This window comes from Roseomonas sp. AR75 (assembly GCF_005222815.1).
GTDB lineage: Bacteria > Pseudomonadota > Alphaproteobacteria > Acetobacterales > Acetobacteraceae > Falsiroseomonas.
On record NZ_STGB01000004.1, the window covers coordinates 163,735 to 384,216 of the forward strand.

General features: G+C 69.9%; 227 protein-coding genes, 3 tRNA genes, 1 other RNA gene and 4 pseudogenes (2 of these 235 cut by a window edge). 152 read left to right on the top strand and 83 right to left on the bottom strand.

Annotated elements, in window-relative coordinates; genetic code table 11:
* The 3 genes from E4T13_RS14750 to E4T13_RS14760 all read right to left on the bottom strand — a co-directional run.
* Positions 1–635, bottom strand: partial view of a TRAP transporter substrate-binding protein gene (locus E4T13_RS14750; protein WP_137179070.1) — the 5' portion only. Its footprint begins 451 nt before the window's first position; 635 of the gene's 1,086 nt are visible here — the first part of the coding sequence; the start codon lies at positions 633–635; its stop codon lies off the left edge, out of view.
* Between the two features lie 106 nt (positions 636–741).
* Complete coding sequence (locus tag E4T13_RS14755; RefSeq protein ID WP_137179071.1) at positions 742–1,161, bottom strand: DUF4149 domain-containing protein; 420 nt, start codon at positions 1,159–1,161, stop codon at positions 742–744.
* A gap of 63 nt (positions 1,162–1,224) precedes the next feature.
* The gene (locus E4T13_RS14760) at positions 1,225–1,560 is read right to left on the bottom strand and encodes a hypothetical protein (RefSeq protein WP_137179072.1); all 336 of its coding nucleotides are present in this window, start codon (positions 1,558–1,560) and stop codon (positions 1,225–1,227) included.
* A gap of 186 nt (positions 1,561–1,746) precedes the next feature.
* Here E4T13_RS14760 and E4T13_RS14765 point away from each other — a divergent pair, with 186 nt between their 5' ends.
* The gene (locus tag E4T13_RS14765) at positions 1,747–2,166 is read left to right on the top strand and encodes a response regulator (protein ID WP_256370455.1); all 420 of its coding nucleotides are present in this window, start codon (positions 1,747–1,749) and stop codon (positions 2,164–2,166) included.
* Here E4T13_RS14765 and E4T13_RS30990 read toward each other — a convergent pair.
* Positions 2,163–2,510 carry a DUF6538 domain-containing protein gene (locus E4T13_RS30990; protein WP_368773292.1) on the bottom strand — a complete coding sequence of 116 codons (348 nt, stop codon included), beginning with the start codon at positions 2,508–2,510 and terminating at the stop codon, positions 2,163–2,165. The genes E4T13_RS14765 and E4T13_RS30990 overlap by 4 nt on opposite strands.
* 64 nt (positions 2,511–2,574) lie before the next feature.
* Positions 2,575–2,650, bottom strand: a tRNA-Ala gene (locus tag E4T13_RS14770).
* Positions 2,651–2,857: 207 nt separating this feature from the next.
* On the opposite strand from E4T13_RS14770, the gene E4T13_RS14775 reads away from it, so the two are divergent.
* The 7 genes from E4T13_RS14775 to E4T13_RS14805 all read left to right on the top strand — a co-directional run bounded on the left by E4T13_RS14775 (position 2,858) and on the right by E4T13_RS14805 (position 8,286).
* A complete protein-coding gene (locus tag E4T13_RS14775; RefSeq protein ID WP_137179074.1) occupies positions 2,858–3,169 on the top strand; it encodes a YggT family protein in 312 nt (103 codons plus the stop codon).
* 14 nt (positions 3,170–3,183) lie between these two features.
* The gene (locus E4T13_RS14780; RefSeq protein ID WP_240791146.1) at positions 3,184–3,465 is read left to right on the top strand and encodes a DUF167 domain-containing protein; all 282 of its coding nucleotides are present in this window, start codon (positions 3,184–3,186) and stop codon (positions 3,463–3,465) included.
* Complete coding sequence (gene folD / locus E4T13_RS14785; RefSeq protein ID WP_137179075.1) at positions 3,462–4,307, top strand: bifunctional methylenetetrahydrofolate dehydrogenase/methenyltetrahydrofolate cyclohydrolase FolD; 846 nt, start codon at positions 3,462–3,464, stop codon at positions 4,305–4,307. The genes E4T13_RS14780 and folD overlap by 4 nt, the downstream gene beginning before the upstream one ends.
* Positions 4,308–4,317: 10 nt before the next feature.
* Positions 4,318–5,193, top strand: a complete 876-nt coding sequence (locus tag E4T13_RS14790) for a DMT family transporter (protein WP_137179076.1) — start codon at positions 4,318–4,320, stop codon at positions 5,191–5,193.
* 73 nt (positions 5,194–5,266) lie between these two features.
* A complete protein-coding gene (locus tag E4T13_RS14795; RefSeq protein ID WP_137179077.1) occupies positions 5,267–5,881 on the top strand; it encodes an FMN-binding negative transcriptional regulator in 615 nt (204 codons plus the stop codon).
* Positions 5,874–6,425, top strand: coding sequence for an NUDIX hydrolase (locus tag E4T13_RS14800; protein WP_240791147.1), 552 nt, complete (start codon positions 5,874–5,876; stop codon positions 6,423–6,425). Before E4T13_RS14795 ends, E4T13_RS14800 begins: the two co-directional genes overlap by 8 nt.
* A gap of 337 nt (positions 6,426–6,762) precedes the next feature.
* Positions 6,763–8,286, top strand: coding sequence for a L,D-transpeptidase family protein (locus tag E4T13_RS14805; RefSeq protein WP_170985011.1), 1,524 nt, complete (start codon positions 6,763–6,765; stop codon positions 8,284–8,286).
* A gap of 85 nt (positions 8,287–8,371) precedes the next feature.
* Here the strand turns inward: E4T13_RS14805 and E4T13_RS14810 are convergent, their stop codons facing one another.
* Both E4T13_RS14810 and E4T13_RS14815 read right to left on the bottom strand, forming a co-directional pair.
* The gene (locus tag E4T13_RS14810; protein WP_137179080.1) at positions 8,372–9,307 is read right to left on the bottom strand and encodes a threonine/serine dehydratase; all 936 of its coding nucleotides are present in this window, start codon (positions 9,305–9,307) and stop codon (positions 8,372–8,374) included.
* 28 nt (positions 9,308–9,335) lie between these two features.
* Positions 9,336–9,809 carry a DUF1203 domain-containing protein gene (locus E4T13_RS14815; RefSeq protein WP_137179081.1) on the bottom strand — a complete coding sequence of 158 codons (474 nt, stop codon included), beginning with the start codon at positions 9,807–9,809 and terminating at the stop codon, positions 9,336–9,338.
* A 156-nt stretch (positions 9,810–9,965) separates the two neighbouring features.
* Between E4T13_RS14815 and E4T13_RS14820 the strand changes: the two genes are divergently transcribed.
* The 6 genes from E4T13_RS14820 to E4T13_RS14845 all read left to right on the top strand — a co-directional run bounded on the left by E4T13_RS14820 (position 9,966) and on the right by E4T13_RS14845 (position 15,043).
* Positions 9,966–10,421 (top strand): HPr kinase/phosphorylase, encoded by a 456-nt coding sequence (locus tag E4T13_RS14820; RefSeq protein ID WP_137179082.1) that lies wholly within the window; start codon positions 9,966–9,968, stop codon positions 10,419–10,421.
* Positions 10,418–11,353 (top strand): RNase adapter RapZ, encoded by a 936-nt coding sequence (gene rapZ, locus E4T13_RS14825; protein WP_240791148.1) that lies wholly within the window; start codon positions 10,418–10,420, stop codon positions 11,351–11,353. The genes E4T13_RS14820 and rapZ overlap by 4 nt, the downstream gene beginning before the upstream one ends.
* Before the next feature lie 79 nt (positions 11,354–11,432).
* Positions 11,433–11,885 (top strand): PTS sugar transporter subunit IIA, encoded by a 453-nt coding sequence (locus tag E4T13_RS14830; RefSeq protein WP_137179083.1) that lies wholly within the window; start codon positions 11,433–11,435, stop codon positions 11,883–11,885.
* A 95-nt stretch (positions 11,886–11,980) separates the two neighbouring features.
* The gene (locus E4T13_RS14835) at positions 11,981–12,250 is read left to right on the top strand and encodes an HPr family phosphocarrier protein (RefSeq protein ID WP_137179975.1); all 270 of its coding nucleotides are present in this window, start codon (positions 11,981–11,983) and stop codon (positions 12,248–12,250) included.
* The gene (gene ptsP, locus E4T13_RS14840; RefSeq protein WP_137179084.1) at positions 12,240–14,105 is read left to right on the top strand and encodes a phosphoenolpyruvate--protein phosphotransferase; all 1,866 of its coding nucleotides are present in this window, start codon (positions 12,240–12,242) and stop codon (positions 14,103–14,105) included. The genes E4T13_RS14835 and ptsP overlap by 11 nt, the downstream gene beginning before the upstream one ends.
* Positions 14,106–14,209: 104 nt before the next feature.
* Complete coding sequence (locus E4T13_RS14845; protein WP_137179085.1) at positions 14,210–15,043, top strand: NADPH-dependent oxidoreductase; 834 nt, start codon at positions 14,210–14,212, stop codon at positions 15,041–15,043.
* Positions 15,044–15,213: 170 nt separating this feature from the next.
* Here E4T13_RS14845 and E4T13_RS14850 read toward each other — a convergent pair whose 3' ends face one another.
* The gene (locus E4T13_RS14850) at positions 15,214–16,101 is read right to left on the bottom strand and encodes a TauD/TfdA family dioxygenase (protein WP_137179086.1); all 888 of its coding nucleotides are present in this window, start codon (positions 16,099–16,101) and stop codon (positions 15,214–15,216) included.
* A gap of 139 nt (positions 16,102–16,240) precedes the next feature.
* Here E4T13_RS14850 and E4T13_RS14855 point away from each other — a divergent pair, with 139 nt between their 5' ends.
* The 4 genes from E4T13_RS14855 to E4T13_RS14870 all read left to right on the top strand — a co-directional run bounded on the left by E4T13_RS14855 (position 16,241) and on the right by E4T13_RS14870 (position 18,569).
* The gene (locus tag E4T13_RS14855) at positions 16,241–16,519 is read left to right on the top strand and encodes a hypothetical protein (protein WP_137179087.1); all 279 of its coding nucleotides are present in this window, start codon (positions 16,241–16,243) and stop codon (positions 16,517–16,519) included.
* Between the two features lie 94 nt (positions 16,520–16,613).
* Positions 16,614–17,576, top strand: a complete 963-nt coding sequence (locus tag E4T13_RS14860; protein WP_137179088.1) for a tripartite tricarboxylate transporter substrate binding protein — start codon at positions 16,614–16,616, stop codon at positions 17,574–17,576.
* 104 nt (positions 17,577–17,680) lie between these two features.
* Positions 17,681–18,142 carry a MarR family winged helix-turn-helix transcriptional regulator gene (locus E4T13_RS14865; RefSeq protein WP_170985013.1) on the top strand — a complete coding sequence of 154 codons (462 nt, stop codon included), beginning with the start codon at positions 17,681–17,683 and terminating at the stop codon, positions 18,140–18,142.
* Between the two features lie 25 nt (positions 18,143–18,167).
* On the top strand, positions 18,168–18,569 hold the full coding sequence (locus tag E4T13_RS14870) for a DUF1398 domain-containing protein (protein WP_137179089.1): 402 nt from the start codon (positions 18,168–18,170) through the stop codon (positions 18,567–18,569).
* Between the two features lie 14 nt (positions 18,570–18,583).
* On the opposite strand, the gene E4T13_RS14875 is transcribed toward E4T13_RS14870, so the two are convergent.
* Both E4T13_RS14875 and E4T13_RS14880 read right to left on the bottom strand, forming a co-directional pair.
* A complete protein-coding gene (locus E4T13_RS14875; RefSeq protein WP_137179090.1) occupies positions 18,584–20,098 on the bottom strand; it encodes a phospholipase D family protein in 1,515 nt (504 codons plus the stop codon).
* A 98-nt stretch (positions 20,099–20,196) separates the two neighbouring features.
* Positions 20,197–21,096 carry an endonuclease/exonuclease/phosphatase family protein gene (locus E4T13_RS14880; RefSeq protein ID WP_137179091.1) on the bottom strand — a complete coding sequence of 300 codons (900 nt, stop codon included), beginning with the start codon at positions 21,094–21,096 and terminating at the stop codon, positions 20,197–20,199.
* A gap of 199 nt (positions 21,097–21,295) precedes the next feature.
* Between E4T13_RS14880 and ahcY the strand changes: the two genes are divergently transcribed.
* Positions 21,296–22,693, top strand: a complete 1,398-nt coding sequence (ahcY, locus tag E4T13_RS14885) for an adenosylhomocysteinase (RefSeq protein WP_137179092.1) — start codon at positions 21,296–21,298, stop codon at positions 22,691–22,693.
* 39 nt (positions 22,694–22,732) lie between these two features.
* Here the strand turns inward: ahcY and E4T13_RS14890 are convergent, their stop codons facing one another.
* The gene (locus tag E4T13_RS14890; RefSeq protein WP_170985014.1) at positions 22,733–23,428 is read right to left on the bottom strand and encodes a Crp/Fnr family transcriptional regulator; all 696 of its coding nucleotides are present in this window, start codon (positions 23,426–23,428) and stop codon (positions 22,733–22,735) included.
* A 109-nt stretch (positions 23,429–23,537) separates the two neighbouring features.
* On the opposite strand from E4T13_RS14890, the gene E4T13_RS14895 reads away from it, so the two are divergent.
* The 6 genes and pseudogenes from E4T13_RS14895 (at position 23,538) to E4T13_RS14915 (ending at position 31,859) form a co-directional block, all read left to right on the top strand.
* Positions 23,538–25,526 (top strand): amidohydrolase, encoded by a 1,989-nt coding sequence (locus E4T13_RS14895; RefSeq protein WP_170985015.1) that lies wholly within the window; start codon positions 23,538–23,540, stop codon positions 25,524–25,526.
* Positions 25,527–25,556: 30 nt separating this feature from the next.
* Complete coding sequence (locus E4T13_RS14900) at positions 25,557–27,356, top strand: amidohydrolase (protein WP_137179095.1); 1,800 nt, start codon at positions 25,557–25,559, stop codon at positions 27,354–27,356.
* 232 nt (positions 27,357–27,588) lie between these two features.
* Positions 27,589–29,061 carry a PAS domain-containing protein gene (locus tag E4T13_RS14905; protein WP_206030185.1) on the top strand — a complete coding sequence of 491 codons (1,473 nt, stop codon included), beginning with the start codon at positions 27,589–27,591 and terminating at the stop codon, positions 29,059–29,061.
* A gap of 156 nt (positions 29,062–29,217) precedes the next feature.
* A pseudogene (locus E4T13_RS30525) lies at positions 29,218–29,329 on the top strand (IS481 family transposase); the annotation flags it as partial.
* 287 nt (positions 29,330–29,616) lie between these two features.
* The gene (locus E4T13_RS14910; RefSeq protein WP_137179097.1) at positions 29,617–31,374 is read left to right on the top strand and encodes a peroxidase family protein; all 1,758 of its coding nucleotides are present in this window, start codon (positions 29,617–29,619) and stop codon (positions 31,372–31,374) included.
* Between the two features lie 26 nt (positions 31,375–31,400).
* A complete protein-coding gene (locus E4T13_RS14915) occupies positions 31,401–31,859 on the top strand; it encodes a hypothetical protein (RefSeq protein ID WP_137179098.1) in 459 nt (152 codons plus the stop codon).
* 7 nt (positions 31,860–31,866) lie between these two features.
* On the opposite strand, the gene E4T13_RS14920 is transcribed toward E4T13_RS14915, so the two are convergent.
* Together E4T13_RS14920 and E4T13_RS14925 are read right to left on the bottom strand one after the other, a co-directional pair.
* A complete protein-coding gene (locus E4T13_RS14920; protein ID WP_137179099.1) occupies positions 31,867–33,930 on the bottom strand; it encodes a BTAD domain-containing putative transcriptional regulator in 2,064 nt (687 codons plus the stop codon).
* Between the two features lie 20 nt (positions 33,931–33,950).
* A complete protein-coding gene (locus tag E4T13_RS14925) occupies positions 33,951–35,192 on the bottom strand; it encodes a YcaO-like family protein (RefSeq protein ID WP_137179100.1) in 1,242 nt (413 codons plus the stop codon).
* An 83-nt stretch (positions 35,193–35,275) separates the two neighbouring features.
* Between E4T13_RS14925 and E4T13_RS14930 the strand changes: the two genes are divergently transcribed.
* From E4T13_RS14930 to E4T13_RS30995, 10 genes are all read left to right on the top strand, one after another.
* Positions 35,276–35,752, top strand: a complete 477-nt coding sequence (locus tag E4T13_RS14930; RefSeq protein ID WP_137179101.1) for a hypothetical protein — start codon at positions 35,276–35,278, stop codon at positions 35,750–35,752.
* Positions 35,753–35,804: 52 nt separating this feature from the next.
* On the top strand, positions 35,805–36,782 hold the full coding sequence (locus tag E4T13_RS14935) for a hypothetical protein (protein ID WP_137179102.1): 978 nt from the start codon (positions 35,805–35,807) through the stop codon (positions 36,780–36,782).
* Positions 36,783–36,868: 86 nt separating this feature from the next.
* The gene (locus tag E4T13_RS14940; protein ID WP_170985016.1) at positions 36,869–38,374 is read left to right on the top strand and encodes a S8 family serine peptidase; all 1,506 of its coding nucleotides are present in this window, start codon (positions 36,869–36,871) and stop codon (positions 38,372–38,374) included.
* Between the two features lie 46 nt (positions 38,375–38,420).
* Positions 38,421–39,179 carry an iron-containing redox enzyme family protein gene (locus tag E4T13_RS14945; RefSeq protein WP_170985017.1) on the top strand — a complete coding sequence of 253 codons (759 nt, stop codon included), beginning with the start codon at positions 38,421–38,423 and terminating at the stop codon, positions 39,177–39,179.
* Positions 39,180–39,271: 92 nt separating this feature from the next.
* Positions 39,272–39,919 carry a hypothetical protein gene (locus tag E4T13_RS14950; protein ID WP_137179105.1) on the top strand — a complete coding sequence of 216 codons (648 nt, stop codon included), beginning with the start codon at positions 39,272–39,274 and terminating at the stop codon, positions 39,917–39,919.
* Positions 39,920–39,923: 4 nt separating this feature from the next.
* On the top strand, positions 39,924–40,475 hold the full coding sequence (locus tag E4T13_RS14955; protein WP_170985018.1) for a flavodoxin domain-containing protein: 552 nt from the start codon (positions 39,924–39,926) through the stop codon (positions 40,473–40,475).
* 160 nt (positions 40,476–40,635) lie between these two features.
* Positions 40,636–42,243 (top strand): hypothetical protein, encoded by a 1,608-nt coding sequence (locus E4T13_RS14960; protein ID WP_137179107.1) that lies wholly within the window; start codon positions 40,636–40,638, stop codon positions 42,241–42,243.
* A gap of 23 nt (positions 42,244–42,266) precedes the next feature.
* Positions 42,267–43,502 (top strand): hypothetical protein, encoded by a 1,236-nt coding sequence (locus E4T13_RS14965; protein WP_137179108.1) that lies wholly within the window; start codon positions 42,267–42,269, stop codon positions 43,500–43,502.
* Between the two features lie 137 nt (positions 43,503–43,639).
* Positions 43,640–45,955 (top strand): S8 family serine peptidase, encoded by a 2,316-nt coding sequence (locus E4T13_RS14970; RefSeq protein ID WP_170985019.1) that lies wholly within the window; start codon positions 43,640–43,642, stop codon positions 45,953–45,955.
* 30 nt (positions 45,956–45,985) lie between these two features.
* On the top strand, positions 45,986–46,336 hold the full coding sequence (locus tag E4T13_RS30995) for a transposase (protein WP_137179977.1): 351 nt from the start codon (positions 45,986–45,988) through the stop codon (positions 46,334–46,336).
* Here E4T13_RS30995 and E4T13_RS14980 read toward each other — a convergent pair.
* From E4T13_RS14980 to E4T13_RS15010, 7 genes are all read right to left on the bottom strand, one after another.
* Complete coding sequence (locus E4T13_RS14980; RefSeq protein WP_137179110.1) at positions 46,233–46,781, bottom strand: NADH-quinone oxidoreductase subunit B family protein; 549 nt, start codon at positions 46,779–46,781, stop codon at positions 46,233–46,235. The genes E4T13_RS30995 and E4T13_RS14980 overlap by 104 nt on opposite strands.
* A 13-nt stretch (positions 46,782–46,794) precedes the next feature.
* Positions 46,795–47,028 (bottom strand): hypothetical protein, encoded by a 234-nt coding sequence (locus E4T13_RS14985; RefSeq protein ID WP_137179111.1) that lies wholly within the window; start codon positions 47,026–47,028, stop codon positions 46,795–46,797.
* An 18-nt stretch (positions 47,029–47,046) separates the two neighbouring features.
* A complete protein-coding gene (locus tag E4T13_RS14990; RefSeq protein WP_137179112.1) occupies positions 47,047–48,567 on the bottom strand; it encodes an NADH-quinone oxidoreductase subunit C in 1,521 nt (506 codons plus the stop codon).
* On the bottom strand, positions 48,564–50,015 hold the full coding sequence (locus E4T13_RS14995; RefSeq protein WP_137179113.1) for a proton-conducting transporter membrane subunit: 1,452 nt from the start codon (positions 50,013–50,015) through the stop codon (positions 48,564–48,566). Before E4T13_RS14995 ends, E4T13_RS14990 begins: the two co-directional genes overlap by 4 nt.
* On the bottom strand, positions 50,015–50,677 hold the full coding sequence (locus E4T13_RS15000; protein WP_137179114.1) for a hydrogenase-4 component E: 663 nt from the start codon (positions 50,675–50,677) through the stop codon (positions 50,015–50,017). Before E4T13_RS15000 ends, E4T13_RS14995 begins: the two co-directional genes overlap by 1 nt.
* 149 nt (positions 50,678–50,826) lie before the next feature.
* Entirely contained in the window at positions 50,827–51,786 is a 960-nt protein-coding gene (locus E4T13_RS15005) for a respiratory chain complex I subunit 1 family protein (RefSeq protein WP_137179115.1), read from the bottom strand.
* Complete coding sequence (locus E4T13_RS15010; RefSeq protein WP_137179116.1) at positions 51,783–53,804, bottom strand: proton-conducting transporter membrane subunit; 2,022 nt, start codon at positions 53,802–53,804, stop codon at positions 51,783–51,785. The genes E4T13_RS15005 and E4T13_RS15010 overlap by 4 nt, the downstream gene beginning before the upstream one ends.
* A 192-nt stretch (positions 53,805–53,996) precedes the next feature.
* On the opposite strand from E4T13_RS15010, the gene E4T13_RS15015 reads away from it, so the two are divergent.
* The 4 genes from E4T13_RS15015 to E4T13_RS15030 are packed head-to-tail and all read left to right on the top strand — an operon-like array spanning position 53,997 to position 57,076.
* Positions 53,997–54,548 (top strand): TRAP transporter small permease subunit, encoded by a 552-nt coding sequence (locus E4T13_RS15015; RefSeq protein ID WP_137179117.1) that lies wholly within the window; start codon positions 53,997–53,999, stop codon positions 54,546–54,548.
* Positions 54,549–54,577: 29 nt separating this feature from the next.
* Complete coding sequence (locus E4T13_RS15020) at positions 54,578–55,975, top strand: TRAP transporter large permease subunit (RefSeq protein ID WP_137179978.1); 1,398 nt, start codon at positions 54,578–54,580, stop codon at positions 55,973–55,975.
* Complete coding sequence (locus E4T13_RS15025) at positions 55,972–56,436, top strand: SAM-dependent methyltransferase (RefSeq protein WP_137179118.1); 465 nt, start codon at positions 55,972–55,974, stop codon at positions 56,434–56,436. Before E4T13_RS15020 ends, E4T13_RS15025 begins: the two co-directional genes overlap by 4 nt.
* 1 nt (position 56,437) lies before the next feature.
* On the top strand, positions 56,438–57,076 hold the full coding sequence (locus E4T13_RS15030; RefSeq protein WP_137179119.1) for a LysE family translocator: 639 nt from the start codon (positions 56,438–56,440) through the stop codon (positions 57,074–57,076).
* A gap of 6 nt (positions 57,077–57,082) precedes the next feature.
* Here the strand turns inward: E4T13_RS15030 and E4T13_RS15035 are convergent, their stop codons facing one another.
* On the bottom strand, positions 57,083–57,913 hold the full coding sequence (locus E4T13_RS15035) for an aldo/keto reductase (RefSeq protein ID WP_137179120.1): 831 nt from the start codon (positions 57,911–57,913) through the stop codon (positions 57,083–57,085).
* On the opposite strand from E4T13_RS15035, the gene E4T13_RS15040 reads away from it, so the two are divergent.
* Positions 57,907–58,596: a hypothetical protein gene (locus E4T13_RS15040; RefSeq protein ID WP_137179121.1), complete on the top strand. Its 690-nt coding sequence runs from the start codon at positions 57,907–57,909 to the stop codon at positions 58,594–58,596. The genes E4T13_RS15035 and E4T13_RS15040 overlap by 7 nt on opposite strands.
* A 10-nt stretch (positions 58,597–58,606) precedes the next feature.
* On the opposite strand, the gene E4T13_RS15045 is transcribed toward E4T13_RS15040, so the two are convergent.
* Genes E4T13_RS15045 through E4T13_RS15070 form a run of 6 tightly spaced genes read right to left on the bottom strand, consistent with a single transcriptional unit; the run spans position 58,607 to position 66,016 of the window.
* Positions 58,607–59,824, bottom strand: a complete 1,218-nt coding sequence (locus E4T13_RS15045; protein WP_137179122.1) for a M20 family metallopeptidase — start codon at positions 59,822–59,824, stop codon at positions 58,607–58,609.
* Positions 59,814–61,418, bottom strand: a complete 1,605-nt coding sequence (nikE, locus tag E4T13_RS15050) for an ABC transporter ATP-binding protein (RefSeq protein ID WP_137179123.1) — start codon at positions 61,416–61,418, stop codon at positions 59,814–59,816. The genes E4T13_RS15045 and nikE overlap by 11 nt, the downstream gene beginning before the upstream one ends.
* Positions 61,415–62,239 (bottom strand): ABC transporter permease, encoded by an 825-nt coding sequence (locus tag E4T13_RS15055; RefSeq protein ID WP_137179124.1) that lies wholly within the window; start codon positions 62,237–62,239, stop codon positions 61,415–61,417. Before E4T13_RS15055 ends, nikE begins: the two co-directional genes overlap by 4 nt.
* On the bottom strand, positions 62,232–63,179 hold the full coding sequence (locus tag E4T13_RS15060; protein WP_137179125.1) for an ABC transporter permease: 948 nt from the start codon (positions 63,177–63,179) through the stop codon (positions 62,232–62,234). Before E4T13_RS15060 ends, E4T13_RS15055 begins: the two co-directional genes overlap by 8 nt.
* Before the next feature lie 6 nt (positions 63,180–63,185).
* Positions 63,186–64,739, bottom strand: a complete 1,554-nt coding sequence (locus E4T13_RS15065; protein WP_137179126.1) for an ABC transporter substrate-binding protein — start codon at positions 64,737–64,739, stop codon at positions 63,186–63,188.
* Positions 64,736–66,016, bottom strand: a complete 1,281-nt coding sequence (locus E4T13_RS15070) for a M20 family metallopeptidase (protein WP_206030187.1) — start codon at positions 66,014–66,016, stop codon at positions 64,736–64,738. Before E4T13_RS15070 ends, E4T13_RS15065 begins: the two co-directional genes overlap by 4 nt.
* Before the next feature lie 100 nt (positions 66,017–66,116).
* Between E4T13_RS15070 and E4T13_RS15075 the strand changes: the two genes are divergently transcribed.
* Genes E4T13_RS15075 through E4T13_RS15095 form a run of 5 tightly spaced genes read left to right on the top strand, consistent with a single transcriptional unit; the run spans position 66,117 to position 70,159 of the window.
* Positions 66,117–66,809 carry a GntR family transcriptional regulator gene (locus E4T13_RS15075; RefSeq protein ID WP_206030188.1) on the top strand — a complete coding sequence of 231 codons (693 nt, stop codon included), beginning with the start codon at positions 66,117–66,119 and terminating at the stop codon, positions 66,807–66,809.
* Between the two features lie 52 nt (positions 66,810–66,861).
* A complete protein-coding gene (rph, locus tag E4T13_RS15080; RefSeq protein ID WP_137179128.1) occupies positions 66,862–67,614 on the top strand; it encodes a ribonuclease PH in 753 nt (250 codons plus the stop codon).
* A complete protein-coding gene (locus tag E4T13_RS15085) occupies positions 67,611–68,225 on the top strand; it encodes a non-canonical purine NTP pyrophosphatase (RefSeq protein WP_137179129.1) in 615 nt (204 codons plus the stop codon). The genes rph and E4T13_RS15085 overlap by 4 nt, the downstream gene beginning before the upstream one ends.
* Before the next feature lies 1 nt (position 68,226).
* Positions 68,227–68,952 carry a hypothetical protein gene (locus E4T13_RS15090; RefSeq protein ID WP_137179130.1) on the top strand — a complete coding sequence of 242 codons (726 nt, stop codon included), beginning with the start codon at positions 68,227–68,229 and terminating at the stop codon, positions 68,950–68,952.
* A gap of 52 nt (positions 68,953–69,004) precedes the next feature.
* The gene (locus E4T13_RS15095) at positions 69,005–70,159 is read left to right on the top strand and encodes a PQQ-dependent sugar dehydrogenase (RefSeq protein ID WP_137179131.1); all 1,155 of its coding nucleotides are present in this window, start codon (positions 69,005–69,007) and stop codon (positions 70,157–70,159) included.
* Positions 70,160–70,181: 22 nt separating this feature from the next.
* On the opposite strand, the gene E4T13_RS15100 is transcribed toward E4T13_RS15095, so the two are convergent.
* On the bottom strand, positions 70,182–70,571 hold the full coding sequence (locus tag E4T13_RS15100) for an MAPEG family protein (RefSeq protein ID WP_137179132.1): 390 nt from the start codon (positions 70,569–70,571) through the stop codon (positions 70,182–70,184).
* Complete coding sequence (locus tag E4T13_RS15105) at positions 70,571–71,044, bottom strand: YbaK/EbsC family protein (protein WP_137179133.1); 474 nt, start codon at positions 71,042–71,044, stop codon at positions 70,571–70,573. The genes E4T13_RS15100 and E4T13_RS15105 overlap by 1 nt, the downstream gene beginning before the upstream one ends.
* 15 nt (positions 71,045–71,059) lie before the next feature.
* Between E4T13_RS15105 and hemW the strand changes: the two genes are divergently transcribed.
* From hemW to E4T13_RS15120, 3 genes are read left to right on the top strand one after another with little or no spacing between them, the layout of a single operon-like run.
* Positions 71,060–72,211 carry a radical SAM family heme chaperone HemW gene (hemW, locus tag E4T13_RS15110; protein WP_240791149.1) on the top strand — a complete coding sequence of 384 codons (1,152 nt, stop codon included), beginning with the start codon at positions 71,060–71,062 and terminating at the stop codon, positions 72,209–72,211.
* Positions 72,212–72,217: 6 nt separating this feature from the next.
* Positions 72,218–73,195: a polysaccharide pyruvyl transferase family protein gene (locus E4T13_RS15115; RefSeq protein WP_137179135.1), complete on the top strand. Its 978-nt coding sequence runs from the start codon at positions 72,218–72,220 to the stop codon at positions 73,193–73,195.
* The gene (locus E4T13_RS15120; RefSeq protein ID WP_137179136.1) at positions 73,192–74,169 is read left to right on the top strand and encodes a hypothetical protein; all 978 of its coding nucleotides are present in this window, start codon (positions 73,192–73,194) and stop codon (positions 74,167–74,169) included. The genes E4T13_RS15115 and E4T13_RS15120 overlap by 4 nt, the downstream gene beginning before the upstream one ends.
* On the opposite strand, the gene rsmI is transcribed toward E4T13_RS15120, so the two are convergent.
* Positions 74,133–75,026, bottom strand: a complete 894-nt coding sequence (gene rsmI / locus E4T13_RS15125) for a 16S rRNA (cytidine(1402)-2'-O)-methyltransferase (protein WP_137179137.1) — start codon at positions 75,024–75,026, stop codon at positions 74,133–74,135. The two genes, E4T13_RS15120 and rsmI, sit on opposite strands and share 37 nt — an antisense overlap.
* On the opposite strand from rsmI, the gene E4T13_RS15130 reads away from it, so the two are divergent.
* The 6 genes from E4T13_RS15130 to E4T13_RS15155 all read left to right on the top strand — a co-directional run bounded on the left by E4T13_RS15130 (position 75,017) and on the right by E4T13_RS15155 (position 81,350).
* Complete coding sequence (locus E4T13_RS15130) at positions 75,017–76,231, top strand: penicillin-binding protein activator (protein ID WP_137179138.1); 1,215 nt, start codon at positions 75,017–75,019, stop codon at positions 76,229–76,231. The genes rsmI and E4T13_RS15130 overlap by 10 nt on opposite strands.
* A 6-nt stretch (positions 76,232–76,237) precedes the next feature.
* On the top strand, positions 76,238–77,653 hold the full coding sequence (locus E4T13_RS15135; protein WP_137179139.1) for an ATP-binding protein: 1,416 nt from the start codon (positions 76,238–76,240) through the stop codon (positions 77,651–77,653).
* Between the two features lie 46 nt (positions 77,654–77,699).
* A complete protein-coding gene (locus E4T13_RS15140) occupies positions 77,700–78,545 on the top strand; it encodes an ABC transporter permease (RefSeq protein ID WP_137179140.1) in 846 nt (281 codons plus the stop codon).
* An 11-nt stretch (positions 78,546–78,556) separates the two neighbouring features.
* On the top strand, positions 78,557–79,291 hold the full coding sequence (locus E4T13_RS15145; RefSeq protein ID WP_137179141.1) for an ABC transporter ATP-binding protein: 735 nt from the start codon (positions 78,557–78,559) through the stop codon (positions 79,289–79,291).
* A 99-nt stretch (positions 79,292–79,390) separates the two neighbouring features.
* A complete protein-coding gene (locus tag E4T13_RS15150) occupies positions 79,391–80,785 on the top strand; it encodes a M17 family metallopeptidase (protein ID WP_137179142.1) in 1,395 nt (464 codons plus the stop codon).
* A gap of 172 nt (positions 80,786–80,957) precedes the next feature.
* Entirely contained in the window at positions 80,958–81,350 is a 393-nt protein-coding gene (locus E4T13_RS15155) for a MarR family transcriptional regulator (protein WP_137179143.1), read from the top strand.
* A 15-nt stretch (positions 81,351–81,365) separates the two neighbouring features.
* Here E4T13_RS15155 and E4T13_RS15160 read toward each other — a convergent pair whose 3' ends face one another.
* The 8 genes from E4T13_RS15160 to E4T13_RS15195 form a co-directional block, all read right to left on the bottom strand.
* Positions 81,366–82,298: a glyoxylate/hydroxypyruvate reductase A gene (locus E4T13_RS15160; RefSeq protein ID WP_137179144.1), complete on the bottom strand. Its 933-nt coding sequence runs from the start codon at positions 82,296–82,298 to the stop codon at positions 81,366–81,368.
* Complete coding sequence (locus E4T13_RS15165) at positions 82,298–82,768, bottom strand: hypothetical protein (protein WP_137179145.1); 471 nt, start codon at positions 82,766–82,768, stop codon at positions 82,298–82,300. The genes E4T13_RS15160 and E4T13_RS15165 overlap by 1 nt, the downstream gene beginning before the upstream one ends.
* Positions 82,765–84,375, bottom strand: a complete 1,611-nt coding sequence (locus E4T13_RS15170) for an ABC transporter ATP-binding protein (RefSeq protein WP_137179146.1) — start codon at positions 84,373–84,375, stop codon at positions 82,765–82,767. The genes E4T13_RS15165 and E4T13_RS15170 overlap by 4 nt, the downstream gene beginning before the upstream one ends.
* The gene (locus E4T13_RS15175) at positions 84,372–85,406 is read right to left on the bottom strand and encodes an ABC transporter permease (protein ID WP_137179147.1); all 1,035 of its coding nucleotides are present in this window, start codon (positions 85,404–85,406) and stop codon (positions 84,372–84,374) included. The genes E4T13_RS15170 and E4T13_RS15175 overlap by 4 nt, the downstream gene beginning before the upstream one ends.
* 235 nt (positions 85,407–85,641) lie before the next feature.
* Positions 85,642–86,757 carry a microcin C ABC transporter permease YejB gene (locus E4T13_RS15180; RefSeq protein WP_137179148.1) on the bottom strand — a complete coding sequence of 372 codons (1,116 nt, stop codon included), beginning with the start codon at positions 86,755–86,757 and terminating at the stop codon, positions 85,642–85,644.
* A gap of 60 nt (positions 86,758–86,817) precedes the next feature.
* Entirely contained in the window at positions 86,818–88,674 is a 1,857-nt protein-coding gene (locus E4T13_RS15185) for an extracellular solute-binding protein (protein ID WP_137179149.1), read from the bottom strand.
* 43 nt (positions 88,675–88,717) lie between these two features.
* Positions 88,718–89,500 (bottom strand): histidinol-phosphatase, encoded by a 783-nt coding sequence (gene hisN, locus E4T13_RS15190; protein ID WP_137179150.1) that lies wholly within the window; start codon positions 89,498–89,500, stop codon positions 88,718–88,720.
* 86 nt (positions 89,501–89,586) lie between these two features.
* On the bottom strand, positions 89,587–90,123 hold the full coding sequence (locus tag E4T13_RS15195; RefSeq protein WP_137179151.1) for a cytochrome c family protein: 537 nt from the start codon (positions 90,121–90,123) through the stop codon (positions 89,587–89,589).
* Positions 90,124–90,345: 222 nt separating this feature from the next.
* Here E4T13_RS15195 and E4T13_RS15200 point away from each other — a divergent pair, with 222 nt between their 5' ends.
* Positions 90,346–91,242, top strand: a complete 897-nt coding sequence (locus tag E4T13_RS15200) for a prephenate dehydratase (RefSeq protein ID WP_137179152.1) — start codon at positions 90,346–90,348, stop codon at positions 91,240–91,242.
* A 22-nt stretch (positions 91,243–91,264) separates the two neighbouring features.
* Here E4T13_RS15200 and E4T13_RS15205 read toward each other — a convergent pair whose 3' ends face one another.
* Together E4T13_RS15205 and nudC are read right to left on the bottom strand one after the other, a co-directional pair.
* The gene (locus E4T13_RS15205) at positions 91,265–91,588 is read right to left on the bottom strand and encodes a phosphoribosylamine--glycine ligase (protein ID WP_137179153.1); all 324 of its coding nucleotides are present in this window, start codon (positions 91,586–91,588) and stop codon (positions 91,265–91,267) included.
* Complete coding sequence (gene nudC / locus E4T13_RS15210) at positions 91,585–92,514, bottom strand: NAD(+) diphosphatase (RefSeq protein WP_137179154.1); 930 nt, start codon at positions 92,512–92,514, stop codon at positions 91,585–91,587. Before nudC ends, E4T13_RS15205 begins: the two co-directional genes overlap by 4 nt.
* A gap of 95 nt (positions 92,515–92,609) precedes the next feature.
* On the opposite strand from nudC, the gene E4T13_RS15215 reads away from it, so the two are divergent.
* The 5 genes from E4T13_RS15215 (at position 92,610) to recR (ending at position 96,270) form a co-directional block, all read left to right on the top strand.
* Positions 92,610–93,083 carry a DUF29 domain-containing protein gene (locus E4T13_RS15215; protein WP_170985020.1) on the top strand — a complete coding sequence of 158 codons (474 nt, stop codon included), beginning with the start codon at positions 92,610–92,612 and terminating at the stop codon, positions 93,081–93,083.
* 38 nt (positions 93,084–93,121) lie between these two features.
* Positions 93,122–93,220, top strand: an RNA gene (gene ffs / locus E4T13_RS15220) — signal recognition particle sRNA small type.
* Positions 93,221–93,280: 60 nt separating this feature from the next.
* The gene (locus E4T13_RS15225) at positions 93,281–95,167 is read left to right on the top strand and encodes a DNA polymerase III subunit gamma/tau (RefSeq protein WP_137179156.1); all 1,887 of its coding nucleotides are present in this window, start codon (positions 93,281–93,283) and stop codon (positions 95,165–95,167) included.
* A 6-nt stretch (positions 95,168–95,173) separates the two neighbouring features.
* On the top strand, positions 95,174–95,506 hold the full coding sequence (locus E4T13_RS15230) for a YbaB/EbfC family nucleoid-associated protein (protein ID WP_137179157.1): 333 nt from the start codon (positions 95,174–95,176) through the stop codon (positions 95,504–95,506).
* A 161-nt stretch (positions 95,507–95,667) separates the two neighbouring features.
* Positions 95,668–96,270, top strand: a complete 603-nt coding sequence (gene recR, locus E4T13_RS15235; protein ID WP_137179158.1) for a recombination mediator RecR — start codon at positions 95,668–95,670, stop codon at positions 96,268–96,270.
* Between the two features lie 3 nt (positions 96,271–96,273).
* Here the strand turns inward: recR and E4T13_RS15240 are convergent, their stop codons facing one another.
* Complete coding sequence (locus tag E4T13_RS15240) at positions 96,274–96,783, bottom strand: ferritin-like domain-containing protein (protein WP_137179159.1); 510 nt, start codon at positions 96,781–96,783, stop codon at positions 96,274–96,276.
* A gap of 104 nt (positions 96,784–96,887) precedes the next feature.
* On the opposite strand from E4T13_RS15240, the gene E4T13_RS15245 reads away from it, so the two are divergent.
* A tRNA-Arg gene (locus E4T13_RS15245) sits at positions 96,888–96,961 on the top strand.
* A gap of 47 nt (positions 96,962–97,008) precedes the next feature.
* Here E4T13_RS15245 and E4T13_RS15250 read toward each other — a convergent pair.
* The 6 genes from E4T13_RS15250 to rplU all read right to left on the bottom strand — a co-directional run bounded on the left by E4T13_RS15250 (position 97,009) and on the right by rplU (position 99,891).
* Positions 97,009–97,335: an NIPSNAP family protein gene (locus E4T13_RS15250; protein WP_137179160.1), complete on the bottom strand. Its 327-nt coding sequence runs from the start codon at positions 97,333–97,335 to the stop codon at positions 97,009–97,011.
* 87 nt (positions 97,336–97,422) lie between these two features.
* Complete coding sequence (locus E4T13_RS15255; RefSeq protein WP_137179161.1) at positions 97,423–97,878, bottom strand: MgtC/SapB family protein; 456 nt, start codon at positions 97,876–97,878, stop codon at positions 97,423–97,425.
* Between the two features lie 50 nt (positions 97,879–97,928).
* A complete protein-coding gene (locus E4T13_RS15260) occupies positions 97,929–98,117 on the bottom strand; it encodes a DUF3008 family protein (protein ID WP_137179162.1) in 189 nt (62 codons plus the stop codon).
* Between the two features lie 88 nt (positions 98,118–98,205).
* Positions 98,206–99,207 carry a GTPase ObgE gene (obgE, locus tag E4T13_RS15265; RefSeq protein ID WP_137179163.1) on the bottom strand — a complete coding sequence of 334 codons (1,002 nt, stop codon included), beginning with the start codon at positions 99,205–99,207 and terminating at the stop codon, positions 98,206–98,208.
* A gap of 67 nt (positions 99,208–99,274) precedes the next feature.
* Positions 99,275–99,544 (bottom strand): 50S ribosomal protein L27, encoded by a 270-nt coding sequence (gene rpmA / locus E4T13_RS15270; protein ID WP_137179164.1) that lies wholly within the window; start codon positions 99,542–99,544, stop codon positions 99,275–99,277.
* Positions 99,545–99,573: 29 nt separating this feature from the next.
* The gene (gene rplU / locus E4T13_RS15275) at positions 99,574–99,891 is read right to left on the bottom strand and encodes a 50S ribosomal protein L21 (RefSeq protein WP_137179165.1); all 318 of its coding nucleotides are present in this window, start codon (positions 99,889–99,891) and stop codon (positions 99,574–99,576) included.
* Positions 99,892–100,123: 232 nt separating this feature from the next.
* On the opposite strand from rplU, the gene E4T13_RS15280 reads away from it, so the two are divergent.
* Positions 100,124–100,213, top strand: a tRNA-Ser gene (locus E4T13_RS15280).
* A 390-nt stretch (positions 100,214–100,603) separates the two neighbouring features.
* On the opposite strand, the gene E4T13_RS15285 is transcribed toward E4T13_RS15280, so the two are convergent.
* The 15 genes and pseudogenes from E4T13_RS15285 to E4T13_RS15355 all read right to left on the bottom strand — a co-directional run bounded on the left by E4T13_RS15285 (position 100,604) and on the right by E4T13_RS15355 (position 120,672).
* Complete coding sequence (locus E4T13_RS15285) at positions 100,604–102,064, bottom strand: protein kinase domain-containing protein (protein ID WP_137179166.1); 1,461 nt, start codon at positions 102,062–102,064, stop codon at positions 100,604–100,606.
* Positions 102,061–102,606: a hypothetical protein gene (locus tag E4T13_RS15290; RefSeq protein ID WP_137179167.1), complete on the bottom strand. Its 546-nt coding sequence runs from the start codon at positions 102,604–102,606 to the stop codon at positions 102,061–102,063. The genes E4T13_RS15285 and E4T13_RS15290 overlap by 4 nt, the downstream gene beginning before the upstream one ends.
* 25 nt (positions 102,607–102,631) lie before the next feature.
* Positions 102,632–104,317: an ATP-binding protein gene (locus tag E4T13_RS15295; protein WP_137179168.1), complete on the bottom strand. Its 1,686-nt coding sequence runs from the start codon at positions 104,315–104,317 to the stop codon at positions 102,632–102,634.
* Positions 104,318–104,330: 13 nt separating this feature from the next.
* Positions 104,331–105,476 carry a hypothetical protein gene (locus tag E4T13_RS15300; protein WP_137179169.1) on the bottom strand — a complete coding sequence of 382 codons (1,146 nt, stop codon included), beginning with the start codon at positions 105,474–105,476 and terminating at the stop codon, positions 104,331–104,333.
* Positions 105,473–106,291: a hypothetical protein gene (locus E4T13_RS15305; protein WP_137179170.1), complete on the bottom strand. Its 819-nt coding sequence runs from the start codon at positions 106,289–106,291 to the stop codon at positions 105,473–105,475. The genes E4T13_RS15300 and E4T13_RS15305 overlap by 4 nt, the downstream gene beginning before the upstream one ends.
* On the bottom strand, positions 106,288–110,532 hold the full coding sequence (locus tag E4T13_RS15310) for a hypothetical protein (RefSeq protein WP_137179171.1): 4,245 nt from the start codon (positions 110,530–110,532) through the stop codon (positions 106,288–106,290). The genes E4T13_RS15305 and E4T13_RS15310 overlap by 4 nt, the downstream gene beginning before the upstream one ends.
* On the bottom strand, positions 110,529–111,569 hold the full coding sequence (locus E4T13_RS15315) for a hypothetical protein (protein WP_137179172.1): 1,041 nt from the start codon (positions 111,567–111,569) through the stop codon (positions 110,529–110,531). Before E4T13_RS15315 ends, E4T13_RS15310 begins: the two co-directional genes overlap by 4 nt.
* The gene (locus E4T13_RS15320; protein WP_170985021.1) at positions 111,566–112,759 is read right to left on the bottom strand and encodes a hypothetical protein; all 1,194 of its coding nucleotides are present in this window, start codon (positions 112,757–112,759) and stop codon (positions 111,566–111,568) included. Before E4T13_RS15320 ends, E4T13_RS15315 begins: the two co-directional genes overlap by 4 nt.
* Positions 112,756–114,306 carry a hypothetical protein gene (locus E4T13_RS15325; protein WP_137179174.1) on the bottom strand — a complete coding sequence of 517 codons (1,551 nt, stop codon included), beginning with the start codon at positions 114,304–114,306 and terminating at the stop codon, positions 112,756–112,758. The genes E4T13_RS15320 and E4T13_RS15325 overlap by 4 nt, the downstream gene beginning before the upstream one ends.
* Entirely contained in the window at positions 114,306–116,375 is a 2,070-nt protein-coding gene (locus E4T13_RS15330) for an N-6 DNA methylase (protein WP_206030189.1), read from the bottom strand. The genes E4T13_RS15325 and E4T13_RS15330 overlap by 1 nt, the downstream gene beginning before the upstream one ends.
* Positions 116,376–116,392: 17 nt before the next feature.
* A complete protein-coding gene (locus tag E4T13_RS15335; RefSeq protein WP_137179175.1) occupies positions 116,393–116,773 on the bottom strand; it encodes a hypothetical protein in 381 nt (126 codons plus the stop codon).
* Positions 116,770–118,056, bottom strand: coding sequence for a hypothetical protein (locus E4T13_RS15340; RefSeq protein ID WP_137179176.1), 1,287 nt, complete (start codon positions 118,054–118,056; stop codon positions 116,770–116,772). Before E4T13_RS15340 ends, E4T13_RS15335 begins: the two co-directional genes overlap by 4 nt.
* Positions 118,057–118,448: 392 nt before the next feature.
* The gene (locus E4T13_RS15345; protein WP_137179177.1) at positions 118,449–118,826 is read right to left on the bottom strand and encodes a hypothetical protein; all 378 of its coding nucleotides are present in this window, start codon (positions 118,824–118,826) and stop codon (positions 118,449–118,451) included.
* A pseudogene (locus E4T13_RS31055) lies at positions 118,823–120,175 on the bottom strand (recombinase family protein). Before E4T13_RS31055 ends, E4T13_RS15345 begins: the two are co-directional and overlap by 4 nt.
* A complete protein-coding gene (locus tag E4T13_RS15355; RefSeq protein ID WP_109872817.1) occupies positions 120,172–120,672 on the bottom strand; it encodes a DUF2924 domain-containing protein in 501 nt (166 codons plus the stop codon). Before E4T13_RS15355 ends, E4T13_RS31055 begins: the two are co-directional and overlap by 4 nt.
* A gap of 379 nt (positions 120,673–121,051) precedes the next feature.
* On the opposite strand from E4T13_RS15355, the gene E4T13_RS30215 reads away from it, so the two are divergent.
* Positions 121,052–122,311, top strand: a complete 1,260-nt coding sequence (locus E4T13_RS30215; RefSeq protein WP_206030190.1) for a uracil-DNA glycosylase — start codon at positions 121,052–121,054, stop codon at positions 122,309–122,311.
* On the opposite strand, the gene E4T13_RS15370 is transcribed toward E4T13_RS30215, so the two are convergent.
* Both E4T13_RS15370 and E4T13_RS15375 read right to left on the bottom strand, forming a co-directional pair.
* Positions 122,304–122,834 (bottom strand): thermonuclease family protein, encoded by a 531-nt coding sequence (locus tag E4T13_RS15370; RefSeq protein ID WP_170985022.1) that lies wholly within the window; start codon positions 122,832–122,834, stop codon positions 122,304–122,306. The two genes, E4T13_RS30215 and E4T13_RS15370, sit on opposite strands and share 8 nt — an antisense overlap.
* Positions 122,831–123,529: a S24 family peptidase gene (locus E4T13_RS15375; protein WP_137179179.1), complete on the bottom strand. Its 699-nt coding sequence runs from the start codon at positions 123,527–123,529 to the stop codon at positions 122,831–122,833. Before E4T13_RS15375 ends, E4T13_RS15370 begins: the two co-directional genes overlap by 4 nt.
* Positions 123,530–123,620: 91 nt before the next feature.
* Here E4T13_RS15375 and E4T13_RS15380 point away from each other — a divergent pair, with 91 nt between their 5' ends.
* From E4T13_RS15380 to E4T13_RS15460, 17 genes are all read left to right on the top strand, one after another.
* The gene (locus E4T13_RS15380) at positions 123,621–123,839 is read left to right on the top strand and encodes a hypothetical protein (RefSeq protein ID WP_137179180.1); all 219 of its coding nucleotides are present in this window, start codon (positions 123,621–123,623) and stop codon (positions 123,837–123,839) included.
* The gene (locus E4T13_RS15385) at positions 123,836–124,051 is read left to right on the top strand and encodes a helix-turn-helix domain-containing protein (RefSeq protein WP_137179181.1); all 216 of its coding nucleotides are present in this window, start codon (positions 123,836–123,838) and stop codon (positions 124,049–124,051) included. The genes E4T13_RS15380 and E4T13_RS15385 overlap by 4 nt, the downstream gene beginning before the upstream one ends.
* The gene (locus tag E4T13_RS15390; RefSeq protein ID WP_137179182.1) at positions 124,048–124,353 is read left to right on the top strand and encodes a hypothetical protein; all 306 of its coding nucleotides are present in this window, start codon (positions 124,048–124,050) and stop codon (positions 124,351–124,353) included. Before E4T13_RS15385 ends, E4T13_RS15390 begins: the two co-directional genes overlap by 4 nt.
* Positions 124,354–124,473: 120 nt before the next feature.
* Entirely contained in the window at positions 124,474–124,845 is a 372-nt protein-coding gene (locus tag E4T13_RS15395; protein WP_137179183.1) for a hypothetical protein, read from the top strand.
* Positions 124,845–125,267 carry a hypothetical protein gene (locus E4T13_RS15400; protein WP_206030191.1) on the top strand — a complete coding sequence of 141 codons (423 nt, stop codon included), beginning with the start codon at positions 124,845–124,847 and terminating at the stop codon, positions 125,265–125,267. Before E4T13_RS15395 ends, E4T13_RS15400 begins: the two co-directional genes overlap by 1 nt.
* Before the next feature lie 106 nt (positions 125,268–125,373).
* Positions 125,374–125,847 (top strand): hypothetical protein, encoded by a 474-nt coding sequence (locus tag E4T13_RS15405; protein ID WP_137179184.1) that lies wholly within the window; start codon positions 125,374–125,376, stop codon positions 125,845–125,847.
* Entirely contained in the window at positions 125,844–126,089 is a 246-nt protein-coding gene (locus E4T13_RS15410; RefSeq protein ID WP_137179185.1) for a hypothetical protein, read from the top strand. The genes E4T13_RS15405 and E4T13_RS15410 overlap by 4 nt, the downstream gene beginning before the upstream one ends.
* Positions 126,089–126,274 (top strand): hypothetical protein, encoded by a 186-nt coding sequence (locus E4T13_RS15415; RefSeq protein WP_137179186.1) that lies wholly within the window; start codon positions 126,089–126,091, stop codon positions 126,272–126,274. The genes E4T13_RS15410 and E4T13_RS15415 overlap by 1 nt, the downstream gene beginning before the upstream one ends.
* On the top strand, positions 126,274–127,053 hold the full coding sequence (locus tag E4T13_RS15420; RefSeq protein WP_137179187.1) for an ATP-binding protein: 780 nt from the start codon (positions 126,274–126,276) through the stop codon (positions 127,051–127,053). Before E4T13_RS15415 ends, E4T13_RS15420 begins: the two co-directional genes overlap by 1 nt.
* Before the next feature lies 1 nt (position 127,054).
* The gene (locus E4T13_RS15425) at positions 127,055–127,594 is read left to right on the top strand and encodes a DUF669 domain-containing protein (RefSeq protein WP_137179188.1); all 540 of its coding nucleotides are present in this window, start codon (positions 127,055–127,057) and stop codon (positions 127,592–127,594) included.
* Between the two features lie 2 nt (positions 127,595–127,596).
* Positions 127,597–128,694: a PD-(D/E)XK nuclease family protein gene (locus E4T13_RS15430; RefSeq protein WP_206030192.1), complete on the top strand. Its 1,098-nt coding sequence runs from the start codon at positions 127,597–127,599 to the stop codon at positions 128,692–128,694.
* Entirely contained in the window at positions 128,691–130,274 is a 1,584-nt protein-coding gene (locus tag E4T13_RS15435; RefSeq protein WP_137179189.1) for a DEAD/DEAH box helicase, read from the top strand. Before E4T13_RS15430 ends, E4T13_RS15435 begins: the two co-directional genes overlap by 4 nt.
* A gap of 125 nt (positions 130,275–130,399) precedes the next feature.
* Positions 130,400–130,621, top strand: a complete 222-nt coding sequence (locus tag E4T13_RS15440) for a DUF6511 domain-containing protein (RefSeq protein WP_137179190.1) — start codon at positions 130,400–130,402, stop codon at positions 130,619–130,621.
* Positions 130,622–130,635: 14 nt separating this feature from the next.
* Positions 130,636–131,265, top strand: coding sequence for a hypothetical protein (locus E4T13_RS15445; RefSeq protein WP_137179191.1), 630 nt, complete (start codon positions 130,636–130,638; stop codon positions 131,263–131,265).
* A complete protein-coding gene (locus tag E4T13_RS15450) occupies positions 131,262–133,667 on the top strand; it encodes a bifunctional DNA primase/polymerase (protein ID WP_137179192.1) in 2,406 nt (801 codons plus the stop codon). The genes E4T13_RS15445 and E4T13_RS15450 overlap by 4 nt, the downstream gene beginning before the upstream one ends.
* A 204-nt stretch (positions 133,668–133,871) precedes the next feature.
* Positions 133,872–134,102, top strand: coding sequence for a hypothetical protein (locus E4T13_RS15455; RefSeq protein ID WP_137179193.1), 231 nt, complete (start codon positions 133,872–133,874; stop codon positions 134,100–134,102).
* Positions 134,092–134,640, top strand: a complete 549-nt coding sequence (locus tag E4T13_RS15460; RefSeq protein ID WP_137179194.1) for a hypothetical protein — start codon at positions 134,092–134,094, stop codon at positions 134,638–134,640. Before E4T13_RS15455 ends, E4T13_RS15460 begins: the two co-directional genes overlap by 11 nt.
* 6 nt (positions 134,641–134,646) lie before the next feature.
* Here E4T13_RS15460 and E4T13_RS15465 read toward each other — a convergent pair whose 3' ends face one another.
* Positions 134,647–134,859, bottom strand: a complete 213-nt coding sequence (locus E4T13_RS15465; RefSeq protein WP_137179195.1) for a hypothetical protein — start codon at positions 134,857–134,859, stop codon at positions 134,647–134,649.
* Positions 134,860–134,959: 100 nt separating this feature from the next.
* Here E4T13_RS15465 and E4T13_RS15470 point away from each other — a divergent pair, with 100 nt between their 5' ends.
* The 4 genes from E4T13_RS15470 (at position 134,960) to E4T13_RS15485 (ending at position 138,728) form a co-directional block, all read left to right on the top strand.
* Positions 134,960–135,277 (top strand): hypothetical protein, encoded by a 318-nt coding sequence (locus tag E4T13_RS15470; protein ID WP_137179196.1) that lies wholly within the window; start codon positions 134,960–134,962, stop codon positions 135,275–135,277.
* A gap of 75 nt (positions 135,278–135,352) precedes the next feature.
* Positions 135,353–135,664: an HU family DNA-binding protein gene (locus E4T13_RS15475; RefSeq protein WP_137179197.1), complete on the top strand. Its 312-nt coding sequence runs from the start codon at positions 135,353–135,355 to the stop codon at positions 135,662–135,664.
* Between the two features lie 366 nt (positions 135,665–136,030).
* Positions 136,031–137,497 (top strand): site-specific DNA-methyltransferase, encoded by a 1,467-nt coding sequence (locus E4T13_RS15480; RefSeq protein ID WP_137179198.1) that lies wholly within the window; start codon positions 136,031–136,033, stop codon positions 137,495–137,497.
* Entirely contained in the window at positions 137,487–138,728 is a 1,242-nt protein-coding gene (locus E4T13_RS15485; protein WP_137179199.1) for a site-specific DNA-methyltransferase, read from the top strand. The genes E4T13_RS15480 and E4T13_RS15485 overlap by 11 nt, the downstream gene beginning before the upstream one ends.
* 27 nt (positions 138,729–138,755) lie before the next feature.
* On the opposite strand, the gene E4T13_RS15490 is transcribed toward E4T13_RS15485, so the two are convergent.
* Positions 138,756–139,121: a thiol-disulfide oxidoreductase DCC family protein gene (locus E4T13_RS15490; RefSeq protein WP_137179200.1), complete on the bottom strand. Its 366-nt coding sequence runs from the start codon at positions 139,119–139,121 to the stop codon at positions 138,756–138,758.
* A 186-nt stretch (positions 139,122–139,307) separates the two neighbouring features.
* On the opposite strand from E4T13_RS15490, the gene E4T13_RS15495 reads away from it, so the two are divergent.
* The 28 genes and pseudogenes from E4T13_RS15495 (at position 139,308) to E4T13_RS31005 (ending at position 163,970) form a co-directional block, all read left to right on the top strand.
* Entirely contained in the window at positions 139,308–139,544 is a 237-nt protein-coding gene (locus E4T13_RS15495) for a hypothetical protein (protein ID WP_240791150.1), read from the top strand.
* A 98-nt stretch (positions 139,545–139,642) separates the two neighbouring features.
* Positions 139,643–140,482, top strand: coding sequence for a DUF3489 domain-containing protein (locus tag E4T13_RS30530; protein ID WP_240791151.1), 840 nt, complete (start codon positions 139,643–139,645; stop codon positions 140,480–140,482).
* Between the two features lie 90 nt (positions 140,483–140,572).
* The gene (locus tag E4T13_RS15505; protein WP_137179202.1) at positions 140,573–141,088 is read left to right on the top strand and encodes a hypothetical protein; all 516 of its coding nucleotides are present in this window, start codon (positions 140,573–140,575) and stop codon (positions 141,086–141,088) included.
* A gap of 25 nt (positions 141,089–141,113) precedes the next feature.
* Positions 141,114–143,012, top strand: coding sequence for a phage terminase large subunit family protein (locus tag E4T13_RS15510; protein WP_137179203.1), 1,899 nt, complete (start codon positions 141,114–141,116; stop codon positions 143,010–143,012).
* Positions 143,013–143,027: 15 nt separating this feature from the next.
* The gene (locus E4T13_RS15515; protein ID WP_137179204.1) at positions 143,028–143,264 is read left to right on the top strand and encodes a phage head-tail joining protein; all 237 of its coding nucleotides are present in this window, start codon (positions 143,028–143,030) and stop codon (positions 143,262–143,264) included.
* The gene (locus E4T13_RS15520; RefSeq protein WP_137179205.1) at positions 143,264–144,736 is read left to right on the top strand and encodes a phage portal protein; all 1,473 of its coding nucleotides are present in this window, start codon (positions 143,264–143,266) and stop codon (positions 144,734–144,736) included. Before E4T13_RS15515 ends, E4T13_RS15520 begins: the two co-directional genes overlap by 1 nt.
* 2 nt (positions 144,737–144,738) lie before the next feature.
* Positions 144,739–146,820, top strand: a complete 2,082-nt coding sequence (locus E4T13_RS15525) for a prohead protease/major capsid protein fusion protein (RefSeq protein ID WP_137179206.1) — start codon at positions 144,739–144,741, stop codon at positions 146,818–146,820.
* Between the two features lie 76 nt (positions 146,821–146,896).
* Complete coding sequence (locus E4T13_RS15530) at positions 146,897–147,247, top strand: DUF2190 family protein (protein WP_137179207.1); 351 nt, start codon at positions 146,897–146,899, stop codon at positions 147,245–147,247.
* Complete coding sequence (locus E4T13_RS15535) at positions 147,244–147,549, top strand: hypothetical protein (RefSeq protein ID WP_137179208.1); 306 nt, start codon at positions 147,244–147,246, stop codon at positions 147,547–147,549. The genes E4T13_RS15530 and E4T13_RS15535 overlap by 4 nt, the downstream gene beginning before the upstream one ends.
* Before the next feature lie 10 nt (positions 147,550–147,559).
* Complete coding sequence (locus E4T13_RS15540; protein WP_137179209.1) at positions 147,560–147,880, top strand: phage holin family protein; 321 nt, start codon at positions 147,560–147,562, stop codon at positions 147,878–147,880.
* Positions 147,877–148,611 (top strand): DUF6441 family protein, encoded by a 735-nt coding sequence (locus E4T13_RS15545; protein WP_137179210.1) that lies wholly within the window; start codon positions 147,877–147,879, stop codon positions 148,609–148,611. The genes E4T13_RS15540 and E4T13_RS15545 overlap by 4 nt, the downstream gene beginning before the upstream one ends.
* A complete protein-coding gene (locus E4T13_RS30790) occupies positions 148,608–148,736 on the top strand; it encodes a hypothetical protein (RefSeq protein WP_256370457.1) in 129 nt (42 codons plus the stop codon). The genes E4T13_RS15545 and E4T13_RS30790 overlap by 4 nt, the downstream gene beginning before the upstream one ends.
* Positions 148,733–149,179, top strand: a complete 447-nt coding sequence (locus tag E4T13_RS15550; protein WP_137179211.1) for a hypothetical protein — start codon at positions 148,733–148,735, stop codon at positions 149,177–149,179. Before E4T13_RS30790 ends, E4T13_RS15550 begins: the two co-directional genes overlap by 4 nt.
* A gap of 24 nt (positions 149,180–149,203) precedes the next feature.
* A complete protein-coding gene (locus E4T13_RS15555) occupies positions 149,204–150,160 on the top strand; it encodes a phage tail tube protein (protein WP_137179212.1) in 957 nt (318 codons plus the stop codon).
* Between the two features lie 238 nt (positions 150,161–150,398).
* Positions 150,399–150,986: a hypothetical protein gene (locus E4T13_RS15560; protein ID WP_137179213.1), complete on the top strand. Its 588-nt coding sequence runs from the start codon at positions 150,399–150,401 to the stop codon at positions 150,984–150,986.
* Positions 150,987–150,988: 2 nt separating this feature from the next.
* Positions 150,989–151,453, top strand: a complete 465-nt coding sequence (locus E4T13_RS15565) for a hypothetical protein (protein WP_137179214.1) — start codon at positions 150,989–150,991, stop codon at positions 151,451–151,453.
* Complete coding sequence (locus E4T13_RS15570) at positions 151,450–153,108, top strand: DEAD/DEAH box helicase (RefSeq protein ID WP_137179215.1); 1,659 nt, start codon at positions 151,450–151,452, stop codon at positions 153,106–153,108. Before E4T13_RS15565 ends, E4T13_RS15570 begins: the two co-directional genes overlap by 4 nt.
* A 244-nt stretch (positions 153,109–153,352) precedes the next feature.
* The gene (locus tag E4T13_RS15575; RefSeq protein ID WP_137179216.1) at positions 153,353–153,730 is read left to right on the top strand and encodes a hypothetical protein; all 378 of its coding nucleotides are present in this window, start codon (positions 153,353–153,355) and stop codon (positions 153,728–153,730) included.
* 152 nt (positions 153,731–153,882) lie between these two features.
* A complete protein-coding gene (locus E4T13_RS15580) occupies positions 153,883–154,068 on the top strand; it encodes a hypothetical protein (RefSeq protein WP_137179217.1) in 186 nt (61 codons plus the stop codon).
* Positions 154,058–156,226, top strand: a complete 2,169-nt coding sequence (locus E4T13_RS15585; protein WP_137179218.1) for a tape measure protein — start codon at positions 154,058–154,060, stop codon at positions 156,224–156,226. The genes E4T13_RS15580 and E4T13_RS15585 overlap by 11 nt, the downstream gene beginning before the upstream one ends.
* Positions 156,226–156,846, top strand: coding sequence for a DUF2460 domain-containing protein (locus E4T13_RS15590; protein WP_137179219.1), 621 nt, complete (start codon positions 156,226–156,228; stop codon positions 156,844–156,846). The genes E4T13_RS15585 and E4T13_RS15590 overlap by 1 nt, the downstream gene beginning before the upstream one ends.
* A complete protein-coding gene (locus E4T13_RS15595) occupies positions 156,843–157,706 on the top strand; it encodes a DUF2163 domain-containing protein (RefSeq protein WP_137179220.1) in 864 nt (287 codons plus the stop codon). The genes E4T13_RS15590 and E4T13_RS15595 overlap by 4 nt, the downstream gene beginning before the upstream one ends.
* On the top strand, positions 157,703–158,104 hold the full coding sequence (locus E4T13_RS15600; protein ID WP_137179221.1) for an NlpC/P60 family protein: 402 nt from the start codon (positions 157,703–157,705) through the stop codon (positions 158,102–158,104). The genes E4T13_RS15595 and E4T13_RS15600 overlap by 4 nt, the downstream gene beginning before the upstream one ends.
* Before the next feature lie 3 nt (positions 158,105–158,107).
* Complete coding sequence (locus tag E4T13_RS15605; protein ID WP_137179222.1) at positions 158,108–161,680, top strand: phage tail protein; 3,573 nt, start codon at positions 158,108–158,110, stop codon at positions 161,678–161,680.
* Complete coding sequence (locus E4T13_RS15610; RefSeq protein WP_137179223.1) at positions 161,677–162,615, top strand: hypothetical protein; 939 nt, start codon at positions 161,677–161,679, stop codon at positions 162,613–162,615. The genes E4T13_RS15605 and E4T13_RS15610 overlap by 4 nt, the downstream gene beginning before the upstream one ends.
* Positions 162,615–163,100, top strand: coding sequence for a hypothetical protein (locus tag E4T13_RS15615; protein ID WP_137179224.1), 486 nt, complete (start codon positions 162,615–162,617; stop codon positions 163,098–163,100). Before E4T13_RS15610 ends, E4T13_RS15615 begins: the two co-directional genes overlap by 1 nt.
* 21 nt (positions 163,101–163,121) lie before the next feature.
* Positions 163,122–163,909 (top strand): annotated as a pseudogene (tnpC, locus tag E4T13_RS31000) (IS66 family transposase).
* The gene (locus E4T13_RS31005) at positions 163,860–163,970 is read left to right on the top strand and encodes a transposase domain-containing protein (protein WP_368773293.1); all 111 of its coding nucleotides are present in this window, start codon (positions 163,860–163,862) and stop codon (positions 163,968–163,970) included. The pseudogene tnpC and the gene E4T13_RS31005 overlap by 50 nt, the downstream one beginning before the upstream one ends.
* A gap of 462 nt (positions 163,971–164,432) precedes the next feature.
* Here the strand turns inward: E4T13_RS31005 and E4T13_RS15630 are convergent, their stop codons facing one another.
* The 3 genes from E4T13_RS15630 to E4T13_RS15640 all read right to left on the bottom strand — a co-directional run bounded on the left by E4T13_RS15630 (position 164,433) and on the right by E4T13_RS15640 (position 167,280).
* Positions 164,433–164,900, bottom strand: coding sequence for an N-acetylmuramoyl-L-alanine amidase (locus E4T13_RS15630; protein WP_137179227.1), 468 nt, complete (start codon positions 164,898–164,900; stop codon positions 164,433–164,435).
* Between the two features lie 74 nt (positions 164,901–164,974).
* The gene (locus E4T13_RS15635; protein ID WP_206030193.1) at positions 164,975–166,363 is read right to left on the bottom strand and encodes a CHAP domain-containing protein; all 1,389 of its coding nucleotides are present in this window, start codon (positions 166,361–166,363) and stop codon (positions 164,975–164,977) included.
* Between the two features lie 17 nt (positions 166,364–166,380).
* Positions 166,381–167,280, bottom strand: coding sequence for a hypothetical protein (locus E4T13_RS15640; RefSeq protein ID WP_137179228.1), 900 nt, complete (start codon positions 167,278–167,280; stop codon positions 166,381–166,383).
* Between the two features lie 220 nt (positions 167,281–167,500).
* On the opposite strand from E4T13_RS15640, the pseudogene E4T13_RS15645 reads away from it, so the two are divergent.
* The 5 genes and pseudogenes from E4T13_RS15645 to E4T13_RS15665 all read left to right on the top strand — a co-directional run bounded on the left by E4T13_RS15645 (position 167,501) and on the right by E4T13_RS15665 (position 178,605).
* Positions 167,501–168,584, top strand: a pseudogene (locus tag E4T13_RS15645) (IS5 family transposase).
* Between the two features lie 736 nt (positions 168,585–169,320).
* Entirely contained in the window at positions 169,321–170,430 is a 1,110-nt protein-coding gene (locus E4T13_RS15650) for a hypothetical protein (protein WP_137179229.1), read from the top strand.
* 1,002 nt (positions 170,431–171,432) lie between these two features.
* Positions 171,433–174,918: a helicase-related protein gene (locus E4T13_RS15655; RefSeq protein ID WP_137179230.1), complete on the top strand. Its 3,486-nt coding sequence runs from the start codon at positions 171,433–171,435 to the stop codon at positions 174,916–174,918.
* Positions 174,919–175,813: 895 nt separating this feature from the next.
* On the top strand, positions 175,814–178,063 hold the full coding sequence (locus E4T13_RS15660; protein ID WP_137179231.1) for an Eco57I restriction-modification methylase domain-containing protein: 2,250 nt from the start codon (positions 175,814–175,816) through the stop codon (positions 178,061–178,063).
* The gene (locus E4T13_RS15665) at positions 178,060–178,605 is read left to right on the top strand and encodes a hypothetical protein (protein ID WP_137179232.1); all 546 of its coding nucleotides are present in this window, start codon (positions 178,060–178,062) and stop codon (positions 178,603–178,605) included. Before E4T13_RS15660 ends, E4T13_RS15665 begins: the two co-directional genes overlap by 4 nt.
* A 64-nt stretch (positions 178,606–178,669) precedes the next feature.
* Here E4T13_RS15665 and E4T13_RS15670 read toward each other — a convergent pair whose 3' ends face one another.
* Positions 178,670–180,292, bottom strand: coding sequence for a hypothetical protein (locus E4T13_RS15670; protein WP_137179233.1), 1,623 nt, complete (start codon positions 180,290–180,292; stop codon positions 178,670–178,672).
* Positions 180,293–180,471: 179 nt separating this feature from the next.
* On the opposite strand from E4T13_RS15670, the gene E4T13_RS15675 reads away from it, so the two are divergent.
* The gene (locus E4T13_RS15675; RefSeq protein WP_137179234.1) at positions 180,472–181,422 is read left to right on the top strand and encodes a hypothetical protein; all 951 of its coding nucleotides are present in this window, start codon (positions 180,472–180,474) and stop codon (positions 181,420–181,422) included.
* The gene (locus tag E4T13_RS15680; protein WP_137179235.1) at positions 181,419–182,162 is read left to right on the top strand and encodes a PGN_0703 family putative restriction endonuclease; all 744 of its coding nucleotides are present in this window, start codon (positions 181,419–181,421) and stop codon (positions 182,160–182,162) included. The genes E4T13_RS15675 and E4T13_RS15680 overlap by 4 nt, the downstream gene beginning before the upstream one ends.
* On the opposite strand, the gene E4T13_RS15685 is transcribed toward E4T13_RS15680, so the two are convergent.
* Positions 182,079–182,465, bottom strand: coding sequence for a hypothetical protein (locus E4T13_RS15685; RefSeq protein ID WP_240791152.1), 387 nt, complete (start codon positions 182,463–182,465; stop codon positions 182,079–182,081). The genes E4T13_RS15680 and E4T13_RS15685 overlap by 84 nt on opposite strands.
* A gap of 240 nt (positions 182,466–182,705) precedes the next feature.
* Between E4T13_RS15685 and E4T13_RS15690 the strand changes: the two genes are divergently transcribed.
* Positions 182,706–183,530 (top strand): hypothetical protein, encoded by an 825-nt coding sequence (locus E4T13_RS15690; RefSeq protein WP_137179236.1) that lies wholly within the window; start codon positions 182,706–182,708, stop codon positions 183,528–183,530.
* A 145-nt stretch (positions 183,531–183,675) separates the two neighbouring features.
* Here the strand turns inward: E4T13_RS15690 and E4T13_RS15695 are convergent, their stop codons facing one another.
* From E4T13_RS15695 to E4T13_RS15730, 8 genes are all read right to left on the bottom strand, one after another.
* Positions 183,676–184,584: a DUF6685 family protein gene (locus E4T13_RS15695; RefSeq protein ID WP_137179237.1), complete on the bottom strand. Its 909-nt coding sequence runs from the start codon at positions 184,582–184,584 to the stop codon at positions 183,676–183,678.
* A gap of 93 nt (positions 184,585–184,677) precedes the next feature.
* Complete coding sequence (locus E4T13_RS15700) at positions 184,678–185,070, bottom strand: hypothetical protein (protein WP_137179238.1); 393 nt, start codon at positions 185,068–185,070, stop codon at positions 184,678–184,680.
* On the bottom strand, positions 185,067–186,419 hold the full coding sequence (locus tag E4T13_RS15705) for a recombinase family protein (RefSeq protein ID WP_137179239.1): 1,353 nt from the start codon (positions 186,417–186,419) through the stop codon (positions 185,067–185,069). The genes E4T13_RS15700 and E4T13_RS15705 overlap by 4 nt, the downstream gene beginning before the upstream one ends.
* On the bottom strand, positions 186,416–186,916 hold the full coding sequence (locus E4T13_RS15710; protein WP_137179240.1) for a DUF2924 domain-containing protein: 501 nt from the start codon (positions 186,914–186,916) through the stop codon (positions 186,416–186,418). The genes E4T13_RS15705 and E4T13_RS15710 overlap by 4 nt, the downstream gene beginning before the upstream one ends.
* Positions 186,913–187,110 (bottom strand): hypothetical protein, encoded by a 198-nt coding sequence (locus E4T13_RS15715; protein ID WP_137179241.1) that lies wholly within the window; start codon positions 187,108–187,110, stop codon positions 186,913–186,915. The genes E4T13_RS15710 and E4T13_RS15715 overlap by 4 nt, the downstream gene beginning before the upstream one ends.
* A 57-nt stretch (positions 187,111–187,167) precedes the next feature.
* Positions 187,168–187,833 (bottom strand): hypothetical protein, encoded by a 666-nt coding sequence (locus E4T13_RS15720; RefSeq protein ID WP_137179242.1) that lies wholly within the window; start codon positions 187,831–187,833, stop codon positions 187,168–187,170.
* 11 nt (positions 187,834–187,844) lie between these two features.
* On the bottom strand, positions 187,845–188,126 hold the full coding sequence (locus E4T13_RS15725; RefSeq protein ID WP_137179243.1) for a helix-turn-helix domain-containing protein: 282 nt from the start codon (positions 188,124–188,126) through the stop codon (positions 187,845–187,847).
* The gene (locus E4T13_RS15730; protein WP_137179244.1) at positions 188,126–188,854 is read right to left on the bottom strand and encodes an ImmA/IrrE family metallo-endopeptidase; all 729 of its coding nucleotides are present in this window, start codon (positions 188,852–188,854) and stop codon (positions 188,126–188,128) included. Before E4T13_RS15730 ends, E4T13_RS15725 begins: the two co-directional genes overlap by 1 nt.
* A gap of 352 nt (positions 188,855–189,206) precedes the next feature.
* On the opposite strand from E4T13_RS15730, the gene E4T13_RS15735 reads away from it, so the two are divergent.
* The 17 genes from E4T13_RS15735 (at position 189,207) to E4T13_RS15815 (ending at position 204,200) form a co-directional block, all read left to right on the top strand.
* Positions 189,207–189,710, top strand: a complete 504-nt coding sequence (locus E4T13_RS15735) for a sigma-70 family RNA polymerase sigma factor (RefSeq protein ID WP_170985023.1) — start codon at positions 189,207–189,209, stop codon at positions 189,708–189,710.
* Between the two features lie 65 nt (positions 189,711–189,775).
* On the top strand, positions 189,776–190,159 hold the full coding sequence (locus E4T13_RS15740) for a hypothetical protein (RefSeq protein WP_137179246.1): 384 nt from the start codon (positions 189,776–189,778) through the stop codon (positions 190,157–190,159).
* Positions 190,159–190,698, top strand: a complete 540-nt coding sequence (locus E4T13_RS15745) for a hypothetical protein (protein ID WP_137179247.1) — start codon at positions 190,159–190,161, stop codon at positions 190,696–190,698. The genes E4T13_RS15740 and E4T13_RS15745 overlap by 1 nt, the downstream gene beginning before the upstream one ends.
* Positions 190,698–191,552 carry an ATP-binding protein gene (locus tag E4T13_RS15750; RefSeq protein ID WP_137179248.1) on the top strand — a complete coding sequence of 285 codons (855 nt, stop codon included), beginning with the start codon at positions 190,698–190,700 and terminating at the stop codon, positions 191,550–191,552. Before E4T13_RS15745 ends, E4T13_RS15750 begins: the two co-directional genes overlap by 1 nt.
* 16 nt (positions 191,553–191,568) lie before the next feature.
* Positions 191,569–192,228: a hypothetical protein gene (locus tag E4T13_RS15755; RefSeq protein ID WP_137179249.1), complete on the top strand. Its 660-nt coding sequence runs from the start codon at positions 191,569–191,571 to the stop codon at positions 192,226–192,228.
* Positions 192,229–192,242: 14 nt separating this feature from the next.
* Positions 192,243–193,913 (top strand): DEAD/DEAH box helicase, encoded by a 1,671-nt coding sequence (locus E4T13_RS15760; protein WP_137179250.1) that lies wholly within the window; start codon positions 192,243–192,245, stop codon positions 193,911–193,913.
* 6 nt (positions 193,914–193,919) lie between these two features.
* Entirely contained in the window at positions 193,920–194,291 is a 372-nt protein-coding gene (locus E4T13_RS30220) for a DUF6511 domain-containing protein (RefSeq protein WP_206030194.1), read from the top strand.
* Complete coding sequence (locus E4T13_RS15770; protein WP_137179251.1) at positions 194,291–195,058, top strand: hypothetical protein; 768 nt, start codon at positions 194,291–194,293, stop codon at positions 195,056–195,058. Before E4T13_RS30220 ends, E4T13_RS15770 begins: the two co-directional genes overlap by 1 nt.
* The gene (locus tag E4T13_RS15775; protein WP_170985024.1) at positions 195,010–197,334 is read left to right on the top strand and encodes an AAA family ATPase; all 2,325 of its coding nucleotides are present in this window, start codon (positions 195,010–195,012) and stop codon (positions 197,332–197,334) included. Before E4T13_RS15770 ends, E4T13_RS15775 begins: the two co-directional genes overlap by 49 nt.
* Positions 197,335–197,722: 388 nt before the next feature.
* Positions 197,723–198,271: a crossover junction endodeoxyribonuclease RuvC gene (locus E4T13_RS15780; RefSeq protein ID WP_137179252.1), complete on the top strand. Its 549-nt coding sequence runs from the start codon at positions 197,723–197,725 to the stop codon at positions 198,269–198,271.
* Positions 198,268–198,495: a hypothetical protein gene (locus tag E4T13_RS15785; RefSeq protein WP_137179253.1), complete on the top strand. Its 228-nt coding sequence runs from the start codon at positions 198,268–198,270 to the stop codon at positions 198,493–198,495. Before E4T13_RS15780 ends, E4T13_RS15785 begins: the two co-directional genes overlap by 4 nt.
* Positions 198,485–199,039 carry a DUF6456 domain-containing protein gene (locus tag E4T13_RS15790; protein WP_137179254.1) on the top strand — a complete coding sequence of 185 codons (555 nt, stop codon included), beginning with the start codon at positions 198,485–198,487 and terminating at the stop codon, positions 199,037–199,039. The genes E4T13_RS15785 and E4T13_RS15790 overlap by 11 nt, the downstream gene beginning before the upstream one ends.
* Positions 199,039–200,121 carry a hypothetical protein gene (locus E4T13_RS15795; protein ID WP_137179255.1) on the top strand — a complete coding sequence of 361 codons (1,083 nt, stop codon included), beginning with the start codon at positions 199,039–199,041 and terminating at the stop codon, positions 200,119–200,121. Before E4T13_RS15790 ends, E4T13_RS15795 begins: the two co-directional genes overlap by 1 nt.
* 315 nt (positions 200,122–200,436) lie before the next feature.
* Entirely contained in the window at positions 200,437–200,754 is a 318-nt protein-coding gene (locus E4T13_RS15800) for a hypothetical protein (protein ID WP_137179256.1), read from the top strand.
* A gap of 84 nt (positions 200,755–200,838) precedes the next feature.
* Entirely contained in the window at positions 200,839–201,150 is a 312-nt protein-coding gene (locus E4T13_RS15805) for an HU family DNA-binding protein (protein ID WP_137179257.1), read from the top strand.
* Positions 201,151–201,478: 328 nt separating this feature from the next.
* The gene (locus tag E4T13_RS15810) at positions 201,479–202,945 is read left to right on the top strand and encodes a site-specific DNA-methyltransferase (RefSeq protein WP_137179258.1); all 1,467 of its coding nucleotides are present in this window, start codon (positions 201,479–201,481) and stop codon (positions 202,943–202,945) included.
* Complete coding sequence (locus E4T13_RS15815; protein ID WP_137179259.1) at positions 202,935–204,200, top strand: site-specific DNA-methyltransferase; 1,266 nt, start codon at positions 202,935–202,937, stop codon at positions 204,198–204,200. The genes E4T13_RS15810 and E4T13_RS15815 overlap by 11 nt, the downstream gene beginning before the upstream one ends.
* Here the strand turns inward: E4T13_RS15815 and E4T13_RS15820 are convergent.
* From E4T13_RS15820 to E4T13_RS15830, 3 genes are all read right to left on the bottom strand, one after another.
* The gene (locus E4T13_RS15820) at positions 204,180–205,091 is read right to left on the bottom strand and encodes a DUF4238 domain-containing protein (protein WP_137179260.1); all 912 of its coding nucleotides are present in this window, start codon (positions 205,089–205,091) and stop codon (positions 204,180–204,182) included. The two genes, E4T13_RS15815 and E4T13_RS15820, sit on opposite strands and share 21 nt — an antisense overlap.
* A gap of 168 nt (positions 205,092–205,259) precedes the next feature.
* Positions 205,260–206,108, bottom strand: a complete 849-nt coding sequence (locus E4T13_RS30540) for a DUF3489 domain-containing protein (RefSeq protein WP_240791153.1) — start codon at positions 206,106–206,108, stop codon at positions 205,260–205,262.
* 97 nt (positions 206,109–206,205) lie between these two features.
* On the bottom strand, positions 206,206–206,442 hold the full coding sequence (locus tag E4T13_RS15830) for a hypothetical protein (protein ID WP_240791154.1): 237 nt from the start codon (positions 206,440–206,442) through the stop codon (positions 206,206–206,208).
* Positions 206,443–206,564: 122 nt separating this feature from the next.
* On the opposite strand from E4T13_RS15830, the gene E4T13_RS30545 reads away from it, so the two are divergent.
* The 12 genes from E4T13_RS30545 (at position 206,565) to E4T13_RS15885 (ending at position 216,299) form a co-directional block, all read left to right on the top strand.
* A complete protein-coding gene (locus E4T13_RS30545) occupies positions 206,565–207,134 on the top strand; it encodes an elements of external origin (RefSeq protein ID WP_137179262.1) in 570 nt (189 codons plus the stop codon).
* Positions 207,134–209,095 (top strand): phage terminase large subunit family protein, encoded by a 1,962-nt coding sequence (locus tag E4T13_RS15840; RefSeq protein WP_137179263.1) that lies wholly within the window; start codon positions 207,134–207,136, stop codon positions 209,093–209,095. Before E4T13_RS30545 ends, E4T13_RS15840 begins: the two co-directional genes overlap by 1 nt.
* A 15-nt stretch (positions 209,096–209,110) precedes the next feature.
* Positions 209,111–209,347, top strand: coding sequence for a phage head-tail joining protein (locus E4T13_RS15845; protein WP_137179264.1), 237 nt, complete (start codon positions 209,111–209,113; stop codon positions 209,345–209,347).
* The gene (locus E4T13_RS15850; protein ID WP_137179265.1) at positions 209,347–210,831 is read left to right on the top strand and encodes a phage portal protein; all 1,485 of its coding nucleotides are present in this window, start codon (positions 209,347–209,349) and stop codon (positions 210,829–210,831) included. Before E4T13_RS15845 ends, E4T13_RS15850 begins: the two co-directional genes overlap by 1 nt.
* 49 nt (positions 210,832–210,880) lie before the next feature.
* Positions 210,881–212,956, top strand: coding sequence for a prohead protease/major capsid protein fusion protein (locus E4T13_RS15855; protein WP_137179266.1), 2,076 nt, complete (start codon positions 210,881–210,883; stop codon positions 212,954–212,956).
* Positions 212,957–213,034: 78 nt separating this feature from the next.
* The gene (locus E4T13_RS15860) at positions 213,035–213,385 is read left to right on the top strand and encodes a DUF2190 family protein (RefSeq protein WP_137179267.1); all 351 of its coding nucleotides are present in this window, start codon (positions 213,035–213,037) and stop codon (positions 213,383–213,385) included.
* A complete protein-coding gene (locus E4T13_RS15865) occupies positions 213,382–213,687 on the top strand; it encodes a hypothetical protein (RefSeq protein ID WP_137179268.1) in 306 nt (101 codons plus the stop codon). The genes E4T13_RS15860 and E4T13_RS15865 overlap by 4 nt, the downstream gene beginning before the upstream one ends.
* Positions 213,688–213,696: 9 nt before the next feature.
* A complete protein-coding gene (locus tag E4T13_RS15870; RefSeq protein ID WP_137179269.1) occupies positions 213,697–214,017 on the top strand; it encodes a phage holin family protein in 321 nt (106 codons plus the stop codon).
* A complete protein-coding gene (locus E4T13_RS15875; RefSeq protein ID WP_137179270.1) occupies positions 214,014–214,748 on the top strand; it encodes a DUF6441 family protein in 735 nt (244 codons plus the stop codon). The genes E4T13_RS15870 and E4T13_RS15875 overlap by 4 nt, the downstream gene beginning before the upstream one ends.
* The gene (locus E4T13_RS30805) at positions 214,745–214,873 is read left to right on the top strand and encodes a hypothetical protein (protein WP_256370458.1); all 129 of its coding nucleotides are present in this window, start codon (positions 214,745–214,747) and stop codon (positions 214,871–214,873) included. Before E4T13_RS15875 ends, E4T13_RS30805 begins: the two co-directional genes overlap by 4 nt.
* Positions 214,870–215,316: a hypothetical protein gene (locus tag E4T13_RS15880; RefSeq protein ID WP_137179271.1), complete on the top strand. Its 447-nt coding sequence runs from the start codon at positions 214,870–214,872 to the stop codon at positions 215,314–215,316. The genes E4T13_RS30805 and E4T13_RS15880 overlap by 4 nt, the downstream gene beginning before the upstream one ends.
* A gap of 26 nt (positions 215,317–215,342) precedes the next feature.
* Positions 215,343–216,299, top strand: a complete 957-nt coding sequence (locus tag E4T13_RS15885; RefSeq protein WP_137179272.1) for a phage tail tube protein — start codon at positions 215,343–215,345, stop codon at positions 216,297–216,299.
* Positions 216,300–217,567: 1,268 nt separating this feature from the next.
* On the opposite strand, the gene E4T13_RS15890 is transcribed toward E4T13_RS15885, so the two are convergent.
* The gene (locus E4T13_RS15890) at positions 217,568–218,596 is read right to left on the bottom strand and encodes a hypothetical protein (protein ID WP_170985025.1); all 1,029 of its coding nucleotides are present in this window, start codon (positions 218,594–218,596) and stop codon (positions 217,568–217,570) included.
* Between the two features lie 173 nt (positions 218,597–218,769).
* Here E4T13_RS15890 and E4T13_RS15895 point away from each other — a divergent pair, with 173 nt between their 5' ends.
* The 3 genes from E4T13_RS15895 to E4T13_RS15905 all read left to right on the top strand — a co-directional run.
* Entirely contained in the window at positions 218,770–219,147 is a 378-nt protein-coding gene (locus tag E4T13_RS15895; RefSeq protein WP_137179274.1) for a hypothetical protein, read from the top strand.
* Between the two features lie 152 nt (positions 219,148–219,299).
* Positions 219,300–219,485 carry a hypothetical protein gene (locus E4T13_RS15900; protein WP_137179275.1) on the top strand — a complete coding sequence of 62 codons (186 nt, stop codon included), beginning with the start codon at positions 219,300–219,302 and terminating at the stop codon, positions 219,483–219,485.
* Positions 219,475–220,482, top strand: the 5' end (the start) of a protein-coding gene (locus E4T13_RS15905; protein ID WP_137179276.1) for a tape measure protein. It continues 1,161 nt past the right edge of the window; the window shows 1,008 of its 2,169 coding nt (coding positions 1–1,008); the start codon lies at positions 219,475–219,477; the stop codon falls past the right edge of the window. The genes E4T13_RS15900 and E4T13_RS15905 overlap by 11 nt, the downstream gene beginning before the upstream one ends.

A 220,482-nucleotide genomic window follows, 5' to 3' on the forward strand; every position in this document is an offset into this window, starting at 1 on the left:
AACTCCACCGCGTCGATCACGCCGCGCTCCAGCGAGGGATAGATGTCCGCCGGCGGGATCAGCGTGGCCTGCACGCCGAGCCGCGTGAACATCCTGCCCGCCAGCCCGGCGATGCGGAACTTCAGGCCGCGCAGCTGCTCGAGGGAGGTGACCTCGTTGCGGAACCAGCCGCCCATCTGCGCGCCGGTGTCTCCGGCGGGGATGCCGGCGATGCCGTACTCGGCCAGCAGCTCGCTGGCGAGTTGGTTGCCGCCGCCCTGGCGGAACCAGGCGGTGAGCTGGCGGGTGTTCAGGCCGAAGGGCATCGCGGTGAGGAATGCGAAGCCCGGCTCCTTACCGATGTAGTAGTAGGCCGCGGTGTGGGCGCTCTCGATCGAGCCCTGCTGCAGCGCGTCGATGATCTGGGCCGGGCCCACCACCTCGCCTGCCGGGAAGACCTGGATGCGGAACTTGCCCTCGGTGAGCTGGCCGACGCGGGCGGCGATGCGATCCGCCGTGCCGAACAGGATGTCAAAGACGCGCGGGAAGGCGGACTGGCAGCGCCAGCGCACCTCGGGCAGCGACTGGGCGAGGGCGGGCGTCGCGAGCGCCACGGGCGCGGTCGCGGCGGCGCCCATCAGGGCACGGCGGTTCATGGCGATTTTCCTCCCCGAACGGGTGTCGCGGGCCCCTGCCCGCGGGTGCCCGAGGCTTAATGCATCTGCAGGGCACCGGAAATAGCCCTCGTTGCGCCCCCGGGTGCTACAGCACGAAGCCCGCCAGCACCGAGGCGGCGGCCCCCATCTGCAGCAGGTTGGCCCAGACCGAGAGGCGGTGGGCGCGGTCGAAGCCGCGCTGCGCCGCGGCGTCTCCGGCCCGGGCGGCGTCCGACAACGCGTTTATGCGTGGCATCAGCACCATCCGCAGCCACAGCGCGAGGCCCGCGGTGACCGCCATCACCCCCGCATCCGGCTTGGAGAGCGGGAACAGTGCCACCGCCGCCGCCGCGGCGCAGCCGAAGATCCACACGTAGTAGCCGGGGAAGACCGCGCGGACGAGGTTGCCGGCCGGCTCGGCCGGGAGCGTCCGGAACACCGCCGGCGCCACCAGCACGGCGAAGAACAGCATGCCGCCCAGCAGCAGGGCGACGGCAAACAGGGCGATCACGGCAAGGACGATCACGGGACGCTCCGATGGGCTCGCCCCAGCTTCGCGCGTCCCTGCTGGCTTGCAAACACGCGGTGGTCAACGCTGGGCGCGGACCGTCGCCGGGGCCTCCGTGGCGCCCAGGCCGCGATCCGGCGGGTTCGGCGGGTCGGGATAGCCCAGCAGCATCACCGCCACCGCCGTCTGCACCCCGCCCAGCGTCAGGCCAAGGAAGAACCACAGCAGCAGCATCGGGCCGGGATGGCCCGGGGCGCCGCGCAATATCGTGCCGACGCCGCCGGGATCGGCCCAGACCAGCGCCGCGGTCAACAGCGTCGCCAGCCCGAAGCCCACCGCCGCGTGGACCATGAAGAAGCGCACCGCCACCGGCATGCGCCGCCATGCGGTGCGGAGGCGCCGCTGCGACGATTGCATGGTCTCGTCCCCCTGGCCTTTCGCCCTGAAGGCTAGACGTCCGATCCTCACCTGGCTTTGACACGCGTCAAGCTTGATCTGGTGCGACCTTGACGCGACAGGGTGCGATCTTCCGCCTGGCTCGTGCCGGAGAACGGAACCCTGCGGCGCCAGACGCGATCTCTAGCCGTGGTTGAGCGAAAGAGGGTGCAGCGCGTTCCGATGGCCAGGACCGTACTGATCGTGGAAGACGAGATCCTCGTGGCGGCAAGCCTCGAGGCGACCGTCGAGGACCTTGGCTACGAGCCGGTCGGCATTGCACCGGACGCCGCGACGGCGCTCGAACTGGCGGCGCAGCGGCCTGACATCGCGCTGGTGGACCTCAATCTGCGGGACGGCGAGACGGGCGCGTCCGTGGGTGCGCGCCTGGCCGCGGAATACGGCGTGGCGGTGCTGTTCATCACGGCCAATCCGCGGCGGCTCGGCGGCGGCGTCCCCGGCACGCTGGGCGTGCTCGGCAAGCCCAGCGACGAGGAGACGGTGGCCGCGGCGCTGCACTACGTCGCCGGCTGCAAGGCAGGGCTGGCGCCGCCCCCTCCGCCGGCGATCCGGCCCTTCGCGCCCTAGGTGCTTGGTTCCGGCATTTGACGGTGCGGGTCTTGCGTGGAGTCGTCGGGGTCATCAGCGGACGCCGCCCGTGCGCGTTCGATCTCGGCTTCCAGCCCGTCGTTGGCCCGCCGGCACAGTGCGTCTTCGCTGAGATCAGGCTGACGTCGCGCCATCGCCCAAAGCCGAGAGAGTTTTGTCGCCAGCCGCGCCGCGATCACGCGGGCCGCACGCGGGTCGGCCGTGCCGACAGCCCGGACCATCTCGTCGCGCCCGAAGCACCGTCTCAGATCGGCGGGGATGCGGAAGCGGAGGCAAAAGCGACGATCGCGAGAGATGAGGTAGGAAGCCGACAACCGGCCCATGTGGTGCACCGTGTGTTACGGCGACCGCCATGGCTTACCCTGAGTCCTTGATTTCGAAGGTTGGTGGTGGAGCTGAGGGGAATCGAACCCCTGACCTCGTCATTGCGAACGACGCGCTCTCCCAACTGAGCTACAGCCCCGTCTAGCCCCTTGGGAAAATTACGCGGGGCAGGTGAGGGCGCGGGTTATCGTCGGGTCGCCGGGGCAAGTCAAGGCGCCCGGCCGCGCCTTGTTCCGGCGCGGTCCGGCCACTAGGTTCCGGACAACACGCTGAACCTCGCCGCACCGCCCGGATCGCCCGGCGACCGGCGCGCAACCGCCGCGAAAGGCCGCCAGGAACCCGCCCGATGCTGCTCGATGCCGTGTTCTTCCTCGTGCAGGCGGGGCTCGACCTGTACTGGTGGGCGGTGCTGCTCGCCGCCATCGTCCAGACGCTGATGGCCTTCAACGTGCTGGACGGGCGGAACCGGATCGTCTGGACCATCGCCGACTTCCTCTACCGCGTGACGGAGCCCGCCCTGCGGCCGATCCGCGAACGCCTGCCCAACCTGGGTGGCGTGGACCTCTCGCCGCTGGTCCTGCTGCTGGTGATTACGGCCGTGTCGATCGGCGTCGCCGCCATCCGTGGCTACATGCTGCGCGCCGGGATCTATTTCTGAGCGTCTTCCGCGCGTTGCCGGATGGGCTGGAGCTGCGCGTGAAGGCGCAGCCGAAATCGCGCCGCCCCGGCCTCGGCGGCTTGTCGGCGGATGGCGCCGCGCTGCGCGTGGCGGTGACGGAAGCGCCCGAGGACGGTCGCGCCAACCGCGCCATCTGCATCGCGGTCGCGGCAGCACTCCATGTCCCGCCCTCCGCCATCACCTTGACCCAGGGTGCGACCGGGCGTCTCAAGACGCTGCGCATCGCCGGCGATCCCGACCGGCTGACGGAAACGCTGAACCGGCTGCTCGCATGACCGCTCGCCTGATCGACGGCAAGGCCGTCGCCGCCGACCTCCGCCGCGCCATCGCCGCGCGCGTGGCCACGCTGGGCTATCGGCCCGGCCTGCGCGTGGTGCGCGTGGGCGAGGACCCGGCCTCCGGCGTCTATGTCCGCAACAAGGACAAGGCGGCGCAGGAGGTCGGCTTCGACAGCGCGACGCTCCACCTGCCGGAGGCGACGACCGAGGCCGAGCTGCTGGCCGTGGTCGGGCGGCTGAACGATGACCCGGCGGTGGACGGCATCCTGGTGCAGCTGCCCCTGCCCAGACACATCAGGGCGGAGGCGGTGATCTCCGCCGTCGCGCCGCAAAAAGACGTGGACGGCTTCCATCCGCTGAATGCGGGCCGGCTGGCCTCGGGCGAGCCCGGGCTGGTGCCCTGCACCCCGAAGGGCGTGATGCATCTGCTGCGGGCGGCGGGCTGCTCGCTGCCCGGCGCCCGGGCGCTGGTGGTGGGGCGCAGCACCATCGTCGGGCGGCCGATGGCGCAGCTGCTGCTGGCGGCGGACTGCACCGTGACCATCGCCCATTCGCGCACGCGCGACCTGGCGGCGGAATGCCGGCGGGCGGAGATCCTGGTCGCCGCGGTGGGCCGGCCGGAGATGGTGCGCGGCGACTGGGTGGCCGAGGGCGCCACCGTCATCGATGTCGGCATCAACCGTTTGCCGACGGGAAAGCTGGTTGGCGATGTCGAGTTCGAGGCCGCGTCCCGTCGCGCCGAAGCCATCACGCCCGTGCCGGGCGGCGTCGGCCCCATGACCATCGCCTGCCTGCTCGAGAACACCTTGGACGCCGCTGTCGCGCGTCGCGGCGCGTAAAGCGCCGGCCATGGGCCAGGGCGGGCTGCTGATCGGCGGCGCCTTCGTCGCCATCTGGGCCTCGGCCTTCACCGTGGCGGGCGTGGTGGTGCGGGAATGGCCGCCGCTGTGGTCGCTGGCGATCCGCTTCGGGCTGACCGCGCCGATCCTGCTGGCCGTCGCGCTCGCCTTTCGCGCGCGGCTGCCGGGGCGAGAGGACCTGCTGCGCGTCGCGCTGCTCGGCCTGTTCGGCATGGGCGGCTACCTGGCGCTGGCCTGGCTGGCGATGGCGCGCATCCCGACGGGGCTGGTCGCGCTGATCTGCGCGGCGACGCCGATGCTGGTGGCGGCGGGCGAGAGCATCTTCCTGCGGCGGCCGCTGCCGCGGATGGCCTGGGTGGGGCTGGCGATCGGCTGGTCGGGCGTCGCGCTGCTCGGCTTCCTGCGTGCGGTGGACGGGCTCGCGGCGGCGGAGGCCTCGGGCTTCGTCTTCGCGGTGGGCGCCGCCACGGCGCAGGCGATCGGGCTGTTGATCTACGCGCCGGCCAAGGGGCGCGTGGACATGTGGGTGGCGAGCCTCGGGCAGACCACCGTCTCAGCGGTGCTGTGCCTCGTGCTCGCGCTGCTGCTGGAAGGCGCGGCCCCGCGCAGCGTCCACTGGTTCACGCTTGGTGGGTTGTTCTGGTCCATGATCGTCGTCGGAATCGGCGGCTATGCGCTGTATTTCGTAATGCTGAAGCGCGTGCCGGCCTCCACAGCCTCCGCGCTGCAATTGCTGGCGCCGCCACTGGCCGCGGTGTTCGGCTGGGCGCTGCTGGGCGAGCGGCTCTACATCAGCGACATCGTGGGTGGGGTGCTCACGCTGTCGGGCTTGGCGCTGCTGGTGCGGGCGCGGGCGCGGGGGTGACGGATTGGTGCGGCCAGGCGGGCTGGAATTGGCTCTCGCGCCGGACCAATCGGCGGCGCAGGGAGTGACGGCCATGTACACACCGCCCGCCTTCCGCGTGGACGACCCGGACTGGATGTTCGGCTTCGTCGAAGCCCATGATTTCGGCCTGCTGGTGACCGCCGCGCCGATGATGGTCTCGCACCTGCCCTTCCATCTGCTGCGGCCGGAGGGCGAGGGGCGCGCGGTGCTGCTCTGCCATCTGGCGCGCGCCAATCCGCAATGGCGCGCCTTTGTCGGCGAGGGGGCGGAGGCGCTGGCGGTGTTCCGCGGGCCGCACGCCTATGTCTCCTCGGCCTGGTACGGCGCGCAGCCGGCGGTGCCGACCTGGAACTACGACGCCGTGCAGGCGCGCGGCCACGTCACGCTGATCGAGGATTCCGACGCGATCGGCGTGCAGATGCGCGCGCTCGCCGCCCGCTACGAGCCCGATCCCGGCTTCGACATGGATGCGCAGCCAGCACGCTACATGGAGGGCATGTTCAAGGCGCTGGTCGGCGTGCGGATCGAGGTGACGGAGTGGACGGCGAAGCGCAAGCAGAGCCAGAACCGGCCCATGGCCGACCGCATCGCCGTCGCGGCGCAACTCGAGGCGCGCGGCGAGCACGCGGCCGCCGCCGCCCTGAAGGATGCGAACGGCCTTGGCTGACGGCGACCCCGACATCGTCGCGACCGGATCGCGCATCGTCTACGAGAACCGCTGGATGCGCGTGCGGGAGGACGCGATCCGCCGGCGCGACGGCTCCACCGGCATCTACGGCGTGATCGAGAAGGACGATTTCGTCGTGGTGGTGCCGGTGCACGAGGACGGCTCGATCACCCTGGTGCAGCAGTTCCGCTACCCCGTCGGCGCCCGCTTCTGGGAGTTCTGCCAGGGCATGTGGGGCGGCCCCGATGCCGACCCCGCGCTGGCCGCCGCGCATGAGCTGGCGGAAGAGACCGGGCTGGCGGCGGAGACGCTGACGGAGGCCGGGTTCCTCTACGAAGGCTATGGCACGATGCGGCAGGGCTTCCGGGTGTTCCTGGCCACCGGGCTGACGCAGGGCGAAGCGCGACCGGAGATCGAGGAGCAGGACATGATCAGCCGCCGCGTCCCGCGCGCCGAGCTGGAGCGGATGCTGCGCGCGGGCGAGATCCAGGATTCCGTGACGGTCGCGGCCTGGGGCCTGCTGCTGATAAAGGGGCTGGTGTAGCGCGCTGGCGCGCCATCAGGCCGACCTGCCGGGCGGCATCCGCTCGGCAGGTCGGCGCGCACCGGCGTCAGCCGCGCGCCCGCGGCACCGGGGCAGGGGCGGGAGCCGGCGCGGGGGTGGGAGCGACCTGGACGGGCGCCGGGGGCGGCGGCGCAGGCTGGGCGCAGGCTGCCATCAGCAGCACGGGGGCCATGACGACCAGGACCTTGGACAACGCGCGCATTTTGTTTCTCCGATCACGGTGCCCGGCATGGACACGCAACAATTCAACGGTAGGGTTGGGTGCAAAGTCAAACCCCCCAGTTACATGACCCCCGGCGATTCAGGAGCGGAGCAGGTGCGGGCGCCGAAACGCGGCCTCGATCCGGAGTGCAACGGACCGCCCGACGGCACGGTGCCGCCGGGGCGCAGGGCCGTGGCAAGCGGTTCGCTCGCCCTCGCCGCGGCCTGGGCGCTCTCGGGCTGCGCGACGGTCGAGCCCGAACTGTCCCGCCCGCAACCGACGCGCGCTCCGGACGACCTCACGCGCCTGCGGGACGGCGCGGCCGACCCCGTCGTCGGCGGTGAGGTGCTGCGCGGCGACCTGCTGCGCCGCTTCTATGCGCAGCGTGGATTCACGCCGGTCTGGACAAGCCGGCCGGCACAGGCCGCCGCCATGGCCGACGCCGTCCTCGCCGCGGAGGAGCACGGCCTCGACCCGGAGCTGTTCCAGGCGAGCCTGCTGCAACGCCGGGAAACGCTGCCGCCGCTGCAACGGGACCTTCTGCTGTCGCACGCCGTCCTGACCTATGCCGAGGCGCTGGCCCTCGGCGCCGTGCCCGTGACACGCCGTCGGGATGGCGAGGCCCTGGCCTCCGAGCCGGTCGATGTCGCGCAGGTGCTCGATGGCGCGCTCGACCGCCGCGATCCCGCGGCCGCCATCGCGGCGCTGGCGCCGGCAACCCCGGACTATGCGGCGATGCGCCACGCCCTGGTGCAGTTGCGCGCCGGCGCGACCGCCAGCGACGGCCTGGTCGCGGACGCGCTGGCGCGGAGCGCGCGCGGCATCGCGGTGAACATGGAGCGGCAGCGCTGGCTGCCGCGGCGGCTGCCGCCCGACCGGGTCTGGGTCAATGTCACGGGCCAGCAACTGGCCTTCTACCGCGACGACCAGGCGGTCTTCACGAGCCGGGTCGTCGTGGGCGACGTCATCGAGCGCAAGCAGAGCCCGGAATTCACCACCGTCATCGAGTCCGGCCTGCTCAACCCGCCCTGGGTGGTCCCCCGCGACATCGTGGAGGCCGACATCCTGCCGCGGCTGGAACGCGATCCGGGCTTCCTCGAGCGTCACAACATCACGCTGCTGCCGAATGGCGAGGCGGAGCAGGCGCCGGGTCCCGAATCCGGGCTCGGCGCCATCATGTTCGTCATGCCGAACCGCTTCGACGTCTATCTGCACGACACGCCGGACAAATCGGCCTTCGGGCGGGAAAACCGCCGGATCAGCAATGGCTGCATCCGCGTGGAGAACCCGCTGCAACTCGCCTCCCTTCTGATGGAGAAGCCGGTCGACGCGATCCACGAGGCGATCGCGGAGGGCAGCACCACGCGCAAGCCGCTGCCGCGGCCCGTGCCGGTCTTCGTCACCTACCAGACGGCCTTCGCGACCGCCGATGGCACGCTGCAGTTCCGCCCCGACTTCTACCGGCGCGATCCCGCCATCTGGCGGCAGCTGCGCAAGAACCCCGGGCCGGAGGAGATCGCCGAACCGGAGCCGGAGGTCACCCCGGTGGCGGCCGCCCGCCCGTCGCCGGGTCCGCGTCCGACCCGCAGACCACCCCCGCGACCTTCGCCCCGGATGGTCGAACCCAGGCGCCGCTGACCAGCGCGGTCAGCGCCGCCATGCTCGCCGCGGGCGGGATCGCATGCGGCGGCGCCGCGTGACCCCCGGCCGTGGGTCCGGACGCTCAGCCCGTCACGGTTGCCGGATCGGTGTTCGAACCGCACACCACCACGGCCACCCGTGCCCCCGCGGGCGGCGTCCAGGCGCCCGAGGTCAGCGCGGCCAGCGCCGTCGCGCCGCCCGGCTCCGCCACCAGCCGCATCGCCTGCCACAGCCGTCGCTGCGCATCGCGGATGGCCTCATCCGGAACCAGCACGGCCCGCGCCACGTGGTCCTTGGCCACGGCGAACATCAGCGCGCCGACCTGGCGCGCGCCCAGGCTGTCGGCCGCGACGCCGCCGACCGGGCAGGGCACGGGGCGGCCTTCCCGCAGCGCCGTCGCCAGCGTCGGGCAGGCCTCCGGCTCCACGCTGATCACCTGCGTGCCCGTGCCGGCATACCAGGCGGCGATGCCGCCGATCAGCCCGCCGCCGCCGGTCGCCACCAGCACATGCGTCGCCTCCGGCGCATCCTGCGACAGTTCCAGCCCGACGGTGCCCTGGCCCGCCAGCACCTCCGGCTGGTCATAGGCATGGACGATCAGCGCGCCCGTTTCGGCGGCACGCGCTTCGGACGCGACGCGCGCCTCGTCATAGGCGGCGCCGATCCGGTGCAGCACGGCGCCGTAGCCCTCGATGCGGCCGGTCTTCGCTTCCGGCGTGCCGGTCGGGCAGAACACCTCCGCCTTCACCCCCAGCGCCCGCGCCGCATAAGCCACCGCCGCCCCGTGATTGCCGCCCGAGGCGGTGGCGACGCCGGCCGCCGGCAGGGTGGCGCTCACCATCCGGTTGAAGGCGCCGCGCGGCTTGAAGCTGCCGGTTGCCTGCAGGAGCTCCAGTTTCAGGATGAGCGCGATGTCCAGCCCCAGGTCGGCGCCGCCCATCCGCATCACCGGGGTCCGGCGGATATGGGGCGCCATGCGCGCGGCGGCGGCTTCGATGTCTTGGCGTGACGGCGTCATGGCGCCGGAGGCTGGCAGCGCGGCCCGGCTAGAGCAACTCCACCCCTGCCAGCCAGCAGCCCGGCCGCGCGGTGTGGATGTTCACGAAGCGCGTGCGGGCATCGGCCAGCGCCCGCATCAGCGGCCCTTCCACCTCCGCCCCGGCGCAGACCTGGCCGAGGTCGTAGAGGCACATCTGCTCCGCATCGTAGCTGCGCACGGAGACGATGCCGTTCGCCAGCACCGTCGGCGGGATCGCGTTCTCCGCCTCGAACCGGTCGCAGTCCCGCGCATGCAGGAAGATCGGGCTCGGCGTCCAGTACACGCCGGCCGGCCGCGGCAGGTCCCAGCTTCCCAGCAGCATGTCCTCTCCGGGCTCGGCCAGGCGCAGGCAGTGGCGGCAGGGGAAGCCGGGCCCGTCGGCCACGCGGTGGTGCAGCGCGCCGCCGCGGTCGTCGCGGCCGGTGGCGCGGAAGCGGCGCGCGGCCTCGGTGGGCATGGCGACGCAGCGGAAACCGGGCATGAGATGTCTCCTGTGGGGTTCACGCTTGTGGCGCGATCCGCGCAGCCGCGCCCTCCGCCGGTTGCGGCCGCATCCGGGGGCGGCCACCCCCGGTCCCTTGATTCCCGCCTCCTTTCTGCCATGTTCCGCCGGCTTGGCTTGGGGGCCTGACCGGGAATGCCTCTTCACGCCTCTTGTGCCGCCCGCGGCGGCGACGGCGTGTTGTTCCTCGGCCCTTCGGGCTCGGGGAAGTCCGAACTCGTCCTGAGATTGATGGGCCGCGGCTGGTCGCTGGTGGCCGACGACCAGGTGGAATTGGAAGCGGAACCCCCCGACCTGCTGATGGCCGCCCCGCCCGCGCCGCTGCGCGGCATGCTGGAGGTGCGCGGCCTCGGCCTCGTGCGCGACCTGCCCGTCGCCGCCCCCGCTCCGCTGCGGCTGGTGGTGGACCTGCTGCCCGCGGGGGAGGCGGCGCCCCGCCTGCCCGAGCCACGCCGCTTCGAAAGCCAGGGTCGCAGCCTGCCGCGCATCGCCCTGTGCGGGCGCGAGGCCGCCGCGCCCGACAAGGTCGCCTTCGCGCTGGAGGCCGCCTGCGGCCGCCTCGTGCTGGCCGCCGGGGCCTTCGCAGCGTGAGCGAGATCGCCCCGCCGCGCCCCGTCGTGCTGGTCACCGGCCTCTCCGGCGCGGGGAAGGCCTCCATCCTGCGCACGCTGGAGGATCTCGGCTTCGAGACGGTGGACAATCCGCCGCTGACGATCCTGGAGGAGCTGGTCTGCGACGGGGTCACCCCCATCGCCATCGGCGTGGACGCACGCTCCCGCGGCTTCGAGGCGGCGGAGGTGCTGGCCGCGCTGCAGCATCTGCGCGCCCGCAGCGACATCGCCGTCAGCCTGGTCTTCGCCACCGCGGAGGACGCCGTGCTGCTGCGCCGCTTCTCCGAGACGCGGCGGCGCCATCCGCTGACCCCTGGCGGGCCGCTCGGCTCCCGCGTCGCCGACGGCATCGCGCGGGAGGCGGCGCTGCTGGCACCGCTGGCCGAGGCCGCGGACCTGGTGATCGACACCTCGGACCTGCCGCTGCCGGATCTCCGCCGGATGATCGAACGGCGCTTCCGCCCGGCCGGGCCGGCCGGGCTCGACATCGCCATCCTGTCCTTCGGCTATCCGCATGGCCTGCCGCGGGAGGCCGACCTGGTGTTCGACATGCGCTTCCTGCGCAACCCGCATTACGACCCGGTGCTGCGCCCGCAGACCGGCAAGGACCCCGACGTCGCGGCGTTCATCGAGGCCGACGACAGTTTCGAACCCTTCTGGACTCGCATGACAGGGCTGCTTGACCTCCTCTTGCCGCGCTACCTCGCGGAGGGGAAGAAATACCTCACCATCGCGGTGGGCTGCACCGGCGGCAAGCATCGCTCCGTCCTTGTCGCGGAGCGCCTGGCGGCCCATCTGAAACCCCAGGGATGGCGGGTGGAGGTGATCCACCGCGAACTTGCGGCCCCGGCAAGGAACGCCGGCGCCGAGCATTCCCATGCGGGGCGGGAGGCCCTGGCAACCTCATCATGACTGACCCTTCCAAACCGGCCCGACACCCGCATTGCGGCCAGCCCGGGACCCCCCGGCACGCGCGAGGCATGCGACGCCGATGATCGGCCTCGTCATCGTCACCCATGGGCGGCTCGCCGAGGAATTGCGCGCGGCCATGGAGCACGTCGTCGGCCATCAGGACGGCGTCGCCACCATCTGCATCTTCCCCGAGGACAAGATGGAGACGCGGCGGGAGGATATCCGCAACGCCATCACCGCGGTGGACCAGGGCGACGGCGTGGTGGTGCTGACCGACATCCTGGGCGGCACGCCCTCCAACCTGGCGTTCCAGCTCTGCGACCATCGCCGGGTCGAGGTCATCGCCGGGGTGAACCTGCCGTTGCTGGTGAAGCTCGCGAAGATCCGCGGCACGGAGCCGCTGGCCGAGGCGGTGGCGCATGCGACCGCCGCGGGCCGCAAATACATCGCCTGCGCGGCGGAGATGCCGGAGATGCCCAAGGCCAATGCTGGCGGCTCCACGCCGGTTGCCGCACCGGGGGGACGCACATGAACGAGTGGCCGGACGAGGCGGGCGAGGCGAAGGCGGCCCCTTCCGCGTCCAGCGCCACGGAGGCCGGGCCATGCGGCTGCGATGCCTCCGGCGGCATGGCGATGCGGCGGACGGTGCGCGTGCCGAACAGCCGCGGGCTGCATGCCCGCGCCGCCGCCAAGCTGGTGGGTGTGGCGGAGCGCTTCTCCGCCTGCATCAACGTCTCGCGCCACGGCCAGACGGTCCCGGCCTGCTCCATCATGGGGCTGATGATGCTGGGCGCCGGGCAGGGCAGCGAGATCGTCATCGAAGCCGAAGGCTGGGACGCCAAGGAAGCCCTCGAGGCGGTCGCCGGCCTGGTCGAGGCCGGCTTCCATGAAGATTGACAAGCCCGACCGTCCCGACAAGGCGGAAGCGAAGCCGGCCGAAGGCGCCGCGCGCCGCCCCGGGCGCCGCAAGGAAGTCCTGATCCGCGGCATCCCCGTCTCGCCGGGCGTCGCGATCGGCAAGGTCTTCGACACGAGCGAGCCGCCGGACGAGGCGCCGCGGCGCGAGATCGCGCCGGATGCTGTGGAGACGGAGAAGCAGCGCCTGGCCGCCGCCGTCGCCACCTCCCGCAAGCAGGTGGGCAAGCTCAAGACGCGGCTCTCGGTGCTGCCCGAGGAAGCGCAGGAAGAGCTGGAGCCGCTGCTCGACGCCTATGCGCTGATGCTCGGCGATAGCCGCCTGATCCGCGGCGCGCGCAAGCGCATCGAGGGCGGCCTGCTGGCCGCCGAGACCGCGGTGGGCGACGAGGCCGAGGCGATCGCGGAGGTCATCCTCGCCACGCGCGACGACGACAAGGCCGGGCTGCGCCGCCGCGCGGGCGAGGTGCGGGAGATCGCCCGCCGCCTGACGCGGAACCTGACCGAGAACCCCTTCCGCAGCTTCAAGGACGTGCCCGAAGGCGCGATCCTGGTCGCCGAGGAGCTGACGCCGGCCGATGCCGCGCTGCTCGATCCGTCCCGCATCGCCGGCGTCGCGACGGAGGAAGGCGGCGCGGACGGCCACACCGCGATCATGCTGCGCGCGCTGGGCATCCCGGCCGTGCTTGGCGCGCCCGGGCTGACGGAAGCCGCGCGGCGCGGTGACCAGGCGGTGCTGGACGGCGCGGCGGGCAGCGTGGCGCTGCACCCCACGCCCGCGACGCAGGCGCAGGCGAAGGAACAGATCGCGGCCTATGCGCGCGAACGCCAGCGCCTGGGCAAGCTGCGCCGCCTGCCTGCCGTGACCACCGACGGCGAGCTGGTGGAGCTGCAGGCCAATATGGAGATCCCGGCGGAGCTGCCGCTGATCGCCCAGGCCGGCGCGCAGGGCATCGGCCTGCTGCGCAGCGAGTTCCTGTTCATGAACCGCGAGGACCTGCCGGACGAGGACGACCAGTTCGCCGCCTATGCGCCGATCGTCGCCGCGATGAACGGCGATCCCGTGACCATCCGCGTGCTGGACTGGGGCGGCGAGAAGGACATGCAGGCGCTGGCGGCCGGCGTGGAATCGCAGCATGCCGGGCCCAACCCGGCGCTCGGCCTGCGCGGCATCCGCATGCTGCTGAAGCGGCCCGAGCTGCTGGAGGCGCAGTTCGCCGCCATCCTGCGCGTCGCGGCACAGGCGCCGGAAGGCGCGGTGCGCGTGATGCTGCCGATGGTGACCGTGCCGGAGGAGGTGAAGCAGGCGCGCGAGATCTTCGATCGCGTCGCCAAGCGCGTGCGCCGCCGCGGTGAGAAGCTGCCGGAGAAGCTGCCCGAGCTGGGTGCGATGATCGAGACGCCCGGCGCCGCGCTGGCCGCCGATGCGATCGCGCTCGAAGCGGATTTCTTCGCCATCGGCACCAACGACCTGGCGATGTACACGCTGGCGGTGGATCGCGGCGAGGCGGATGTCGCGCATCTCTACGATCCCCTGCATCCCGCCGTGCTGCGGCTGATGCAGTTCGCCACCGAAGCCGCGCTGCGGCTGCGCATGCCGGTCTCGGTCTGCGGCGAGATGGCGGGCAACCCGCAACTTGTGCCGCTGCTGCTCGGCCTGGGCATACGCTGCCTGTCGATGAATGCCAGCGCGATCCCGCGCGTGAAGCAGGCGGTGCGCGCGCTCGACATCGGCGACTGCGCGCGCTTCGCGCGGCGCGTGATGGAACAGAGCGATCCGTCGCGCATCCGCGAGCTGGTCGACGGCTTTGCCAGCGGCGTGACCGAGCGGGGTTAACCGCTATCCCTCCCTCCCCCGCACTTGCGGGGGAGGGCCGGGGTGGAGGAAACACGCTCTCGCAACACTCGGCCGCACCGGCCATCCCGACGAGGCGCAACTTGATGGACGGCATCACCACCTCCTCCGCCGCGCAGAAACTCGCCGCGCGCTATGGCGGCGACGCGCCGGACGCGGCCACGCCGGCGAACGCCGTGCTCGACACGATCCTGTCCCACCGTTCCATCCGCGCCTTCCTGCCGGCGCCGCTGGCCGAAGGCGTGCTGGAGACGCTGATCGCCGCCGCGCAATCCGCGCCGACCTCCTCGAACCAGCAGGCCTGGAGCGTCGTCGCGGTGCAGGATCCCGCGCGCAAGGCGCGGCTCGCCGCGCTGGCGAACAACCAGCGCTTCATCGCGCAGGCGCCGCTGTTCCTCTGCTGGATCGCCGACCTGTCGCGGCTGGAGCGGCTGGGCCAGGCGCATGGCCGCCGGCTGGAGGGGCTCGACTTCCTGGAATCCTACATGGTCGCGCTGGTGGACGCCGCGCTCGCCGCGCAGAACGCCGTGGTCGCGGCGGAATCGCTCGGCCTCGGCACCGTCTATGTCGGCGCGCTGCGGCACCATCCGGAGAAGGTGGCGGAGGAACTGGCGCTGCCACCCAACGCCTTCGCCGCCTTCGGCATGAGCATCGGTCATCCGGATCAGGCCGTGCCCTCCGCCGTGAAGCCGCGCCTGCCGCAGTCGCTGGTGCTGCATCGGGAGCAGTATGCCGCGACGGAGGAGCCTGCGCGGATCGCCGGCTACGACACGCGCCTCGGCGAATTCTCCGAGCGGGCCGGGATGGGCCGGCAGGACTGGACGCAGCGCATGATCGCGCGCGTCGGCACCGCGGCGTCGCTCAGCGGGCGGCACCGGATGACGGAGGCGCTGAAGGCGCTGGGCTTCAAGCTGCGGTAGGTTTTTCGCGGGCAGGGCGGTCGCGCCCCCACCCGGCTTCGCTTCACTCAGCCACCCTCCCCCGCTGTCGCGGGAGAGGGATCGTCGGTGCGCCTTGCTCCCTCTCCCGCGACAGCGGGGGAGGGTTGGGGTGGGGGCGCGACCGACAGCGCAGGATCAGTGCGCGAGTCTCACGCCGCCTGCTGCAGCGTCGGCGCGGAATCCTCGACCGTCGTGCGATGCAGGTCGCGCATCTGCTCCGCCGGATAACGGCGCGCGCGGTGCATCGTCACGCGGTTATCCCACATCACCAGGTCATGCGGCCGCCACACATGCGCGTGCACGAACTGCCGCTGCGTCGCATGCTCGTTCAGGTCGCGCAGCAGCATCAGGGCCTCCGGCCTCGGCCAGCCCTGGATCGCGCCGGCATGCGCCGAGAGGAACAGCGAAAGCCGCCCCGTCACCGGATGCCGCCGCACCAGGCGCTGCGGCACCGGCGCCCAGCGCGCCCGCTCCTCCTCGGTGAAATCCGTGAAGCCGAGCGTGCCGCGCGAATGGATCTGCGTGTGTTCGCACACCAGGTCGCGCACCAGCGCCATTGTCTCGGCGTCCAGCGCATCCCAGGCGGCGCGCATGTCCGCGAATTCGGTGTTGCCGCCGGAGCCCGGGATCACCCGCGCGGAGAGCAGCGAATACTTCGCCGGCGTCGGCTTGAAGCTGCTGTCGCTGTGCCAGAGCATGTTGCCCAGCGCAAACAGCCGCCGCCGGTCGTCGCGCGCCAGCACGCGGCCCTCGCGATCGAGGTTGGAGATGTCGTTCACCTCCATGCCGAGGCGTCGCTGGTCGGGCCGCGCGATGTCGCCCGATGCGGTCTCCAGCGGGCCGAAATGCCGCGTGAAGGCGAGTTGCTGCGCGTCGTCGATATCCTGGCCGCGGAACACCAGCACGGCGTAGCGATCCATTCCCGCCTCGATGGCGGCCGCCTCCGCCGGCGTGATGCCGCGGCCTATGTCGATGCCCTCGACCTCGCCGACGAAGCCGGGGCGCGCGGGATCGGCGGGGCGGATGCTGGGCGTCATGCGCTTCCTCCTGCGATGTGACGCAAGGCTATCGCGATGGCGTGAGCCCGGCCAGCGTGCCGCATTTCCGCCCAGACCCGGCCCTTTCCTTGCCAGGCGCGCTGGCCAGCCTGCCTGCATGCCGAAGGAGGCGAATGACATGCGACCGATCCGACGCGCCGCAGTCCACGGGCTCTTCGCGCTGTGGCTTGCACCATTGTCGGCGCTGGCCGGCAGCCAATCCTCCAACTCCTCCTCCGATTGCGACGGCGCGCGCTGCCGCCATGTGGAATCCTACGTGATCGAGGACAGCCAGGGCCGCCGCGGCTGGGTGCGCGAACGCGCCTGGGACGCCGATGCGCTGCGGGAGCGGCGGCGCGATCCGCGCCCCGCCGTGCCGCGGCGCGACCGTGACGACGATGATGACGACGACGACTGATCGTCGCCGCGCGAGGGGGTGACAGGGACGCGGTTGCATCGCAGGGTGCCGCCGACCGGCGCGGAACACGGACGCCGGAAGGAGGACGCCCAGGATGCATCTCGCCCGCCGATCCCTGCTGCTCGCCCCGGCGCTCGCAGCCCTGCCCGCCACGGCGCGCGCGCAGGCCGCATGGAGCCCGAGCCGGCCGGTGCGCTTCTTCGTGGGCTTCGGCGCAGGCGGGCCCTCCGACACGATCGTGCGCCTGGTGTCGGAGCATCTCGCGCCGGCGATGGGCGGCACCATCGTGGTGGAGAACAAGCCCGGCGCCTCCGGCAACCTCGGCACGCAGGCGGCGGTGCAGGCCCCGGCGGATGGCCACACGCTCGGCTTCGCCGGCATCCACCTCGCCACCAATCCGGTGATGCTGCCGCAGCTGGGCTACGATCCGCGCGCGGATGTGCGGGTGGTCAGCACCTTCACCTCCGTGCCGATCGTGGTGATGGCCAGCGCGAAATCCGGCATCACCAGCATCGCGCAACTGGTGGAGCGCGCGAAGCAGCGCGCGCTTCAGGTCAGCAGCGGCGGCGTCGGCACCTCCTCCCATCTCGGGCCGACGCTGCTGTTCCGCACGCTGGGCGGGCAGTTCGAGCCGGTGCAGTACCGTTCGGGCGCGGATGCCTTCCGGGCGCTGGTGGCGGGCGAGACGGAAGCCTTCTTCGATCCGGCGTCGTCCTATCACGCGCCGGCCGCGGCGGCGGGCAGCATCCGCATCCTCGGCGTGATGCAGGACAGCCGCACGCCGGCCCTGCCCGACGTGCCCTCCTTCGCGGAGCTCGGCCTGCCGCCGAGCGCGATGATGCGGAGCTGGCAGGGCGTGTTCGTGCGCAGCGGCACGCCGGATGCGGCGATCCGCGCCTGGCATGCCGGCGTGGTGCAGGCGCTGCAGGCGCCTGCGTTGCGGCAGCGGCTGCAGGGGCTGGGGATCGAGCCGGTGGCCAGCCCCGATCCCGACGCGGCGCAGGCCTACTACCTGAGCGAGGTGGAGCGCTGGGGCCGGCTGCTGCGGCCGGCCTGAGCGGCGCCGTCGGGCGGCAAGCGGCCGCCCGGCTACGCGCCCAGCGATCTGGTTGACAAGGAAACCACTTTTGGCTAGTTTCCTTGTCAACGAACGGACTCCCCATGCCCGCGACGCCCAAGCTTCCCGCGCTGACGGACCATCTCGGCTACTGGCTGCGCCTGGTCTCCAACCATGTCTCGCAGGGCTTCGCGCGGCTGGTGGAGGCTGAGGGCGTGACCGTCGCCGAATGGGTCGTGCTGCGCGTGCTCCACGACGCCGAGGACCTGGCACCAAGCCAGCTCGCGGAGGCGATGGGCATGACCCGCGGCGCGATCAGCAAGCTGGCCGACCGCCTGCTGGCCAAGGGGCTGATCGCGCGCCGCGACAATGCCGAGGATGCGCGCAGCCACAGACTGCGCCTGACGGCGGCCGGGCGGCGGCTGGTGCCGAAGCTCGCCGCGCTGGCCGACCGGAACGACGCCGCCTTCTTCGCGCATCTCACGGCGGCGGAACGCGCCGCGGTCGAGCAGGTGCTGCGCGACATCGTAGGCCGCCGCGGCCTGACCGACATGCCGCTCGACTGAACCACCCGCATCGGAGGACATCGCCATGGACGCGCAGCACAGGCGCATCGCCGAAGACTGCCTCGCATCGGCGCATGACGGCAGCCGGGATTTTCCTGCGATCGTCGGCGCGCTGATCGCCGCGGGATTCGAGGGCTATACGGTGGACTACCGCCGCGCCACGACGACCTATTACCGGCCGGATGGCGACAGCGTGGAACTGTCGAACCCGTTCCCCGCACGCCCCGTCGCCGCCCGCTTCGATCCCGCCGCCATGGCCGCCGCAGTGCGCGAGGCGCAGTCCAACGCGCGCGGGTACACATACGAGAAATTCTGCGCGAAGGCGGTCGCGGCGGGCTGCGCGGGCTACATCGTCTCCTTCTCCGGGCGGCGCGTGCTGTATGTCGGCCGCACGGCGGAGACGCATGTGGAGATGTTTCCGCAATAGCGCCTCGCCGCGCGCTAGAGCTGCTCCTCCACCGGCAGCACGCGCGCGAGGAAGGCGACCGCGGTGCGCCGCCAGGAGGCCTCGGGCTCGGTGTGCGAGGTGCGCGGCACGCCCTGATGCGTATCCCGCCAGACGATGCGGCCCTGCTCGAGCGAGACCTTCCAGCTGATGGCGGGGTCGGTCAGCCGCTCCTGTTCGGCGGCCACCTCGCGCGCCACCACGGGGTTCTGCACGAAGACGCCCATCTCGGTGTTCAGCGAAGCGGAGCGGTGGTCCATGTTGAAGCTGCCGACGAAGGCGCGCAGCCCGTCCACCACCAGCGCCTTGGTGTGCAGGGCCGCGCCGCCGCGCGAGCCGACGAGGCTGGCGCGTTCCTGCTCCAGGTCGGGCTTCAGCTCATGAATTGTCACGCCGGCGCGCAGGAGCGGGCGGCGGTATTTCATGTAGCCGCCATGCACCGCGACCACGTCCGTCGCGGCCAGCGAATTCGTCACCACGCTCACCTTCACGCCGCGGGCCACCAGTTCCAGCAGCAGCTTCAGCCCGGCACGGCCCGGCACGAAATAGGGCGAGATCAGACGCGCCTCGCGCTTCGCCTCGCGCAGCGCATCGGCGATCTCGGCGGCGATGCCGCCCGCGGCGCGTGCCCGCTTGCGTGCGCCCAGGCCGCGCTTCGCCTTCTCCGGCGCGTCCGCCACCACGCGCACGGCATCGGGCGCCACCGCCGTCAGGCCATGGCGGATGCGGCGCGCAGGGTGCTCGGCGAGCGTGGCGACAAGCCCGGCCGCCTGCGGCATCCGCGCCGCCTCCTCCATCGCGACGCGCAGCGCGGCCAGGCCGCCGCGCGCCTCGCTCGCCGCGCTCAACAGACTGGCCGGGCGCGACAGCGGGCTGTTCCAATAGCGCTCGAACACCGCCAGGGCCTGTGCGGCCGGGGTGCCGGCCACCACCAGGTCGAGGTCGCGGAAGCTGATCGCGCCATCGATGTCGAGGCCGAAATACTCGTCGCCGATGTTGCGCCCGCCCACCACCGCCAGCGCGCGGTCCGCGATCCAGTTCTTGTTGTGCATCCGCCGGTTCAGGTGCCAGCCGCCGAAGGCGAATTCCAGCAGATATCCCCAGCGCCCGAAGCGCCGCCACTGCGTGCCGTTGAACAGCCGCACCTCGATGTTCGGATGCGTGTCGAGCGCCGCCAGCGTGCGCTCGTGGCCCAGCGCATAGACGTCGTCGAGCAGCATGCGCACCGTCACGCCGCGGTCGGCGGCGGCCAGCGCTTCCCGGCCCAGCAGCTTGCCGGTCGTGTCGCCGCGCCAGACATAGTATTGCAGGTCGAGGGTCCGCCCCGCTGCGCGCGCGGAAGCGGCGCGGATCGCGAAGGCCTCCTCCGCGCGGCACAGCACCGCGACGCCCGCCTGGCGGCGCGCCTCATGCAGGCCGAGGCGCGACAGCGCGGCGGCGACCGCGCGCTCCAGCCGCGTCGCCCCCAGGCGCGCCGCCGGCAGGCCCGGCGATGTCAACAGATCCGACATGCGTGTCCCGTCATCGCCGGATCGAACGGCTGGCGGCAGGGTCGGGTTCGCGCGCGGCTGCACATCGCGATGATCCGGCGCCCGAAGGCCCGGGCGGCTCACGCCGCGGCGCGCAGACCGGCGAAGGTCTCGGCGATGGTATCGAGATGCAGGCGGGCTGTCAGCGGCAGATGGTCGGAGGCGACGCGCGCCAGCGGGCTGTCATGCACCGCAACATGGCTCACCAGCGGTTGCGGCCAGGCGAGGATGCGGTCCAGCGGCAGTACCGGCAGCCTTGTGGGAAAGCTGGCGGGGCCGGTGGCGACGGGGCCGAACAGATCGGAAAGCGCCTGCAGTGAACAGCGGGCGCCGATGCCCCATTCGTTCAGGTCGCCGCACAGCACCGTGGGCAGCGGCTCGGATTCCTCGAGCGCCGCCAGGATCGCGGCGGATTGCCGGCGGCGGCAGCGGGGCAGCAGGCCGAAATGGGCGGCGACCACGCGCAGCGGCCCCTCCCGCAACTCCAGGTCGGCCACCACGGCACCGCGGGGCTCGGCGCCGGGCAGCGCCAGGCGGCGCAGCCTGGCCTTCGTGCCCGGCCGGACAAGGATGGCGTTGCCGTGCCAGCCATGGCCGTCCGGCAGGTGGGAGATCGGCAGCGGCACCAGCCCTGCGTGCTTCTCCAGCAGCTTGGGGTCCAGCAGCCCCACCCGGCGGCCGAAGCGCCGGTCGGCTTCCTGCAGCGCGACGACGTCGGCGCCCAGCTCGGCGATGACAGCCACCGACCGGTGCGGGTCGAAGCGGCCATCGGTGCCGACGCATTTGTGCAGGTTCCAGGAGGCGATCCGCATCTCGCCTTCCACCGGGGCACGAGGCGGGGCCGGGCTGCGCCGGCGCGCATCGCGGAACTCGGCGAGCAACTGCCGCACCGAGGCGCTGGTGGCGCGCAGGTGATCGGCAACGCGAAGCCGGTCGGGCGAGCGGAGCCCGCGCCTGGGAACAGCGGTGGAGGAGGTCATCCGGGGCGGCGCGGATCCGGTCGGGGAGGAGGGCAGGTCAGCAAAGCCTTCCGAGAATGGTGCGTGACGCGGGGAATGCCAAGCGTCCAGGCTATCCCGTGAGGCATAAAGATATCCTTATGCCTGATGGGTGTGTCTTGGCCCGGCCCCTCCCCCGTGCTAGGGCCCCCGCCGATCCCACTCATCAGGACCGTTGCACATGGCCGCCGATTACGTCGTGAAGGACCTCTCCCTGGCCGATTGGGGCCGCAAGGAGATCGCCATGGCCGAGGACGAGATGCCCGGCCTGATGGCGGTGCGCGCCGAATACGGCAAGCAGCAGCCCCTGAAGGGCGCGCGCATCGCCGGCTGCCTGCACATGACCATCCAGACGGCCGTGCTGATCGAGACGCTGAAGGCGCTCGGCGCCGATGTGCGCTGGTCCTCCTGCAACATCTTCTCCACGCAGGACCACGCCGCGGCCGCCATCGCCGCCGGCGGCACGCCGGTCTTCGCCGTGAAGGGCGAGACGCTTCCCGAATACTGGCAGTACGTGAAACGCACGCTGGAATGGGCAGATGGCGGCACGCCGAACGTGCTGCTCGACGATGGCGGCGACATGACGCTGCTGGTCCATTACGGCCTGCGCGCCGAGCAGGGCGACACCGCCTTCCTCGACAAGGCGACCAACGAGGAGGAGGAGGTCTTCTTCGCCCTCATCAAGGACTGCCTGAAGACCAAGCCGGGCTGGTTCGCGCAGCTCGCGAAGAACATCGTCGGCGTGTCGGAGGAGACGACGACGGGCGTGCATCGCCTCTACAACATGGCGAAGGAGGGCAAGCTGCTCTTCCCCGCCATCAACGTGAACGACAGCGTCACCAAGTCGAAGTTCGACAACCTCTATGGCTGCCGTGAGTCGCTGGTGGACGCGATCCGCCGCGGCACCGACGTGATGATGGCCGGCAAGATCGCGATGGTCTGCGGCTTCGGCGACGTCGGCAAGGGCAGCGCCGCCAGCCTGCGCAACGCCGGCTGCCGCGTGATGGTGTCCGAGATCGACCCGATCTGCGCGCTGCAGGCGGCGATGGAGGGCTATGAGGTCGTGACGATGGAGCAGGCCGCCCCGAAGGCCGACATCTTCGTCACCGCGACCGGCAACGTGGACGTCATCACCGCCGACCACATGCGCGCCATGAAGCACCGCGCGATCGTCTGCAACATCGGCCACTTCGACAGCGAGATCCAGGTCGCGGCGCTGCGCAACTACAAGTGGGACAACGTGAAGCCGCAGGTGGACGAGATCGAGTTCCCAACCGGCAAGCGCATCATCCTGCTGAGCGAGGGTCGCCTCGTGAACCTGGGCAACGCCACGGGCCACCCGTCCTTCGTGATGTCGGCGTCCTTCACCAACCAGACGCTGGCGCAGATCGAGCTGTGGGCGAACCCCGGCAAGTACGAGAAGAAGGTCTACGTCCTGCCGAAGCACCTGGACGAGAAGGTGGCCGCGCTGCACCTGGCGAAGGTCGGCGCCACGCTGACCACGCTGAACAAGCAGCAGGCCGACTACATCGGTGTGCCGGAGCAGGGCCCCTTCAAGGCCGACCAGTACCGCTACTGATCCCCGGGGCCGCCGGTCGTCGCGGAGCGACCGGCGGCCTCACTCGCGCGGGCCGACGAAGCCGGCCAGGGCAACTGCATCGCGCACCGCGATGCGCCCGTATCCGACCTTCACCCAGCCTCGCGCGGCGAAGGCGCCGAGCGTGCGATTGACCAGGTGGCGCGAGGCATTCGCCATCTCGCCGAGCTCTGCTTGAGTCAGCCGGAACCCCGCCTGGTCATCGGCGCGCAGCCCGTCCGGCGCGGCGGTCACGCGCAGCAGCGTCGCCGCGATCCGCCGGTCCGGCTCGCGGATCAGCAGGTCCGAGACGGTGTGGATCGCGACATCCATGCCGAAGACGCTCATGGCGCCCAACGCGCGCGCCGCCTCCGGCAGGGCGCGCGAGACGGCCTCCAGCGCGGCCAGCGGCACGTGGAAGGCGAAGCTTGGCTCGGTCGCGCGGAAGCTCAGCACCCGCGGGCGCCGCGTCATCAGCGGCCCTTGGCCGAACCAGACCGGCGGGCGCAGGATGGTGGCGAGGTCCGGGCCGGCCGCGCGGGTCGCCACATGCACGGCAAAGCCGCCGGCAACCAAGCCATAGATCCCGCCCAGCGCATCCCCGACATGGAATGTGTAGGACCCGACCTCGAAGGCTTCGAGCCGCGCGGCGGCGAGCAGCGCGGTGCGGAAAGCCGCCGGCTGATGCGCCAGCCAGCCGCCCTGCGTTGCGATCCGTTCCGCCGCCGCGCGATCCATGCTGGGTATCCCACAGATTTTTAACCCTCTCCGCAGCCCAGAATGTCGCGAGCGCGACAATGGCGGAAGGACGATCATGGAACCCTCGCGCCGCGAGGGGGGAATCTGCATGACCACACGACGGCGTTTTGCCGCGGGCGCGCTCGCCGCACCGCTGCTTGGCCGCCAGCCGGCCGCGCAGGGGCTTGGCCTGCAGGACGTCATCGGTCGCATCGCGCCGCAGCGCGAGGCGACGATCTACGTCGCCCGCGCCGTCCACACGATGGACCCGCGCCGCCCGCGCGCCGAGGCGGTGGCCGTCGTCGGCGACCGCATCGCGGCGGTCGGCACGCTCGCCGAGCTTCAGGCGCTGGCGGGCGACCAGCCCTTCCGCGTGGACCGGAGCTTCGCCGACAAGGTGATCCTGCCCGGCTTCGTGGAGCAGCATGTCCATCCGGTCCTCGCCGGGCTGATGGTCATCACCGAGGTGATCGCCATCGAGGACTGGGACACCACGTCCGGCTTTCGGGCCGCCGTGCGCGACGAGGCGGGCTATCGCCGCCGCTTCGCCGAGGCGCTCGCCGCCCACAAGGCGCGCGACCCGCAGGCGGTGTTCCTGACCTGGGGCTACCATCACTACTTCCACGGCCCGATGTCGCGCGAGTGGCTGGACCAGCAGGCAGGCGAGACGCCGGTGATCGTCTGGCACCGCAGCCAGCACGAGGTCTATCTCAACACCGCGCTGATGCGACGGATGGGCGTGGACGAGTCCTTCCTGGCCAGCTTCACGCCGAGCCAGGCGGCGCAGGCCGACGTCGCCAAGGGCCACTTCTTCGAGCAGGGCACGCTGAAGGTGCTGGAAAAGGTCGCCCCCGCCATGGCGACGCCGGAGCGCCTGCGCGAGGGGCTGGAATTCACGATCGGCTACTACCATCGCAACGGCATCACCACGGCCGCCGAGCCCGGCGGCTTCTACTCGAAGCCGCTGCAGGACGCGATCAACGCCGTCTATGCAGCCGATTCCGTGCCCTTCAACCACTACTTCATTCCCGACGGGAAATCCTTCGCGGCGATGTTCCCGACCGACGGCGCGGCGCAGATCGCCGAGGCGCAGAAGCCGCTCGCCTGGGGATCGGGGCGCGCGCGCTGGCTGCCGAAGCAGATCAAGTTCCTGACCGACGGTGCGATCTACAGCCAGCTGATGCAGATGAAGGACGGCTACACCGACGGCCACCATGGCGCCTGGATCATGGATCCCGACGTGTTCAGCGTCGCCTTCCAGGCCTTCTGGGACGCCGACTACCACATCCACATCCACAACAACGGCGATGGCGGGATGGAGGTGCTTCTCGCCAACCTCGAGCGCGCGCAACGACGCCGGCCGCGCTTCGACCACCGCACCACCATCGTGCATTTCGGCTTCGCCGCGCCCGAGCAGATCGTGAAGGCCGGCCGGCTCGGCTGCATCGTCAGCGCGAACCCGTACTACGTCACGGCGCTGGCCGGCCGCTATGCGCAGATCGGCATCGGGCCGGAGCGCGCGCGGCGCATGGTGCCGCTGAAGGAGGCCGAGAATGCAGGGATGTCCATCTCCTTCCATTCCGACATGCCGATGGCCCCGGCCAAGCCGCTGCAGCTGATCTGGGCGGCGGTGAACCGCGTGACGGCCGAAGGGCCGGTGATGGGGGAGGACCAGCGCGTCTCCCTCGATCTCGCGCTGCGCGCCATGACGATCGAGGCGGCCTTTTCCATCAGGCTGGAGGACGAGGTCGGCTCCATCACGCCCGGCAAGTTCGCCAATTTCGTCGTGCTGGACCAGGACCCCTACACCGTCGCGCCGGCGGCGCTGAAGGACATCCCGGTCTGGGGCACGGTGCTGGAGGGGCGCGTGCAGCCCGCGCCGAGCGCGGCCCGGCGGGCGGAGACGCCGCCGCGCACGCGGCTCGGCGGCGGGATCGCGCCTTCGGGCCGCTTCGCCGCATCCGATCCCACGCTTCGCCTCGAAGCCGCCTGCGGGCCGCACGGCTTCTGCAACCATGCGGGCGACTCGGCTGCGCTGGGCTGCGGCTGCGGCGGTCGCGACGTCTTCGCGGCCCTGATCGAGCGCCAGCTCGGCTGAGCCGCGCCAACACGCCACGGAGACCATCGCATGTGCATCGCCTGCTCCCCCTTCGGCGCCTCCTTCGCGCACTCCCTCTCCGCGCGGCGCGCGGTGCTCGGCGGAACGGCGCGCCTGGCGGCGGGCTTCGGCGCGGCGGGGCTCGGCAGCCTGTTCCGCTGCGCAGCCGCCCAGACGCCGGGCACGGCGCCGGGCGGCGCGGCGGAAACGATCTATCTCGGTGGCCCGATCCTGACGATGAACGACGCGGTGCCGACCGTGGAGGCCGTCGCCGTGCGCGGCGGCCGCATCCTCGCCGTCGGCAGCCGCGCCCAGGTGGAGGCGACGCGCGGGCCTGGCACGCGTGTGGTCAACCTGGAAGGCCGCACGATGCTGCCGGGCTTCGTGGACCCGCACGGCCATGTCGTGATGGTCGGCCTCCAGGCGGTCGGCGCCAACCTGCTGGCTGCCCCGGACGGCGAGGGCAACGACATCGCCGCCCTGATCCGCATCCTGCGCGACTGGGCGCAGCGCAACGAGGCCGCCGTGCGGCGCTACGGCCTGATCTTCGGCTTCGGCTACGACGACAGCCAGTTGCGCGAGGGGCGCCACCCGACGCGCGACGAGCTCGACCAGGTTTCCACCGAGGTGCCGGTGCTGATCATCCACACCTCCGCCCACCTCGCCGCGGTGAATTCGAAGGCGCTGGAGAAGGCGGGGATCACCGCGGCGACGTCCGACCCGCCAGGCGGCGTGCTTCGTCGCCGCGACGGCTCGCGCGAGCCGAACGGCGTGCTGGAGGAGAACGCGATGATCGCCGCCGCCGGCGCGCTGCTCGGCGGGCTCGACGAGGCGGCGTGGCTGTCCATGATCCGCGCAGGATCGGAGTTCTACGCGTCCTTCGGCTACACCACCTGCCAGGAGGGCCGCGCCATGGGGCCGGCCATGGCGAATTTGGCGAAGGCGGCCGAGCGGGGCCTGCTGGCGGTGGACGTCGTCGCCTATCCGGACATCCTCGCCGCCGCAGACCAGCTCGGCGGCGCGCTGCATGGGCCGGCCTACCGGAACCGGCTGCGCATCGGCGGCGCCAAGATCGGCCTCGACGGATCGCCGCAGGGCAAGACGGCGTGGCTTTCGCGCCCCTACCACGTGATCCCGCCGGGCCTGCCGCCGGACTATCGCGGCCTGCAGACCGCGCCGACGGAGGCGACGATCGAGGCCTTCTCGCGCTGCTTCGAGCACAACTGGCAGATCCTGGCGCATGCCAATGGCGACGCGGCGATCGACCTGATGATCGCCGCGGTGCGGGAGGCGACGCGGCGGCACGGGCCGGGCGACCGGCGCCCCGTGCTGATCCACGGCCAGACGCTGCGCGCGGACCAGGTGGATCCGCTGCGCGAGCTCGGCATCTTCCCCGCGCTGTTCCCGATGCACACCTTCTACTGGGGCGACTGGCACCGCGAATCCGTCCTGGGGCCGGAGCGGGCGGAGAACATCTCGCCGACGGGCTGGCTGATGAGCCGGGGGATGATGTTCACCTCGCACCACGACGCTCCGGTGGCGAAGCCCGATTCGATGCGCGTGCTGAGTGCCACCGTCACCCGGCGGTCGCGCAGCGGCGACATCATCGGCCCAGGCCACCGCGTGCCGGTCGCGACGGCGCTGAAGGCGATGACGCTCTGGGCCGCCCACCAGCATTTCGAGGAGGCGACGAAGGGCTCGATCGAGGTCGGCAAGCTCGCCGACTTCGTGGTGCTGGCGGACAACCCTCTGAGGGTGCCGCCCGAGCGACTGGCCGAACTGAAGGTGGTCGAGACGATCAAGGAGGGCGCGACCGTCTTCCATGCCTGACCCCATGCCTGACCCCGGGCCTGACCCCGTCTGCAGGGCACCGGTGCGGCGATCGCCGCCTTCGGCGCAGCCGCGTTGCGCCTGCCCGTGCCACCAACGCAATTTCCCGTGTGGAATGCACAACCCGTCGTTGACGGGGAGCAACCCCGCGCCGCGACTGCGTTAAGCTTCCCGCATGCAGCAGTCTGACGCAGGGCTGTCCCCGGCCACGGGCCAGGCGACGGCAGGGAGGGTGGCCCCGGCGCCCGCGGATGTCGGCCAGGCCTATTGGCGGAGCCCCAATCGCACCGATGCTGTCCTGCCGGCGCTGACGCCGGAGACGATCGGCCCGGAGGAGTTCCGCCTCCTCGCCGACAACATCCCGACGCTCTGCTGGATCGCCCGGGGCGACGGCTACATCACCTGGTACAACCGGCGCTGGCACGAATACTGCGGCACCACCCCCGATGCGATGGAAGGCTGGGGCTGGCAGAGCGTGCACGACCCCGAGGAACTGCCGCGCGTGCTGGATCACTGGCGCAGCTCCATCGCCACCGGCGAACCCTTCGAGCTGGTCTTCCCGCTGCGCGGCGCCGACGGCAGGTTCCGGCCCTTCCTGACCCGCATCGTGCCGCTGCGCGACGCGACCGGGCAGGTGGTGCGCTGGTTCGGCAAGAACTCCGAGATCTCCGAGCATATCCGCACGGAGGCCGCGCTGCGCGACACCGAGGCGCGCTACCGCGTGCTGACCGAGGCGATGCCGCAGATGGTCTGGTCCACCCTGCCGGATGGCTACCACGACTACTACAACGCGCAGTGGTACGCCTTCACCGGCGTGCCGGCCGGCTCGACCGACGGCGAGGCCTGGAACGGCATGTTCCACCCCGACGACCAGGAGCGCGCCTGGGAACGCTGGCGCCACTGCCTGGCGACCGGCGAGCCCTACGAGATCGAGTACCGGCTGCGCCACCACAGCGGCGAGTACCGCTGGACGCTCGGCCGCGCCCTGCCGGTGCGCGACAGCGCCGGGCGGATCATCCGCTGGATCGGCACCTGCACCGACATCCACCACGCCAAGCTGGTGGCCGAGCAGAACGAGGTGCTGAGCCGGGAGCTGAGCCACCGCATCAAGAACATCTTCGCCGTGATCAACGGCCTGATCCGCCTCTCCGCCCGGCGCGAGCCCGCCGCGCGCGACTTCGCGCGCGACCTCGGCACGCGCGTGGCGGCGCTCGGGCGGGCGCATGATTTCGCGCGGCCGCACAGCGAGGAGTCCAAGCCTGTGGTCGGCGAGACCACGCTGCAGGGCATGCTGCGCGAGCTCTTCGCGCCCTATCCGGCCTTCGCGGAGGGCCGCATCGCGATCACCGGCGACGACGTTCCCACCGACGATCACGGCGCCACGACCATCGCCCTGATCTTCCACGAGCTCGCGACGAATGCCGCGAAATACGGCGCGCTCGCGGTGGAGGACGGCAGGGTGACGATCGCCTGCGCAAGGGCCGGCAGCGATGCGGACAGCCTGCTCGTGACATGGCGAGAGAGTGGCGGCCCGCCGATCGAAGCGGAGCCGTCCCAGCTCGGCTTCGGCACCCAGCTCGCGGCGATGAGCATCGAGCAGCAGCATGGCGGCTCGATCCGCCGGCACTGGCACCGCGAGGGGCTGGAGGTGCAGATCCTGTTGCGCCCGTCCCGGCTGGTCCGGCCGGTGGCGACCGGCGCCTGACACTCCTCGTCGGCGGCACCGCCGGCCCTTCGCGCGACGGTGTTGCCAGATGTCGTTGCCATGGAGGTTGTCCCTCCGGGGCTGAGCCGCCCGCCAGCTCGGGTGGCCCGCCTCCACCGTCGGCCACGCGCACCGCCGTCTCGGCCGGCTTGCCAGGTCATCCGCGACGAGCGCAAGCGACCCGGCGCGCTGATCCACATCGACACCAGGACGCTCGGCCGCATCGATGGCATCGGCCACCGCATCAGCGGTGACCGCACCGGCCAGAGCAGCCGGCGTGCCCGCGGGGAGGAGCTGGGCGTATCTGCTTCGCAACACTCTCCTCCGGCGCGTGCGCCTTCCGCCTTGCCGTCCCAACCACCCCTTTGCTGCCACAGGACTTCATACCGGCGACCGCTTCTACGGGGGCAGGTCACTCGCGGCGCACCCAAACTGACGCAGCGTCAATCCGGCCGCTCGAGGTGGCTGGATGCCCCCACAAGGCTGCGCCTGATCCGGCATTCACGGTGAATTCACGCGGGAGTTGCTGGCATTGCTCCCGCAGGAGGGACCGGGATGGCACGTTCGCATGGCGGCAGCGGGACGGCAGCTTGTCCGGTCGCGCATGGCGGTGGTGCGCTGGCGGGCGGCGCGTCTGAGGCCAGCCAGATCGAGCTCTACGGCTACCGCAACTTCCTGACCACGCCGTCGGACGCGGAGCGCCACAAGCCGCTCAGTGAGGAGTTGCTGTGGCGACTGGCAAGAAGCATGCATCAGGACGGCAGCAAGACCCTGGCCGAGGGCAATCCCGATATCCCCTCGGGCTACACCTACCTGCTGCAACTCGTCGCGCATGATTGCGTGCATACGCCGACGCCGTTCTGGCAGATCGCCGCTGGGAAAGTCGCGGCACGGAACGGGCGAGTCGCCAGGCTCAGGCTCGACACGCTGTATGGGCTGGGCCCGGTCGGTTCGCCATTGGCCTACGCGCCGGACGACGATGAGGATACCAGCCGCAGCGCGCTGCGGCTCGGTCCGATGCGATGGGACAAGAAGGATGCAGATCCGCCGCTGCGCGACATCGCACGCTGCGCGGACCCGCTGGCCGCCTACCGGACGAAGCACAAGGACTCGCAGTCGACGGACAGGGTGAAGCTTACCGATCCACTGATTGCCGATCCGCGCAACGAGGATAACGCCATCCTGGCGCAGATGACGGTGCTTTGGCACATGGTTCACAATGCCATGCTCGGCGTATTGGTCCCGCCGGCAGCGGCGGTCCCGGACGAGCAAGCGCGCGAGACGCGCTTCGTGTGGGCACGGGCGGCGACAACATTGGTGTATCGCGGCATTCTGCGCAAAGACCTACTTCACCGGCTGCTCCATCCGAGCGTCTACAAGCGTTACGACGAGCTGACGGACGAGACGGGTCTGCTGGACCGCAACACAGCTTTTCCGCGCCCGAAGGTACCCGTGCCGCTGGAGTTCTCGCACGGGGCGATGCGCTTCGCGCATGCGATGATCCGGCCGAGCTACCGCATCACCGGAAAGGACAGTGCCGCCTTCGACGTGCGCGGCGCACTCCAGCAGACCAGCGCGCGCAAACCGGGCGAGATGCCGCTGGATGCAAGTTGGATTCTCCGCTGGAGCAACTTCTTCGACGGCCTCGCCGGACCAGACGCGAAGGCGGTGAATGCCAGCCTGCTGATCCGTCCGCGATATGCGGGGGAACTGCTCGACCGCGACATCTTTCCGGTTCGGCTTCGCACGCCGGCAGGGACTGTCTTTGACAGACCCCGCGGGCTCGGCATGCAGGACCTGTTGAGTGCAGCGAAGGCGCCGATGTGGTCGGTCAGGGCCTTGCATGCGAAGATCGCGACGGCCGCGGCTGACAAGCACTGGGCGCGGCCGTTCGACTCTGCCGTGCTGGCGGACGAAGCGACGCGTGGGGACGCGATCGCTGCCTGGCTCAGGGAGCGACCGGTCCAATCCTTCGACGACGACGATGTCGGTCTCATTGCGGCCGACCCGCCGCTGCCGTTCTACATTCTGTTCGAGGCGGAGCATTGCCACGGCGGCAAACGGCTTGGCCCGCTTGGGTCGATTCTGCTGGCCGAGACCTTCTTCGGCGCCTTCCTCGGCGACCCACTGCCCGGCGAAACCCCGAGCGCCGTCGCCACCGGATTGGACGATCCGCTGCGCCAGCTCGCTGCCAAGCTCGACGTTGCCATCGCGCCGGATGTGCAACTGCCCGCGGCCGCCACGATGGCCGATCTGATCGTCTTCGTCGCCAGCCGCCTCGGTCTGACGCACGCCACCCCGGACTTTCTCTAGCACTTCACCCAAGAAGGAGAACCACAATGGGCGATACCATCGAAGGCGCGCAGAACGTCCCGGCGAAGGACGTGTTCATGAAGGTCGGGGACCTCGCCGCGCTCGGGAACCTGATCAAGCATTGGTCCACCGGCGACATCAAATACACCGGCGGCAAGGTCATCCCACGGCCCACGGACGAGAACGACGTCGACGGGCTGCGCAAGGCGCTGGAAACGATGGTGGTCGGCGCGACGATCCCGGACAGCATCAAGAGGGTGCGGCTGATCGATTACGGCGAGGACGAAATGGTCCTGCGCATCCCGCCCCGGACACTCATCGAGAGCACGGAGGCGAAGCTCGCGCAGGAGAATCAACCATACACGATCCCGACCTTCTATCTTGCGTCGCCGATCGCGGGTTCGCAGGCGGTCGACCCGGTGGAAGCCAAGCTCACGCTCCACGCGAAGCGCATCGGCGACTACACCATCGCGCATTGCGAGTAGCGCGCCGTCAGCCCTCGTACCACTGGCCGAAGGCGATACCTTCGGCCGGTATTCCGGCGCCGGCCACGCCGCGGCGCAGGCGTTCCCAACTCGCCGCGTCGGCGAAGGGGTACTGGTGCAGCAGCCAGCGCCCCATCGCCTGCTCGCTCGCCGCACCCTCGCCGACCCATGCGGCGCGCACCAGCTCGAAGAAGCGGCTGGCGGCTGCGCGTGCCTCCTCCTGCCGGCCGAGATTCCACAAGGCCGCCGCGCGCCAGGCAGGCAAGGTGCGGATGACGTCCTCCGCGCGGTCGCATGCGGCGATCGTCGCGGCATCGTCGCCGCGCAGATACGCGACGACGACCTGGTATCCCCAGAAGGTGGCCGACGGGATCAGCGCCATCTCAAGCGCCGTCTCGGCCAGGCGCTGCGCCTCCTCGTGCTGCGCGGAGAAGGCGTGGTAGAGCGCGGCGGAAATCAGCGTCCAGCTGTCATGCGGATTGAGCTTCACCGCCCGGCGCATGTGCGGCGCTGCCGCATCGCCCTGCCCGGCCAGCGCCAGCGCCCAGCCCAGCACCAGTTGGGCGCGCGAATCCACCTGATCGAGCGCCACTGCCCGGCGCGCCAGCGCCAGGGACCGCGCCTCCGTGTCGCGATTGCGCCAGGAACCGGGATTGGCGATGTGGCCGCCATTGTAGCTCTGCGCCAGGCTGCTGTAGGCGGGCGAGAAGGTCGGGTCTTCGGCGATCGCCTCCTCGAAGAGCTGTCGCGCCCTTCCGTACCGATCGCCGCGGAAGCCGCGCATCACGGACTGGCCGAGCAGCCAGCGGTCATGCGCCGCCAGGGCCACGCCGCGCTGCAGCGGCAGGCTGGCCAGCCGCGCGGCGGAGACATGGCCCCTGAGCGAGGTGGCGATGCTGCGGACCAGCTCGCGCTGGGCGTCGAACCAGGTGGCGAGGTCGATGTCGGAACGCTCGCTCCAGATGACCACGCCGCTGCCGGCCTCGCGGATGGTCAGCACCAGGCTGATCGCCGCGCCGGACTGGTAGGCGACGGCGCTGACGGCGTAACGGCTGGACGCGCGCTCCATCCCGGGCGCAGCCGGGCCGGGCACGACCCCATCGACCACGAACCATTCGCGGAACCGGACCAGGCAGGCGATGAGGTCGTGGCGGAAGCCGCGTACCAGATGGCTGCGGTCGTCCGCGACGCCGTGCTCGAGAAAGGGCTCGACGAAGAGCGCCATGCGCGTTCCGCCCGGCTGGGCCGGCGGCTTCGGCGGCAGGGTGTGCGACTCTGCCGGTGCCGGCGCAGGTGCCGGCGCGATGCGGCCGGCCTTGATCTCCGCCACCAGCGCCTGGGTCGGCGCCGAGGGCTCCATGTCGTAGTCCTCGCCGAGCAGGTTCCATAGCGTCTCATAGGCGCGCAGCGCGCCCGCCGTGTCGCCGTCGCGCGCCGCATCCAGCATGACGCGCCGGCACGCCGCTTCGTGCGTCGGGTCGAGGTTGAGCAGCGCGCGCGCTGCGCTGCGCGCGGCCTGACCATCGTCCAGCAGCCGCTCGAGCCCGGCGAGCAGGCGTTCCTGCAGCGACTGCCGCTGGGTGCGCAGCCAGGAGCCGAAGGCCGGGTCGAGGTCGTCGAAGCCGTCCAGGAATCGTTCGGCGAGGCCGGGCGCGTCCAGCAGGCGCGGCGGCACGACGCCCGCGGCCAGGGCGGCCAGAACGGCCTCGACATCGTGTCGCAGCAGCCCGGGCGCGAGGCAGAGCGTCAGCCGCTCCGCCAGCAGCGCGCCCTCCGGCAGCACCTCGCGCAGTTCGTGCACAACCTGCCGCAGCGAAGCGCGGGCTTTCTCTTCCGAACTCTCGCTCCAGAGCAGGCCGGCGATGCGCTCGCGGGTCAACTCCTGGTTGTCTGCCAGGGCGAGGCAGGCCAGCACGGCCCGCGCCTTGCGGTTGCGAAGCCGCAATTCGTCGGACTTGCTCACGAGGCGGACGGCGCCAAGCAGCGTCAGCGTGAGCGAAGACGTGTCGGTATCGGCACGCAGCGCGGCGCCGGCCTCTTCCTCCAATGACTCGCGCAGGATGGGCGGCATCTCATCCAGCTTACGTCGTTTCAGGAAAACAAGGGAACCCGCAACCGGTAGCCTGGGCCACCGCCGGTCTCGGCGATCGCATGGGCGAGGCGTGGCGGCAGGTCGTCCGAGGGCTCCGCGGCAAGGCCCGGCACGATCACCCGCACGACCGGCACGCCGACGCGATCATGGTCGTGCGCGTGCAGCCACACGGCATGGCCCTGCCTGGCAAGCAGGCCCGCGATGCCGGCGAAGGCCTGCTCTGGCGCGGCGCCGACCCAGGCGCCGGCCGATGGCGCCAGTCCGGACGCCGGCGGCAGGCAATCGGCCGCCCGGATGCGGGCGTGGCGGCAGAGATGGATGCGGTCGCGCGCGTTGAGCGCAGCCTCCCCCTCCGCCGCGCGCTTGGCCTGGGCGAGCAGCACGGCAAGTTCGTTCTGCGCCATTTCCAACACCGCCGCGCGCGCGGCCTCCGCCGCACCTCGCCGTGCCGCGGTGCCGCAGCAGAAGCCCTCGCCCGAAGCGTCGAAGGACAGCGCGGCGATCACCGGGATGGCCTTGTCCTGCGAGATGTCGAGAAGTCGGACCCGGCGCGTTGCCCCGCCGAGCCGCAGCAGAGTCTGCTCTGCCAGCCTGGCGGCTTCGTGCCCGCTCTCGATCGGCCGTGCCACGCGGCCGCCGCGCCACCACAGCGCCACCGCGTCGCGCTCCAGCACTTCGAGCAGTGCGGAGAGCCGGGCAGCGGCCTCCGTCGGACCTGCCGCGCAGCCGATGCTGAGCGGCGCGGGCGCGGCGAGGCGGCGACGGTGCGACGGGCGCCGGTAGAGCAGGTCACGCGGCAGGCGATGGGTCTGGCCACGCGGCCATTCGTGCACCGCCGCGTCGTCGGGCGCCTCTCCGCCGTCCCCTGTCCGGCGCGCTGGAATGTCCAGCTGCGCCAGCCGTTCGGCTGCCTCCCCCATGCAGGCGGCGAAGGCGGCGCCGGGGTCAAGTCCCACGCCGGAGACGGCGAAGCGCCCCCATGCCGGGTCCTCCGCCGGGACGGCAGGCTGCAACTCGGCACCGACCGTGCAGAGACCTGGGCGTAGCGGATGCAGCAGCCCGAAGACGCGCGTGCAGGCGCAGGCGATCCGCAGCAACGCCAGACGATCGGTGCGGCGTTCCGGCGGCATCGCCGCATCCCAGCCGAGCCAGGCAAGCAGCCGCTGTCCGCCCGGGTCAGCTTCCTTCCCAGCCAGGAGGCGCGCCGCCTGTTCCAGCGCGCGGTGCGGGATCGGCTGCATGGCACGCTCCGCGATGGCCGGGTCAGGCTAGCGCAACCGGCTCGATTCACGCAGGCCTCACGCGGCGGGGGCAATGAGAGGCGATGCTGCCGCCGCCAGCCAACCCGTCGAATGGCTTCGTCCTCGCCATGCGCGGGCGGTTGGTGCTGCACGCCGGACCACGACGGCGTCGCCGGGGTGCTGTCGTGTCCCTCGTTGTGTCACGCTTCGGCCACGGCGGCAGCCTGCTCGCGATCGCCCTCACCGAACTCGGCCAGCAGCCGACCGGTGCGATATCCGCGCTCCCCCGGGTGACGCTGCTCGGCGAGTGGGCGGGGCCGAACCGAGCCGGGCGTGGCGTGGAGTTCGAACTCCTCGCAACCTTGCCGCCGCGCCTGGCCCTGGTCGGTCGATGGCGGGCCTCTGCCGGACGGGTCCGGCTTCGCGGCTCCGCGCCGGCGCTGCGCCTCGTCGGCGCGGGGCAGCTGCGCGGCGGGCGGAGTTGGCGGCTGGTCGCCCTGCAATGCTTCTGGATCGGCGAGCATCATGCCGCCACTGACGCTGGGATCACGCTGGGCTGACGCCTCGGCCTCCACCCTGCCTTCATCGCCAGGCAGGCAGGAGGAGGTCGCGATGAAGCGCGGCGCGCAGCACTCGATCAGGCGGATGGCCGTGCTGGCCACGGGCCTCGCTCTCGCCGGCTGCGGCAGCGCGGCGGTGGTCATGGAGCCGGTCCCCGCCGCTGGCACCGCCAGCTTCGCCCAGGCACTCGCCGCCGCCGAGCGCGGCGCCATCCCGCTCGCGGTGCCGATCAGCCGGCTGACGGTGAGGCAGCAGGCGCGGCAGCCGAACGCGCCTGCCGGCCCCGCGCAGTACGAGCTTGCGGCGGTGTGGATCGAGAGCACGCTGCGCTTCCGCGCCGCGCCCTATCAGGATTTCTTCTCCCGGAACGTGCTGGCGATCACGACGGAGAAGAACACCGCCGTGCCGCTGACGGTTGGCAACACCTTCACCGATCAGACGGTGCAGCGGATCACCGAGGTCGGCCAGGTGGTCGGCGCGGTGGTCGGGCTGGCTTCCGGCGTGCGGCCCGCTGGCGCGGCCGGCGCTGCCGCCGCTCCGCAGCCGGGGCGCCGAGATGACTGCTCGGGCGCGGTCCTGCCGGCGTTCTTCATCGATCTCGACCGCGCGGCGTTGCTGGACGGCGTGCCGCGCGCGGTGCCGGGGGCGAATGGCTGCTTCACCTGGTCGCTCGAGCGCAGCGGGCCGACCGGAGGGGCCGATGGCAGCGTGAGCCGGGACGACTTCCGCGCCTTCCTCGAACAGCCCGCGGCGCGCCGTGCGCGTGCCTTTCCGGTCCCAAGCTGTCTGCCGGTGCGCCTGACCGTGCGGCGCCGCGGGATGCAGAACGACGCCTTCGCAGCAACCGTGACGGCGGCCGACCCCGACCGACTGCTGCTCTACCCGGTCCCCGAGAACGGCAGGATCGCGATGCACCCGAACTGCGGCGCCGATCTCACCAACCAGGCGGTGGATCGCTGGGCCACGGCCTTCCAGGCGCTCTCGGAGATCAACACGCAGATCCAGGCCATCGGCAAGGCGGCGGATTAGAGGAACACGTCCCCTCCCTTGCCGACAGCAGGGGTGTCGTTCCGCAGCCGGTTGGCGCGCTGCGCTGAATGAGGAGAACGCTTGCCATGGCGTACACCTACAAGGTCCGCGGCCGCACCGTGCGGCTCAATCCCGATCCTGGCTTCGTCGCAGTGCGCTATCATGACAGCTTCCCGAACAGCGGACGGGCCCGTGCGGTCGCCGCCGTGGAGGGCCTGCATTCTTTCGAGACGCGGACCGAAGTACCGGATGAGCGGCTGACCCTCATTCCGCTCGCGCCGCCGGCAAGCGGCGGACCAGGACCGGTCGCCGCCATGGCTGCGCTCGACGGCCAGCCCGAGGTCGCGAAGGCGCTGCCGGTCCTGCGGTTCGGCGCTGCGCGCGCGGTACCGACCGAGCGGATCCTCCTCTCGCTGCATGACCCGGCGCGCATTGGAGAGGTGCTGACGCGCCACGGGCTGCGCGAACTCCGCCGCAGCGAAGCCCTCATCATCGCGGCCGCACCGGACGACGCCGATGTCTTCGCGCTGTGCCGCGCGCTCGACAAGGATCCGGACGTCATCTACGCGGAGCCGGACTTCGCCATCTTCGGCAATCGCCCGAACGAGCAGCCCGCAAGCGGGGCGCCGGATCCTATGCTGGACCGGCAGTACGCGCTGACGATCACCGGCGCGCTTGATGTGCAGGCCATCGTGCAGGGCGATGCCGCGATCCGGATTGCCGTGCTCGATGACGGCGTGGATGTCGGGCACCCGGATCTCGCACCGGCGGTGGCGGCGACCTACGACGCCTTGGACCAGGACAGCTTCCAGCAGCCCAATGACTGGGACTCGCACGGCACCTGCTGCGCGGGGCTGGCGGCAGCCGTGGCGGGGAACGGCCTTGGCATCCGTGGTGTTGCCGCCGGCTGCTCGCTCGTCGCTGTCCGCCTCGCTCACAGCAGGGAGAAGGCCCGGAACTTGTGGATCACCTCCTCGGCCGTCATGGCCGAAGCGCTACGATGGGCGTGGAAGGACGGGAAGGCCGATGTGCTCAGCAACAGCTGGGTGGCTCCACCGTCGGGCGCGATCATGGACCAGATCGAGGCGGCGCAGACCCAGGGCCGCAACGGGCGCGGCTGCGTCGTGCTCGCTGCTGCCGGCAACGAGGGCGGGCCCGTTGCATTTCCGGCCAGCTTCGACGGCGTGATCGCCGTGGCCGCCAGCAACCAGTTCGACAAGGTCAAGACCCACGACAGCGCCGATGGCGAGACCTGGTGGGGCAGCAACCACGGCCCGGAGATTGCGGTCGCGGCGCCCGGCGTCGCCAACATCACGACTTCGGTTCGCAGGAAGGCATCCGGCCCGGGCGTCTATGTCGACAGCTTCAACGGCACCTCCGCGGCGACGCCCATCGTCGCCGGGGCCTGCGCGCTGCTGCTCTCGCTGCGGCCCGACCTGAGTGCTGCGCAGGTTCGCGATCTGCTGTGCGCAACGGCCGACAGGATCGGGCCATTTCCGTACAAGAACGGGCGCAACAATCACGCCGGCCATGGCCGCATCAATCTGCGCCGCGCCGTCGAGGCGGCACAGGCGCTTCCGCCAGCGCAGTGAGCCGCGGTGCGCCGGCGAAACCGATAGGAAGAAGGATGTTGCAGGCATGAGCATCGCCAGCGAGGTCGACCTCGGCTTCACGCCCGAGACCCTCTCCCCTGCAGAGCTTGTCGCCGCGCTCGACCGGCAGGTTGCCGCCATCATGGAGGAGATCGAACGGTCCGAACTGTGGGCTTGTCTCGCCGATCCTGCCACGCCGGACCTGCTGGTGCGCGCCACGCTGCGCGAGATCTACCTCGAGATCGCACTGTATCAGCCGACCGCGATCGAGGGTGCGGTACGCGCCATCGCGCAGTTTCCCCGCCAGATGCCGGTGGCTTGGTGGGACGAGATGCTGCGCCATCAGGTCGAGGAATTCGACCATGGCGAGATGGCTCTGCGCGACTATCACGCCTTCGGCGGCGATGCCGAAGCCGCGCGGCGGCGTCCCCCCTCCCCGAGCGCCTTCGCCGTCGGGGCGATCTGGACGATGATCGCCGAGCGGCGCGATCCGTTCCTTTACCTCGGTGCTGTCTATCTCTTTGACGCGCTGACCCCGATCGTGACGGCACGCGCAGCCGCCGCGCTCAGCGGCCGCCGGCTTGGCGCCACCGGGCTCGAGTTCATCACGCACCACGCGACGGCCGACGTCGCGCATGCCGAGCAGATCGCCCGGCTCATCGAGGATGTCGCGGGCCACTACCCGGCGCAGAAGGCCTCGATTGCTTATGGCTTCGCGTATTTCCGACATGTCTACCCGTTGCCATGCTGGCTCGCAGCGCTGCGAAGGGCGCGCCTTGAAATGGTCGCGGCGCAAGCATCATGACGCCGGCCCGGGCCATGGGCGCACCGGAACCGAGGGAACCTTGCCCAGGCGACGCGCCGACCCACGTCGTCGTCCTTTGCGACAGCGCCGCGTTGCGCCGCGCCGTCTTCGCCTTCCGCTATCGGGTCTATGTCGAGCAGATGGGCCGGCGCCAGCGCCATGCCGACCACCTCCGCCGCCTGCTGGAGGAGCCGATGGACGCCGATGCGCGCAACTACGCCCTGCTGCGCGGCGAAGAGGTGGTCGCGACCATCCGTGCCAACGAAGCGGAAGACCCGGCGGCACGCTACTATCGCAAGCTCTACCGTCTCGACGCGCTCGGCCTCGCCTCGCTGGCAGCGGTACAGGTGACCACGAAGCTGATGCTTCGGCCGGAACTGCGCGGCAGCCTTGCGCTGGCCCGACTGCTCCTCCACTTCGGCGCTGAATCCTGCCGCCTCGGGATGCAGCTGGACGTGATGGACTGCAATGCCCCGCTGATCCCGATGTTCGAACGCTTCGGCTACCATTCGTATTGCGGATGGGTGTTCCACAAGGAATTCGGCACCGTACGCGCGATGTTGTGCCCTGCGGATACCGGCGGCTATCTGGCAGCCATCGGCAGCCCGCTTGCGAGGGCGCTCGGCAGCCGTGTCGCCGACGATGCGTTCGGCGGGTATGGCCTGCTGCGACGCATCGCGGAACGGCCTGCGACACCGGCGCTGCATGCAGCCTTCGCGCAACATGTCCGCCCCTTGTGAGGGCATGGCAGAACGGCGCGGTGCGCTGATCGTCTATGCCACCACGTCCGGCGCCACGGCCGAGGTTGCACGCCTGATCGCCGATGCATTGCGCCATCCTGACCGCGTCACCTTCGACCTGCGCAACCTGGACGTCGATGCGACTCTCCTGCCGCCAGGCCAGTTCGAACTGGTCGTGGCCGGAACGCCAACCTACGGCAAAGGCGATTGGCATTCGGCCTGGCAGCGGCATGGAGGGCGGGTTGTGCCGTTGCTGCGATCGGCGGCGCGGGTCATGCTCTTCGGCCTCGGCGACGCCCGCGGGCACGCGGCCACCTTTGCCGGCGGCCTTCGCATGCTGCACGACTTCGTCGTCGAGGCCGGCGTCCGACCGCTCGGCCCGCCCCAGCCTTCGCCTGCCGGGCGAGTGCCGGATCCGGTTCCGGTGCCGCCTCCTGCCGGGCTCGCAATCGAGTATCGACGCAATCGCCGAGCGGCACCCGAAGCGATCAGGGAGTGGCTTTCGGCGTGCCTGGGCGATGATGTGGCCCTCCGCGCCGAGAGGCCCGTCATCTGACGCCGCGAACGCGCGCGCACCGCGTCGCGCTGGGTGAAATGGGCGCGCGGCGCGACATCCCTTCACGATCAGCTCACGCAGAGTTCCCGTTGTGAAGCGCAGCTTCGGCCGTGCCGGCGATTGGCCCGGCGGAAGCCCACCTGTTGGGAAAGTGCGCCACATGACCATCATCCGTCGAGCACGCGCTCTCGCCCTCTGCCTGAGTGCCGCCATGTCGCACCAGGCTCTGGCTCAGAGTCCCTCCTGCGTCAGCGCTCCCGCTGCAATCCCCGGCTGGGGCGACGATCTGCGCAGGTCGGTCGCGGTCAGCGATCCTGCCGTCTTCGCCGGAGCCGCCGCGCAGGACTTCTCGCTCGGGCGGACACTGGGCGCCATCATCGCGTCTCGCGAGATCTCGAACACGCCGGCTGAACGGGTCGCGCTGCTGCAGGGCATGGTGCGCAGCTTCCAGCGGACCGGCTTCGTCAATCCCGACGGCAACCTCACCGTTTCGACTCCTGCCCGGCCCGGCGAGGGCGCTCTCGACCCCGTGGCCATGCTCGATCCGGCCGATCCGAACGGCTTCAGGCCCGTCGCCGTGTTCAACCGCCTGGACCTTGCGCCGGCCGATTGGCGCACATGCGGCGAGCACCGGATCGTCTACGCGAAGAACAGCGCCAGCGCGCTCGACCGGATGACCCTGATCTTCGAGGCGACGGTGCCGAACCCGGGCGGCGACCCGCAGGGCTGCCGGCCGATCGCACAGTTCTGGAACGGCCTGTCCAGCCCCGGCCTCGCGCCGGCCGAGATCGCCCGGCGGCTCGCCGCCTTCTTCTATGCGGGCGACACCGACGGCAACGGCACATCCGACCTGCCCGCGGGCGGCGCGGTGATCCAGGCGGCCAATCTCGGCCTTGAGTTCGGCCAGGTGCGCGGCAACCTGTTCGTCACCAACGGCGATTTCCAGGCGAATCCCTGGCAGCTTCGCGAATGGCGCATCGTCGCCGGTCTGGACGGCGCGCCCGTCTTCGCCGCGACGACGGTGAAGGAGAACCCGCTGCCGGCGCTCTACGCCGCTCCGGTGCCTGGTGACTCGCCCGATCTCGCGTCGCGGCGCGACGACTTCACGGGCCGATTGCTGGGGCGGGTCGCGGCGACGCTCCTCGCGCTCGAGGCCACGGCGGGCGGCGGGGGTGTCTCGCAGGACGAGTTGCTGGCGCGCCTCTCCGCCGGCTTTCCCGGCGAGTTCGACACCTTCGTCAGCATCTCCCAGGGTGATGGCGACGACCCGCTTGCGCGCAGCGCCGGCCATGCGGCGCTGCTCGACGCGCTGACGGCACGCCTTGCCGGCATGCCTGCGGCCGCGCGCTGCGGGGTAACGCCGCAGCACCTGCTCAACCGGGCCGGCGCGCTGAGCTGCGGCGGCTGCCACCAGTTCTCGGTCGGGCAGGCGGTGGCGCCGGGCGTCGCCTGGCCCGCCACGGTGCAGGGCGGCTTCGTCCATGTGGACGAGCGGGGAACACTCTCCCCGGCGCTGCTGCAGCACTTCCTGCCGGAACGCCGGCGCGGCCTGGAGGCCTTCCTGGCCAGCACGCAGCCGATGGTCGCGACGACGTCGCCGGCTGCCTCGGCATCCCCGGTGGCCGCTGCGCTTGGCCGGCTGGCCGCCACCGCCAGCCCGCTGCAGCGCCTCGAGGTGCTGCGCGACGCCGAGGCGATCGCCACGCGGGAGCGTCGCGAGCTCGCCGTCCAGCCCGGCGCCTTCACGCCGGCCCGCCGCACCCACTGAACCCGAGACAGGGAGACATCGCCATGCTGCACGTGCTTCGCCATTGCGCCGTCGCGCTCGCCGCATCGCTTCTCGCCGGCTGCGGACTGCCGCAATCCCCCGACATCCGCGCCGAGATGGGCGCGAACCTGATGCGCCTCGGCGTGCGTCCCTTCTATCCCGTCCGCGAGGCGCCGCGCGTCGGGCAGATCCTCATCGTGGATTACGGCGCCGCGCAGGCGGGCGCCGGCGCCGAGTCCTGGCAGGCCAGCCACGAATGGCTGACCGACGATATCGTGCCGCGCGCGGAAGCGGCGCGGCGCCGCTCGGCAGCGATGCAGACGCGCTTCCAGCAATCGGATGCGCAGCTTGGCACGCAGTTGCGCCCGAACGGCGAGGGCGTCGCGCATTTCCGCCAGGGGGCGGCGCTGGCCACCGCGGTGCCCGACAATGCACTCATGCTATCCGCCTTCCCGGCGCTGACGCTCGCGTCGATCGATGCGTTCTCCGTCGGCGTCGGCCTGCCACAGGCCTTCACCAACCTGCTCGCCGGGATCGGGCTGCGCAGCACGCGCTACCTGCAGGTGGAGGCTGAGGGCACGGAGACCGCGGACCTGCCGCTCGACGATCTGCTGCGCGAAGTGGCCGCCGCCTGTCGCGATCCGCGCAGCACGCTCGGCAATCCCGCGCGGGCGCGGCAGCTCATGCTCTATGGGATGAACGCCGTCTGGACAAACCGGCAGTTGCGGATCGGCCGGGCCACCACCCAGCAGGAGCGCGCGGCGCGCGAGCGCGTTGCCTTCGAGCCCGCGCTGCTGCTGCTGCGCCGCGTGCACTACCTGCGCGGCATCCGCTACGTCGTGCAGGACAGCGACACCGCGGCCGCGATCCTGCGTGGGGCGTTCAGCGCCCCGGTGGATCCCGGGCGCAGCACGCCGACCCTCGGCTCCGTGACGGTGAACAACAATCCGCCGACTGGCGCCAACAACGCTCCGGTCGGGCGCAATGCCGATCAGGATGCGCGTCTGACCGCGATGGCAGCCGAGCTGGAGAGCCTGCGGAGCCAGGTCGCGGGCGGCACGGGGGCGCAGGTCGCCGCGACGCTGATGCGCAGCACCGCCCGCGGCGTGGAACTGGTGGACATCTTCGATCGCCCGCTGGCCTTCGGCTACGAGCCGATGGGCTGGGCCGTTCCGTTCCGCCAGGTCGCACAGCCGGGTGGCGGGACGAGTGTCGAGCCCGCCGCCGGCTTCGAGCTGATCTGCGAGGGCCTCGTCTGAAGCCGCCGCGCACCCGATCACCGCATGATGCGAAGGGAGTCCCTGTGATGCCCAAAGCGAAGGATTCGTCACGCCCCCGCAAGCGCGCCGCCAGGACTGCGAGCGCTGGAGCCGTCGGCCGGACGCAGGCCGTTCCGGTGCCGGAAGTCGCGCTGCCGCGGCTCTTGCCGGCCGGCGTGCTGAGGTTGCCCGACCCGGTTCCGCCGGTCACGCTCGCCCTGCCCGGTGCGGTGCCGCCGATGACGCTCGCGCTGCCCGGCGCGGTGCCGCCCGTCATCCTGGCACTGCCCGGCGCGGTGCCGCCGATCGTGCTCGGCCTGCAGGATGCCAGCGCGATCTCGCCCTTCTCCCGGCCATCAGCGGCGACGAAGGCGGACCGCCCGAACCGGCAGGCGCTCGATCCGCGGCTGCGGGTCTGGAGCAACGGCAGCCAGGCGGTGAATGCGCGCCGCGCGCTGCTGAGCCCATGCGTCGCGACCTTGCCCGACGTGCCGGGCGCGGCGCCGTCGGGCGGAGTGGAAGCCGCCACGACGCCTGCGCCGCTGACGGGGGAGGCACCGGACCGCAGCGTCGCCAATGTGGTGATCGAGCTGCGGCGCAGCCGCCCCGACGGCACCGCGGAGACGGATGCGATCCTGCGCGAGCTCGACGCGCTTCCGCCGCTTGCCGGCCGGAGCAGGGCGAGCCAGGCCAACCGCTACCTGGTCACGACCACGCTGCGGCTTTCCGAGCTTTCGCTGGTGGCCGGCTGGCCTGCGGTGCGGCACATCTATTCGGCGACGCCGCTGCATGTCGAACCTCCGCTGGCGGTCGGCGCCGGCACCGACATGCCGCCGCGCCGCATTGCGCCTGCGCCGGTGCCCGGCGGGGAGCGCGTGCTCGTCGCGATCATCGATGTCGGGGGGTTCGACTTCGCCCACCCCGACTTCCTGGATGAGACGGGCCGTACGCGCTTCCACAGCATCTGGGACATGGGCGCCAGACCGCGGCGCGGGCAGCGTTCGCCGAAGGGGCGCGACAGCGGCGTGGAGCTGACCGCCGAGGCCATCAACGATGCGCTCGATGCCGCCCGCGCGCAGCATGGCGATGTGCGGCATGCGGTGAAGCTGCTGCCGCAATCCCAGCAGGTTCCGACCTCGCATGCCACCCATGTCGCGAGCATCGCGGCAGGCAATACCGGCCTCTGCCCGCAGTCCACGATCATCGGCGTCCTTGTCGCCCTGGCGCCGGCGGCCACCGAGGTGGAGGAGCGCCGACGGTCGTTCAGCGACAGCGTCGAACTGCTGCACGCGGTCGAGCATGTGTGCGCGGTGGCGGCGGAGCTGGACCTGCCAGTCTCGATCAACATCAGCCTCGGCACGCATGACGGCGCGCATGACGGCAGCGGCATGGTCTCGCGCTGGCTCGACACGCTGATGAGCGAGCCGGGCCGCGCGCTGTGCCTGGCGGCGGGGAACAGCGGCGACCCGGCGACGCTCCGGCAGCGCTTCCGCCTGCCTGCGACCGCCAGCGAGCCGGAGCGCGACGTCACGCTCGTCGTGGCGGGGCCGATCCACGCGGCCGGCCGCATCCCCGCCACCGGGCTGGAGGTGGAGCTGGCCTGGATGATCCAGGGGGACGGCGCAGGCGACATGTCGGACAACGAGATGGAGATCTGGTACGGCGCATCCGACCGCTTTCGCGTCGCGATCCTGCCGCCCGATGCGACCGAGTGGATCGTCGTCGGGCCGCGCGAACTCGTGGAGAACAAGCCGCTCCCCGGCGGCACGCGGCTGTCCGTCTACAATGAGATCTACTATGCGGCGAACGGCGCGAACCTGATCTCCGTCCACCTGACCCCGAGCTACGATCCGGCCGCCCTGGCGCCCGTGCGGGCCGGGCTCTGGCGCGTGCGACTGCTGGGGGAGGACGTGCGCGATGGCCGCTTCAACGCCTGGATCGAGCGCGACGACCTGCGCGGCGTCAGACTGCCCGACGGATCGTTCGCGCTCTGCCTGCCGAGCTACTTCGCCACGTCGAGCAGCACCGACTCGCACACGATCAACCCGCTCGGTTGCAGCCGGGGCGTGATCGCGGTGGCGAACCTGGATGTCGCAGCCGGGCGCGCCGCCGCTTCGAGCAGCAAGGGGCCGGCCCGCGACGGGCGCCAGAAGCCAGACATCGCGGCGCCGGGCACAGGCATCGTGGCAGCCAACGGCTTCGCGGCGGAGCCCTGGGTCGCGCTGAGCGGCACCAGCATGGCCAGTCCCTATGTGGCGGGCGTGGTCGCGCTCATGCTTGCCGCAAACCGGCGCCTGACCGCTGCCCAGATCGCCGGCATCCTGCAGCGCACCGCTCGACCGCTGCCAGGAGCGACCTTCGGCTGGCAAGCCTCGCTTGGCTTCGGCGTGATCGATCCAGAAGCCTGCCTCGCGGAGGCCCAGGAATTCGATCGGCGGATGGATGTCGGCTGATCCGCGACCGAACACACAGGTCGGGGGAGGATCGCCGCCACCCGCGCGAAGGACGAGCACACCGCTCTCGTCCTCGACGGCGCCGGCTGGCACACCGCGAACGACCTGAAGGTGCCAGACACCGTCACCCTCATTCCGCTGCCGTCCCATGCGCCCGTGTTGAACCTGGTCGAACGGGTCTGGCTCTACGGGCGCGAGCGCCACCTCAGCCACTTGTTGGAGGTCGGGATAGTTGGTGAGGGAACTGAGGCGCTGACCCGGCGGCCGTCCGGTGGCGTCAGGCGGCCGGGGTCGCGCGGGGCTTCGGCGCGTCCTGCGCTTCCAGCAGCGACAGAAGCCCTTCCAGCAGGGCGAGCGGCGTCGGCGGGCAGCCGGGGATGACCAGGTCCACGGGCAGCACGCTCGCCACGCCGGAGTCCACGCCATAGCTGCCCTTGAACACGCCGCCATCCACGGCGCAGTCGCCGGCGGCGACGATCCAGCAGGGTTCCGGCGTGCAGGCGCGGGTGCGCTCCAGCGCCTCGCGCATGTTGCGCGTGACCGGCCCCGTGACCAGCAGCACGTCGGCATGGCGGGGGCTGGCGACGATGCGCAGGCCGAAGCGCTCCATGTCGTAGAGCACGCCGGCCATCGCGTTCACTTCCAACTCGCAGCCATTGCAGCTTCCGGCGTCCACCTCCCGGATCGCGAGGCTGCGGCCGAGCCGCGCGCGCGCCGTCGCCTCCAGCCGCTCGGCCAGCGCCTGCACGACCGCGTCGGGCGGCGCCGGCGCCGCATCGGTCACCGGGCGGCCGAACAGGCGCTTGCCGAGGCGGGGCCAGAGCATTCCTGCGTGTCTCCTAGGCCAGCCGCGCGATGCGCAGCAGGTCGTTGCCCTCGGGGTCGCGCAGCACGAGCTCGGTGCCGGGCGGCACGCGCTCCGCGATCAGGCCGATCTCCGCCAGCGCCTGGCCCCGTTCGTCATAGGCCCAGTGCTCGGCGACGGGGCGGCCCTTGCCGGGCTTCACCAGCGTCACGGTGAACATGCCGGAGGCGCCGGCGGCCTCCCCGGCTTCGGTGGGATAGCGCGCCATGTCAGGCCGCCCGTGCCATCACAGGTCCACCCCGCTGTAGGAGCAGTTGAACGACTTGTTGCACAACGGGAAGTCCGCGACGATGTTTCCCTCGATCGCCGCTTCCAGCAGCGGCCATTGCAGCCAGGAGGGGTCGCGCGGGAAGACGGCGCGGATGATGCCGCCATCGTCCAGCGCCATCCAGGTGACGATCTCGCCGCGGAAACCCTCGACAACGGCGATGCCCTCGCCGCCCTTCTGCGGCAGCGGCTGGTGGACCTCGCCGGGCTCCAGCGCCGCCAGCAGCGCGCGGACGATGCGGATGCTCTCCTTCACCTCGGCGATGCGCACGCGCACACGGGCATCCACGTCGCCCTCGGTGAGGACCGGCGTGGCGAAGGTCATGGCGTCGTAGGGCGCATGCGGCAGCGCGCAGCGCGCATCGAAGCCGCGGCCGGAGGCACGCCCGACATGCCCGCCGGCAGCGAAGCGCGCGGCGAGGTCGGGCTTCAGGATGCCGGTGCCGACGACGCGGTCCTGCAGGCTGGCATGCGTTTCGTAGATCGTGGTCAGCGGCGCGATCTCGGATTCCGCCGCGGCGAGTGCGGCGAGGATCGGCGCCTCCCCGCCCGGCGCGAGGTCCACCGAAAGCCCGCCGGGGATCACCACATCCATCATCAGCCGATGCCCGAAGGCCGCGGCATTGGCGCGCAGCACGCCTTCGCGCAGCTCGCCGCAGCGCGCATGCGGATAGGCGAAGGCCGCGTCGTTGCAGATGAAGCCCCAGTCGTTGAGGTGGTTGGCGATGCGCTCCAGCTCCAGCATCGTGGCGCGCAGCAGCACGGCGCGCGGCGGCGGCTGCGTGCCGGTGGCGGTCTCGGCGGCGAGCGCGAAGGCCAGGGCATGCGCGACGGTGGTGTCGCCCGAGAGCCGCGCAGCGAAACGCGCCGCCGCGCGCGGCGACTTGCCGACCATCAGCGAGAGCGTGCCCTTGTGCGTGTAGCCGAGAAGCTGCTCCAGCCGCACCACGGTCTCGCCCTGCACGGTGAAGCGGAAATGGCCGGGCTCGATCACGCCGGCATGCACGGGGCCGACGGGAATCTGGTGCCAGCCCTCGCCCTCGATCGGCAGGAATTCCGGCTGCAGCGGCGGCACCGGATCGCGCGAGGGCTTTGCCGAGAGCGGCGCCTGCACCGGCCAGCGGCCGTGATCCAGCCAGGGCCGCAGATCCACGCCGCCTTCGGCCGAGAGCCCCCAGAGATCGCGGATCGCGCGCTCGAACCGCACCGCCCCCGGCCGCACCGGCGACAGCGCCGGGTATTTCTGGTCGCTTGCGAGGCAGGACGCGAGAAGCAGCGCCGGGCGTTCGGCGCCCTCGTCCAGGAAGACGGCGTGGATGGCGGAAGGCTCGGCCCAGAGCGACAGCAACGCGAGCGTCGGTTCCTGCGCGAGCGCATCGCGCAGCCCGGCGAAGGCGGATTGCGTCAGCAGGTAGCGCTCGAAGGGCCGGCAGCCCTGCGGCGCGCCGCGACGGATGAGGTCGGACGCAGCGCCACTCATCCCAGGATCTCCGCACCGCCGCGCAGCAGCGCGGCGAAGCCGGCTGGCAGCAGAAGCATCAGCGCGGCCGCCAGCGCCAGGTGCAGCCACAGCGGCGCCGTCGCCCAGGCAAGCCCGCCCGGCAGGTGGAAGGCGCCCGGCACGGGGTTGTCGCGTGTCGGCTCGCCCAGGCACATCTGCTGCAGCGCGCGGATCAGCGCCGCGGCGGCGGTGAGCAGGCCGAGTCCGATGGGCAGCACCAGCCAGGGATGCCGTGCCGCCGCTTCCGCGACCAGGCGGAATTCCGACAGGAACAGCGCGAAGGGCGGCATGCCCGCCAGCGCGGCGATGCCGAGCGCGAGGCCCCAGCCCAGCGCAGGATGGCTCGCCACCAGCCCGCCGATGTCCTGCAGCTTCTGGCTGCCCTTGAGCTGCGCCGCGGCGCCCACCGCGAAGAACACCGCGCTCTTCACCAGCGAATGGCCGAGCAGGTGGATGATGCCGGCGAGATTCGCGACCGCGCCGCCGATGCCGAAGGCGAGCGTGGCGAGCCCGACATGCTCGATGGAACTCCAGGCGAAGAGCCGCCGTGCATCGCGCCGTCGCCACAGCGAGAAGGCGGCCAGCAGCAGCGACAGCAGCCCGAAGCCGATCAGGAAGGGGCCGGGCGACAGCGCGGCGGGGTTCGCGCCGACGATGGATTCGGCGCGCAGGATGGCCAGCAGCGCCGCGTTCAGCAGCAGGCCGGAGAGCACGGCGCAGATCGGCAGCGGCCCCTCGGCCTCCGCATCCGGCAGCCAGGAATGCAGCGGCACGAGGCCCGCCTTGGTGCCGTAGCCGACGAGCAGGAAGACGAAGGCGAGCGAGAGCAGACCCGGATCGCAGCGCCCCGCCACCGCGCGCAGCGCCGCCCAGGACAGCCCCGGATCCCCGCTGCCCACCACCGGCTGCGCCGCGAGATACAGCAGGATCGTCCCGAACAGCGCCAGCGCGATGCCCACGCCGCAAAGCACAAAAAACTTCCAGGCGGCCTCGATGGCGGCAGGCGTGCCATGCACGCCGACCATCAGCACGGAGGCGAGCGTCGCGATCTCGATCGCCACCCACATCACGCCAAGATTGTCGGACACCAGTGCAAGGAACTGCGCGCCCATGAACACCTGGAAGGCGGTGTGGTAGGCGCGAATGCGCAGGCTGTCGAACTTCTCGGCGTCCAGCGTGGCGGCTGAGAAGATCGCGGTGGTGAACCCCACCAGCGCGGAGACCGCGACGAAGGGCAGGTTGAGCGCATCGGTGCGCGTCCAGCCCTGCTCGCCATGCGGATGGCCCAGCAGCACCAGCGCGATCACCAGCGACACGCCTGCGATGCCGATATTCACGAAGCGTCCCACGCCGAAGCGCGGCGGGATCAGCGCGAGTGCCGCGGCGCCGAGCCAGGGAAAGAACACCAGGACCCACGGCAAGGGCATCAGGCGTCGCCCCGCTGCCGGTCCAGCACATGCGTATCCAACGTGTCGAGGCGGTCGCGGATCTGGAACACAACGACCGCGGCGACGAGGGCGACCATCAGCACCAGCGCCGCGGTCGACAGCTCGACCACCAGCGGCATGCCGGCGACACCGACGGCGGCCAGGATCAGCCCGTTCTCCAGCGTAAGAAGCCCGATCACCTGGCTGATCGCGTTGCGCCGCGCGATCATCGCCAGCATCCCCAGCAGCACGACCGACAGCGCGATGGTCAGGTCCACGCGCGCCAGCGGCGTCGCGCCGCCGGCGGTGACCGGCAGCACGACCAGCACGGAAAGCCCCACCAGCCCGATCGCGGCGGCGAGCGAGGCACCGATGCCGAGCGAGGTCTCCACCGCCTTGTGCAGCCCGAGCCGCCCGACCAGCAGGCGCAGCGCCAGAGGGATGGCCACGGCCTTGGCGGAGAAGGCGATCAACGCGGTGAGGTAGAGTTCCGGCGCGGACTGCACCCAGCCCTGCCACGCCGCGGCGCATGCCAACAACGCGCCCTGCACGGCGAAACTGTTGATCACCGCGCCGATGCGCCGCTGGTACAGCATGACGAAGCTGAGCAGCAGCACACCGCCGCCGATGAGATGCGAGACGTCGTAGGCGGGTGTGCCCATTTATGACGCCCTCACACGGCGGGCGGCCGCATCCGCGGCCTTGCCTTCGCGCCGGCCACGGGCGCGCCAGGCATCACGGCTGGTTTGGGCGCGGGCCGCGTTCGCGGCCTCGGTCTGCTTCGCAAACCGCCATTCCCGATCGCGCGCGGTCACGCCAGCCTCGTCGACACGAACAGAAGAATGGCGCCCAGAAGGCCCAGCAGCAGCGCCACCCCCAGGAACTCCGGCACGCGGAAGACGCGCATCTTGGCGATGGCGCTTTCGAAGAACGCCAGCACGAAGCACAGCAGCGCCATCTTCGCGACCCAGGCCACCAGCCCCAGCATCCAGCCCAGCGGCGCGAAGCCCGCCGGCGCCGTTCCGAAAGGCAGGAACACCGCGACGATCAACGCCAGCCACAGCGTGAGTTGCAGCGCCGCCGCGGCCTCCCACAGCGCCAGGTGACGGCCAGAGGATTCCAGGATCATCGCCTCATGCACCATGGTCAGTTCCAGATGCGTCGCGGGATTGTCCACGGGGATGCGGGCATTCTCCGCCACCGCCACGGCGCACAGCGCGATCAGCGCCAGCGCCAGCGAGACGCGCAGCCCCACCGCGCCGTCCTGGAAGGTGGCGGCGATCGCCTCCAGCCCCGTGGTGCCCGCCAGGATCGCGAAGGTGAGCGCGACCAGCAGCAGCGCCGGTTCCGCCAGCGCGGCGAAGGACATCTCCCGCGCGGCGCCGAGCCCGCCGAAGGCGGTGCCGACATCCATGCCCGCCAGCGCGAGCGCGACGCGGCCGAGCGCCAGCAGCCCCGCGATCAGCAGCAGGTCGGACAGCGGCGCGAACAGCATCGCGCGCGAAAAGCTCGGCACCAGCGCCAGCGCCGCCACCACCGCGGCCACGGCGAGATAGGGCGCGGCGCGGCTGATCCAGCTCGCATTGTCCGCCATCACCGGGCGCTTGCGCAGCAACTTGAGCAGGTCGCGCCAGGGCTGCAGCGGATGCGGGCCGATGCGCCCCATCATGCGCGCCTTCAGCCAGCGCACGCCGCCCACCACCAGCGGCGCCGCCGCCAGCACCAGCGCGAGATGCAGCATCTGCGTGAAGACAGCGGCGACCGCGCTCACGCCCCGCCCTCCAACCACGCGATCAGCACCAGCAGCGCCACCAGCGCCGCGAAGGGCAGCATCAGGCATTGCCGGATGGAGAGGTCGCGCAGCCGCTCCGTCCGGATCACCACCGCGTCGCGCAGGGCGGCCAGCGGCGCCAGCAGCAGCGCGAAGGAGGGGTCGCGGAAGCCCATCTCGATGCGCGCCGGCGCGGTGGTGCCGGGTTCCGGCATCGTCACGCTCTCGGTGACCGACAGCATCGGGTTGCCCAGCATGCGCCGCAGCGGCTGGCCCATGCCGGCGGCGGAAGGCTGCGTCAGCGGATCGCCGAAGGGCAGGTGCTGCGGGGCCGCGGCGAAGCCGCAATCCCAGGCCGGGCCGCGATCCGGTTCGCTCGCCGCAGGCCGCTTGACCAGCGCCCAGACCGCCAGCAGCGCCACCGCCAGCAGCAGCGCCGCGCCCACCGGCCAATAGGCCGCCGCGCCATCGCCGACCGCAACGACGGCAAAGCCGGCGCGGCCTTCCATCGCCTCCCCGGTCAGCAGGCGCTGCGCCTCCGCGCCCAGCGCCAGCATCGGGCCGGGCAGCAGGCCGAGCAGCACGGTCAGCACCGCCGGCACCAGCAGCGACATGCGAGAAAGGAGTGGCCCGTCATGCCCGCCCGCGGCGCGCGGCGTGCGCGGACGACCCAGGAAGATCAGGCCGAACATGCGGACCATCGCCGCCGCGGCCATCGCCGCCGCCAGCGCCACCATCGCGGTCGCCACCAGCACCAGCATCTGCACCGTCAGGTCGCCGACCCGCCATGCCGCGATCAGCGCCTGCAGCAGCAGCCATTCGCCCGCGAAGCCCGAGAGCGGCGGCAGGCTCGCCGCGGCGCAGGCGCCCACCAGCACGCAGGCCGCGGTCCAGGGCATCGGGTGGATCAGCCCCCCCAGCCGGTCCAGCCTGCGGGAGGCCGCGCCATGCGCCACCTCCCCCATGCCGAGGAACAGCAGCGTCTTGAACACGGCATGGTTCAGCGCATGGAGCAGCGCCGCGCCCGCCGCCAGCGCCGCCAGCGCGCCGAGATCCGCGGCACGGAAACAGGCGGCCAGCCCCAGCCCCACCGCCACCAGCCCCACATTCTCGATGGTGGAGCAGGCGAGCAGCGTCTTGCCTTCGTCCTCCAGATTGGCGCGCAGGGCACCCAGCACGGCGGAGGCGGCGCCGAGCGCCACCAGCGGCACGCCCCACCACACCGGCTGCGCGGGACCGCCGAGATCCAGCAGCAGCCGCGCTGCCACATACAGCGCGACCTTGGTCATCGCCGCCGACATCAGCGCCGAGACATGGCTGGGCGCGGCGGGATGGGCCAGCGGCAGCCAGGCATGCAGCGGCACCAGCCCCGCCTTCGCGCCCGCGCCGGCCACCACCAGCGCCAGGATCAACGCCGCCTGCCAGCCCTGGGGCGGCGATTCGCGGATCGCCGCGAAGGAGAGGTCGCCGCCCGGCCCGGCCAGCAGGCCCAGCGCCGGCACCAGGCAGACCGCGGCCAGCGCGGCAAAGACCAGATACAGCTGCGCGGCGCGCCGGTTCCCGGCATTGCCGTGGTCATGCGCCACCAGCACCCAGCTTGCGAGCGACATCGCCTCGAAGCCCAGCAGCAGGGTGACGCCGTCGGCAGCTACAAGCGTCAACGCCATGCCCGCCAGGAACAGCGGATAGGCCACCAGCACCCGGGCGGGGGCGCGCGCCTCATGCGCCAGCCCGAACAGGGAGGCGCAGAGCGCGGCGATCCCCAGAAGCAGCAGGAACCAGGCTGAAAGCCCGTCCAGCGCCACGCCAAGCGGGCCGAAGGACGTGCCGAAGGGCAGGTCCATCGCCTCTGACGGCCCCGCCGCCAGCGCCCAAAGCCCAAGCAGCGCGAAGACCGCTCCCGCCGCCGCCGAGCCGCCATGCACCAGCGCCGAGGCCGGGGCGCGGCCCGCCAGCCACGGCGCCGCCAGTGCCAGCAGCACCAGCGCTGCCAGCGTGGAAAGGAGCACCGTCAGCACGGCGCGACAGGCGGCATCGTCACGGCCAGCGACCTTACGGGCGCGGGCGGGCGGGCAGAAGGGGGCGCCCGGTTGAAGAAGCCTTCATCTTGCGGCGCGCGGGCCCGGCGCTTCCCAACCCGTCCCCCTCACGCTAAGTGGCCGACCTTGCGGCACAGGCATGCCGGCCGCCGGGGAGAGACGTCACGGCCCATGGGCCCGCTGCTCGCATTCAGCCGCATCGTCGATTCGGTCAACGCCCGCTTCGGCCGCCTGGCGGATTGGTGCGTGCTGCTGGCCTGCGCGCTGTCCGCCGGCAACGCCATGCTGCGCTACGGATTCTCGCTGGGCTCCAACGCCTCCCTGGAAGGGCAGTGGTACCTGTTCGCCGCGGTGGTGATGCTCGGCGGCAGCTACACGCTGTTCCGCAACGAGCATGTCCGCGTCGACGTGCTGTATGGCGCGCTTTCCGAGCGGCGGCGCATCTGGGTGGATGTGATCGGCATCAGCCTGTTCCTGCTGCCGGCCATGGCGCTGCTGGCCTGGATGACATGGCCGTTCTTCCTCGAATCCTGGGTGCGCGCCGAGACCTCCTCCTCCCCCGGCGGGCTGATCCGGTGGCCGGTGAAGCTGCTGATGCCGCTCGGCTTCACCCTGATCACGCTGCAGGGCATGTCGGAGCTGATCAAGCGCGTCGCCCTGTTGCGCGGCATTCCGGTCCCCGAGGGGCGAATCCACGCCTCCTACGCGAGGCCCGAGCAGTGACCCTGCTCGGCATCCCGTCCGAGGACCTGATGCCGCCGCTGATGTTCGGCGGCCTGATCCTGTTCCTGATCTTCGGCTTCCCAGCCGCCTTCTCCCTGGCGGCGGTCGGGCTGTTCTTCGGCTTCGTCTCGATCGAGCTCGGCCTGTTCCCCGAGGCGTTCCTCAACAACCTGCCGCTCCGCGTCTTCAACATCCTCTCCAACGACCTGCTGCTGGCGATCCCGTTCTTCACGCTGATGGGCGCGATCCTGGAACGCTGCGGCCTGGCGGAAGACCTGCTGGAAGGCACCGGGCAGCTTTTCGGCAAGGTGCCCGGCGGGCTGGCCTATGCGGTGATCATCGTCGGTGCGATCCTCGGCGCCATCACCGGCACGGTCGCGGCCAGCGTGATCGCGATGGGCATGATCAGCCTGCCGATCATGATGCGCTACGGCTACGACATGCGCATCGCCACCGGCGTGATCGCGGCCAGCGGCACGATCACGCAGGTGATCCCGCCTTCCCTCGTGCTGATCGTGCTGGGCGACCAGCTGGGGCAGAGCGTGGGCGACATGTATGCCGGCGCCATCGGCCCCTCCTTCCTGCAGATCGCGCTGTTCCTGGCCTTCATCGCGCTGGTGAGCATCGTCTCCCCGCAGAAGGTCCCGCCGCTGCCGCCGGAGGCGCTGGTGCCGCGCGACTGGCGGCTGTGGTGGCGCGTGCTGAAGGGCATGGTGCCCTCCATCGTGCTGATCTTCATGGTGCTGGGCACCATCTTCATGGGGCTCGCCACGCCGACGGAAGCCGGCGCGATGGGCGTGGTCGGCGCGGTGGTGCTGGCGGCGATCAACCGCCGCCTGAGCTGGCCGCTGGTGCGCCAGGCCATGGCCAGCACCACGCGCATCACCGCGATGGTGATCTACATCCTGATCGGCGCCACGGTGTTCAGCCTGGTGTTCCAGGGCGTGGATGGCGGCATCTGGATCGAGCACCTGCTGTCCTACCTGCCCGGCGGCGCCACGGGCTTCCTGATCTTCGTCAACATCTTCATCTTCTTCCTGGCGTTCTTCCTCGACTTCTTCGAGATCGCCTTCATCGTCATCCCGCTGCTGGCGCCGGTGGCGAAGAACCTGGGCATCGACCTGGTGTGGTTCGGCGTGCTGATCTGCATCAACATGCAGACCAGCTTCATGCATCCGCCCTTCGGCTTCGCGCTGTTCTACCTGCGCGGCATCGCGCCGAAGGAGGTGCTGACCAAGGACATCTATCTCGGCGCCATCCCCTGGCTCGGCCTGCAGCTGCTGCTGGTGGCGATCGTGATCTTCTGGCCGGAGAGCGTGACCTATTGGCTGGACCGCGGCCCGAAGGTGGACCCGAGCACGGTCATCATCGACCTGCCCCCGCCGCCCGCCGTGCCGGACACACCCCAGGTGCCGATCTTCCAATGAGTCTTGCGGACGTTGCTCCCATCGGCTTCGTGCGCGGCGGGCGCGCCGATCCGGTGGACGACGCCTGGGACAGCGTCGCTGCAGAGATCGTGCTGGACCCGGCGCAACTCGGCCCGGATGCCGCGCTCGGGCTGGACAGCTTCAGCCATATCGTCGTGGTTTTCGTGTTCGACCGGCTGGACCCGGCGAAGGTGGAGCGCAACGCGCGCCATCCGCGCGGCCGCACGGACTGGCCGCGCGTGGGCATCCTGGCGCAGCGCGGCTCGCCGCGGCCGAACCGTATCGGCGTGACGACCTGCCGGCTGCTGGGCGTGGAGGGGTTGACGCTGCGCGTGCAGGGGCTGGATGCGATCAACGGCACGCCGGTGCTGGACATCAAGCCGCACATGACCGGCTTCGACCCGCGTGGCGCGGTGCGGGAGCCGGACTGGGCGCGGGAGATCATGGAGGGCTACTGGTAGGATGACGGACCTCTTCGGCTTCCTGTTGTTCCTCGGCGCCGCGCTGGTCATCGCGCTGACGCCCGGCCCCGGCATCCTCTACGTTGCCGCGCGCAGCCTGGCGGGCGGGCGGGCCGAGGGCATCGCGTCGAGCTTCGGCACCGGCGTCGGCGGCTTCGTTCACATCCTGGCCGGCGCGGTGGGCGTCTCCGCGCTGCTCCTTGCCAGCGCCGAAGCCTTTACGCTGCTCAAGCTGGCCGGCGCGGCCTATCTGGTGTGGCTCGGGCTGCGCACGCTGCGCGAGGCGCGACGGCCGCTGGACATTGGTGCGCCGGTGCCGGTTCTCGGTGCACGCCGGGCCTTCCGCGAAGGTGTGCTGGTGGAGGCGCTGAATCCCAAGACCGCGGCCTTCTTCCTGGCCTTCGTGCCGCAATTCGTTGATCCCGCCGCCGCGATGCCGGTTGCGCTCCAGTTCACACTGCTGGGCCTTGTCTCGGTGACGCTGAACACAGGCGTGGACGCGCTGGTCGCTTTCGGCGCCGGCCGCGCGCGGAGCGGGCTTGCGGCACGGCCGCTGCTTGTCAGGCGGCTGCGTGACGTGTCCGGCGGCATGATGATTGCCCTCGGTGCCGCACTGGCCTTGGCGCGCCGGCCGGCCTGAGCGGCGTCACAGCATCGCCAGCGACCGCTTGCGCTTCGGCGGTGGGAAGGCGGCGTCCAGCTCCCGAAAATCCTGCTCGGTCAGCATCAGGTCGCGCGCCTTGGCGTTGTCGCGCAGGTGCTGCGGGTCGGCCGCCTTCGGGATCGCGATGACGCCCGGCTTCGCCAGCACGAAGGCCAGCGCCACCTGCGCCGGCGTGGCGCCATGCCGCTCCGCGATCGCGGCCAGCGCAGGGTGCCGGAGCAGCGCGCCGCCCTGGCCGACGGGCGAATAGGCCATCACGGGCATCCGGTGCTGCGCGCAGAAGGGCAGCAGGTCGAATTCCACGCCGCGCGCCTCGAGGTTCCACAGCACCTGGTCGGTCGCGCAGTCCCTCAGCGCCGGGCCGAGTTCCTCCAGGTCGTCCACATCAAGGTTGCTCACGCCCCAGCGCGCGATCTTTCCGTCCGCTTTCGCGCGCTCCATCGCCTCCACGGTCTGGGCCAAAGGAACCGATCCGCGCCAATGCAGCAGATAGAGGTCGATCGTCTCAACCCGCAGTCGCCGCAGCGAGGCGTCCAGCGCGCGCGGCAGCTTCGTGCGCGAGGCGTTGTGCGGATAGACCTTGGAGACGAGAAAGGCCTGGTCGCGCCGGCCGGCGATGGCCTCCGCCACCACCTCCTCGGCGCCGCCCTCGGCATACATCTCGGCCGTGTCGATCAGGGTCAGGCCGAGATCGAGGCCCAGGCGCAGCGCATCGGCTTCCCGCCGCCGGTAGCTGCCGCGTTCGCCCATATGCCAGGTGCCCTGTCCCAGCGCCGGGACCTCCGCGCCATCGGGAAACCGCACGCTTGTCATTCAACTTGCCCTCCGACCGCCCTATCTTCCCGCGCATGACAGCGCGCGCCAACATCCTCGCCGCCTGCGCGGCCTTCGGTCTCGCGGCGAATGCCGTGGCCCAGACCAGCATCCCGGCCGCCGTGCCGCCGGAGGAGATCGGCTCCTGGCGGCTCTCCTGCCTGGCGGACCGGATGACGGACCGCGCGGATTGCCAGTTGCGGCACCGCGAGCCGGTGGAACGCGCGCAGGGGGCTTCGGGCTCCTCGCTGCTGCTGGAAGTCCAGGATCGCGGTGGCAAGCTGGTGCCGGTGGTGACCGCGCGCGACCTCAGCCTGGAAGCCGCCGGGCGCGGACTTCTGGCGCTGACCGGCACGGCGCAGCTGCGTTTCCCGCCCAATCGCTTCTTCGAGATGCCCTGCACGCTGGAAGGCCGCAGCCTGGTCTGCGCCCCGCGGCCCGAGGACCAGGCCCGGGCCGCGGAAGAATTGCTGGGTGCGCAGACCGCGCTGGTGCGCATGGTCGGCTTCGGCGCCGGCGCCACCAGTGCGGAGCCGACGGAGTTGCGGCTGGAGCGCACGCGGGACGCGCTGGCGCGCTATCGCGCCCGCGTTCCGGAAGGCAGCGCGCCGGCCGCGGCAGCGCAGAACGGCCTGTCGCTGCCGGAGATCCTGCTGCGCATGCAGCGCCTGTTCGGTAACTGAGGCAGTCCGGTTAAGCCTGCTCGCACACCTCGAGGATCGCCAGCATGTAGATGCGGATCATGTCGAGGTAGTCCGCGATGTCCACGCGCTCATCCGGCATGGTGTTGTAGCGGCCGCCGGGGCCGCAGACGATGCCGTCCATCCCCGCGGCGTGCTGCAGATGTGCGGCATCCGTGCCGTAGTAGCCGGGCGGGCGGATGGCGCCGCTGGGCTGGTCCGTGCCGCGCACGGTGCGATAGGCGCGGGCGACCGCCTGCACCACGGGGCTGTCGGGCCGCGCCTCGAAGGTCGGCATCATCGGGCGGCCGACCTGGTGCTCCGGCGTCAGCGTCGCCTTCAGCCCGGGGAAGCGCGCTTCCAGCGCCGAAAGCTCCGCGCGCATGTCCGCCAGCACCTGCGCTTCCGTCTGTCCCGGCGCGTAGCGGCAGGAGCCCTTGATCTTCACGTAGTCCGCGACCTGCGGCGGGCGCCATTCCGCCAGTTCCTTGCCCAGCGCGCCATGCACCACGCCGACATGGCAGCGGTTGATCGAGCGGTGCTCCTCGCTCGGCGCGCCGGAGAAGGTCATGGCGTTCAGGCGCGGGATCAGGTCGCAGGCCGCCATGATCGCATCCACGCCCGCTTCCCGCTTCGACAGGTGGCGGGTGATGCCGACGAGCTCGATGATGAAGGTGAAGGCGGCGGCGTGCATGGTCAGCGCCTGCAGGTCGGTCGGCTCGGAGTTGATGAAGTGGTCGGCGCGCAGCCCCTGCTTGATGAAGGCCAGCGTGCCGACGCCGCCCTGCAGCTCGCCGACGACGAAGGTGAGGATCACGTCGCCCTTCAGCTTCACGCCGTTGTCGATCAGCGTCTTCACCGCGCAGAAATAGGCCGCGTCGCCCGCCTTCATGTTCGACACGCCGATGCCGTAGATGAACTTGTCGTCGACGAGGCCGCCATAGGGGTCCACCGTCCAGCCCTCGGTCACCGGGTTGGTGTCGACATGGCCGTTGAACATCAGGCTCTTGCCGCCGCCGGTGCCGCGCCAGCGGCCGATGGCGTTGACGCGCTCGCCTTCCACGGGCGTGAGTTCCGCCTCCAGGCCGATGGACTTCATGCTCTGCGCCATGAACTCGGCCAGCTTGCGCTCGCCTTCCGTCTGCGAATGGCTGGGGTGGCGCACCATGGCGGAGACGAAGTCCAGGCAGGCCTTCTCGTCCACGCGGCGGATCAGCTCGTCAGGCGTCATCTGGCGTTTCCCCGATGTCCAGCCGCGGCACGGCGGCCAGGAGTTGAGCGGTGTAGGCGTGTTGCGGCCCGCGCGTGGCGAGGTCTTCCGCCGTGATGGTCTCGACCAGCTGGCCACGCTGCATCACGGCGATGCGATGCGCGATCTGGCGGACCAGGTTGATGTCGTGGGTGATGAACAGATAGGCGGCGCCGCTGCTGCGCTGCAGCTCCACCAGCAGCCGGATCACCGAAGCCTGCACGGAGACATCGAGCGAGGAGGTCACCTCGTCGCAGATCACCAGCTTCGGCCGCGGCGCAAAGGCGCGCGCGATGGCCACGCGCTGCTTCTGCCCGCCGGAAAGCTGGTGCGGGAAGCGGTCCGCGAAGTCCGCGGGCAGGCTGACCGATTGCAGCAGCGCGCCGACATCGCCCTCCCCGCCATAGAGGCGCGATGGGCGTGCCAGGATCTCGCGGATGCGCTGGCGGGGGTTCAGCGAGCTGTCGGGATGCTGGAAGACGATCTGCACCTGGCGGCGATAGGCGCGGTCCATCGCGCGGACGCCGCCGATCGGCCGGCCTTCGAAGGCCAGCCCGCCCTCGAAGGCCGCGAGCCCCGTCAGCGCACGCGCCAGCGTGGACTTGCCCGATCCGGATTCCCCGACGATGCCGAGGATCTCGCCCGCGCGCACGTCCAGCGTGACGGCCGACGCACCGATCACGCCGCGCGCACGCCGGCGGAACAAGGATGGGCGGCCGTAGCGCACGGTCATGTCCTGCACCGCGACCAGCGGCGGCCCCGGCTGCGGCACCGTCTCCGTCAAGCGCACATCCGGCCGCGGCACGGCGGCGAGCAGCGCGCGCGTGTACTCCGCCTGCGGTGCGCCGAACACCGCGCGCGTCGCGCCCTGTTCCACGATGCGGCCCTGGTGGATCACCGCCACACGTTGCGCAAGGCCGGAGACCACGGCCAGATCATGCGAGATGTAGAGCGAGGCGACGCCCGTCTCCGCCTGCAATTCGCGGAACAGGTCCAGGATCTGCCGCGCCGTCACCACGTCCAGCGCGGTCGTCGGCTCGTCGAACAGGATGCATTCGGGGCGGCAGGCGAAGGCGGTGGCGATCACCACCCGCTGCTTCTCGCCGCCGGATGCCTCATGCGGGTAGCGGCGCATCATCGCGGCGGGATCGCGCAGGCCGACGCGGGCGAACATCGCCTCCGCCTCCCGCACGGCATCGGCGGGCGACAGGCCGCGGTGGAACTCCAGCACCTCCGTGATCTGCCGCCCGAGCGTCAGCGTCGGGTTCAGCGAGGTGGAGGGGTCCTGGAACACCATGCCCAGCCGCTTGCCGCGGATCGCGGTGAGACCCGCCGGCTTCAGCGCGCGAAGATCGGTGCCCGAGAGCCGCAGCGTGCCGCCGCGCTCGATCGCGTTCGGCGCGAGGTAGCGCATGATCGCCCAGGCCAGGGACGTCTTGCCGGAACCGGATTCGCCGACCAGCCCCACCACCTCGCCGCGCGCGATGGAGAGCGAGACATCCTCCAGCGCGCGTACCGGCCCCTGCCGCGTGGCATAGTCCAGCGTGTAGTCCGCAACCTCCAGCACGGCCGTCATGTGCGCGGATTCAATGCGTCGCGGAGCCCGTCGCCCAGCAGGTTGAAGCCCACCGCGACCAGCGCGATGGCCGCCGCGGGCCAGAGGATCATCCAGGGCGAGAGATGCATGAAGCGCCGCGCCTCGCTGACCATCAGCCCCCATTCGGAAGCCGGCGGCTGCGCGCCGAGGCCGAGGAAGGACAGCGTGGCGAACAGCATCACCGCGAAGGCAACGCGGATGCTCATCTCCACCACGATGGGCGCGATGACGTTGGGCAGCATCTCCCGCAGCACGATGTAGCCGGCGCCCTCCCCGCGCGCGATGGCGGCGTTGACGTAGTCCTGCTGCCGCACCGCCAGCGCGACGGAGCGCGTGATGCGCGCCATGCCCGGCGTGAAGGCGATGGCGATGGCCAGCACAGCATTCTCCGCCCCGCGGCCGAGCACGGAGACGATCAGCAGCGACAGCAGCAGCGAGGGCACGGCCATCACCGCATCCACCGTGCGCATCACCGCCTCATCCACCTTGCCGCCGAGGAAGGCGGAGGCGGTGCCGATCACCGCGCCGGCCAGCGTGCCGAGCGCGGTTGCCAGCAACGCCAGCAGCACCGTCGCGCGTGCGCCGGCCAGCAGGCGGCTGAGGATGTCGCGGCCGAGCTGGTCGGTGCCGAGCAGGTAGTCAGCGCTTGGCGGGCGATAGCGGCGCAGCGGGCTCAGCGCCTCCGGGTCGTGCGGCGCCAGCGCCGGGCCGGCCAGCGCCAGCACCAGCACCAGCAGCACCAGCGCCAGGCCGATGGCGCCCTGCGGACTGCGCAGCAGGCGTCGCAGCAGCTCAGCCATACTGGATCCGCCGGTCGAGCGCGGCATAGGCCAGGTCGGCCAGGAAATTCGCGATGCAGTAGGTCGCGGCCATCACCAGCGCGCCGGCCTGGATCATCGGCAGGTCGCGGTTCTGCACCGCGACGATCAGCGTGCGGCCGATGCCGGGGATGGCGAAGATCTCCTCCACCACGATGATGCCACCCAGCACATAGCCGACATCGAGCGCGACGATGGTGATGGTGGGCAAAAGCGCGTTGCGCAGCGCATGGCGACGCAGCACCACGCGTTCCGGCAACCCCTTCAGACGCGCCGCGCGGACATAGTCGGTGTGCAGCGCATCCACCAGCTCCGACCGCACCATGCGCGAGACATGCGCGACCAGGATCAGCGAGATCGTCGCTACCGGCAGAATGAGGTGCAGCAGCGACCGCGCCGGATCCTCCGTGAGCGGCACGTAGCCGGTCGGCGGCAGCCAGCCCAGCCAATCCGCGAAGACCAGGATCGCGAGCGTTGCGGTGACGAATTCCGGCAGGGAAATGCCGACATAGGAGGCAAGGCTCACCAGCAGGTCCACCGGCCGTCCGCGCCGCACGGCGGCGAGGATGCCGAGCGGCAGGGCGAGCACCAGCATCAGCCCGATGGAGAGCGCGGCCAGCAGCAGCGAACGCGACAAGGCCTCGGCGATCTGCGGCAGCACCGGCAGGCCGGTGCGCATCGAGGTGCCGAAATCGCCGGTCACCACGCCGCCCAGCCATCGCAGATACTGAGTCCAGATCGGGTCGTTCAGCCCGAGCCGTTCGCGGATGGCGGCGAGCTGCTCGGGCGTCGCGTTCTCGCCGAGCAGCATCGTCGCGGCATCCGCCGGCAGCACCTGCGTGATGCCGAAGACCAGCACGGAGACGACCAGCAGCGTGTAGAGGATCAGCCCCGTGCGGCGCAGCAGGTAGCGGCCGGACACGCGCCCTCAGCCCCGCCGCGGCGCGCCCTCGCCCAGCCAGACATGGTCCAGCCGGAACACCGCGCCGCGCGGATGCAGCTTGTAGTTCTGCACGTAGCTGCGCGTCGCCGCCAGCAGGTCGAAGAAGACGGGAATGATGCTGGGAACGTCGCGATGCATCAATTGCTGCGCCTGCCCGTACAGCTCCCGCCGCCGCGCCGTGTCGGCCGTGCTGCGCGCAGCCTCGATCAACCGGTCGAATTCCGCATTGTTCCAGCGCGTCTCGTTCCAGGCGGCGTTGGAGGTGTAGAGCAGGGAGAAGATGCCGTCCGCGGTCGGCTGCATGTTGTAGAAGCCGATATAGAAGCTGCCCTTGCGCCAGACCTGCTCGAGATAGGTGGCGTGCGGCATGGTGCGCACCTCGATCTCGAAGCCGGCGGGCCGCGCCATCTCCTTCAGCGCGACGGCAAGCTGCGTGCGCACCGCCGGCCGGTCGGAGGCGATCAGCGTCGCGCGGATGCCGTTGGCGTGCCCGGCTTCTGCCAGCAGACGCTTCGCCGCGTTGATGTCCGGGCGGCGCATCGGCAGCTCGCGGTAGTAGGTGTAGGCGCTGTTGAGCGGCGTGTCGTTGCCCTGGGTGCCGAAGCCCTCGGCGACGAAATCCACCATCGCCGCGCGATCCACCGTCAGCGCCAGCGCCTGGCGCACGCGCACGTCGTTGAAGGGCGCGGTGTCGCAGCCGAGGTTGACGTTGCAGAACTGGCCGGAGGGCGTGCGCAGCGCGTTCACGCCGCTTGCCCGCTGCAGCCGCGCGAATTCGGTGGGCAGCGCCAGCATCATCACGTCGGTGCTGCCGGAGATCAGCGCGGAGCTCTCCGCGGTGGGATCGGGATAGACCACGATCTCCACGCGATCGAGATGGGGGCGCTGCGGGTCGTAGTAGCGCGGGTTGCGCTCCACCACGACCTGCCGCTCCGGCTCGTAGGAGACCAGGCGGAAGGGGCCGGTGCCGACGGCCTCGCGGTCCAGCCGCGCCAGGCCCGGCGCCTTGGACAGCGCGGCGGGCACGATGCGCGCATTGGTGTAGGCCAGCATCACCGGCAAGTCGGCATAGGGCGCGCGCAGCGTGAACACCACGGTGCGCGGATCGCGCGCCTCCACCTTCGCGATCGGCCCGATGTTGTTGCGCGCGGGCGATGCGGTGGCGGGATCGAGCATCGCCTCGAAGGAGGCGACGACATCGGCCGAGGTGCAGGCGGAGCCGTCGTGGAAGGCGACATCCGGGCGCAGCGTGAAGGTCCAGGTGACGAGGTCGTCGCTGGCGCTCCAGCGCTCGGCCAGGTCGGGCTCCGGCGTCATGTCGGTCGAAAGGCGCGTCAGGCCGCTGTAGAGCAGCTCCGCCACCAGGTATTCCGGGTTCACCCGCGTCAGCAGCGGGTTCAGCTTGGCCACCGCCTGGTCGACGCTCATGCGCAGCGTGCCGCCGCGGCGCGGCGTCGCGGTCTGCGCGCGCAGCGTGGCGGGCAGGCCGGAGGCGCCAAGCGCGGTCGCGCCGGCGAGGATCTGGCGACGGGTCGTCATGCGATGCCTCCTGTCAGGATCGGTTCGTCGGAGAGATAGGCGAGCAGGGCGCGCGCGAGCGACGTCACGTCCCCCACCGTGGTGAACTCGTCGGGACCGTGGGTGCGGTTGTCGGGGCGCGAGAGGCCGCCGAGCAGGATTTCCGGGATGCCCGCCCGCTGCACGAATCCCATGTCGGACGAAGAGGAAGCGCCGTAGCGCGCGAAATCTTCGGGGGCCCAGCCGAAGCCGAAGCAGAGCGCCTGCTGCCAGCGTGGCCAGAAGCGCCCGCCGGCATCGGGGTCCACCACCGGATCAAGCCGGCCGACGAGCTGCGTGGAAAGCCCCAGCGCCTGGCCCCGTGCGGCGCCTTCCGTGATGGCGTCGCCGATCTCGGCCAGCGCGGCCTCCATCGATTCCTCCGGCATCACGCGCCGGTTCACCAGGATGCGGCAGCGTCCCGGCAGCGCCGATCCCTTCGCGCCGCCCTGGATGCCCGTGATATTGAGCCGCGCGGTCAGCGGCCTTCCTTCCAGCCAGGGCGGCGGCGGCAGGGCGGAGACGCGGGCCTGCACGCGCCGCTTCAGCGCCAGCAGCGCATCCAGGATCGTGATCGCTTCCTCGATGGCGTTGATCCCGTGCGGGGAGGGATCGCCGGAATGGACGGCGCGGCCCGTCACCTCGATCGCGACGTCCAGGCTGCCGAAGCAGCCGGCCCAGATGCGCGGCACGGCGCCGCCATTCAGGCAGATCAGCTCCTCGCAGCCCAGCAGGCGCTGCTCGGCGAGATACCGCACGCCGGGATAGAGCCCGCCTTCCTCGTCGGTGCAGAACAGCAGCACGGGATCGCGCGCCAGCGTCAGCCCGGCGTCGCGCGCCGCGGTCAGCGCGGCCAGCGTCGCGGCGATGGTGCCCTTCATGTCCGCGGTGCCGCGGCCGAACAGCGTGTCGCCTTCGCGGGTCAGGGCGAAGGGCGGGCGGGTCCAACCCTCGCCGGGCGGCACGGTGTCGGTGTGGACATAGATGCCGCAGCCGGGGTGGCGGCGCTCGATCGGCTCGGCGACCAGGTTCACGCGGCGGCCATGCGCTTCCGGCGTGCGCCACAACGCCTCCGGCACCTCCACGCGGCGGAAGCCGAAGCCGAGCGGCGCAAACAATTCCTCCAGCAGGTCGGCGAAGGCGGGGTAGCCGGCACCGGGCGGGAAGCTGGTGTCGCAGGCGACCAGCCGGCCGAACGCGCCCAGCCAAAAGGCTTCGCCCTCGGCAATGCAGGCGGCGGCGCGGGGGAGGTTGGGCATGCGGCCTATTTCTGTATAGAAATGCGATGTGACCCCCACACGGCCCATGATGTCAAGGCAAACCGAGCCCAGCGCCCCCTTCCTGCCCCTGCATGAACGCGTGAAGCGCGCGGTGTCGGAGGCCGTGCTGATGGGCCGCTGGGCCCCCGGTGCCGTCCTGCCGGGAGAGGTGGAATTGGCAGCGCAATTCGGCGTGGCCGTCGGCACGGTGCGCCGCGCGCTGGCCGCGCTGGTGGCGGAGGGGATGCTGGCCCGCCGCCCGCGGCTCGGCACGGTGGTGACCGGCCGCAGCCCGGAACACTCGCTGCGCTTCTTCTTCCGCTATTTCCGGCTGCATGGCGCTGACGGCTCGCTGCAGACGTCCCGCGCCGTGCCGCTGGCGCTGGAGGAGGAAGCCGCCGGCGCCGATGTGGCGCGGCGGCTGGAGGTGCCGGTCGGCGCGCCCCTCATCCGCATCCGCCGCCTGCGGGTGGTGGGTGAGGTGCCAGTGATGCTGGACGAGTACCGCATCCCCGCCACCCGCGTCCCCGGCTTCCCGCGCGACGCCGCCACTTTGCCGGAGTTGCTTTATCTGCGCCTGCTGGAAGACTGGGGCATCCGCCTGACCGCGGTGCGCGAGGAGCTGCGCGCCGACCTCGCCACCGAGGAGGAATGCCGCCTGCTCCGCCTGCCCGGGCCGGTCGCGCTGCTGGTGATCGACGCCGTCTGCTTCGACCAGGCGGGCCAGCCCGCCCTGCTGGCCACCCAGCGCGCGCAGACCGCAGCGCATCGCTACGTCAACGAGGTGCGATAAAGGGAGAAAATGCTTCGCTGGACGCCGGCGCGGCGGAGGGCTACGGGGCGCCATGATCGAGTTCCCCGCCGGCTTCAAGCCGCCCTTCTTCCGCCCGTCCAAGCGCCAGGCCGACGAGCTGCGCCAGGTCAGCCTGACCCCCGGCGCGTCCCGCCACGCGGAGGGGTCCTGCCTGATCCGCTTCGGCGTGACGGAGGTGCTCTGCACCGCCAGCATCGAGGGCAAGGTGCCGCCCTTCCTGCGCAACACCGGTCAGGGCTGGGTCACCGCCGAATACGGCATGCTGCCCCGCGCCACCCATACCCGCAGCGACCGCGAAGCCGCGCGCGGCAAGCAATCCGGCCGCACGCAGGAGATCCAGCGCCTGATCGGCCGATCCCTGCGCGCGGTGACCGACCTGAAGGCGATGGGCGAGATGTCCGTGCTGATCGACTGCGACGTGCTGACCGCCGATGGCGGCACGCGCACCGCCTCGATCACCGGCGCCTGGGTCGCGCTGCACCTGGCCTTCGAGCATGCGATCGGGAAGAACATCCTGAAGAAGAACCCGCTGAAGGACCAGGTGGCCGCGATCTCCTGCGGGATCTGGCAGGGCACGCCGGTGCTGGACCTGGACTACGAGGAGGACAGCAAGGCGGAGACGGACGGCAACTTCGTCATGACCGGCGCGGGCGGCGTGGTGGAGGTGCAGGCCACCGCCGAGGGCGCGCCCTTCAGCGAGGCGGAACTGACCGCTTTGATGGGCCTGGCGCGCAAGGGCACGGCGGAGCTTTTCGCGAAGCAGAAGGAAGCCATCCGCAAGTGAGCCACCGCCTGCTCACTGGCCCGAAGCTGGTGCTGGCCACGCACAATGCCGGCAAGGTGCGGGAAGTCGCGGAGCTCCTGGCGCCCTGGGGCTTCGCCGTGGTCAGCGCCGGGGAACTCGGCCTGCCGGAACCGGCCGAGACGGAAGACTCCTTCCTCGGCAACGCCCGGATCAAGGCGCTGGCGGCGGCGACTGCCTCCGGCCTGCCGGCGCTGGCCGATGATTCCGGCTTTTCCGTCGCCGCGCTGGATGGTGCGCCGGGCGTGCACACCGCGGATTGGGCGGAAACACCCGCCGGCCGCGACTACGCCATGGCGATGGCGAAGGTCGAGAAGCTGGCCCGCCACGCGAAGGACCGCCGCGCCTGGTTCTCCTGTGCGCTGGTGCTCGCCTGGCCCGATGGCCACACCGAAGGTTTCCTGGGCGAGGCGCATGGCCAATGGGTCTGGCCGCCGCGCGGCAGCAACGGCTTCGGCTACGATCCGATGTTCGTCCCGGAAGGCGGCACGGAAACCTTCGGCGAGATGGCGCCGGCGGCGAAGCACGCCATCAGCCATCGCGCCGCCGCCTTCGCCCAGCTCTCGGCCGCCTGCCTGCCGGCGCGGCCCTGAGATGCGCGGCCTGCTGCTCGCCCTGCTGCTGCTGGCCTCCGGCGCGCAGGCGGAGCAGGCGGGCGCCTTGCGCAGCGATCCTGCGGTGCCGCTGCATGGTGCAGCGCAGGCCGCTGGCGCACTCGTGTGGATCCATCCCTTCGCCCGCGAACTGCCCGCCCCGGCCGCCCCGGAGTGGACCAGCGGGCTGACCGGCGCCGGCTGGGATCTCTGGCGCTTCGACCGCGCCGGCGGCCCGGACCCGCTGGCGGCAGGCGCCGAGCGTCTCGCCGCCGGCACCGCGGCACTCCGCGACCTCGGCTACCGGCGCATCGTGCTGCTCGGCGAAAGCCGCGGCGCCTTCATCGCCCTGGTCGCGCTGCGCAATGCGGGCCTGGCCGATGCCGTGGTGCTCGCCGCGCCGGCGGCGCATGGCCGCAGCGCGGAACGCCGGCCGCAGGCGCTGGCCGATTTCGCCGCCGCCCTGCAGGCCGCCTCGCCGCAGGCAGCCCGTCGCCTCGCCCTGCTGCTGTTCGCCGACGATTCCTGGGACCCCGATCCGGCGCAGCGCGCCGCCCTGTTCGCCGCAACGGCGCGGCGCCTCGGCGTGGCGGCGCTGCTGGTGGATCGCCCGGTGGCGCCGGTCGGCCATGGCGCGCTGCAGGAGCCGGATTTCGCCACCCGCCTCGCCCCCTGCCTGCTGCGCTTCCTCGATCTGGACCGGCCGCCGCCCGCCGACTGCCCTTGAAGCCTCGGCGGGCCTGCCCAACCTCCGGCCGCAACAAGCCGGGAGAACGAGAATGCGTGCATTGCGCGGAGCGCTGCTGGCCTGCCTTCTTGCGGGCGCGGCCCAGGCCCAGCCCGTCCTGAGCGAGGCGCGCCCGCCGGAGGTGTCCGGCGTGCGGCTTGCTACGGTGACCGAGGGGCTGGAGCGGCCCTGGGGCATGGCCTTCCTGCCGGACGGCTCGATCCTGGTGACGGAACGCCCAGGCCGCCTGCGAATCCTGCGCGACGGCGTGCTGGACCCCAACCCGATCGCCGGCGTGCCGGCGGTGCATGCCCAGGGCCAGGGCGGGCTGCTCGACGTGGCGCTGCATCCCGATTTCGCGCGCAACCGCACGATCTATCTCACCTACGCGCATGGCACGGCACAGGCGAACCGCACGCGCCTGGCCAGCGCCGTGCTGGACGGCGCCACGCTGCGCGACCTGCGCGTGCTGTTCGAGGTGAACCGCGAGAAGCCGGCCAACGCCCATTTCGGCAGCCGCATCCTGTTCCTGCCGGACGGGACGCTGCTGCTGACCATCGGCGATGGCGGCAACCCGCCCAACGCGCTGGATGGCCGGCTGATCCGGGAGAATGCGCAGGACCTGTCGAACCATCTGGGCAAGATCCTGCGGCTGAACGCCGATGGCAGCGCGCCGGCCGACAATCCCTGGGCCGGCCGCGCCGATGCCCGCGCGGAGCTGTGGACCGTCGGCAACCGCAACAGCCAGGGCATCGCCTGGGACCCGATCCGCAACACGGTCTGGGCGAACGAGCATGGCAGTTCCGGCGGCGACGAGCTGAACCGGATCGAGCGCGGCCGGAACTATGGCTGGCCGGTCGCCTCGCACAGCGTGGAGTATCGCGGCGGCGCGCAGATCGGCGTCGGCCGCAGCGCGCCGGGCACCACCGATCCGGTCCTGGTCTGGATGACGACGTCGGCGCCCTCGGGCCTCGCGGTCTATACCGGCGAGCGTTTCCCCGCCTGGCGTGGCGACCTCTTCTCCGGCGGGCTGCGCGGCCAGGATGTGCGCCGCATCCGGCTCGATCCGGCGGGCCGCGTGCTGGGCGAGGAGACGATCCCGGTCGGGCGGCGCGTGCGCGACGTCCGCCAGGGGCCGGACGGCTTCCTCTACCTGCTCACCGACGAGCCCTCCGGCGCGCGGATCATCCGGGTGGAGCCCGGTTAGGAACCGCCGCTGCGCATCGTCGCTACAGCGTGGCCGCCGCGAGCCCGAGCAGCGCCGCGGCGGCGACACCCATCATGGTGAAGGTCAGGCTCGTCCCGAGCACGCGCCACTTGAAGTCCTCGGGTTCCTTCGCGATGCCCTGGGCGTGCAGCACGCGGCCGGCCACCAGCGTGACGCCCAGCACATGCAGCGCCCAGTCGGGCAGGCCGTTGATCTCGCAGAGCGCGAGCAGCAGCAACGCGAAGGGGACGTACTCGGCAAAATTGCCATGCGCCCGCGCCGGCCGTTCCACCAGGCGGTGCGATGTGCCGAGCCCGACACGGTAGAGGCGCCGCGCCTTGATCACCCGCGTCGCCAGCCAGATGAAATAGAGGCCGAGCAGCCCGGCATAGAGCGCCGTGACGGGCAGCATCACGCGGTCTCCTTCACATCGGCCCGCGTTCCGCCGGACAGCCCCAGCAGGGCTTCGGGCGTGGTGGCGAAGACATGCATGGGCGACCCCGCCGCGGCCCAGACCTGCTCGAAGGCAAAAAGATCCTCGTCCACCAGCACCACAGGCGGCGTCAGGTGGCCGAGCGGTGCGACGCCGCCGATGGCGAAGCCGCTCCGGTCCCGCACCCAGGTGCCGTCCGCGCGCTTCACCGGCAGGCCCGTCGCGGCGGCGACCTTCCCCATGTCCACGCGGTTGGCACCGGAGGCGATCACCAGCACCACGCGCTCGCCGCCCCGGAAGACGATGGATTTGGCGATCTGTGCCACCTCGCAGCCCACTGCCGCGGCGGCGTCGGCGGCGCTGCGCGTGCCCTCCGGGAAGGCCTGGATGCTGTCCGCATGTCCCGCCGCGGCCAGGGCCGCCCGCACCCGTTCGACAGAACTGCCGGACATCGCCATATCCCCTTCGTGACCGAATCGCTCGCGCTCTACATCCACTGGCCGTTCTGCGCCGCCAAGTGCCCCTATTGCGACTTCAACAGCCATGTGCGGGACCGCGTGGACCACCAAGCCTTCGCCGCGGCGCTGCGCACCGAGCTTGCGTGCGAAGCCGCGCGGACGGGACGCCGCAAGCTGGCCTCGATCTTCTTCGGCGGCGGCACGCCCAGCCTGATGCGGCCCGAGACGGTCGCGGCGCTGATCGCGGACGCCACGGCGCTGTTCGACCCGCTGCCCGATCTCGAGATCACGCTGGAAGCCAACCCGACCAGCGTCGAGCGCGACAAGCTCCGCGCCTTCCACGAGGCCGGCGTGAACCGCGTCTCGCTCGGGGTGCAGGCGCTCGAGCCGGAATCCCTCGCCTTCCTCGGCCGCCGCCACGACGCGAAGGAGGCGATCGAAGCGCTGGAAACCGCGCGGACCATCTTCCCGCGCGTGTCCTTCGACCTGATCTATGCGCGGCCCGGCCAGGCGGAGGATGCGTGGCGCGCGGAGCTGCGGCGGGCGCTGGCGCTGGCCGCGGATCATCTCTCGCTCTACCAGCTCACCATCGAGCCCGGCACGCAATTCGCCACGCTGTTCGGCCGCGGCGCCTTTCGGCTGCCGGAGGGCGAGGACGCGGCGCGGCTCTACACCGCGACCGCCGAGGAAGCCGCGCGCTTCGGGCTGCGCCCGTACGAAATCTCGAACTACGCGCAGCCCGGCGCGGAAAGCCGGCACAACCTCGCCTACTGGCGCTATGGCGACTACATCGGCATCGGCGCCGGCGCCCATCAGCGCCTGACGCTTGAGGGCAAGATCCTCGCCGCGCGCCGCCACCGCGCCCCCGAGGAATGGCTTTCGCGCGTCCAGCGCGACGGCCATGCCGTGGTGGACGAAGAACAACTCGCGCCGCGCGACCGGGCGCGGGAGGCGCTGCTGATGGGGCTGCGCCTGACCGAGGGCATCGACCCCGCGCGCATCGAAGCGCGCAGCACCCTGCCCTTCGACGAGGCGGTGGATCGCCGCATGCTGGACTCGCTGGCGGAGGAAGGGCTGCTCGCCTGGCGCGACGGCCGGCTGGTCGCGACGACGGACGGCCTGCTGCGACTGGACGCCATCCTGCCGCTGCTGGTCAACTGAGCGGACATGCGCACCGCCTTCCTCGGCGCCTATGGCTACGGCAATCTCGGCGACGAGCTCTGCCTGATGGAGGCGATGCGCGCCTTCCCCTCGGACCAGGCGCATGCCTTCAGCGTCGCGCCGGACTGGACGATGCGCTGCGCGCCCGGCCTTGCCGGCTGCTTCCGCGACGGCGGGCAGATGCTCGCGCTGAAGCCAAGGCGCGTGGTGTTCGGCGGCGGCATGTTCGGCACGCCCGAGGCCTTCCGCGCCTGGCTGCCGCATCTGGCCGAGGCCGAGGCGGCGGGCGCGGAGATCCATTTCCACAATCTCGGCGTCTCCTGGCTTGCGAACGACCTGCGCTGGCTGGACGAGGCGGCGCGCGGCCTGTTCCTGCGCGCCGCCTCCTACACGGTGCGCGATGTGCTCTCGGTGGAATATGCCGCGATGGCCGGCATCGGCCGGCTGCCGCGCATCAGCTTCTTCCCGGAGGCCGACATCCCTGCGGACCCGGAGCTGGCCGATGCGCTGCTGCCGCGCGGCCAGAAATTCCTGGGCGTCTCGATCATCCCGATGCCGCTGATGCGTGCCGCGCTGGAGCATGACGCGGCACGCGTCCGCGCGCTGCTCGCGGAATTCGCCGGCCATGCCGTGCTGCCGATCGTCAGCACCGTGCATCTCGACACGCCCGACGAGGACGACGTCGCCGGCTGCCGCGCCTTCGTCCAGCAATTCCTGCCGGGCGCGCCGGTGGTGGCGCCGATCCTGCTGGACCGCGACTTCTGGCGGGCGGAGATGACGCCGGCGCGGCTCAAGGGCCTGATCGCGCGCTGCGACACGCTGCTGACTCAGCGCAAGCACAACGCCATCCACGGCATCGGCGCCGGGGTGCGGGTGATCGGGCTGCATCCGCTGATCGACAACAGCCTGCGCCGCACCTTCGTCACGCTGGCCCACCGCCTGGCGCCCGGCTCGCGCTGCGTCGGGCTGGAGGCGCCGCCGTGACGGGCACGCTCGTCCTCGCCGAGCGCCCGTTCCGCGGCCTGCGCTCCCGCGCGCTGATGGCGGAGGTCGCGGCGCATCTGCCGGCCGATCCGCCGCCCATCCTCGCCTCCCATGTCGTGGCGGACGTGCCAGGCTTCGTCACGGTGGAGACGGAGCCCGACCCGGTCGCGCTCGGCATCGGCCGCGTGGTGCTCGCCGGCGTCTTCACCCTGCGCGCGGAGCTGGAACGCGCGCTGCGCGTCGCCGCCCGTGCGCGCGAGGCCGGCGCCAGCGTGGAGACGCTGTGCCTTTCCGTCGAGCGGGAAGCCGCGCGCATCGATGCGCCGCAGGGCATCGCGCTGCTCGATGCCGCCGATCCGCTCGACCTGCGGGAGCATCACACCGCCAACACGCTGCTGGTCTGGCGCGTCGCCGCGCCGCAACGCATCCGCCCCTATCCGGAACGCGCCATCACGCCCGACCCGGCGCTGGCCGAGGCGCTGCCGCCCGTCCCTGTGCTCGGCTTGGCGATCCTGGGCGGAACGGAGACGCAACGCGCCATGGCCGAGCGCGGCGCGGCGATGGCCGCGCTGTTCGCGCGGTTCCAAGGCTGGCCCGTGCTGCCGCTGCCGGTCGAATCGCCAGGCAGCCCCATCGACGATCTGGGCGCCACCCTGGATCTCGCCGCCGCGCTGCTGCCGGACTCGCCGGTGCTGCTGCCGGAGTTGGCCGATGCGCGCTGGCGCCGCCGGCAGCTCGGCCCGGCGCGGCTGAAGGGGCTGATCGCGCGCTGCGCCGCCGTGGTCGCCACGCAGGACCTGCCGCTGGCCTATGCCGTTGCGGCGGGCGTGCCGGCCATCGGCCTCGCGCTCGGCCAGGACCGGCGGTCCGCCGCCTGCCTGTCCTCGCTGGCGAACGAATTGCCCGCGGGGTCCGATCTGGTCTTCCCGCCGCGCGATCAGGTGTCGCGCGACAGCTCCAGGGCGCGTGCATAGACCTGCTTGCGCGGCAGGCCGGTGGCGGCGGCGACCATGGCCGCGGCGTCGCGCAGGCTGGCGCCCTGCAGGGCCGCGCGAAGCTGCGCGTCCAGGTCGGCCTCCCCGGTCCGCTCCTCCGGCGCGGGGCCGACCACGATGCAGATCTCGCCGCGCGCCTCGGCGCCGGCGTAGTGGGCGGCGAGGTCGGCGAGGCTGCCGCGCCGCACCTCCTCGAAGCGCTTGGTCAACTCGCGTGCGACCGCGGCCGGGCGGTCGCCGCCCAGCCCCTCGGCCAGCGCCGCCAGGGCCTCCGCCAGCCGATGCGGCGCCTCGTAGAACACCAGCGTCGCGGAGAGCCCCGCGCGCTCAGCCGCCCGGAGCCTGCCGATGGCCGCGGCGCGCTGGCCGGCCTTCGGTGCCAGGAAGCCCACGAACAGGAACGGGTTCGGCGGCAGGCCCGACAGCGTGAGCGCCATCACGGCTGCGTTGGGGCCCGGGATCGCGGTGACCGGCAGTCCCGCCTCGATCGCCGCACGCACCAGGCGGTAGCCGGGGTCCGAGACCAGCGGCGTGCCGGCATCCGAGGCCAGCGCCAGGCGTTCCCCGGCGCGGAGCCGGTCCAGCAGACGCGGGATCATCTCCGCTTCGTTATGGTCATGCAGTGGCAGCATCGGCGCGGACATGCCATGACGGGCCAGCAACTGGCCGGTCACCCTGGTGTCCTCGCAGAGCACGGCGTCCACCCCGCCGAGCACCGCGAGCGCCCGGGGCGACAGGTCGCCGAGATTGCCGATCGGCGTCGCCACCAGCGTCAGCCCCGCCGGGGCCTCGCCGGGGGAAGACGCCCGCCGAGGAGGATCGCCGCTTGCACCCATCCGCCCCGCCGCCTCCGTTCCGCGCCACCCCCCGCCGCAGCCTGGCGGGGCTTGCCCTGTCGGCCCTTCTCGGCCTGGCGGCCTGCGCTCCGCAACCCTCCCGGCCGATGGCGGTGCCGGCGGCGCCCGCTTTCGGCGGCGCACCGGCGCAGCCGACGATGGCGCGGGCCGGCATGCTGCTGCCGCTCACCGGGCCGCAGGCGCCGCTCGGCCAGGCGTTGCTGCAGGCCGGCACCATGGCGCTGTTCGACGAGACGACCAACGGGGTGGAGTTCCTGCCGCGCGATACCGGCGGCACACCCGCCGGCGCCGCCGCCGCGGCGCGCTCCGCCATCGCGGAAGGCGCGCGCGCCCTGGTCGGGCCGCTGACCAGCGGCGAGGCCGCGGCCGTCGCCCCGGTGGCGCGCGCCGCCGGCGTGCCCCTGCTCGCCTTCACCAACGACAGCCAGCGCGCCGGGGAAGGCGTCTGGGTGCTGGGCATGACGCCGGAGCAGCAGGTGCGCCGCGTGGTCGCCGCCGCCGCGCAGGATGGCGCGCAACGCTTCGTGCTGGCCGCGCCGGCCAATGAGTTCGGCCGTGCGCTTGCCACCGCCCTGCGGGAGGCGGTGCGCGACCTCGGCCTGCCGCAGCCGGCCGTCTCGCTGCATCCATCCAATGCCGACCTGGCGATGGCGGCGAGTGCCGCGCGCACGGCCTCGCCCCAGGCCGATGCGCTGCTGCTCGGCGAGACCGGGGAGCGCGCGCGCCGCTTCGCCGCCGCCTATGTGGCAGAGCGAAGCGCCGCGCCGCCCGCCGCCGAGGCCACGGACGCGCCGCCGCAGGGCCCCCGCGTGCTGGGCACCGCGCTGTGGCTCAACGATCCTTCGCTGCGCGGCGACGCCGCGCTGGAGGGCGCCTGGTTCCCCGGCCCCGACGCCAATGCCCGCGCCCGCTTCGAGGCTCGCTACCGGGACGCCTTCGGCGAGACGCCGCCGCGCATCGCCGCCGCCGCCTATGACGCCGCGGCGCTGGCGGCGCGTGCCCTGCGCAGCGGCGTGCCGGTGGCCACGATCACCAGCCAGCAGAGCTTCGCCGGCGCCGATGGCCCGGTGCGGCTCCTGCCGGGCGGGCAGACGTTGCGGGGCCTGGCCATCTACGCGCTTTCGCCAGCCGGGGACGCGGTGCTCGTGGACCCAGCGCCGGAGCCGGCCGCGACCGGCCTGTAGCGACGCATGCCGCTGCCGACGGCGCCGGCCGGCCGCCTTGCCGCCGCCGCGGCGCTGATCGGCGGGGTCCCGGCTTCGCTGTTCCTGCTGCTGCTGGCGGCCGGCTGGGCCGATGCGGCGCCGGCGCTGCTGGCGCTCTGCGCGACCATAGCCGCCTCCCTACTGCTGGCGCGGCTCTGGCTCGGCAGTCTGCGGCGCCTGCTGGACGCGATCCGCCGGGCCGAGGCCGGGGAGGCGACGGAGCCCGGCACGCCCGGACCGAACCTGGCGCCCTCGGTCGAGGAGATCGCCGAGGCGGCGCGGCGCCTCGCGCGCAGCGTCAATGCGCGGGCCGAACTGGTGATGCAGCTTCGCCGCGCGGACGAGGCGATCATCGAGCGACTGCCAGACCCGCTGGTGGTGCTGGATGGCCGCGGCGCCGCGCTGCGCGCCAATGCCGCCGCGCGCGCCCTGTTCGGCAGCGCACCGGGCGGCACCGGCGACCTCGCCGCCCTGCTGCGTCATCCGGCGCTGGCCGAGGCGCTGGACGGCGCGCTGGCCGATGGCGCGGCGCGGGAGGTGGACATCGCCCTCCCGGTGCCGGTGCCGCGCGACCTCAAGCTGCACGCCATCCCGATGGAGCCGCCGCTCGCCGATGGCGGGCGTCTGGTGCTGGTCCTGTCCGACCGCACGCGGGAACGCGCGGTGGAGCGCACCCGCGCGGATTTCGTCGCCAATGCCAGCCATGAGCTCCGCACGCCCCTGGCAAGCCTGATCGGCTTCATCGAGACCCTCCGCGGCCCCGCCCGGGACGACCCGGAGGCGCAGCAGCGGTTCCTCGGCATCATGGCCGAGCAGTCCGAGCGCATGCGCCGGTTGATCGATGACCTGCTCGGCCTGTCCCGCGTCGAGATCACCGAGCACCAGCCGCCGACCGGGCGCGTGGACCTCGGCGCGCTGGCCGCAGCCGAGGCCGAGGCGATGGCGCCGATCCTGGCGGCGCGGCGCGTGCGGCTTGAGACGCAGCTCGCGCCCGATACCCTCGCGGCGCCGGCCGATGCGGAACAGCTCGCCCAGGTGCTGCGCAACCTGCTGGAGAACGCGGTCCGCTATGGGCGGGAAGGCGGCGAGGTCGGCCTCTCCGTATCGCAGGCCGAGCCGGGCGGACGCTGGCCGGCGCGGCCGGGCGTGCTGCTGCGCGTGACCGATGACGGGCCGGGCATCGCGAAGCACCACATTCCCCGGCTCACCGAGCGATTCTATCGCGTGGATCGGGGCCGGGCACGGAATGCCGGCGGCACCGGCCTCGGCCTGGCGATCGTCAAGCATGTGGTCAACCGCCATCGTGGCCAACTTGTCATCGAGAGCGAGGAAGGCGCCGGCGCGCGCTTCACCGTCTGGCTGCCGGCCGATCCGGCCGCCGGGTCCGCCCTTCGCGGCTGAGCCGCTCGCTGGCGGGCGGCCGGGAGCCGGGCTATGACGGCGCCCCATGCGGTCACCGAACCTCGCCCTGGCCTCGCCGCGCTACGTCCGCGACGCGACGGATCCGCGCCGCGTCGAGCGCGCGCTGAACGACTTCCGCGACGGGCTGGCGCGCTGGCGCCTGGCGGTGGCGCTGGCGCGGCTCGACATCCGCAACCGCTACCGTGGCTCGGTGATCGGGCCGTTCTGGCTGACGCTCTCCACCGCGGTCATGGTGACCGGCATCGGCATCCTCTACTCGACCCTGTTCAAGCTCTCGCTCGAGGAATACCTGCCCTTCCTCGCCGTCAGCCTGCTGGTGTGGACCACGCTCAGCCAGATCATCACGGATGCCGGGAACAGCCTGATCTACTCCGAAGGCGTGATCCGCCAGGTGCCGCTGCCCTACACGGTGCATGTGCTGCGCTTCGTGATCCGCAACGTCATCATCGCCGCGCACAGCCTGCCGCTGATCGTCGTGGTCTTCGCGATCTTCGGCGTGATGCCGGGGCCGGAGGCGCTCCTGGCCATCCCCGGCCTCCTGCTGCTGTTCATCAACGCCTTCGCCGGCGGGCTCTTCCTCGGGATGATCTGCGCACGCTTCCGCGACATCCAGCAGATCGTCGCAAGCGCGATGCAGCTTGCCTTCTTCCTGACGCCGGTGCTGTGGAAGCCGGACCTCCTGGGCGACCGGCAGGCCTGGCTGCCGCTGAACCCCTTCTTCGTGCTGATGGAGACGGTGCGCGGCCCGCTGGTGGAAGGCGGCGCGAGCGCGATGGTCTGGCTCGGCGCCATCGTCTACACGGCGGCGGCCTGCGCGGTGGCCTTCCTGTTCTTCGTCCGCTTCCGCGCGCGCATCGCCTTCTGGGTTTGAGCCGCCGACCGATGCCGCTGATCAAGGCCGAGCATATCGCCGTCGAGTTCCCGCTGTACCATGTCGGCGCGCGGTCGCTGAAGAAGCGCCTGCTCGCCCGCTCCCCCATCCGCCTGAAGGAGGATGAGAGCCATCGCATCGTCGTCGCCGCGTTGCGCGACCTGAGCTTCGTGATCGAGCCGGGCGAGCGCGTGGCGCTGGTGGGCGGGAATGGCGCGGGCAAGACTACCTTGCTGCGGACGCTCGCCGGCATCTACGAGCCGGTGGCCGGGCGGCTGGAGGTGGACGGCTCGATCGGATCGCTGATCGACCCCGCCGCGGGCATGGATTCCGAGGCGACGGGCCGCGAGAACATCATGCTGCGCGGCCTGTTCCTCGGCATGTCGGAGACCGATTGCGAGGCGCTGGCCGAGGAGGCCGGGCGCTTCAGCGGGCTCGGCGAGTTCCTGGACGTGCCGATCCGCACCTATTCCGCGGGCATGTCGGTGCGCCTCTCCTTCGCCGCGGCCACGCTGATGGAACCCGAGATCCTGCTGATGGACGAGTGGTTCATGGCCGGCGATGCCGACTTCATCGAGCGTGCGAACGAGCGGCTGGAGAAGCTGGTAACCGGCGCCGACATCCTGGTGCTCGCCACCCACAACATGAGCATCGTGCGGAAATGGTGCACGAGGGCGATTCGCCTGGCCGGCGGCCGGGTGGTTGCCGACGGGCCGGTCGAGGAGATCCTGGCCGGGGAGACCTGAGGCGCAGCCCGGGCGATTCCCTCGCATCGGCCCGCAGTCTAGGCTCGCCGCCGATTCGTCAGGGTTTCAGCGCCCAAGGCTCCAGCGCAAGGACGCGCCATGCTCGACTGCCTTAGCGACCCCGCGGCCGACGCGTTGCCGCTGCATGCCGTCTCCCCCGCCGGACTCGAGGCGCTGCTCGCCAGGCTGACGCCGGCCCAGGCCGCGTTCCTGCGCGCCAGCCGCTTCGCCGCCAAGGCGCAGGAGATCCGCCTTCTGCCGGGCGAGGCAGGCCTTGCGGGCGCGGTGCTCGGCCTCGGCGCCGACGCGACCGAGGCAGCGCGTCCCTGGGCGTTCGGCGCGGCGCCCTGCGCCCTGCCGGAAGGGAGCGTGTGGCGCATCGAGGGCGCGCCGGACATGGCGGCCTCGGTGCTGGGCTGGTGCCTCGGCGCCTATCGATTCCGGCAGCTCAAATCCGACACCGGCCGAGCCCCGGCGAAGCTGGTCCCGCCCGAGGGCACCGGCGCGGCACAGCGCCAGGCGGAGGCGATCTGGCGCGGCCGCGACCTCATCAACCTGCCAGCCAGCCATCTCGGCCCGGCCGAACTGGCGGACGCGGTGCGTGAACTCGGCGCCCGGCATCGCGCCGCCGTCGAGGTGATCGAGGGCGGGGCGCTGGCGGAGGGATTCCCCGCGGTGCAGGCGGTGGGCGGCGGATCGCCGCGCGCGCCGAAGGTCGCGATCCTGCGCTGGGAGGGCGCGGCCGAGGGGCCGCTGGTCGCGCTCTGCGGCAAGGGCGTGTGCTTCGACACCGGGGGGCTGGACCTCAAGCCCGCGGGCGCGATGCTGCGGATGAAGAAGGACATGGGCGGCGCAGCTTCCGTGATGGCCGCAGCGGAGATGCTGATGGCGGCGAAGCTGCCGATCCGCCTGCTGCTGCTCGTCGGTGCCGTGGAGAATGCCGTCTCCGGCACCGCCTTCCGGCCGCTCGACGTGATCCGCACCCGCAAGGGGCTGTCGGTGGAGATCGGCAACACCGATGCGGAAGGACGGCTTGTGCTGGCCGACCTGCTCGCCTGCGCCTGCGAATCGAAGCCCGACCTGCTGGTGGATTGCGCGACGCTGACCGGCGCCGCGCGGGTCGCGCTGGGCCCCGACCTGCCGGCCTTGTTCACCGATCACGACGACGTTGCCGAATGGATGCTGCAGGCGGGACGCAGCGCGAGCGATCCGCTGTGGCGGCTTCCATTACATAAAAATTATATTTCCTGGCTGGACAGCCCGGTCGGCGACCTCAACAACGTTTCGTCGAAGCCGATGGCGGGGGCGATCATTGCCGCGCTTTTCCTGCGACATTTCGTTGCGACGGACGTGCGATGGTCCCATATTGACCTTTACGCCTGGAACGACCAGAGCCGTCCCGGGCGCCCCGAGGGAGGCGAAGTCCAGGCGGCACGGGCCATTGCCCTGGCCGCGGAAGCCCTGTTGAGCAGGGCTGAGAACGCGGGACGGTAACAAAGACAAGATGAAACGGGAACTTTCGGGGTCAAGACGCTCTCAAAAGGGTGCTTCGTCCAAGGATCATTTGCGCAACGGCTCATCCAAGAGGCGTGCCAAGATAGACGCCGGAGTCGCGGCCAAGCCGGGAGGCGGTGGCCGGGGCACCGCCCAGAAAGGATTTAAGAGGATGGCGATGCAGACAAACCCCGATGTGCTGGTGGGCATTCTGCGGGATACGGTGGTGGCGCTGGTTCGCCGCGACGGGCCGGACCTTTCGGCCCGCCAGCTCGGTGTTTTCCTGACCGTGTATCTCACCGACGGGCCGCACACGGTGCGGGGACTTGCGGCCGAGCTGAACGTCTCGAAGCCGGCGATCACGCGGGCGCTGGACCGCCTCGGCGAACTCGATCTCGCGCGGCGCAAGGTGGACCCGATGGATCGCCGCAGCGTGCTGGTCCAGCGCACCCTGAAGGGCGCAGCGTTCCTGCGGGACATGCGCAGCATCATGGAGCAGGCCGCCCGCGAGGCGCCGCAGGACAACGAGAGTTCCGGCGAGGGCTCCGCCCGCCGCGCGGGCTGAGCTGCGCGGCCGGGTTCAGTATCCGGCCGCGAAGTCCACGAGGTTCAGCAGCGGCGCACCGGCGCGTGCGCGTCGGAGATTGTCGACCACCTGCGCCGCCGCGCTGGCCGGGATCGTGATGCTTGCCGCATGCGGCGTCATGACCACCCGCGGATGCGCCCAGTAGGCATGATCGGGCGGCAGGGGCTCCGGATCGAAGACATCGAGCGCGGCGGCCGCCACGTGGCCGCTGTCCAGTGCCGCGAGCAGGTCGGCGTCCACAACATGCCCGCCGCGGGCGCCGTTGATGAGAAACGCTCCGCGCGGCAGGCGTGCCAGCAGCCGCGAGTCCACGATGCCCCGTGTCTCCGGCGTCAGCGGCAGCAGGCAGATCAGGATGTCGCTGCGGGCAGCCATCGCGGCCAGCCCGTCCGCGCCGTGGAAGGTCTCGACGCCGTTCAGGCTGCGCGGCCGGCGCGTCCAGCCCATTAGCGGAAAGCCCAAGCCGCGCAGCAGCGCCGCAGCGTGGGCGCCCAGTTCACCCAGGCCAAGGATGCCGATGCGCCGCTCCGCGGTCACCGGCGCGGGCAGTTCCAGCCAGGTGCGGTCGCGCTGAAGTTCGCGGTATTCGAGGTCCTGCCGATGGAAGCGCAGGACGTTGAGCAGCACCCATTCGCCCATCTGCGTCGTCAGCATCCGGTCCACCAGCCGCGCCACGGGGATGCCCGGCGGCGGCCCCGGCGGGCGCAGCAGATGGTCCACGCCCGCGCCCATCGAGACGATCAGTTTCAGGTTGGAGTAGCGTCGCAGCTCCGCCATGTCGTGCGATGTCCAGACCACCGCGGCCTCGATCTCACCGGGATCGCCAGCGTCGGGGAACATGCGGATCTCGAGGCCGGGGTCGAGCGCGAGCAGCGCCGCACGCCACGCCTCCATCGCATTCGCCTTGGTGGAAAGCAGCACCGCCATCAGGCAGCCTCCCGGTCGGTATCCGGCGCGTCGTTTTCCCGCGCCACCAGGCGGACGAAGGCGCGCCAATCATCCTTGCGCGTCGCGGCGACCTTCCTGCCATCCGGCAGTTCCGCGTAGAGGCTCAGCACGCCCTTGCCCCAGAGCCCGTCGAAATGCGCCTCGGACTGCGTGGCCCAGGCCAGGGTGCGATCGAAGACGCCGTCCTTCACGCGCGGCTGCACCTTGGCCAGCCACCACCAGCAGCCCACCGCCAGCACGGCGAGCCCGGCATAGACATGCACCCAGATCGTCGCCAGGAAGGAGGAGACCAGGACGAGCGCGGCGGGCACGACATTCTCCAGCGTGCGATACACGGGGCTGCCGGGCGAATTCATCTTGCGGATATGCACGCCGACCTTCAGCCGCTCGGCGGCCAGCAGCGCCTGAAGCATCTCCAGCGGTGGGCGCGGCTCCGCGTCCTCGTTCATGTCCTGACCTGGCCCGGCTCCGCGGCCGCCAGGTCGAAGGCGGCCGCCATCAGCGCCCGCGTGTAGGGCTGCTGCGGCGCGTCGACAACCGCCTCCGCCTCGCCTTCCTCCACCACCTTCCCGTCCTTCAGCACGATGATGCGGTGCGCCATGGCGCGCACCACGCGCAAATCGTGGCTGATGAAGAGATAGGCGAGCCGGTGCCGCGCCTGCAGTTCCCGCAGCAACTCCACCACCTGCGCCTGCACGCTGACATCCAGCGCGCTGGTCGGTTCGTCCAGCACCACCAGGCGCGGCTTCAGCACCAGGGCGCGGGCGATGGCGATGCGCTGGCGCTGTCCGCCGGAGAATTCATGCGGGTAGCGATCCGCCATGTCCGGCACCAGTCCCACCTCCCGCAGCGCGGCCGCGACGCGCTCCGCGCGCTGCGGCGCCGAGAGCGTCTCATGCACCGCGAGGCCCTCGCCGACGATCTCGCCCACGGTCATGCGGGGTGAGAGTGCGCCATACGGATCCTGGAAGACGATCTGCATGCGCGCGCGCAACGGCCGCAGCGCGGCGCGGTCCAGGCCCTGGATGTCGCGGCCCTCGAAGGCGATCTCGCCGGTGCTGGATTCCAGCCGCAGCATCGCAAGCCCCAGCGTCGTCTTGCCCGAGCCGGATTCACCGACCAGGCCGACCGTCTCGCCCTCTCGGATGGAGACGGAGACGCCATCCACCGCCTTCACCACGCCCACCACGCGTCGCAGCAGGCCGCGGCGGATCGGGAAGTGCACCTTCACCTGGTCGCCCTGCATGACCACCGGTGCAGTTGGCTGCACCGGCGCGGGGCGACCGCGCGGCTCGGTCGCCAGCAGCATCTTCGTGTAGTCGTGCCGCGGATTCGCGAAGACGGTCGCGACCTCGCCCTGCTCCACCGCCTGGCCGTGGCGCATCACCACCACATGGTCGGCATGCCGCCTGACGATCTGCAGGTCGTGGGTGATCAGCAGCATCGCCATGTTCAGCGTGCGCTTGAGATGCGCCAGCAGGTCCAGGATCTGCGCCTGGATGGTGACGTCGAGCGCCGTGGTCGGCTCGTCCGCGATCAGCAGCGCCGGGTCGTTCGCCAGCGCGGCCGCGATCATCACGCGCTGCCGCTGGCCGCCGGAAAGCTGGTGCGGATAGGCGTTCAGCCGGTCCTCGGCCTGCGGGAAGCCGGCGCGGCGCAGCAGCTCGATCACGCGGGCCTGCAGCGCATCCGCCTTCATCGGCCGGTGCAGCGTGACGGCCTCGCCCACCTGGCGGCCGACCGTGTGCAGCGGGTTGAGCGAGGTCATCGGCTCCTGGAAGACCATGCCGGCGGTGCCGCCCCGCAGCCGCCGCAGCGCCTCGCCTTCCGCCGCAAGCACATCGGTGCCGTCCAGCAGGATGCGGCCTTCGGGATTGGTCGCCGCGCCGGGCAACAGGCGCAGGCAGGAGAGCGCAGTGACGGACTTGCCCGATCCGGATTCGCCGACGAGCGCCACCGTCTCGCCGCGCTTCACGTCGAAGGAGACGCCCTCCACCACGCGCTTGCTGCGGAAGGCGACGGAGAGGTTCTCGACCGAGAGGATCGGCTCGCTCATCGCCCCCCTCCCGGGAGTTTGCGTGGATCGAAGGCGTCGCGGACGCCCTCGCCGACGAAGATCAGCAGCGTCAGCACGCCGCCCAGCACGACGAAGGCGCTGATGCCAAGCCAGGGCGCCTGCAGGTTGTTCTTGCCCTGCGCGACCAGCTCGCCGAGCGAAGGCGATCCCGGCGGCAGGCCGAAGCCGAGGAAGTCGAGGCTCGCCAGCACCGTCACCGAACCCGAGAGGATGAAGGGGAGGAAGGTGAGCGTCGCAACCATCGCGTTCGGCAGGATGTGGCGCCACATCACCGTGGTGTCGCCGACGCCCATCGCCTTCGCCGCGCGCACATAGTCGAAGTTGCGCCCGCGCAGGAATTCCGCCCGCACCACGCCCGTCAGTCCCATCCAGGAGAACAGCAGCAGGAAGACCAGAAGGGTCCAGAAGCTGGGCTCGATGATGCTGGCCAGGATGATCAGCAGGTAGAGCTGCGGCATGCCCGACCAGATCTCGATGAAGCGCTGGAAGGACAGGTCCACCCAGCCGCCGTAGTAGCCCTGCACCGCGCCGGCGGCGACGCCGATGATCGAGCTCACGATGGTCAACGAGAAGCCGAACAGCACGGAGATGCGGAAACCGTAGATGACGCGCGCCAGCACGTCGCGCCCCTGGTCGTCCGTGCCGAGCCAGTTGCGCGCGGAAGGCGGCGCCGGGCTCGGCCGGCCGAGGTCGCGCACCACCGTGTCGTATTTGTACGGCACCGGCGGCCACACCGCCCAGCCGCCGCGCTCGCGGAACTCCTCCAGCACCGTCGGGTCCTTCCAGTCCATCGCCACCGGAAGCCCGTCGGGGATCACGTCGCTTTCCGCGTAGCCGACCACCGTCGGGAACAGCCAATTGCCGTCCACGCGCGCGAGGAGCGGCTTGTCGTTGGCGATGAACTCCGCGAACAGCGTCAGCAGGAACAGGACCAGGAAGATCCAGAGCGACCAGAAGCCGCGCTTGTTGGCCTTGAAATTGGCAAGGCGCCGCTGGTTGATCGGGGTCATGGGTGGTCGCTCCGCGGGGGGGCTTTGCCCCCCTGCACCCCCCACCAGGAGCCTGAGGCTCCTGGACCTGCATTCCATTCATGTCCCGAAGGAAGGGGGGCACTTCGGCCCCCCTTCGTTCGGCACATAAACGAGTGCCGGGGTCCGGTGGACGAGCGCCCTTGGCGCACGTCCAAGCTCCCCGGCGGGGGCGCGGGGGCAGCGCCCCCGCGGAAGCAACCACCCATCACCCCGCTCACCGCCGCGCCTCGAAGTCGATGCGCGGATCGACGACCGTGTACATCACGTCGCCGACGATCTGCATGATCAGCCCCAGCAGCGTGAAGATGTAGAGCGTCGCGAACATGATCGGGTAGTCGCGGCGGATCGCCGCCTCGAAGCCCAGCAGGCCGAGCCCGTCGAGCGAGAACACGATCTCCACCAGCAGCGCGCCGGTGAAGAGGATGCCGATGAAGGCCGCAGGGAAGCCCGCGATGATCAGCAGCATCGCGTTGCGGAACACATGGCCGTAGAGCACGCGCGTCTCGTTCGCGCCCTTGGCGCGCGCCGTGACGACATACTGCTTGCCGATCTCGTCCATGAAGCTGTTCTTGGTGAGCATGGTCAGCCCGGCGAAGCCGCCGATCACCAGCGCCAGCGTGGGCAGCGCCATGTGCCAGAAATAGTCGGCCGCGCGCTCCCAGAAGGGCCACGTCTCGCTGCCCGGGGAGGCGAGGCCGCGCAGCGGAAACCACTGGAAGAAGGACCCGCCGGCGAACAGCACCACCAGCAGGATCGCGAACAGGAAGCCAGGGATCGCGTAGCCCACCAGCACCACGCCGGATGTCGCGATATCGAAGCGCGAGCCGTCCCGCACCGCCTTGCGGATGCCCAGCGGAATGGACACCAGGTAGATGATCAGCGTGGACCACAGCCCGAGACTCACCGAGACGGGCATCTTCTCGATCAGCAGGTCCACCACGGGGCGGTCCTGGAACAGGCTGCGGCCGAAGTCGAAGGTCAGGTAGCCGCGCAGCATCTCGAAGAAGCGGACATGCGCGGGCTTGTCGAAGCCGAACATCCGCTCGATGTCGCGCACGATGGCCGGATCCAGGCCGCGCGCGCCGCGATAGGTGCCCACGGGCCCCGCGGCATCGGCGCCGGCGGCGGCGGGACCGCCGCCGGGCTGGCGCGCCTCGCCGCCCCCCTCGCCCGTCAACCGGCCGAGCGTCTGCCCCTCGCCGCGCAGTTCCGCCAGCATCTGCTCCACCGGTCCGCCCGGGGCGAACTGCACGACGGCGAAGTTGATCAGGATGATGCCGAACAGCGTCGGCACCACCAGGATCAGGCGACGAAGGATATAGGCGGCCATGTCAGGCCGCGGGCGCCGCCCGGCACGCGCCGGGCAGGAACAGGGGGGCGCGCATCCGGCTCAGAGCGTCCGGCGGGCTTCGGCCAGGGCGCGTTCCTTCTCCGGGTCGATCCACCAGGAATCGAGCCCGATGTCGAAGCGCGGGCTGCGCGGCGGCCGGCCGAACTTGTCCCAATAGGCGATGCGGAAGCTGCGGATGTGCCAGTGCGGGATCAGGAAGTCATGCGCCAGCAGCACGCGGTCCAGCGCGCGGGTGCGCGCGACCAGCTCGTCGCGGTCCGGCGCGTTGATCACCAGCTCGACCAGCTCGTCGATCGCCGGGTCGCAGATGCCGGAGGCATTCCGGCTGCCCTCCTCCCGTGCCTTGGCGCAGGTGAAGAAGTCGCGCTGCTCGTTGCCGGGCGACAGGCTCTGGCCCTGGCCGCCCACCGTCATGTCGAAATCGAAGCTGTCCATGCGGCGCTGGTACTGCGCGGGATCCACCGTGCGCACATTCACCGTCATGCCCACGCGCTGCAGCGCCTGCACATAGGGCAGCGCGATGCGCTCGAAGGTCGGGGAGACCAGCAGGATCTCGAACTCGAAGGGGCGGCCCTGCGGGTTCACCAGGCGCCGGTCCTGCACGCGCCAGCCCGCCTGCTGCAGCAGCGTGAGCGCCCGTCGCAGCCCCTCGCGGTTGTTGCCGGAGCCGTCGGTCGTCGGCAGCCGGAATTCCGCGGTGAAGACGCTGTCCGGGATGCGCCCGCGGAAGCCTTCCAGGATCTCCTTCTCGCGCCCCTGCGGCAGGCCGGATGAGGCGAGCTCGGAATTGCTGAAGTAGCTGTTGGTGCGGGTATAGGCGCCGTAGAAGATGTTGGCGTTCATCCACTCGAAGTCGAACAGCTCCACCAGCGCGCGGCGCACGCGCTGGTCCTGGAACATCGGCCGGCGCAGGTTGACGATGAAGGCCTGCATGCCGGTCGGCAGCTCGTGGCGGATCTCCTCGAGCTTCACCAGGCCGCGGCGCCGGGCGGGGAAGTCGTAGGACGTGGCCCAGTCGCGCGCGACGTTTTCCGTGCGGAAATCGATCTGGCCGGCCTTGAAGGCTTCCAGCGCCACGGTGTTGTCGCGGAAATACTCGAAGCGCGTCACGTCGAAATTCTGCGTGCCGCGCATCGTCGGGATGTCCTTCGCCCACCAGTCCTCGACCCGGCGGAGGACGATGCTGCGCCCGGCGTCGAACCGCTCGATGCGATAGGGACCGGAACCGAGCGGCGGCTCCAGGATCGGGCGGGTGAAGTCGCGGCTCTCCCACCAATGCTGCGGCAGCACCGGCATCTGGCCGAGGATCAGCGCCAGCTCCCGGTTCTGGTCGTCGCGGAAGCGGAAGGTCACCCGCTTCTCCGCCTCCGCTACCACCTCCGTCACGTCGCCGTAGTAGGAGCGGTAGAATGGCCGGCCATGCTGGCGCAGCGCGTTGAAGGTCCAGACCACATCCGCTGCCGTGACCGGGCGGCCATCGTGCCAGCGCGCCTGTGGATTCAGATCGAAGGTCACGCCCTTCCGGTCGGCGGGCAGGTTGATCCATTGCGCAAGGTAGGGGTACTCGGAGCTCGCCTCGTCCGCGCTCTCCTTCAGCAGCGTGTCGTAGATCAGCGTTGATCCGACCCCCGCCGTGCCACGGATGATGAAGGGGTTGAAGCTGTCGAAGCTGCCCAGCGCCCAGCGGGTGATCTCCCCGCCCTTCGGCGCGTCCGGGTTCACCCAGGGGAAATGGGTGAAGTCGGCTGGCAGCTTCGGCTCGCCGAGCAGCGACAGCGCATGGGTCCGCACCGCCTGGCCGGGCGCGGCGGAACCGCCGGCGGGCGTTGCGGCACGGGCGATACCCGGCACGAAGCCGAGCGCGAGGGGCAGCGACAGCAGGTCTCGACGGCGCATGGGCGTCACTTAGGGGGTTCCGCCGGGCCGGGGCAACCAGGTGTTATCCGCCGAGCATCTTCGCAACGCTCGGCAACAGGGCGGGGTCGCCGACGGCGAGCACGGTGCCATCCCCATCCAGGCGCAGCGTCTGCCCGGACCAGTCGGTGCAGCGCCCGCCCGCGCCTTCGACCACGGGGACCAGGGCAGCCCAGTCCCAGGGCTTCATCGTGGCGTCCACCACCACATCCACCAGGCCCAAAGCCAGCAACCCATAAGCATAGCAGTCGCCGCCCCAGGTGGTGCGCCGTGCCGCCGCCTTCACCGCCGCGAAGCGCGGCGCGGTGTCGGGTTCGAACATGTCGGGCGAGGTGCAGGACAGTTCGGCTTCCGCCAGGCTCGCACAGGGACGGCAGCGGGCGGTACCGCCGAGGCCGGAGCGGAACTGCGTCGGCCGGCCCGCCAGGCCGATCCAGCGTTCGCCGGTGACGGGCTGGTCGATGATGCCCAGGACGGGCTCGCCCTTGTGCAGCAGGCCGACCAGCGTGCCGAACAGCGGCCGTCCCGTGACGAAGGCGCGGGTGCCGTCGATCGGATCGAGCACCCAAACCCAATCGGCGTCGGGATTGATCTCGCCGTATTCCTCGCCGATGACGCCGTGCTCGGGCAGCCGGTCCGCCAGCAGGCCGCGGATGGCGCGCTCGGCAGCCTTGTCGGCCTCGGTCACCGGGCTGGCGTCGCCCTTGGCCTCGACCAGCAGTGCGGAGCGGAACAGCGGCCGGATGACCTGCCCGGCCAGATCGGCCGCCTGCTCCGCCACCGCCAGGAAGTCAGCAGCCTCGGCCATGCCTTGCCCCTACCGCTGCACCGCGGGCCGATGCCGGCAGGGCGTGCCGAGGCAGGCCCTGCCGACCAGACAGGATCAGCGACCGATCAGGGCAGCGGCTTCGGGTTTGCGTCCAGGCTGCGCAGATACATGATCACGTCGGCGCGCTGCTTCGGATCGCGGATGCCGGCAAAGGCCATTCGGGTGCCGGCCACCGCGGCCGCGGGACGCAGCAGGAAGGCGTTGAGCGCCTCGTAGTCCCAGGGCTTCTCGTGCAGGGCGCGCATCCCCGCGGAATAGTTGAAGCCATCCACATGCGCATGCGGGGCGCCCACCACGCCATACAGGTTCGGACCCACGCCATTCGGGCCGCCCTGCGCGAAATTGTGGCAGGACGCGCAGAGTCGCTGCGCAAGCTGGCGGCCGGTATCGACGTTCGCCGCGGCCAGCAGCGGCCCGATCGGCTCGATCTCCGGCGCCGCCGGGGCAGCCGGTGCCGAGGAGGGCGGCGGCGCGCCGGTCGCGATCGCCGCCTCATACAGGCGTGGCGGCGAGACGATCAGCTTCCCCACCAGGCCCGCCAGCATGAAGGTGATGCCGGCGGTCAGCACTGCCGCCGCTGCCTTGTTGAATTCGAGACTCATCCCGGATGCCACCCTTCCAGAACGCAGCCCCTCCGCCGCGCGGCCACGGCGGACCGGACGCAAGCGGGCGGAGCCTCGCGCAAGGCCGTGCCGGCAGGCTTGCGCCAAGGCCGCCGTGCCGTAAAACCGCGCGGAACATAGAGGCGGTGCGGAAACTCGACAACCCGCCCGCCGGACGCGCGCGCCCGTCCTTCCCCGGCGCCCAGGACCAGCAGGATCCCGATGGACAGCACCGCCGCCGCCCCGCGCCACGCCGCTTCGCCGGAGGCCGCCGGGGTCATCGCGTTCCAGGGGGTGCCCGGCGCCTATTCCGACCTCTCCTGCCGCCACGCCTATCCCGGCTGGACCACGCTGCCCTGCCCCTCCTTCGAGGCGGCGATGCAGGCGGTGCGGGAGGGCACCGCCACGCTGGGCATGCTGCCCTGCGAGAATTCGCTGGCCGGCCGCGTGCCCGACATCCATCGCCTGCTGCCCGATTCCGGCCTGCATGTCGTTGGCGAGCATTTCGAACGGGTGGAGCACTGCCTGCTGGCGCCGAAGGGCGCGACGCTCGGCAGCATCCGCCGCGCGCACAGCCATCCGGTCGCGCTCGGCCAGGTGCTGAAGCTGCTGAAGGAGATGGACCTGCAGGCGGTGATCGAGGCCGATACCGCCGGCGCCGCCAAGCTGATCGCCGAGCGCGGCGGCGTCGAGGACGCGGCCATCGCCAGCGCGCTGGCCGCGGAGATCTACGGGCTGGAGATCCTGCGCCGCAACGTGGAGGACGAGGCCCACAACACCACGCGCTTCTACGTGATGTCGCGCACGCCGCTCTCCCCGCCCTTCGCCGAGGGTCACTGGGTGACCACCTTCGTCTTCCGCGTCCGCAACATCCCCGCGGCGCTCTACAAGGCGCTGGGCGGCTTCGCGACCAACGGCGTGAACATGACCAAGCTGGAGAGCTACATGGTGGGCGGCCAGTTCACCGCCACGCAGTTCCTGGCCGATGTGGACGGGCGCCCGGACGAACCCGGCCTGGCGCGCGCGCTGGAGGAACTCGGCTTCTTCAGCAGCGAGCTGCGCGTGCTCGGAACCTACCAGGCACATCCGTACCGGCTGATGCAGCGCGAGGGCAATTAGGCCGTCGCGCTTCCGCCGCGGGTTACCAGTAGTACCCCGAGGGTCGCACCCGTTCCACGCCGCCGCCGGTGCGCAGGCCCGCGCGCCGCAGGCAGGCATCGAAGGCCGCGTCGCGCGCCATGATGACCTCGGCGTTCACGCGGTCCTCGAAGGTGCGGTTGGTGGAGTTCATCTGCCGCCACGCGTCGCGCACCGCCGGCGCGTTGCCTGCCTCCCGCCGGCAGGCCTGCACGACGGGGCTGTCGGGCTCGTTGGGGCCCAGCCGCCAGGGCGACGGGTCCTGGCGCGAACAGGCGCCGAGCAGCAACGCCGGCAGCGCCAGCGCGAGCAGGGTTTCGCGCGTCATGTCCCGGCCTCCAGCCAGTCCTCGATCAGCCGTCGCGCGATGGAATCGACTCGCGGCAGGGAGAAGCCGCGCGCCTGGTGGTCGCGCAGCTCCGCGCGGGAGAACCAGCGCGCGTCCTTCAGCTCCTCCGGGTCGATGCGGATCGCCTCGGTCAGGCCTTCGGCATGGAAGCCGATCATGATGGAGGAGGGGAAGGGCCAGGGCTGGGAGGAGTGATAGGCGACCGCCCCCACCGCGACGCCCGCTTCCTCCATCACCTCGCGCCGGACGGCTTCCTCGAAGCTCTCGCCCGGTTCCACGAAGCCGGCCAGCGTCGAATACATGGTGACGTTCGGGAACCGGTGCGAATGGCCGAGCAGGCAGCGGTCGCCGCGCACCACCAGCATGATCACGGCGGGATCGGTGCGGGGGAAGTGCTGCGTGTTGCAGCCGGTGCAGACCATCGCGTGGCCGGCGCTGCGCGGCGTGCAGGGCGCCCCGCAGGCGCCGCAGAAGCGGTGGCGGGTGCGCCAGTGCATCATGCCGCGCGCATGCGCCAGCACGCTGGCCTCGCCCGGCGGCAGCAGGCCCGCCACCTGGCGCAGGTCGGCGAAGCTGCCCATGCCCTCGGGCAGCAGCGGCAACGGATCCTCGGCGGCGGAGCAGTCCACCGCGAAGACCGGCCGCTTCTCCCACAGGCCGAGGAACGCCCAGGGCCCGTCCTGCATCCGCACGGCCTCCGCCGCGGCGGGGGTCAGCAGCACGGCCTCGGGGTGGCCGTCCTCGACGCCCTTCATCAGGTTGCGGCTGCGCCAGACCGGGGCGAACAGCGTCTCGGGGTCGGCCAGGGCCTGGTGGAGCCAGTCGGCGTCCTCGCGCAGCAGGGCGGCGCGGTCGATCGGGCTGCCGGTATAGGCGTTGGGCCGGCTGGCGGGGATGGAAAGCATGCGCCGCGTGATGTGCCATGCGGGCCGGAGGCCGGCAACCGCGGCCGTGGCGGGATCCTTCTGCCATCGGCTATCCTCGGCCAGCGGAGGCGAGCATGCCCGACGACCTCTATGACCGTGACATCCTGGCCTGGAGCCAAGCCCAGGCCGAACGCCTGCGCCGCCTGGCTGCGGGGGAGCGGGTGAACGACCTCGACTGGACGAATGTCATCGAGGAGATCGAGGAGGTGGGGCGCAGCCAGCTGCTTGCCGTGGAATCGCTGCTGCTGCAGGCGCTGGTGCATGCGATGAAGGCGGCAGGCTGGCCCGACCAGCAGGCGGTCCGGCACTGGACAGGCGAGATCGTCGCCTTTCTTGTGCAAGCACGGCGGCGCTACGCACCCAGCATGGCGCAGGCGCTCGACCTCGATTCCATCCACGCCGACGCGCTGCGGATCGTGCATCGCGCCGATATCCCGGGCGAGCCGCTGGCGCTGACGCAGGCGCCGCCCCTGACGCTGCAGGAACTGCTCGATCCGGATCTCGCACCGGAGACGCTGATCGCGCGCCTGCGGGAGGACGCCGCCTGACCATTGCCGCCCGGGCGACGAAGCCCGATATAGGGGGTGGAAGGTCGGCGACGGACGTGCCCCTCGCCAACCCGGTCAGGTCCGGAAGGAAGCAGCCGTAACGAGTTCTCGCGCGGGTCGCCCGCCGGCCTTCCACCGCGTCCGCGCGATGTGTTTCCCATCCTGGCCCGACCGGGCCCGCAGCGATCCCGGACCCCATGGCCAGCGACCTTCTCGGTGATCGACTCCCGGACGAAGAGGCCCTGCCGGAACCTCCCGCGCCGGACGGCCCCGGCCTGTTCGGCGATCCGGCTCCGGCCCCTGCGCCCCCGCCACCGGTTGCCGCGCAGGCCGCCGAACCCGCCGCGCCCTATCGCGTCCTCGCCCGCAAATACCGCCCCACCGCCTTCGACGACCTGATCGGGCAGGAGGCGCTGGTCCGCACGCTGCGCAACGCCTTCGCGCAGGGCCGCGTGCACCACGCCTTCATGCTCACCGGCGTGCGCGGCGTGGGAAAGACCACCACCGCGCGCATCATCGCCCGCGCGCTGAACTGCATCGGCCCCGACGGCAAGGGCGGCCCCACGCCCGATCCGTGCGGCGTCTGCCCCGAATGCCGCGCCATCCTGGCCGACCGCCACCCGGACGTGCAGGAGCTGGATGCGGCCTCGAACAACGGCGTGGACGACGTGCGGGAGTTGCGCGAGCGGCTGCGCTTCCGCCCCGCGCAGGGGCGGTTCAAGGTGATCATCTTGGACGAGGTCCACATGCTCTCGGGATCTGCGTTCAATGCGCTGCTCAAGACACTGGAAGAGCCGCCGCCCGACGTGAAGTTCATGCTGGCGACGACCGAATTGCGGAAGGTGCCGGCGACCATCCTCTCGCGCTGCCAGACCTTCCACCTGCGCCGCGTGCCGCAGGAACAGCTCCGCGCGCATTTCGCCAAGATCTGCGCCGCCGAGGCGGTGACGGCGGAGGAGGAGGCGCTGGCCATGGTCGCGCGCGCTGCCGACGGCTCGGTGCGCGACGGCCTCTCCATCCTGGACCAGGCGATCGCGCTGGCCGGCGGCGCCGGCGTCACCGCTCAGGCCGTGCAGGAGATGCTGGGCCTGGCGGAGCGCGGCCTTGCGCTCAGCCTGATGGAAGCCCTGATGGGTGGCGACGTGGCGCGCGCGCTGGACCTGTCCGCCGAGGCGCATGCGCGCGGCACCGATCCCGGCATCGTGCTGTCGGACCTGCTGGCGCTGACGCATCTGCTCTCGCGTCTGCGCACCATCCCGGCGCTGCGCAACGACCCCTCGCTGACCGAGGATGAGCGCTCCCGCGGCGCGGCGCTGGCCGACAGGCTTTCCATTCCGGTGCTCGCGCGCGCCTGGCAGATGCTGCTGAAGGGCGTGCAGGAAGTGGCGCAGGACGGCGTGGACCGCCGCGCCGCGATGGAGATGGTGCTGATCCGCCTGGCCCATGCCGCCGATCTGCCGACGCCGGGCGACATCGTCCGGCGCCTCACCGAGCAGGGCAGCGGCAATGCCGGTGCGCCTGCGCCGACGCCGGGACCGTCCGGCGGCGGGCTGCGCGCCATCGCCGGCGGCGGCGCCGTGGCCGCCGCGGCGGCGCCCGTTGCGGCGCCCGCCGCGCTACCCCAGCCGACGAACTGGCGCGAGGTGGTGGCGCTGACCTCCGGCCGCGAACCGCGGCTGCATTCCGAATTGCTGTTCTACGCGCGGCCCGTTTCCGTCACGCCGGGCCGCATCGAGCTCCAGCCCGACGCGAACGCCTCGCGCGATCTTGCCCAGCGCCTGTCCGCCTTCATGCAGGTCGCCACCGGCAGCCGCTGGACGATCAGCCTGGTCAATGCCGGTGGCGGCCCGACTCTGGCCGAGCAGGGTCGCGCGGCCGAGCAGGACCGCCGCGCCCTGGCGCGCGCCCATCCGCTGGTGCAGGCCGTGCTGGAGGCCTTCCCCGGCGCGACGATCGAGGCCGTGCGCGACGGCGCGTTGGATGATTACGGCCTGCCGCCGCCCGCCGCCGACGACGGCCGCGACTTCGCGCCGCCTGAGGCGGAACCGGCCGGCTATGACGACGAATTCCCTCCGGAGGATTGAGACGCGATGAAGAACCTCGGCAACATGCTCAAGCAGGCGCAGCAGATGCAGTCGCGCATGCAGGAGATGCAGGCGAAGCTGGAGGCGATGGAAGTGGAAGGCGCGTCCGGCGCCGGCATGGTGAAGGTCACGCTCTCCGGCAAGGGCGACCTGCGCCGTGTGACCATCGATCCCTCGCTGATGACGGCCGACGAGAAGGAGGTGCTGGAGGACCTGCTGGTCGCCGCCCATGCCGACGCCAAGCAGAAGGTGGAATCCACCATGGCCGAGGAGATGCAGAAGGCCACCGCGGGCCTGAACATCCCCGGCGGCCTCGGCGGCCTGAAGCTGCCGTTCTAGCAATCCCCACGACAATGCTGCGCGTTGCCGCGGGGGCCCCGGATTGGTGCCGATCCTTGTAGGTCTGTCCTTCCTGTCGCGGCAGAGCCGCGACAGGGTGCCGGGGGGCGGCAATCTGGCATGGACTGCGGGCGCCTGCTCGGCCACATGCGGCGGCAGACATGCGTGACCTTCCTGACGACCCGATTGAGCGACTGATCGCGTTGCTCGCAAAGACGCCCGGCATGGGGCGGCGCAGCGCGCGGCGTGCGGTGCTGAAGATGCTGATGCGCCCGCAGGAGACGATGCTGCCGCTGGCCGAGGCGCTGACCGAGGCCGCGCGCGCCGTGCGCCCCTGCGAGACCTGCGGCAACCTCGATGCGCAGTCGCCCTGCGGCATCTGCCGCGACCCGCAGCGCGACCGCCACCTGGTCTGCGTGGTGGAAGGCGTCGCCGATCTCTGGGCGCTGGAGCGCGCGCATGCGCATCGCGGCCTGTATCATGTTCTGGGCGGGGTGCTCTCGCCGCTTGGCGGCGTCGGTCCCGACGAGCTCGCCATCGCGCCGCTGCTGTCGCGCATCGACAGCGGCGGGGTCGAGGAAGTCATCATTGCCCTGCCCGCCACGGTGGATGGCAGCGCGACGGCGCACTACCTGACGGACCGGCTGCGACCCTCCGGTGTCACGGTGACGCGCCTGGCCCAGGGCGTACCGATGGGCGGCGCGCTGGACGTGCTGGACGAAGGCACGCTGGCCGCCGCGCTGCGCGCGCGGCGGCCGGCGTAACGGTCAGACGCCGGATTTCTGGCCGGCGGCCTCGAGCTGCATGTAGCGCCGAAGCGTCGGGCCGAGATGGCTGTGGATCCATTCCGCCATGCGCCGCTCCTCGTTCAGGCTCTGCTCCAGCAGGCGCGGCGCATTCCCGTCGCCGGCGGCCTCCGCCATGTCGAGCAGCGCCTTGTAGGTGGCGATCTCGTAATGCTCGAAGGCGTAGTTCGCGAAGCTGTTCTTCACCACCTCGTCCTGCGCCACGGCGTGGCCGAGCGCCGCCATGTTGCCCATGATGGAGGTGCCGATGTCCTTCAGCGTGGAGGGCGAACTGCCGAGGCTCTGCAGGATCTGATCGATCCGCTCCTGCTGCCGCCGGCTTTCCTCCGCGTGCTCGCGCAGGCGCTCCCGCATCTCCGGGTAGTTCTCCAGCCGTTCGACCTGGCGCTGGCAGAGTTGGATGGCCTGCGCTTCCAGCGCGTGCGCGTTCTGCAGGCCGGTGATGTAAATGTCGCGAATGCTGGTCGCCATATGAATCGACCTTCCTGAAATGGGGTCCTCGGCCAACGGCGTATGGCCGCGCCGGTTCCAGCCCCCTCGCGCGCGGGCGCTTGGCCGTGTTATGCAACGCGCGGGTTCCCGTAGCTCAGCTGGATAGAGCACCAGATTCCTAATCTGGGGGCCGTGGGTTCGAATCCCGCCGGGAACATTTTCTTCCGTTCGGGCTCGCCGGCGTCGCGGGCGGCTCGGGCGGGGTCAGCGCACCGACGAGAACGCGGTGGGCTGAAGGATCATGTTCTCGACATTGGACAGCAGCGGCCCTTCCTTCTCGCTTTCCGCCACCACGCGCTGCCATTCCGGGTCTGCCCGGAACGCGTCCCACAGGCGCGTCCGCTCAGCCAGATCCTGCCATTCCAGCAGGTAGTAGAGCGCATGGTTCGAGGGGCCGATCGCCACGGTCCAGAAGCCGGCCTGGCGGATTCCCATGCGGCCCCAGATGCGCAGCGTGTTCTTCTCGAACCGCTCCAGGAGCTTGGGCAGGCGCCCCGGCAGGCAGTGATAGATGCGCAGTTCGTGGATCACGAGACGCCTCTCTCCGGCATGGCCATGTGTGGGCGGCCAGCTTAGTCACGATGCTCAGCCGAGGCGAGGCGGTTGCTACCCTCCGCCTCATCCCTCGGAATGGCCGCTCGGCTTCAGCCGGCTCAGCACGTACAGCGTGAGCACCGTGAAGACGGCGATCACCACCGCGACATCCAGCGACCCGAGCGCCACCGCCACGCCGATCGCGCCCGTCGCCCAGAGCGAAGCGGCGGTCGCGGTGCCATGCACCTCGCCGCCGCCCTTCAGGATCGCGCCGCCCCCGATGAAGCCGATGCCGGTGATCACGCCTTCGATCACGCGCGCGGCCGCTTCCGGCTGGCCAGCCGTCAGGCGAGCCGTGGCCAGCACAAAACCGCAGGAGGCGACGGCCACCAGGGGAAAGGTGCGCAGACCTGCGCTCCGGTCCTCACGCTCGCGATTCCAGCCGATCAGGAACGCCAGGCAGTAGGCGATCGCTAGGTCGCGGATGGCGGGCAGCAGCGACAGACCGCCGAGCGGTGGCAGGAGCTGCGACAGGTCCATCTGCGGCTAACTCGCCGCACCGCGCATCGTTCCGCCGAGAACGCCGCCGCTTAATGCCGCGTGGCTCGGCGGGGCAGGTTGCTGCGCTTGCCGCTGGCGAGGTCGTGCAGCTCCATCTCGCTCATCGATTTCGCCATGTCCTTCGAGGCGCCCTTGAGGTTCGATCTCGGCTTCTCGCCACGCTTGGCAGCGAGCGCGGCGCCGGCGGCCATCTGCTGCTTCTTCGACTTGGCGGGCATGCCAGGTTCCTCCGCTGATCGCGCTGCCCGGTCTCAGCCGGGCGCGCAGGAGGTCAACGCGGCAGACGCCCGGGCGCTCCGCGCCGGTTCACCCCTGCCGTGATGCCGCGATTGCGCTGGAGAGTGCGCGCAGGAGATCCTGCACGCCTTCGCCGCTGGCGCCCGAGACCGCCACCGCTGGCCGACCCGCGGCACGCGACAGCGCCTTCAGGCGGGAGGCGCGCACCTGCGGCGTGATCGCATCCACCTTGTTCAGCGCCACGATCTCGGGCTTGTCGGCGAGGCCATTGCCGTAGCCCTCCAGCTCGCCCCGGACGGTGCGATAGGCGCGGGCCGGGTCAGCCTGCGTGCCGTCCACCAGATGAAGCAGCACGGCGCAGCGTTCGATGTGGCCCAGGAATCGGTCCCCGAGCCCGGCACCTTCGCTGGCGCCTTCGATCAGGCCGGGGATGTCGGCCAGCACGAATTCGGTGGAGGCATCCGGCCGCACCACGCCGAGTTGCGGATGCAGGGTGGTGAAGGGGTAGTCCGCGATCTTCGGCCTTGCGGCCGAGACGGCGGCCAGGAAAGTGCTCTTGCCGGCATTGGGCAGGCCGACCAGGCCGGCATCGGCGATCAGCTTCAGCCGCAGCCACACACTGCGTTCCTCGCCCGGATGGCCCTTGTCGGCGCGGCGCGGGGCGCGGTTCGTGCTCGACTTGTAGTGCGCATTGCCGAAGCCGCCATCGCCGCCGCGGCACAGCATCACGCGCTGGCCGACCTGGGTGAGGTCGGCGATCAGCGTTTCCCGGTCCTCGGCCAGGATCTGCGTACCGACCGGCACTTTCAGCACCACGTCCTCGCTGGCCGCGCCCGTGCGATCGGATCCCGCACCATTGCCGCCCTTGCGGGCGCGGAAATGCTGCGCGTAGCGATAGTCGATGAGGGTATTGAGGCCATCCACCGCCTCCGCCAGGACATCGCCGCCCCGGCCGCCATTGCCGCCATCCGGCCCGCCGAACTCGATGAATTTCTCGCGCCGGAAGGCGACGACGCCGTCGCCGCCGTCGCCGGCCTTAAGATGGACCTTGGCCTCGTCGAGGAATTTCATGGATGGGGCCTGGAAACGCGAACGGGGGCCGCGAGGCCCCCGTCCGGCATCCGCGCGGGGCGGATGGCTACTCGGCCGCGGCCTGCACGGGCACGACGGAGACGTGCACGCGGCCTTCGGCCTTGCGCTCGAACTTCACCGTGCCGTCGACGGCGGCGTGGATCGAGTGGGTGCGGCCGACGAGCACGTTGGTGCCGGGGCGCATCTTGGTGCCGCGCTGGGTGACGATGATATTGCCGGCCTTCACGACCTGGCCGCCATACAGCTTAACGCCGAGCCGCTTGCCGGCCGAATCGCGCCCATTGCGCGAGGAACCGCCTGCCTTCTTGTGTGCCATGGTGGAGTGCTCTCTCTAGGCTTGCTGCGTCAGGCTGCCGCGATCTCGGCGATCTTCAGCACCGTCTGGTGCTGGCGGTGGCCGTTCTTCCGGCGGCTGTTCTGCCGGCGGCGCTTCTTGAAGATGATGACGGTATCGGCGCGGGTCTGCTCGACCACGGTGGCGGTGACCTTGGCGCCTGGCACGGTGGGCGCGCCGAGGGTGAGGCCGGCATCGGTACCGATGGCGAGAACGTCGTGGAAGGTGATGGTTGCGCCGGGCTCGGCTTCGAGCTTCTCGACGGTGAGCACGGCGTCGGCGGTGACGCGGTACTGCTTGCCGCCGGTGCGGATCACTGCGTAGGTCATGGTCGCGCTCGGGCTTTCGGGGTCCGGTGCTGGTGTCTGACTGGGCTGGGGCCCGGTGTGGTGCTTACGGCGGCGCTTGTCCGAAAGGCGGTCAACCGCAACCGCCGGCTGCCACGTGGCCCGCCGGAGGAGGGGGGCTATAGCGTTGGGTGCAGGTGGGAGTCAACGTCGGGTGCGCATGAGGCGTGTTGCCAGCGACCCGCGCCGCATCTATACGGCGCGGCCCCCTTGCGGAGAGGTGGCAGAGTGGTCGATCGCGTCGGTCTCGAAAACCGAAGTCCGTGAAAGCGGACCGTGGGTTCGAATCCCACCCTCTCCGCCAGTTCCCTGCCGAAGCATGCCCTCCGCCCAGTCGAGCGCTCCGCTGAGGGCCAGGTTTCCTCGGGTTTTTGGGGCAGACCTGTTGACCGGGTCAGCATGGAACAGTCCGAAAACCGCTCTCCGTAGGCCGAATCTCTCCGAAGCTGTTGACCTAGCCGATTCAGTACGGATAGCCGAAGTTCTGCATGTTCAATGGGTTGTAGGAGCCCGGCAGGGCGCCAAGTTCGGGCGCCTGTTTACCTTGCAAGCGGTGCCGGGGGTCGAAAACGGGACAGCTTGATATGTCGCCTCATTCAGTCGTGCGATCTGGTGTCGCGACAACGCTCATGGCCATCTGAGCAGTGGCCGCCTTCTGTCGGAATCAGAGGCCGCTTTGCGTCGGGATACGCTGTCACGCGAGCCCCAATGCCCGAAACTGTTCGGCCTTCGAGACCGCCCACGGGTCGTCGGGCATCGCTTTCTGGTACGCGCGCAGGAAAGCCGCCGCCTTGCCGGGGTCGCGCATCTGCTCGAACACGGCGACGAGACGTCGAAGAATCGCAGGCTTCCCAGGCAGTCGTCGGTTGAGCGCCATCAGCCGCTCTGCGGCGTCCTCGTACTTGGCGTCGAGCGCGAGAATCGAAGCTTGCTTGAGGAGGAGGTCGGGCGCTTCAGGTGCCTCGGCCAAGCACCGCTCGACGAACTCGCGGGCGCGATCCACGTGACGCACCTCGAGGTAGGCCGATAGTGCGAGGCGTCGAAGCTCGGCGCCGATGGGGGTTGGTGCATCGATGACGTCCGGCCGGGCTTCGAGATCGCGAATGCAGTCGAAGTACCGCGCCTCTCGATACGACGCCTGCACCATGAGGAGGAACGCCTGCGCGTCGCGGGTCGACTCGAACTCTGCGCGCGCGACCAGTTCCGCGTCGCGGTAGTCGCCCGCCTCAACGAGACGCACCGCCTGCGACGACCAGTCCTCGTCCGGCGCGCGCGGCACCGCCAAGGTACGGGTGGGCGTGAACTGCAGTTGTGCGCGTCGCACAGCGCGAAAGGCGTCCAGCATGGCATCGATGCTCGGCCAGCGCTCTTCGGGCGCGAGTTTCAGAGAGCGGTCGATGAACTCATCGAGCGGCTGCGAGACCGACGAGTTGACCTCGCGCGCACGGGGAAACGGCACATGACGGGCGACCTGGCTCAGGGTGTCGTGCGGGAGCCGTGCCGTCACGAGATGATAGAGCAGCACGCCAAGGCTGTAGATGTCGCTCAGGAAGCGCGCGTTCTGGTCGCGCGTCGACATAGTTGCTCCGACGATCTCGGGCGCGGAGTATAGGATGGTCCCGCCGTTCTCCCGGGTTCGTGCGTACATGTCCTCGGGCAGCACACTCGAGCCAAAGTCGGTCAGTTTCACGCGCTCCGCAGAAACCAGAATGTTCTGCGGCTTAATGTCACCATGGGACATTCCTAACCGGTGGAGATGCCCGCAACCATCGAGTACCTGCTCGAACACGCCGAGCAGCTTGTCGTAGCTAGCGACAAAGCCCTCCTCCCCCTTGTCAAGTAATTGCGCGAGCGTAATGGAGGGAAAGTACTCCATCTCAATTGCGTACCATTCTCGCTCCGGCGGGACGCGGCCCATCCAGTAGACGTCTATCACGCATGGGTGCGGTGCCTGCCCGACTAGGGGCGAGCCCTCGGCGAGTTCTTCGTTGCGTTTGCTCTGCGCCTTCGGAATCTTCACTGCCACAATAGCGCCGTCCAAGAGGCGTTGCGCACGCCACACCCAACCGTACGAGCCGTCGCCGAGGCACTCGACCAGCTCGTAGCGCTCGCCGAGACGCCGGTCTGCCCGTGGCACGAAGAACTTGGCCGTCATGAGTCGCCTCGTCGAAGGATGTTCTCGAGCCGGAGCAGCCCATCCTGCCCAGCGCGAACAACGAACTGGTAGAAGAGGATCCGCGCGCTCGGATTACCGGAGACGCGCACGCCGCTCGCCGCATTAAAGCCCCCCCGTACGACGCTTCGCAGTCCGTCGTGGTCCGGCAGTGTGACGAGCCCGACGGTCCAATAGGCCAGAACCAACGTCGCGCTAGGGCACTCCCACCGATGCTGCGCGAGAAGCAGCGTTTCGACCTTCGGGCTGAGGTCCTTCTGCTTTCCAGAGTAGCGCTCGAACTCGGCGATGAGGGACGGTTGCCGCGTCGAGCGATCGAACCACACCGAGTCGGACCGGACGTCCTGGTCGACGTTGCCGAGGATCCGCAGGCGCGGCGCCGGTACCTCAGACACCGCCGCGAAGCCGAGGTCACGCCCCACCGCCGTCAAGAGCGTGCAGCCAATGCTATGGACGAGGTGACCGGCATCGCGCACGCCCCACTCGGTCCACATCGGCAGATGCGACGCGCAGGCATCAAGCATGAGCCGGCTCCCAGGGACCATATTGTCAGCCACCAAACCTTCCCCAGACGTTGAGCACCTCGGGCGACTCCCCGCCGTGGACCAGCGCCTTCGCGCCAACGCGCACCAGGAGGGGCGCGGGGATTGACCGCCCGCAGATGAGCGCTTCGCCGGTCGAGAGTCCGGGCAGCTGATCAAGGTCAGCAGCGCTCACCATGTCTGAGGTCTTCGCGATGAAGCGTTGATCGTCGGGGTTCTTGAGGCGCATGGCGATCAGCGTGTTGCACTGCGAGGTCACGTCGGGGTCTAGCTTTGACGGACGCTGGCTCACGACCGCGAAGCCCACGCCGAACTTGCGGCCCTCACCCGCGATCTTCTTAATGATGCGGTGACTCACGGCAGGCGCGCCCGCGGGGGCGAAGTTGTGCGCCTCTTCGTAGACTAGGAAGCAAGGACGGATCCGGTCGGTCTTGCTCGACGCGGCGCGCAGAACCTCGCTTGAGATGAGCGCGGTGATGACCTGCTTCGCGGTGTCGCTCAACCCCTGTAGGTCGACGATGACGAGACGGCCCCTGCGGTCGGTCGGTCGGCCAATCATCTCGTAGATGTCGGTCGCTGCCGGCAGACCCGAGTGGTAGAAGCTTTGCGCCTCCTGAAGGACGCGTGAGAGCTTCATCGAGGCGACGGCCGCGCTTCGACCGTTCAGAGCCGTCGCCTCGGCTTGGCTCAGCTCGTCCCATTGTCGCACGTCGTCGATGCCGTCGCCCAGGTAGTGGCGAAGCCGGTTGATGTCCCGCGGCGTCGTGCGCTCGTTGGCAATCCAGTAGCGAATGGCGACGTCCAGAACGCGCTGCTGCGGCTCAGTGAGGCCCGGGAGGATCTCGCTCAGGTCGTCCATCTCGAAGTGGTCGAACTGCAGAGCTAGCTCCCGATTCGCGCCAGCGTACTTCTGCCGGAAGGACGCGTTCTGTGGGCTGTACACGGTGATGCCGGCGCCAGCCTCGCGCAGCCGCGCGAAGGTATCGCGGATAGCCGGCAAGGCCGCCCGATCGCGCTGGTCATCCAATTCGTCGGGCCGCTCGTTGAAGCGGAGCTGCCCACCCGCCAACGCCCGCCCGTACTCGCCGTGGGGGTCGAAGACTACGACGGTGCCGTTATTGATCGCGACGAGCCGCTCGATGATGCGGCCGACGGTGTAAGACTTGCCCGAGCCGGTCATCGCCAGGACCGCGAGGTGCTCGGTGACGAGGCGATCCACATCCAGGAAGACCGGCACCGCGGATACGCCACGCTCGTAGCCGACGAGGTTGCCGATGTGCAGGCTTGAGTGCTCCTGAAACTCGTAGAACGCGCTCAGAAACTGGAAATCCACCGGTTCAACGGGTGAGCCCGGATCGAGAGCGCGGCGGGGTATCTTGATCTGTCCGCTCTCGGAGTCGCGGTAGCCGATGGCCTCGAGTTTCCCTAGAATCTGCTCGCCGGTGACGTGCGCACCAGGGAGCAGCTCGAGCTCGGTCACCGCCTGCCCCAGTCCGGAGTTGTAAAGGACATTGCTGCGGCTGATGCTCACGATGCGTGCGAGCACGTCCGTCTGAGGTGCCCCTTCTTCTTCGCGGTGCCGCACGCGCACGAATTCGCCGCGCCTGCCTGCAAAGGAAGAGTTGAGGACCATCGAGAGGTTCGTCGCGTCGCCGGTGTTGCCGACGAGTCGGCCAAGGACATGGGGGGCCATCTATCGTTCTCCCTTACGTCGCGACGTCGAAGTCCGAGAGCCAGATGCTCTCGATCTCGCGCCGCTTCAGCTCACCGGCGACGCTTCGGCTGTAGTGTTCGAGGAATGGTCCTAGCGCGGTCAGCTCGCGCTCTGCGAGCTGCACCGGCAGCGGGGTCGCCGCGGTACCGCCCACTGCAGTGAGCGCCATAGTCAGCCCAACGATCTCGTCGATGGCTTCGGTCGTCCACGCGGGCGCGTCGCCTACGAGCTGCATTAGGCGCGGCTCCGTCGTCGGGCCGGCGCGGAAGTGAAGGCCTACGACGCCGAGCTCGACGACGTTGCCCGGCTCCATGCGCGGCGCGTGAACGTTCATCCGAAAGGCGGCGGTCCTCGTGAAGCTGCCGAGGATGCCGTGGACGAAGCGTCGTTCTCCCACGCCGAGGATCGCGTCGCGCACGCCGTCGAGGGCGGCGAGCGCCTCGCGGTTTACCGTCTCGGTGGGCAAGATCTGGCTGCGTCCGTCCTGAAGCCGCAGATCTTGCTGCGCAGACTGGATGATTGCGCCGAAGCGCTGCGAAGCGAGGCCGACGATGACCGAACCGCTCGGGTTCCACGGGAACAGACGCTCTCGGTGGCGCGCCCAAAAAGCCTCGATAGCCTCGCGCGTGGCGGCATAAGCAGCCGGATAGCCCGACCCTCCAGCGCGGCTCGCCGTCGGCACCATGCTCCGGTCCATCACCAGCGCCGTGTCGAGGAAGACGAGACGCGAGCGCTCCTCTACGACGGCACGATCGGCAAGCTCGTACGCTTGCCTCATCGCGGCGAGCGCAAGGCGCATCGACTGGTTCTCGTAGTTGATGTCGTCGATCTCGCAGGCGCTGTCCTGGCCTGCTGTCGAGACGGCGTTATGCTCGACGAGCAGGTCGCACCGCGAGGCCGCCGCGCCGTAGAGGAACCCACCGATGGTCTTCGTTGTCGCGGAGTGTGTCGCGATCCCCGAGGCACGGGTGTCGATCGGGTTTGGGCGCTCGACCGCGCGCACGAGGCCCGCCTTCACGAAGAGCGGCGCCACGCGCTCGAGGTCGCGGATCTGCTTAAGGAGCCTCCCGACAGTACCCGGCAGGTGAACTTGCGACTGCACCGCGAGCGTCTGAGCCAGGGTTCGATTGGTGGTCATTGCGTGGTTACCTCGCGGAGCGCGCTCACGTACAGCGCATAGGGGCTCTGCATCACGCGCTCGGTGGCTTCGGTTGTCGGCATGGCACCCTTGACCAGACCTCGAGCGTCGAGATCGTTCAAGAGCGCTCGCGCCCGCTCGGGGGCAATGCGGAAGATCGACGACGCATGCAGTGCCGCGATGGCCTGTTCTTCACCTTCGAAGTTCCCGCTGAGCAGGAACACAAGGAGCCCGTAGTGGTCGGCCGAGAGCGGCATCTGCGCCGGCGCGGCGAAGGGCTTCGCCTCACCCGCAAGCGCAACGAAGCTGGCGAGCCAACGCTGCGTCTCGTCAGGAGCATCGAGCACCGACAGCGACCAGAGAGGGAGGCACGTGATCGCGAACAGCCCGGCCGCGGGGTGCAGACGGTACGATCCCATGCACACGCTGAGGTCGCTCCACGTCGCCCCCGGCAGCGGTGGGGTTTGAAGCTTTCCCTCGAGGCGGTGCGTAACTTCACCGGCAAGAACCTTGGCGAGCCCCTCCCCACCTCCCGGCCCGCCCTCGATGCGCTCCGCTCGCCACGGCACGGGGTGCTCACAGGTTCCCGCGGCGAACGGCGGCACGAGCAGAAGCAAGTGCCCGGCTACGCGAGTCCACTCGACGAGACGCATCTGCTCGCTCTTATCGGCTCCTTGAAACGCGTCGGCGAATGCCAAGACCACCGCACTGCTCTCGGGCAGAGTCGTCGTCGCCTCAGCAGAAAGCACCTCGCGCAGGATCTTCCCGCGCCGATGTGTGGCGAGCCCGCCGTAGAGAAGAACCGGGACGGTCACGACTTCACCCCGAGCCTGTAGGTGCGCCGTACGAGGTTCCGCTTTAGGAGTGCATCGGCCTCTTGTGGCTCAAGCGCTGGGTCGCGCCCCGCGTCGAGCGCGCCGACGATCGCGCACCACCGGTCGAAGCTGATCCCGGTGTCGGCGAGCAGCTTGCCGCCCGCGACCGTGTGCTCCTGCACACGAGCGCTCACCAATTTATGCGCCTCCGAGAGCGCCCCGACGTCCTCGACCTCCTTGAACGAGAGGGCCCGAGGCGCCGCTGCTGCCGTTGCCTGTGCCAATGCCTCGAGACCGCGATGCGCCTTCAGCAACTCCGGCTTTTCAATGAGCTTCTTCCGGTACTCGGTGATCGCGTTCTCCACGGATATAACGTGGCCGAGCAGCTGTGTGAGCGCACGGCGCGGCTCGTCGAGCAAGTCCCGCGCGCGCGACATCAAGGGCTGGAAATTGCCAAGCCGGGCCGGACCGTCGAACTCAGAGCGGATCCGGTCCACTTCCTCACCGCGGGCGTCCTCAAGCGTGTTCTCGATGAGCGCCGGTCGTCCCTGGAGCTTTTCCAGCGCGAGGGCGCCTTTGGGGTAGTGGAAGTCCGCGGGCGCTGCCTTTAGCGCAGTCTGGAGCGCCGATATGCGCTCGGTCGCACCAAGCAGGTCGCTCCGCAGCTTCTCGTACACAGACTTAAGTTCGCGGAAGGCGCTGACGATCTGCCCTTCGCAGTGCGCGAGCGCCTGCTCGACCCACGTCGTCAGATCGATCCCGACCTCATGCGCGAGGTTCTCGAGTTGCACGGTGGCGTCGGCGACCTTGAGGTCACGCAGGTTCTGCCGCAGCGTACCCGGCTCGTTCGCCTGGACCATCTCGGTCTGGCCTGGTACCGCGGCAGGTGCGAGCGCCCCGTCGAGGATGTGAGCGACCTTCTCGAGCGAGAGCGTGAATAGCGCGATCGGGAAGCCATGCAGCGAGACCACGTCGAGGCGCATCTCCTCGGCGAGCGAGATGGTGCGGGCGCGGATGTGGCGTTCTGCTTTGCGAACGAACTCCACGAACAGCGACGCGCGCCGGATGCGCTGCCAGAGCGGCACAGCATCGGACTCGAAGTCGAGCGTCTTGACGTTGTGGTCCTGCTGGATCGCGTTGAATTCTTCACGGCGGTAGACCCAGTCGATGTTGGCGATGACGCGGCGCCGTCGCTGAGCGGATGCACGGAAGTTCTCGGCGGTTGCGGCTTGGGTCTCGGACTTGTCGAGCGCATCCAGGTCGGAGGTGCTGTCGATGAGCTTCTTGCGTGCCGTGAGCGTCTTGGTCCCAGGCGCGCCTACCTCTGGCGCGAACAGCTCCTTCACGCGGCCGATGCCGAACACGGCTTCCATCTCAGCGACCAGCACCGCGTAGTCCGTCTTGAGCCAGTTCTCGGCCTCCTGAACGGCCCCGCGTAGCTCGGCGCGCGTCGTCGCGGTGTAGACATCGGCACTCTGTGCGCCTGGCTTCGGCTTCGCGATGCCCAGCTCGCGCAAGATCGACATCCACTCGAAGTAGGTGTCTTTCGGCTTGATGCCCTCCCACGAGTAGCCCCAGAACCACTCACGCTCGGCGCGCGCAAAGGTCCAGTCGCCGCTCAGCAGGCGGGAGATGGCATCCACGAGGAAGGACGGAAACTGGGGCTCGGCCGCGTCATCGACCCGTGAGAACAGGCCTGCGCGCTCACCGTCGACGTAGCCGGCCGCGCGAGCTTTCGGCGTGACGCCGAGCTTGGCGAGCAGCGTCTTGAGTGCTTCCACGTCGACGCCCGACTTGTCGTCAAGGTGCGCGAGCGTCGTCGGCGCAGGTTTGTCGATGGCGAGGATGCGCCAAGCATGGATGAGCAGCTCCTGCTCAGCCTCCTTCAGCTTTCCAGACGAACGGAGCGGCCACGCGATCCGGCCGAGATCGTTAAGCTGCTGTCGGAAACGCCCGACCTCCTCGGAGAACGGGCGAACGAGGCTCTGCAGCCGGTTGTTGAAGGCGGTGGTAAATCCATGGCCGTCGAGCCGGAACCCTACGCTTGCATGCGTCGGTAGTCCGATTTGATGGAGGATATGCTCCTCGGTCGACGTGAGCTGATAGAGCAAGAGATAGCTCTTGGCGCCCTTCAGCGTGTCGCTCGACGGGTTCGCCATGCGGTCAACCAGCGCACGCGACGACGTAAAAGCGACGATGGGTGTGCGGCCCTCCTCGTCAAACTGCGCGCTCGCCGACTTGCACAGCCGCTCCAGCTCTTCGTCGTTCTTCACCCAGGCGAATAGCACTCGACCCTTGGGGTGCAGTTTGAGGCCGTCAAAGGTGACGAGCCCCCCAGGCTGCTTGCCCTTGGTGAGCGGCGAAGTGGCAATGACGGTCAGGGAGGCATCGCGGATGCCCGATGGTGCCGCGTTGTACGCCCAGTGCTGGTCGATGACCCGCATCGCACCGACCAGCACCTGCTGAGCACGCTGCCGCTCGTCCTGGGTGCGTAGGGCCGAGAGCGCCTTCTCGTGCGCGCCGTTTTGGTCCGGATCGCGGAAGATGAGCGAGGTCTGGCCTTGCTTCCTGTGGCGCAGGTCCAGGCGCGCGATCATCTCGACGCTGGGGCCGACGTGGCTTGCGGTGTCGGCAGTCAGGTCGTCGGCGCCCAGGAAGCGACGCCACAACGCGCGGGCGGCGTCCTCCGCAGCGGCGTGCGGATAAAGGAGCGACACGAGGTGGACGAAATCGCTCTGACGCAGCGGTACCACGAGCGTGTGCTTGCCGTCGGTGCGGCGCTGCCCCCTGGTCTCGTGGATGGCGTAGGTGCCAAGGTTCGATAGGAGCTGGCGCAGATCGAGCGGCTGATCGACGCCGCCCAGCCGCCAGACGCCCCTGTCGCGCGTGAACTTCGAGGCACGCAACGCCTCGGCCGCCTCCAGCTCGTCCCACTCGACGCGGCGGAACATGGTGGCGATGGGCTCATCATACTCGTTCTTCGCCGAGAGCACCGCGGTGCGCGTCTCGGGCGTGTAGCTGTCGAGAGCGACCGGGAGCTGCCCGTAGAGCAGATCGCGCGCCACCGGGAGCTTCGCCTTATCGATTTTCAGCAGCTCGAGCGCGTGATGGTCGAGCACGTGCTGCCGCACGCGACCCGACACGCGCACCAGCTCGTCAAAGAGCGCGCCCACCGCCGGCGCGTCCTTCTCCCCGCGCGCCCGCTTGTCGCGCAGTCGCTCATCGATGCCGGCCATGACGACGTTGAACCAGCCAAAGTTGCCGGCACTCATGGCGTAAGCCGCCTCAACCAAACCCGGGGGGTAGGCCTCAGCGAGCCGCCCGTCAGCGGACAGCGTCTGCACGAAGTCGCTCACGTCGGAAAAAGCGTTCGACGAGAGCTCGGCCAGCTCGAAGCGGCGTGCGGTCGACTGGATCTCGCGTAGCTCGTCGCCAATGGCCGGCGAGCACAGCGCAACGTAGCGCAGCCACGGGAGCTTACGGCGCGGATCCTCCTCCTTGATGGCCTTGCCCATCAGCTTGATGGCGCGGCCATCGAGGTGCTTGATGTCGGTCGCGTCGAGGCCGTAGGTCGCAGCCTCGGCGGCAGTCTCGAGCTCGTCGAGCACCACCAGCACGTATTTGATGCCGAAGGATTGGAGGTACGCGTACGCCGCCTGACACAGGCGCGTCACCAACTCGGGATCTTCGTAGAGCGTTTCGTCGGAGTGGTTCTTCGACGCCTCCAGCGCGTCGGCGAGCTTCTTCGGTTCGAAGCCGGCTACCGTCAGCCGATCGCTCGCTTCCTTGGCGATCTGTCCCTGGATCGAGCCATCGAAGCTACCGCGCGCCAGTGGCAGGAGTGCCTTGTAGAGGCCGTAGGCGAACCAGTTGTCGACATTGTTGTAGTCGTTCGCGACTTGGCTGTAGCGGATGTAGAGGCCGAGGTACTGGTCGCGGTCCTTATCGTCGTGAAAGAGTCTCGCCTTGGTGAGCGAACCATCGTCGCCCCGCACCCACCAGCCGCGCGAAGTGTCGTTGATCTGCGCCACTAGTTCGTAACCAAGGCGCGACTTACCGACGCCCCACTGAGCGATAACCGCAAAGACGTGCGCGAACTTCTCGGCCTCGTCGTCGACGAGGTGGATGAAGTGCTTGAATGCCTCGAAGAAGCGCCCTTGGCCCACGATGGGGTGCGTGAGCGGGTAAGAAGATACGCCGGTCGCCGCCCACTGGTGTTTTGCTTTGTTGATCGTCGTCATCGTGTCAGCTCCCGCGGCGGCTCGAGCGCGCGCCAGGCGTTCTGGAAGGTCTCGTTGAACTCGCTGTGGACCACCCATCGCACGAGCTTCTTCGTGGGATCGGCAAAGAGCCCCCGCCCGTGCCGGGCCTGACCAGGCTCGACGGCGAGCAGTTCCAGCGCGCCGCGCTTCGAGGCTTCGTCGACGAGCGCGTCCATCCAGCGGGCGAAGGCCTCGTCGCCGGGGGTCGCGCCAAAGGTGGCGAGCAGCTCGCGCAGCACCGGCTCGGCCGCGACGAAGCCGCGCAGGTCGGCGTGGCCGCTGGTGAGGTCCGTGAGCGCCTGTGCCGGGGTCGCGGTGCCTGTGAGGTCGGCCAGGAGCTCGTTGGGCAGCGCTAGCACGCCGGTGCGCGACAGCCAGCCCACCGACTCGATCAGGAGCAGCGGCGCGGTTAGCGGTGTGAGCGAGAGGTTGTCCTTGCTGCGCTTGCGCGAAAGGACGTCGGGCGCGTAAGCGAGCGAGTCACAACCCGCGCGCGCGAGCCACCGGGCCGACGTCTGCTGCTCAAGCCCCGAGAACCAGCGCGCAGGCTCGGCGTGCTCGTGCAGCAGCAGCGACGTGCCCGCCCTGAGGCCTGTGCTGGTGCTGCGCACTTTGGACCAGCCGTGGAGCTCCCATTCGCGGCGCTCAAGGCGCAGGAGCAGAAGGCGCAGCCACACGCTCTCGCGCACGAGGAACGCCGCAAGCAACTCGGTACCGCGCGTCGGCGCCTCTTTCCACCGGCGCAGCAGCACCTGCGCTTCGTCGCTCACGGCCCAGCGCCCCTCGGCGCTGCGCGTGACGAGCCCGACGCCGGGCAGACGGCCTTCAGCCAGGCCGAACAAGCCCAGGGCGCCGCGCCGAGAGATGACGCCCACGAGCGCGCGGCCGGCTACGGCACGGGGCGAGCCAGCCTCGGGCGGCTTGGCGTCGAGCACATCGAGTGCGCGGAACCACGCTTCGGGATCGCTGGTCTCGGTCCAGAATGTCGGCCGCTCGAGGTAGAGCGTGCGCGTCATGCGTTGCCTCCCTCTGCTGGAGCGGCACGCGCAATGCGCTCCCTGGCCCAGCCCTCGGAGGCACGGCGGATGGCGGCGGTCACCGGCGAGCCGAGCCGGTAGAACGCGCGACTGCCCAGTGCGCGGTAGCAGGCGTCGGAGAACGACGGGTGAATCGTGTAAGCCGGTCGTCGCGCGCCCGAGCCGTGCTCGAAGCGCCACACATCCCGGCGCTGAACGGCCTCGATGACCAGGGCGAGCTTGTCGTCGAGGGTGCTCGCGGTGACGCGGTGGGCGAGCACTGTCATGCCGAGTTGGGCAAGGGTGCGCTGGCAGAGCTCGCCGAGCGAGCCGCAGCGGATCTCCTCACCGCTCGGCAAGGTCACCACCACTTCGACGCGCGGCGGGCTGAGAAACAGCGAGGCGTGCGCGGGCTCCAGCTCAAACGCGATGCCGCCCGACACGCGCTCGGCCTCCCACGCCTCCTTGGTGAAGGTCATCTGCGCCAACAGGAACGCCCATGGGTGGTGCAACGCCCAGCGCATCGGGTCAGTATCACCGCTCTTGCCGTTGAGCGCCCCGCTCAGGACCACCGTCGTAGTCGTGGCTTCGGTCGGCGTCGGCAGACGCAACAGCCGCCCAGGTCGCCACGTCGCCTGGGGATCGTCGAACGCCACCTCCGGCAACGCGGTCGGCAGCGTCGCCTTCGTCGGGTCTGCCGCGATAGCGGCGGTGGCGGCCAGCACACGGAGCAGCACCGGGAACGCGGCGGCCTCGTGCGCGGGTGTCGTCAGCACCTCACGCTCCAGCTCCCCGAACGGGGTCGCCGCCAGCGACGGCGCCTGCACGTCCACCAGCTCGCTCGCCAGCGCGCCCACCTGGTTGATCGCCTCGGTCAATGCCGCGATATCGCCGCGTTCGCCCGTCTCGGCGAGGCGCGCGCGTACGATGCGCAGCCACGCCTCGCGCACCTCGGGTACGAGCGACAGCACAGCGGGCAACGCCTCTCCCGGGTTCGGGAGCCGGTCGATGAGGGTGACCACGGCGGGGCTCGCGACGGCTACCTCGCCATGCTCCCTCCACAGCCCAGTCGTTCGCACGTTCTCCAGGGCGCGCAAGGACGAAGACGGCGCCTCGCCCTGCACGAGCAGGGTCCGCACATCTTCGACGAGGCGCGTGAGCGTGCGTCCCTGGAGCGCCGAGAGTGTCATGCGTCCTGCCCATCCGGCTCATCGAGGAGCGCGTACAGCGCATCGACGTCGGCAATGAGCGGCTTGGCGTCCGGTGCGTCGCTCTGTTGGATCGCCTTCAGGATCTCGCGGTCCGGGCTGCGATCGCCGGCCTCGAGCGCCTTCTGCGCGGCGACGAGGTCGGCCTCGTTGATGCGGCCGTCGATCAGGTGCTCGACGAGGGTCGTTGCCACACTCGCCAAGACCCTCGCAGCGTCGAAACAGCGGCCAGCGGCAAGCATCTGGTCGTCGGTCGCGAACCACGCTTCACGATCGACATCAGGTACCGCCGGAATAGGAATCTCGAGCAGCTTTACGTCCGTCGGATACGAGTGCGCGGTGATGCCGCGGATCGTCGACTGGACTTGCAGATAGCCGATCGCGGTCTTCAGATAGTGGCGGACGAACGACGCTGGAATCTGCGTCCGGTCGACGCGCACAACCATGACCTCGGTCGACGGGTATGGTCCCTCCACCTGCGAGTAGGTGACGTCGCGTCCGATGTAGCTCTTGTTGTGCGCAGCATTGCAGAGCAGCAGGTCATGAGGTGCGAGCGCACGTGAGCCATCCGCGGGGCGTTCGACGATGCGAAGCGTGCCTTCGACGAAGCTGCGCCCGAGATTTGTGACCGTTGCCTGCCGCACGCCCTCTTCCGCTTCGGGCTGGCTCTGGCCGTTGACCACGAGGGAGCACAGGCGCTCGAGCGAGCGGGTCGGACCGCCCAGCTGCCGGAAGTACTGCTCCACCGCCGACGGGTAGAAGTGGGCGTCGAGGCGCTCCGTGAGGGAGCGCGCCGCAAGCCGGCGCGTGCGCTTCGCGAAGTCGATTCCCGTCGGCGGAACGATGAACTGCGCGTGAATGTTCGCCACAGCGGCTTCAAGCATCCGCGCGCGCTCGCGCAGCCGCTCGGCCTGCCGAACCTTGTCACCGATGTAGCGCTGCGCCTCTGCCGCGATCTTCAACAGGGGCACGCGCTTGAAGTTGTAGAGGTAGACGTGCTGCTGGACCGCGCCGCCAGCCTCGCGATTAAGAAAGACCTGACCTGGCGCGCTCGCGATCCACGCGGCGACGAAAAAGCAATCGTATCCCGCCGAAGAAGGGTTGAACTTGATCGTGTCTTGGTTCGAATTCGCCTCGTTGAGGCGCTCGGGGAGCACCGCGCACAAGCCAATCGTCCCAGATGTCGAGACAACGATGTCCCCCGGCTTGAGCTGAGACTTCTCGAGCAGTCGATGAGTGGATGGCGTCACATACGCAAGACCAGACTCGTTCAGCAGCGGGCTGCCGAGCGCCTCAGCCTTGATGTAGGGAACACCGCTTGCAGCGTCGCTCCATTCGATGTCGTTGCACAACGCGTACGCGCCAAACTGCCATGGCTCACACACGCTGCCGATCGACTCGGTCTTGAGTCCACTCCTGCTAATGGCCGCCCGGGTGTCGAAATAGGCACGGGAGTAGAAACCCGTGTCGAGTCGTTCCGGGCTGAACTCAGTCGCGCGAACGCGGACATGCCGTTCCGGGCTTGCCATCACTCCCCCCGCACGTACGCGCCGACGATGGCGGCCAGGTCGTTGGGGACGCCCGCGCTGTAATCCTCGACGTTGTTCTTCACGACGTAGCCGAGGGTCTCGGCGACGGCCATAAACACGTCAGTCTGCGGCTCGTCCTGGAACTTCTCGGGGTCGTCCCTGCGCGCATGGCGCTTCTGTACGTAGAGCACGCTGGTCTTGGCGCCCGTGCCCGAGAGCTTGAAGGCGTCGGCAGGCAGGCTGATGACGCCCTTCACGATGGCCTTGCCTCCGTGGAACTCGCCGGTCGCGTCGTCTTTCGTGCCCATGATGTACTCGCGCACGTAGCTGTCGCCGGAGTTGCAGAGAACGCCGTCGGGCAAGACGATCAGCAGGCGCCCGCCCGGCTTGAGCAGCTGCAGGCAGCGGTCGATAAAGAGCACTGCCGGATCGATGTTGGTGGAGCCCTCCTTCCAGACGTTCTTGCTGTTGGGCTTGCCGCCCATCGCCAGGCCCGTGACAGTGGGCGAGTAGTCGAAGCCGCCACCTCGCCCGGTCCGCTCCGTGAGGTCGGAGCGGAAGGTCGCGAGGATCTTCTCCATCGCTTCCTCGTGCGCCTTCTTCGCTTCCTCCTGCCCTTTGTTGAACTTGGGCGTCCCGAACGGCGGGTTGGTGCAGATGAGGTCGAAGGTGCCGGGCTCGAGCTGCGGGCTGATGAGGGAGTTCTGCGTGTAGAAGATGCGGGCCTTGGGAGCACCTAGAAGCGCCATGTTCACGCGGGCGAGCATCACCATCTGGGGCGACGAATCCGCGCCCACGAAGCTGTGCTCGCACATTTCGGCGAAGAGCTTCTTCTTCGCCTCGTCGGTGGCTGTGGCCTTGCCGCCGAGCTCGTCGAGCGTGCGCCGGAGGTGACTCAACGCTACGGAGAGGAAACCGCCGCTGCCGCAGGCGGGATCGCAGAAGCGGAAGGCCGGGCGGCCCTTGCCGTCGCGAGCCACGAGGCGCGCGGCGTCCTCGGTGCTCTCCTTGATATCGTGGAAGGCGAGCGCCAGCATCGCCTGCTTCACGGGCGCCGGCGTGAGGTAGATGCCGAGCCCGCCCTTCGACTCGAAGTTCGCGCGCAGGAAGACGTCGAAGGCGCGGCCGAGCACGTCGGCGGCGATATCGGCGAGCGTGCCCTGCTTCTTCACCGTGTTGCCCTGGTTGTCGGTGACCGGGCCGAGGTCCTGGATGAGTGAGAGCACCGCCTCGTAGTTGCCCGGCTGCGCCAGGCGCAGGTGGGCGTTTTTGTCGAAGATGGCGTGCTTCTCCCCGGCGTCGTCGGTGACGACGTAGTCAGGGTGCAGCTTGAAGTGCTCGAACGCCGATTGGATCTCGGCGACTGCCTTGGCGCCGTTTGCCTTCACATGTGCCGCGGTGAAGACGTCCTTCAGGTCCAGCTGCTTGCCGTCGTGCGCGAAGGTGAGCGCGCCCAATTCGTGAGCGTGATGCAGGCGGAACGACTCAAGGAAGAGGAGCTTCGCCACCTCCTCGATGATGTCGTTCTTGCCGTTCACCCGGTCCTTGTGCGTCTGGTAAATGCGCTCGTGCAGGGCGTTGAAGCCCTTCATCAGCCGGTCGTACATGCGCATCGACCAGCGGTAGGTCGGGTCGGCTTTGATGCGCTTGTAGTCGTTGATCTCTGCGAGGCCCGGGAGCTTGTCGATCTGGTGCGGCGGGTACGCGAGGTCGAAGAAGGCCTCGAGCTTGCCCTCGGCGTCCTTCACGACCGCGAACTGCGGGTACTGGTCGGCCTGCGTCTCGGGCGGCGGCAGCGAGTACGAGAGCACCTGCACCTCGTCGGCGTTTGCGCGGCCCCACGCGCCGGCAGGCAGCACGAGCGCCAGGATGCGCGGTGTCTCGACGCCCTCATGGCGGCCCCAGACGACGGCGGCCGCCATGTCCGGCTCGCTGGTCTTCAGCTCGAGAGACTGATCGAAGCCCGCGCTCGAGAGCAGGTGAACCATCGACCTGAGGAGGTTGCTCTCCTCGGAGGCGACCGTCGTCGCGTGCGCTACGTTCTGCTGCTGCTTCTTCTTGGCGGCCATGCGTGTCTCCTGAGCGCTTACGAGGCGATGCGGATGAGATTCGGGCCGAAAACCTCGAGCCCAGCGGTGCGGCGGGCGACGGCGAGCACCTGCTCGTCGGTCGTAACGACGTGTTGAGATAGGCGGGCGCGCACCTGGGCGGCCGGCACGGGCTTGCCCGCAAACGAGTGCACGGCGTCGACGATAGCGGCTCCGAGGTCGTCCTCGGCGCTGGCTGCGATAGCGTGGAATGAGCCTGTGCCGTCGCGCGTGACGCCGCGGGCGCAAAGAAGGAAGAGCTCGAGCTGGTCTCGTGTCCACGCGCTGCCGGACAGGCGCACGCGCTCGTGCAGCTCGCTGAGGCCGAGCCCCTTCAGCTTCAGACGGGCGAGCAGCTCGTCTGCCTGGCGCGGCATCATTGGATCGCCTCCTTCGTACGCGGGTGCGCCTCGGCGAACGGCCGGTGAGTGGCGTCGAACAGGGCGGCCATCTCGCTCATGAGCGCGGCCCATTGGCGGTCCTGAGCGCGGCGCTGGGCGTGATGGCGCTCGACGGCGCGCTGCCAGCGGTCGCGGACCTCGCGCGGCGGAACCGGCACCCGCAGCGAGCGGAGCGCCTCGGGCGGAACGAACTGCTGCACGGATCCCACCACGAGCCGCGCGGCGTGCGAGCGGAGCGCGTCGGTCGAGAGCAAGAGCGCCCACGCGGCCGGCGTCTCGCGGAAGCGCACGCGGACCCAGCCGTCGGCCGGGAACGTGTTCTGCGGGACGTCATCATCGACGTAGGCGGTGCGGAAGCTACTGCCGAGCGTCGAGAGCAACACCTCGCCAGGGACGAGGGGCCTCGCCAACATGCGGCTAGGGACGAGCTCCTCCTTCGCGTCGTCTGCCGGGGCGACGAAGAGGTCATCGCCGACGTCGCGGAGACGCAGAGACCGCGCTTGCTCGGGAGCGTCGGCGAGGCGTGCTCGATCGTCCCAGGATGCCAGGTCGGCGATTGCGACCCACCCCAGGTCCTCGGCGAGACTGGTCTGCTCGGCGCGCAGCGCGGTGGCCGTGGGCAGCCAGGTCTCGTGGGTCAAGGCGTCACACGCGAAGAATACTCCGCTGCGAAGCGAGCGCGTCGTCGTCGGGGCCGCGCTCGTGCACTCATTGGCCTCGGTGCGGACACGGTGCATCGCCTCACCGACCAGCGCCTGCGCGTCTAGTGCGTCTCGAAGGCGGGCCGACAGCCCATCCATCTCGGAAGGGACCGGCGGTACACGCAGCGCGGCGAGCGCCTTGAGTCCAACGCGGTCGAGCACGCCCGATTCGAGAAACAGAAGCCGCTCGTAGCCCGCCTGGTTGAGGCAGAGCGCGACCCACGCTCCAGCCGCGCGCGACAAGTCACGGACGATGAGCGTGTTGCCGTCGCCCGGATGGCGCTTGGCGGCCGGGGAGACAAAGACCGCGCGCACTGGCGCGAGCTTGTTCAGCACCACGTCGCCGGGCCGCACGCACCAGCGCCCCTCAATGTCGGGCGAGGCCCAGTGCTGGGCGCTGAGCTGAAGGCGCAGTGGCTTGATGTTGGCCTGGCGATAGACCGGGGTGGAGGCCGCGCGGGGATCGTAGTCGAGCGCCGTCGGCGTCTCGCTGACCCTCCAACCCTCGATGATTGTGCCCCCCAGCTCGTGGATCGTCTGGCCGGCGATGCCTGCCCGCAACGCGGCGGCGGTTGCGCCGGCGAAGTACGAGGGGAGCCATCCTGGGGCGGCTTCCAGGAGGCTCGGCGGAACAAAACTGGCTGATACGTGCGACCTCACAATGCGTCAGTAGGCCCATCGATATACGCTGTCAATAAAAATGTGAGGTTGCACGTACAATGCCATTCGGTCTCGGAGGTTAAGGCGGCACGGCGTTTGCTCGCGGCGTGCACATCGATGCTGGATCCGCGGCCGTTGCGGATCCTCCGCCGTGTGTCGGGGGGGGCAGGAGGGCCGATCGCAACGCTGGGGGTAGCGGGTTCAGGGGCGCAGCAGTCGGCAGTTGTGTGCCGCTGGCTGCGGGAGCCGCGGCCCGCCGGTGGTGCGGGCGCTGGGCCCTTGGTATCAGGCGGTCACTGTCGACACTTCCCCCTCTGCGCCTCCCACTCCACCGGCCACGCCCCCATCGCCCACGCGAGCGTCATCCCCTCCGGTTGCCGCCCGTCCAGGATGGCCTCGACGATGTCCGGCGCCAGCAGGGTCAGCCGCAGCACGCGCGAGACGTAGGACGAGTTGATCTTGTCGGCCGCGGCGAGCTCATTGATGGTGGCGAAGCGCCCGGTCTCCAGCATCCGCCGCCACCGGAACGCGCGCGCGACCGCCTTGATGAGCGTGATGTCCTGCCGGCGCTCCAGCGCCAGCACACCGGGCGTGACCATCGCCTTCCGGCCGCCGCGTGGCTTCACCCGAAGCGGGATGACCACCGTGAGGGTGTGCGCCGCCTCACTCATGCCGCCGCCCTCCCGGCGTCGGGCTCTCGGGCGGCCAAGTCGCGCACCAAGCCGCTGAGCCCGTCCAGCCGAAGGCGGACCGCAGCGCCGGCCGCGCGGATGTCAACCCGGTCGACCAACAGCCGGACGATGCGCGTCCGCTCGGCGGGAAAGAGCTCGTCCCACAGCGGCTCGATCCGCTCCAGCGCCAGCAGCACCTCCTGCTCGGTGACGTCCGACGCCGTCGCGCGCGCCGCCCGCCATGTGCCTACGACCATCTCGGGCTGCCGCAGCAGCGCGCGTACCTGGGCGACCACCGCCGCCTCGATTTCGCCCGCCGGCACCCGCGGGATCGCCGGCCGCTCGGTGGCACCGCCCTTCAGCACCGCCTGGCTGACATAGTAGCGGTACATCTGCCCGCCCCGGCCGCGGCTGTGGCTCGGCGACATGGCGCGCCCCTCGCTGTCGAAGATCAGCCCGCGCAGCAGCGGCGCGGTGGTGTTCCGCGTCCTGTTGATCCGCACCCGCGGGCTGACCTGCAGGACGGCGTGCACCGCGTCCCATTGCGCCTAGTCGATGATGGCATCGTGCTCGCCGGGATAGGCCGTGCCCTTGTGCACCGCCTCGCCGAGGTACACGCGGTTGCTGAGGATGCGGTAGACGTCGCTCTTCGTCAGTGGCCGGCCGCGCTTCGTGGTGGCGCCCTCGGCGCGCAGCACCTGCACCAGCCTGGTGCAGGACTCCGTCTCGACGAAGCCGTGGAAGATCCGCTGCACCAGCGCGGCCTCGGCGTCGTTCAACACCATCTTCCGGTCGCGGACGTCGTAGCCGAGCGGCACGTAGCCGCCCATCCACATGCCCCGCTTGCGCGACGCCGCCACCTTGTCGCGGATGCGCTCGCCGATGACCTCTCGCTCGAACTGGGCAAAGCTGAGCAGGATGTTCAGCGTCAGCCGCCCCATGCTGGTGGTGGTATTGAAGGACTGAGTGACAGAAACAAACGTCACGCTGTTCGCGTCGAACACCTCGACCAGCTTGGTGAAATCGACCAGGGAGCGGCTCAGGCGATCGATCTTGTAGACCACCACCACATCCACCAGCCCCTCCTGGATGTCGGCGACCAGCCGCTTCAAGGCGGGGCGTTCCAACGTCCCGCCAGAGATGCCGCCGTCGTCATAGCGGCCCGGTACCAGCACCCAGCCCTCGGCGCGCTGGCTGGCGATGAAGGCCTCGCAGGCCTCACGCTGCGCGTCGAGGGAATTGAACTCCATGTCGAGCCCTTCCTCGCTCGACTTCCTGGTGTAGACCGCGCAGCGCAGTTTCCGCACCGTCGCCGGCATCGCGCCGACCGGCTTCGCGTCGCGCTTCATGCGGCACTCCGGCTCGGGCGCAGCCCGAAGAATACGCGCCCGTTCCAGCGCGTGCCGGTGATGGCGCGCGCGATGGCCGACAGCGACTGGTAGGGCTGGCCCGCGTATTCGTATCCGGCGCGCGTCACGGTCACGACGTGCTCGACGCCCTGGTACTCGCGGATCAGCTGCGTGCCGGCGATCGGCTTGTCGTCACCGCGCATGCGGCGGACCGTGACCTTCCCGCCGTCAAGCTGCTCGCCCAGCGCCTCGAGGCGAGCCAGCGTATCGGGCTTCAGGCCGCCATAGGCGAGCTCTTGGATGCGGTAACCAAGCCGGCTCTCCAGGAAACGCCGGTTGTATGGCGGTGGCTCGGTGCCGAAGAACTCCCGCCACTGCTGCTTCAGCGCCGGCGTGGCCGCGGTCTTCAGGGCGGCGAGCCTGCCCAGCACATCGGCGGGCGGAATTGCCGGCGCAGTAAACGTGGGCGCGGCCTGGGTCTTCGTCTTCCTCGTCATGCGTCTCTCCGGTTGGTCCGGTTCGCATGCAGGCGCTGGGTGGCCGGGAAGTGTAGCACCGGCTCTCCGCGGTCCGCGGCGTCGCGCGCGGCTTCCTCGGCAGCGCGGCTGCGGAGCCGCAGCAGGCCGCGGGCGAGGAGATCGCAGACCTCGCGGAGGTGGGGCGGGAGTTGCTGATTGATCGGCAGGGCCATCGTGCCGCGAAGATCGATCGGACGAGAGAATCGCGAAACAGCAAATCGGCACCCCTGCGAAGCCGAGCGACAAAGAAAGCACCAGAGCGAAAATCCGCATTGCGCGAGCACCGCGCCCGCTGCATTCATATTCATCGTGCATCGAGACATGGCACGCCACGCCAACGACAGGTCGCGAGGAGCGAATGCCTGCCGCCCGAGGGTTGGAGTTCATCGCCGACGGCGTCCTGTCTGAGGCCATCAGCAGAGCGCCTCCCGACCACTTCGTGATCTGGACCGGGCACGCCTATTCGTCCTGGCAGACATCGCTACGATCGCGCGCCCTGGCACGGATCACGGAGGTGGGCGAGCCGGTGCCGCTTCGGGAATTGCTCCGCCGCGCTGCCCGCATCGATGGCGATCTCGGCTTCGATCCCGACACGGTCCGCAGCGGTCTCCGGCTGCACCAAGGTGCGAAGCCAGCCGTCTATCTTCTGGTCGAGCGCAACGACGCAGGCGACTACACGGCTGTGACTGACATTCCATACGCCGGACCGGCCTTTCGCCGGATCACGAGGGGCGCGGTGGTGCTGGATGGTGCGGGCCGCCTCATCGTGGAAGGCGTAAGGCTACCCACCTCGGCAAAGCTGACCGCGGCGCAGAGGCCGCTTGCCTATCATGACGTACAGCGCCATCCGTCCGTGCGCCCGGAGCCGCCTGCTCCGCAACAGGAGATGGGCTCAGTTCCGCGATCCGTCGGAGCATCGGCGCCGAACCGGACGCCGCCGGCCGCGGCGACGGCGCTGTTCGACATCCACAAGCCAAGGTTGGTTGAGGACGCGGCGCGGCTCAGTTTCTGGCGCAACGAAGACCTGGCGTCAGACCGGCCCCGCGCGCTGCGGGACGGCGACGCGCGGATGCGGCGCCGCGCGATGCTGGCTCTGCCTCACATGCAGCCGCTCGCCACCTTCGCCGAGCGGCTCCGCTTGGCCAGGCCCGGCACCGAGGTGCCGGACTTCGACCCGTTGGACGGCGGCGTGAACGCGCAAGCCTTGTTCCTGTTCGAGAAGCCAGGTCCGATGGCAGGCTCGTCAGGCTTCATCAGTCGGAACAACGACGACCGCACGGCAGAGGCGACGTTCCAGTTCATGCGCGCCGCCGATCTGCCACGCGAGGCAACGTGCCTCTGGAATGCAGTGCCATGGTGGAACGGCACACGAGAGGTCTCGGCGGCCGAACTGCAGGAGGGTGCCGACTCTGCGCTTGAGCTCATGCAGCTCCTGCCACACCTGCGCGTCGCCATCTTGGTCGGGCTTCGAGCAGGTAAGATTGCGCGAGAGCTTCGGCAGCGGGGGCTCGCGGTGCTGGTCTCGTATCATCCGTCGCCGATCAATCGCGCGGCTGCTCCAGCGAAGTGGAATGCCATTCCTGCGGATTGGGCGCGGGCGAAGGCCCATCTCAGATAGGCTTCTCCGGGGCCGCGCGGTGACCAGCCCGATGCCGAACGGCGCGCCAGTCCGATGGCCGATCAAAGCGCCCCGACCAGACCCCACGGCCGTGCAGCCGCGCTTCTTCCTCCACGGCGAGATAGGCCCTGCTGTAGCGGCGCGCCGCCACCGCCAACCCATCGGCCACCATCTGCGCGGCGACATCGAGGCCCGACGCCGCGCAAATCGCGACCAGCCGCCGATACCGATCCTGCCGGCGCCCCTCGCAGGTGAGCTGCGCGGCCTCGGTCATCGCGGCCAGCATCGCCGCGGCATGCCGCCCACAGGGCCATACTGTGCCGTCATCGGCCTCGCAGCGCTGCCGCAACTCCGGAGCGTCAATGCCATGCAGCCGGATGCGCGCACCCTCCAGCACCAGCGTGTCGCCGTCGATGACGCGCGCCTGCCCCTGCAGCACGACCGGCTCCGCCGGCTTCGCCTGCGTCGGCAGCGCCAGCAGGCCAAGGGCGAGCACCGCGGCCGCGGGGCGCAGGCGCGTCACAGCCGCTTCGCCACCCAGATGACGCGGCCGATCATGTGCACCTCCTCGGCGCTGCGCTGGTAGGTCTCGTAGGCCGGGTTCACCGACTTGATGACCACGGTCGCCGGGTCGGAGTTCGGGACGTGCTCGACGCGCTTCGCGACCACGCCCATGCCGTCCCAGATGACGAAGATCCCCGGCGGGACAGGAATGCGCTGGCTGGTGTCCACCATGATGCGGTCGCCCGAGGACAGCAGCGGTTCCATCGAGTCGCCGTCGATGGTGATGAGGCGGAGCTGCTCGGGGTTGGCGCGGAACTCGTGGCGGATCACCGCTTCCGGGAATAGCCAGCTCGCCTTGGCCTCCTCGATCCCCTCGTTCATCGCTCCGGCGCCCGCCGAAGCCCGCACATCCAGTTCCGCGACCGCGGCATAGCCGTCCAGGACGCCCTTGGGACGACGACGGAGCGGCGGCGGCTCGACCGGCGGCGGCGCCGGCGGCTCGGGCTCAGGCGCGCGCAGCTCTGAAACCGGCACGCCGAGGAACACCGCCAGCGGTTCGCGCACGTCGTCCGGCAGCACCTTCGGCACGCCGCGCGTGACGTACTGGTGCAGGTATGCGGCGTTGCGCCCGATCGCGAGCGAGGCGTTCTTCAGATCGGTGCCGCGTTGCTGGATGAGCTTCATGACCAACAGGCGGGTGGGATCGAGTTCCACGACGGCTAACTCCTTGCCGGTGCTGGATAGGTAATAGGCTATTTTTTCAATTTGACCAGCCTCAACCTTCCCGGCATTCCTAGCGTCAGCCATGCGAACGTTCAGTGAACAATTCCTCGCCGAGGTGGAGGCCTTCCTCACCGCCTCCCGCATGAAAGCCACTGATTTTGGCCGCGAAGCCGTCGGCGACCCGAGCTTCGTCACCCGCCTCCGCCAGGGCCGGTCACCGAGCCTCGCGACCGCCGACAAGGTCCGCGCCTGCATGCGCCGATTGGAGGCGCGCTGTGCCAAGGGAGCGACCCGGCGATGAACGACCGGCCTATCCAGCACATCAACCAGGCGCAGCTCGCCCGCCGCTGGAGCCTCAGCCCGCGCACCCTGGAGCGCTGGCGCTGGCAGGACCAGGGTCCCGCCTACCTCAAGGTCGGTGGCCGGGTGCTCTACCGCCTCGAGGATGTCGAGGCGTTCGAGCGCGCCGCGGCCCGACAGCCGGACGCCCTCCGCCGGGAGGCACGGGCATGACGCGCGCGGCTCGCCTTCGCCCGCTCGACGAGGCTCGCTTCACTGCCTGGCTGCAGCGCGCCGAGGCCGGCGAACGCCTCACCTACTGGCGTGGGCATCTGGCGATCGATGCCTCGCCCCTGGCGTCGCGGCTGGGCGGTGAGGATCGGCTGGAGCTGGATCGCGTCAGCCGTCTCGCCTGGAACATGGCGCAGCAGGGCTGGCTGGATCTGCTGCAGCAGCGGCACGGCGCGCACGACTTCAGCTACGTCGCCGTGCGGCGACGCCACGAGCCGGCCATGCCGGCGAGGCTGGCCGCGTGATGCGCCCGCTCCGCCACGTCCCGGAAATGATGGCGATGCCTGCCGCCGACGACGGGTAGGCCCACCCCTCCGCGCTTCCCTCCCCCCCGTTCCTGTCCTGCCCTCCCGGAGCATCGCTGCATGTCGTCCGAACGATCCCCCATTCCCGAAGTGCAGCTCGCTGCGGCGGTGATCCGCCGCGCGCTCGACGATGCGCTGACGCCGACCGACCGTCTCGCCCGGACGCACCTGACCGAGACGGCAGACGGCCCTCGCCACAGCGTATCGAGCGGCGTCACGGCGCGCGAGCGCGAGGAGGCGGTGCGCTTCCTGCTGGACACCTCGGAGCGCTGGTCGCAGTCGCGCGCCACCTGGTGCGATGCCGCCGGTCTCGATCCCGACATCCTCGTCCGCCACGCCATGCGGCAGATCCCCGCCGCCGCCATCCCCATCGACATCCGCCTGGCACGGCGTCTCGCGGCACCCGCGGCGGCAATGCGGGAGGCGGCGTGATGGGCAAGGCATCCCGCGACAAGGGCCTGCGCCGTGAGCGGGCGATCGTCGAGATCCACACGAAGTGCGGCATTCGGGCCGAGCGTGTGCCGCTATCCGGCGCGACGCACTACCGCGGCAATGGCGGTGACGTCGATGTCTACGCCCGCGGCGCCGAGCCGCTGAAGGCCGAGGTCAAGGCGCGCGGCGAGGGCGGCGGCTTTCGGATGCTGGCACGCTGGCTCGGCGACAACGACGTGCTGTTCCTGTGGCGCGACCGGCAGCCACCACTGGTCGTGCTGCAGCTGCATGCCTGGCTCGAAGTCGGCGGCCGCAGCGCGCGGCTCGATCCGGACGCCGACACGGCGCGGAGCGAGCGCCGCAGCGCCATCGAGCAGGGGCCGGTCCCGCAGGCCGATGCCATCGCACGGAGCGCAGCATGACCAGGCTCCGCCTTCTCGACGCGCTGGGCCGCCTGCTGGGTGGCGTCGCCTTCGCGGCCAGCGTCATCGCCCTGCTCTGGGCAGCCGAACTCCTGCAGGTGACACGATGAGCAACCGCACGACGCTCGACCAGCTTCGCGCGATGTCGGCGGCGCAGGTGGACGCGCTGCCCCTCGACCATCTCGCGCTGCTGCTCGAAGACGCGGCCGATCTGCGCGCCGAAGCCAAGCGCGTCTCGGACCTGCTGCACGACGCCCTGCACGCCCGCTTTGCGGAGGCGGCCAGCGCCACCCGTCGCGCTGAGGGCAAGGACACCGGCCGTGTCCGCCTGGAGCGGGACGGCTTCGAGCTCATCGCTGACCTCCCGAAGAAGGTGGACTGGCAGCAGGCCAAGCTGACCGCGGCCGTCTCGACGCTCCGCGAATGGGGCGAGGATCCGGCCGACTACGTCGCCACCCAGCTTCATGTCCCTGAAGCCCGCTTCAGCGCGTGGCCACCGCGCATCCGCGCGCTGTTCGAGCCAGCCCGCACCGTCGCAGCCGGTCGCCCAACCTACACCCTCAAGAGGATCGAGGCATGAACGACAACTACAAGCGCCCGCCGATGGTGGGCAGACGGCCCCTGCCCATGGCCGAGCAGATCCGGCGTGCCGGCGACCAGGCGGTGCCGATGCTGGTGAACATCCACCTTCGGGCGTGCGTGGAAGCTGCGGCTGCCCTCTACGCCCTCACCAAGGATGAGGAGGACGGCGGCCCCGACCCCGAGGCGGCCGAGGAGCGGCTCGGCCGCGTCCTTCGCCTCCTGCTCACGGGAGAAGCCTGATGCACGAACTCCGCATTCTCGTCTCCATCCCCTTGGAGGGCGACGCCATCGCGCGCGCCAAGGACGTGGCCGCCTTCGAGCCGACGCTCGACAGCTTCGCCGAGGTGGTCGCCAAGGCCGGTGGCGACATCAAGGTCGACGTCATCAAGGCCAAGCCGCGCACGGCGAAGCAGGAGACGCACTGATGGCGATCTCCCTCGCCTCCCTGCGCACGAGCAGCAGCCTCATTCCGCCGCGGCTGCTGCTCTATGGCGTCGCCGGCGTCGGCAAGACCAGCCTCGCGGCCGCCGCGCCGAATCCGGTCTTCCTGCAGACGGAGGATGGGCTCGGCGTGCTCGACGTTCCGACCTTCGGCCTGCTCCGCAGCTATGCCGATCTGCAGGAAGCGCTCGACTCGCTCTACGGCGAACCACACGACTTCCAGACCGTCGTGCTGGACAGCCTGGACTGGTTGGAGCCGCTGATCTGGCAGGAGACGGCGCGGCGCAACACCTGGTCGAACATTGAGCAGCCCGGCTTCGGCAAGGGCTATCTCGCTGCGCTCGATGTCTGGCGCGACTTCCTGGACGGGATGAACTTGCTGCGCGCCGAGCGCGGCATGGGCGTGATCCTGATCGCGCATTGCGACATCCGCCGCTTCGACAGCCCAGAGACGGAGCCCTACGACCGCTACGTCATCAAGCTGCAGCAGCGCGCCGCGGCGCTGGTGCAGGAACATGTCGATGCCGTGCTGTTCGCCAACTATCGCGTCAGCACCATCAAGACCGATGTCGGCTTCAAGAAGCAGGTGGTGCGTGGCGTCTCCGGCGGCGACCGGCTGCTGCACACCATCGAGCGCCCGGCCTTCCTCGCCAAGAACCGCTTCAACCTCCCGGAGAGCCTCACCCTCGACTGGGCGAAGCTTGCTGCCGGCATCCCCTTCTACGCGCAAGAGACCGCGGTCGCCGCGGAAGGAGCCGAGTGACATGGCCCAGCTCAATCAGCACTTCGACGCCAACGCCGTCGAACCGGCCGCTCCCTTCGAGCTGCTTCCACCCGGGCACTATGTCGCGCAGGTCGTGCAGAGCGAGATGCGCCCGACAAAGGCCGGGACCGGCCAGCTGCTCTGGCTCGAGCTCGACGTGATCGAGGGCCCGCACCAGGGCCGCAAGATCTGGGACCAGCTCAACTTGGTGAATCCGAACCAGCAGACGGTGGAGATCGCGCAGCGCACCCTCTCGGCGATCTGCCACGCGGTCGGGCAGCTTCAGGTCAGTGACAGCGAGCAGCTTCACCTGCGGCCGCTTCAGGTGACGCTCGTGGTCGAAGTGGACAGTCGCGACAAGCACCTGCCGCCGCACGAACAGCGCAAGCAGAACAAGGTGAAGGGCTACGCGCCACTCGGCAACGCGCCGGCCCCGCGTGCCGCGGCCGCACCCGCGTCCACGCCGCGCACCGCCCCTCCGCCGCCGCGCCCGGCGCCGGCTGCGACCACCGCCACGCCGCCCTGGCGTCGTGCGGGGTGAGCATGGTCGCGCTGCCCACCCCTATCAGCCCGACCGTGGACGCCATCTACGCCGCCTATGAGGCGGCGGCGGACCACGGCTATCGCGAGCATCTCGGCGCCTCGCTGATTGGCGCCGGATGCGAGCGCGCGATCTGGTACACCTTCCGCTGGGCCACGCGGGCGCGGCATCCTGGGCGGCTGCTGCGGCTGTTCGAGACGGGCAACCTGGCGGAAGCGCGCTTCGTCGCGGACCTCCGCCGGATCGGCGTCACCGTGCTCGACGTCGACCCGGCGACGGGCAGGCAGTGGAAGCTGCGCGACGCCAGCGGCCACTTCGGCGGCAGCATGGACGGCGTGGCGCTCGGTCTGCTCGAGGCCCCAAAGACCTGGCACGTCTGCGAGTTCAAGACGCACAGCCAAAAATCATTCGCCAAGCTCAAGGCCGAGGGCGTCGCCGCAGCGAAGCCGACCCACTGGGCGCAGATGCAGGCCTACATGCACCTCTCAGGGCTGGAGCGGGCCTTCTACCTCGCCGTCTGCAAGGACACCGACGAGCTCTACCAGGAGCGCATCCACTACGACGCGGAGGCCGGCCTGCGTATCCTGGCGAAGGCGACGCGCATCATCAACGCCGCCCGCCCGCCGGCGCGGATCAGCGAGGATCCGGCCTGGTGGGAATGCCGGCTCTGCGAGCATCACGCCGTCTGCCATGCCGGCGCGGTGCCGGAGCGGCACTGCCGGTCGTGCCTCCATGCCACGCCGGTCGCCGAGGGCGCCTGGCATTGTGGACGCCACCAGCAAGCCCTCTCTCGCCGTGATCAGCAGTCTGGCTGCGGCGCGCACCTCTACATTCCGGACCTCATCGCGGCCGAGCAGATTGACGCCGGCGACGACTGGGTAAACTACCGGCTGCCGGATGGCAGCGAATGGCGAGACGGCGCTGCCGTTAACGACTCGCCGATCATCTCGCACGGCCCCTGCAATCGGTGCGGCGCGAATAGCTACAGCGTCCGGCCTGGCACAGGCCCGCATCCTTTCGGGCTGACCTGCACGAGCTGCGGCCATCGTGGCCGCTGGCTCGGCCGAGCCGAGGCCGTCGCGCGAGGCATCGCAGCATGACGCTCTTGCTCCGTCCCTACCAGCGCGCCGCCATCGACGCGCTCTACGACTACTTCGCCGGGAATACGGGCAATCCGCTCGTCGTGATGCCAACAGGCACCGGCAAGTCCGTCGTCATCGCTGGATTCATCCGAGAGGCGATCGCCGCCTACGGCGACACTCGCGTCCTCGTACTGACGCATGTGAAGGAGCTGATCCAGCAGAACTTCATGGCGCTGCTCCGTGCCTGGCCGGAGGCGCCGGCAGGGATCTACTCCGCCGGCCTGTCGCGCCGCGACATTCGCGCGCAGATCCTGTTCGCCGGCATCCAGTCGATCCACCGCCACGCATACCAAGTGCAGCGGTGCGACCTGGTGCTGATCGATGAGGCGCATCTGCTCGGCCGCGGCGACAGCGGCATGTATCGCTCGTTCCTCAAGCAGCTGGACGAGATCAATGCCGGGCTGCTGAAGGTGGTGGGCTTCACGGCCACGCCCTACCGTCTCGACAGCGGCCTGCTCCACGAGGGCAAGGACCGGCTGTTCACCGACATCGCCTACGACGTGGCGGTGCTGGACACGATCCAGCAGGGCTATCTCGCGCCGGTCGTCCCGAAGCAAACGGAGACACAGCTCGATGTCGGCGGTGTCGGCAGCCGCGGCGGGGAGTTCATCGCCAAGGACCTCGAGGCCGCGGTGGACCGGGACGAGGTGACGCGGGCGGCGGTGCAGGAAATCGTCCAGCACGGCGCGGGCCGCGGCTCCTGGCTGGTGTTCTGCTCCGGCGTCGCGCACGCCCGGCACGTCCGCGACGCCATCCGCGAGCACGGCATTTCCTGCGAGACCGTCACCGGCGACACGCCCGCGCCGGAGCGCGACGGCATCCTCGCCGCCTTCAAGGCGGGCCGGCTGCGCTGCGTCACCAACGCCAATGTGCTGACCACCGGCTTCGACGCGCCTGGCACCGACCTCATCGCCCTGCTGCGTCCCACGAAGAGCGTCGGCCTCTACGTCCAGATGGTGGGCCGCGGCACGCGCCTCGCCGAGGGGAAGGATGACTGCCTGGTGCTCGACTTCGCCGGCAACACCGCCCGGCACGGCCCGATCGACATGGTCGACGGCCGGAAGAAGGAGCCGGCTGGCGAGGGCGATGCGCCCGTCAAGGTCTGTCCTGAGTGCCAGACCATCAACCACGCCAGCGCGCGCTGCTGCATCGAGTGCGACCACGAATTCCCGCCGCCGGCGGTGAAGGTGGCGGCGCAGGCGGCGTCGAACGCCCTGCTCTCGATCCAGCAGCAGCCGATCTGGCTCGACGTCAGCGAGGTGTTCTATGCGCGGCACGAGAAACCCGGCAAGCCGCCCTCGCTCCGCGTCACCTATCGCTGCGGCCTCGTCCAGCACAGCGAATGGGTGTGCTTGGAGCACACGGGCTATCCCCGCGAGAAGGCGGTCGGCTGGTGGCGCCGGCGCGCGCCTGACCTGGCGGTGCCGTCCTCGGTCGAGGAGGCGTTGACCTCCTCCGAGGCGCTCCGCGTTCCGGCCGCCATCCAGGTCCGTCCGGTCGGGCAATACACCGAGATCGTCGCTGCGAGGCTTGCGTGAGATGCGCTGCCTGCGGACTCCGCACCGGGCGCGGCTTTGGGTGGTTCGACCCAGCAAAGATGCCGCCCGCGCCGCTGCCAGCCTGTTCCATGCGCTGCATGGATGTGCTCCGCCGGAGGCGCGGCATGGTTGACCCCGACGAGCACGAGCAGGCGGCCATCGTCGCAGCCAGCCCGATGGCCGGCGAGTATCTGGAGAGCATCGGCAAGACCGATCTCGCCGTCCTCACCGAGACGGAATGGCTGACCCTGCTCGAAGTGGTGGTCACCGCCTACCAGGACGAGTTGGTCCGGCGCCTCGACGGACGGCGGGCAGCGGCTGCGGAGCCTGCCGAGGTGCCGCGATGACGGTCGTCGCCTCGATGCGCGAAGCCGCGCGGCAGATCGGGCTATCGCACACGGCGCTGCAGAAGGCCGTCGGCGCCGGCCGCATTGCGCGCACCGCCTGTGGCGGATGGGATGTCGACCTGATCCGGGTTCAGATGGGGGCGCCGGTCGCCGCACTGCGGGGTCAGCCCGCCCCTGCGAAGCGCCCCGCAAAGCTGGCGGCCCAACCGGCACCGCGTCCGATCGCCCCGCCGGCCGCGCGGCCGCCCGTTGCGCAGCAGGGCCCCTCCATGCGCGAGATCGCCCGGCAGGTAGGGATTTCACACACGGCGCTGCAGAAGGCCGAGCGGAACGGGCGCATCGCACGCGAGCCGGACGGCTCCTGGGACATCGAGAAGGTGCGGGCTGGTCTCGCGACACGCGCCGCGCTGAAGCCGCGCAAGCCCTATGGATCGCGCGCACCCTGGGCAAGAGCCGCCCACCACATCGCGAAGATCGATGCCGACATCGTCGGGCCGGCACGCAACATCCACAAGGAGCTCGAGACAGCACGCCAGGCCCTGGAGCGGGCAGCCCGGCAAATCGCCGCGCTCTATCCGGAGATCCTGCGCCTCGAACGCGCCTGCGACGCCGCCATCGCAGCGCAGGAGAAGGCGGCGGAATGAACGACCGTCCCTCCTTCATGGCGAGCCACGGCGGGCGCCTCGCCGACAACGGCTATGCGGTGATTCCCATCATGCCGGGCAGCAAGGTGCCGGGGCGGTTCACTGCGAGCCGTTGGGTGCCCTATCCGGACTGGACGCGGCACGCGGACCGGCCGACGAAGCCCTTCGAGATCGACATCTGGCAGCAATGGCCGGACTGCGGCGTCGGCATCGCCTGCGGCGCGGTGGTGGGCATCGATATCGACGTCACCGACGCGGCACTGGCCATCGAGCTCGCCAGCCTCGCCACCAGCATGCTCGGCGACACGTCCTGCCTGCGCATCGGCCAGTCCCCGAAGCGCCTCCTCGTCTATCGGGCTGCGGCGCCCTTCGCCGGCCGCAAGCGCCTGCCGCTCGAGGTCCTGGCCCGCGGCCAGCAATTCGTCGCCCACGCCATCCATCCCGGCACCGGTCAGCCCTATGCCTGGCCGGAGGAGACGCTGCTGGACGTGCCGCTGGCGAAGTTGCCGGCGGTGGACGAGGCGGGCGCGATGGCGTGGCTCGACCGCGCTCATGCGCTGATCCCGCCCGAGCTGAAGCCGCAATCGCTGAGCCTCGGCAGTCCGCCGGCTGACTGGACCGGTCCCGCCGATCCACGTGGCACCTTCGACGCGGTGAAGGCGGCGCTCGCCTATCTGCCGAACGAGGATCTCGACGGCGCCTCCTGGATCACCATGGGCAACGCCATCAAGGCGGCGCTCGGTGAGCAGGGTCGCGAGCTCTGGCTCGATTGGTCGCGCCAGTCGACGAAGTCCGGCGCGTCCGGGAAGGCCGACACGCCGGAACGCCGCTGGAAGACCCTGCGCCCGACACGCATCGGTGCCGGCAGCATCTATGGCTGGGCGATCGACCGGGGCTGGGTGCCACCACCGGAGATCACCTTGAACGCGGGCGCTGCCGAGCGCGCCGCACAGCCGCATCCCGCGGCGGCGCTGCTGGCCAGGGCGGATGCGACGCCGCCCACCGCAGCTGCGGACGTCCATCCTGCCGCCGCGCTTCTGGCGAAGCTCGACGCCAGCAGGGCGAAGCAGCAGGCCGCTCCGCTCCCCGTGCCGGCCATCATCCTGCAGCCCGGCGGCGTGCTGCAGATGCTGGTCGAGGAATGCGTCAGCTCCGCGCTGCGGCCGCAGCCCTTCCTCGCCCTCGGCGCTGCGATCTGCGCCGTCGGCGTGCTGGCCGGCCGCAAGTACCGGACGCGCACCGATCTGCGAACGAACATCTACGTCGCCGCCGTGGCGGAAAGCGGAGGCGGCAAGGACCACGCACCCGAGGTGATCCGGCGCTGCTTCGACCTCGCGAAGCTGGACCGCTATCTCGGCGGCGAGAGCCTCGCTTCCGGTCGGGGCATGGTTTCCGCCCTTGAGCAGCATCCTGCTCGGCTGTTCCAGATCGACGAATTCGGCCTGTTCCTCAGCACCGTCGCGGGCAGCAAGGCCCCGACGCACAAGGCGGAGATCTGGTCCGAGCTGATGAAGCTCTACAGCCGGGCGAAGGGCGTCCATCGCGGCACCGAATACGCCAACAAGAAGGACGCGCCGCGCGTCGACATCCACCAGCCCTGCGTCTGCTTCTACGGCACCACCACGCCCTCGACCTTCTGGAAGGCGCTGGAAGGCGGGGCGATGATGGATGGCTCCCTCGCGCGCTTCCTGGTGTTCGTCACCGACAACGACCGGCCGGATCGCAATCGCACGGCCGGCATCATCAATCCGCCAGCGCCACTGCTGGACGCGCTGAAGGCGATCATCCGCGGCCAAGGCGACCCGCCGCCGCCAGGCAACCTGCCAGACGTGCACGTGGCGCCCATGACGGCCACCGAGGAGCCGACGCCCTTCACCGTGCCAATGACGGCCGCGGCAGAGGCGCTGCACGAGCAGAAACTGGCCGAGGAAGACGCCTGGGCCAAGCGGGTGGCCGGCACGCCGCAGGCCGCCATCGTGAATCGCCTTGCAGAGAACGCGATGAAGCTGGCGCTGATCTGCGCGGTCAGCCGGAACCCGGCACACCCCACGATCACCGAGGCGGAGATTGCCTGGGGCTGGGCACTCGCGGAGCACTGCACCGCGACACTGCTCCGCGATGCAGGCCGCTTCCTGGCGGACAGCGAGTTCGAGAAGCGGCTGAACAAGGCGATCAACATCATCGGCAAGCACGGCCCGTGCAGCCGGCGCGACATGTTCCACAAGGGGCTGAAGCTTGCCGAGCGCGACTTCAGGGACGTCATCCATGCGCTGGTGACGCACGGCGTGGTCATCGAAATCCAGCCTCTCGCCACTGGCATCGGCCGCCCTCCCGGCCCCCGCTACGCCCTGGTTCAGGCGCCCGACGAGACGCTGTCCGGCGAGGGCGCCAGCGATGAGTAACGGAAAACAGCCCACCTCCCATAAGCCACTGAAATTAGGTCTTTGTGGGTTTTGTTCTTTCGTGCGCGGGCACGAACGGGAGCCCCCCCACGCCACGCGCATGGGGTTGGAGAGGGAGAGGTCTCAACATAATAACATATATAACAATAATATATATATCAGTGAGTTAGTGGGGTGTTGTGTCTCTGCCAGGGGGATTGCGTGATGGCGCTCCCTGGCTCCCCCCGCCAGCCGCGCTGCTGCCTCGATCGCGGCACCCGCAGCGCTACCACCGCGCCCGAGATGGAAGCCCTGCGCCGCAGCGTCTGGCAGCAGCAGGGCGTCGTCTCGCTGCACATCGAGGACATCACCGACCCCTGGCTGCGCCAGGCGATCCAGAACGAAGCCGTGCGGCGCTGGGGCCCGCGGCAGCAGGAGAACAACCATGGCCGGTAAGCGGAAGGCGAAGGCGCCGAAGCGGGACGATGCGCTCGGGCCGTCCAAGTGGCGGCTGCAACACGGCGACTTCTCGGCGCCGATCCGCGAGGCGGATCCCGAGACGGGAAGCCCGGTTCAGCATCGCCGCGCAGTGGACACGCTGGGCATGATGTTGGCGAACGGCACGCTCACGCCGCCGATGCACGAGGCAGGGCAGATCTTCCGGACGCTGTTCCGCTCCGCCGCGCTGGACGGCATCGCCACCTCGCAACTGATCCGCCTGGCGGGCGCGACAAACGACGACATGCCGAACCGCCAGCTCGACGCGCTCCGTCGCGTCGCCAAGGCGATCGACGCCCTCGGCGGCCACGACAGTCCGGCGGGCTCCTGCGTGTGGTTCGTCGTCGGGCTCGAGTTCTCGGTGCGTGAATGGGCGCAGCGCCAGGGCTGGTCGGGCCGGCCCGTGCACGGTCCGGTGGCGCAGGGCATTCTCGTCGGCGCGCTCGGCATGTTGGCGATGCACTTCGGCCTCGTGCCGCGGCAGCGGGCGGCGTGATTGCCATCATTCGCTGCTGAGGACGTAGGCGACGGCCTCGGCGATGAGCGTCATCGGCAAGGCGGGATGGTGCGCCAGGATGGCCTCGCGCACCGCCCTGCTGTCGGCATCACCGAGCCGCGGGATGGCGCCAGGCGGGCGCCGGGCAGCCCTGGCAGCCGCCAGCGCAGCAGCGCTCAGCCATGGCGGCGAGGGGCTTGGCGGGGCGCCATCGGGCATGGCCCACGATACCGCCCCCTTGGAGAACAAGACAAGAACATGCTATGGGACGAGGGAACCAAAAGGAGCAGAAGCCATGGCCGCTCGGAGGCAGGCACGCGTGCGTCCGGTCGACGCCGCGATCGTCCGCTTGATGTCCCTCGCCGCGAAGGGTGTTCAGCCACCGCGCATGGCGCGCGAGGTCGAGGTGATCGTCGCCGAGTGGTTGCGTGAACCCGAGGCGGATCCATCCGAAGCGAAGGCGTGGCTTGACGAGCTGCGTGAGCAGATCGCCGTCGGCGTTGGCGATGCGGAGGAGCAGCTCTCCGACATCGACACCAGCGAGCCCGCCGCGGTGAAGCAGGCGCAAGCCACGTTAGCTGCGCTGGTCGCCACGCGCGATGCGGCCGAGCGAGCGCGGGCTGCCGTCCGCTCCTGAGCATTCGGGTTGAGCGCTGGCGCTGACACGACTCGGCGCATCGGCTAATGGGCAGGCTTCGCAAGGAGCCCGTCTATGTCGAAGAAGTTTCTCACCGACGTCATCGCTCAGTCCGCTGACATGCCGGCGGCAGCCGCCAGCCGCCTTGCCGCGGACATCATCGCCGCCATCAAGGGGCAGATCGTCGAGACGGGACGCTTCACCATCCCCGACTTCGGCGCGTTCGTCGTGCGCGAGAAGGCGAAGCGCACGGCGCTGAACCCGAAGACGGGCGAGAAGGTCGCGGTGAAGGCCGGTGCGACGGTGCGGTTCAAGGCGAGCCCGGCGCTCAAGGACGCCGCGTTCGCCGGCCTGAAGAAGGCGAAGCGCAAGGCGGCGAAGGGCTGACACGACGCGCACCTGAGCGCCGCACCAGCGTGCGGCGCTGATGTCTCGCCGCACGGCGGCGCTGTTACAATTCGCCCTGTAGCGCCGCGTGAATCGCTGGTGCTAGGTCTCCGGAACGTCGAGTAGATGCGCCGGCGCGGCGGTGGCGAACGAGCCACTGAGCCAGACAATCGGAAGGGTGGCTCGCGAGCCGCAGGGTCCTTCCTGGGCCTGCTGTATGCGGGGGGCAAGCGCGCGCAACATCGCTAGCGCCAGGCCCAAAATGTGGGTTGCAGTTTGCAGCCTTTCTCCTGCGCGATCAGGTCGCTAGCCGCAAACAGTGATGGCGCCGCGGCGCTGGGTCTCCCTGCAAACCGGATGGTATCGATGCAGCTTCCCTGGATGGCGGCGAAGATCCTGCTGCGCCCGGTGGCGGAGCTGCGCGCGCATCCCGGCAACGCGCGCGTGCACAGCGCCGCGCAGATCGAGCAGATCAAGGCCAGCCTGCTGGCCTTCGGCTTCACCAACCCGCTGCTGGTCGACGAGGCGGGCGTGCTGATTGCCGGCCACGGCCGCCTCGAGGCCGCCGTCGCGCTCGGCATCGAGAAGGTACCGACCATCGTGCTGCGGCACCTTTCCGCGGCGCAGAAGGAGGCGCTGCGGCTGGCTGACAACCGCATCGCGGAGAACGCCACCTGGGACCAGGCGCTGCTGCGCGATGCGCTCGCCGCGGCGCAGGCGGCGCCGGACATCGACCTGGCCGCGATCGGCTTCTCGGCCGCGGAGCTCGACGACATCCTCGCGGCGGCTGGAGAAGCCTTGTCCGACGGCGACGCGCCCGAGGCCCTGTCGGCGCCGGCGGTCCAGGGGGGCGATGATGGCGCGGCGGAAACGCAGGAGGCGCCAGCGGAGGATCCCGCCGATGCGGAGCCGGAGCCGCCGCGCCAGGCCGTCGCGCGGGTCGGCGACATCTGGCTCCTCGGCGAGCATCGCCTCGCCTGCGGCGACAGCACGAACCGCGCCACCGTCGCCCGCGTCATGGCCTCGGATCGCGCGGCGCTGCTGTTCACCAGCCCGCCCTACGGCAACCAGCGGGACTACACCACCGGTGGCGTCTCGGATTGGGACGCGCTGATGCAGGGCGTCTTCGCGCATCTCGACGGCGCGCTCCGGCGCGATGCGCAGGTGCTGGTGAATCTCGGGCTGATCCACCGCGAGGGCGAATGGCAGCCGTACTGGCAGGGCTGGCTCGACTGGATGCGCGCGCAGGGCTGGCGGCGCTTCGGGCTGTATGCGTGGGACCAGGGCCCTGGCTTGCCCGGCGACTGGAACGGCCGCCTCGCGCCGGCCTTCGAGCTCGTGTTCCATTTCAACCGCGAGGCGCGGCAGGCCAACAAGATCGTGCCGTGCAAATGGGCCGGCACGCCGAACAAGGGCAGCGGGCTGCGCGCGGCGGACGGCGAGGTGAAGGCCTACACGCACATCGGCCTGCCGGTGCAGGAGATGCGCATCCCCGACAGCGTGCTGCGCATCACCCGGCACAAGGGCCGCGGCATCGAGACGGAGCACCCGGCGGTATTCCCTGTCGCGCTGCCGGAGTTCCTGATGCGCGCCTACACGGACGAGGGTGACGCCGTGTTCGAGCCCTTTGGCGGGAGCGGCACCACCATCCTGGCCGGCCAGCGCACCAGCCGACGCGTGCGCGCCATCGAGCTGGCGCCGGCCTATGTCGACTTGGCGATCGCCCGCTGGCGGATGCTGCATCCGGACATGCCGGTGACGCTGGCCGATGACGGGCGCGATTTCGACGCGGTCGCTGCGGCGCGACAGGAGGTCACCGCCGATGCAGCTTGATCTCGCGGTCTCCGCACTGCCGGTCGCGTCCCTCGTGCCCTACGCCGAGAACGCGCGCACGCATTCGCCCTCGCAGGTGACGCAGATCGCCGCCTCCATCGCCGAGTTCGGCTTCGTGAACCCGGTGCTGGTGGATGCCGCCGGCGTGCTGGTGGCGGGCCACGGCCGCGTCATGGCGGCGAAGCGCCTCGGCATGGCGGCGGTGCCGGCGATCCGGCTCGCACACCTGACCGAGGCGCAGGCCCGGGCGCTGCGTCTCGCGGACAACCAGATTGCGCTGAACTCCGGCTGGGACGAAGCACTGCTCGCCGCCGAGATCGCGCGCATCCGCGACGAGGCGATTGTGGACCTCGACGTGCTCGGCTTCTCGGGCATGGAGCTCGATCGGCTGCTGGCGGCCGCGGATGCCGGCTTGGACGACGATGCCGACGACGCGCCCGCGCCGCCCGTGGTGCCGGTCACCCGAACGGGCGACCTGTGGCGCTGTGGCGAGCACCGCCTGCTGTGCGGCGACGCGACGAAGCTGGTCGACGTGCAGCGCGCGCTTGGCGATCGTTCGCTTGCCGACATGGGCTGGACAGATCCTCCGTATAATGTTGCTTATGAAGGCGGCACCGCGGCCAGGATGACCATCGCCAACGACGCGCTCGGTTCCGGCTTCCTCGACTTCCTCCGCCCGGCGCTGGCCAACCTGCTCTCGGTGACGAAGGGTGCCTGCTACGTCTGCATGTCCTCGTCCGAGTGGCCGACGCTGCATCGCGCCTGGCAGGAGGCCGGCGGGAAGTGGTCGAGCACGATCATCTGGGCGAAGAACACCTTCGCGCTCGGCCGCGCCGACTACCACCAGCAGTTCGAGGCGATGCTCTACGGGTGGAAGGCGGGCGCGCAGCACTACTGGTGCGGCGCGCGCGACCAGGGGAACGTCTGGCACTTCGACAAGCCGGCGCGGAATGACCTGCATCCGACCATGAAGCCGGTCGCGCTGGTGGAGCGGGCGATCCGCAACAGCAGCAAGCAGCGCGACACGGTGCTCGATCCGTTCGGCGGCTCCGGCACGACGATGATCGCGGCAGAGCGGACCGGGCGGCGCGCCGCGCTGCTGGAGATCGATCCCGCCTATGCCGATGTCATCGTGCGCCGCTGGCAGGAGACGACCGGCGAAGCCGCGGTTCTGGAGGGTGACGAAAGGGTCTTTGCGGACATCGCTTCGTGCCGGGCTGGCGCGACGTAGCGTGTCACCCCGGACCGTCTGCGCAGATCACGCTCGCCAGAGGCGACGGACGCGCAGGAAGACGCGGTATTCGATCTCCAGGACGGGAAGCACGAACGGCGATGCTGCGAGTCGCCCGGCCCATGCGAGCTTCGGGAGTTGCTGCCAGATTTCGGCGAAGGCGGCGGCACCGGACGCCAGACTGCCGTCGGCGCGTCGGACATGCATGCGCGCGAGCGCCGCGTCGCGCGACAGGCCAGGACCGAGACCGTTCGCATCGCACGCCGTGACATCGACGAAGTCGAGCCGTTCCGCGCCTTGGACCTTGCGGTATTGTGCGATCTCGCGCGAGCAGATCGGGCACGCGCCGTCGTAGTAGACGGTCGTGGTGGGAGCGGCGGTGGACGTGTTCATGCCGCAGACATGGTCCCCCGGTTGCTAAGCACCAGGGCGCCGGTGCCGTGAGCGGCCCGGATCATCTGACGATCCGGAAAGCCTAATCATAGCAATAAGATAACGCTGCATCTCGCTTGGCTCGCGCGCGGCACAGCGCGAATGGTCCGTCACGCGCGGAGCACCGCGCCGCAGACGGAGAGCACGATGACCGACCGAGACGCCCGCGCCGCGCGCAACCAGGAGCGCAGCCTCGCCGCATTCCTGAAGCACAAGGCCGAGTTCGACGCGCTGCTCGCCGAGTTGCAGCAGGCCAGCGCGGATCACTTCGGCGCGGATCCCGAGACAGTGCTCTGGGGTGAGGCGGCCTGGCTCGCAGACGCCACCGCGAAGCTGAAGGACATCGCAGATCAGCACTTCCGCCGCGGCGAATACGCCGCGTAGCGCGGCGCACCTTCCGCACCGCCCCGACCGGCACGCGCCGGCGGGGCTCCCGGCAGTAGGGGGCCGAGGGTCGGCTCCCGGAACCGGAGACCCCGACGATGAAGCTTTCGGACACGCAGCGCGCCATCCTCGCCGCCGCCGCCGAGCATCCTGAGCACCTGGCCTACCCGCCCGAGCGGCTGCCCGCGGGCGCGCGGCAGAAGGTCGCGCAGGCGCTGCTGAAGAACAACCTGGTGATCGGCGTGCACCGGCCCGCCTACGACGCCCACGCGAAGTGGACGGTGGACGGCGACGAGATGCTGCTGAAGATCACCGACGACGGGCTGCGCGCCATCGGCATCGACCCGAACGCGGGCGATGCGCCGGATGAGGACGAGCAGAGCGCGGCCGCGATCGCCCGCCGCAACGCCGAGCGCCGCGCCGCGGCGCCAGTGGCCGACACGGCGCCCACGGGCGGGGAGGACGCCGCGCCGCAGGACGAGCACGCCCCGGCGCCGGAGGCGGCCCAGGCCGCGCCCGCCGCGCCCACGCCGCGCGCCAGCCTGCGCAACGCCGCCGCGGCGGTGCTCGCCGCGTGGGACGACGAGGCCAGCCGCGAGACGGACATCATCGGCGCCCTCGACGGCCCGATGGAGGCCCTGCGTGCCGCCCTTGCCGGGAAGCCGGCCCGCCAGGCGCGCGAGCCCGGCGCGCCGCGCAAGCCGCGCGAGGGCACCAAGCAGGAGGCGGTGCTCGCCCTGCTCCGCCGCGAGGAGGGTGCGACCATCGCGCAGATCTGCGACGCGACCGGCTGGCAGCAGCACACGGTTCGCGGGTTCTTCGCGGGCCTGAAGAAGCGCCAGGGGATCGAGGTGCAGGTGCTGGAGCGCGTCCGCCAGGTCGGACCGAACAAGGAGGGCGCCCGCGGGTCCTACACGGTGTATCACCTGCCGGCCTGACACACTGGCCGGACACATTGAGGGCCCGCCGCCGAAGGGTAGCGGGCCCTTGCCTCTTGTGACCATCACGTGCGGCGGGAGGTCGCCGCCATGCCGGAACTGACCCCATCCACGCGTGAGGCCGCCCGCCGCCTCGGCGTCAGCGACACCGCCATCCGCAAGGCTGAACGGGCGGGTCGCATCGCCCGCGAACCCGACGGCAGTTGGGACATCGACAAGACCCGACGGCGCCTCGTGGAGACCGCCGATCCCGCCCGCTCGCCCCTGGCCAGCGGCGCCGGCGCAGACGGCACGCCCTTCGCGCGGCTGAAGGTTGCGCAGCTCGCGCTCAAGGTCGAGGCGCAGCGCCTCTCGCTGGACGAGACCAAGCGCCGCCTGCTCGACGTCACCGAGGCCAATGCCGCGCTCGACGAAATTGGCAGCACCATGCGCGACGCGCTGCTGAACTGGCCCGCCCGCGTCTCTGGCCTGATCGCCGCCGAGATCAGCGTCGATCCGCATCTGCTGCAGACCATCCTGCAGAGCCACATCAACGACCTGCTGACGGAGGCGGCCGATCGCTTCGATCCCGCAGGCCTCGGAGGGGACCGGTCTTCGCAGCCGTGAGCATGTGCGCCGGCGTGTCGGCGCCATGCTGCGCCCGCCCCCGCAGCTCACCGTCTCGGAATGGGCCGAGCGGCATCGCATTCTGGGCAGCCGCGCCTCGGCCGAGCCGGGCCCCTGGCGGACCAGCCGCACGCCGTATCTGAAGGACGTGATGGACGCGCTGTCGGCCGTACATCCCGCCCGGCGCGTCGTGTTCATGAAGGGTGCGCAGGTCGGCGCCACGGAAAGCGGAAACAACTGGCTCGGCTACATCATGCACCACGTGCCGGCACCGGCGCTGGCGGTGCAGCCGACCGTGGAACTGGCCAAGCGCTTCTCCCGCCAGCGCATCGACCCGCTGCTGGAGGAAACACCGGCGCTGCGGGAACGGGTCGCTCCAGCGCGCGCGCGCGACAGCGGCAACACCATGCTGTCGAAGGAATTCCCTGGCGGCATCCTGGTGCTGACCGGCGCCAATAGCGCGGTTGGGCTGCGCTCGATGACGGCGCGGTTCCTGTTCCTCGACGAGGTGGATGCCTATCCCGGCGACGTCGCCGGCGAGGGCGACCCCATCGCCCTGGCCGAGGCCCGCGCTCGCACCTTCGGCTGGCGCCGCAAGGCCTTCCTGGTCAGCACGCCGACCATCGCCGGGCGCAGCCGCATCGAGCGGGAGTATCTGGCCAGCGACCAGCGGCGGTTCTTTGTGCCGTGCCCCGAATGCGGGGAGATGCAGTGGCTGCGGTTCGAGCGGCTGATCTGGGAGAAGGGCGCGCCGGAGACGGCGCGGTATCACTGCTCGGCCTGCGACCACCCGATGCAGGAGCACGACAAGACCGCCATGCTCGGTGGTGGGGAATGGCGCGCGACGGCCGAGGGCCAGGATCCGCACACGGTCGGCTTCCACATCTCGGCGCTCTACTCGCCGGTGGGGTGGCTGTCCTGGGAGCAGATCGCGCGTGATTGGGAGGGGGCGCAGGGCAAGCCCGAGGACCTGAAGACGTTCAAGAACACGGTGCTCGGTGAGACCTGGCAGGAGCAGGGCGAGGCGCCGGACTGGGAGCGCCTGGTCGAGCGCCGCGAGGATTTCCGGATGGGCGCCGTGCCCGCCGGCGCGCTCTGCCTCACCGCTGGCGTGGACGTGCAGGACGATCGCCTTGAGTGCGATGTCTGGGGCTGGGCCGAGGGTTTCTCCTCGTGGCTGGTGGATCACGTCGTCATCCCCGGCAGTCCGCGCGAGCGGGAGCCGTGGGACGTGCTGGCGAAGCTGCTGGCGCGCGACTGGCCATGTCAGGGCGGCGGCGCGATGCGCATCGCCCGCCTCTGCGTCGACACCGGTGGCCGGGATACCGCTGCGGTGTATGGTCACCTGCGCCGGCTGCGGGATCCGCGGATCGCGCCGACGAAGGGCGTGGACGGCTGGAATCGGGCGCAGCCGGTGCAGGGCCCGACGCCGGTTGATGCGATGGTCGACGGGCGCAAGCTGCGGCGCGGCCTGAAGCTCTGGACGGTGTCGGTCTCGACCTGGAAGGCGGACCTGTATCGCCGGCTCTGGCTCGGTCGCGGCGACGCGGAAGAACTCCCGCCGGGCTGGGTGCATCTGCCGCAGGGCATCGAGGTCGAGTGGGTGAAGCAGCTGGTTGCCGAGCAGCTGCACATCGTGAAGGACCGCCGTGGCTTCGCGCGGCAGGAATGGGCGAAACTCAGGGAACGGAACGAGGCGCTGGACTGCGCGGTGTTGGCGCGTGCGGCGCTCTGGCTGCTCGGTGCGGATCGGTATGGCGACCGCTTCTGGGCGCAGCTGCGCGAGCAGGTCGCCAACGCCCCGCTCCAACCGAGCGAGATTCCCACCGGCGGGAATGTCGCTCCGCCACCGCCGCCGCAGGTCGCGCCCGGCACTCATCGCCCGCGCGGCTGGCTCTCTCCGCGCAGCAGCTGGCTTCGCTGACCAGGGAGGACGAGCATGCATCCGACCGTCCTCGCCTGGGCGCTGGCGCAGCCCGCCGGTAGCCGCGCGGCGGCCCTCGCCGCGGCGTACACGGGCGGCACCACGCGCGTGACCTTCGACGGCCGCACCGTGGAATATCGCAGCCTCGAAGAGCTCGGCCGGGCGCTGGCGGTGCTGCGCGGGGCGGAGACCGCGGCCGCGCGCCGTCCGTCCTTGACGCTGGCCAGCTTCTCGCGCGGGGGAAGCAGGTGATGGGCCGCCTTCGCGATGCCTGGCACGCCCTGCGTGGCTACGCGGCTGCGCAGGACGGCCGTGCTTCGGCCTGGGCGCCGTCTGGCGGCAGCGCGACGGCGGAGGTCGGGATGGCCGCGGCGACGGTTGCGCGCCGTGCGCGGGACGCGGTCAGGAACGACCCGTATGCCAGCCGCATCGTCGATCTCTGGACCGGCAACGCGGTCGGCGCCGGCATCACCACCCGCTGGCCGGACGATGCGCATAGTCGCGCTTGGCAGCGTTGGGCGGATGGCACAGCGTGTGACGCCGAGGGCCGGCTGGACCTGTACGGCCTGCAGGCTCTGGTGATGCGCGCCGTCGTGGAGAGCGGCGAGTGCTTCGTCCGCTTTGTCACGGTGCCGCCTTCGCCCGCCAACCCGATCGGCCTGCGCCTGCAGGTATTGGAGGCGGACCACCTCGACACGGCGCGCAACGGCATGGTGGCGGGCGCTGCCACCATCCAGGGCATCGCCCTTGGCGACGCGGGCGAGCCGGTCGGCTACTGGCTCCACCGCGTACATCCCGGCGCGGCCTGGATCCTGCCCGGCGCCACCTGGCTCGGCAGCGAGCGCATCCCGGCCAGCGACGTGCTGCACATCTATCGCAAGCGCCGCCCCGGCCAGCTGCGCGACGTGTCATGGCTGGCGCCGGTGCTGCTGCGGTTGCGCGACCTCGGCGACTACGAGGCGGCGCTGCTGATGAAGGCGAAGATCGAGGCGTGCCTGGCGGCGGTCGTCTCCGAGGAGGGCGACGAGGCGATGACCGGCCCGGCATCGGGTCTGCTGCGTGACGCGCAGGGCCGGACGGTGGAGAGCTTCGAGCCGGGGATGATCCTGTATCGCCGCGGCATGGGCAGCGTGGAGGTCGTGAACCCCTCGGGCGGCGGCAGCCACGCAGCCTTTGCGCGTCGCGCCCTCGAGGCCGCAGCGGTCGGCGCCGGGCTGACCTACGACCAGGTTTCCGGCGATCTGACGCAGGCGAACTACTCCAGCCTGCGCGCCGGCAAGATCGAGTTCCGCCGCCTTTGCGAGCAGGTGCAGTACGGCATGCTCATCCCGATGCTGGTGCGGCCGATCGCGGACCGCTTCCACGCGCAGGGCGCACTGCTTGGGCTCTGGGGGACGGACACGCCAGAGGATGTATCGCACGTGCCGCCGGCGCACGAGATGATCGACCCGCTGAAGGACACCACGGCGCTGATCGCCCAGGTGCGCGCCGGCTTCGTGCCGCAGCCCGAGGCGGCCGGCGCCTTCGGCTACGATTTCCGCGCGACGGTGGAGATGATCCGCAAGGCGAACGCGCAGCTCGACAAAGCCGGCATCTCGCTCGACACCGATCCGCGCCGCGTCGCGAAGTCCGGCTCGGCGCAGGACGCGGCGCAGATCGCGGCCGTCGAGATCGCCGCCACCGGCGCCGCGGCGCCGCCTCGCGAAGCACCAGCACAGGGCTGATCATGACCGAGACGACCGAACCGGGCGGCAGCGATGCCGCGCCGGAGCCTGCCGCTGCTGTGTCCGATGGACTTCCCATCGATGGGCAGTCCATCGTCGCGCACCGCGCCATCACCGCACCCGCCACGGTCGACCGTGCGGCCCGCACCGTCGAGGTGGTCTGGTCCACCGGCGCCCGCGCCCGCAACTTCGTCCCTGCTCTCGGCCTCATCACCGAGGAGCTGGAGATGTCGCCGAACGCGGTGCGCATGGACGCGCTGCGCTCCGGCAACGCACCTGTGCTGAACACCCATCGCAGCATGGATGCCCGCGACGTGCTCGGTCGCGTCACCGCGGCACGCCTCGACCGCGGCCGCGGCTACGCCACGTTGCAGTTCTCCTCCGCCGCGGACGTCGAGCCGGTCTGGCAGCGCATCGCCGACGGCACGCTGCGCGCGGTCAGCGTCGGTTATCGCGTGCTCCGCTACGAGCCGCGACACGATGCTGCCACCGGCACCACCGTCCACCGCGCTGTGGATTGGGAGCCCTTCGAGATCTCCGTCGTGCCGATCCCGATCGATCGCGACGCCGCCGTCCGCGCGCAGGGGGACCAGGGCTCCCCCATGCCCGCCATCGAACCCGCCCTGCCAGAGGAACCCAGCATGCCCGAGACGACGCCGGGGACCCCGGCCGCCGATCCGGCCCCGCCGGTGCCGCCCGCCACCCAGCCCCAGGAGACCACCGTGACCACCACGCCCGAGCCCACGCCCGTAGTTCCGCCGTCCCCGCCGCCTGCCGACCACGCGGCCGAGGCCGTGCGCGCCGAACGCGGCCGCATCGCCGGCATCGACACCGCCGTCGAGGCCGCCCGCGCCCTCCTGCCGGCCGACAGGGTGGCCGCCCTGCGGGCCGAGGCCGTCGAGCGCGGCTGGTCCCCCGACGAAACCCGCCGCGCCCTGTTCGACGCCCTGGTGCGCCACGCGCCCCGGCCCTCGGTGCCGGCCAACCCGGCCGCGCATGGCGGCCCGCCGCGGGCGGACATCCTCGACGCCATGGCGGAGGCGCTCGCCGCCCGCGCCATGCCGGGCTACCAGCCCCAGGCCAACGGCCGCCATGCCGAGTTCATGGGCTGGCGGCCCTCCGACATGGTCCGCGAACTCCTGTCGCTGGACGGGCAGACGCAGGTGCCGCGCGATCCGGTGCGCCTGGCCGAGCGCGCCTTCCACACCACCTCCGACTTCCCGGCCCTGCTCTCGGCCGCGGCCAACAAGATGCTGCTGGCGGCCTATGCGCCGGCCGCGCCGACCTACCGCCAGATCTTCCTCCGCCGTGACTTCCGGGACTTCAAGCCGCACCGGCACCTGCGCATCGGCGACTTCCCCGTCCTGCAGCCGCTGGCCGAGAACGGCGAGATCCAGGCGGGCACCATGTCCGAGAGCCAGGAGATCGTGCTCTTGCAGACCTTCGCTCGGCGCATCCGGGTGACGCGGCAGATGCTGGTCAACGACGATCTCGGCGCCTTCACCGACTTCGCCGCCATGATCGGCCGCCGCGTCGCCGACTTCGAGAACGCGACCGCCTACGCGCTGATCAACCTGGCCAATGGCGACGGCCCAACGCTCACCACCGGGGCAGCACCGGTGTTTGCGACAGCAGCGGCGCGGGCCAACAAGGCGGCGACCGGCACGGTCCTCGACGAGGCGAACATCGCCAAGGGCCGCGAGGCCATCATGAAGCAGCGCACGCTGGACGGCCTGCCGATCTCGCTCGGCCGCAGCATGCGCGTGCTGGTCGGCCCGGCGCTGGAGCTGTCCGCGCTGAAGCTCACCGCCGCGATCATGCCGGGCACTTCCGGTGCGGTGAACCCCTATGTCGGGCTGCTGCAGCCGGTGGTGGAGCCGCTGATCTCGGCGAACCGCTGGTATCTCTTTGCGGAGCCGCCGACCACGCCGGTCTACGTCTACGGCTACCTCAACGGCGTCGAAGGACCGCAGGTCACGACGGGCCCGGTCTCCGGCGTCGACGGCATCGAGGTGTCGGTCATTTTCGACTTCGGCGTCGGCGCCATCGACTGGCGCGGCGCCTGGTTCAACCCGGGCACCTGATCCCTCCCACCATCGCAGCAGCTTCGCTGAGGGCGCCCCCAGGGGCGCCTTCGGCGTTTCAGGAGACACAAATACCATGCGCAACATGATCCGCCCTGAGGCGCGGTCCATCCCGATGGCGGTGCCCTATGTCGGGGGCATCCTCTCCGGCCAGGGCATGCTGGTCGGCGCCTTCTTCGGCGTCGCGGCATCCGACGCCGCGCAGAACGCCACGGTCGAATGCGAGACCCGCGGCGAGTTCGAGCTCGCCAAGGATCCCACGCAGGCGATGACGGCCGGGGCGCGGGTGTTCTGGGACAACACGAACCGTCGGCTTACGACGACGGGGACGAGCAACTTCCAGGTGGGCATCGTCACCGAGGCCGCGCTTGCCGCCGACACCACCGTGCACGTCATGCTCGCCCGCGTGCCGGCCGCCGGCGCGTGACCGCCTTTGACGCCGCGCTGGCGTTGCTGGCGGCGGATCCAAACCTCGGCGCGGACGCCACCTGGCAGCGCGGCGCGGCGCCGCCGGTCGCCCTGCGCGTGCTGCGCTCCGCCCCGGACCAGCTGCGCGACGCCTTCGGCACCACGCTGGTCCAGGCCACGGACGTGCTGACCGTGCCGGTCGCCGTGCTGCCAGACGTCCGGGCCGGCGACGTGTTCGTCCTCGGCACGGACATCCTCACCGTTCAGCACGCCGAGCGCGACGCGGCCGGCGTCGCATGGCGCATCTTCTGCCAGCGATAGGAGGCCCACGATGTCCCAGAGCAATCCCGGCTCCTGGTCGATCCTGCTCGACCTCGCGATGGGCGCCGCGGCCGGCCTGGCGGGCGGGTTCGTCCGCTGGAACAACCCGCAGCGCCGCCGCTTCGGCTGGTGTCTGGTCTGGGAGGTGCCCTCCGCCGCGCTCGTCGGCAGCGCCGGTTATGCACTCGGCGGCCTGCTCGAGTTCAACGAATACGGCCGGTTCCTGTTCGCCTTCGTGTTCGGCTACCTCGGCCAGGCTGCGCTCAACGATCTGGCCGTCGCCCTGCTGCGCTATCGCGCCGGCCTGCCGCCGCGGGATCCGCCGGTGTGAGGCTGCGAGCCGCTGTCGGCGACCTGCGGCAGGTGCTCGCCGCCGAGGTCCGGGCCGGTGAGCGCGCGGCGATGTCGGCAATCCGCGGCGAAACCGATCAGGTGAAGGGCGAGCTGCGCAAGCAGGTCACCGGCTCGCTCGGCGGCAATGCCCGCGGCATCGCCAATGCCTGGCGGTCGCAGATCTTTCCCCGCAGTGGCCAGTCGCTGCGTCCCGCCGGCCTCGTCTGGACGAAGGTGCCGGCCATCATCGACGCCTTCGAACGCGGCGCCGTCATCCGCGCGAAGGGCGGCCGCAAATTCCTGGCTATCCCGACCGGCTTCAATGCGGCCAGAGGGCGCAGGGGCCGCGGCGAGAAGGGCATGCGGGTGACGCCGGCGCAGATGGTCGCGTCGGGCCAGGCCTTCCTCCGGCCGTTCAAATCCGGCCGCGGCTTCGTCTGGTGCCTGCCGCTCTATGAGGCGCAGGGGATCGGTCGGGGACGTCGCCGCGGGCGACGCACGCAGCTGATCGCCGGCGGCGTGGCCGAGGTCGGCACGGGCAACCGCAAGGGCCGCGAGGCCTGGGCGCGCGCAATGCTGGAGCGCGGCATGGTGCCGATGTTCCTGCTGCTGCCGAAGGTGACGCTCACCAAGCGCCTCGACGTGAAGGGCGCCGCCGAGCGCGGCCTGCGCCGTCTGCCGGGCCGGTTCGTCGCCGCCTGGGAACGCGAGAGCGGGAGGTCCGTATGAGCAAGCGTGCGAGTCTCGCGCTCCTGACGACGCTGTCCGTCCTCGGCTGGATCGGCGTGATGTTCGGGCTGGCGCTCACCTGGGTGGCGGGCCGGTTCTTCGCGACGCTGCTGGGGTGGGCGTGAGCACGCGCGAGAGTGCGCTTGCCGCGCTGCACGCCACGCTGGCGGCAGGCTTGGCCAGCAGGAACCCGGCGCCGCTGGTGCTGCGCAGCGAGACGGTGCCGCAGCGGCTCCCGCCCGGCGGGCTCGTGGTGCTGCGTGATGGCGACACCGTGGAGGAGACCGCGATCCTCTCGCCGCTGTCTTGGGCCATCGAGCATCGCGCCGAGGTCGAGGTGACCGTGGCGGGCGCGACACCCGCGACGCGCACCGCCCTGCTCGACGCGTTGCTCGTCGCCATCGGCAACGCCATCACCGCTGACCGCACCCTCGGCGGCGCCGTGGAATGGGCGCAGCCGGGCTCGCCCGAGTTCCAGGACACCGAGTTTGAGGGCGCGGCTGCCGCCCGCACCGCCCTGGCGCCCGTCACCCTCTGGTTCACCACCGCCGGCTCCGCGCTGGCCTGACAATCTGGCGGAAGGACGAAAGAAATGCCGCGTGCCATCGGCGCCAATTGCCGCCTGCTCATGCTGCCGGAGGAGACCTACGGCAACGCGCCGACGGACGACTTCCGGCGCATGCCCTTCCTCTCCTGCGATCTCGGCGCCGAGCAGCCGCTGCTCGATGCCGATGTCCTCGGCGTCGGAAACGGCCGCGATCCCGCGGCGCCCTTCCTCGACACGGTCACGGTGCAGGGACAGGTCGTCGTGCCGGTGGACCTGAACAACATCGGCCACTGGCTGCGGCTGCTGCTCGGGCCGCCCACCACCACCGGGACCAGCCCGAACTTCGTCCACACCTTCACGTCGGGCGCGCCGGCGCTGCCCTCCAACGCGATCGAGATCGGCTACCCCGACGTGCCGAGCTACGATCTGTGCACCGGCGTGCGCGCCGACACGCTGGAGATCGACTTCTCGCCGAGTGGGCCGGCCACGGCCACCTTCGGACTGATGGGCCAGGGCTCGGCACGCGGCGCGTCGTCCTCCGGCGGCACGCCGATCACCGCGGCCTACACGGCCTTCAACAAGGCGCAGGGCTCGATCGCGCGCGGCGGCTGGCCGCTCGCGCAGGTCACCGGCGCGCGGCTTGCCTACTCGAACAGCGTGGAGGCAGTGCGCACCATCCGCGCCGACCGCAAGATCGAAGGCGCGGATCCCGGCATCGCGCGCGCGACAGGCCAGATCACCGCGCGCTTCGCCGACACCATCCTGCTGAACCAGGCGCTGAACAACGTCCAGGCGGCCTTCGCCTTCAGCTATGCGATCGACGAGAACCGCAGCCTCACCTTCACGGTCTACGAGGCCTACCTCGCGCTCGCCAAGACGCCGATCGAGGGGCCGGCGGGGATCGAGGCAAGCTTCGAATTCCGCGCGGCGTTCAACGCGACGGCCGCATCGATGATGACCGCTGTTCTGCGGAACCAGCAGGCCGGGACGGAGTATGCGTAATGCCCAGGCTCGGCTGGGTCGGTTGCTTGGGGCGGGAAGCGGACATATGTGACCTACGCCAGGGTGGCCGCCCTGCGCCCATGTTCGCCATCTACCTCGGAGTGCGAAGCACCTGAAACGTCATTTGTTCAGGTGGTGCAGTAGACCGAGTAATGAAATGTGAAATTTTCCAGTCGACCGTTATCCCTTTTTGCCGCTCTCGCGCGATGCTATCCTGCTCCGCAATGAAGGGGGCAGCATGAAGATCGAGGTCGAGTTTGAGGATGCGTTGCTGGACGGACTGACCAATTCGATCAAGACGCAACTAGAGTCCGACCCTATCAAGCGAGAGGCCCTGGCCAAATTCGCAGTCAATCAGGTCATCGCTTGGATGGGCGGGCGGACGAGCTATCAGTCGATGACCGAGCAGCAAACCGACTGGCTCCTCCACTTGTTGCCTATCTTTTACGCTGGTGAGGTTCCCTCGGCTGAGCGCATCTTCAACAATTTCTCGGTGCCCTACGGGCGCGCCGCATATATCTCACGCGTCTTACTGGAGAAGCAGCACACCGCCTGGCGCACCAAGGGCCGTGAGAAGCTCCGTGCTGCGCTGAAGGCGAAGAACGACGAGGCGGACAAGAACAACAAAAAGGGTGACGGCCTCAAATACGTGCCCGTGTCGCTCGACAATCTCGCCTACCGCGAGCTGAGCGTCATATTGGAAGATGTCTTCAGTGATGAAGTGGCGCTATCGCCGCCAGTCAACAAGGCGCAGTCGCCAGGTCGGCGCACGCTTGATGTCCCTTCCCAGCTTTTTCCTGAACTTCTGAAGCGCCTAGGGGCCTGAACATGGGACCAACCACACAGTTAGAGGCGACGACCCTCGTCTCGCTTGCCGGCTCGCTGATGACGCTCTTCGGCCTGCTTGTCAGCCTATTCTCGATCCATCTTGGCAACTGGCTGTCTAAGCTGCAGGCGCTGCGCACCAAGTGGGACATTAACGACGGCAGCGACGACAAAGAGGTAGCCGCCCGCCGCGAGTGCCGCTACGGATTTGTCGAGTTGTTCAACTGGCAGCCTATGGTGATGACCTTCATCATCGCCGGCTTCGGCTTCACCGTGCTCCACTTTTTTAATGCCGTGCGAATAGACCAGAACGTAAGCTTCCCAGGTAACTACGTCACCATCTACAACGCGTTCTTCGTCATCATGCTAGTCCTCCAGATAGTGCTTCTGGTCTGGGGATTGTTTGTTGGGTTTCGACTGCGCCGTGACATCAATAACAAGTTCAAGCCGAGTTCGCCCGCCGCGTGACCTTCGACAGAGCGAAGGCCCGCGCGGCGCTTCGAAGGGCGCTTGTTCGAGGTGCGGAGATCCAAAATTACGAGGTCCGCGCCTACCAATTGACGGCGGCGGTGAAGTGCGCCGAGGCCTTGCTCGGCGGACGCAATGCGGTCCTTACGCTGCCAACCGGCACGGGCAAGACGCTGATCTGCGGAATGGCGTCGGCACTCTTCCTCACTGCCTCTCCAGACGAGCGCGTCCTGTTCACCGCCCCGCGCAAGACACTCTTATCCCAGTTACGCGAGCGGTCTCTTTGGCTCGGCCCGACGGCCAGCACGGGGCTCGTCGGGATCGACGCACGAGATAGCGACCAACGCGTCCGCGCGGCATTCGAATACAGCAAGGTGCTATTCGGGATGCCTGAGTTCCTTGCGAACCGGCTGCAGTCGGGCGCGGTCGACGCGCACGCGATCGAAAGGATCAAATTGCTGGTGATCGACGAGTTCGATGCGTTTCTAACTCTGCGCTATCTGGCGAGGGGCGTCTCGGCGGCATTCCACGAACCGCTCGAGTTGCTGCGCTCAAAGCTTTCAATAGAATGCCGGGTCCTACTTGTCAGCGCGACGACGCCGGAGATCGCAAGCGCCGGAGAGACCGCCAGCACCGAACAGCAGGTGGATGCGAGTGCTCATGCGGCCTTCCGCCGCTTTCTCGACGTGCGCCTTCGCCCAATCTACGTCTCCGTGCCCGAGCGCTATTACTCGACGTTCGTGCCGCATGCCCGAATCCACGCCATCGCCGTAACCGACCCGAACGTGAAGAAGGTCGCCTCAGCCGTTGAACAGGAAGTTGCGCTGCTGCTGAACTGGATCTCCGGCACCGTCCGCTTCCACATCGAAAGCAGCTACGTTCTTCCCCGCCTGTCACAGATCCGCGCGGGCAAGCTTGCGCTTTGGCCCAAGGGCCCGCGCGTATCCCAATCCAGCCCGGTGTCCGGACTGCTGGGTCGCCTCGAGAAGATGGTTCACCTGCCCGACTTCCTCTATGAGGACATGGCGAAGGATGTGACCACCAAGCGGGAGGAGACCTGGAAATACACTGCTGACTTTGAGGGCAAATATTCAGTCGCCGTCGACCGGATCGTGGCTCCGGCGACGACACTCGATGGGGCGATGCTCGCCGGGCCACGAGCTAAGCTTGAAGTCGTAGAGGATATAGCCAGGCTGCGCCTGGGACAACGCGGAATTCTGTTCCTCCGTAACATCCGCATCCTGGAGGTAGCGGCCGAACTTCTGCGAAAAATGGATTTGGAGATACTGACTGTGCACGGCGATCGAAGCACTGAAGACAACAACGCCTCCCTCGCGCGCTTTCGTACCACGAGCAACTGCCTGCTGCTGATAACGCGCGATACCGGCAAGCGCGGCCTCGACCTCCCAGAGGGCGACTACGCGATATTCTACAGCCCCAAGTCACGCGACGACGTCACCTGGCAGGAGGTGAGTCGCATCCGCAGCACCATTGGCAATCCGAAGGCCACCTACATGCTGTTCTACGAGGGGACCGGAGAGGAGGAGAAGATGGCTGCCATGGCTACGGCGCTCGTAGCCAGCTCGCGCTCGACCGAGGTCCAATTCCTCGACCCCAACAATCTGAGCCAAACACTCGCCATTTTGGCCGACTGACTGGGTAGAGGCTCGCTCAGCTGAGGCGACGTCAGTGTTAGCGTGGAAGTTTGCCCTTGCGCCTAGGACATAACCTCAAATGACCGCCCCGGGTCGACCTCGGCTGTAGCGTTCACCGCTAAGCCTGCTTTCTCAGGGCGACTGCCTGTCGTGCCAAAGCCCCTGCCGGCGCTGGGCACCGCCCTGCGCACCCTACAACCACGCTTTTCCGGCGGATCCTCCACAACCCTGAACGGAGCACCCTATGCTCACTCTCGACCTCCCGGCCGAGCCGTACTGGCTCGACCTGCCGCGCGGCGTGCGCATCGAGATCCGGCCCGTGACGACCGCCGTCATGGCGGCAGCGCAGGCCGCCGCGGCGCGGCGCCTAGCTGCGATCCGGATCGCCGACCCCGACCTCGACCCCGACATGGCGCGCGGCCTGTCCTTCGCCTTCCTCGTCAAGGCGCTCGCCCGCCATGCGGTCACTGCGTGGGATGGTGTCGGCGATGCGGCGGGCCAGCCGCTGCCGCTCTCGCCCGAGGCGGTCGAGCGGCTGATGGACCTCGACGACATCGCTGCCGCCTTCTGGGACCGCGCCACGGCACCGGTCACCGCGATGGCCGCGGAGGGAAACGTCTGAAGGCCCGCGCCGCCTGGCACTTCGGCCGCGGGCCCGACTACTGCCGCGGCTGCGACGCGCTTGGCCGCGATTGCCGCGAGGCATGCCCCTACACCGCGCATGCGCCGTGCACCGTGACGGGCGCCGCGGTGTGGAGCGCTGGCACGGCCTGCGTGACCGCCAGCAGCGTTGGCGCGGATCTCGACCTGGCCGGCGCGCTGGCGATGGCACGTGAACTCGGCGCCTCCGGCTGGGCCGCCGCTGAACTGCTGACTGCGCTGCGGCTTGGCCTCGCCGAGGGCCTGGCGGCGCGTGTCTCTCCCACCCCGGACGCAGGAGGTGTCGCTCATGGCGGATAGCACCCGTCGCGTCTCGGTGCGGCTTTCGCTGGACGATGCTGCCCGCGTGAAGGCCGGGCTGCGTGAGGTCGGCGAGACCGGCCAGCGCAGCCTGGAGCGCATCCGCGACGGCGCCGACACCGCCTCCCGCGCGCTGTCGCTGATGGACGTCGCCACGCGCGGGATCCAGCTCGCCGGCGTGGCGGTGGCCGCCCGCGCTCTGGTGCAGGCGGGTGATGCGCTGACCCAGAGCCTCTCGCGCCTGCAGAACGCGACCGGCTCGGTCGAGCGCGCGGGGCAGGTCTACGAGGCGCTCTACCGCAACGCGCTGCAGACCGGCGTCGCGGTCGGCGAGAGCGTCGACGCCTTCCAGCGCTTCTCGATCGCCGCGCGCGAGATCGGCGCCACCTCCGACCAGGTGGTCCGCCTCGTCGACGGCCTGCAGCGCGTCGCCATCGTCTCCGGTGCATCGACGCAGGAGATTTCGTCGGCCACGCTGCAGCTTGCCCAGGCGCTCGCCTCGGGCGTGCTGCAGGGCGACGAGCTGCGCTCCATCCTCGAGGCCATGCCGCTGCTGGCAGAGGGGCTGGCCAAGGAGCTCGGCGTCTCGATCGGTGATCTCCGCAAGCTCGGCTCCGAGGGCAAGCTCACTGCCGAGCGGGTCTTCCCGGCCCTGCTGCGCGCGACGGAGCGGCTCGGCGCCGAACTCGACAAGGCGCCGCTCTCCCTCGGCCGTGCCTTCGGCCAGCTCACCGCCGCCACCGAAAACTTCCTCGGGCAGCTCGATCGCGCCGTCGGCCTGTCGAACGCGCTGGCGCGTGGCCTGTCGGCGGCGGCACGGGGGATGGACGGCACACGCCGCGGCATCGGCCTGCTCGACGAGGGCGAGCGCCTAGCCGACCTACAGCGCCAGGCCGCAACGCTCTCGGCCGAGATCGGCCGGCTGGAGGCGGAGGGCGACGGCCGCCCCAGCCTGCGCGCGCCTGTCCGCCGCGGCAGCATCCGGCCCGGCCTGGTTGGCACGGCCGAGAGCCAGGCCGGTATCGATCGAACCCAGCGCCTGGAGGAGCTGCGCCAAAGCTACTTCGCCATCCTGGAGGAGATCGACACCGCCGAGCGCGGTGCGCTGACCCGCCGCCTGGAGGAGCAGGAGCGCGCCGGCCAGGCGGGCACCGACGCCCGCCGCCGCCGCGCCACCCAGGATGTGCTGGACCTCCGCCGTGATCTCGACGATCGCTTCCGGATCACCCGCGAATACGATGAGCGGGTCCGGCGCCTGCGCGAGGCGGAGGCCGCCGGCGCCATCGATGCTGCCGAGCGCAGCCGGTTGGAGGCACTGGCGACCGGGGAGCGCGACGAGGCGCTGCGCCGGCTGGAGGGTACGACGCGCCGGGTCGCCGCCGCCCAGCGGGACAACCGCGACGCCGAGCGGGAGGTCACGGAAGTCCTGCGCGAGCGCGAGCGGCTGATCCAGGACAACGAGACAGCTTATGAGCGCTATGCCCGCCGCCTGGAGCGGCTCGGTGATCTCGTCCAGCGCAGCGAGCGCGCCGGCCGACCGCTGTCGGAGGAGACGATCGGCCGGGAGGCCAAGGCCGCCATCGCCGAACTGGAGACGGCGGAGGGCCGGCTGCGGCAGGACACCGAGCGGACGGGGGACGCGGCCCGCGAGCTTGGTCTCGCCTTCTCCTCGGCCTTCGAGGACGCCGTGGTGGAAGGCCGCGGCTTCGGCGAACTGCTCAAGGGCCTCGAGCGAGACCTGCTGCGCATCGGCACCCGCAAGCTGGTCACCGAGCCGCTGGCGAACGCCGCTACCGGCCTGCTCAATTCGGCACTCGCCGGGATCGGCAGCCTGCTCGGTGGCCCGGCGGTCGCCAGCGCGCGCGGCAACGCCTTCGGCCCTCGCGGCCTGATCCCCTTCGCGACGGGCGGCATCGTCGATCGGCCGACCGTGTTCCCCTTTGCTCACGGCGTCGGGCTGATGGGTGAGGCCGGGCCGGAGGCAATCCTGCCGCTGCGGCGCGGCCGCAACGGCCGGCTCGGCGTCGAGGCCACGGCGGCGCCGATCAATGTCGTGTTCAACGTCAGCACGCCGGACGCCGGATCCTTCCGCGCCAGCCAGGGCGCGATCCTGGCCGAGCTCAACCGGGCGCTGCGGCGAAGCCAGCGGAGCATCTGATGTCCTTCGACGACGTGCGCTTTCCCGACCGCATCGCGCTGGGTGCGGAGGGCGGCCCGACCTTCGCGACCGTCATCACCACCTCGACCGGCGGCCACGAGCAGCGCCAGGCAAACTGGGCAGAGGCGCGCCGGCGCTACAACGTGGCGACGGGGCTCAAGGGACGCACGGACGTCGAGGCGCTGCTCGCCTTCTACATCGCCCGCCGCGGCCAGCTGCGCGGCTTCCGGTTCAAGGACTGGTCCGACTACCAGCTGCCGCGCCAGGCGATCGGCGTGACGGACGGCACGCAGGCGACGTTCCAGCTGGTGAAACTCTACAGCAGCGGCGGGGAGCAGGTGGCACGGCGAATCACGCGCCCGATCACCGGCACCGTGCGCTGCTGGGTGGCCGGCACCGAGCGCAGCCTCGGCCCCGGCTCCGCGCAGTTCCAGGTGAATCTTTCGTCCGGCGTGATCACCCTCGGCGCGGCGCTGCGCGCGCCGGCGGACCAGGCGGTCGAGGCGCAGTGTGAATTCGACGTGCCGGCGCGCTTCGACACCGATGCGCTGTCGCTGACGCTGCGCACCCATGACATCGGCGAGTGGTCCGGCATCCCCGTCGTGGAGCTCAGGGAATGAAGGCCGTCTCCGCCGGTCTCGCCGCGCACCTCGCTGGGCAGGCCACCACCCTCGCCACGCTCTGGCGCGTCCAGCGCCGCGACGGCGCGGTTTTTCGCTTCACCGACCACGACCGCGACATCCTCTACGGCGGCGAAACCTACCTCGCCGCGCTCGGCTACCAGCGCGCCGCCATTGCCACCGGCGCCACGCTCGCCGTCGACGAGACGGAGCTGCTCGGCCTGCTCGACAGCGCCGCGCTCGATCCAGCGGAACTCCGTGCCGGGCTGTGGGACCACGCCGAGGTGCGGATCTTCGCGGTGAACTACGCGAACCTGGCCGATGGCGAGCTGAAGCTCCGCAGCGGCCGGCTGGGCGAGGTCACCGCGCGCGACGACGGATCGTTCTCGGCCGAGCTGCGCGGCCTGGCGCAGCCGCTGCAGGCGGTGATCGGCGCCGTCTACCAGCCGGAATGCCGCGCCGATCTGGGCGATGCCCGGTGCAAGGTGAATCTAGCATTCGGCGCCGGCTGGACGCAGCAGGGCATCGTCGAGGCGGTGACGGACAGCACAACGCTGATCCTCGCCGATGACGGCATCGCCGCCTTTGCTGGCAGCTACTTCGAGGGCGGCGTGGCGGTCTGGCAGTCCGGCCCGAACGCGGGCGTCGCGCGCGAGGTGCTCGCCTGGGATCAGGCCAGCCGCACGCTGTCGCTCTTCGCGCCGCCGCCAGTGTCACCGGCGGTGGCCGACGTGCTGCACGTCCAGCCCGGCTGTGACAAGCGCAAGGCTACCTGCCAAGGCGTGTTCGGCAACTACCTGAATTTCCGAGGTGAGCCCTTCGTGCCGGGCGTGCTCGCCGCTGTGAGCACCCCGGCATGACCATCGACGAGGCCGCGCGCACCTATTGCGGCACGCTCTGGCGGCATCTCGGCCGCAGCACCACCGGCCTCGACTGCATCGGCCTGGTGCTGCTCGCTGCGCGCGACGCCGGCCACACGCTGCCCGATCCCGCGCCCTACGCCCGCGAGCCGCAGGGCACGCGGCTGCTGGAGGGCATCCTTGCGCACGCCACGCGGATAGGAACGGCGGAGCCCGGCGACGTGCTGCTGTTCCGCATGGGCCTCTATGGCGGGCATGTCGGCATCGCCTCCCTCCATCCCGCTTGGCGCGTGCCGGCCTGCATTCACGCCTACGCGCCGCACCGCCGCGTCGTCGAGCAGCCGATGGAGGGCGAGCTCGCCGCTGCCCTGATCGGCGCCTTTCGCCTGACGGAGTAGCGCATGGGCCAGCTTGCAGTGGCTGGAGGCGGCGCCGCGCTCGGCGCGGCCCTCGGCTCCGTCGTCCCCGGCGTCGGCACGCTCCTCGGCGCCCAGGTCGGCTGGGCGCTCGGCGGTGTCGCCGGCGCGCTGCTCTTTCCGCAGCGCGGCCAGGACGCCCAGGGGCCGCGCCTCACCGACCTCACCGTCCAGACCTCCAGCTACGGCGTGCCGATCCCGGTCGCCACCGGGCGGGCGAAAATCGCCGGCAACGTCATCTGGATAACCGCGATCGAGGAGGTGTCCTCCACCCAGCGCCAGCGCGGCAAGGGCGGCAGCCGCGGCCCCTCCCAGACCACCTACAGCTATTTTCTTTCGTGGGCGGTGGGTCTCTGCGAGTGGCTCTCGCCCTCGCCCAACGCCCAGCTGCTGAAGATCTGGCTCGACGACAAGCTGGTCTTCGACGCCGAGGCCGCGACCGGCGTCGTCCAGGTGCCGGGCCTCACCTGGCGCTTCTATCCCGGCGACGAGGCGCAGCTGCCCGACCCGCTGATCGCCAGCATCGAGGGCGAGGACGCCCCCGCGCACCGCGGCCTGGCCTACGTCGTCTTCGAGCGGGTGCCGCTCGACCGCTTCGGCAACCGCATGCCGAACGTCACGGTCGAGCTCGCCGGCAGCGCGATCCGCAGCTTTCCGGAGCAGCCGGGCCAGCCGCCGGCCGTGCCGTTCTTCGAGAGCAACCCGAGCGACTTCTTCATGGGTGCGGGCTGGAGCAATCGGGTCGCGATCGATTACCGCCGCGGCCGCCTCTACGAGGGGCGCCAGCGCGCGGGCTCCGCCGGTGGCGGCGCCGACGAGATGATCCGCGTCTACGACCTCGTCACCATGCAGACCATCGGCGAGCACCGCATCGACCAGGTGCTCGGCCACTTCTTCCCCGAGGGCAGCGCGCCGAACCAGAGCAGCACCACCGCCGGCATCCTGCATGTCGGGGTGGACGGCTTTCTCTACATGACGGGCGGCCAGTCCATGCGCGTGCCACTCTGGAAGATCGATCCGGACACCATGCGCGGCGTCGCCTACTTCGGCCCCCTGCAGGGCTCGAACCCGGTCTTCGACGGCGACGACACCATCGCGCTCTTCGTGCCCATGCAGATCGCCAGCGTCGCCGTGCCACAGCCGGATGGCAGCACCCGCCCTCTGGTGATCGTGCAGGGCGGCCAGGCCGGCGCGGTGACCATCGACGCCAAGACCATGAGCTACGTCTGGGGCGGGCGGAACGCCACCTCCCCGCCCGCCATCCCCGGCCGGCACGGCATCATCCAGACCGACATCCTGGATGTGCAGCTCGTGCCGGGCGCCACCGGCACGGCCGGTGCGGACCTCTGGCATCTTCGCGGCACCGGCTGGAACACCGATCCGCGGATCGAGATGATCCGGCTGCGCTACAGCCCCGCGCTCGTCATCACCCGCACCGACTTCCCCGCGATCGACGTGCCTGCCGAGATCGACGCCGGCGGCGACCGGCCGCTGATCCACCACGCCTGGTGGGATGCGAGCGACGGCACGCTGGTCATCACCATCAGCAACGCCGGCAGCAGCGCCGGACCCTACAGCCGCTACTCCACCTTCAAGTATGCCCCCGGCTCTGGCGTGGTCTGGAAGCTCGTCGATCACGCGCCGGTCGGCCGCTTCGCCGGCGGGCCGGGACGCATGGAGCGGGTGCTCGGCAGCACCTGGGGCCTCGGCGGGGACCTGGTGCTGCAGACCGGCACCGGCCTCGCCACCTGGAACGCCAACGGCGCGGATTTCTCCAACCGCTTCTGGATTGACGAGCAGGGCGCGGTGATCGGCTTCTCGGGCACCTCGGACATCCCCACCAAGCGCTTTCTCACCCGCGCCACGGCCACCGACCTGACGCTCGGCGATGTCGTCCAGCAGCTCTGCACCAGGGCCGGGCTCGCGCCGGGCGACATCAACGTCGCGGGCCTCACCGACGGCCTGCGCGGCTATGTTCTCCCGCGGCCCATGTCTGCCCGCGACGCCATCACCCCGCTCGCCGGCGCCTTCCAGTTCGACGCAGTGGAGCAGGATGATGTGCTCGTGTTCCGCAAGCGCGCCGGCGGCGTGGTGGCGACCGTCCCCTATGCCGACCTGGTGCAGGAGAGGCCCGACACATCCGCACTGAGTGAGCAGCGGGCGCAGGACGCCGAACTGCCGCGCGAGCTGACCGTGCGCTTCCTCGACGTGGACCGGGCAGGAGAACCCAACGCGCAGTCCTGGCGGCGGCCGGTCAGCCCGACGCCGACCGTCGCCGCCACGGCAACCAGCACGCTCGACCTGCCGATCCCGCTCACCGGCGGCGAGGCCAAGGCGATCGCGCGGCGGCTGATCACCGCCACTTGGCGCGAGCGCACCCGGCTCAGCTTTGCCGTCGGCCCGCGCCACGCCAGGCTGGTGCCGACCGATCCGGTCACGCTCGGTCTGGCGGACGGTGCGACGCTCCGCTGTCGCGTGCTCTCGACGCAGCTGGGCGCGAACTGGACGACGCGGATCGAGGCGGTGACGGAAGATGCCGCGGCCTATGCACTCACCGCGCCGGCCGACGGGGGCTCCGGCTGGGTGCCGCCGACGCTGCCGCTGCCCTACGCCGTCCGCCTGCTGTTGCCCGACCTGCCGCTGCTCCTCGACGCCGACGACCTCGGCGGCGGAGGGCTGCGGGAATACGCACTGATCGGCGGCTATCGCGGCCAGGCCTTTCGCGGCGCCACCCTGTTCCGCAGTCCCGACCTGCTGGCCTGGGAGGAACTCGGCGCTGTCACGCGCTCGGCGACCTGGGGCGTGGTCACCGCCATGCCGGCGGCGCCGCGCAGCCCCTGGATCTGGGACGAGGCCGGCGCGCTTGAGGTCCAGCTGGAGAGCGGCGCGCTGGAGGGCGCCTCGGCGTTGGAGGTGCTGAACGGCGAGAACACCGCGGCGCTGATCGGCGTCGACGGCATGGCCGAACTGATCCAGTTCCGCGACGCCGCCGATCTCGGTGGCGGGCGCCACCGGCTCACCACCCTGCTGCGCGGCCGGCGCGGCACCGAGGACCTGATCGCCGCCCGCGGCGTCGGTGATGTCTTCGTGCTGCTTGACGACGCGCTGCGCTTCCAGGCAGCGACCTCCGAGATCGCTGCCACGCGCCATCACCGCGCGCCGTCGATCTACGAGACGGTCGAGACCGCGGCAGCCACGGTGACGAAGTCCATCCGCGGCCGGGCGGAGCGGCCCTACGCGCCGGCGCATCTCGCCGGCAGCCGCGACGAGGACGGCAACCTGAGCATCACCTGGATCCGCCGCACCCGCATTAACGGCGGCTGGGCGGACGGCACCGGCGAGGTGCCGCTCAGCGAGGCGGCCGAAGCCTACGAGGCGGAGATCCTCGACGGCGAGACAGTGGTGCGCACCCTCAGCGGGCTCTCCGCACCAGCGGCCACCTACACCGCCGCCGACCAGATCGCCGACTTCGGCGCGCCCCAGGCCAGCATCACCGTCCGCGTCTTTCAGCTCAGCGCCAACGTCGGCCGCGGCATCGCAGCAAGGGCCAACCTATGACCACCCCCAACCTCGCCATCCCGCTCATCGTCGCGAGCCAGAGCCAGAAGGAGGTCACCGCCAACGCGGCCTTCACCGCGCTCGATCGGGCGATCACCGCCACCTTCGTCGCCGATCTCGCTGCCGGCAACGTGACGCTGACAGCGGCGCAGTACCGCGAGGCGCTGGGCGTGCGCGTTATCAACGCCACCGTCGCGGGCCGTACCGTCACCCTGCCGCTGGTCGAGCGCTACGCCGTTATAAGCGTGGACGCCACCACTTCGACCGAGGATGTCATCGTCCAGAGCGGCACGACGACGGTCATCGTCGCCGCCGGCAGCGCCACGCTGATCCGCACCGATGGCACGGCGGACGGCCTGGCGGTGATCCTGCAGGGTGGAGACGGCGCGGCCGGCGCCGAAAACTTCCTCGCGCTCACCGACACGCCGGACAGCTACGCCGGCCAGGCGCTCCGCCTGCTGCGCGTGAACGGCGACGAGGACGGGCTCGAGTTCTTCGAGTTTACCGGCTCCGGCGCCGAGACCTTCCTCGATCTCACCGACACGCCGAGCACCTACGCCGGCCAGGCCGGGCGCGCCGTCGTGGTGAACGCGGGCGCCACCGGCCTCGCCTTCGGGATCCCGACAACGCCCATCGTGACGCACACCGACAGTACCCTTGCACCGGCCCTCGGGCAGGCTGGCCACTGGTTCCGCTGCACCAACGCCTGCACCATCACGCTCCCCTCCGACGCCACCGCCGCCTTTTCGCTTGGCACGTCGCTGACCTTCTCGCAGGCCTCGACGGGCGCTCTGATCTTTGCCGCCGGTTCCGGCGCGACCGTCAATGTCGCGCCGACGCACCTCGCCAGCACCGCCGTCCAGCACGCCGTCGTCCAGGCGACGAAGCTCACGGCCAACACCTGGGTGCTGTTCGGAAATCTGGAGCTCGCCTGATGATCTCGCCCGGCGCTGTCGCCGCCATGCAGCAGTTTCAGCTCGGCGAGCTCTGGCTCTACGGCAACTACACATCCTCGCAGGCGCTCTCCTCCTCCCGCGTGGTGTGGAACGCCGAGGCCGTGGACACGCTGAACGCCTTCAGCCCGACCAGCAGCATCGTGACCGTTCCCGCCGCCGTCGGCTCCGCACGCGTCTGGGCGCGCGTGCGGCATGACGGACAGGGCGGCTCCGCGGCAGGTACGGTGTTCGCGCGCATCCAGCGCAGCACGAATGCCGGCTCGACCTGGGACACGATCGCGGAGGGAACGGCCTCCCACCCTGGCGGCACACCGGATCAGACGATCGACGTGCCAGAGGCGAACATCGCTATCTCGCCTGGCCACCAGTTCCGCGTCACCTGCGGGCCGAGCGGGACCTTCGGGCTGGTGTCCTACGGCAGTGACCCGGGCCGGACGTTCCTGCGGTTCGAGTGGGGGGCGTGAGTGGTGGGCGTGACCGAGCCGATGGCCGCGTACATCGGCCGCCACGCGCTGGCAGGGCCGCTGGTCCATGCCGACGACACGCCGATGCCGATGCTCTCCCCCGGCCGCGGCCGGACGCAGGCGGCACGGTTCTGGGCCTATCTGCGAGATGACCGACCATTCGGCGGGCGCGATCCGCCCGCGGTGTTCTGCGAGTTCACGCCGGACCGGAAGGGCGAGCATCCGCAGCGGCGGCTGCGCGACTTCCGGGGCATCCTGCAGGCCGACGCCTACGCCTGGTTCAACGCCCTCTACGAGAGCGGCAGGATCATCGAGGCGGCGTACTGGACGCATGCGCGGCGGTACTTCCACGACGAGCTGCTGGCCAATGGCAGCCCGCTGGCGCGCGAGGCGATCGAGCGCATGCAGCCGCTGTTCGCCATCAGGCGGAGATCCACGGTCAGCCGCCGGAATACCGCCTCGGAGCCCGCCAGGCCCGCTCGGCACCGGTGATGGCCGATCTGCGCGCCTGGCTGGAGGCGACGCTGCGGCGGATCTCCGGCAAGTCGGACCTGGCCAAGGCGATCCGCTACGCCCTGGCGCAGTGGGGCGCGCTGACGACGGTGCTGCGCGACGGCCGCGCCTGCCTGCACAACAACGCCGCCGAGCGGCGGATGCGCCCGCTGGCACTGGGGCGGAAGAACTACCCGTTCGCCGGAGCACCCGAGGGCGGCAGGCGCGCGGCGATCATCTACACCCTGGTCGGCACCGCGGAGATGAATGGTTGGGCTCGCAGCCTACCTGTGCGCGCTGCTCGACCGGATCGCTGATCACCCGATCAACCGCATCGGCGATCTCGCGCCCTGGAACCTGCGGCCCGACGCAGCCTGAGCCGCGTCAAGCCACCGACACCGTAGCCGGCAGTGCACGCTTAACGGCATCGCGGGGGCGGTGAGCTTGCGGGGGTGATCAAGGAGGATGGCGAAGACGGTCGACGCGACCAGGATCGGACCAGCCCGTTTCGACCACCGCTCGTGAAAGAGCTCACGTTTGTTTGGGACCCGAGCCGCGGAACCCATCGAGGCCAGCCGCCGCAGGGCGGCAATCAAAGTCCGGAGACATGACCGCACGCGCGCCGCCCAAGCCAGCCGAAAAGATCATGCTTGCAGGGCGGGGACCGTCCAGACATGGTCGAACAACAGCGTGCGCGTGATCGCGCGGAACGTCAGCGCCTCGATGGTGGATCTCGCGGCGACGCCGTTGGCGGTGCAGGTGACGAAGCGGCGTGCAGTCTGATGATGGAACGACGTTCGAGACCGCTCGCCTTCACGGGGGACGTGATCTCTGCTTCCGCTAGAGTTTCGCGTCTTCCTCCTCCTCGATGTCCTCGCGTGGTATGCCGAGCGTCATCAAGTGCGCCTGCCAATCCGTCCTTACGTCAAAGCTGGGGCAGGCCTTGGCAGCGAATTCGTTGTGACCGTGCACGGTAGCGCCAGGAAAGCGTCGTAGGAGTTCCGCGGTAAGACCATAGAGCGCCTTCTTCTGCTCAGGTTCACGGGTGTCCTTGGCCTTCCCCTTCTTATCGGTCCCGCCGACATAGCAGATACCGATGGAGTTCGCGTTCCGTCCCTGGACATGCGCGCCAACTCGGATAAGTGGACGTCCCGTGCGCACCGAACCATCGAGCTCAATGACATAATGATATCCAATGTCAGACCAGCCGCGGTCATTCATGTGCCATCCGCGGATCTCATCGATCTTTACATCGCGCCCCTCTGGCGTTGCAGCACAGTGCCAGATGATCTGATCGATCTTTCGCATCTTCGTCCCCTAAGCAGCCTTCTGTGCCCTACAATAACAACCACGCTTTCCGGAATCACCTCCGCCTCAGGGCTTCAGTTCATCACCGGCATTAGGAAAGCCACGAACCGCGACGTGACGCGGCCCTGCGCGTCCCGCTCCTCCATCGGATATGTCTGCCGCCGCACCGTGCGCGTCTGGTTGCCGCCGAGCAGCGTCACCTGCGTCGTCGTAAACGACGTCACGAAGCCCACATGCCCGTGCCCACTCTCCCACGCGTCATCCACCGTCGGCGGACTGCGCCGGATCACCCCAATCGCGCCCTTCACCGGCCCCGGCAGACGCAGGAACTGCCCCTTGCGATTCCAGAAGAAGGACCGAGCGCCCGGGTGATCGGTGCCGACATGCCCGCTTTGGATCAGGCACCAATTCACGAAGGCTGCGCACCAATCCGTCTCGTCGCCGTCGCCCGGCTCGAACCATGCCGCTGCCACGCGGAAATACTCGAGGATGCGCGGATTCTCTCCCGGATCTGGCCAGGCTGACCGATCGCGCTCCGGCAGCGCCGCCTCGCGCTCGGCCACGGCCATCCATTCCTGCGCTGCCGCCGCCGCACCCGACACGCCGCCGCCCGACATCACAACCGATGCCGGCGCATTCGGCCGCTCGGCCCCGGGCGTCCAGCCCTCCATGTCGCGGATCGCCCGCGCCACCCGCTTCAGCGCCGCCGCGCCAATGTCACGCAGCACGTGTTCTCGCCCGACGCCGCTGTGCTGGATCACAAAGGCGAGGTAGTGATCGGACTGATTCTCGGATGGCGGAGCATAACGGAAGATCGCGTCGCGCAGACTCAATGGAGCGTAAGAGGGCGTGCGCAGCAGCGCGACGATCGCCGCGAAACCGGTCTCCTCGTCGGGGAAGATCGCGAAGGCGCCATCATCGCCGATAGCCCCCGCATTCTCTGTAAAGCTACCCTTGCGGATATTGCCCGGATTGTTGTTACGCCATGACCGAGAGCCACCTTCGCGCAGTACCTCGCGCCCTTCGGCGTCGACGTAGATCACGATCTTAGGCAGCGTGCGCCGCGCCGCGACGAAGCGCCCTGGCACACCCGCTGGCGGCGGCTCCGGCCGATCCAGCGAGGGCACTGGCGGCTCGGGCGGGATGTCGGGGTTCACGGTCGCTGGCGGCGTGACCGGTCTTTGGCCCAGCAGCGCACGCAGTGCCGCCGCCCGCGCAGCGCATCGCGGCGTGTGCGCGGCGCCCACCGCGACCATGCCATCGTCCAACACCCGCAGCGCAAGCGCGTATTCCGTTGTGTCCGGCCCGGGGTCTAGCAGCATCCGCTGCTCTTGCGCGTTCAGCGGTTCAACAATGTGAATGAAGATCGCGCGGAAGGCTGCCATGTGCCCCGCGGCTTGCGCCGTCTCCCGATCGGCCTGCGCCGCCTCAATCGCGTCGCGGACTTCCTCGATCGCAGCCATCTCTCGCACCTCTCTGGTCAGTCGCCACCGGCAAGCGCGAGACGTGCCGCTTGCGCCGCGGCCGCAAGTTGCTCGCCCGCCAAAAGTAGTCCGTCGTAGCCGCCCGCACCGGGCGCGTCGCGCACCGCCACTGTTGCCACTGACAGCGCGCCAAGGGACGCGTCGAGCAGTACCACCCAGTTCGCGAGCAAGATCCGCAGCCGCCGAATCTCGTCCTCTTCGGCCACGGTTAACCGAGTGCGATTTGGGTCCGCGTTAGCGGCGCCCGCGATGTTCCCGCGCAGCAATTCGAAGACGCGCGGCGTGCTGTCCCGCGCCTCCGCGATTGCGCGGCTAATGTAGGGCTCATGATCCAGTAGGCGCTGGCGAAACTGTCGCCTTGTCTCGAACGCCACGATCTGCGTCGCTAGGGGCGCGAGCCCCTTCAGTGCCTCGTTCACGCCCTGTGTCGCCACGGCTGTGGCCGCGAGGCCGGAGGTCGGGCCTGCGCCCGCGATTAGCGTGGCTTCCGCCGCCGCCATCGCGCCAAGCGCCGCAAGCCGATTGATGCGTCCGACGATCGCCGCTGCCTCTTGGCCCGACGCAAGCCCGTAGAGCGCCTCATTGTAGTTGCGCACGCTGCGCAGCAGCCGTCGGTAGGCTGCTGTCGCCGGTGGATCGGTGGCCGGCACCAGGTAGGCCGCGTCGACCACCGCAAAGCCGCTGCGCCGCGCGTTGAACGGGAAGGCGCGGCTATGGATGCCGCGCTCGGCTACCGCTAGCCTGTCAAGGATGTCCTCGCCGATGTCGGCTGAACGCGACCAAGCGTCACGGTAGCTCGAGAACTCTGCGACGCCGCTATATGTCGAGCAACCAAGCTGTAGCAGCAATGCGCAGCCCAGCAGTAGCACGCGCAGGCTGTAAACATTGCTCCGCATGCAGCCAACACTCCCGTTCGATGGTGCAGTTTGGCAACAGACGAGGTCAGACTATCTGCACCCGCACCACGATCGCAACGTTCCTGGCGCTTGGGACAAACGGAGAACGGATCCAACTTTTGAGCCCTTTGGGCAGATGGGCGATTGGACACCTCGAAAGACCCCTGGTGCTGACGGCTGCGGGCTGACTCGCTGCTGCTGGTGACGGCGGGAGCGACGGATGGCAGGACAGCCCGGGTTGTCCGACGCGGAGGAGCGGCTGCGGTGGCTGTCGGCCTCGGGCGATCCGCTGGAGCGGCTGCGCGCGGCGGTGGACATCGAGGCATTCCGCGCGGAGCTGGAGGCGGCGCTGCCGCGAGCCGACCGCAGCCGTGGCGGGCGGCCACCTGGGACGCGGTGCTGATGTTCCGCGTCCTGGTGCTGCAGGCGCTCTACACGCTTTCGGATGATCAGGCCGAGTATCAGCTGCGCGACTGGCTCAGCTTCATGCGCTTCGCCGGCTTGGCGCTGCAGGACGCGGTGCCGGACGCCAAGACGATCTGGCTCTACCGCGAGCAGCTGACGCCCGCCGGCGCCCTGGCGAGGCTGTTCGCATGCTTTGATGCGATGCGCTCGCCGAGCGCGGCTTCCTTGCTATGGGCGGGCAGATCGTGGACGCGACCGTCGTCGAGGCCCGGCGGCCCCGGCTGACGAAGGACGAGAAGCAGACCCTGCGCGACGGCGGCACGCCGGAGGGCTGGTCAAAGGCGCGCACGCGGCAGATCGACCGCGAGGGCCGCTGGACGCTCAACCGCGGTCGCAAGGCCAGGCTGCCCGAGGGAGGCGCCCCGCGCCAGGCGGTGGCGGAGATCGCGGTGCCGGTCTTCGGCTACAAGAACCACCTCGGCATCGACCGCGCGCACGGCTTCATTCGCCGCTTCGCCGTCACCGACGCGGCGCGGCACGACGGCGGCCAGCTCGGTGCCGTGCTTGATCCGGTCAACACGGGCAGCGGCGTGTGGGCCGACACCGCCTACCGCAGCAAGGCGAACCTCGAGCTACTGGACTGGCGCGGCCTGCGGCCCGAGTTCCAGCGCGCCAAGCCGCGCGGGCGGCCAATGCCCGCCCACATCGCCTGCGGCAACGCGACCAGTGCGCGAGTGCGCGGCCTCGTCGAGCATGTCTTCGCTACCGAAAAGCGGCGCATGGGCCTCGTCATCCGCTGCATCGGCCTGGCGCGTGCCACCGCGCGGATCACGCTGGCCAACCTCGCCTACAACATGCGCCGCTTGGTCTGGGTTGAGGGGCAAGCTGTGCCCGCCTGACGGATCCAAGCGCCGGAAACGCCCATACCGCCTGCCATGCGGGGGCGGATCAGGGATCGGAAACGCCCGGTCCGTCCGCAATGGCACCATCAATGGCCCTTAGCAGCGCCCAATGACGAGGTTATTCGAGGTGTCCGCTTGACCGGTTTGATGGGGGCCACTCCACTTGCAGCGCTTCGATCGTTCCTCTTGCGTTCGCCATGCAATTTATGTTTCCGTTTAGTGTTTCCAATTCTCAGAATTGTGGAGCGTCGGGGTGGCTCGCCCCATACTGTCGGCCTCGGCAAAGGATACATAACCTGTGCGCTTTTGGTCATCTGGCGCCCCCCGGTAATCGCGTGGCTGCCTTGGGTTTTCAGACGCGCCGTCAGGAGCTGGAATCTTCGCGAAACATCTGGCCAGCGCATCAGGCCGCTCACTGCTCCCTGCACGCGCAGCGATGCATCGTGCTTGAGCCGCTGGGTAGCGTGCTGCGCACGAGTGTTGCGTAGATCTTTGCTAATTGGAGCGCGAACTGGCTGCAACGCAGCCGCCAGCGCTCCGGAACGCATGAGATTGGGAAGGACGCTGAGCAATGCCAGACGGGACCACGACGGTGACAAGGCGGCCGTATCGCAAGAGCGCGGAGCCTCGGCCTGACGGCGCATTCTCTTCTTACTTTCAGTTGGAACCGGATGCAGCTGGCGTCGAAACTAGGACTGATGAGCGAGCGCTGGTTAACCGGCTAAATAATGCAGTGGACCTGCGCCGCAGCCCAGAGGACACCGCCTACCATGTCGCGGCGAACCGGATCCTCGCTCAGTATTGCGAGACGCTTGACGCGATAGCAGACGATTTCCTGAATGGGGCACCCCTTGAGGAATGCCAACATGAGCTTGGGAGGGCAAAAGGCGTCAGCGACACGCGACGAGTGGCGCTTGACGAGCAACACAAGCGTAAGTTTCAGACGATAACGGATTCTGACAAGGACGAGAAGCCACCTGTCGATCTCAAGATCGATCTAGGGGATAGCCAGCTTTCGGACGCCGAGGCCCAACTCGCGGCTGAGGTCCGCAAGGCGGTGACAGTCGTGTCGATCGTTTTCCTCGATCGCACCAGCATGGAACAGCAGAGACGGCGGGGCGAATACATCACGGAGCTTTGCCGGATCGCGTCGAACGGCCTCCAATCGCCGGCCTCTGCACCCACAGGCCTCAAGGAACTACAGGCTTTCCGGGAAGCGTTCGTCGATCGCGAGGCCACCGCGGTGAAAAACAGGTATGTCCGCAACCTTGGCCTTAAGGTCGCCGGAGTCTGCGCAGCGCTGCTTTTCCTGTTTCTTTTGGCGGTCGCTGTTGAGGCTCGGCCGGGTTTGGGCCTCGCGACGTCGTTGTTGGGAGCTCCAGTCGCCAGCCGGTTCGGAGAGATGATTACACCACTGCCCAGTTTCCTGCTCTTGGGCGTAGGCGCTTGTATTGGGACGTGGCTGTCTTTCGCGCTCCGCCGGCCCAACCTGAGCTTCGAGCAGCTTTCCCTTCTTGAAGAGGATCGGCTGGCGCCACTGCCGCGCATTCTCTTTGTCGCCGGCCTTACGTTTGTCGTCGGCATGCTGCTGTATTCCAACCTAATAAGCATCACGATCGGCGAAGTCGCGGTGGACGTCGGCGATGCCGACGCACGCCTGCCCGTCGCGCTTGCGCTTGGGCTTCTCTGCGGCATTGCGGAGCGTGCTCTCGCGGGTGTGGTCCGCAGCCGCGCTGAGGAAATTGTCGGCCGGGGGGCAGGGGAGGTCACGCCGCGGGAGATCGGCGGTGCGCCACGCTCCGCCGAGCCGATCGCCGCCCGCGAGGCGGAGGCACGGCAATGAAGCTGTCATTCCGCGCAGGCATCGGAGCGCTCCTCATCCTCGGGGCATCGGGTCCTGCGCCGGGTCATGCGCAGTCGCGCTGCCAGATAACACTAGAGAACCGATCGAACAGAGATCTGGAGATACGCGTGCTTGATGCACATCGCCCGTTGCACCAAGCAAGGAGCCTGCACAGGCAGGAGGTCGCTCTCTCGCTCGGTAATGGCTGGAGTGATGCGCTGCAACTCGACGCAATGCATCCGTGCGCTGGACAGGTTATTTACCATGTCACGGTCAAGGATAATATGGGGCGCACTGTTGCGGTATTTCGCTGGCTTGAGCCGCTTCCTACAAGCGTCGCAGGCTGGTCAAGCCGGCGGCGGATCTTTAGGCAGACGGACCTGACTTCCGACCGCCGCGTAGCACCCTAAAGTTCGCCTGCGTGTCTCGCTCGGATCTACAGGCGTGCTGCGGCGGCAGCGCGGGTGCACGAGGCGGAGCGGCTGATGGCGAGCCCCTCGCACCGTCCAATTGCTGCAAGGCGGTAGATGGAAGCCGCCTGCGATAGAGACGGTTCGAATCCGGTCGCACTCCCTCCGCCAGTTCCAACTCGCGTCACGTTCTCCGGTTCTTCGACCGTCGCTCCGAGTGGCAGGTTTCCTGGGGTTTTCAGGGCGGACCTGATGACCGGCCCGTCGCGGCGACTGGCGGAAATCGCTCTCCAGAGGCCAGTTCTCTCCGGACCTCCTGACCTAGCCGATCAAGTACGCTTCGGAAAAATCTAGTTCAAGGGCCGATTTCAGCGCCGTCAGAACCTTCACTGGTTCGCACACCACTTGCCCGAATTCCGTACTTCGTGCGCGAACGCTTCAGTACGGCTGCGCTGCCGACAAAAGAGGACCCGAACCATAGACAGGCGTCCGTCGATGCGTGCGGCCGATTTTTGGCGCCCCCGCCATTCCACTCTGCCGGATGACTTCCAGGTGGCTCACGGTATCATTACCGAATGAATCGAGCCCCTGAATGCCAAAAATCTACGATAACATAGCCGAAACGCTGCTTTCCGACCTCGACACAGCGCTGGGGCTATCGACGCACGCAGACTTCTGTGTCGGCTACTTCAATCTGCGCGGGTGGCGGCACCTGGATGGGCGGATTGCCAGCTGGCCCGGGGGCCCAGGCGGTCAGTGCCGCCTCCTTGTCGGCATGCATCCGAGTCCGCGCGAGGAACTGCACGCCGCCTTTCACGCCCATCAGGGTGCCGGGATGGACAACGCGTTGGCGATCCGCCTGAAGCGTCGCCTCGCCGTGGAGTTCCACGAGCAGCTTACTCTTGGCGTCCCGACCAACGAAGACGAAGCCGGTCTGCAAAGGCTGCTCGCTCAGCTGCGTGCCGGCCAGCTCGTGGTGAAGCTTTTCCTCCGTCACCCGCTGCACGCCAAGCTCTACCTCGCATTCCGGCCGGATCCGATCAACCCGATCACCGGCTTCCTGGGGTCGAGCAACCTGACCTTCAGCGGTCTGCTCGGCCAAGGCGAACTGAACATCGACGTCTTGGACCGGAAGGCAGCAGCCGAACTCGCGGACTGGTTCGAGGCGCGCTGGACGGACCGCTGGTGCCTCGACATCACGGCGGATCTGATTGCGATCCTCGAACAGAGCTGGGCCCGGGAACAGGCGATCCCACCCCACCACATCTACCTCAAGATGGCGTATCACCTGTCGCAGGAGGCGCGAGAGGGCCTGGCGGAGTTCCGCCTTCCCCGCCAGTTCCGCGGCAAGTTGTTCGCCTTCCAGGAGCAAGCCGTGCGTATCGCCGCACGGCACCTCTCGCGACGCGGTGGCGTGCTGCTTGGCGACGTTGTCGGCCTCGGCAAGACGCTGATGGCTACGGCGCTCGTCAAGACCTTCGAGGGGATGGAGGACCTTGAGACCCTCATCCTCTGCCCGCTGAACCTTGAACCCATGTGGCGGGACTACCAGGACCGCTACGGCATCCGCGGCAAGGTGCTCTCCACGAGCCGCGTTGCCTCCGAGCTGCCCGACCTGCGTCGCTACCGGCTCGTCGTCCTCGACGAGAGCCACAACTTCCGCAACCGCGAGGGTAAGACCTGGCGCTTGGTGCGGGACTACATCGAGCGCAACGACAGCCGCTGCATCCTTCTGTCCGCGACACCCTACAACAAGAGCTATGCGGACCTCGCCGGCCAGCTCGGGCTCTTCCTCGATGGTGACGCCGACCTTGGTCTGCGGCCCGAGCAATTGCTGCGTCAGATTGGCGGCGAGTTGGCCTTCACGGCCATCCACAACGTACCCGTCCGCTCGCTCTCCGCCTTCGCGCTCTCGCCATACCCCGACGACTGGCGGGACTTGATGAGCCGCTACCTCGTCCGAAGGACTCGAAGCTTCATCATGAAGCACCACGCGGAGACGGACGACGCGACAGGCCGCCCTTTCCTCCGCTACCCTGACGGCCGAAAGGCATTGTTCCCGAAGCGCACGCCCCGTACGGCGGCCTTCGCCGTCGACAGGAACGACCCGAACGACACCTACGCGCGGCTGTACTCCGGCGACGTCGTCGGTCGGATCAGCAGTCTGCGCCTGCCACGGTACGGCCTTGGCAATTATCTGGCCGCAACCCCAGCCGCGCCACCGACCCAGGCCGAGGCACGCGTCATCCGCGACCTCAGTCGCGCGGGCAAGCGCCTCATGGGCTTCTGCAGGACGAACCTCTTCAAGCGGCTGGAGAGCTCGGGAGAGGCGTTCATCCTGTCCCTGCGCCGGCACGTGCTGCGGAATGCCCTCTTCATCCACGCGCTGGAAAACGGTCTTCCTTTGCCCGTCGGCGGTGTCGACCCGGCAGAGTTGGACACCCGCTTCACTGACGGCGATGACCCCGGCCAGCGGGGACTGCTGGGCGATGAGGAGACCTACGAGGAAGATCTGTCCGCACGCGCCGCCGATGCCTATGCCCGCCTTCAGGGCCAGCGCGTCCGATGGGTAGCCGCGCATATCTTTCTGGCGCAGGACCTGCTCCGCGACCTGCGCGCCGACAATGCGGTGCTGGAGTCCATCCTGGCCGATGCCGGCCCCTGGCGTCGCGAGGCGGATGCCAAGCTGACTGCCTTGGTCGACCTGCTGAAGGGACGGCATCGTAGCGACAAGGTGCTGATCTTCACGCAGTTCGCGGACACGGCGCGCTACCTGGGTGCGGCGCTGGAGGCGGCGGGCGTCACGGCCTGCGCTGTCGCCGTCGGCGGCGGAGCGAACCCCGCGCAGCTGGCCTGGCGCTTCAGCCCGGTATCGAACGAACGCCAGGGCTTCGCCGCGCGCGAGGGCGAGCTTCGCGTCCTGGTCGCGACCGACGTGCTGAGCGAGGGCCAGAACCTTCAGGACGCCCATGTCGTGGTGAACTACGACCTGCCCTGGGCCATCATCCGTCTCATCCAGCGCGTCGGCCGCGTGGACCGTATCGGCCAGACCTCCGACGAGATCCTCGCCTACTCCTTCCTGCCAGCCGATGGCCTGGACCAGATCATCGCGCTGCGCGGCCGCCTCACGGCACGCCTGCGGGAGAACGCGGAGGTCGTGGGCACCGACGAAACCTTCTTCGAGGGCGAGATGCCGCCCCCCACGCTGAACGACCTCTACACGGAGAAGGCGGGCGTTCTGGACGACGAGGACGGCGCCGGCGAGGTGGACCTTGCCTCCTACTGCCATCAGATCTGGATGGAGGCCGACGCAGCTGACCGTGCGGCCGTGGAACGGCTGCCCGACGTCGCCTATGCCGCGAAGGCGGCCACGGGCGAGGCGGGAGCGCTGGTCTTCGTGCGCACCGCCGACGGCTCCAGCGCGCTCAGCCGCTGGAGCGCTGCGGGAGAGGTGCTGACCGAAAGCCCGCTCGCGATCCTGAAGGCCGCCGAGTGCCCAGCGGATGAACCCGCGTTGCCGCGGGCGGCGAACCATCACGACCTGGTCCGCCTCGCCGTCGAAGCGGCGGAGCGCGACGCCACCACGGGCGGCAGGCTTGGCGGACCGCGCAGCATCGCCCGTCGCAGCTATGAGCGTCTGCGCCGCCACCTCGATACGCTGCGCGCAGCCGCACGATCTCCTCGCGCCGTCGGAGGGCGAAATCCAGGCCGTCCAGGCTGTCATGAACGACCTCTTCGCGCGCACCCTGCGTACGGCGGCGCGCAACGAGCTCGGCGCCGCGCTGCGGGATCGGTCGGACCCGGACTTCGCCGCGCTCGCGATCGCGCTGCGCGACGAGGGCCGCCTCTGCCTCGACGAGGACGAAGCCGACACGGCCGAGGCGGGGCCGGTCATCCTCTGCTCGCTCGGCCTGGTGCAGGAGTAGGATCCGGATGCCCCGCCTTTCCAGCCAGGTGTTGCGCAACAGGCTTCAAGGCCGCCAGTTCACCGAGCTCTTCGTGGAGGAGCTTGGCTGGGACCGCCTCCGGAACGCGCCGGACGTTGTCCTCGACGTCCGCGGCACGACCGAGCGCCTGAGGCCCGTCGCGCAGAAGCGGAGCGTGCCGCTCTATCTCCACCGCGCCTCTCCCTTGCCAGACCGCACGCGGCGACGCGCGATCGAGGCGGCGCTCGCGCGCCAGCAGCGCGAGCATCTCGTCGTCTTCGCCGACGACGCCACGGGCGCGCAGGTCTGGCAGTGGGTGAAGCGCGAACCCGGACGACCGGACCGCCTGCGCGAACACGCATGGCGGCCCGGCGATGACGCGGAGGGACTGCGACAGAAGCTCGATGCGCTGCAGTTCACCCTGGAAGAGGAAGACGCCGGCCGCATCGGCCCCACCGATGTGACCGACCGGCTGCGGCGCGCCTTCGACGCCGACGAAGTCACCAAGCGGTTCTACGATGCGTTCAAGGCCCAGCACGACGCGCTCATGGCCTTCCTGCGCGGCCTGCCGGACGACGGCACGCGAAGCTGGTACGCCTCGGTCACGCTGAACCGGCTGATGTTCATCTACTTCATCCAGAAGAAGGGCTTTCTCGGGGGAGACCTGGACTACCTCAATCGCCAGTTGGCCCGCAGCCGTCAGGATCGCGGGCGGGACTGTTTTTTCGCCGAGGTGCTCTGCCCCCTGTTCTTCCGCGGCTTCGCCCTGCCGGAGGCCCAGCGCACCCCGGCCGACCGGGCGCTGCTCGGCACCGTGCCCTACCTCAATGGCGGGCTGTTCCAGGAACACCAGATCGAGCGCGAGCACGGAGAGCGCATCGCGCTGCCCGACAAGGCCTTCGCGGATCTGTTCGCCTTCTTCGACGGCTGGCGCTGGCACCCGATGAGCGGCGCACCGGCGAGGCGCAGGACGCCCCGGCGACGGGGCGCGAGATCAACCCCGACGTACTCGGCTACATCTTCGAGAAATACGTCAACCAGAAGCAGATGGGCGCCTACTACACGAAGGAGGACGTCACCGAATACATCTGCGCGAACACCATCCTGCCGCGCCTGCTGGACAAGGTCGCGGCCGAGGTGCGGCCGGCCTTCGCCGGTCCCGACAGCCTGTGGCGCCTGCTGCGCCAGGACCCCGATCGCTACATCTGGCCCTCGATCCGCCATGGCGACGGCCTGCCCTTGCCGGAGGAGGTGGCGGTGAGCGTTGCGGATGCGTCACGCCGCGAGGTGTGGGCGCAGCCGGCCACGCGCGACCTCGGCCTGCCGACCGAGACCTGGCGCGAGGTGATCCATCGGCGCGCGCGTCTCGAAGCGTTGCGCGCGCAGCTGCGGGACAGCGGGATCACCAGCCCGGACGCGATGGTGACCGCGAATCTCGACCTCACGCGCTTCGTGGCGGATGCGATCGCCGAAGCCTCCGAGGATGGGATCAAGGCATGGTGGGGGGCGCTGAAGGGCCTCACCGTTCTCGACCCCGCCTGCGGGTCCGGCGCCTTCCTGTTCGCCGCGCTGAATCTACTGGAGCCTCTATACACGGCTGTGTTCGAGGCGATGCAGACGACGGCGGCTGATGCGAGCCGTGCGGCCGAGGCGGCCGGGCGCCCCTTCGACACGAGGCGCTACGCGCCCTTCACCAGGGTGCTGGACGAGGCCAGGCAGCACCCGAATGCCGCATACTTCGTGCTCCGGCAAATTGCGCTGCACAACCTGTTCGGCGTGGACCTGATGGAAGAGGCGGCGGAGATCTGCAAGCTGCGGATGTTCCTGAAGCTCGTCGCGCAGCTTGACGACCCACGCCACATCGAGCCGTTGCCCGACCTCGACTTCAACATCCGCAGCGGCAATAGCCTGGTCGGTTTCGTCTCGGAGGCGGCGCTGGACGCGCCGGCCCAGGGCGCGCTCGACCTGACCGGCGCAGCGGAGCGTATCAAGGAAGGGGCGGCGACTGCCGCCAGGGCTTATGTGCGGTTCCGCGAGATGCAGGAAGTCGCGTCGCTAGATGCACGTGAGCTCGCCGAGGCGAAGGACGAATTGCGGACGCGGCTGGACCGCGTCGCGGCAGAGGCGGATGAGCTGCTGGCGTGGCAGTACGGCGTGCGGAGAGATGAGGCACGACTCGCCGACTGGAAGGAGTCGCACCGGCCTTTCCACTGGGCGACGGAGTTCTACGATGCAATGCATGGTGGCGGCTTCGATGTTGTAGTCGGGAACCCGCCGTTCCTCGAAGCCTCGGAGGTGGATTACTCCCTCACCGGTTTTCGGACCGCTGCCAGCCGGGCCGTTCATGGAGCCTTCGTCGAGCGGTTCTGCTCTCTCGCCGCGAGCCCCGCCGCCGTCGGCCTCGTGCTACCGATGTCGGTCGTGTCCACGCAACGCATGCAAGTCGTCCAGCAGGTTCTCGAAGCCGGCGGCATAGCCGTCTATGCGAATTTTTCCTGGCGGCCGGCGACCCTCTTCGAGGGAGTGAACCGGGCCATCACGATCGCCCTTCGCACGCCCTCCAGATCGGAAAAGACCTACGCGACCGGTTACCTGCGCTGGACCGCCGACAGCCGCAGCCAACTGTTCAGCCGCATAGTCGCTATGGAAGTTCCGAGAAACCGGCAGACGTGGGCGGTTCCCAAGCTTTCGCACCCGATCGAACACCAGATCATCGACGCCCTCAGCCAGCGAGGGCGCCATCTTCGGCTGCTGCTCGGAGGCAGGAGATGGCCCATCTACTACAAATCAACTGGCGGCCTTTACTGGAAAATATTCACAGATTTTGCACCACAGTTTTCGGTGAACGGCGTGGCTTCGACATCATCGCGTCAGAAGGCCATTTTTGTTGCCGACAGGACGCATAGGTCGTCAATAACTGCTGCCCTAAACTCGACCCTGTTCTGGTGGTGGTACACGATCCATTCTAACCTTCGCGATCTCAATCCGTCCGACATCCACGATTTCCGCCTGCCGCGGGGTGCAGAAACGGACGAGGCGTTGTCGCGCCTCGGCGTCGAGCTGATGGCCAGCTTCAAGGCCAACTCACGCATGATGACCCGTCAGCAGAGGACCACTGGCGAGACGCGCGTCCAGAGCTTCCGCGCGAAACTGTCCAAGCCCCTCATCGACACCATTGATCGACGTCTAATTGCCCTCCTCGATTTGCCGGCCAACTGCGCGGAGTTCGTGACCTCCTACGACGCCGCTTGGCGCATGTCGGTGTTCGCGGCAGAGGAAGGGTCGGACGAAGATTGAGCAATCTCGCGGCGCCAAGTTACCTTGCCCTCCTCGTCTCCCGCCGTGCCTCGCCGCTCTCCGTCGTCATCGCCTACGACCTCGCCTGTGCCCTGCGCGACGCAGGTGTTCCCGTTGCCGGCGGCTTCGACGCGCCGGTGGAGCGCGACTGCCTCGACCTGCTGCTGCGCGGGCGGCAACCCCTGCTTGTCATGCTCGCCCGCCGTCGCGCCCGCTTCCGCCCGCCGCCCGCCTGGACGGCGGCGCTCCGCGACGGCCGCCTCCGCTTGGAAAGCCCCTTCGAGGCGGAGGAGCGGGGCTCGCCGCTGGCAAATGCGAAGCGCCGCAACGAAGCCCTGGCGGATCGCTGCGCCGGGCTTCTCGTCGTTCACGCCCATCCCGGCGGCGGCGTCGAGCGGCTCGCCCTGTCCGTCCTGGCCGCAGGCGAAAAGCCGGTGTTCACCCCGGACATCCCGGCCAATCGCGCTCTTCTCGCCGCGGGCGCATGCCCCCTGCCGCGCGGCGCGCTGCCCGAGGGGCCGTGGCTGCCCGCGCCGGCTTGAGACCAGGCGCACCACCGCAGCACCGACCACCCTGCATCCACGGCGATGCCGCGCACCGTCCGGATCATCGCGGCCGCGCAGCCCGTCGCGGCCGAGGCGCGCTGGCCGCGAAGGCGTCCACGGTCGCCTCAGCGATGATGTCGAACAACGGCACGTCGGCCAGGGCGGTCCCGCGCGCGAGATCACGCGCGACCAGCGCAAAGGTCAGCCAGGCCTCGCCATGATCGGCTGTGCTGTCCTTCAGCGCCGCCGCCATCCAGGCGCAGCGTTCCGCCCAGAACAGCCGGCGGCCGGGCAGATGCCGGGTCAGCACCGCCTCGATCCGCTTGCGCCGCGAGGGGACCGGCCGCAGCAGCGCCTCGACCGCCTCGCCGGCTACGAACCAGGAGGCCACCGTCTCGAACTGTGCCGGCCAGTCCGCGGCGGCCACATGCGCCGCGGCCGTCGTCTCGGGTCCGGTTCGGTCCGGCGATAGGCCGGCCAGAAGCCGGTCCACCAGCGCCAGCGGCGACAGCGCGGCCGGCTGAAGGATGCCCAGCCCGAGCGCCTCGCTCACCTGCAGCAGGCCGAAGGGCGGAGGGGTTTGCCGGCCGACATTCATCGCCAGCGCGTCGGCGATCCGCATGGTGACGAAGCCGGCCGACACCTCCACGGCCTCTGCCCCGGCGATGATCTGCGCGACGACGCCATCGGCCTCGCGCTTCACCATGTCCTCCCGCAGCCAGGCGTCGGCGATGCCGACATCCGTCTTGATGAGCACGGAGGCCAGCGCGAAGCGGCGGCCGGTCTTCACCAGCGCGAACAGGCTCTGCGCCCCCGCCCCGTCGCAGAGCGAGGCGAGCCGCCGGACGACCTCGACGCGCGGTGCAGGCTCGGGAGGCGCCGCGTTGGCGCGCAGGGTGCGAATGGCGGTGTCCAGCTTCGCCTGGCGCATCGGCGCCAGCCAGGGACGAAGGCAGACGAGACGCTCGATCAGCCGGCTGGGCGCGGGGTGACGGCGCGCCTGCGCCACCAGTGTCTCCAGCACCGCGGCGCCGGGCGCGGGATCGGCGCCGAGCAGGAAGCCGAGTGCCGCGTCGCGCACCGCGGGGATGGTGGACGCGGCCAGTTCCGCCGCCATGGCCGCCCGCTGTTCGGAGGGAAACGCGGCGCCAGTGGCGGCGATCTCCGCGTGGATTGCGAAGGGATCGTGGCCGAGCGCTTCTGCGACTGGGGCGAGCTGGTCCGCGAGGTCGCCCGGCCTCGCCGGCATCATGCCAGGGGAGATCTCAGCATCCATGCCCGCGAGCGTGGCGGCCTTGAGAGCCGGGCCAGTTTCAAGCCCGGCCTGCACGAAGGCGCGCGCGATCAGCATCAGCACATTGGAGGGCAACTGGTTGGTGGTGAGCGCTGCCTCCACCGCCTGGCAGGCCTCCGCGAGCTGCGCACGGGCCGCCGAGTTCCCCCCATTGCCGGCGATACGCAGATCGGTGAGCGCCCCTTCGAGCAGGAAGCAGCAGGCTTCGACGGTGCGGGCTGTGGGCCGCTTCTTCGTTGCCTCGGCGACCAGGAGGGCCACGAGATCGGGCGTCGCCCCGGTCTGGGCCAGCATTGGGCCAGCGGCGAAGGCGCCACGGCTCGGCGCGCCGCGCGCCATGTCCTGACCGACCATCTTCGCCAGTTGCAGGATCGCGCCTCGCGGCGTCACGGTGCCGTCCTCGTCAAGTCAGCCGCAGCGTGCACTGCGAGCTCAGCGGCGCAGCGTAGCCGTCTGTCCTGCGCGTTGCCAGCGAAGGGGTGCAGAGGGGCGAGGATGGCGATGTGGATCAGGCCGCTGCTGATAGAGGTGCGTGCTTCTGCCGATCCTACTCTACCGGGGACGGCTCCATGAGCATCGGCAGCGTCACCCCGTCCTGCTGCCGTCCGTCGAGGACTTCCTCGACGCTGTCCGGCGCCACCGATTGCGGCAGTATAGGGTGTGCTGCGAGCCTCACCATGGGGCAGCTTCGCATCCAATCCGGGAGAGCCACGTTGGAAGGAAGCGAACTTAACGGTGCGTCGGCGCTTCCCAGGTCTCTGCTGGACGGAGTTGAGCGGCGATTGGCGGCGATGCTGAATGTCGCCAGCCTGCGACACCGCTCTTCGGGCCGAAGCGTCCCGTCGTTTGACGGCGAAGCACTGGTGGACTCGACGTATCGCCTCATAGCCGAGAACTACCGACGCGCTGGCTCGTCGGCCTACAAGGACCGGTCCCGCGAGAACTGGCGATGGCAAAGTCTGCAGCCGCAGATTTCTGCCGGGAATAGAAGCCCGGAAGTGATAGTTGAGCGAGCGATTGCCGCCGCTTGCTCCAGGCTCGGGCGAACCGACTGGGCCAATCAGGTGCCGGTCGCGTCGGGCCTCGTCGCCGGAACGCGCGACAATCGTCGGGCGATCGACCTCGTGCGCCGTCGCGGCGAGCGGCATTTCGAGTTCATCGAGCTCAAGATCGCCAGCGACACCCCGTTGTACGCCGCGGCTGAGGTCCTCGCTTATGGATGCCTCTGGCTGATTGCTCGAGAAGACAAGCCGGCTCGAAAGTGCACCTTGCTCGATGCAGAGAGGCTCGACCTGCGTGTGCTGGCGCCGATTGGCTACTATGCGGGGTATGCGCTTCGCTCGATCGAGGATGCGTTCGACGCCGGAGCAAGAGCACTGGGGAACAGGCACAAGACGGAGCTCTCCTTCGCGTTCGAGATTCTTGACCCGCGCATCTGCGCTGATGAAATTCCGCACGATCGAATCCTGCTTGACCTGCTCGATCACCCCGCTTCGGCAGTAGCGGTGACCCCAGAATGACGAGTCCGCCGCCGTTCCTGCCTGGCGTATCGGAAGCCTACGTGCGGGAGCGATTGAACCAGGCGGGTGGTGACGAACTGGGAAGCGGCAAGTTCTCCCATCCCGAAAGCTCCGCCGCGCTAGCCGCTAACGCCCTGGGCTGGTTCGTCGGTCACCCGACATTGCTGCCGCCTCTGCCGGACACCGAGGCTGCCGGGGCGGCAGAACGGATCGAACTCGAGTATTGCGCCAGGTTTCCATGGACGGGGGGAACCCACCCCTGGCTGGACGCCGCCATTATCACCGCCACCCATCTCATCGGCGTCGAGTCAAAGCGCTTCGAGCCATTTCGCGATGCTAAGAAATCGACCTTCTCGTCAGCGTACGACAGGCCGGTCTGGGGCGATCGGATGGGGCGATACGGCATCGTCCGGGTGGCACTTCAATCTCGCGCACTGCGCTATGTCCACCTGGATGGCGCACAACTCATCAAGCACGCCTACGGCCTGGTCACGGAAGGCAGGAGATTGCGGCGGCAACCCGTCCTTTTCTACCTTTACGCCGAACCTCGCATGCGGGGTGACTGCCCGATCAGCGAGGAAGATCACCAGCGGCACCGCCGCGAAATTGCCGACTTCGGCGCACGCGTCGCAGGCGATGAGGTCGCATTCGCCGCCTCAAGTTATCGCGCGTGGCTGTCCCGGGCCGGTGGCGATGCCCGCGCCCACGCCATGGCGCTGATCGCGCGCTTCAATCCCTGAGTTGCTGGCAGCAGCGCGCTGCGTTTCCCACTCCACCGCGAACGGCTCCATCAGCCCCGGCAGCGTCATCTCCTCCGGCTGCCGTCCATCCAGGATCGCCTCGACGATGTCCGGCGCCAGCAGCGTCAGCCGCAGCACGCGCGAGACGTAGGAGGAGTTGATGTTCTCGGTCGCTGCCAGGTCCTTGATCGTGGCGAACTGGCCGGATTCCAGCATCCGCCGCCAGCGGAAGGCGCGTGCGACCGCCTTGATGAGCGTGATATCCTGCCGACGCTCCAGCGGCAGCACGCCCGGCGTGACCATCGCCTTCCGCCCTCCCCGCGGCTTCACCCAAAGCGGGATACGCTCGGCGGCAGATCGTCAGGGCGGCAGCATCTCCACGCAGTGGCGCACGCAGACGACGGGGTACCGGAAGCTTGCGAGGTCCGACGGCGAAGACGCCAAGGGAGGGGCATGGAGTAACGCGCATGCCGCGCCACCTTACGTTTCGTGCCGCCGAGCGACGGCGGCGGAATCATCTCCATGGACCCAGGAGGCTGCGTGTTGTCCACTCCCGAGCGCTGGGCGGTCGTGCTGGAAGGTGACTCGCTCGACAACGAGAGCGCGGCGCGGCTCTTCGGTGATGGTCCGATACGCGTTCGTAAGGTCGAGGTGAGGCCGGGCAAGCGCGAGACGGCGCTGCTTGCGGACGATCTAGAAACGCTGGATCGGTCCGCAGAAGTCCACGCTAGCGCTGAGCGATTGCTGGACTTGGTCAATGCCATGCTGCTGATTAGCGATGCCAACCGGCTACCGTTAAGAATGCGGGCCGACTCCGTGCGCGAGCGCGGCCCGAGCGGTATCTGGGACCGGCAGCATGCCCTCATCCGAGGTGAAGTGATAAGCTCGAGATTGCGGAGCGCCAACGCCTTCGGCACTGCCACCGTGACCGGGGGAGCGGAGCGGCCAGAACGACAACCAGAGCCAGGGCAGGCTCCCTCATTCGAGGCGCGGTGCCTGGAACTGGTGCTGCGCGAACAGAAGTTGCCGTGGCGCGATCGGCCCATCACGGATGTCCTCGCCTATCTGCGGGGCGATCCGGACTGGGCGAACCTGTATATGGCCTATGACCGCATCGCGGAGGACATCGGTGCCGCTGGCAGGAAGAGACGCCGAGGCGGGAGAGGAGCGCAGCGCCCCATTGCTCCTTGGGCTAAAAAGGAACGGAGCGAGTTCACGGCGAGCGCGCAGCCTTTTCGCCATGGAAATCGACAGGATTGGGCCGGGCGGACCCCGAACACCGCCATTCCCCTTGAAGAAGCGCGAGCGAGGCTGCTCAGATGGACGCGCGACTGGTTGGAACAGAAGCTGCGGGATGCTGCTCTTTGACATCGCCGCGGGTTGGCACGAATGCCTCGATCCGCGCCCACTTTCTTGAGTTGGAGCCTCGAGAGATAACCCGGCATCGCCGCTGTTGCCGTACAACGCATTGAGCGTCGCACCTTCCGCGCGTGAACTCTGGGGACGGGGGCTGTCACCAGGGGGAACGTGAGGGGGATCGACCTGTTGCTATCCGCATCACCGCTGCGGACAGATCAGTGGCCGGGCTCCCTTCCAGCCAGCGATTCACGACTTCGGCCAACGGGTGCTTGCGCGAGTAGGCAACAGCGTCGATGGACCTGTGCCCTGGTGCCCCGGGCAGCGCAATGTGCCGGACGGCTATTCCGCCCGCCTGCCGTCTCCCGTACGGTATCAGGGAGCGGTCGCTGGCGCTATGCAGGATGTCATCGAGGAATGCGCGCCGGCCTTCCGAGCGCCGCGGGGTGGTCGCCAGCAGCCAGTACCGGGTCTCCGCGACCGCCTCCAGCGTCGCCGGTGATATGCGTGCCGACGTGACGGAGCAGTCCATCTTTAGTGGAAGGTCATACTGCCTGTGCCATCGCCAAATGGCGGCGAAGCGGTGGCTCCCCCCCGAGTTCAAGACGTAGAGACGACCATCCCAGTCCTGCTCCGTGATGTGGATGGGCTCGCCTGCCCGGGCCACACAATCGCTCTGGCCGTGCAGGACTTCCGCAATGAGATCTCTCACGTCCCTCTTGGCAAGAATGTCATCGATGCTGGTGGTGGCGCTCAGACGCTCAAGCGGGACGATGTGGGACTTCGACGCAGTAATGCCGTACACTTCCCGGATGTCTAAATGGCGGCGCTGCGGCGTCTCTGTCTCATCCACGAAGGGACCGAAACGGAAGAAGGGATCGCCGTTGACTACCTCAACGGGGGGGCGGAGGCTCAGGGCGAGATGCTGGTACTCCCTCCATGGGCACGCGTTCGCCATGGAGTCCCAATCGATCCTAGGGTCGCCCACCTTGAAGCCAGCCAACTGCTTCTCCAGCCAGCGAGCAGGAAACGCTATACGCTTCAGCGTCGAGCGAATGCCATTCATCACGTCTGCGGAGCTGCGGTCGGCTCGTCGGTACATACTCGCTCGAGCCTGTTGTTCTCATCGAAGGTAAATGTCACACGGTTCATCATGGCCTCATGTCGGTGCGCGGTTTGCCTGTACCGAAGCTCGTTGCGCTGCCCAGGCACTTTCGAAGGGCTCGAGCAGGCGCGGTAATGCGATAGTACTGGCTTGCTCGCCATCGAGGATCGCCTCGACGATGTCCGGCGCCAGGAGCGTCAGCCGCAGCACTCGAGAGACGTAGGACGAGTTGATCTTCTCGGCTGCGGCCAGGTCCTTGATCGTGGCGAACTGGCCGGATTCCAGCATTCGCCGCCATCGGAACGCCCGCGCCACGGCCTTGATGAGTGTCACGTCCTGCCGGCGATCCAGCGCTAGCACGCCGGGCGTGACCATCGCCTTGCGCCCGCCCCGCGACTTCACACGAAGCGGGATAACCACAGTGAGCGTCTGCGCCGCGTCGCTCACGCCGCCGCCCTCCCGGCCTCGGGCTCTCGGGCGGCAAGGTCCCGGACCAGACTGCCGAGCCCGTCCAGTCGTAGTCGCACCGCGGCGCCGTCTGCCCGGACGTCGACCCGGTCCACCAGCAGCCGCACGATGCGCGTCCGCTCGGCCGGGAAGAGCTCGTCCCACAGCGGCTCGATCCGCTCCAGCGCCAGCAGCACCTCCTGCTCGGTCACGTTGGGCGCTGTCGCGCGCGCGGCCCGCCAGGTGCCGACCACCATCTCGGGCTGCCGGAGCAGCGCGCGCACCTGGGCGACCACCGCCGCCTCGATCTCGCCGGCCGGCAGCCGCGCGATTGCAGGCCTGTCGGCGGCACCGCCCTTCAGCACCGCCTGGCTGACATAGTAGCGGTAGATCTGCTCGCCTCTGCCGCGGCTATGGCTCGGCGACATGGCGCGGCCGTCGCTGTCGTAGATCAGCCCGCGCAGCAGCGGCGCGGTGGTGTTCCGCGTCCGGTTGACGCGCACCCGCGGGCTGACCTGCAGGACGGCGTGCACCGCGTCCCACTGCGCCTGGGTGACGATCGCGTCGTGCTCGCCGGGATAGGCCGTCCCCTTGTGCACTGCCTCGCCGAGGTACAAACGGTTGCTGAGGATGCGGTAGACGTCGCTCTTCGTGAGCGGGCGGCCCCGCTTCGTGGTCGCGCCCTCGGCGCGCAGCACCTGCACCAGCTTCGTGCAGGACTCCAACTCGACGAAGCCCTGGAAGATCCGGCGCACCAGCGCGGCCTCGGCGTCGTTCACCACCAGCTTCCGCTCGCGGACGTCATAGCTGAGCGGCGTGTAGCCGCCCATCCACATGCCGCGCTTGCGCGACGCCGCCACCTTGTCGCGGATCCGCTCGCCGATAACCTCTCGTTCGAACTGGGCGAAGCTGAGCAGGATGTTCAGCGTCAGCCGCCCCATGCTGGTGGTGGTGTTGAAGCTCTGAGTCACCGACACGAACGTCACACTGTTCGCGTCGAACACCTCCACCAGCTTGGTGAAGTCGACCAGCGAGCGGGAGAGGCGGTCGATCTTGTAGACCACCACGACGTCGACCAGCCCCTCCTGAATGTCGGCGACCAGCCGCTTCAGGGCGGGGCGTTCCAGGGTGCCGCCGGAGATGCCGCCATCGTCGTAGCGGTCGCGCACCAAGACCCAGCCCTCGGCCCGCTGCGAGGCGATAAAGGCCTCGCAGGCTTCGCGCTGCGCGTCGAGCGAGTTGAACTCCATGTCGAGGCCTTCCTCGCTCGACTTCCGAGTGTAGACCGCGCAGCGGAGCTTCCGGACGGTCGCCGGCTTCACACCGGCTGGCTTCGCGTCGCGCTTCATGCCGCGCTCCGGCTCGGGCGCAGCCCGAAGAACACGCGCCCGTTCCAGCGCGTGCCAGTGATGGCACGGGCAATGGCGGAGAGCGACTGGTAGGGGCGGCCCTGATACTCGTAGCCAGCGCGGGTCACCGTGACGATGTGCTCGACCCCCTGGTACTCGCGGATGAGCTGCGTGCCGGCGATCGGCTTGTCGTCGCCGCGCATGCGGCGGACCGTGACCTTCCCGCCGTCGAACTGCTGGCCCAGGGCCTCGAGCCGGGCCAGCGTCTCGGGCTTCAGCCCGCCATAGGCCAGTTCCTGGACGCGATAGGCCAGGCGGCTCTCCAGGAAGCGCCGATTGTAGGGCGGCGGCTCCGTGCCGAAGAGTTCCCGCCATTGCTGCTTCAGCGCCGGCGTGGCGGCGGTCTTCAGGGCCGCGAGCCTGCCCAGGACATCGGCGGGCGGAATCGCCGGCGCCGTGAACGTGGGCACGGCCTGGGTCTTGGTCTTCCTCGTCATGCGAGTCTCCGGTTGGTCCGGTTCGCATGCAGGCGTTCGGCGGCCGGGAAGTGTAGCAACCGGTCTCCCTGGTCCGCGCCGTCGCGCGCGGCTTCCTCGGCCGCGCGGCTGCGGAGCCGCAGCAGGCCGCGGGCGAGAAGGTCGCAGACCTCGCGGAGGTGGGGTGGCAGGTGCTGATTGATCGGCAGGGCCATCGTGATCCAACACGCATTGTCCTGCTCCTCATTTACGGAATCGGCCCTGCTTCCTTCTCATGGGCCGTTCGGCTTGGCCTCCGATCCGAACTGCGCCCAGATGTGGCGCAGCTGACGCTTCAGCGTGCTCTCATTCGGCACCTTGCCGCCGCGGCTGCTGAACCACGCGGTCATGTGGCGGATGAGCGCGCCCTGCGATTCGGGAACACCCTCGAAGTAGATGCGGCGGAAGGCTTCGAGATCCGCAGCGCGCCAGTCGTAGGCGCTGGGCCCACCTCGGCCCGGCCGAGCGACGCCCTGCTCGTCGTCGAGCGACTGCAGCAGCGCATCGTACCGCAGCAGTTCAGCGTGCGTCACGCCAACCTCCTCTCGAATCACCGTGTAGCCGCGCTCGTCGTCGCCACCGCTGACAATCCGGCGGTATCGCCCAGGCTCGGCGCCAAGCGAAAAGATCATCTGCGAGCCAGACCTCAGGACATACCAGCCGTCGTCGGGCCTAAGCGGCACAAGGCCACGAACGCGCAGGGTCGACTCCGCCACAGCGTTCCGCGCTCCGTCCGGCGCCGTCTCGTAGCGGCCTTCCTCGACGACAAGCCCTGGGACAGCTGTGGAGAGCGTGATCTTTTCCTCCGACACAAGGACCGCGAGCTCCACCATCGTGATACCGAGACGAGCGCAGGCTTCGTCCGCCGGATAGAACACCTTCTTCGCGAGAGCGGTCATCACCTACCTCCCTACCTGAGCCGCAGATTGCGCATGCGCCGATAAGCCAGGACGACCTGGCCCATGTCCTGGCGCATATCCGGCGGCAGCCGCTTCGCCTCGATAAACAGCCGGTCGAGCGGGATGCCGAGGATCGCGGCCGTGCGCTCGACAATCTCGTCGCTCGGCGGCCGGTCGAGGTTGCGTTCGATGCGCGACCAGTAGCCCGGCGAGATGCCGAGCCGGCCCGCCATGTCGTTCAGCCCGATCTCGAGTTCCGTGCGGCGCAACCGCACGACGTCTCCGAACGCCATCACACGCCTCCCTCGACCAGCCCGTATCGCGACAGCCGCACCGCGACGAAGCGCTCGGAGACACCGAAGTCGCCTGCCAGCGCGGCGACGATGCCGGCGAGCGCATCCGGCGCATTGCCGGCGGCGACGATCGGACTGCCGGGCCTTCCCTGGTTCGCTCCGCGCGTGAGTCGCAGCCCTTCGCTGCGGGCAAGTGCCAGGAGGCGCGTGTGCAGCGCGACCGGTGGTGTCAGCAGCGCACCCATGAATTCGTTGGCGCGCGCCTCCGCACCGCGGCCAAGCCGGTCCAGTGCCTCTGCCGACCGGGCCACGGCGCGATACCGGCGCTCGCCGCGCGCAAGGGCGGCCGGCACATCGAACACCAGGTGGCCGACCTCATGCGCGGCGGTGCTGAGCGCCAGGTCAGGCCGATGTGCCAGGCTTGGTCCATCGACCGCGAGGTAGGCCCAGCCGGGCTCGTGCGGATCGGTGTCGCAGAGGCCGAGGACGGGGCCGCCGAACTCATCGCGCAGCTCGCGCCCGAAGTCCCAGGACACGGACAGGCGGCACCCGTTGACCTCGATCTCGCGGCTCGCCGCGAGCAGCAGCGGAAGCTCGACCGCGGTGCCGCCGCCGTCCGCCAGGATCTGCCGGCGCACTTGCGCCGCGACGGCGCGGATGACCGGCGCCGCCGTCTCCCTGCGGGGGTTGAGCGCGGCAGCGGGCGGGTATGTGACGGCGAGCGTCATAGGACGAACTTCCCTCGGCGGAGACGATCAGGAAACGGTATGTTCGTTCTATGTTCCCCTTCGCCATCCTGTCCAGTGTGGAGTGCATTGGGGGGTGCGCAATTCCAGTGCGCCGCACCCCCTCCGGCGTAAGGCCCTGATCCACCGATCTAAGTGATTGATTGAGAGGGGGTGCAGCGACCATGCCGGCCTCCGATGCACCCCTTTGCACCCCCGATCCCTCGTCGCACCGGCAAGCGGTGTGCTGGCTTCCGGTCATCGCGACACGGACCGGAGGGCAAGCCTCGTGAAGGACAGGAAACACCAGGACTCCGCGCATATTCCTAGCGCCTGGTCGCCCGAGCATACCCGGGTGGCACTCGCGGCGGCCCGCTACCACGCCCAGCGCTTCGCACGCCGAAGCGGCCTCACCGCCCCGGACCGCGACGACCTGGCGCAGGACATCCTGCTGGCCATCGTCGAGGCGCAGCAGCGCTTCGACCCGTCGCGCGGCGCCTGGAGCACCTTCGTCGCCACGCTGGCGCGCCGCGTGCTCATCGACCGCTGCCGACGTCCACGCGCGCCTGACTTCGTCTCGCTCGACACGCCCTGTGTCGCAGCGCTGGTCGCCAAGCTGCCGGCACAATGCCCCGACATAGATGTCGCGATAGTGCTGGCGATGGCCGTGCGCGACCTGCCGAAGGCGCCGCAGAGCCTGCTCGGCGACATCCTCGCGCACAGCGACGTCAGCGCAGCGCGCGACAGCCGCAGCACGTCGCCCGCCACCTTCTATCGCGAACTGCACGACCTGCGTCTCTGGCTGCGTGCTCTCGGTGTTCGTCCATCCGCCTCCAGCGCGACGGCTGCGCGGCGCTGAGAAGATTTCCGCGCTGATCCGTAAATAACCCAGTGAGCACCACGCGTCGCCAGGAGAGCCGATCGATGCGCCTCACCTCCAATGACCTCACGTCGAACGAGTCCGGCCTCAGCCTCGAAGATTTGCTCGATGCTGTGCTGACCGAGAATGATCTGTGTGACCGCTACGCTGATGCGTCGCCCGGCGAGGCGATCATCTACCACATCGGGCTGCTGGCGCGGGATCGCGACAAGGTGGCTTCCGAGCTGGCGGCAGAGCGGCGCGCCGAGCTCGAACTCGTCGCGCGTCGCGTCTGGGCGATGGCGGAGGCCGGTCTTGGCCATCTGCTGCAGCGCCGCGTCGCGCCCGGCTGCTGCGCCTATCTGCTTGTTGTCCGGCCGCGGCCGCTCAGCGCACGCAGCGCGGCGGGCTACGCGATCGCGGAGCTGCTGCGCCGGGAGGTGGCGTGATGGAGACGCGCAGCAACCGTCCGACGCTCGACAGCGTCCGCCAGCTCCCGGTCGGCGACGTCATCGCCCTGCCGCCCGAGCATCTGGCACTGCTGCAGGCTGATGCGCGCGACGCGGTCGACAGCGCGAAGCGGACGCAGGACTGGATTGAGGCGGCCATCGCACTCCGCTTCGAGCAGCGCGCCATCGGCGCCCGCGCCGAGGCCAGGAAGGACACGGGCGTTGTCCGCTTCCAGGAGGGCACGGTGGAGATTGCCGTGGAACTCCCGAAGCGCGTGGAATGGGACCAGCGCCGTCTCGGTACGCTGGCCGAGCAGATCCGCGCCGGCGGCGAGGACCCGAGCGAATACCTGGAGGTCAGCTTCAAGGTGTCCGAGCGGGCCTACACGGCCTGGCCCGATCGCATTCGGAAGGCGTTCGAGCCGGCCCGCACGGTGCGGACCGGTCGGCCGACCTACCGCCTCACCATACTGTCCGACCGCGAGCGGCGCGACAGTCCCCATGCCGATGCTCCCACTCTGTTCGGGGAGCTGGGCTGATGGCGCTGCGCATCATCACCGCCGAGGAACGGCTGGCGGAGGAACGCGGCGTCAAGGCAGCCATCCTCGGTAAGCCCGGCAGCGGCAAGACCTGGCTGCTGAACACTACCTGCCCGGTTAGCACGCTGTTCATCGACCTCGAGGCTGGCGATCTCGCTGTCCAGGGCTGGCCGGGCTCGTCCATTCGCCCACGCACCTGGGAGGAATGCCGCGACATCGCGCTGTTCCTTGCTGGCCCGAACCCCGCTCTGCGCGACGAGCAGCCGTACTCCGCTGCGCAGCATGCGCGCGTTCTGCAGGCTTATGGCGATCCGACGCAGATGGACCACGTCCGGACGCTGTTCATCGACAGCATCACCGTCGCCGGGCGTCTCTGCTTCCAGTGGTGCCGGGGCCAACCCGAGGCCTTCTCCGACCGCACAGGCAAGCCTGATGTCCGCGGTGCCTATGGCCTGCACGGTCGCGAGATGATCGCCTGGCTGACCCATTTGCAGCACGCGCGCGGCAGGAACGTCGTGTTCGTCGGCATCCTCGATGAGCGGCTCGACGACTTCAACCGCAAGACCTTCAGCCTGCAGATCGAGGGCAGCAAGACCAGCCTCGAACTGCCGGGCATCGTCGACGAGGTCCTGACGCTCGCCGAGATCAAGGACCAGGCAGACCGGCCGTTCAGGGCCCTTGTTTGCCAGACGATGAATCCCTGGGGCTATCCGGCCAAGGACCGCAGCGGCCGCCTCGATCTTCTGGAGCCGCCCGATCTCGCCCGGCTCTTCGCGAAGGTGACCGGTGCGCCGGTCCCCTCCGCTGCTGCGCTGCCTCCCGCAGCTCCGCCCGCCACCGACACCGCCAGCTGATCCGAGGAGATCCCGCATGCCTGCGTGGAACGACTACAACGACGCGAAGTCGAACCCCAACCTGATCCCCAAGGGCACGCTCGCGAAGGTCCGGCTGACCATTCGCCCCGGCGGCTTCGACGATCCGAGCCAGGGCTGGACCGGCGGCTACGCGACGCGCGGTAATTCCGGCGCGGTGTATCTCAACGCCGAGTTCACCGTGCTGGAGGGGCCCTACGCCAAGCGCAAGATCTTCACCCTGATCGGCCTCTACAGCCCGAAGGGACCGGACTGGGCGAACATGGGCCGCGGCCTGATCCGCGGCATCCTGAACTCCGCCCGCGGCATCTCCGACAAGGACCTCTCGCCCCAGGCGCAGGCGGCGCGGCGCATCTCCGGCTTCGCCGATCTCGACGGCCTCGAGTTCATCGGCAGGATCGATGTGGGCACCGACGCCGGCGGGGAGGAGAAGAACGAGATCCGCGGCGCGGTGACGCCGGACCATCGGGACTATGCCCAGGTCATGGGGCGCCACGCGGCACCCGCCGGTTTCGCGGCGCCCGCCAGCATCGGGGCGCAGCCGGCCTTCGCCGCTGCCCCGCCCCCTGCGGCGCCGGCTGTGCCACACGGCGCGTTCCCCGCCACGCCGCCTCCGGCCGCCGCGGAGCCGAAGCAGCGCCCGAACTGGGCCCGCTGAGGATCACGCATCGGATGATCCTCCGCCCCCGCCAGAAGCTGTTCGTCGAGCGCAGCCTGCGTGCGCTCGATGCGCGCGGCGACACCCTCGCCGTCGCCCCGACCGGCGCCGGAAAGACGATCATGCTGTCCGCTACCGTCGCGCAGCGGCTTGGCAGCGGCGGCAAGGCGGCCGTGCTCGCGCATCGGGACGAGCTGACCGCCCAGAACCGCGGGAAGTTCCACCGCGTGGCGCCGGGCATCACCACGTCGGTCGTGGATGCGGCGGAGAAATCCTGGGCTGGCCAGGTGACTTTCGCGATGGTCCCCACGCTGACCCGGCCCGCCAACCTGGACGCCATGCCGGCGCTCGACCTGCTGGTGATCGACGAGGCGCACCACGCCGTCGCCGACAGCTACCGGCGGATTGTGGATCGGGCGCTGCAGCGCAATCCCGACTGCCGCATCTACGGCGTCACCGCGACACCGAACCGCGGTGACAAGCGCGGGCTCCGCGCCGTCTTCTCGAACGTCGCCGACCAGATCCGGCTCGGCGAGCTGATCGCCTCCGGCCACCTCGTCGCGCCGCGCACCTTCGTCATCGATGTCGGCGTCGCGGACGAGCTCCGCGGCGTGCGGCGCAGCGGCGACGACTTCGACATGGGCGAGGTCGCCCGCATCATGGACACCGTGCCGGTGACCGGTGCCGTGGTCCGCCACTGGCGCGAGAAGGCCGGCGGACGGCAAACCGTCGTCTTCTGCTCCACCGTGGCGCATGCCGAACATGTGGCCGGCGCCTTCAACGCGGCCGGTGTGCCGGCGGTTGTCGTCCGCGGCGACATGCCGGACGGCGAGCGCCGATCTGTCCTGGCAGCCTACGCCAGGGGCGAGGCGCAGGTCGTGGTCAACGTCGCGGTGCTGACAGAGGGTTGGGACCACCCGCCAACCTCGTGCGTCGTCCTCCTTCGCCCCTCCTCCTTCAAGTCCACCATGATCCAGATGGTCGGGCGCGGGCTGCGCACCGTCGACCCAGCCGAGCACCCCGGAATCGTCAAGCGCGACTGCGTCGTGCTCGATTTCGGCACCTCCTCGCAGATGCATGGCTGCCTGGAGCAGGACGTCGATCTCGACAGCGAGCCCGGTCACGGCGAGGCACCGACCAAGACCTGCCCCTCCTGCGAGGCGGAGATCCCGATCTCCGTGATGGAGTGCCCGATCTGCGGCCACGCTTTCACGCCGCGCGAGCGCGAGACGGCGCCGCTCTCCGACTTCGCTATGACCGAGCTCGACCTGCTGAAGCGCTCCGCCTTCCAGTGGTGCAACCTGTTCGGCGACGACGCGGCGCTGCTCGCCAACGGCTTCCACGGCTGGGCCGGTATCTTCTTTCTGGAGGGCGCCTGGCACGCCGTCGGCGGCGCGAAGGGCGAGCAGACCAGGCTGCTGGCGATCGGCGAACGGCTGGTGACGCTCGCCGCCGCCGATGACTGGCTGAACACCTACGAGACGGACGAGAGCGCCCACAAGAGCCGGCGCTGGCTCCGTGAGCCGCCCACCGATCGGCAACTCGCGCACTTGCCGCCCGCCGCCCGCGCCGATCTCGGGATGACGCGCTACCAGGCCTCCGCGCTGCTCACGTTCAAGTTCAACCGCCACGACATCCGGCGGTTGGTGATGAGCGCGCAGCCGGCGCTCCGGCAGGCGGCATGACCGTCCATGCGCGCCCCCGAACCGCCCTGTGCAGTCTGCATCCGCCCGTCGCGCGGCTTCGGCTGGTTCGATCCGACGCGACGCCGGCCGCCGCGCCCGTCCGCAGCCTTCTGCGGCATGGCCTGCCAGGGCTTCTGGACGCGCCTCGCGGCGCGGGCGGCGCCCGCCATGGTTGACCTGACGCAACAGGAGCGGGCCGCGATCCGCGCCGCGATGCGCCGCATCGCCGAGGCCATGGACGAGATCGGCTGGGCCACCCGGCTCCAGGACCTGACCGAGCCGCAGGTGCTGACGCTGATCGAGGTCGCTGTCGGCGGCTTCCAGGACGCCATGCAGGCGATCGCTCGCGGCCAGGCAGTGGAGGAGATCCCCGTCTGATGCTGGACTTCAACAGCCGCGGACAGACCGGCCTGCACGTCAACGCCGCGATCGACGCGGCGCTGGTGGCGCAGCACGCGGCCACTCCGCCCCGAAACTATCTCGGCGGCTCCCGGCTGGGCCATGCCTGCGAGCGCGCCCTGCAGTTCGAGTTCCTGCAGGCACCCAAGGACGACGGCGCCGACTTCGACGGGCGCATCCTGCGCATCTTTGGCATCGGGCACGCGCTGGAGGACGTGGCGGTGGCCTGGCTCCGCGCCGCCGGCTTCGATCTCTACACCCGCAAGGGCAATCGGCCGGACGGCGAGCAGTTCGGCTTCGCGGTGGCGGGCGGGCGCGTCCGCGGCCATGTCGACGGCATCTTCGCCGGCGGGCCCGCGATCCCCGGCATGGCGTTTCCCGCACTCTGGGAATGCAAGACCATGAACGCCAAGGCCTGGCGCGAGACATCCAGCAAGGGCGTCGCCGTCGCCAAGCCGATCTACGCGGCGCAGGTCGCCGTCTACCAGGCGTATATGGACGCGGCGGTGCCGGGCGTCGCTGACAACCCAGCGCTGTTCACCGCCATCAACAAGGACACCGCTGAGCTTCACCACGAGCTGCTGCCGTTCGACGCCGATCTGGCGCAGCGCATGTCGGATCGGGCGGTGCGGGTGCTCACGTCCTGCGACGCCGGCGACCTGCTGCCGCGGGTGGCGAGCAGCCCCGACTTCTTCGAATGCCGCTTCTGCCCCTGGGCAAGGCGCTGCTGGGCTTTGTCGGCGTGAGCATCTGGGGCGACTTCAACGACGCGCCGAGCATGCCTTGGGAGGACGAGCCGGGGGCGCCTGGGATCAACCATGGTGCGATCGCCACCTTCCTCGAGGTGGTGTTCGGCTACTGCGATGGGCTGATCCCCGTTCGCGGCTTCGTCGACCAAGGCCAGGGGATCGACAGCCGGCCGCACAACGCCTGGATCGCGGCCGACCGCCATGCCGCAGAATCGCTCGGCACCTTCGCGTCCTGGGCCGCGCATGAGGGCACCGCCGTCTACGTAATCCCCGGCACGGTGGCCGAGAGCGGACAGGCCCGGGCCGAGCATGTGCTGCAGATGCAGGCCGCGGTGGTCGACCTCGACACCGGCGATGTCGAAGCGAAGCTCGCGCACCTCACCCAGCACCTCGGTTCCCCAACGCTGGTCGTGGAGAGCGGCGGCCGCACGGCCGAGGGCGCGGCGAAGCTGCATGCCTGGTGGCGGCTGACGGAGCCTACCGACGGCGCGGACGTCGCGCGCCTCTGCGCGCTGCGCGGCGCGATGGCGGAGAAGGTCGGTGGCGATCCGCACTTCCGCTCCGCCCACCAGCCGATCCGCGTCCCTGGCACGATCTACCGCAAGGGTGGCGTCGAGCGCGTCGTCACCATCCGCCACCACGACCCGCGCCGAGAGGTCGACCTTGGCGAGTTCGCCGACGCGGTCATGGCCATGCCCTTCCTGCCCGGCCAGGAACGCGCCCAGGCTGCCGCACAGGCCGACCGGCCGAGCCTGGACGACGTCCTGACCACGCCGGTCCGGGAGGGCGCCCAGGACGGCTGGACGCGCTTCCAGGGTGCCAGCGCGGCCATTGGCCACTTCATCCGGCAGGTGCATGAGGGGCGTCTCGCGCCCAACCAGGGCTGGGAGGCGATCTGCGGCTACAACGCCGCCTGCCTTCGTCCTCCCTGGCCGCTGGAGCGCCTCAAGGCCGAGACCGACGCGATCTGGGCCCTGCATGTCGAGCGCAACGGCGCGCCGCTGATCCGCGCCGACAGCGCGCCGCCGGCCGCCGTCCCCACCCACACGCTCGGCGCGCTGCTCGACGACACCTCGCCCATGCCGGACGACCTGATCGGGCCGCGCCTGCTGACCCCGGGCGGGATGCTGGTGCTCGGCGGAGCGCCGAAGGTCGGCAAATCCGACTTCCTGATCAGCCTGCTGGTGCACGCTGCCGCCGGCGCGCCCTTCTTGCGCTTTACGGCACCGCGGCCGCTGCGCGTCTTCTACCTGCAGGCCGAGATCCAGTACCACTACCTCCGCGAGCGCCTGCAGCAGCTCCGGCTCGATGCCGGCGTCGTCGCCCGCGCGCGCGACACACTCGTCGTCACGCCGAAGCTGCGGATGCTGCTCGACGAGCAGGGCGTGCCGCTGGTCGCCGCGGCGATCCGCCAGGCCTTCCCCGACGCGCCGCCGGACGTGATCTGCATCGACCCAATCCGCAACCTCTTCGACGGCGGCCCCGGCGGCGAGGGCGAGAACGACAACGGGGCGATGCTGTTCTTCCTGCAGAGCCGTGTCGAGGCGCTGCGCGACGAGATTGCACCCGAAGCCGGCATCATCCTCGCCCATCACACCAAGAAGCTTAGCAAGCTGCAGGTCAAGGACGATCCCTTCCTGTCGCTCTCCGGCGCCAGCGCGCTGCGCGGCTTCTACACCTCCGGCATGATCCTCTTCCGGCCGGACGAGGAGCAGACGCCGCGCGAGCTGCATGTCGAGCTGCGCAATGGCCCGGCGCTCTCGCCGCTGCTCATCGACAAGGTGCAGGGACGCTGGGTGGAGGTCGACCGCCGCGGCGAGCGGCTGGTGCGGACGGACATCGGCCGCAAGCTCGATGCCGAGCGTACCCGCCGTCATGACGTCATCCTGCAGATCCTCGCGACGGAGGCGCGCGAAGGGAAGGTCTACACCAGCGGCGCCTTCGCCGCGCATTTCGAGAACACGCACGGCCTCGGCGGCGACGACACCATCTCGCGCCGCATCAACGTTCTCGCCAACAAGGGCTACATCAAGTTCCTGCGGGCCGCGCCCGAGCTCGGCATCCCGGCCAGCAAGTCCAGCAAGGGCTACCTCGTCGTCCAGGACATGCTGTTCGGCACCGATGACGAGGCGGTGGATCCCGAGACGGGCGAGATCACACGCGCGCTCGTCCCGCTGCTGCCGACGCACTTCCAATCCGAGACCAACAGCGCCGTCCTGCCCGTCGAGAACCCCGAGGTCTGGGTGCTGAGCGACCCGGAGGCCGAGGCATGATCGGGCCGATCGGAACGGTAGCGCACTGTGCGGAACTTGCTGCGGAACTTGCCTGCGGAACTTGAATCGCCCCGTCTAATCAATGGGTTGGCCAAGTTCCGCAAGTTCCGCAGCGCGACTTTGCGGAACTTGGTTGCGGAACTTGAAATTGTCCCTCCGATTCAATGCCTTAGGCAAGTTCCGCAAGTTCCGCAAAATGCCACCCCCCTACGGGGGGTGTGCGTGCGCGCCTCAACGGCGCGCGCACACCACACCCGGAGGCGCCTGGTTCGGGTGCGTGGACCACCCCCCCAGGTCACCCCACCCGAAGCCGGGCAGCGACGGCGAGCTCCGCCAAGAACCGCACCGTCGCCGCCCTCACCACGATCGCCCCCTCTCGGAGACCACCATGGATCTCGCGACTCTCCCTATGCCCGCCGCCGATGCAAGCGGGCCGCCCGTCATGCCGGCGCCGATCGTCGGCCTCGCGCACCATGCGGTTCTCGCGCTGGACCTCGGCACCAACACCGGCTGGGCGCTGCGCGGACAGGACCGCCGCGTCACCTCGGGCACCATCACCTTCAAGCCGACCCGCTTCGAAGGCGGCGGGATGCGGTATCTCCGCTTCCGCGGATGGCTCGACGAAGTCGCCGATCTGTCCGGTGGCCTCGCGCGTGTGGTGTTCGAGGAAGTCCGGCGTCATGCCGGCACCGATGCGAGCCACATTTATGGCGGATTTCTCGGCACGCTGAGCGCGTGGTGTGAGGAGCAGCGCATTCCCTACGAGGGCGTGCCCGTCGGCACCATCAAGCGCTTCGCGACGGGCCGCGGCAACGCCGACAAGGCGGCGATGATCGCGGCCATGCAGGCCCGCGGCTTCGCGCCGGCCGACGACAACGAGGCCGACGCGATCGCCCTGCTGCTGTGGGCGACGGACGCGAAGGGTGGTCGGGCATGAGGCTGCCCGATGCGCCGCGTCCGCCCCGGTCGTGTCTGGACCTGGCACGCAGCCCGACCACTGCGATGGACCTCGACGCCATGCGTGCCGCCGCGTGGCACCAGCACGGCGTCGCCGCCCTTCCCGTGGAGGACATCGCCGATCCCTGGCTCCGCCAGGCCGTCATCAACGAAGCGAGCCGGCGCTGGGGGCGTCGGCAGGGAGGAAGCCAGCATGGCCGCTAAGCGGAAGGCGAAGCGCGCTGCGTCGCCGCATGAGGATCTGGCGAAGCCCTCGAAGTGGCGGCTGCAGCACGGCGGCTTCTCCGCGCCGATCCGCGGCGCCGATCCCGAGACCGGCAGCCCGGTTGAGCACCGCCGCGCCGTCGACACGCTCGGCATGATGATGGCGAACGGCACCATCACGGCGCAGATGCACGAAGCGGGCAGCATCTTCCGGACGCTGTTCCGCGCCGCCGCGCTGGACAGCATCGCCACGTCGCAACTGATCCGGCTGGCAGGCGCGACGAACGACGACATGCCGAACCGGCAGATCGACGCGCGCCGCCGCGTAGCCAACGCGATCGACGCGCTCGGCGGGCACGATAGCCCGGCCGGCTCCTGCGTCTGGTTCGTCGTTGGGCTCGAATTCTCAGTGCGCGAATGGGCGCAGCGCCAGGGCTGGTCGGGCCGGCCTGTGCATGGCCCAGTGGCGCAGGGCATCCTGGTCGGCGCGCTCGGCACGCTCGCGATGCACTTCGGGCTCACGCCGCGGCAGCGGGCAGCCTGATGCTGCAGCAGTTCGGGCAAGCCTGGGAGACGGATGCAGCAACCTGCGCTACCGATTCTGAAGCGAGGTTCGCTGATGCGCGGAGATTCGAAATGCAGGATGAGAAGCTCTCGAGAGGACTGGCGAGGCACCTCCTAAAGCAACTCAAGGAGGCAGCCGACATCGAGAGTGGGCCGCTTGGAGCCGCTCTTCGGCCCACCTTCCACATCTACCAGAGCGGTGTCGTGACGAACGTGGTTGCAACAGCGCTGTCGCTCAAGGATCGCATCCGTGCCGCTGGCCCATTCCCATGCTGGTCGACCGCCATTCCCCACCCCACGCGCAAACGCGTCGTTGTCGAAACCGTGGCGCCACGCGTGATCAGCGGAGCTGAACAGGAGCACCTTGTGTGTGCCGGCACGGTGTATGATCTCGCCCGCACGGAACTCGGCGTCGTGGAGACGAGCCTTCACACCGCGATTTCCCACCACACGCTGATGCGCCTCTACCAGCGCAGCGATTTCTCCGCAGACGAGGTGTTGGCACTTCTCGACGCTGTGACGGCCTTCGTATCCCCGGTCTTGTTCGCCGCGGGACAGCTAAGCTGGAAGCCCGATACAGGAGTAGCAATCCCGTTCCTTGGCGGCCTGCTGCTCGGAGCCATAGAAATCAACCCGCTTCATCCCGATCAAGGACCAACCTTTGGTACGGTTACGCGTGCGGGCACGTCGGAACTTACGATGCTCGACATGCCATTCGACGTCTCAACGGGCGACTTCCGCGGCATTCTCGCAGTCGGCATTGAGACATTCGTCGGCCCTGATGAGCTCTTCCCGAACCAAGAGGTGATACGGGACGACCTGCTGCGGATCCGCAGCCGCTTCGAACCGCAGTTCCGTGCGCTCCGAACCGGCATCATGCGCGGCTATCCTGACGAGCGCATGCGAGAACGATTTGGGCCTGTTGAGCAGTCGATTTCGCTGGAAGACTTGCGCGGCATCGGCATCGCTATGGCGCGCTTCTTCGAAACTTCGGAGTGGGCGAGGCAAGCTGACGCGCATGGCAGACGCGCATCAGCGATTCGGCGCCAAGCACTTCACTAGCGTCACTCTGCGCTGAGCACGTAGGCGACGGCCTCGGCGACGAGCGTCATAGGCAGGGCGGGATGGTGCGCCAGGATGGCCTCGCGCACCGCCCTGCTGTTCGCGTCACCCAGCCGTGGGATGGCGTCTGGCGGCCGCCGAGCAGCCAGCGCCGCCGCCAGTGCACCTGCGCTCAACCATGGCGGCGGGGGGCGTGGCGGCTCGCCGTCGGGCATGGCCGACGATACCGCCCCCTTGGAGAACAAGACAAGAACATGCTATGAGACGAGGGAACTAATTGGAGCTGAAGCCATGGCCGCTCGGAGGCAGGCACGCGTGCGTCCGGTCGACGCCGCGATCGTCCGCTTGATGGCCCTTGCCGCAAAGGGTGTTCAGCCACCCCGCATGGCGCGCGAGGTCGAGGTGATCGTCGCCGAATGGCTGCGCGCACCGGAGGCCGACCCGTCCGAGGCGAAGGGATGGCTCGACGAGTTGCGGGAGCAGATCGCCGTCGGCGTTGGCGACGCGGAGGAGCAGTTGTCGGACATCGACACTAGCGAGCCTGCCGCGGTGAAGCAGGCGCAGGCCACGCTGGCTGCACTGGTCGCCACACGTGACGCGGCAGAGCGTGCGCGATCGGCTGTTCGCGCCTGAGCAGTCCGCACATGCTCTGCGCACGCTGCTCCTGACAGCCCGCGTCATCTCGGCTAAGGGGCAGGCTTCGCAAGGAGCCTGTCTATGTCGAAGAAGTTTCTCACCGAAGTCATCGTGCAGTCCGCTGACATGCAGGCTGCTGCTGCAGGTCGCCTGGCCGCGGACATCATCGCCGCGATCAAGGCGGAGATCGTCGACACCGGTCGCTTCACCATCCCCGACTTCGGCGCCTTCGTCGTGCGCGAGAGGGCGAAGCGCACGGCGCTGAACCCGAAGACGGGCGAGAAAGTCGCGGTGAAGGCCGGTGCAACGGTACGGTTCAAGGCGAGCCCCGCGCTCAAGGACGCTGCGTTCGCTGGCCTGAAGAAGGCGAAGCGCAAGGCGGCAAAGGGCTGACGCCAAGCGTTCCTGGGCGCTGCGCTGACGTGCGGCGCTCAGGCTTTCTCGCTCGGATTCGCTGTTACAAATTAGGGCATGGCGCCGCGCGAATCGCTGGTGCTAGGTCTGCGGAACGTCGAGTAGATGCGCCGACGCGGCGGTGGCGAACGAGCCACTAAGCCAGACAATCCGAAGCGTGGCTTTCGAGCCGCAGGGTCCTTCCCGCCGGAGGTGTATGCGGGGGGCGGAAGCGCGCAAGGTTTCTAGCGCCAGGCCAGTTTTCCAGGTTGCCACGGCCCACGTTGCCAGCCGCGCTGGCCACCGTTCCACGATCACGCAGGTGCAGATGCCCCAGGCCCCATGGTCTGCGAGCGCCGTCGAGGCGCGCGCGGTCGCCTCCCTGCTTCCCTATGCCGGCAATGCGCGCACGCATTCCGCCGAGCAGGTGGCGCAGATCGCGGCCAGCATCCTCGAGTTCGGCTTCGTCGCGCCGGTGCTGGTGGACGAGCGCGGCGAGATCATCGCCGGCCACGGGCGCCTGCTGGCCGCGAAGTCCCTCGGCCTCGAGACCGTACCGACCATCGTCCGCGCCGGCCTGACAGACGCGCAGAAGGCCGCGTATCGCCTCGCGGATAATCGCATCGCGCTGAATGCCGGCTGGGACGAGGCGCTGCTCGCGGCCGAGGTCGCGAAGCTGCAGGAGATGGGCGGCATCGACCTGGCGCTGACCGGCTTCGACGGCGCGGAACTCGAGCGGCTGCTGGCAGGGCTGGAAACCGAGCCCGGCAACTTGCCGGCACCAGCCGTTGCCAGCGGCGCCGAGCCGACCCCTGGCAACCAGCCGGACGCGGAGGCCGCGGAGCCGGAGGAGGATCCCGCGGATGCGGAGCCGGAGCCGCCGCGCCAGGCCGTCGCGCGCGTGGGCGACATCTGGCTGCTGGGCGAGCACCGCCTCGCCTGCGGCGATAGCACGAGCCCCGCAACCGTGGCGCGCGTCATGGCCGCGGATCGCGCGGCGCTGCTCTTCACCAGCCCGCCCTATGGGAACCAGCGCGACTACACCACCGGCGGCGTGTCCGATTGGGACGCGCTGATGCAGGGCGTATTCCAGCATCTCGACGGCGCGCTGCGGCGCGACGCGCAGGTGCTGGTGAACCTCGGCCTGATACACCGCGAGGGGGAATGGCAGCCCTACTGGCAGGGCTGGCTCGACTGGATGCGGGCGCAAGGCTGGCGGCGCTTCGGGCTCTATGCCTGGGACCAGGGGCCCGGTCTCCCGGGCGACTGGAACGGGCGCCTCGCGCCGGCATTCGAGCTGGTCTTCCACTTCAATCGCGAGGCGCGCCAGGCCAACAAGATGGTGCCGTGTAAATGGGCCGGAACGCCGAACAAGGGCAGCGGGCTCCGCGCCGCCGACGGGGAGGTGAAGGCCTACACGCACATCGGCCTGCCGGTGCAGGAGATGCGGATCCCGGACAGCGTGCTGCGCATCACGCGCCACAAGGGCCGCGGCATCGAGACGGAGCACCCGGCGGTGTTCCCCGTCGCGCTGCCGGAGTTCCTGATGCGCGCCTACACGGACGAGGGCGACGTGGTGTTCGAGCCCTTCGCCGGCGCGGGCACGACGATCCTCGCCAGCCAGCGCACGGGTCGGCGCGTCCGCGCCATTGAGCTCGCGCCGGCCTATGTCGACCTGGCGATCGCCCGCTGGCGGATGCTGCACCCCGACCTGCCGGTGACCCTCGCCGACGACGGCCGTGATTACGACGCCGTCGCCGCGGCGCGCGCGGAGGCGCTGGCCGATGCAGCCTGATCTTCGCGTCGAGATGATGCCGGTGGCCTCACTCGCGCCGTATGCCGCGAATGCCCGGCTTCATCCGACTGAGCAGGTTGCGCAGCTGGCCGCCTCGATCGGCGAGTTCGGCTTCAACGTGCCCGTGCTGGTAGACGACGCCGGCGTGCTGATTGCGGGGCACGGGCGCGTGCTCGCCGCGAAGGCGCTCGGCCTCGAGGAGGTGCCCGCCATCCGGCTTGGGCATCTGACGGAGGCGCAGGCGCGAGCCTTCCGACTGGCCGACAATCAGTTGGCGCTCAATTCCACCTGGGACGAGAGCCTGCTGGCTGCTGAGCTGCGCGCGCTGCGCACCGACGAGTTCGATCTCGGGCTGATCGGCTTCGACGGCGCGACGCTCGATCGCCTGCTAGGTGATGCCGCGCCGGACGCTCCCGCGCCGGGCGGTGATCCCGACGCGCCGGCGCCGGAGCCGCCGGAGGCTCCCGTCACGCGGCCTGGCGATCTCTGGCTGCTCGGGCCGCACCGCCTGCTGTGCGGCGACGCCACGAGCGCCGCGGACGTCACCCGGCTGCTGGACGGTGCGCGGCCGCACCTGATGACCAGCGATCCGCCTTATGGGGTGAACTACGATCCGGAGTGGCGGAACGAGGCCGGCGTGTCGGCGACGATGCGCACCGGCAAGGTGGCGAATGACGATCGCGCCGACTGGCGCGAGGCATGGGCGCTGTTCCCCGGTGACGTGGCCTATGTCTGGCACGCCGGCGTGCACGCGCGCACGGTGATCGAGAGCCTGGAGGCGGCGGGCTTCGCGATCCGCAGCCAGATCATCTGGGCGAAGTCGCGCTTCGTGCTCGGACGGGGCGACTACCACTGGCAGCACGAGCCGGCGCTCTACGCCGTGCGGAAGGGCGCCACGGGCCACTGGCAGGGCGCGCGCGACCAGGCGACGCTCTGGCCGATCGGCACGGGCGGCGACGAGGACGCGGCGACGGTGCACGGCACGCAGAAGCCGGTGGAGTGCATGCGCCGGCCGATGCTGAACAACAGCGCGCAGGGCGATGCGATCTACGAGCCGTTCTGCGGCAGCGGCAGCACCATCATCGCGGCGGAGACGACGGGGCGCGTCTGCTACGCGATGGACATTGACCCGCGCTATATCGATGTCGCCGTCCGACGCTGGCAAGCCTTCACCGGCCGCGCCGCCGTGCTGGCCGGGGAGGATCAGGTGTTCGACGATGCTACCGCAGCGCGCTTAGGATCCGCTGAGGTATGAGAGCGGCGCCCCTGCTGCGGGTGGGCGTGAACAGGCGGTCTGCACAAGGCGGTTCTCCACAAAGCGCTTCTGCCGGTCGTCCTTGCCGTAGACGAATCGCTGCGCCTGGCGGACCACTTGGTCGTTGACCTTCGACTGCATTTGCCGAACGTCCTGAGCCTTGATGAGCTTCAGCGTCTCCGTCGTCTTGGTTGCGACGAAGAGACTGGATGGCCCGACCGGCAGCACCAAGTGCCCGTCAGGACGGTCGAGCCCATTGGTCATGACGATAGGATGGTCGGACGTGAGGAAGCTCCGGTCGGAGCCGGTGATCGTGACAACGTTCCAGATCATCTGGTTCAGGAACTCCCCCACGTGCTCGCTATCGACGACGCGCCGAAACAGCTCCGCCCATGACTTCTCGGCGGCATCCCGTGTCATGTCGTCGCAGAACTCCTCAAACGACCGCCCATCGGAAGGCGCGCGCATTTCCTTGAACACTTGCTCGTAAGCCGGGACTTCCTCTGCCACATGCCGGTTGTACCGCTCTTTCAGAGCCGCGAGCCGTGTCGGGGACCGGTAGTTGAGCGATAGGATGAACCTCGACCAACCGTCGCGGAGTTTTGGCGGCAGCTTCGCAGGTCCCTGACCTTGATCGAGAATGACGTCTAGCGCATCGCTCGCAATCTGATCGACTTTCCGAAAGAAGACGTCCTCCAACACGGTGCGGCGCTCTGCAGGAAAGCCTCGAACCGTATAGAGATCCCGCTCGAAACCGGTCGCCGTCGGGGGTTTTATCCGTGCCACCACTTCTCGATGAGGGCGGCTATACTCGCACACGTGCCCGTTGATCTCCCACCGACTCAGATAGAAGACCGGCACATAGTGATGGCGCTTGGATTGCTGAGACACGAAGCAGTCTCTCTAGCGGGGACATTGCGACTCGCGTCTTCTATCACGTCTGGGCAAGGAACGCCCTCGGGACATGCTGACCCCCGGCGCTGTCGCGACATGTCGCGTGAGGCCACTGTACGCGGCGCATGAACAGCGGCCTTGATCTGGCAGAGGCGGGCCGCCTGGTCAGCCGGCTATCCGGTAGATCGTATAGGACCCCTTCGCGCCCTCCTTGTTCGGGCCGACCTGGCGGATCCGCTCCAGCACCTGCACCTCGATGCCCTGGCGCTTCTTCAGGCCCGCGAAGAACCCGCGCACCGTGTGCTGCTGCCAGCCGGTCGCCTCGCAGATCTGCGCGATGGTCGCGCCCTCGTCGCGGCGGAGCATCGCCAGCACCGCCTCCTGCTTCGTGCCCTCGCGGAGCTTGCGCGGTGCGCCGGACTCGCGGTGGGCGCGGGCAGGCTTGCCGGTGAGGGCGGCGCGGAGGACCTGCATCGGCCCGTCGAGGGCTGCGATGATGTCCGTCTCGCGGTTTGCCTCGTCGTCCCAGGCGGCCAGCAGCGCCGCGGCGGCGTCGCGCAGGCTCGCGCGCGGGGCGGGCGTGGGCGCGGCCAGGGTCGCCTCGGGTTCCTCTGCGGGGGAATCCCCCTCCGCGGCGTCCTCCCCGCCCGTGGGCGCCGTGTCGGCCACGGGCGCGGCAGCCTCCGCGGCGGCGCGGCGCTCGACGTTACGGCGCGCGATGGCCTCGGCGCTCTGCTCGTCCTCCTCCGGCGCGTCGCCCGCGTTCGGGTCGATGCCGATGGCGCGCAGCCCGTCGTCGGTGATCTTCAACAGCATCTCGTCGCCGTCCACCGTCCACTTCGCGATCGCATCGTAGGCGGGGCGGTGCACGCCGATCACCAGGTCCTGCTTCAGCAGCGCCTGCGCTACCTTCTGCCGCGCCCCGGCGGGGAGCCTCTCGGGCGGATAGGCCAGGTGCTCGGGGTGCTGCGCGGCGGCGGCGAGGATGGCGCGCTGGGTGTCGGAAAGCTTCATCGTCGGGGTCTCCGGTTGCGGGGGCCGACCCTCGGCCCCCTACTGCCGGGAGCCCCGCCGGGCTCAACCCGGGCGGGGCTGCGCGGAAGAGGTCGCGTCAGGTGCTGTATTCGCCGCGCCGGAAGTGCTGATCCGCGATGTCCTTCAGCTTTGCGGTGGCGTCGGCGAGCCAGGCGGCCTCGCCCCAGAGGACCGTCTCGGGATCCGCGCCGAAGTGATCCGCGCTGGCCTGCTGCAACTCGGCGAGCAGGGCGTCGAACTCCGCCTTGTGTTTGAGGAAGGCGGCGAGGCTGCGCTCCTGGTTGCGCGCGGCGCGGGCGTCTCGGTCGGTCATCGTGCTCTCCGTCTGCGGCGCGGCGCTCCGCGCGTGACGGACCATTCGCGCTGCGGCGGGGGTTGAGCCAAGCGGGATCGAGCGTCGCCTTCCTGCTATGAATCGGGAGTTCTGATCACATCATGATCGCTGTCGCGCAGCCGGGCCGCGTGGCCTCGCAGCGCGAGGTGGCGCGCCGCCTCGGCGTCTCCCACACAGCGCTGCAGAAGGCGCAGCGCGCTGGCCGCATCGCACCGGAGGCCGATGGCGCCTGGGATGTCGAGAAGGTTCGCGCGCGGCTGGCTGACAGCAGCGATCCGGTGCGGAAGACGGCGACGCTGGCGCCAGCATCACCGCGGCCCGCAGCGCCGCCGCCTGTCGCAGCGATGCCGCCGCCAGCCGATCCACTGCCGCGCGCCGCCCAGAACACCTTCCACGACGCGCGCACCGCGAACGAGGTGCTGAAGGCGCAGGAGCGCAGGCTGCGGCTCGACGAGCGCAAGGGCAAGCTGGTCGACAAGGCGCGCGCCCTACTACTCGTGCACCGGCTCGCCAAGGAGGAGCGCGATGCCATCCTCGCTTGGCCGGCCCGCGTCGCCGCCGAGATGGCGGCCGAGCTCGGCGTCGACGCGCACCGGCTGCAGACGATGATGGACACGCGTCTGCGCGAGCACCTGGCGGCGCGGCACGATGTCCGGGTGAGCGTCGGTTGATGACGGGCGAACATCTGCTGGAGGAGCTCGGCCGCTTCGACGGTGACGCTGAGATCTTGCAGGCGTGGCGCGACGGCATGGCACCCGAGCCGACGCTGCTGGTCTCCGAATGGGCCGATCGGCACCGCATGCTCGGCTCGCGGGATTCAGCCGAGCCTGGCCCCTACCGTACTGCGCGCACGCCGTATCTGCGCGAGGTGATGGACGCGCTCTCGCCGTCGCATCCAGCGCGACGTGTGGTGTTCATCAAGAGCGCACAGGTTGGTGCGACGACCTGCGGCAGCAACTGGATTGGCTATGTCATCCACCACGCGCCGGGCCCAATGCTCGCGGTGCAGCCGACGACCGAACTGGCCAAGCGCTTCTCCGACCAGCGCATTGACCCGTTGGTCGAGGAGACGCCGGCGATCCGGGAGCGGGTGGCGCCGGCGCGCTCGCGGGACAGCGGCAACCGGCAGCTCTCGAAGGAGTTCCCCGGCGGGCAGCTGGTGATGACCGGCGCGAACAGCGCGGTCGGCCTGCGGTCGATGTCGGCGCGCTTCCTCTTCCTCGACGAGATCGACGCCTATCCCGGCGATGTCGAGGGCGAGGGTGACCCGATCGCGCTGGCCGAGGCCCGCGCCCGCACCTTCGGCTGGCGGCGCAAGATGCTGTTGGTCAGCACGCCGACCATCGCCGGCTTGTCGCGGATCGAGCGCGAGTATCTCGCCACCGACCAGCGGCGCTACTTCGTGGCCTGTCCGCATTGCGGCCATCGCCAGCATCTCCGCTTTGAGCGGCTGGTCTGGGACGAGGACAAGCCGGAGACGGCGCGGTATCTCTGCGAGGACTGTGACGGCGCGATCGGCGAGCAGCACAAGGCGGCGATGCTGGCCACGGGGGAATGGCGGGCCACGGCGACGGCGACGGACCCGCACGCGATCGGCTTCCACATCTCGGCGCTCTACTCCCCGCCGGGCTGGATGCCCTGGTCGGAGATCGCGCGGCTCTGGCTCGCCGCGCAGGGCGATGACCGGGCGATCAAGACCTTTCGGAACACGGTGCTCGGCGAGACCTGGCAGGAGGCGGGCGAGGCGCCGGACTGGCAGCGGCTCTACGACCGCCGGGAACACTGGCCGGCCGGCACGGTGCCGATGGGCGGGCTGCTGCTCACCGCAGGCGTCGACGTGCAGCGCGATCGCCTGGAGGCCAGCCTCTGGGCGTGGGGGCAGGACCGGCAGTCATGGCTGATCGAACACCGCGTGCTGGCGGGGAACCCGTTCGAGGGGGCGGTGTGGGAGGAGTTGCGGCTGCTGCTGGGCGAGACCTGGCGGCATGCCAGCGGGCACCGGCTGCCGGTGGCCATGGCGGCGATCGACAGCGGCGACGGCATGACCACAGCGGAGGTGTATTCGTTCGTGCGTCGGGCCGGTGCCGGCCGCGCCATCGCAGTGAAGGGCCAGGACGGGCTGCGCGCGGCGGTCGGCCAGCCGGCGGCGACGGAAGTGCGGCGCAACGGCCGGAAGCTCGGCGGGCTGAAGGTCTGGCCGGTGGGCTCGTCCTTCCTGAAGGGCGAGACCTATGGCTGGCTAAAGCTGGAGCGGCCGACGGAGGAGAGCGGTGATCCGTTCCCGCCCGGCTACGTGCACCTGCCGCTCCACGCCGCTGGCGAGGAGTTCTGCCGGCAGATCACGGCGGAGCAGCTCGTGGCGCGTGCCAGCCGCAACGGCTTCCGCCGGCTGGAGTGGGTGAAGACGCGCGAGAGTAACGAGGCGCTCGACTGCCGGGTCTATGCCCGCGCGGCGGCAGCGGCGCTTGGGATGGATGGCTGGGGCGACGGCCGCTGGGCGCGGATGGCAGATGCCCTGTCGCTGCCTGCGGCCGACCTTCCCGCCGCCGGGAATGCCGCGCCACAGCCAAGCGCGCCTGACACCCATCGCCCGCGCGGCTGGCTGGCGCCGCGCTCGGGCTGGCTCCGCTGAAGGAGGAGGACGCGCATGGATCCGACCGTCCTCGCCTGGGCGCTGGCGCAGCCCGCCGGCAGCCGCGCGGCGGCGCTCGCGGCGGCGTACACGGGCGGCACCACGCGCGTGACCTTCGACGGCCGCACGGTGGAGTACCGCAGCCTGGATGAGCTCGGCCGAGCGCTGGCGGTGCTGCGCGGAGCGGAGAGCACGGCAGCCCGCCGGCCCTCCGTCACGCTGGCCAGCTTCTCCCGTGAGGGAACCAGGTGATGGGCCGCCTTCGCGCTGCCTGGCTCGCCTTTCGTGGCTACGCGGCTGCGCAGGACAGCCGCGCCTCGAGCTGGGCAGCGTCCGGCGGCAGCGCGACGGCGGAGGTCGGGATGGCCGCGCCGACGGTTGGGCGCCGTGCGCGCGATGCCGTCCGCAACGATCCGTATGCCAGCCGCATCGTCGATCTCTGGACGGGGAACGCCGTCGGCGCCGGCATCACCACGCGCTGGCCGGACGACGCGCACAGCGGCGCCTGGCAACGCTGGGCGGAAAGCACCGGCTGCGATGCGGAGGGGCGGCTGGATCTCTACGGTCTGCAGGCGCTGGCGATGCGCGCCGTCGTGGAGAGCGGGGAATGCTTCATCCGATTCCTTATGACGGAGCCGTCGCCGACGAACCCGATCGGCCTGCGGCTGCAGGTGCTGGAGGCGGATCACCTCGACACCGCCCGCAACGGCATGCTGGCGGGTGCCGCCACCATCCAGGGCATCGCGCTGGGAGAGGCCGGCGAGCCGATCGGCTACTGGCTGCATCGCGTGCATCCCGGCGCGGCCTGGATCCTGCCGGGCGCCACCTGGCTCGGCAGTGAACGGATCGCAGCAACAGACGTGCTGCACGTCTATCGCAAGCGCCGGCCCGGCCAGCTGCGCGACGTCTCCTGGCTGGCGCCGGTGCTGCTGCGCCTGCGCGATCTCGGCGACTACGAGGCCGCCCTGCTGATGAAGGCGAAGATCGAGGCGTGCTTGGCGGCGGTCGTTACCGAAGAGGGCGACGAGGCGCTGACCGGGGCCGCTGCCGGCCTGCTCCGCGACGCGCAGGGCCGCACCGTCGAGAGCTTCGAGCCGGGCATGATCCTCTACCGGCGCGGCATGGGCTCCGTGGAAGTGGTGAACCCCTCCGGTGGTGGATCGCACGCCGCCTTTGCACGGCGCGCGCTGGAAGCCGCCGCGGTCGGTGCGGGCCTCACCTACGACCAGGTGTCGGGCGACCTGACGCAGGCGAACTACTCCAGCCTGCGCGCCGGCAAGATCGAGTTCCGCCGCCTCTGCGAGCAGGTCCAGTACGGCATGCTCATCCCGATGCTGGTGCGGCCCATCGCGGACCGCTTCCATGCGCAGGGCGCGCTGCTCGGGCTGTGGAGTGCGGAGATGCCGGACGGCGTCAGCCACGTGCCACCGGCGCACGAAATGATCGACCCGCTGAAGGACACCACCGCGCTGATCGCCCAGGTGCGCGCCGGCTTCGTGCCGCAGCCCGAGGCGGCCGGCGCCTTCGGCTACGACTTTCGCGCCGCGGTGGAGATGATCCGCGAGGCCAATGCGCTGCTCGACGAGGCCGGCATCTCGCTCGACACCGATCCGCGTCGCGTGGCGAAGTCCGGCAGCGCGCAGGACGCCGCGCAGATTGCCGCGGTGGAGATCGCGGCGACGGGTGCCGCGGCGCCAGCGCGGTCCACAGCCGAAGCCTCGCCCGCTCCGGGCTGAGGGAATCCTATCCACAGATCATCCCGGCTCTTTCCCCAGGGATATCCACATGACCGAACCGATCGAACCGGGCGGCAGAGATACCGCGCCGGAGCCTGCCGCTGTGCCGGATCGAATGCCCACTGGTGGGCAGTCGATCGTGGCACATCGCGCGATCACTGCGCCGGCCACCGTCGATCGCGCCGCCCGCACCGTCGAGGTGGTGTGGTCCACGGGCGCGCGCGCCCGAAACTTCGTGCCCGCCCTCGGTCTCATCACCGAGGAGCTGGAGATGTCGCCCAACGCGGTGCGCATGGATGCGCTGCGCTCCGGCAACGCGCCGGTGCTGAACACCCATCGCAGCGTCGACGCCCGCGACGTGCTCGGCCGCGTCATCGCAGCGCGGCTCGATCGCGGCCGCGGCTACGCCACGCTGCAGTTCTCCGCGGCCACGGACGTCGAGCCGGTCTGGCAGCGCATCGCCGACGGCACGCTGCGCGCAGTGAGCGTCGGCTATCGTGTGCACCGCTACGAGCCGCAGCCCGATGCCGCCACCGGCACCACGATCCACCGCGCCGTGGATTGGGAGCCCTTCGAGATCTCCGTCGTGCCGATCCCGATCGATCGCGACGCCGCCGTTCGCGCGCAGGGGGACCAGGGCACCCCCATGCCCGCCATCGAACCCGCCCTGCCAGAGGAACCCAGCATGCCCGAGACGACGCCGGGGACCCCGGCCGCCGATCCGGCGCCGTCGGCGCCGCCCGCCACCCAGCCCCAGGAGACCACCGTGACCACCACGCCCGAGCCCACGCCCGCCGCTTCGGCGTCCCCGCCGCCCGATCCCGCCGTCGAGGCCACCCGCGCCGAGCGCGGCCGCATCGCCGGCATCGACACCGCCGTCGAGGCCGCCCGCGCCCTCCTGCCGGCCGACAGGGTGGCCGCCCTGCGCGCCGAGGCAGTCGAGCGCGGCTGGTCCCCCGACGACACCCGCCGCGCCCTGTTCGACGCCCTGGTCCGCCACGCGCCCCGCCCCTCCGTGCCCGCCAACCCGGCGGCCCATGGTGGCCCGCCTCGCGCGGAGATCCTCGACGCCATGGCAGAGGCGATCGCCGCCCGCGCCATGCCGGGCTACCAGCCCGCCGGCGCCGGCCGCCACGCCGAGTTCATGGGCTGGCGCCCCTCCGACATGGTCCGCGAGCTGCTCAGCCTGCACGGCGAGACCCAGGTGCCGCGCGATCCGGTCCGCCTCGCCGAGCGCGCCTTCCACACGACCAGCGACTTCCCGGCGCTGCTCTCCGCCGCCGCCAACAAGATGCTGCTCGCCGCCTATGCGCCGGCCGCGCCCACCTACCGCCAGATCTTCCTCCGCCGCGATTTTCGGGACTTCAAGCCGCACCGGCACCTGCGCATCGGCGACTTCCCCGTCCTGCAGCCGCTGGCCGAGAACGGCGAGATCCAGGCCGGCACCATGTCCGAGAGCCAGGAGATCGTGCTCCTGCAGACCTTCGCCCGCCGCATCCGCGTCACGCGGCAGATGCTGGTCAACGACGACCTCGGCGCCTTCACCGACTTCGCCGCCATGATCGGCCGCCGCGTCGCCGACTTCGAGAACGCGACGGCCTACGCCCTGATCAACCTGGCCAACGGCGACGGTCCGACGCTCACCACGGGCAACGCACCAGTGTTTGCGACGGCGGCGGCGCGGGCGAACAAGGCCGCGGCCGGCACGGCGTTGGACGAGGCGAACATCGCCAAGGGCCGCGAGGCCATCATGAAGCAGCGCACGCTCGACGGCCTCCCCATCTCGCTCGGCCGCAGTATGCGTGTGCTGGTCGGCCCGGCGCTCGAGCTCTCCGCGCTGAAGCTCACCGCGGCGATCACGCCGGGGACGTCCGGTGCGGTGAACCCCTATGTTGGGTTGCTGCAGCCGGTGGTGGAGCCACTGATCTCGGCGAACCGCTGGTATCTCTTCGCCGAGCCGCCGACCACGCCGGTCTACGTCTATGGCTACCTGAACGGCGTCGAGGGGCCGCAGGTCACCACCGGCCCGGTCTCCGGTGTCGATGGCATCGAGGTCAGCGTGATCTTCGACTTCGGCGTCGGCGCCATCGACTGGCGCGGCGCCTGGTTCAACCCGGGCACCTGATCGCTCGACCATCCCTCATGAACCGATGCAGAGGCCGCCCTCCGGGGCGGCTTCTGCGTTTCTGGAGACCCGAAAACCATGCGCAACATGATCCGCCCCGAGGCCCGGTCCATCCCGATGGCGGTGCCCTATGCCGGGGGCATCCTCTCCGGCCAGGGCATGCTGGTCGGTGCTTTCTTCGGCGTCGCCGCCTCCGACGCGGCGCAGAACGCCACGGTCGAGTGCGAGACCCGCGGCGAGTTCGAGCTCGCCAAGGACCCGACCCAGGCGATGACCGCCGGCGCGCGGGTGTTCTGGGACAACACCAATCGCCGCCTCACCACGACAGCGACCAGCAACTTCCAGGTCGGCATCGTCACCGAGGCCGCGCTCGCCGCCGACACCACCGTGCACATCATGCTCGCCCGCGTGCCGGTCGCCGGCGCGTGAACGCGTTCGACGCCGCGCTGGCGGTGCTGGCTGCCGATCCGAACCTCGGCACCGACGCCACCTGGCAGCGCGGCGGCGGTCCGGTGATCACGCTGCGGGTGCTGCGCTCGTCGCCGGACCAGCTGCGCGACGCCTTCGGCACAACACTCGTTCAGGCCACCGACGTGCTGACCGTGCCGATCACGGCTCTGCCCGACATCGCCGCCGGCGACGTGTTCGTCCTCGGCGCCGAAACCCTCACCGTCCAGCACGCCGAGAGCGACGCCGCAGGCGTGGCTTGGCGCGTCCTCTGCCAGCGATAGGAGGCTTCCATGCCGCCAAGCAACCTTGGCCACTGGAGCATGCTGCTCGACCTCGCGGTTGGCGCCGCGGCCGGCCTCGCCGGCGGCTTCGTCCGCTGGAACAACCCGGAGCGGCGCCGCCTCGGCTGGTGCCTGGTCTGGGAGGTGCCCTCCGCCGCGCTGGTGGGCAGCGCGGGCTATGCGCTCGGTGGCCTGCTCGAGTTCAACGAATACGGCCGGTTCCTCTTTGCCTTCGTGTTCGGCTACCTCGGCCAGGCCGCGCTGAACGACCTCGCTGTCGCCCTGCTGCGCTATCGCGCCAGCCTGCCGCCGCGGGATCCGCCGGCGTGAGGCTGCGCGCCGCGGTCGGCGACCTGCGGCAGGTGCTGGCTGCGGAGGTGCGTGCCGGCGAGCGCGCCGCCATGTCGGCGATCCGGGCGGAAACCGATCAGGTGAAGGGTGAGCTGCGCAAGCAGGTCACGGCTTCGCTCGGCGGCAATACGCGCGGCATCGCCAATGCCTGGCGGTCACAGATCTTCCCCCGCACCGGCCAGTCGCTGCGGCCGGGCGGGCTGGTCTGGACGAAGGTGCCGGCCATCATCGACGCCTTCGAGCGCGGGGCTGTCATTCGCGCCAAGGGTGGCCGCAAATTCCTAGCTATCCCGACCGGCTTCAATGCGGCCAGGGGACGCCGGGGACGCGGCGAGAAGGGCATGCGCGTCACGCCGGCGCAGATGGTCGCGTCGGGCCAGGCCTTCCTCCGACCGTTCAAGTCCGGCCGCGGCTTCGTCTGGTGCCTGCCGCTCTACGAGGCGCAGGGGATCGGTCGGGGACGCCGCCGCGGGCGACGCACGCAGCTGATCGCCGGCGGCGTGGCCGAGATCGGCACGGGCAACCGCAAGGGCCGCGAAGCCTGGGCCCGCAGCATGCTGGAGCGCGGCATGGTGCCGATGTTCCTGCTGCTGCCGCAGGTGACACTCACGAAGCGGCTCGACGTCGAGGGCGCCGCCGAACGCGGCCTGCGCCGTCTGCCTGGCCGGCTCGTCGCCGCCTGGGAACGCGAGAGCGGGAGGATAGCATGAGCCAGCGTGCCAGCCTTGCGCTCCTGGCGGCGCTGTCCGTCCTCGGCTGGATCGGCGTGGCATTCGGCCTGGCGCTCACCTGGGTCGCCGGGCGCTTCTTCGCGACGCTGCTGGGCTGGGCATGAGCAAGCGCGAAGCCGCCCTCGCGGCCCTCCACACGCGCCTGCAGGCCGCGTTTCCCGGCCGCAGCCCGGCTCCGGTCGTGCTGCGCGGCGAGACAATCCCACAGCGCATCCCGCCGGGCGGGCTCGTGGTGCTGCGCGACGGCGACGCCGTGGAGGAGACGGCGATCCTCTCGCCGCTGTCCTGGTCCATAGAGCACCGCGCCGAGATCGAGGTCACCGTCACCGGCGCCACGCCCGCGACGCGCACCGCGCTGCTCGACGCGCTGCTCATCGCCATCGGCGACGCCATCACCGCCGACCGAACCCTCGGCGGCACCGTGGAGTGGGCGCAGCCCGGCGCGCCCGAGTTCCAGGACACCGAGTTCGAAGGCGCCGCTGCGGCGCGCTCCGCCCTTGTGCCCGTCACCCTCTGGTTCACCGTCGCCGGCTCCGCGCTGGCCTGACCATCTGGCGGAAGGACACCCAAAAAATGCCTCGTGCCATCGGCGCCAATTGCCGCCTGCTGATGCTGCCGGAGGAGACCTACGGCACCGCGCCCAGTGACGACTTTCGGCGCATGCCCTTCCTCTCCTGCGACCTCGGCGCGGAGCAGCCGCTTCTTGATGCCGACGTGCTCGGCGTCGGCAATGGCCGCGATCCTGCCGCGCCCTTCCTCGACACGGTGACGGTGCAGGGGCAGGTCGTCGTGCCGGTGGACCTCATCAACATCGGCCACTGGCTGCGCTTGCTCCTCGGCCCGCCCATCACCACCGGCACCAGCCCGAACTTCATCCACACCTTCACGTCCGGTGCCACGGCGCTGCCCTCGAACGCGATCGAGATCGGCTATCCCGACGTGCCGAGCTACGATCTCTGCACCGGCGTGCGTGCCGACACCATGGAGATCGACTTCTCGCCGAGCGGGCCGGCGACGGCGACGTTTGGGCTCATCGCGCAGGGATCTGCGCGCAGCGGCACCAGCGCGGGCGGGACGCCGGTCACCGCCAGCTACACGCCCTTCAACAAGGCCCAGGGCTCAATCGCGCGCGGCGGCTGGCCACTGGCGCAGGTCACCGGGGCTCGGCTGAGCTACTCGAACAGCGTCGAGGCGGTGCGCACCATCCGCGCCGACCGCAAGATCGAAGGTGCCGATCCTGGTATCGCGCGCGCGACCGGCCAGATCACCGCGCGCTTCGCCGACACCATCCTGCTGAACCAGGCGCTGAACAACGTCCAGGCGGCCTTCGCCTTCAGCTATGCGATCGACGAGGACCGTAGCCTCACCTTCACGGTCTACGAGGCCTACCTCGCGCTCGCCAAGACGCCGATTGAGGGGCCGGCGGGTGTGGAGGCGACCTTCGGGTTCCGCGCCGCGTTCAACACCACCGCGGGATCCATGATGACCGCAGTGCTGCAGAACCAGCAAGCCGAGACAGAATACGCGTGACTATACCGCTTCGACTTAAAGAGTAGCCGCAGCGCCGCCGGATCAGGATCCGAACCAGCACTGCGTCTAACGCGCCGACCTCCTAGGGAGAACTTGTCGGCAACCGAAGTTGGATACTGACGGGACAGCGGGGGGATAACTGCATCATCGAAGACCACGGCTCGGCGTAGGCCATGACCGACATGCTGCCAGATGCGAACCACTCTCGAGCCCTCCCGCCAAGATAAAGGTGATCCTGGAATGGCCTAGGACCTAGTTCCTGGCGCATCCAGCAAGGGCTGCCGAACCCTGCGTTGGCGCGCGACAAAGGAACTGTTCCTGCCAGAGCTTGGCTAAGATCATCCCTCCCATCTCTCATGGTGCGATTGAAATTGCCGAGAATGATAAAAGGTTCACCAGTTCTCTCCCTTTCTCTCACCCATGCTGCAACCTGGCGGAAGTTGGACGCCAACCTCTCACAGGCAGGGCCAACGTCGCCCTCATCGGCCTCCGAGCACCGAGGTTCGAACTCCACCGACAGAAGCCTCAGTCCCGCGCCCCCCTCGGTCAGCGTGATGTCTGCCGCTTTTGTAGATGTCGGGGCCGAAGTTGCGGACGCCGGCGGCAACAGAGGGAGATCCGGATTGACGACGAACCCGATGCCGCGCTTGAGGGCGAACCCGGATCTGGGTCCCTGTCCAGCCGTGAAGTGATACACGTAGCCCGAGCCGAAAACCGGGACTGCCGCGCCGCTCCCATCAACCGACTGGAGCGCGACGACCGTCGCGTTCAGGCGAGACGCATAGTGTGCGAGACGATCAATATTGGCCTGCGAGCGGAGAACTCCACCGGGGACACCCGCCTGCCGCAGTCCCGCGATGTACCAAGCCGAGATCTTGATGTCGCTCGCTTGCGAGGTCATTATATTTAAGGATTGCGGGTTTCGCAGAACCAACTGCAGGTTGCTGCGGTACTGCTCAATCACGCCCCTCGCGCAGACACTTTTGCCGACGAGCGAGGGCAAGGCACCGAATCTTGCTTGGTAGGAGGGCAAATCTCTCCGCCAGATCACTAGCCCAAGCGTCTGGCGCGGATATGGATTATCCAAGTTCACGTATGTGACTTCATTACGCGCGCTCACCTGCGCCACCCGCCCACACGCAAGGACGCTCTGCCCGAGGTGGAGTGCGGAGCGATGCGCCTCGATCCGTTCCTCTGCGGCCAGTTCTTGCCCATTTACGGACAGAGCTATGAAGAATGCCAGGCAAACGCCGAGCAGTGATGCGCTTCTACTGAATAAGTTGTTCACGGCGGGCAACCTCGATGCGGGGCTTGTTGCGATACGTTCGGATGAGACCTGACACGCACAGATGACGGCCGCGCCAGATATCAAGGCGCCCGACGTCACTCATTTTCTCACGCCAGATTACAATGCTGAACGTCTCTTGGGGATATGGCCGATCAAAATTGATGAATAAACCAGCAGAGATTTCTTTGATTTCTGCGACATGCCCGCACACCGCCCTTATTTCACCGATGTGTGTCTTCGCTTGGAACGCCTGGATGGGGTCAAACTGCGATGTACTTACGGCTGGCTCGGCAGAAATCGCCGACGCAACTCTGTTCATGCTCGTCAGGGTAGCGCCGCTGACAGCTGACGCCATGTCGGGTGTCAAAACTCGCGTGCCACCCTGCCATACAAAGTAGACGACGCTTGCAACGAGGATGAGTGCGAAGCCAAATACGTGTGCAGAGAACGGTAAGCTGACCGAAAGCGGCGGCTTCACAGACTGAACAGTCAGTGTAGCACTCTGTAAAGGAGCCGTCTCCAAACCAGAACCGGAGCTTTTGGAAGTAGATCCGACAATCTCAATGATTCCTCGGCGACTATCGCTAGCACGCTTATGTGCCGCTTGAACCGACATTATCTCTTCTATTTCACGAGCTATAAAATCTGGATCGTTAAGCATCTTTAGGTTAGAGTAACGCAGTATCGTTCCGAAGCTCCGAACGATCGCATTCTGGCGCTCAAGAAAATCGGACCATTTGTTACGCGCTTCCCCCTTCTCGGCACCATCGAGTTCGACTGGTAGTGAATACCCCTTATGTTTGTTGACTATCATGAAATCAATGCGCCGATTGATGCCCTTGTCACACACGAAACGGTATTGAGGAATGACGTCACATGGATCGAGACCCGGAATCTGACGCAATACGGTGTCGACGAACTTTTCCTCGTAGCCGTAGGGGTGCGCAATCTTCCCCTCGTTCAAGCGTTTCCACTCTGACCAAGCGTCCGAGCGTCGTCGTCCTTCCATTCCGAAATTCCAAAATATCACTGGGCGAGAATATGCATCATAGCGCGAAGCGCCGTGTGTGCCATACGGACAACCGGCACTGTGCGGTGCTCATTTGCGCCGGGCTGAAGCTAGCTAGTGCAGCCTTTCCTCTCGTCTTCTGCGAGAACCGACTTCGGCGCGTGGAGTGACGCATGCTCACCCTCGACCTCCCGGCCGAGCCATACTGGCTCGACCTGCCGCGCGGTGTCCGCGTCGAGATCCGGCCCGTGAGCACCGCGGTGATGGCTGCCGCGCAGGCTGCCGCCGCGCGCCGTCTCGCTGCCATCCGCATCGCCGATCCGGACCTCGACCCCGACATGTCGCGCGGCCTGTCCTTCGCCTTCCTGGTCAAGGCGCTCGCCCGCCACGCGGTAACCGCCTGGGAGGGCGTCGGCGACGCCGCCGGCAAGCCGCTGCCGCTCACGCCCGAGGCGGTCGAGCGCCTGATGGATCTCGACGACATCGCCGCCGCCTTCTGGGACCGCGCCACGGCGCCGGTCGCCGCGGTGGCCGCGGAGGGAAACGGCTGAGGGCCCGCGCCGCCTGGCACTTCGGCTGCGGGCCCGAATACTGCCGCGGCTGCGACGCGCTCGGCCGCGATTGCGGCGAGGCTTGCCCCTACACCGCCCACGCGCCCTGTGCCGTCGAGGGCGCTGCTGCGTGGAGCGCCGGCACCGCCTGCGTGACGGCAACCAGCATCGGCGCTGATCTCGATCTCGGAGGCGCGCTGGCCGTCGCCCGCGAGTTGGGAGCCGCCGGCTGGGCCGCCGCCGAACTGCTGACCGCGCTGCGCCTCGGCCTTGCCGAGGGCCTGGCCGCCCGCAACTCCCCCACACCGGACGCCGGAGGTGTCGCCCATGGCGGATAGCACCCGCCGCGTCTCGGTCCGCCTGTCGCTGGACGATGCTGCCCGGGTCAAGGCCGGGCTGCGCGAGGTCGGCGAAACCGGCCAGCGCAGCCTGGAGCGCATCCGCGACGGGGCCTACACGGCGTCCCGCGCGCTGTCGCTGATGGACGTCGCCGCGCGTGGCATCCAGCTCGCCGGCGTTGCCGTCGCGGCGCGCGCCCTGGTGCAGGCCGGCGACGCGCTGACCCAGAGCCTGTTCCGGCTGCAGACCGCCACCGGCTCGGTCGAGCGCGCGGGCGCCGTCTACGAGGCGCTCTACCGCAACGCGCTCTCCACCGGCGTCGCGGTCGGCGAGAGTGTCGACGCCTTCCAGCGCTTCTCGATCGCCGCCCGCGAGATCGGCGCCACCTCCGACCAGGTGGTGCGCCTCGTCGGCGGCCTGCAGCGCGTCGCCATCGTCTCCGGCGCCTCAACGCAGGAGATTTCGTCCGCCACGCTGCAGCTGGCCCAGGCGCTGGCGTCTGGCGTGCTGCAGGGCGACGAACTGCGCTCCATCCTCGAAGCCATGCCGCTGCTCGCCGAAGGCCTGGCCCGAGAACTCGGCGTCTCGATCGGCGAGCTGCGCCGGCTCGGCTCCGAGGGCCGGCTCACCGCCGAGCGGGTCTTCCCGGCGCTGCTGCGCGCCACCGAACGGCTCGGCGCCGAGCTCGACAAGGCGCCGCTGTCCCTCGGCCGCGCCTTCGGCCAGCTCACCGCCGCCACCGAGAATTTTCTCGGCCAGCTGGATCGTGCGGTCGGCCTGTCGAATGCGCTCGCCCGCGGCCTCTCGGCAGCGGCCCGGGCGATGGACGGCACGCGTCGCGGCGTCGGCCTGCTCGACGAGGGCGAGCGCCTTCTGGACCTCCAGCGCCAGGCGGCGACGCTCTCTGCCGAGATCGGTCGGCTGGAGGCCGAGGGCGACGGCCGCCCCAGCCTGCGCGCGCCTGTCCGCCGCGGCAGCATCCGTCCCGGCCTGGTC

What these genes read in the sequence shown, in the direction of transcription:
- E4T13_RS15675 (WP_137179234.1), top strand. Translation starts at nt 180,472, where the DNA reads ATGAGCATCGGCAGCGTCACCCCGTCCTGCTGCCGTCCGTCGAGGACT.
- E4T13_RS15115 (WP_137179135.1), top strand. Translation starts at nt 72,218, where the DNA reads ATGCGCACCGCCTTCCTCGGCGCCTATGGCTACGGCAATCTCGGCGAC.
- E4T13_RS15510 (WP_137179203.1), top strand. Translation starts at nt 141,114, where the DNA reads ATGCTGCGCCCGCCCCCGCAGCTCACCGTCTCGGAATGGGCCGAGCGG.
- E4T13_RS14830 (WP_137179083.1), top strand. Translation starts at nt 11,433, where the DNA reads ATGATCGGCCTCGTCATCGTCACCCATGGGCGGCTCGCCGAGGAATTG.
- E4T13_RS15565 (WP_137179214.1), top strand. Translation starts at nt 150,989, where the DNA reads ATGGGACCAACCACACAGTTAGAGGCGACGACCCTCGTCTCGCTTGCC.
- E4T13_RS15870 (WP_137179269.1), top strand. Translation starts at nt 213,697, where the DNA reads ATGCCGCCAAGCAACCTTGGCCACTGGAGCATGCTGCTCGACCTCGCG.
- E4T13_RS14985 (WP_137179111.1), bottom strand. Translation starts at nt 47,028, where the DNA reads ATGGCGCGCTATCCCACCGAAGCCGGGGAGGCCGCCGGCGCCTCCGGC.
- E4T13_RS14900 (WP_137179095.1), top strand. Translation starts at nt 25,557, where the DNA reads ATGTGCATCGCCTGCTCCCCCTTCGGCGCCTCCTTCGCGCACTCCCTC.
- E4T13_RS15380 (WP_137179180.1), top strand. Translation starts at nt 123,621, where the DNA reads ATGCGAACGTTCAGTGAACAATTCCTCGCCGAGGTGGAGGCCTTCCTC.
- E4T13_RS15175 (WP_137179147.1), bottom strand. Translation starts at nt 85,406, where the DNA reads ATGACCCCGATCAACCAGCGGCGCCTTGCCAATTTCAAGGCCAACAAG.
- E4T13_RS15155 (WP_137179143.1), top strand. Translation starts at nt 80,958, where the DNA reads ATGGCGATGCAGACAAACCCCGATGTGCTGGTGGGCATTCTGCGGGAT.
- E4T13_RS15795 (WP_137179255.1), top strand. Translation starts at nt 199,039, where the DNA reads ATGCTGCAGCAGTTCGGGCAAGCCTGGGAGACGGATGCAGCAACCTGC.
- E4T13_RS14945 (WP_170985017.1), top strand. Translation starts at nt 38,421, where the DNA reads ATGAGCATCGCCAGCGAGGTCGACCTCGGCTTCACGCCCGAGACCCTC.
- E4T13_RS14865 (WP_170985013.1), top strand. Translation starts at nt 17,681, where the DNA reads ATGCCCGCGACGCCCAAGCTTCCCGCGCTGACGGACCATCTCGGCTAC.
- E4T13_RS14880 (WP_137179091.1), bottom strand. Translation starts at nt 21,096, where the DNA reads ATGACCTCCTCCACCGCTGTTCCCAGGCGCGGGCTCCGCTCGCCCGAC.
- E4T13_RS15225 (WP_137179156.1), top strand. Translation starts at nt 93,281, where the DNA reads ATGGCCAGCGACCTTCTCGGTGATCGACTCCCGGACGAAGAGGCCCTG.
- E4T13_RS15895 (WP_137179274.1), top strand. Translation starts at nt 218,770, where the DNA reads ATGCTCACCCTCGACCTCCCGGCCGAGCCATACTGGCTCGACCTGCCG.
- E4T13_RS15745 (WP_137179247.1), top strand. Translation starts at nt 190,159, where the DNA reads ATGGAGACGCGCAGCAACCGTCCGACGCTCGACAGCGTCCGCCAGCTC.
- E4T13_RS15405 (WP_137179184.1), top strand. Translation starts at nt 125,374, where the DNA reads ATGAGCAACCGCACGACGCTCGACCAGCTTCGCGCGATGTCGGCGGCG.
- E4T13_RS14890 (WP_170985014.1), bottom strand. Translation starts at nt 23,428, where the DNA reads ATGGATCGCGCGGCGGCGGAACGGATCGCAACGCAGGGCGGCTGGCTG.
- E4T13_RS15165 (WP_137179145.1), bottom strand. Translation starts at nt 82,768, where the DNA reads ATGAACGAGGACGCGGAGCCGCGCCCACCGCTGGAGATGCTTCAGGCG.
- E4T13_RS15555 (WP_137179212.1), top strand. Translation starts at nt 149,204, where the DNA reads ATGCCGCGTGCCATCGGCGCCAATTGCCGCCTGCTCATGCTGCCGGAG.
- E4T13_RS15425 (WP_137179188.1), top strand. Translation starts at nt 127,055, where the DNA reads ATGGCCCAGCTCAATCAGCACTTCGACGCCAACGCCGTCGAACCGGCC.
- E4T13_RS30790 (WP_256370457.1), top strand. Translation starts at nt 148,608, where the DNA reads ATGAGCAAGCGTGCGAGTCTCGCGCTCCTGACGACGCTGTCCGTCCTC.
- E4T13_RS14930 (WP_137179101.1), top strand. Translation starts at nt 35,276, where the DNA reads ATGCTGCCGCCGCCAGCCAACCCGTCGAATGGCTTCGTCCTCGCCATG.
- E4T13_RS15355 (WP_109872817.1), bottom strand. Translation starts at nt 120,672, where the DNA reads ATGACGAGGAAGACGAAGACCCAGGCCGCGCCCACGTTTACTGCGCCG.
- E4T13_RS15810 (WP_137179258.1), top strand. Translation starts at nt 201,479, where the DNA reads ATGCCCCAGGCCCCATGGTCTGCGAGCGCCGTCGAGGCGCGCGCGGTC.
- E4T13_RS15885 (WP_137179272.1), top strand. Translation starts at nt 215,343, where the DNA reads ATGCCTCGTGCCATCGGCGCCAATTGCCGCCTGCTGATGCTGCCGGAG.
- rpmA (WP_137179164.1), bottom strand. Translation starts at nt 99,544, where the DNA reads ATGGCACACAAGAAGGCAGGCGGTTCCTCGCGCAATGGGCGCGATTCG.
- E4T13_RS15770 (WP_137179251.1), top strand. Translation starts at nt 194,291, where the DNA reads ATGCTGGACTTCAACAGCCGCGGACAGACCGGCCTGCACGTCAACGCC.
- E4T13_RS15485 (WP_137179199.1), top strand. Translation starts at nt 137,487, where the DNA reads ATGCAGCTTGATCTCGCGGTCTCCGCACTGCCGGTCGCGTCCCTCGTG.
- E4T13_RS15635 (WP_206030193.1), bottom strand. Translation starts at nt 166,363, where the DNA reads ATGGCTGCGATCGAGGAAGTCCGCGACGCGATTGAGGCGGCGCAGGCC.
- E4T13_RS15585 (WP_137179218.1), top strand. Translation starts at nt 154,058, where the DNA reads ATGGCGGATAGCACCCGTCGCGTCTCGGTGCGGCTTTCGCTGGACGAT.
- E4T13_RS30545 (WP_137179262.1), top strand. Translation starts at nt 206,565, where the DNA reads ATGATCGCTGTCGCGCAGCCGGGCCGCGTGGCCTCGCAGCGCGAGGTG.
- E4T13_RS15430 (WP_206030192.1), top strand. Translation starts at nt 127,597, where the DNA reads ATGGTCGCGCTGCCCACCCCTATCAGCCCGACCGTGGACGCCATCTAC.
- ptsP (WP_137179084.1), top strand. Translation starts at nt 12,240, where the DNA reads ATGAAGATTGACAAGCCCGACCGTCCCGACAAGGCGGAAGCGAAGCCG.
- nikE (WP_137179123.1), bottom strand. Translation starts at nt 61,418, where the DNA reads ATGACGGCCGTGCTGGAGGTTGCGGACTACACGCTGGACTATGCCACG.
- E4T13_RS15255 (WP_137179161.1), bottom strand. Translation starts at nt 97,878, where the DNA reads ATGGACCTGTCGCAGCTCCTGCCACCGCTCGGCGGTCTGTCGCTGCTG.
- E4T13_RS15710 (WP_137179240.1), bottom strand. Translation starts at nt 186,916, where the DNA reads ATGACGAGGAAGACCAAGACCCAGGCCGTGCCCACGTTCACGGCGCCG.
- E4T13_RS15385 (WP_137179181.1), top strand. Translation starts at nt 123,836, where the DNA reads ATGAACGACCGGCCTATCCAGCACATCAACCAGGCGCAGCTCGCCCGC.
- E4T13_RS15560 (WP_137179213.1), top strand. Translation starts at nt 150,399, where the DNA reads ATGAAGATCGAGGTCGAGTTTGAGGATGCGTTGCTGGACGGACTGACC.
- E4T13_RS15480 (WP_137179198.1), top strand. Translation starts at nt 136,031, where the DNA reads ATGCAGCTTCCCTGGATGGCGGCGAAGATCCTGCTGCGCCCGGTGGCG.
- E4T13_RS14820 (WP_137179082.1), top strand. Translation starts at nt 9,966, where the DNA reads ATGCCTCTTCACGCCTCTTGTGCCGCCCGCGGCGGCGACGGCGTGTTG.
- E4T13_RS14850 (WP_137179086.1), bottom strand. Translation starts at nt 16,101, where the DNA reads ATGACGCCCAGCATCCGCCCCGCCGATCCCGCGCGCCCCGGCTTCGTC.
- E4T13_RS30805 (WP_256370458.1), top strand. Translation starts at nt 214,745, where the DNA reads ATGAGCCAGCGTGCCAGCCTTGCGCTCCTGGCGGCGCTGTCCGTCCTC.
- E4T13_RS15325 (WP_137179174.1), bottom strand. Translation starts at nt 114,306, where the DNA reads ATGGCAAGCCCGGAACGGCATGTCCGCGTTCGCGCGACTGAGTTCAGC.
- E4T13_RS15590 (WP_137179219.1), top strand. Translation starts at nt 156,226, where the DNA reads ATGTCCTTCGACGACGTGCGCTTTCCCGACCGCATCGCGCTGGGTGCG.
- E4T13_RS15720 (WP_137179242.1), bottom strand. Translation starts at nt 187,833, where the DNA reads ATGACCGCTCTCGCGAAGAAGGTGTTCTATCCGGCGGACGAAGCCTGC.
- E4T13_RS14815 (WP_137179081.1), bottom strand. Translation starts at nt 9,809, where the DNA reads ATGCCCGGTTTCCGCTGCGTCGCCATGCCCACCGAGGCCGCGCGCCGC.
- E4T13_RS15415 (WP_137179186.1), top strand. Translation starts at nt 126,089, where the DNA reads ATGCACGAACTCCGCATTCTCGTCTCCATCCCCTTGGAGGGCGACGCC.
- E4T13_RS15595 (WP_137179220.1), top strand. Translation starts at nt 156,843, where the DNA reads ATGAAGGCCGTCTCCGCCGGTCTCGCCGCGCACCTCGCTGGGCAGGCC.
- E4T13_RS14795 (WP_137179077.1), top strand. Translation starts at nt 5,267, where the DNA reads ATGTACACACCGCCCGCCTTCCGCGTGGACGACCCGGACTGGATGTTC.
- E4T13_RS15320 (WP_170985021.1), bottom strand. Translation starts at nt 112,759, where the DNA reads ATGACACTCTCGGCGCTCCAGGGACGCACGCTCACGCGCCTCGTCGAA.
- E4T13_RS15260 (WP_137179162.1), bottom strand. Translation starts at nt 98,117, where the DNA reads ATGCCCGCCAAGTCGAAGAAGCAGCAGATGGCCGCCGGCGCCGCGCTC.
- E4T13_RS15420 (WP_137179187.1), top strand. Translation starts at nt 126,274, where the DNA reads ATGGCGATCTCCCTCGCCTCCCTGCGCACGAGCAGCAGCCTCATTCCG.
- E4T13_RS15605 (WP_137179222.1), top strand. Translation starts at nt 158,108, where the DNA reads ATGGGCCAGCTTGCAGTGGCTGGAGGCGGCGCCGCGCTCGGCGCGGCC.
- E4T13_RS15070 (WP_206030187.1), bottom strand. Translation starts at nt 66,016, where the DNA reads ATGCCCAACCTCCCCCGCGCCGCCGCCTGCATTGCCGAGGGCGAAGCC.
- E4T13_RS15750 (WP_137179248.1), top strand. Translation starts at nt 190,698, where the DNA reads ATGGCGCTGCGCATCATCACCGCCGAGGAACGGCTGGCGGAGGAACGC.
- E4T13_RS15830 (WP_240791154.1), bottom strand. Translation starts at nt 206,442, where the DNA reads ATGACCGACCGAGACGCCCGCGCCGCGCGCAACCAGGAGCGCAGCCTC.
- E4T13_RS15215 (WP_170985020.1), top strand. Translation starts at nt 92,610, where the DNA reads ATGCCCGACGACCTCTATGACCGTGACATCCTGGCCTGGAGCCAAGCC.
- E4T13_RS14810 (WP_137179080.1), bottom strand. Translation starts at nt 9,307, where the DNA reads ATGACGCCGTCACGCCAAGACATCGAAGCCGCCGCCGCGCGCATGGCG.
- E4T13_RS14870 (WP_137179089.1), top strand. Translation starts at nt 18,168, where the DNA reads ATGGACGCGCAGCACAGGCGCATCGCCGAAGACTGCCTCGCATCGGCG.
- E4T13_RS15660 (WP_137179231.1), top strand. Translation starts at nt 175,814, where the DNA reads ATGGGCGCCTACTACACGAAGGAGGACGTCACCGAATACATCTGCGCG.
- E4T13_RS15240 (WP_137179159.1), bottom strand. Translation starts at nt 96,783, where the DNA reads ATGGCGACCAGCATTCGCGACATTTACATCACCGGCCTGCAGAACGCG.
- E4T13_RS15575 (WP_137179216.1), top strand. Translation starts at nt 153,353, where the DNA reads ATGCTCACTCTCGACCTCCCGGCCGAGCCGTACTGGCTCGACCTGCCG.
- E4T13_RS15105 (WP_137179133.1), bottom strand. Translation starts at nt 71,044, where the DNA reads ATGTCCGGCAGTTCTGTCGAACGGGTGCGGGCGGCCCTGGCCGCGGCG.
- E4T13_RS15185 (WP_137179149.1), bottom strand. Translation starts at nt 88,674, where the DNA reads ATGCGCCGTCGAGACCTGCTGTCGCTGCCCCTCGCGCTCGGCTTCGTG.
- E4T13_RS15520 (WP_137179205.1), top strand. Translation starts at nt 143,264, where the DNA reads ATGGGCCGCCTTCGCGATGCCTGGCACGCCCTGCGTGGCTACGCGGCT.
- E4T13_RS14940 (WP_170985016.1), top strand. Translation starts at nt 36,869, where the DNA reads ATGGCGTACACCTACAAGGTCCGCGGCCGCACCGTGCGGCTCAATCCC.
- E4T13_RS15335 (WP_137179175.1), bottom strand. Translation starts at nt 116,773, where the DNA reads ATGATGCCGCGCCAGGCAGACGAGCTGCTCGCCCGTCTGAAGCTGAAG.
- E4T13_RS30540 (WP_240791153.1), bottom strand. Translation starts at nt 206,108, where the DNA reads ATGAAGCTTTCCGACACCCAGCGCGCCATCCTCGCCGCCGCCGCGCAG.
- E4T13_RS15055 (WP_137179124.1), bottom strand. Translation starts at nt 62,239, where the DNA reads ATGGCTGAGCTGCTGCGACGCCTGCTGCGCAGTCCGCAGGGCGCCATC.
- E4T13_RS15525 (WP_137179206.1), top strand. Translation starts at nt 144,739, where the DNA reads ATGACCGAGACGACCGAACCGGGCGGCAGCGATGCCGCGCCGGAGCCT.
- E4T13_RS15610 (WP_137179223.1), top strand. Translation starts at nt 161,677, where the DNA reads ATGACCACCCCCAACCTCGCCATCCCGCTCATCGTCGCGAGCCAGAGC.
- E4T13_RS15410 (WP_137179185.1), top strand. Translation starts at nt 125,844, where the DNA reads ATGAACGACAACTACAAGCGCCCGCCGATGGTGGGCAGACGGCCCCTG.
- E4T13_RS15755 (WP_137179249.1), top strand. Translation starts at nt 191,569, where the DNA reads ATGCCTGCGTGGAACGACTACAACGACGCGAAGTCGAACCCCAACCTG.
- E4T13_RS15140 (WP_137179140.1), top strand. Translation starts at nt 77,700, where the DNA reads ATGCGGTCACCGAACCTCGCCCTGGCCTCGCCGCGCTACGTCCGCGAC.
- E4T13_RS15860 (WP_137179267.1), top strand. Translation starts at nt 213,035, where the DNA reads ATGCGCAACATGATCCGCCCCGAGGCCCGGTCCATCCCGATGGCGGTG.
- ahcY (WP_137179092.1), top strand. Translation starts at nt 21,296, where the DNA reads ATGGCCGCCGATTACGTCGTGAAGGACCTCTCCCTGGCCGATTGGGGC.
- E4T13_RS15030 (WP_137179119.1), top strand. Translation starts at nt 56,438, where the DNA reads ATGACGGACCTCTTCGGCTTCCTGTTGTTCCTCGGCGCCGCGCTGGTC.
- E4T13_RS15740 (WP_137179246.1), top strand. Translation starts at nt 189,776, where the DNA reads ATGCGCCTCACCTCCAATGACCTCACGTCGAACGAGTCCGGCCTCAGC.
- E4T13_RS15435 (WP_137179189.1), top strand. Translation starts at nt 128,691, where the DNA reads ATGACGCTCTTGCTCCGTCCCTACCAGCGCGCCGCCATCGACGCGCTC.
- E4T13_RS15850 (WP_137179265.1), top strand. Translation starts at nt 209,347, where the DNA reads ATGGGCCGCCTTCGCGCTGCCTGGCTCGCCTTTCGTGGCTACGCGGCT.
- E4T13_RS15775 (WP_170985024.1), top strand. Translation starts at nt 195,010, where the DNA reads ATGCCGCTTCTGCCCCTGGGCAAGGCGCTGCTGGGCTTTGTCGGCGTG.
- nudC (WP_137179154.1), bottom strand. Translation starts at nt 92,514, where the DNA reads ATGCTTTCCATCCCCGCCAGCCGGCCCAACGCCTATACCGGCAGCCCG.
- E4T13_RS30530 (WP_240791151.1), top strand. Translation starts at nt 139,643, where the DNA reads ATGAAGCTTTCGGACACGCAGCGCGCCATCCTCGCCGCCGCCGCCGAG.
- E4T13_RS14910 (WP_137179097.1), top strand. Translation starts at nt 29,617, where the DNA reads ATGGCACGTTCGCATGGCGGCAGCGGGACGGCAGCTTGTCCGGTCGCG.
- E4T13_RS15880 (WP_137179271.1), top strand. Translation starts at nt 214,870, where the DNA reads ATGAGCAAGCGCGAAGCCGCCCTCGCGGCCCTCCACACGCGCCTGCAG.
- E4T13_RS15495 (WP_240791150.1), top strand. Translation starts at nt 139,308, where the DNA reads ATGACCGACCGAGACGCCCGCGCCGCGCGCAACCAGGAGCGCAGCCTC.
- rplU (WP_137179165.1), bottom strand. Translation starts at nt 99,891, where the DNA reads ATGACCTACGCAGTGATCCGCACCGGCGGCAAGCAGTACCGCGTCACC.
- folD (WP_137179075.1), top strand. Translation starts at nt 3,462, where the DNA reads ATGACCGCTCGCCTGATCGACGGCAAGGCCGTCGCCGCCGACCTCCGC.
- E4T13_RS15475 (WP_137179197.1), top strand. Translation starts at nt 135,353, where the DNA reads ATGTCGAAGAAGTTTCTCACCGACGTCATCGCTCAGTCCGCTGACATG.
- E4T13_RS15540 (WP_137179209.1), top strand. Translation starts at nt 147,560, where the DNA reads ATGTCCCAGAGCAATCCCGGCTCCTGGTCGATCCTGCTCGACCTCGCG.
- E4T13_RS15390 (WP_137179182.1), top strand. Translation starts at nt 124,048, where the DNA reads ATGACGCGCGCGGCTCGCCTTCGCCCGCTCGACGAGGCTCGCTTCACT.
- E4T13_RS15815 (WP_137179259.1), top strand. Translation starts at nt 202,935, where the DNA reads ATGCAGCCTGATCTTCGCGTCGAGATGATGCCGGTGGCCTCACTCGCG.
- E4T13_RS30220 (WP_206030194.1), top strand. Translation starts at nt 193,920, where the DNA reads ATGCGCGCCCCCGAACCGCCCTGTGCAGTCTGCATCCGCCCGTCGCGC.
- E4T13_RS15465 (WP_137179195.1), bottom strand. Translation starts at nt 134,859, where the DNA reads ATGCCCGATGGCGCCCCGCCAAGCCCCTCGCCGCCATGGCTGAGCGCT.
- E4T13_RS15015 (WP_137179117.1), top strand. Translation starts at nt 53,997, where the DNA reads ATGGGCCCGCTGCTCGCATTCAGCCGCATCGTCGATTCGGTCAACGCC.
- E4T13_RS15135 (WP_137179139.1), top strand. Translation starts at nt 76,238, where the DNA reads ATGCCGCTGCCGACGGCGCCGGCCGGCCGCCTTGCCGCCGCCGCGGCG.
- E4T13_RS15180 (WP_137179148.1), bottom strand. Translation starts at nt 86,757, where the DNA reads ATGGCCGCCTATATCCTTCGTCGCCTGATCCTGGTGGTGCCGACGCTG.
- E4T13_RS15455 (WP_137179193.1), top strand. Translation starts at nt 133,872, where the DNA reads ATGGCGCTCCCTGGCTCCCCCCGCCAGCCGCGCTGCTGCCTCGATCGC.
- E4T13_RS14760 (WP_137179072.1), bottom strand. Translation starts at nt 1,560, where the DNA reads ATGCAATCGTCGCAGCGGCGCCTCCGCACCGCATGGCGGCGCATGCCG.
- E4T13_RS15150 (WP_137179142.1), top strand. Translation starts at nt 79,391, where the DNA reads ATGCTCGACTGCCTTAGCGACCCCGCGGCCGACGCGTTGCCGCTGCAT.
- E4T13_RS15170 (WP_137179146.1), bottom strand. Translation starts at nt 84,375, where the DNA reads ATGAGCGAGCCGATCCTCTCGGTCGAGAACCTCTCCGTCGCCTTCCGC.
- rph (WP_137179128.1), top strand. Translation starts at nt 66,862, where the DNA reads ATGATCGAGTTCCCCGCCGGCTTCAAGCCGCCCTTCTTCCGCCCGTCC.
- E4T13_RS31005 (WP_368773293.1), top strand. Translation starts at nt 163,860, where the DNA reads ATGGTTGGGCTCGCAGCCTACCTGTGCGCGCTGCTCGACCGGATCGCT.
- E4T13_RS15490 (WP_137179200.1), bottom strand. Translation starts at nt 139,121, where the DNA reads ATGAACACGTCCACCGCCGCTCCCACCACGACCGTCTACTACGACGGC.
- E4T13_RS15065 (WP_137179126.1), bottom strand. Translation starts at nt 64,739, where the DNA reads ATGACGACCCGTCGCCAGATCCTCGCCGGCGCGACCGCGCTTGGCGCC.
- E4T13_RS14915 (WP_137179098.1), top strand. Translation starts at nt 31,401, where the DNA reads ATGGGCGATACCATCGAAGGCGCGCAGAACGTCCCGGCGAAGGACGTG.
- E4T13_RS15300 (WP_137179169.1), bottom strand. Translation starts at nt 105,476, where the DNA reads ATGACCACCAATCGAACCCTGGCTCAGACGCTCGCGGTGCAGTCGCAA.
- E4T13_RS15095 (WP_137179131.1), top strand. Translation starts at nt 69,005, where the DNA reads ATGCGTGCATTGCGCGGAGCGCTGCTGGCCTGCCTTCTTGCGGGCGCG.
- E4T13_RS15730 (WP_137179244.1), bottom strand. Translation starts at nt 188,854, where the DNA reads ATGACGCTCGCCGTCACATACCCGCCCGCTGCCGCGCTCAACCCCCGC.
- E4T13_RS15045 (WP_137179122.1), bottom strand. Translation starts at nt 59,824, where the DNA reads ATGACGCCTGACGAGCTGATCCGCCGCGTGGACGAGAAGGCCTGCCTG.
- E4T13_RS14960 (WP_137179107.1), top strand. Translation starts at nt 40,636, where the DNA reads ATGACCATCATCCGTCGAGCACGCGCTCTCGCCCTCTGCCTGAGTGCC.
- E4T13_RS15840 (WP_137179263.1), top strand. Translation starts at nt 207,134, where the DNA reads ATGACGGGCGAACATCTGCTGGAGGAGCTCGGCCGCTTCGACGGTGAC.
- E4T13_RS14995 (WP_137179113.1), bottom strand. Translation starts at nt 50,015, where the DNA reads ATGCCCTTGCCGTGGGTCCTGGTGTTCTTTCCCTGGCTCGGCGCCGCG.
- E4T13_RS15290 (WP_137179167.1), bottom strand. Translation starts at nt 102,606, where the DNA reads ATGCTTGATGCCTGCGCGTCGCATCTGCCGATGTGGACCGAGTGGGGC.
- E4T13_RS14855 (WP_137179087.1), top strand. Translation starts at nt 16,241, where the DNA reads ATGCGACCGATCCGACGCGCCGCAGTCCACGGGCTCTTCGCGCTGTGG.
- E4T13_RS15315 (WP_137179172.1), bottom strand. Translation starts at nt 111,569, where the DNA reads ATGACGCGCACGCTCTACCTCGAGCGGCCGACATTCTGGACCGAGACC.
- E4T13_RS15230 (WP_137179157.1), top strand. Translation starts at nt 95,174, where the DNA reads ATGAAGAACCTCGGCAACATGCTCAAGCAGGCGCAGCAGATGCAGTCG.
- E4T13_RS15440 (WP_137179190.1), top strand. Translation starts at nt 130,400, where the DNA reads ATGGTTGACCCCGACGAGCACGAGCAGGCGGCCATCGTCGCAGCCAGC.
- E4T13_RS15295 (WP_137179168.1), bottom strand. Translation starts at nt 104,317, where the DNA reads ATGGCCCCCCATGTCCTTGGCCGACTCGTCGGCAACACCGGCGACGCG.
- E4T13_RS15200 (WP_137179152.1), top strand. Translation starts at nt 90,346, where the DNA reads ATGGACAGCACCGCCGCCGCCCCGCGCCACGCCGCTTCGCCGGAGGCC.
- E4T13_RS15145 (WP_137179141.1), top strand. Translation starts at nt 78,557, where the DNA reads ATGCCGCTGATCAAGGCCGAGCATATCGCCGTCGAGTTCCCGCTGTAC.
- E4T13_RS15760 (WP_137179250.1), top strand. Translation starts at nt 192,243, where the DNA reads ATGATCCTCCGCCCCCGCCAGAAGCTGTTCGTCGAGCGCAGCCTGCGT.
- E4T13_RS14775 (WP_137179074.1), top strand. Translation starts at nt 2,858, where the DNA reads ATGCTGCTCGATGCCGTGTTCTTCCTCGTGCAGGCGGGGCTCGACCTG.
- E4T13_RS15890 (WP_170985025.1), bottom strand. Translation starts at nt 218,596, where the DNA reads ATGGAAGGACGACGACGCTCGGACGCTTGGTCAGAGTGGAAACGCTTG.
- E4T13_RS14875 (WP_137179090.1), bottom strand. Translation starts at nt 20,098, where the DNA reads ATGTCGGATCTGTTGACATCGCCGGGCCTGCCGGCGGCGCGCCTGGGG.
- E4T13_RS15505 (WP_137179202.1), top strand. Translation starts at nt 140,573, where the DNA reads ATGCCGGAACTGACCCCATCCACGCGTGAGGCCGCCCGCCGCCTCGGC.
- E4T13_RS15780 (WP_137179252.1), top strand. Translation starts at nt 197,723, where the DNA reads ATGGATCTCGCGACTCTCCCTATGCCCGCCGCCGATGCAAGCGGGCCG.
- E4T13_RS15035 (WP_137179120.1), bottom strand. Translation starts at nt 57,913, where the DNA reads ATGACAAGCGTGCGGTTTCCCGATGGCGCGGAGGTCCCGGCGCTGGGA.
- E4T13_RS15845 (WP_137179264.1), top strand. Translation starts at nt 209,111, where the DNA reads ATGGATCCGACCGTCCTCGCCTGGGCGCTGGCGCAGCCCGCCGGCAGC.
- E4T13_RS14845 (WP_137179085.1), top strand. Translation starts at nt 14,210, where the DNA reads ATGGACGGCATCACCACCTCCTCCGCCGCGCAGAAACTCGCCGCGCGC.
- E4T13_RS15705 (WP_137179239.1), bottom strand. Translation starts at nt 186,419, where the DNA reads ATGAAGCGCGACGCGAAGCCAGCCGGTGTGAAGCCGGCGACCGTCCGG.
- E4T13_RS14895 (WP_170985015.1), top strand. Translation starts at nt 23,538, where the DNA reads ATGACCACACGACGGCGTTTTGCCGCGGGCGCGCTCGCCGCACCGCTG.
- E4T13_RS15615 (WP_137179224.1), top strand. Translation starts at nt 162,615, where the DNA reads ATGATCTCGCCCGGCGCTGTCGCCGCCATGCAGCAGTTTCAGCTCGGC.
- E4T13_RS14790 (WP_137179076.1), top strand. Translation starts at nt 4,318, where the DNA reads ATGGGCCAGGGCGGGCTGCTGATCGGCGGCGCCTTCGTCGCCATCTGG.
- E4T13_RS14955 (WP_170985018.1), top strand. Translation starts at nt 39,924, where the DNA reads ATGGCAGAACGGCGCGGTGCGCTGATCGTCTATGCCACCACGTCCGGC.
- E4T13_RS30990 (WP_368773292.1), bottom strand. Translation starts at nt 2,510, where the DNA reads ATGGGCCGGTTGTCGGCTTCCTACCTCATCTCTCGCGATCGTCGCTTT.
- E4T13_RS15600 (WP_137179221.1), top strand. Translation starts at nt 157,703, where the DNA reads ATGACCATCGACGAGGCCGCGCGCACCTATTGCGGCACGCTCTGGCGG.
- E4T13_RS15025 (WP_137179118.1), top strand. Translation starts at nt 55,972, where the DNA reads ATGAGTCTTGCGGACGTTGCTCCCATCGGCTTCGTGCGCGGCGGGCGC.
- E4T13_RS15530 (WP_137179207.1), top strand. Translation starts at nt 146,897, where the DNA reads ATGCGCAACATGATCCGCCCTGAGGCGCGGTCCATCCCGATGGCGGTG.
- E4T13_RS15310 (WP_137179171.1), bottom strand. Translation starts at nt 110,532, where the DNA reads ATGACGACGATCAACAAAGCAAAACACCAGTGGGCGGCGACCGGCGTA.
- E4T13_RS15345 (WP_137179177.1), bottom strand. Translation starts at nt 118,826, where the DNA reads ATGAGTGAGGCGGCGCACACCCTCACGGTGGTCATCCCGCTTCGGGTG.
- E4T13_RS15395 (WP_137179183.1), top strand. Translation starts at nt 124,474, where the DNA reads ATGTCGTCCGAACGATCCCCCATTCCCGAAGTGCAGCTCGCTGCGGCG.
- hisN (WP_137179150.1), bottom strand. Translation starts at nt 89,500, where the DNA reads ATGGCCGAGGCTGCTGACTTCCTGGCGGTGGCGGAGCAGGCGGCCGAT.
- E4T13_RS15450 (WP_137179192.1), top strand. Translation starts at nt 131,262, where the DNA reads ATGAACGACCGTCCCTCCTTCATGGCGAGCCACGGCGGGCGCCTCGCC.
- E4T13_RS15855 (WP_137179266.1), top strand. Translation starts at nt 210,881, where the DNA reads ATGACCGAACCGATCGAACCGGGCGGCAGAGATACCGCGCCGGAGCCT.
- E4T13_RS15020 (WP_137179978.1), top strand. Translation starts at nt 54,578, where the DNA reads ATGCCGCCGCTGATGTTCGGCGGCCTGATCCTGTTCCTGATCTTCGGC.
- E4T13_RS15655 (WP_137179230.1), top strand. Translation starts at nt 171,433, where the DNA reads ATGCCAAAAATCTACGATAACATAGCCGAAACGCTGCTTTCCGACCTC.
- E4T13_RS15400 (WP_206030191.1), top strand. Translation starts at nt 124,845, where the DNA reads ATGGGCAAGGCATCCCGCGACAAGGGCCTGCGCCGTGAGCGGGCGATC.
- obgE (WP_137179163.1), bottom strand. Translation starts at nt 99,207, where the DNA reads ATGAAATTCCTCGACGAGGCCAAGGTCCATCTTAAGGCCGGCGACGGC.
- E4T13_RS15695 (WP_137179237.1), bottom strand. Translation starts at nt 184,584, where the DNA reads ATGAATGGCATTCGCTCGACGCTGAAGCGTATAGCGTTTCCTGCTCGC.
- E4T13_RS14990 (WP_137179112.1), bottom strand. Translation starts at nt 48,567, where the DNA reads ATGAGTGGCGCTGCGTCCGACCTCATCCGTCGCGGCGCGCCGCAGGGC.
- E4T13_RS15100 (WP_137179132.1), bottom strand. Translation starts at nt 70,571, where the DNA reads ATGCTGCCCGTCACGGCGCTCTATGCCGGGCTGCTCGGCCTCTATTTC.
- E4T13_RS15630 (WP_137179227.1), bottom strand. Translation starts at nt 164,900, where the DNA reads ATGCGAAAGATCGATCAGATCATCTGGCACTGTGCTGCAACGCCAGAG.
- rsmI (WP_137179137.1), bottom strand. Translation starts at nt 75,026, where the DNA reads ATGGGTGCAAGCGGCGATCCTCCTCGGCGGGCGTCTTCCCCCGGCGAG.
- recR (WP_137179158.1), top strand. Translation starts at nt 95,668, where the DNA reads ATGCGTGACCTTCCTGACGACCCGATTGAGCGACTGATCGCGTTGCTC.
- E4T13_RS15285 (WP_137179166.1), bottom strand. Translation starts at nt 102,064, where the DNA reads ATGACGGCCAAGTTCTTCGTGCCACGGGCAGACCGGCGTCTCGGCGAG.
- E4T13_RS14925 (WP_137179100.1), bottom strand. Translation starts at nt 35,192, where the DNA reads ATGCAGCCGATCCCGCACCGCGCGCTGGAACAGGCGGCGCGCCTCCTG.
- E4T13_RS15090 (WP_137179130.1), top strand. Translation starts at nt 68,227, where the DNA reads ATGCGCGGCCTGCTGCTCGCCCTGCTGCTGCTGGCCTCCGGCGCGCAG.
- E4T13_RS15685 (WP_240791152.1), bottom strand. Translation starts at nt 182,465, where the DNA reads ATGGTCACGCCGGGCGTGCTGCCGCTGGAGCGTCGGCAGGATATCACG.
- E4T13_RS15680 (WP_137179235.1), top strand. Translation starts at nt 181,419, where the DNA reads ATGACGAGTCCGCCGCCGTTCCTGCCTGGCGTATCGGAAGCCTACGTG.
- E4T13_RS15640 (WP_137179228.1), bottom strand. Translation starts at nt 167,280, where the DNA reads ATGCGGAGCAATGTTTACAGCCTGCGCGTGCTACTGCTGGGCTGCGCA.
- E4T13_RS15160 (WP_137179144.1), bottom strand. Translation starts at nt 82,298, where the DNA reads ATGGCGGTGCTGCTTTCCACCAAGGCGAATGCGATGGAGGCGTGGCGT.
- E4T13_RS14980 (WP_137179110.1), bottom strand. Translation starts at nt 46,781, where the DNA reads ATGCTCTGGCCCCGCCTCGGCAAGCGCCTGTTCGGCCGCCCGGTGACC.
- E4T13_RS15330 (WP_206030189.1), bottom strand. Translation starts at nt 116,375, where the DNA reads ATGGCCGCCAAGAAGAAGCAGCAGCAGAACGTAGCGCACGCGACGACG.
- E4T13_RS15715 (WP_137179241.1), bottom strand. Translation starts at nt 187,110, where the DNA reads ATGGCCCTGCCGATCAATCAGCACCTGCCACCCCACCTCCGCGAGGTC.
- E4T13_RS15000 (WP_137179114.1), bottom strand. Translation starts at nt 50,677, where the DNA reads ATGGGCACACCCGCCTACGACGTCTCGCATCTCATCGGCGGCGGTGTG.
- E4T13_RS30215 (WP_206030190.1), top strand. Translation starts at nt 121,052, where the DNA reads ATGCCTGCCGCCCGAGGGTTGGAGTTCATCGCCGACGGCGTCCTGTCT.
- E4T13_RS15195 (WP_137179151.1), bottom strand. Translation starts at nt 90,123, where the DNA reads ATGAGTCTCGAATTCAACAAGGCAGCGGCGGCAGTGCTGACCGCCGGC.
- E4T13_RS15515 (WP_137179204.1), top strand. Translation starts at nt 143,028, where the DNA reads ATGCATCCGACCGTCCTCGCCTGGGCGCTGGCGCAGCCCGCCGGTAGC.
- E4T13_RS14835 (WP_137179975.1), top strand. Translation starts at nt 11,981, where the DNA reads ATGGCGATGCGGCGGACGGTGCGCGTGCCGAACAGCCGCGGGCTGCAT.
- E4T13_RS14935 (WP_137179102.1), top strand. Translation starts at nt 35,805, where the DNA reads ATGAAGCGCGGCGCGCAGCACTCGATCAGGCGGATGGCCGTGCTGGCC.
- E4T13_RS15205 (WP_137179153.1), bottom strand. Translation starts at nt 91,588, where the DNA reads ATGACGCGCGAAACCCTGCTCGCGCTGGCGCTGCCGGCGTTGCTGCTC.
- E4T13_RS14920 (WP_137179099.1), bottom strand. Translation starts at nt 33,930, where the DNA reads ATGCCGCCCATCCTGCGCGAGTCATTGGAGGAAGAGGCCGGCGCCGCG.
- E4T13_RS15790 (WP_137179254.1), top strand. Translation starts at nt 198,485, where the DNA reads ATGGCCGCTAAGCGGAAGGCGAAGCGCGCTGCGTCGCCGCATGAGGAT.
- E4T13_RS15460 (WP_137179194.1), top strand. Translation starts at nt 134,092, where the DNA reads ATGGCCGGTAAGCGGAAGGCGAAGGCGCCGAAGCGGGACGATGCGCTC.
- E4T13_RS14965 (WP_137179108.1), top strand. Translation starts at nt 42,267, where the DNA reads ATGCTGCACGTGCTTCGCCATTGCGCCGTCGCGCTCGCCGCATCGCTT.
- E4T13_RS15805 (WP_137179257.1), top strand. Translation starts at nt 200,839, where the DNA reads ATGTCGAAGAAGTTTCTCACCGAAGTCATCGTGCAGTCCGCTGACATG.
- E4T13_RS15785 (WP_137179253.1), top strand. Translation starts at nt 198,268, where the DNA reads ATGAGGCTGCCCGATGCGCCGCGTCCGCCCCGGTCGTGTCTGGACCTG.
- E4T13_RS14860 (WP_137179088.1), top strand. Translation starts at nt 16,614, where the DNA reads ATGCATCTCGCCCGCCGATCCCTGCTGCTCGCCCCGGCGCTCGCAGCC.
- E4T13_RS15725 (WP_137179243.1), bottom strand. Translation starts at nt 188,126, where the DNA reads ATGGCGTTCGGAGACGTCGTGCGGTTGCGCCGCACGGAACTCGAGATC.
- E4T13_RS15445 (WP_137179191.1), top strand. Translation starts at nt 130,636, where the DNA reads ATGCGCGAAGCCGCGCGGCAGATCGGGCTATCGCACACGGCGCTGCAG.